Origin of the sequence: Photobacterium leiognathi (assembly GCF_030685535.1) — a bacterium.
Taxonomy (GTDB): domain Bacteria; phylum Pseudomonadota; class Gammaproteobacteria; order Enterobacterales; family Vibrionaceae; genus Photobacterium; species Photobacterium leiognathi.
Genome location: NZ_CP131601.1, coordinates 2,364,529 through 2,595,214 on the forward strand (window position 1 = coordinate 2,364,529; position 230,686 = coordinate 2,595,214).

Below are 230,686 nucleotides of genomic sequence, written 5' to 3' on the forward strand. Positions count from 1 at the left end.
TCAGCTATTACGACTACCTCTCTATGCTTGTTGATGATCAAGAGCCATCTAAGAATAAAGTTGCTGTTGTTGTGGCAAGTGGCGCTATTGTTGATGGTAAGAGCAGCCAAGGTACAGCAGGCGGCGATACTATCGCAGGATTACTACGCAAAGCTCGTTTTGATAAAGATGTAAAATCAGTGATCCTTCGTGTAGATAGCCCAGGAGGCAGTGCATTTGCATCAGAAGTGATCCGCAATGAAGTCGACGCACTGAAAGATGCTGGTAAACCAGTTGTTGTTTCAATGTCGAGTGTCGCTGCATCTGGTGGTTACTGGATCTCATCAAGTGCTAGTAAAATTATTGCCCAACCGACAACCATTACAGGCTCAATTGGTATCTTTGCTATTCTAACTACATTTGAGAAAAGCTTAGAAAAACTAGGCGTCTACAGTGACGGTGTGGGTACAACCCCATTTGCAGGTGTCGGTGTGACTCGTGCTCTACCTGAGAACATAGCAAAAATTTTCCAAATGGGTGTCGATAATGGCTACCAACGCTTTATTGGTCTGGTAAGTAAGTATCGTCATATGTCATTGGAGCAAGCCGATAAGATTGCTCAAGGCCGTGTATGGACAGGTAAAGATGCCAAAGCGCGCGGCTTAGTCGATGAACTTGGTGATTTCGATACCGCAATTACTGAAGCGGTCGCCTTAGCGAAAGTTGATAACTATCAACTAGTTTGGATGCAACAGCCACTATCGCCTATCCAACAATTCTTTAAAGAAATGTCAGGTGAAGTAAAAGCGCAAGTAGTTTCAATGGTGCTAGGTGATACACCAAACGCTCTAGCGCCAGTGACTAAGGTTGCAAAAGATCTCACTTCACTGAGTAATTTCAACGATCCAAATGGTCGTTACGCGTTCTGCCTAAACTGCAGCACAGTTAACTGATCAATTCGTATCGAAATACATTAATAAATAAAGCCCAACATCATGTTGGGCTTTTTATTTACGTATTAGATATAAGTTATTAACACTATAAATAACAAAGATATAAGCACACTTCACTGAGATCACATTTCAAAACAATAAATACAACCACCAAAACGGGTTAACTCGCATCTTCATGCAGTTTAAGTATAATGCGCACACCAACCCGTTAACTCTGTGCTGAAAAATGGAAAGAAAACATATTTATATCGCCTATACAGGCGGCACCATTGGTATGCAAAAATCTGATCATGGATATATTCCAGTTGCTGGCTTTATGCAAAAGCAGTTAGAGAGCATGCCTGAATTCCATCGCCCAGAAATGCCTGAGTTCACTATTCACGAATACGCACCCTTAATCGATTCATCGGATATGACACCAGCGGATTGGCAACGCATTGCTGACGATATTAAAGATAACTACGACAAGTATGATGGCTTCGTGATCTTACATGGTACTGATACCATGGCATACACGGCATCAGCACTATCTTTCATGTTCGAGAATTTAGATAAACCCGTGATTGTGACTGGATCGCAAATCCCATTGGTTGAACTTCGCTCTGATGGTCAAAGTAACCTGCTGAATGCACTACATATTGCAGCTAACTACCCAATCAATGAAGTGACTGTATTCTTCAACAACCAATTGATCCGTGGTAACCGTAGTACCAAAGCGCATGCTGATGGTTTCGGTGCGTTTATTTCACCTAACCTTCCGCCATTACTTGAAGCGGGGATTAACATTACGGTTAATAACGTCACTGAATTAAACAAAAAGCCAGAAGGTGAATTTAAAGTACACAACATTACGCCTCAACCTATTGGCGTGATCACCATGTACCCAGGGATCTCACCGGAAGTGATCCGTAACACATTACGTCAACCTGTAAATGCAATGATCTTGCTGACCTTTGGCGTGGGTAATGCCCCACAAAATAAAGAGCTATTAGAGCAATTAAAAGAAGCATCAGATCGTGGCGTGATTGTAATGAACCTGACTCAATGTTTATCAGGTAAAGTAAATATGGGCGGTTACGCAACAGGCTGTGCATTGGCAGATGCTGGCGTACTCAGTGGCTACGATATGACACCTGAAGCGGCATTGGCTAAATTGCATTTCCTACTTAGCCAAGATTTATCGCTAGAGACAATGAGAACGCTAATGCAGCAAGATCTACGTGGTGAATTAACCCACTAATCATTGTTTTAAAATAAAAAAGAGCCGCAATGGCTCTTTTTTATTTCTATTAATTCTCATAATAAAGACACCATCATCCCAAGATTTCTCAATCGAACTACACTTACAGCTAATATTATTGAGTTCATGGGTTGGAAACGATTATGATTTTACATGGTGCATCCATTTCACCCTTTGTTCGAAAAATCATGCTAGCGCTGAATTACAAAGGGATACGCTATGAACTTCAGCCCCTCAACCCTTTCTTAGAAAAAGAGCTTGCTCATAAACGTCATCCGATGGGGAAAGTGCCAGTACTAGAACATAATGATATAACTGTTATCGATTCAACCGTAATTGCCCATTATCTTGATGATGTTTTCCCTGTCCCACCTTTATACCCAGGTAATGCTAAACAACGCTCACAAATCCGTTGGTTTGAAGCCTATGCAAGCACACGGGTGACCTCATTAATTGGTGGTGTTTTGTTTTATCAAAAGATATTACGAGAAAAGATGCAGAGCAAACCCTGTGATGACGAAGCCGTTGAACAATGTATCCATCACCATTTACCTAGCGTATTAAGTTATTTAGAAGAGCAACTACCGAAAGACAATTACGTGAGTGATCATTTTTCAATGGCAGAAATTAGCTTATGGAGTATTTTCCGTTGCGGTTGGATGGCAGGCTTGAGACTACAACCTCATTACCCTGTTCTACACAGTTATTTACAACGAATAGAGCAAGAGCCTTGGATTGCAAATTTTGTCGCCGAGGAAGATCATCAACTTCAAAGCTTTTATTGTGAAGCAATGATCTTACCCAATCAGCATAATAAATCGTAGCTTACAGCTCGTCGTGTTCAAACCGTGCAATATCTGATGACGTATTCGATGTACTTTCTGGTGACGTTGCAAATTCACGTTTGAATTCTGCTTTCGTTTTAAACTTTATCTCACCACCAGCAGCAACTGTCATATGTTGAGCTTCTGTATTGTATTTAGATTGGTACAGCATCACAGCCTGCATCGCAGAATCACGTTGCTCAGAGGTTAATGGCGTACCATCAGGCCACTTTCCTGTTTCTACCGCAAATGACATTCGCTCATACACTTCAGGTGTCATTGCCGCTAATAATTTAGAGACGTCCATTCATTCATCCTTATCTTCGCTGTCTATACACAACATCAATATATTTTGTAGCTTATAAAACACGTACTCACAGTCAATGCAATACCATAAAACTGCAATCACGATCACATCTTGATAGTTTTATCCAAATAAATTCAACATATTAAAGGCTTAGCGTCGATAACACTAAGTGACATAGTTATTATTTATTAATACAAGTAACCCATGGATTGGATCACTTATGACGAATAGTTTATTCAATATAAAAAATCGAAACAGAGTAATGCCGATAAGGTTACCTTTAACATGCAAGATCCTCACAGGTCTAAGTATCAGTTTACTATTGTCTGGGTGCTTTGAAAGACACCGAACGACTGACAGCCTTTGTGAAACTTACCCTGCTCTTTGCAAAGAATTAAACGTTAATGATGGTCAATGCCGGATCCAACGTACTACCCTCATTTGGCAACGCTACGATGTACTTAAAAACCCAACCGATCAAGAAAAGTTCAAAGAATTAAAAGACACCCAGAAGTATATTTACTGTTTAGAGTATGCCGCACGTATCGAACCTACTGAGCTGAAAGAGCGTAAAACGATTCGCATGAACGCACTTTATGATAGCTATAACAACATTACTCGATTAAACAACGAACTTGCTTCCTCCAGTGATCCTGAGATTATCTATTATCGTTGGAGTCAAGGTGACGAACTGGCTCAAAATCAGTTTCTTGAATTAGAAGGAAAACCAGAGCTAGAAACACCTGATCTACAGCTTGCATTGGCTAGCTACTACATCAGCAAAGATAAAGATAAAACTTATCAACTCCTGCACCATGCACTCTCTTTGTATAAGAAAAACGAAGTCGTGAATCAGGAAATTATTAAGTCACTCGCAACCTTATCTCAACAGCAAGAAAAACTAAAAGAAGCCTATATTTGGGTATTAATTGCTAATGACATGAATATGCCTGTTACAAAATCCAAGAAGGTCGCTAACTTATTTTTATTAACAGAAGATGAACAGAATAGATTAAATAAAAAAGCAACTCATATTTTAGAAAATTTAAGAAATGGCAGTTATAAGCAAAACATGGTCAATTAAAATTTAGTTGTAAAAATCAAATAATCTTGTAATTAATAAAATAGAGCAATTAACTATTAAATTTATTTAATAACTTAAGCCCAAAATATCTATATTATTTGAGTGACGATAAACTTTTATATATTACCGTCACTCATACGTTTTATTTATCTGCAAAAATCAGAGAAACAGAATTAACGCAGTAACGTTCACCTGTCGTTTTAGGCCCATCCGTAAAAACATGCCCAAGGTGACTATCACAATGCTTACAGCGAATTTCTATTCGCTGCATACCATGGCTATTATCTTCTAAATAAGTAATACAGTTATCATCAATAGGCGCATCAAAGCTAGGCCAGCCGCACCCTGAGTCATATTTATTCGCAGATGAAAACAGTGGAGACTCACAACAAACGCATGAATAAATACCCGTTTTATGATTATGAAGAAGCGTACCACTAAAGGGAGGTTCGGTAGCCTGTTGTCGACAAACTTGATAAGCCTCTGCTGATAATTTCTTTTGCCAATAAGTATCAGGTTTATTTTTCATCACACCCTTCCCTTCTTTCCCTCAATATTATTTTGCAAAATATATTTTTTATTTATAGAGACTGTAACACATAACGCCACTTTAAAATTTCACAGTTTTTGAAAAAACGTCTAATGTAATTCTCGGCAGTATTAAATATGAGAATTTATAGCGGTGTTAAATTAAACAACATTTGTATGATTTACCGTCGTTGTAGTCGAAATGTAAATAAAATCCGATCTTTTTTTTGACTTTAAGCAATTTAAACGATTTTTTTGCTTGCAGGGTCACGTAGGATTATGTAATTTTACTACCAGTTATCTTTCATTAGAAATTAAGTTGTGGAGCAACTGTAATGACAATTAAAGTAGGTATTAACGGTTTCGGCCGTATCGGTCGTTTTGTTTTCCGTGCAGCGCAAGAGCGCAATGACATTGAAGTTGTTGGTATCAACGACCTTATCGATGTTGAGTACATGGCATACATGCTTAAGTACGATTCAACTCACGGCCGTTTCAACGGTACTGTTGAAGTTGAAGGCGGTAACCTAATCGTTAACGGTAAAACTGTTCGCGTAACTGCTGAGCGTAACCCAGAAGATCTTAAGTGGGATGCAATCAACGTTGACGTTGTAGCTGAAGCAACTGGTCTTTTCCTAACTGACGAGACTGCTCGTAAGCACATCACTGCTGGTGCTAAGAAAGTTGTTCTTACTGGTCCTTCAAAAGACGTAACTCCAATGTTCGTAATGGGTGTTAACCAAGACACTTACGCTGGTCAAGACATCGTTTCTAACGCTTCTTGTACTACTAACTGTCTAGCGCCTATCGCTAAAGTTCTTAACGACAAGTTCGGTATCGAATCTGGTCTTATGACTACAGTTCACGCAACTACAGCTACTCAGAAGACTGTTGACGGTCCTTCTGCTAAAGACTGGCGTGGCGGTCGTGGTGCTTCTCAGAACATCATCCCATCATCAACTGGTGCAGCTAAAGCTGTAGGTGTTGTTCTTCCTGAGCTAAACGGCAAACTAACTGGTATGGCTTTCCGCGTACCAACTGCTAACGTTTCTGTAGTTGACCTAACTGTTAACCTTAAGAACGGTGCATCTTACGAAGCTATCTGTGCAGCAATGAAAGAAGCTTCTGAAGGCGAACTAAAAGGCGTTCTAGGTTACACTGAAGATCAAGTTGTTTCTCAAGACTTCATCGGCGAAACTCAAACTTCAGTATTCGATGCTAAAGCTGGTATCGCTCTAACTGATAACTTCGTTAAAGTTGTATCTTGGTACGACAACGAAATCGGTTACTCAAACAAAGTTCTAGACCTAATCGCTCACATCTCTAAGTAATGTAAGCATTAGCTAGCTTTCTTTGAAAGCCAATAAAAAGGCGGCGCATTAAGCGGCGCCTTTTTTGTATCTCAACAACATCGATGTAATATTACGAAAATTTCGATGCCTATCATCGAGTTAATTTAGATGCGTTCGATAACAAAAAGCGTATGATGGTGATCGCTTAGATACTCCTCTCTTTAACCTTCACAAATTTAACAAATAAGTTTTCATATTTTTTGATATTTTAAAAATAAAAATAAGTCCCTATCCCTTTATCTTCAACACTCATGCTAAACGAATAGGCTCTTTGAATTTTTAACTTTTAAGGAACGAAGATGAATTTACGTCAACTTTCTACTGTTAATGCATTATCAGATCACGTCACTGTGTGTGAGTATCAAGGAATTAGCATTATTCGTGTCATTCACCCGCTTGCAGAAGTCGGTATTTCACTGCATGGCGGCCACTTAATTTGGTTCAAACCTGCTGGTGAAAAAGACATTATTTGGATAAGTGAAAATGCTGAATTCGATACGCAGAAAGCTATTCGTGGTGGTATTCCCGTCTGTTGGCCTTGGTTTGGTAAAGCAGGTACGCCATCTCATGGCTTTGCACGTACTTCTCAATGGACATTGCAAGAGCATCGTGAAAATGAAAATGGTGTGATCGTCAGTCTGCAGCTTGAAGATAACGAAGAAACACGTGCAATTTGGCCGCATAAGTTCAGCAACGTGCTAACTTTCGAAATTGGTACAGAGCTAAAAGTCAGCCTCACTTCGACTAACACAGACAGCCAGCCTTGGTCTTACGGCGGTGCTCTACATACTTATTTTGATATTGCAGATATTAACAATATTGAAATTACAGGAATGGGAGCAACCTACCTTGATAGCACCCAGCAAGGTAAAGCATGTGAAGGCGGTGATGTACTAACATTCACCAGCGAAACGGATCGTGTATATACACAACCTGAAGCAACCATTACGATCAACGATAAAAACAATAAGCGTAATATCTTAGTGACTAACGAAGGTCATAACGCCGCAGTAATTTGGAATCCATGGCAAGAGCTGTCAATCAGCATGGGTGATATGGCTGATAATAGCTTTGAAACCATGGTGTGTGTGGAATCTACCATCCACCAACCAGGTATTGAACTTGCACCTGGTCAATCACATACCCTAGCAACAACAGTCGTTAGCAAGTAATAATCCTGAGCCGCGAGCGATTATAACGCTCGTGGCTTATGCATACATTTTAGCTGTTGCTTCAATTAACACCCAACCATTACCATCAGGATCGTTAAATGTCGCAAACTTTCCGCCAACTAAGTTAACAATACTCGACAACAGCACTCCTCTCTGTGTTAGCTCATTATAAGTTGATTGGATATCATCGGTTTGTACAACTAACCCTTGTACCGTTCCCGCTTTCATTCCGCCAAAAGGCATGACTAAACTTATCGTTGTTTCCGCACCTCTAGGCGCAAGTTGAAGCCAACGTTTTTGATTGTTCGTACAATGATCACGGATTAATTCAAAACCAAGAGCATCGCGATAAAACTTTAACGCTTGGTTTTGATCTGAAACCGGAATAGAAACCGTATCGACACGCGAAATTGTCATTCATCACCTACCTATCCAATTTTTATTCTTCCCCTCATTTCAGCTTATGCCAGACAGCAAAATTTCGTGTAAAAAAAAACGAATTAACTCAAATACACAAAAATATTCTCAATTCTTGTTTTCGAATTGCAATAAATTCAAAAAAGACAAATAAAACCAAATCTAACCAAATTAACCATACATTAATTTGTTAAATATTTTTATTGCACTTTTTTAAGCTAAGAAAAAATAATTTAGCAATAATATTAGTTTTAAATAATATCAATCTTACTGGATATGCCCTCGCGACAAAAAATCATGCTTCTTTAGCTAGAAAAGGCCTTGCAGAACCCATTCCATAAGAGGATAGTAAGGATGAAAGCTTAAAAAATAAGCAATTATTTTAGCCTTCGCTTAGTATTTTTATTTTAAAATCATTAACTCAGTACAGCAAATTGAGTAGTTCAGTCTAGGCTTACAGTAAGGGATGTAAAAAGAGGTTGATTTTCGTCCTGTCTAAATGATCTAAGAACGATTCAGGGGGCATACCATGAGTATTTTTGACCACTATCGTCAACGCTATGAAGAATCCAAGGACGAAGAACTTTCATTACAAGAGTTCCTTGAGATATGTCGAAACGATCGCAGTGCCTATGTAAACGCCGCAGAGCGTCTATTAATGGCTATCGGTGAACCAGAAATGATTGATACTGCGCAAGATCCACACCTTAGCCGTCTTTTCTCTAATCGTGTCATCTCGCGCTATAAAACCTTCGAAGATTTCTATGGTATGGAAGATGCCATAGAACAAATCGTGTCCTACTTAAAGCATGCCGCACAAGGGCTCGAAGAACGTAAGCAAATTCTTTATTTACTCGGCCCTGTAGGTGGTGGTAAATCATCACTGGCTGAAAAACTCAAAAGCTTGATGCAAAAAGTGCCTATCTATATTCTGACAGCGAATGGAGAACGTAGTCCTGTTAATGATCACCCTTTCTGCTTATTCGACAAGAATGAAGATGGTGAACTACTTTCCAGTGAATACAATATTCCAGCACGTTACCTTAATACCATTATGTCACCATGGGCAGCTAAGCGTCTTCATGAGTTTGGTGGTGATATTACCCAATTTAAAGTTGTAAAAGTACGTCCATCCATTCTTGATCAAGTCGGTATCGCGAAGACAGAGCCTGGTGATGAAAATAACCAAGATATCTCATCGCTAGTCGGTAAAGTCGATATTCGAAAACTTGAATATTATTCACAAGATGATCCTGATGCTTATAGCTACTCTGGCGCCTTATGTAAGGCAAACCAAGGGTTAATGGAGTTTGTAGAGATGTTTAAAGCACCACTAAAAGTGCTTCACCCTCTACTTACCGCCACTCAAGAAGGTAACTATAACGGTACTGAAGGGTTATCCGCATTACCGTTTGATGGCATGATCCTCGCCCACTCCAATGAATCAGAATGGCAAAGCTTCAGAAATAACAAAACCAATGAGGCATTTTTAGACCGAGTATATATCGTAAAAGTCCCTTACTGTTTACGTGTTTCTGAAGAGATAAAAATTTACGAGAAGCTACTCCAAAGCAGTGAGCTTTCTGCCGCACCATGTTCACCAAGTACACTGGATATTCTCGCTCGTTTCTCAGTACTATCACGCTTAAAAGAGCCTGAAAACTCAAGCGTTTACTCTAAGATGCGCGTGTATGACGGCGAAACCTTAAAAGATACCGATCCTAAAGCGAAGTCATACCAAGAGTACCGTGATTACGCTGGGGTTGATGAAGGTATGAATGGGCTTTCTACCCGTTTTGCATTCAAAATCTTATCTCGTGTGTTTAACTTCGATCACTCAGAAGTTGCAGCAAACCCAGTACATTTATTCTATGTCCTTGAGCAACAAATCGAGCGTGAGCAATTCCCGCAAGATGTTGCAGAGAAGTACCTCGAACATTTGAAAGGCTTCTTGACACCGAAATATGTGGAATTCATTGGTAAAGAAATCCAAACCGCTTATCTTGAATCTTACTCTGAATACGGTCAAAACATCTTTGATCGCTACGTGAGCTATGCTGATTTCTGGATCCAAGATCAGGAATACCGCGATCCTGAAACAGGTCAATTGTTTGATCGCGCTGCACTGAATAACGAACTTGAGAAAATCGAGAAACCTGCCGGGATCAGTAACCCGAAAGATTTCCGAAACGAAATCGTTAATTTCGTCTTACGTGCTCGCGCAAACAATGCTAAGCAAAAACCCTAATTGGACTAGCTATGAGAAACTTCGCACTGTGATTGAGAAGAAAATGTTCTCAAATACAGAAGAGTTACTACCCGTTATTTCATTCAACGCAAAAACATCCACTGATGAGCAGAAAAAACATGATGATTTTGTCGCTCGCATGATGGAAAAAGGCTATACCCGCAAGCAAGTACGTTTATTGTCTGAATGGTATTTACGCGTACGTAAATCGTCGTAAGCCAGCAGAAATAAGATAAGGGGGAGCTATGGCACATTTTATTGACCGCAGGCTTAATGGTAAAAATAAAAGCACGGTGAATCGCCAACGCTTTTTACGTCGCCATAAGCAGCAGATCAAAGAATCTATCGCAGATGCTGTGAATAAACGTTCTATCACTGATGTCGATAGCGGCGAAGATATTACGATCCCATCGCGTGATATTCGTGAACCTAGCTTTCACCAAGGCAAAGGTGGACAACGTGATATTGTTCACCCTGGCAATGACCAATTTACCCCAGGCGATCGTATTGAACGACCGCCTGGCGGTGCTGGTCAAGGCGGCGCTGGTGAAGGACAAGCCAGCCCAGATGGTGAAGGACAAGACGAATTTGTATTCCAGATATCAAAAGATGAATATCTTGATCTGCTATTTGAAGACTTAGAATTACCTAACCTTCAAAAGAATCAAATGAACAAAATCGTTGAATGGAAGACATTTCGTTCTGGTTATAAATCACAAGGGGTTCCAGCCAATATTGCAATAGTGAAAACACTGCAGAATTCACTTGCTAGACGTACTGCAATGACCGCTGGTAAACGACGTAAACTACAAGAGTTAGAGCAGGCGTTAACTCTATTATTTAATACAGAGCCTGCACAACCCTTTGAAGAAGAAAGAATAAAAAAAGAAATCGAAGTCTTACGCCAGAAGATCAACCGAACACCTTTCATTGATACTTTTGATCTTCGTTATAAAAATTATGAACGTCGCCCACAACCATCAAGCCAAGCTGTCATGTTTTGTTTAATGGATGTCTCAGGTTCGATGGATCAAGCCACCAAAGACATTGCTAAACGCTTTTACATTTTGTTGTATTTGTTCTTAAACCGAACTTATAAAAATGTCGATGTCGTGTTTATTCGCCATCATACCCAAGCCAAAGAAGTGGATGAACATGAGTTTTTCTACTCTCAAGAAACTGGGGGAACCATTGTTTCTAGTGCGCTACGTATGATGGATGACATCGTGAAAAAACGTTATCGCCCAGAAGAGTGGAACATCTATGCCGCGCAAGCGTCAGATGGCGATAATTGGGCTGACGATTCACCAGGTTGCCGAGAGCTACTTGATAAACATATCTTGCCGCTATCTCGTTATTATTCTTATATAGAAATCACACGACGAGCACACCAAACACTATGGCGAGAATATGAAACACTACAAAATAGCCATGACAACTTTGCTATGCAAAACATACGGACTGTGGATGATATTTTCCCAGTATTTAGAGAGCTATTTAAAAAACAAGTGAGTTAACAGTATCAATTCACTACAAGATAGTTAGCGATATTAATAACGATATCGCTACTCTTCTGGCTAGTATCAACGCGCTTAAAGGGGAGCAAAGTAATGAATACTAATACAAAAACAAAACCACTCAGCGATGGGCCGGATTGGACGTTTGACTTATTAGAACAATACCACGTTGAAATAAAGCGAGTTGCAGAACACTATCGTCTTGATGCCTATCCTAACCAAATTGAAATTATCACGGCAGAACAAATGATGGATGCCTACTCCAGTATTGGTATGCCTATCAATTATCACCACTGGTCCTTTGGTAAACGCTTCATTGAAACCGAACGAGGCTACAAACATGGGCAAATGGGACTCGCCTATGAGATCGTCATCAATTCAGATCCCTGCATTGCTTACCTGATGGAAGAAAACACCATTACGATGCAAGCATTAGTGATGGCTCATGCCTGTTATGGACATAACTCCTTTTTTAAGGGCAATTACTTATTTAAAACATGGACTGATGCGAGCTCCATTATTGATTACCTACTCTTCGCGCGAAAATACATTACTGAATGTGAAGAAAAATACGGCGTCGATGATGTAGAAAAACTGCTCGATTCCTGTCACGCACTGATGAACTATGGGGTTGATCGTTACAAACGCCCACAAAAAATTTCATTAGTTGAAGAAAAGGCACGTCAAAAAGCACGTGAAGATTACTTACAATCGCAAGTTAATGCGCTATGGCGAACCATTCCGACCCAAATAGAAAAAGAAACCGTTATCGAAGAAGAACGTTTTCCATCAGAGCCTCAGGAAAATATTCTCTACTTCTTTGAAAAACATGCGCCTTTACTTGAGCCATGGCAACGCGAGCTTGTGCGTATAGTGAGGAAGGTAAGCCAGTACTTCTATCCGCAAAAACAAACCCAAGTGATGAATGAAGGCTGGGCAACATTTTGGCATTACACTATCTTAAATCACTTGTTTGATGAAGGATTAGTGACTGAGCGCTTCATTATGGAGTTTCTCCATAGCCACACCAACGTTGTCGCGCAACCTGAATATAACAGCCCATATTATTCTGGGATCAACCCTTATGCGCTAGGCTTTGCCATGTTCCAAGATATCAGGCGTATTTGTGAGGAGCCGACAGAGGAAGATAAATACTGGTTCCCAGATATCGCAGGCTCAAATTGGTTAGACACCTTGCACTTTGCAATGGAAAACTTTAAAGACGAAAGCTTTATTAGCCAGTTTCTTTCACCTAAAGTCATGCGAGACTTTAAACTGTTTGCGGTAAATGATGATGATCGCCATAACTATGTTGAGGTCAGTGCTATACATAATGAAGAAGGCTACCGTGCGATCAGAGAAAAATTATCATCACAATATAATTTAAGTAATAACGAGCCAAATATCCAAGTCTGGAATGTGGCCTTACGAGGCGATAGATCATTAACTCTACGCTATATTCCACATAATCGTATTCCATTAGCTGATAGCCATAAAGAAGTGATCAAACATTTGCACCGATTATGGGGATTTGATGTCACGCTCGAAGAAGAGTTACCTGATGGGCGTACGCAAATCATGGCAACGTGTCCAATCAGGACCCAATATAATACGGATATTTAATTATCTCTCATCATTAAAAATGCCACTGCTTCTAACAGTGGCATTTTATATATCTATTATTAGAACTTGTACGTTGTACCTAAATACCAAGAACCAACAGATTGATCAAAATCTTTAACGGCTGTTTCTAGTGTATAAAAGTCAGCTTCATAGGCAGCACGAATACCTAATCCTGGAACTTGTTTCACTTGATATTCCAAACCTGCACCTAAACGAATTAAACCACCATCATCTTTGATCATAGAATCTTTTAACGAAATCTGTCCAAAGCCCACTGTCGCAAATGGACGAAGACCATTATCAAAAGTGTAACCAAGGTTGGCTGCTAAACTAAATGATTCATGCTTTGTTTTACCTGTTGCCTTAATACCATTTGTTTCAAGAGTATATTTAACGTCACCGTAAGTTGTATATTGTGCTTCCAAAGAGACAATACGGTTGAACTGGTAACCAGCAATAATTTTATAACTTTCAGCGCCACTATCATTAGAATAACCAACCGTGTGATTATTCTTAAGAAAGCTTTCTCTATCATCATGGAAATCGGTTGTACCAACACCAGCACCAACATAGAAACCTTGGTATTTATTAGAGTTAGTCGTGTTTTCAGATGCTACTGCATATGTTGATGATAATGAACAAACCAAAGTGGCTAATAATAATTTTTTCATGAGTTTTACTTTTTAAACTGCTTTACAAAAGAGATGCTCAGCTTATTGAAATACTCATTAAAAAAACAAACGAAAACCAAACCTTAACAACACCAAAAATAAAGCAAAATAAAAAACATTTACAATCAATATGTTAAATGTATTTGTAATACTTATTTATCAGTATAACAAACCATGTCAAACGCTTCATTTTTACTGTCTGTGTAAAAATATAAACGCTTACCAACCCTTTTATATCTATATAGTATGCTATATCCCTCATAGTCTTTATAAGCTTGATTTAAAATATCGTCATGATGCTTTTTCTGTATCTGAACATGATTAAAGTTTAGGGTTAAATGATTTCTTGTTTGTAGGTAATCACCTTCATAATACAGTTCCATTAACTTAACATCATCATTCCCTTCCTGCGCTTGAATGAACTCATTGATCATGAAACTGCTTTTCGAACTGAATGTTAAAACCATGCTTTCAGAAATCTGACTATATTGAGTAAAGGCTTTAGAAATAAACCCTGCTTTTTTTTGATCACATACCCAAGTCGTCGAAACCAAGTCATCTTTTTGAGTTATGAAATAAAAAGCACAAGAAGCCAAACCAATAAAAATAAATATCAGTAATGTGTTTATATATTTCAACATGAGATATTTTTACTCTCTAAGTAGCTATTTAATTGTTTAGAGAAATCACGATAATGATACTTTGACATTCTAAAGTTAAATGTGCGGCCATCAGGGATCATAATAAAAACAACAATCGCACTGTTATTCGCTATGCGAGTATTATAATAAAACTGAGCATATATATTTGAATGGCAAACTGATGATATGCCTTTGGTTATATCTTTTATAAAGAGTGCTTTATCTACGTCATAATCATCGGCTTCATTAAAGTAGACTTTATTTGTTCCAATATTGATTTCATGACTATAATTTTTAGCATCAATAAAATATGGTGTAGCATTTATTACATCATTTATGTAATAAATTAAAAGTATAGTAATGCTAATAAGTATAATTAATAAATAAAAAACGCTTTTTCTACCAAGGATATTGGGTTCTATTGGTTTCTTTATATCGCTTTCATTAACTTTAACGATATCCTCAGATAATAACGAAGGTTTTATCGTTTTGCGCTCTAGTTGTTGTTTTACTTGTTTATTATCAGCACCAACAACACAACTATCATCCATTTTCACTTCCAGTAAGTAACCAGATTTACTCACTGTTGTGATCGTAATAACTGTTAAGGCATGCTTAACTAATACTTTTCTCAATTTCGAGATAACATTAGTGAGCGCTTGTTCAGAAACAATCGCTTCTCCCCAACATTGAGATAATAAAAACTCTTTTTCTACACAAGTTCCTTGGTGTTCGAGCAACAATAAAAATACATCATTCACCCGCGGTGTGAAGTATTCTGTTTGTCCATTGTCATGAGTCAGAGTTCGTGTGGAACTGTCGTAAGTAATAGGACCAATTCTGTACACTTCACTGCTTGCCATAATGACCATTTTGTTAACATAATTATGGTCTAATTATTATTGATGCCATAAACACAATCAACTTTTGTATTAGTTTTCATTATCAATAACCTTCTTTAACTTTTAAGTGTTGAGAAAAGCAACAATTGAGTTAGAAAACAATAAAAAAGCCGAGTGATAAACACTCGGCTTTTTTCTAAATATTCAAAAAGCATTACTGCTCTTCTTCATACATGTATTTAGATATCTCTACGCGATGGCTGTACCAAATTGCGCCACTTTCACGACCGTATAAACGAATACGATCAGCAACCAAATCTGGCTTATGCTCATCACACATAGCTTTTAAGTCACGGTAGAACTGCAGTGCTAATTCACATGCTTCTGGCTTCATGAAGTAATAACCACCAACACGGGTATAAATCTTACGTAAGCCATTAAAAGTTAATACGTAAAGTGTGTTACCAGATTTACCAGCCATGCCTTGGAATAGACGGTAGTCGTAATAGTTAAATGCACGTGCTAGACAGATTTCCTCACATAATTGAGGATCATCTTTACCGTATTTATCAACGATCTTTTTAACTTCTTGCTGTAACTCTGCTTTATCTTCACTGTTTTCAATAAACTCAGCAAAGCTTGCAGACTCACGTAATTTCTCAACTGACTCAATCACATGTTGGATCAATTGGCTAGATTCTTCAGCATTACCCTTAACAGCATAACGCATAAATACACTACTGATATCAGTTCGAGCTGCCAGTAGATCTGCTAATACTCGTTGAACATCCTGTCCATCTAATGTCACTAAGGTATCTAGAATATTTAAACCTGACGTATCCATGTAGTTGTTAACACGTGTTGGCTTACCATGTTGGATAGTTAGCCATCCATCACGCGCCAGACGTTGTAAAACTTCACGTAAAGTGGTGCGAGTTACGCCAATTAACTCTGAAAGTTCTCGTTCCGCTGGAAGAATTGATCCCTGAGGAAAGTGATTATTCCAGATACTTTCAATTATGTATTTCTCAGCAAATGTCGCTGGGCTATCTGCCTTAATAACCATCTAAGTAAAATCCAGTTCGCTTCGTGTATTTCTCGTATTGGTACTCATCATACCACTAGTTATCTAATAGTAGAAACCTAGCAACTAACTCTGACATGAACATGAAAGAGGTGTTTAAAAATACAACGATATTGTTATCTCTATCACTTAAAATCATGAATTTTTGACGTGTATTAACAATCACAAGACCACTTTCTGTATACTATGCGGTTTATAAGACGGATATATTCAACTCCCAAATTGTGATGAAAATGTAATAAACCAATTGCATTTTTGTATCACTTATTGACTAATGCCCCTTAAAAGGTAGAGTGATAAGTGATGAACTGGGAGCGAATGGAAGCTGCTGCCTAAGAAAGTTAAACCGCAAGAGCCACACCACTCTGTTTAACTTTGATACTTCAATCTACACCCGTAATCACAAGCATGATGCTGTTGATTATCCTGCTGATTGACCAATCAAGGCATCTAGCCGACATCAGATCCATACTATTTTGCGCTAATAATAAAGAGATCCAAACATGGCTATATCGCTAGGGAATGCCTTTATCAAAAACTTTTTGGGTAAGGCACCTGACTGGTACAAAATTGCAATCATTACTTTTCTGATCATTAACCCTATTGTTTTCTTTTTTGTTGATCCGTTTGTTGCTGGCTGGCTGTTAGTTATCGAGTTTATCTTTACGCTAGCAATGGCACTAAAATGTTATCCGCTTCAGCCTGGTGGTTTATTGGCAATTGAAGCCGTTGCCATCGGTATGACAAGCCCAGATCAAGTGAAGCACGAACTTGTGGCAAACATCGAAGTATTATTACTGTTGGTCTTCATGGTCGCAGGCATCTACTTCATGAAACAGCTACTACTTTTCATCTTTACAAAAATATTAATCGGCATCCGCTCTAAAGTTTTACTTTCGCTCTCTTTCTGTGTGATGGCCGCTTTCCTATCTGCATTCCTTGATGCACTAACGGTAATCGCCGTGGTGATCAGTGTCACTGTGGGTTTCTACAGCATTTACCACAAGGTTGCATCGGGACAAGATCCACACTCTAATCACGACCACACTAATGATAATCACGTACCAGAACTAAGCCGTGATGACTTAGAAAACTACCGTGCTTTCCTGCGTAGTCTTCTCATGCATGCAGGTGTGGGTACGGCATTAGGTGGTGTAATGACAATGGTTGGTGAACCACAAAACTTAATCATTGCCGATCAAGCAGGCTGGCAATTTGGTGAGTTCATTATTCGTATGGCACCAGTCACCATCCCTGTGTTCTTCTGTGGTCTAATTACTTGTGCGCTAGTAGAGAAATTTAAGATCTGCGGTTACGGTGCGGAGTTACCTGAAAACGTTCGCCAAATCCTCGTTGATTTTGACAATGAAGAACGTAAATCACGTACTAATCTTGATTACGCGAAATTGGTGATTCAAGCCGTTATAGCTGTATGGCTGATCATTGGTCTTGCGTTGCACTTAGCTGCGGTAGGCTTAATTGGTTTAACTGTGATTATTCTGGCTACCTCGTTTACCGGTATTACAGAAGAGCATGCTTTAGGTAAAGCGTTTGAAGAAGCACTGCCATTTACCGCGTTACTTGCTGTGTTCTTCTCAATCGTTGCCGTGATTATTGATCAGCAGTTGTTTGCGCCAATCATTAACTGGGTATTAAGCCTAGAAGGCAGCTCGCAGCTAACCATGTTCTACATTGCAAATGGCTTATTATCGATGGTATCGGACAACGTTTTCGTTGGTACGGTATACATTAATGAAGTGAAAACCGCACTAGTTAATGGTGTTATTAACCGTAGTCAGTTCGATATGTTAGCGGTTGCTATCAATACCGGTACTAACCTACCTTCTGTTGCAACGCCTAATGGTCAAGCAGCATTCCTATTTGCATTAACATCAGCGATTGCACCTCTGATCCGTTTATCTTACGGTCGCATGGTGTACATGGCACTGCCATATACGATTGTACTAACTTTCGTTGGCCTTGCGGGTATCGAGTTAATGTTAGTGCCAATGACTGATTGGTTCTACACCATGGGTTGGATCACTGAGGGCTCAGCTGCGGTTTCAGCAGCTCCTGCACTGGCTCACTAATTAACCCAGTAAAAATGACGGAAGATTTACTTCTTTCTGAAGCTATGATTGAATGTCAGCGTTAGATTAGTATTATAACGTATACGAAAACCCTGAACTATCAGGGTTTTCTTTTATTATAATCAGTGCGTAGAGTATCAATGATGCAACACCTCAACACCTTTTCAAAAACACGTTTAGCATGGCTGCTATTACTGCTTTCAATCATCATCTTTGAAGGTTGTGCTCTTTTCTTTCAACATGTCATGAACCTAGCACCTTGTGTTATGTGTGTTTATGAGCGAGTGGCAATGATGGGGATAGGCTTTGCTGCCATTATTGGTTTAATTGCTCCTAAAAATACGGCATTCCGTTGGATTGGGTTAGCAGGTTGGGGTTACTGCGCTTACCGTGGTGTTGTACTTGCTCATCAACATGTTGGCTTCCAATTTAACCCATCACCATTTGCAACGTGCGATCTATTTGTTCAGTTCCCTAGCTGGGCACCAATCAATCACTGGGTTCCTTGGATGTTTGAAGCCTACGGTGATTGTGCAAAAGTGGTTTGGACTTTCCTTGGTCAATCAATGCCACAATGGTTAGTGATCATTTTCGGTGCTAACTTAATCGTTTGGGCAATCATGGTTATCGCACAATTTTTTGGTAATAAAAAAGCCTAACTAACCGCATAAAAGTCATAAAAAAAGCGAAGCTAATTATTATCTAGCTTCGCTTTTTTATTATCCGCGGATCTTATTATGATGCTTTACATTGCTGCTCTAGTGCCGACAAAATAGGATAATCTGCCGGACATAACGTATAGTGTTCAAATTCAGCTAACGTTACCCACACCATAGCTTGATGAGTATTGAGCTTAATTTCCCCTTTACACCAATGGGTTAGATAACCTTTCAGCTCTACGATTTTATCACCATAATCGAATACACTATCAGCTAACCATTGTTGTGTTTTGGTAGTGATCGCTAACTCTTCCATTAGCTCTCGATCCAAAGCTTGCTCGGGCGATTCATTAGCTTCAATCTTGCCGCCAGGAAACTCCCACAAACCACCTTGGCTTGCACTATCAAGACGTTGTGCAAGTAGGTACTTACCTTCTTTTTCAATCACACCAGCAACAACAACGATTTTCTTCACCGCAGTCATTACGCTGATTTACCACAGCATTGTTTAAATTTCTTGCCGCTTTCACACGGACACGGATCGTTACGTCCAACATTCTTATAAGGGTTAATCGCTTGTGCGCCAGCCCCTATTTGTAATTGATCTGCTGCCATCATTACTTCAGTTAACATTAATGGCAATTGTGGGTATAACTCACTCGGTGCAGGCATTCCCGTAAAGCCAGCTTGCTCCATTTGCTCTAGTGTGCCAGCTTCATCAACACATAACATTAATGTCGTCAGCAAGGCAGATAGCATGCGCATCGTACCGTCTGAAGCTGTTTGTGCTTCCCAGTTTGGCTCAATATATTGCCATACCGTTAGAAAGCCTTTGGCAAACTCAGCTAATGCCGCATTGGCTTCACCGTTTTCTTGCCATTGTAACTCTGTTGGTAATTGGTACTCACAAGCTTTAACTGTACGATACTGCATTTCAAAATGATTCAATACCGCTACTTTATCTTCATCTGATGGCATTACAGCTTCACCATCGACGGTGCTCCCCGCTAATACCGGTAACCAAATTTCAGGCTCCATCGGTTTAGGGTTTGCATTGGCAGCAAATAATGCCCCTTCAATAAAAGAAGCTGGCATACCGTCCCAATCAGATGGCAATGTCATTAATGTATTCATTGGACTTTCCCAGTAATAGTTTCTGAACCAATTATACCTAAAACTTACGCGCTTTGTGTGTCTGCAATAAAGACAACGCTATTTAAGCGCTGGCATCTTCATTGCTTATTTAAAAATGAATCAGAGCAAGCTCAAATTTTGTCACTGTTAAACGATTAATTGATTGATATTTGATGCAGTTAAACGCAAAACTAGCAATATTCAGTTTAACTAGCGCCTTATTGTTCCATTTTTACCTTTACAATGACGCTATAGGAACGTGTTATGAATAATCACAACCTGAGTGCAATTATTGCAGGTGCAAGCGGACTTGTTGGTCATGAGCTATTAAACCAACTGCTCGATAACAAGGCTTTTTCGCATATCTACGCACTATCACGTCGAGAACTCCCTTTGCGTAGTAGTAAACTCCAACAAATCATCGATCCTTTATTACGGATTAATGAATGGGAAGAAAGCGCCCCAGCGCCTACCTATGGCTTTATTTGTTTAGGTACAACCAAGAAACAGGCAGGAAGTAAAGCAGGGCTAGCCGCTGTTGATTTGGATCTTGTTAAAGATGTCGCCACAACAATGCGCAATATTGGCGTGCAACACATTATTGTGATTTCCAGTTTAGGCGCATGTCCTCGCTCACCTTCTCACTATTTACGCTGCAAAGGTAAGATGGAACAAGCCATCAATAATATGGGGTTTGATAACTGTATTTTTATTCGCCCAGGTCCATTAAAAGGCGAGCGTAGTCAGATCCGTCATGATGAGCAATTATTACAGCAAGTTTTTGATCTAATAAATCCACTCGTTATTGGCCCACTCAAACACTTTTCTCCTATCCCTGCTGAATGTGTGGCTCGTAGTATGGTAAAAATGGCATTGGCATGTAAAAAGCACCGACTTACAGAAAAAACCGTGGTTTCAGGGCATCAACTCCGCACTATTTAAAATCCATGGTGACAAATATCCCCTCTCGCACTAGAATCTCGCCCCTTGTATTGTTTTTACCGAGCTGAGCAATCACCACTATGCGAGTAATTTTGGGTCCGATGGAAGGCGTCTTGGATCATTTGATGCGAGAGATGCTAACTGAAATTAATGACTACGATCTCTGTGTCACTGAATTTGTCCGTGTCATTGATAGCCTATTGCCTAACAGTGTGTTCTATCGTTTATGCCCTGAGTTACATCAAGGGGGTGAAACTCGCTCGGGAACACCAGTACGAGTGCAGATTTTGGGTCAAGATCCTGATTGGATGGCTGAAAACGCACAGCGTGCCTGTTCGCTTGGCTCTGCTGGTGTGGATATTAACTTCGGCTGCCCAGCAAAAGCTGTAAATAAAAGCCGTGGTGGCGCAGTATTACTCAAAGAGCCTGAACGTATCTACCAAATCGTAAAAGCTTGCCGAGCAGCGGTAAACCCAGTCAAACCATTAACAGCCAAGGTGCGTTTAGGCTGGGATGATCCTAGCCAATGTTTTGAAATTGCAGATGCGATAGCTCAAGCAGGTGCTGATGAGCTGGTTGTGCATGCACGCACCAAAGAAGATGGTTACCGCGCAGACACCATTAAATGGGATTACATCAAACAGCTAAAACAACAAGTAAAACTGCCGATTATTGCTAACGGTGAGGTTTGGAATTATCAAGATGGTCAAAACTGCCTAACAGCAACCGACACTGATGCATTGATGGTATGTCGTGGCGCATTAAACTTACCGAATTTAGGTAATGTGGTGAAACATGATGCGCCTCATATGACATGGGAAGAAGTACTCGATCTATTGTTGGTTTACTCACAATACGAAATCAAAGGCGATAAAGGCTTATATTACCCTAACCGCGTTAAGCAATGGTTCTCTTACCTACGCCATGAATACCCACAAGCTAAAGCGCTGTTTGCCGATCTTCGTGCTCTAAATAAAGCGGCTCCTATCATTGAGATCCTTCAGCAAGCCCAACAAAAATAATCGTAATCTACAGCCCATGTTATTGGGCTGTACTTCCCTATCATAATGGAACTTTTCAGTTTTTTATCACTCTAAACGCAGCACTTGTATTTCCTATAAGAAATAATCTCACTTATACGCAAATATAAGCCATTATTGTATTGATATAATTCTGTTTATTAAGGATCCACTATGCGCTGGAAAAACTCCCGCCAAAGTACCAATATTGAAGATCGCCGAGGAGAAGGCCCAGCACAAGCTGGTATGCCAATAGGCGGTTTACTCCGTTTTATCCCATTCTTAATGCGAAGCAAGATTGGCAGAATTATTCTTGTTGTCGGTAGCTTATTTTTAGCTTATCAACATTTTACTGGCGGCAACATGATGGGACTTCAACAATCACATACCTCATCATCAACTGCGCCGCGCAATGACGAAAATAAACAATTTGTTGCAGCTGTACTGGGTAGTACTGAAAACGTATGGAATAAGTTATTAGACGGTAAATATCAGCCGCCTAAACTGGTTCTCTACAACAATGTTACGCAAACAGGTTGTGGTACAGGCTCTGCGCAATCAGGTCCATTCTACTGCCCTGCAGATAAGAAAGTATATTTAGACTTAAGCTTTATGAACGAGCTTAAACAACTCGGTGCGCCAGGTGATTTTGCCTTTGCTTATGTCATTGCACACGAAGTGGGTCACCATGTACAAAACCTACTTGGTACCAGTACCAAAGTTCACCAAATGCAGCAACGTAGTAGCAAAGTTGAAACAAACCGTTTAAGCGTAAAACTGGAACTACAAGCTGACTGTTACGCTGGTGTATGGGGTCACTACGTGAACCAACAAGGCATGCTAGAAGCTGGCGATATTGATGAAGGTATCAAAGCAGCAAGCGCTGTTGGTGATGATCGTCTACAACAAATGGCAGGCCAAGCGGTACAACCGGATGCCTTTACCCATGGTTCATCAGCACAACGTATTGAATGGTTTAAGAAAGGTTTTGAAACTGGCGATCCTCGTCAATGTAATACCTTTAGCGCCATATAATAACAGCGGTAACTAACATACTAGACAGCCTAATAAGCATACCTGTTTATTAGGCTATTTTTTTATTTCGCCATCTCTCACTTATCATAAAAATATCTTTGCTCCTATCGATGTATTTTGTATATATCCCGCCGATTTAGGATACATTCAAGTAAAAACAAAAAGGCTCGTTTGATAACGAGCCTTATAAACACTTTATAATCAACTACGTAGAGGATGATTGAGGATATGCTCCTCCCAATCTATTACATCAATCTCATACACCACTTGATCACGTACAGATTCACCTGCTTTGTGCATTGCCTCTTTCGAACCCGTTAATAACGGATGCCACTCTGGAAGTGGCTTACCTTCTGCTAATAAACGATAAGCACAAGATTCTGGTAACCATACAAACTCGTCAATACGTTCACGTGTTAGTTTTAAACACTCTTCGCCAGATTCAAAGCGATTCGCATAGTCTTTACAAGAACAGGTTTTATTGTCCAGTAGGCTACATGCGACATTGGTGTAATAGATCTCATCTGTATCATCGTCAATAAGCTTATGCAGACAGCACTTACCACAACCATCACAAAGTGATTCCCACTCTTGATCTGTCATTGTTGTTAAGTCTTTTTCTTGCCAAAAATGCGTCATGATACCTACACCAATTTATTATACGCGCCATTGAAGTGCGCAAAGTTACAGTTTGCTATTTCATTATAGCGCGACGTTTATAGCGACCCTGACGGTAAACTGCAAATTTAAATTACCTATTAATAGATAATCAGGTCGAAATAAGAGCTATTTCTATTTGAAGAAACAAAACTAAGCGCAAGGAATACGTTTTTTGATCTTATCTACAAGGAGTGATAATTTGCGCACCCCATGATAAATGAAAAGAGAAATGATTGATGGAATGTCGTCTTGGCTGTGGTGCCTGTTGTATAGCCCCAAGTATCTCATCAAGCATACCTGGAATGCCTAAAGGCAAGCCTGCGGGTGTTCGTTGCGTTCAACTTAATGAACAAAATTTATGTAAGTTATTCGGCAAGCCAGAACGTCCTGCCGTATGTCATCACTTTAAAGCTTGCCCTGATATTTGTGGTAAAACCAATGAGCAAGCTTTAGCGAACATTACTGAACTAGAGCAACTAACATAACTTGCCGCTCTCTTTTAGCTATTACGTTATTCTGTCGTTTTTCCTGTCAGAATACGTAATGCTATTTTGGCGTTTTCTGCCACTTGATGGCCAGAGTGAGTAAGATAACCACCATCAACCTGTGTTACTAACCCTTTCGCGTACAAACGCTGTGCTGCAGAAACTAATGCAGGGTTTGCATCACTATGTACTTTGATCCCTTCCATATTGCTGTGCATTGGGAATTTCACTAAAAGATTCATTTCTTCAACGATATCTGGAGTGTATGGCATAGCTACCTCTTATTCGAATTCATGTAGGCACTCTTATTGGATGGCCTATTTAATATCTTGATTTAATACTAGCGGTTACTGCTGATAAAACTAGGTGGCGCGATCAAGATCTGACGATCTTTACTCGAGTGAAATGGGATCACGCTCATAAATTCAAAACTCTTTTTGCAGTGGTTGACAGTTGTATAAAAAACAAACTAACCATTTGAGAGATATAAAAAAACCGCTCAATGTGAGCGGCTTTGTTATTAAGCTTGAATACCAACAATCAGCCATGGCGCATTTGGCGTTTTCAAGTCACGCTCTAAATGCCATACATCTGTAATGTCTTCTTCAACGCCTTCTACGCTATCTTTATAACGACCAGAGAACTTGATACTTAGTTGTGCTGTGTTCGCATCGTAATCAGCACGTACAAGCTCTGCATCAACGTACATGACTTCTGTATGTTGCTCACCGCTTAATTTCGCACGTTCTGCTTCTAGATCAGCAAATAACGCTGGTGATACGTACTCTCTGATTTTCTCTAATTCGTTATGGTTCCATGCGCCTTGAATGATGCGGTAGTGATCACGAGAACCACTTAGAAATGCATTCATATTAAAGTTAGGCGGTAGGTTAAATGGTACATCGCTATCAGTTGACTCAAAACCACCGTTCTGAGGCTGAGATTGCGCACCTGCAGCTTGACGGTATTGTTGTTGAGGTTGCTGTGGCTGCTGCGGAGAATTACCCGCATAAGACTCACGATGCCCCATTGGTGTGCCTTTATTCGCACGCATTGCTTTAAATAGCTTGAACAATACAAAAGCAATAACACCGATGATCAGAATATCCATAAACTGGATGCCATCAAATGCACCGCCAAAGAAAGCAGCAAGTAAACCACCAGCAAGTAAACCACCTAACAATCCGCCCATTAAGCCTTTTTTGCTTGATGACGCAGCTGGTGAGTTTTGCTTACGTATAGTATCGGTTTGTTGTGGCTGTTTTTGTTTCACTGGCGCCGTTTTGAAGCTTTTACCAAACGACTTACCACCACCAAATTTCTTTGCCTCGGCATGCGGAGTAGACAATGCCACCACAAACACCAAAGCAAATACGGTAAAAAAGCGTTTCATCATTGTAGAAGTACCTTATCCATGTCCTGTATGCATCCTAGCCATATGACACAGAATGTCAATTCCAAGTCATTTTGAAATTGTTACTAACCTTTAACATCTAGCGATTATAATTTCATCATCCATAGATACAGCGTACAAAAACTATTGTATACTGTTTTCTATTTAACCAAATAATGAAAAAAACCTCTCTTTATTATGGCACTTTTCGCTGATTTAGAGGTCTTTAATAAGTAATCGATCGTTAAAGCGCATACGGTTTTGTCCCATTGCTTTAACACAACCAATGGATTTTTTTATGCAAGAGAATAACACTCACAGTAAGTTCATCGGCTATTTGCTTTGGATCTTCGGTTTTACGGGTGCTCACCGCTTCTATTACGGCAAGCCAGTGACAGGAACCATTTGGTTTTTGACGCTAGGTGTTTTTGGTATTGGTTGGTTGATTGACTTGTTTTTAATCCCATCAATGAACCGTGAGTCTGACTTACGTTTCGCTGCGGGTGATATCGACTATAACATCGCGTGGTTACTACTGACCTTCCTTGGTGTATTCGGCGTTCACCGCATGTATATGGGAAAATGGATCACAGGTATTCTTTATCTCTGTACGTTCGGCTTTTTCTTAATCGGTATACTGATCGATTTTTGGACGTTAAATGATCAAGTTTCGCTTGAAAACACCAAGAACAAAGCCGCATAACGTTTAGTATTGGTGATTTTTGTTGTGACAATATATGATTCTTGGCTTGCTGAGTACGTTAGATTGTCACAACTTATTTCCGATATTCAATCTATGGCAGCTAAATGTAACTCGGCGAGATAATAATAAAAATATTGAACAATGTTCTATAATAAATGAACGTCAGTTTTTTATATAACGAAAAGTAAACACATCTTAAGAGTAATTCTCATGGCAAGAAGAAATGACCATACTCGTGAAGAGTTGGTGAATATGACACTGGAGCAAGTAAAAAACTTTCTCAATGAGCACCCTCATCACGAATTAAGTTTACGTAAAGTCGCAGCAATGATCGGCTACGTACCAAGTACATTAGTCAATGTCTTTGGTAATTACAATTTATTGTTGCTACACGCTGTTGCTCAAACCCTAGATGAATTATCTCAAGAAGCACAAGCTTGTTTAGCGGACGCCCAAAGCCCAGAACAAGCACTACGAAACCTTGCTTATTGCTACCTTGATTTTGCTATTGCTCACCCCTACCGCTGGCAATTGATTTTCCAACACACCATGAACGGTGAAGATTTACCTGAATGGCAATCTGATCGTATTAATAATATGACAGGTATGTTGGAAGCGTTGATCGGTCAGGTAAGTAGTAACATGAATGAAGATGAAGTACTGGAAACAAGCCGTGTAATTTGGGCTGGCGTTCACGGTATTACATTACTTACTGTGGATGATAAGTTATTCACCTCAACACCAGTGGATGGCAAAGCACTTATCGATAATCTTCTAGATACTTATCTCAATAAGTGGAAACAGTAAAAGAGACACATAGATGACCACAAAGCCCCAATCGAGCCTTCTTACCAAACGGCGATTTCTTCCGTATTTCTTAACTCAGGCGCTTGGGGCATTTAATGATAATGTTTACAAAAACATATTATTAATTCTGATTGCCTATGCATCGATAGATAGCCTGCCAATGAGTGCTAATTTGCTGATCAATATTGCAGCAGGCTTATTTATTCTCCCTTTCTTTTTATTCTCAGCTTCTGCTGGCGTCCTTGCCGATCAATACGATAAAGCAACGATTATGCGTATCGTTAAGTTTGCGGAAGTGATCATTATGGGATTAGCGGCTGTCGCTTTTCTTTATCAAAGCTATACACTGCTACTATTTCTACTGTTTTTAATGGGAACACAATCGGCTTTCTTTGGCCCAGCCAAATATGCATTGCTCCCTCAACATTTAAAACCGGAAGAATTAATCTCGGGTAATGCATTAGTCGAAACAGGTACTTTCTTAGCGATATTGCTCGGTACGCTATTAGCAGGCTTTATTGCTGACAGCCCCAATGCACACGCTATTGCTGCTGTTTCTGTGATTATTTTTGCAATATTGGGTTATTTAACCTCATTAGCGATCCCAAGTGCGCCACCTACGGTCAAGAAAACTAAATTTAAGTGGCAACCCATCAAGCAAACACGCTCTACCATGGCGATTGCGCGTCAAGATAAAACTATCTTCCAATGTATTCTTGGCATTAGCTGGTTCTGGTTTTTGGGCGCCTGTTACTTAACGCAGTTTCCTAACTACGCAAAAATCAGTTTAGGGGGTAATGCCGCTTCAGTGTCTTTCTTACTGATGCTGTTTTCGATTGGCATTGCGATTGGGTCCATGTGCTGTGATAAGTTATCACAACATCGTATCGACCCAGGTATTGTTCCTATTGGTAGTTTAGGTATTACGTTATTTGGCGCTGGCTTATATTTCATGACACCAGACCACGTTGTTGCCACCTCAAGCCTGAGCGCGTTTGTTTCTGCACCAAGCCTATGGCCTATCTTTATTTCTCTACTGCTATTGGGTATCGCTGGCGGTATCTTTATCGTGCCACTTTATGCACTAATGCAGCAACGTGCTGAAGAAAATGTACGTGCGCAGATCATTGCAGCAAACAATATTTGGAATGCGGTATTCATGGTAGCCAGTGCCGTATCTGCCATTGTCTTTCTCTCGATACTAAAACTGTCTATCCCTCAGTTTTTCCTTATCTTGGCAGCCATTAATGCATTAGTTGTCGTTTACATTTACTTTCAAGCCCCTGATTTTTTCTGGCGCTTCGTCGTATGGCTTGTCACACACACTATGTACCGAGTGAAAAAACAAAACCTTACCAATATTCCAGAGCAAGGTGGGGTGTTAATTGTCAGTAACCATGTGAGTTATATGGATGCCCTACTGCTGGCTGGGGCTTGTCCCCGCCCTATCCGCTTTTTGATGGATCGCAGCATTTATAATCTTCCTTTGGTGAATACGTTCTGTAAAGCATGTAAAGCTATCCCCGTTGAGGCAAGCGATCGTAGCTCAGTACGTACTGCTTTTTCACAGGTTGCCACCTATTTAGATAATGGTGATATTGTTTGTGTATTCCCTGAAGGGCAACTCACTTTTGATGGTGAAATCGCGCCTTTCATGCGGGGGATAGATTTGATCATCAAACGCTCAGATGTCACGGTTGTGCCTGTGGCATTACAAGGCTTATGGGGAAGTTACTTTAGCCGAGAAGGTGGCGCTGCATTATTAAAATGGCCTAAGCGATTTTGGTCCAAAGTAACGATTAATGTCGGTGAGTCGATGAGCTCTAAAGAAGCTAATAGCCAGCTTTTGTATGAATATGTCAGCCGCTTACGTGGTGAACATCGATAGTCTTATTTGCCAAAAAAAAGGCGAAACATGATGCTTCGCCTTTTTCTTTACTGCTTGGCTAACCACTCCGCCAATTTCGTTCGTGATACCTTAATACCACGATAAATATCAGCATCAGGCAAAGCCAAATAGCGAACAGGGCGTTTATACGGTGCAACCGTCTCTGCCATGTATGTCATTACATGATCAACAAACATTGCATCAAATGGGCAAGATGTTTGAACAATTGCCACTGAACGTTGACCAAAGTCGTAATCATCAACAGGTAAAACAAAAGCTTGCTCTACACCTGGTAATTGAAGTAACACAGCTTCAATATCTTCTGGCTGCACATTTTCACCGCCAGAAATAAACATGTTATCCGCACGACCATGAATAAATAATTCATCATCACGCCATTCACCCATGTCTTTAGTTGCGAACCACTCACCATCATGCTCATGGTTATCAAAAATAGAGAAAATAGTATGGTTACGGTAATAACCTAAACATAAGCTCTTACCGCGCACTAATATCTCACCTTCACGCAAGAACAGTTCACGGTTAGGTAATACGTTACCAACACCTTGGCTCTCGTCAGCCTGCTTAACCGAAATAGTCGAAGCCATTTCAGTCATACCATAGCCACACCAACAATCAATGCCAGCGCTACGAGCTTTATCCGTTAAACTTACCGGAATATGAGCGCCACCTAATAACACTTGCTTTAAGGCTATTGGCTGCTGAGTGGGCACTTGATCTAATAAGCGTTGTAGCTGTGTCGGAACAAGTGATGCATGGGTTACCCAGCTAAGGGCTTGTTGCTGTAGAGCTTTCTCTACAATCACTAAACAAGCACCACGGTAAAGCCAACGCCACAAAATCGCGAGTCCAGAGATATGAAATAAAGGCAAAGACAATAACCAACTGTCTTCTGCATTAAATGTCATCTTGCTTAATAAACCAGATGCACTCGCTAAGTGAGATTCAGGGCTATGCACAACTGCTTTCGGTGATCCCGTAGAACCCGACGTTAGCGTTAATGTCACTGGACGATGCTTTTGCCATGTCACTGGCACCATACGAGAGACTTCTGGCTGGCGTAACGTGATCACTTGCCCTGTTAGTTGCTCGGTAGCTATATCACGATCTGACCAAAGATAGTGATTGTCTAACATGGCTAACTGCTGCTGAATTTCAGCAAAAGACAGTTTCGGATTTAAACCGACATAGCGAGCGCCAATACGAATGATTGCAAGGATCAGCCACACAACGTCAATCGTGTTATCGGCAATAACCGCAACCAAGTGATCTCGCTTAACACCTTGCTCTACTAATCCTTGTGCGAACTCATCTACCTGTGTAGAGACTTCTGCCCAAGTATAGGTTTGTGCTCCCTTGGTTTGCTCACCAAGAGAGATCGCGACATCTGACGGACGCTCCGCAGCCCAACGCTGCCAAGGCCATGTCAGGAAATCATGCTTTATTTCTGCCATACCACTTCTAGTTCTGTTAAAGATGTCATTGGAAGTTCAGTTTCAGGCCAAGGGGTAATAAGCTGCGCTTTAAAAAGCTGCATAGTATCTAAACCAGGGATCACATTGGGTGTTTGCCATTGTGCTAAGCGTGCTAGCTGGTTTAAGCCGAAGCTTGATTCTAGGCTTGAACTGATCACGGCGGTTAATCCTGCTGCATGCGCCTGTTTAACAAGCTCAATACAGTGGGTCAAACTACCGATTAACGTAGGTTTAATAATGATAGCGACAACACCAGGCTGCGCTTTAACTTCAAATCTGGGCTCACGTACTGTTTCATCCCAAGCAATATTGATCCCCGTTTGCTCGGCAAAATTGAGGCTATCTTCAGGGGTTGTACATGGCTCTTCTAAAAATGCGATACCTTGACGATGTTCAGGTTTCACATACTTGGCAAATTGCTGCGCTTTAATCGGTGTCCATTTACGATTAGCATCTAAACGCAATTGAATATCAGGAATTGCTTCAATAAACATATTTGCCACAATACCGTCGCGTACCGCCTCGTACATGCCGACCTTAATTTTAGCAACTTTATCGCCATTGGTTTGATTTAAACGCACAATCAAATCATCAGGATCACCAGAGCATAATGGCGCTACAGCATAATTAGCCGCTTGTGGTAATTCACCATCAAGTTCTGCTAACGCGCAGCTAATACCAAAGGCTACGGATGGGAAAGCCGTCTCTAAATCTAAAGCTTGCTCTTGTTGCCATAACGCCAATAGTTGCTCGGCTTGCGCTTGGGCTTGCTCAAATGTTTCATGGCTAAATTCTGGCAGTGGTGCAATTTCCCCTAAGCCAACACGCTCACCTTGTTTAAGCTCAACAATCAAGCCTTGGCGTGTCACCAAACGTTGATCACGTAAGATAACGCCAGAATCCATTGGTAATTGATATTGGTATAACTTAACACTGCGCATTATTGATAACCTTTCATTGATGCCAGAGCATAAAAAACACGCTAGATTCCAGTCTAGCGAAGGAATAAATCACTTTAATTACAAAGGTTCGTTAGCACTTTTGGATAAAAGCAGATAAAGCGGAGATAAAAGCCTGCGGCTGTTCAACATGAATATTGTGTCCAGCATCGGGGATCACTTCAACGCTTAGCTCTGATTGCGCGGCGATCTGACGAAACTTTGTATCATGTTCACCACAAACATAACGAACAGGTAATGTTAAAGTTTGTAATGATGTAAGTAATAGTGGTTGCTTAGACAATGAGGTTGCTAACAACATATTGGCGACACCTGTTCCAAGGTTATCACTTCGTTTTAGCACTAAGCTTTGTCTTTGGTCATGATCCAGTGATGAAAATACTGCTTGTTGATACCAATCATTAAGCACAACTGGAAGAGGCTCGCTAGAAAATCGTTCTGCCCATGCTTTATCATTCGCAAAGCGTGCTTCACGTTCAGTAACAGGTAAACCAAAATGCCCACCTTCCAAAAATAGCCCTTTTAGTTCTGGCTTTGAAAACGCACTATCATCAGGCTTATGATTGGTTAATTGCGATGCAAGATACATTGCTAATCGCGCACCTAATGAATAGCCGACTAAGATAAATTGCTTAATATCTCGATAAGCAAGTGTATCTAAAATTGCTTGATAGCTTTGCTCAAAACCAATCTCAGAAGAGGCTTGCGGCAGGTTCACCGACGCACTTAATCCATGCCCCGGCAGATCGAGTGTAATACAGGTATAACGGTGAGCTAATGCCGAGGTAATATTGCGCCAATCACGCCCAGATCCCAACAGCCCATGAAGGAAAACGATCACAGGCTGAGTGTTATCTAATTGGTGACCAAAGGTTTCAGAGTAAAGACGCACGTTTAACCTCAGCAAAGATGGTTTTTAGCATATTTCCTGCTTCACCTGCTGGCGTTTGAATTTCAATTAACGTCGTTTGATGTACCTGCTGCGCTTTCATTACCGCTTCTTTAGCATCAGCTAAAGTTGCAGGACAAACATAGCCTAACTCAAACATTGCTGCGGCATGAGCAAACGTGATGCCATGAGGCATACGATAGAAATCATCTTTTTGCTGCTCAGGTACAGGCAACATATCAAAAATACCGCCACCATCATTATTCGTTACAATCACAACCATTGGCTGTGCTGTTTGCTTTAATAATACTAACGAATTGAGATCGTATAAAAACGATGTATCACCAAGTAGCATCACTATTGGTGTTTGACGAGCACGTTGTACCCCGGCAGCTGTGGCAATTAAGCCGTCAATGCCTGATGCACCACGGTTTGTAAACACCGCTGTCGTTGGTAATTGCCCAAACATATCAATAAGACGCACGATCATGCTGTTACCAAGAAAAAGTTCAGTATTAGGTAACAACCAGTGCGCTAATGATGCAGCTAAGGATACTTCAGATAAAGAATCACAGTGCGGAGCGACAATACCACGATAGCTTTTTGCAGCAGGAAGCAGTGCTGATGCCCAACCATTCTGCTCACTCGCAGAACCCAGCGATAACGCAGCACGACTCCACTGACCAACATTGGCTTGAATACGTAGACCAGAATGATTATGTGGATCTAAACGCCCTTGTTGCGGATCTATAAGCCAATAACCTTGCCAAGGGTGCGCACCAATAAACTGCAACAAACGCTTAGAGACAATGCGTGCGCCAAACTGTAATAACACTTCAGCTTGGGATAACAACGCTGAGCATGACTCATTTTGAAGCCAACCATCAAAGCCTGCCAACTCACTTGAACCACCAGCCTGAGGATCAACCAGTAGCGGCCAACCTAATTGAGTAGCTAATGTTTCAACTTGTGCAAGCTCTGTTGGTAGTAGTTTGCCTGCAACAATAACGCCTTTTTTCGCACATAAACGCTGCCAATCAACAGTATTGATAATTACATCAGTGCATACTGCTTGTTGATGTTGGCAGTAAGGCTTATCTGTCTGTTGCCACTGTTTTATTGGTGTTAGGTAAGCTGAAAAATCAACAGCATCACCATATAAAGGCTCAGGATAATGACAGTTAAAATGCACCGCACCACCACGTAATGCTTGTTGATGCATCATTTCATCCACCACACCTAATAACCAATTTGGTGTGATATCAAGGGTTGGAGTCGGAAGATCATAAAATGCAGTTACATGATGAGAAAAGATACCATGCTGCCTAATCGCTTGGTTAGCACCACACTCTAATAGCTCTGCTGGTCTATCAGAGGTAAGTAAGACTAACTTTTCTTTCGTCAGACCAGATTCAGCCACCGCGGGTAGTAGGTTTGCGACCGCAGTACCTGATGTCACGATCACAGCGACAGGAGATTGTGATGCTTTTGCTAAACCTAATGCTAGAAAGCCTAAACCACGCTCATCAAAGTGAGTATGAATCGTCAACTTAGGTTGCTTTGCTGCCGCTAATGTTAACGGTGTAGAACGAGAGCCCGGCGCAATACAAACATGCTCAACACCTTGACGGACCAACTCTTCTAACATGAGTTCAGCCCAACAACTATTTAACGCGGCACGGTAAGCGGTACTATCCGATAAATTTAATTGCATGATGCGCGTTTAAACTCCATCTCAGGCGTTTCAGAACTTGATTGATCTTGTCCGAATAAGCTACACAAAGTTGATGTTTTACGATCTAGCTCTTTCCACTCACTTTCTGCAATAGAGCCAGGAACAATACCCGCACCTGCAAATAAGTGAACGTCACCTTCAATGATCAATGCACTGCGGATCGCAACACAAAACTCACTATGATGTTGACCGATATACCCTACCGCACCACTGTACCAACCACGTGAAAAAGGCTCATTTTCAGCAATAAAATGCAAGGCAGGATCGCGAGGTAAACCAGCTATCGCCGCTGTTGGCTGTAAGTTATCTAGTAAGTCGGCACTAAAAATACCGTCATTTAACTGAGCATCAATACTGCGTTTTAAATGCTGAACTTTACGAAGCTGAACTAATTCCGGGATTTGCGCCACATTCATTGATTGGCTACAAGGCACTAAGCGGTTAACAATATCATCGACTACTAAACGATTTTCGTAGCGGTTTTTATTATCCGACAGTAACCATTGCGCTAACTGATGATCTTCTGCTTCATCATGACCACGTCCAATCGTGCCTGCTAAGGCTTCAGTTTGTAACGTATACTCATGACGTTGGAAAAGTCGCTCTGGCGTTGAGCCAATAAAACCATGCTTATCATCTAACGCCATTAAAAAGTGAAAGCTATTGCTGTTATTAGCACAGCTCGCTTTTAACAGTTGGGCAGGAGAGACAGGCTTATCAAGCTGTAATTGAGTACGTCGCGCTAACACCACTTTTTCAAATGCTTTATTCTCAATAGCATCTAACGCACGAGTGATCATATTCGACCACCCCGAAAAATCAGGTGTATAGCTACGATTTAAAATCGTACTTTGAATACCACTGATTAACGACGTATCAAACTTTAACTGCTTGAGTGACGTCAACATACGATCACGATCTTCACCCACATTAACTGCAAGGTGCCAATCATTATCAATACGGCTTAATTCAAGTAGTGGTAAAAAGAAAAATGAAGAAAGGCAACGGCGATTTCGCTCTGTTCGCCCATCAAAAGAACGTCCGCCCCAAATACGCTGGTCATCAGAAATGACTTTCTCTGCCGCTTTAGGATCAGTAAACGTTTTAATTTGCCCTAGCGCCACAACCTCTTCACGGCAATTACGTGATTGCCAGTAGAATTTAGGATACAAGTCTTGTGTATCCATCCAATCAATAAGATCAATGTTTTTTGATAAGTCTAATTTAACCAATAAACGCTGGGTTGTAGCAGATGCTTGCTCTAATTTAGCAATTAATAATTCAACGGCTTGTTGTAACGCAGTCAAGATAACCTCGCTCAGCTCTATTACACCAACACGGCTCATCCCTGGCTGAAAGATAGATATGTCACTCTCTTAGACATATTTTCTTTACTAAGAATAGTCACTTGCGCCTCTCAATGGAGGTAATAACCGTTGATTCTCTTAGTAAAGAAGAATGATGTAGCATTCTACCTCACTAAAAAGCATCTGACTAATGAAGTAACGCAATTGTATGACGCAACTTGCTAGCAGAAACCTCTGTTCAATATTGTTAATTCTAGTCAAACCACCCAGTTTCATTCTGTTCAAATAACACAAAACACTATTTTACATAATTATCTTCTGAAAGGTGTTCCTATCGCCCTCTTTTATAGTGTAATTTGTGGTTATACCAAATAATCATCAGGAAAATCTCTTATGCAAAAATTCGGGATGTCATCCAAACTTAACAACGTTTGCTATGACATACGCGGTCCCGTTCTGAAGCACGCTAAGCGCATGGAAGAAGAAGGGCAAAAAATTCTAAAACTCAACATCGGTAATCCGGCCCCGTTTGGTTTTGACGCCCCTGATGAAATTCTGGTAGATGTGATCCGTAACTTGCCAACATCGCAAGGTTACTGTGACTCAAAAGGTATTTACTCTGCGCGTAAAGCGATCGTACAGCACTACCAAAAACGTGGTTTACGTGATCTTGATGTTGAAGATGTTTACATCGGTAATGGTGTTTCTGAATTAATCGTAATGGCAATGCAAGCGTTGCTAAACCATAAAGATGAAATTTTGGTGCCATCACCTGATTACCCATTATGGACAGCAGCGGTATCGCTATCAGGTGGTACACCCGTTCACTACACCTGTGATGAACAAGCTGACTGGTACCCAGATTTAGATGACATCAAACAAAAAATCACACCGAACACCCGTGGTATTGTGTTAATCAACCCAAATAATCCAACAGGTGCGGTATACAGTCGCGATTTTCTATTAGAAGTGGTAGAGATTGCTCGTCAGCACGATCTGATCATCTTTGCCGACGAAATCTACGATAAGATTTTATACGATGGTGCTCAGCATACATCTATTGCGCCATTAGCAGATGATGTTGTCTGTGTAACATTTAACGGTCTCTCTAAGTCATACCGTGTCTGTGGTTTCCGTGCAGGTTGGATGGTTATCTCAGGCCCTCGTCATCGCGCTAAAGGTTACATCGAAGGCTTAGAGATGCTGTCATCCATGCGTTTATGTGCCAACGTACCTATGCAGCATGCGATCCAAACCGCATTAGGTGGCTACCAAAGTATCAATGAATTGATCTTACCGGGTGGACGTTTATTAGAGCAGCGCAATAAAGCGTATGATTTATTAACTCAGATCCCTGGCGTGTCTTGTGTTAAACCTAAAGGCGCACTGTATCTATTCCCGAAATTAGATCAGAAGAAATTTAATATTCAAGATGATCAGAAGATGGCGATGGACTTCTTGCTACAAGAGAAAGTGTTAGTCGTTCATGGTACAGGCTTTAACTGGAAACAACCGGATCACTTCCGTATTGTTACTCTGCCTCACGTCGATGATCTTGAACTGGCAATGAGTCGCCTAGAGCGATTCCTTCATAGCTATCGCCAGTAACGCAAATTCATTATTCTCAAGCCTCGGTAACCCGGGGCTTTTTCTTAACTAAAAGCTGTCACACCTTCCCCTACATCTGTTACTTTATACTCATAATTTCTATGCAAGCTGTTCGTTAATACCTCAGCAAACTTAGCAAAGAGAACTGATCATCATGGAAAAAAGTCATTTCTTCGCCCACCTTGCCCGTATGCGTTTAATTCAACGCTGGCCCTTAATGCGCAGTGTGGAAACAGAAAATATTTCAGAGCATAGCCTTCAAGTTGCCTTTGTTGCTCACGCCCTCGCTTTAATTAAAAACCGTAAGTTCGGTGGCAATCTCAATCCAGAACGTATCGCTCTACAAGGGATGTTTCACGATGTGAGTGAAGTGATCACTGGTGATATGCCAACGCCAATCAAGTACTACAACCCTGCAATTGCGGAAGAATATAAAAAGATTGAATTAGCCGCAGAGCAGAAACTGATCTCAATGCTGCCAGAGGAGTTTCAAGACGATTACGCATCACTATTAGATAGCCATAAAATTGATGCAGAAGCAGCTGCGGTTGTAAAACAGGCAGATACCTTATGTGCTTATATTAAATGCCTTGAAGAGCTCAGCGCAGGTAATCATGAATTTACCCGAGCAAAAAAACGTTTAGAAGAAACGCTAGAGCAACGTAAAACGCCTGAAATGGAATATTTTCTCGATACCTTTGCTGATAGCTTTAATCTGACATTGGATGATATTAGTTAATGACAGAGTTTAAGATCACCCCACAATGGCAAGAACGTCATTACGATGAGCAAAAAATGCGTCGCGATGATCACCGTTCTCCTTATCAACGAGACAGAGCCCGTATTCTTCACTCTGCCGCCTTTCGTCGTCTACAAGCCAAGACCCAAGTTCATGGTGCTGGTAATCATGACTTTTACCGCACTCGCCTAACGCATTCATTGGAAGCATCACAAATCGGGACTGGGATCGTCGCTCAGCTTAAGTTAAAACAGCCAGAATTTCGTGAGCTATTACCGTCAACGAGCTTAATGGAGAGTCTTTGTTTAGCTCATGATATCGGCCATCCGCCGTTTGGTCATGGCGGTGAAGTAGCACTCAATTACATGATGCGTAATAACGGTGGCTTTGAAGGTAATGCGCAAACTTTTCGTATTGTGACTTTATTAGAGCCCTATACGGAAGGCTATGGAATGAACCTAGCAAGACGCACACTGCTAGGATTATTAAAATACCCTGCCTTATTGAGTCAAACGGCACCATTAGAAAGAGCGCCAGATGTTGCTAACTTTCGTCACCTAAAAGCTAAAGATTGGTATCCAGCCAAAGGCTTATACGATGATGACAAAGCCGTATTTGATTGGGTATTAGCGCCATTATCAGATAAAGATAAAGCCTTATTTGCCCAAATGCGCTGTGAACGACAGTCTCCAACACTGCCATGTAAAACCCGATTTAAATCTTTAGATTGCTCTATCATGGAGCTTGCCGATGATATTGCTTACGGTGTTCATGATTTAGAAGATGCTATCGTGATGGGAATAGTCAATCGTGATGAATGGCAAGAAGCTGTCGCATCTAAAATTGCAGAGTGTGGCGATCCTTGGTTAGAAGAGCGCATCGGCGAGATCAGTGAGTTGATGTTTGGTAGCCACCATCAGCGCAAAGATGCAATAGGTGCGCTAGTTAACGGTTTACTGACTTCTATCACCATTAGCCCAACCATTCAAAATGGTACGGATTTCTTTGATGAGCCATTACTACAATGGAACGCTTTCTTATCTGAACCAATGGAAAAAGCACTAGAGGTATTGAAACAATTCGTCAGTATCTATGTAGTGAAAAAGCCTGAAATCCAACTGTCTGAATACAAAGGGCAGCAACTGATCATGGAATTGTTTGAAGCCTTTTCATCTGATCCAGAACGACTATTGCCAGAAGGTACGCGTCAACGTTGGCTTGAAGTACAAGAGAATGGCGGTAATGAACTGAGGATCATCGCTGATTACATTTCAGGTATGACTGACGGTTTTGCCCAACGCTTGTACAGCACTTTGTTCCAGCCGACGTCTGTGACTGGGATCAGCAATGACGGTTACGGGTTTTAAGCCATCAAAAAGGGAGCAATATGCTCCCTTTCTATTATCAGAGTAATTTCTTACTCATTACTTTGATAATTTTTCTCAAACACTCCAGAGGGCATCTGCGCAATTTGAAAGTTAATCATCGCATCAAATGTATCAAGCAGTGGCTGTAGATCTGTTTGCGCAGATTCCAATACAGACAAAGCAAGAAAACCTGCTTCTACGGTTGAGACCCCCTGCTCTTTCGGCGATTTACGGATCCGGTAATTCCCCATATCAACATTATCTAAACTTACTAACGGCAAATGATGTAAGTTAGTTGATAATTGCCACATCTTATAAGCTTTCTTCCACGTACCATCGAGCAAAATGATCACTTTTTTACGTTGGCAGGCAGACTGCGTTGCAATTTCTGAAAGGGCTACCGAGCCCTCTCCGGGATAGACTACGTAAATATCACGATCCGTTTGGGCTAATGCTTGATTAAGTTCATCATGTTGTGAGAAGTCTTCCCCAACCCAGAGTCGGCTATTTGGCAAAGAAAGTGATAATATTCTCGCAGTACCAATGGCCCGTTTAACTTCTGACGGATGTTGTAAAATCCACAGCTCAGTTTGGGTTTCAATGGTTTTAATCCAATGGCAAATACACGCTTTATTCGCTTTGCCACAGTTATCACAATACCGACTCATTGAGGTTGCCTTGTCTATTCGAAATTACATTGTTATCGCATTATGCATTGGCGTGATAGCGCAATTACCATCACTCCAACCAATACTTGTCTGGGATCGACAAGCTATTATAAATGGTGAACTATGGCGGATCCTAACAGGAAATATCACCCATACCAATTGGGCGCACCTTGCCATGAATACAGCCGCCTTTGTGATCATTAGTTTTATTTTTCGAGCGCACTTTCATACCAAAGGCTATAGCTTATTAATTTTGCTGTTGTCTTTAATTATTGGTCTTGGGCTCTTTGCTACCAATATCACCTGGTATGCAGGCTTTTCTGGCGTACTTCACGGTATTTTTGCTTGGGGCTGTATTCGTGATATTCAAGCCAAGACTAAAGGTGGATGGCTATTATTACTTGGATTAATTATTAAGATTGGTTGGGAACAATATTTTGGCGGCTCAGTAAGCTCAGAGGAGCTAATCGGTGTCCGTGTTGCCACTGAAGCTCATTTGATAGGCGCAATCACTGGGGCTGTAAGTGCATTAATAATCAAAGCTAAATGGCTATAAAGATACGGGAGCACAACAGCTCCCGTCAGTCATAACAACTACAGCTCAATAATCTTTCTATTTTTCTCAACCGTCGCTTTACCGATCCCTTTCACTTTAACTAAATCATCCGCACTCGCAAACTTACCGTTAGCATTACGATAATCAACTATCGCTTGTGCTTTTTCTGCCCCAATACCATCTAGCAAAATATCTAATTGCTCAACATTAGCTTCATTGATATTAACTGCTTTAACGATCCCTTCATGCTTATTTTCAGCAGCATGGCTTAAAGGTACCAAAGCTAATCCGCCAGCTAAGGCGATAACTTTAAATAATTGGTATGACTGCATATCTTTTTATCCCTTATTGATATATCGGAATCAAAAGAATAAGCAGAAATTAGTTAACGAAAAGAGAATATATAAAAGAAAAGCGTAGAAAAACGACGGGCCGCACAATGGCGGCCCGTTAAGAGAAATATTAATTTCAATTATTGTGCTGGCTTGTCCAACATTGGGTAAGTCACTTTTGCAGACTCTCGTAATGTTTCAAGCGTTGCTGCTAGATCTTGTTGAGCAAACATATTCTCAACTTGAGTCGCAAACTGACTATTCACTTCATCTGCTGAAGGTTTAACGTTTACCACTTTATCTAGTGCAATAATTTCAACATTACCATTGTTGTCACGTGCCATACCGTAAGACACTTTACCGTCTTTCGGCTTAGGCAATGTGAACGCAACACGTGCAACGTTTGCATCAGGACCTGAACGCGTTACCGTTTGATCGCCAGAGAAGCTTAGGCCATCTTTAGCAACTACGTCTGATTTACCTTCACGTAAAGCGGCAATAATCGCATCTGCTTTCTCAGTTGCTTGTTTCTCGCCTTTTTGCTGTGCTAACAATGTTTTCACTTTCGCTTCAACGTCAGCAAAAGGAAGCACTGCTTCTTCACGAGAATCATCAACACGAACAACAACTACATGCTCAGGTGCAATCTCAATCACATCAGAGTTCATACCGTCATCGTGAACTTCAGGGCTTTGTAGCGCTTCCTGAACTTTCTGATCTGCTAATACGCCCTTCTCATCTTGTAGAGAGATAAAGCCAGTTGTTACCACTTTAGCTTTTACCGCTTCAGCCGCAGCATCTAGAGAATCTGGAGATTCAAACGCAGTTTCAGCTAGTTTGCTTTGCAGCTTGTAGAATTGCTCCGCAACTTGCTGCTCTTGAAGCTCTGCAATGATGCTTGCTTTAACTTCAGCAAATGGCTTCACTTTAGGCTCTTCAATGCCATCTAGCAAAATGATGTGGTAACCAAATGAAGATTTCACAAGGCTAGACATATCACCCGGTTTAGCTAGCGAGAATGCCGCTTCTTCAAACGCAGGATCCATTACGCCTTTACCGAACCAATCTAGCTTACCACCATCTTTTGCACTGAAAGTATCATCAGATGATTTCTTCGCAACGTCAGCAAAATTTGCACCGCCCTTCAGCTCAGCCAGTAACGCTTCAGCTTTGGCTTTAGATGCATCGCTGTCGCCTTTCACAAGAATGTGGCTAACTTGACGCTTCTCAGCTGTGCTGTACTTGCTCTTGTGTTCGTTGTAGTAAGTTTCAGCTTCTTGATCAGTGATCTTAATGTTGTTAACGAGGTTTTTACCCGATAACTCAATGTAAGAAACTTTCACTTGCGCAGGACGAGTAAACTGATTTTTGTTTTCGTCGTAATAAGCTTTCGCTTCTTCATCCGTCACTGTTACTTTGTTAGTGAAGTCAGCTAGATTTAGCTTCAGTGTACGTACTACGCGCTCTTGTGATTCAAGCTTACGTAATTCATCTACTTCATTGTTAAGTGCGAAATCACTGCTTTGTAGTGCACTTAAGAATTGTTGACGAAGCATGTCTTTACGGATTGATTCCGCAAATTGCTCAGGAGAAATACCAGCACGACGTAGCGTTAGATTGTATTGCTCGTTATTGAATACGCCATCAACTTGGAAAGCAGGCATTTCAATGATTGCTTGCTTAACCTGTGCATCACTTACACCAAGACCTAACTCAGTCGCGCGTTGCTCAATCAGTTCATCGTTAACCATACGATCTAGTACGCTTTTACGGAACTGCTGAACGTACTCAGGGTTACCCATTAACGTTGAGAAGTAATCACCTAAACGCTGCTGCATTTGGTTACGTTGATTCTGATAAGCCTGCTCAAATTCACGCTGGCTAATCTCTTTGTCATTTACTTTTGCAGCAACTTGCTCATTACCGCTCGCCAGATAACTGCCGACACCAGCAAATACAAAAGATAAAATAATTAAGCTAAGAATAATCTTAACCCAGATGCTGTTAGCGCCTTCGCGCAATCGCTCCATCATAATTTGCCGTCTCTCCTACTGTTCGATCTGGCACGGTTTCGAACTAGATATCAAATGTGTGCACTAAATATCGGTATCAACACGATAGCCGAACCATAACAATCATTATTAATTCGTTATTAACTAATTACTAAATAATTTATTCAAAATCAGCATCTAAACTATAGATAACTGAGACACAATAAACCATTAAACAGTTAGTTTGATAACTTGATACCGATTTGATTAATGAAATGCATTTTGCGCTATTGCTACCACAAACACCACAGATCGTTATTCAAATTGACACCATCATAAGTAAAAAAAGCGCATCCACCGATGCGCCTTTGTTGAACTGGAATCAGTATACCCTTTCCAGTAGCAATATTTAAGCCATGTAACATGACAAAACAGTTGGCAAATACCAACTATTTCTTAGTTAACAGAGTCTTTTAGCGCTTTACCAGGTTTGAAACCAGGTACTTTTGCCGCAGCGATTTGGATTTCAGCGCCAGTCTGTGGATTACGGCCAGTACGAGCTGCACGTTCACGTACAGAGAAAGTACCAAAACCAACCAATGCAACTTGATCACCGTCTTTCAACGTTTCTGATACAGCTTCGATGAATGCATCTAGAGCACGGCCTGCAGATGCCTTAGAGATGTCTGCACTTTCTGCGATTTTATCAACTAGTTGAGTTTTGTTCACGATTAAATCCCCTTAATGAACTTTACCTACCCGTAACTCGTCACTGAGACGTTGTGAATAGTAGGCAATTAATTGTTTCTAGACCTGATAATAGATATTCAAACTTAACCAGATCTTAATAATACATCGCTTAGCGCGGATTCGAAGTTAACTTATAGCCAGACAAAAAAACGCTGACAAGGACTTTTGCCTTTGAAAGCGTTTTTTCTTTAGTTAATTTTGCTACAGGTCACTATTTTGGGCATTCACTAGCTCAATACCTGTTGGATTATTCTGCAGTGCAACAGTTAACACTTCATCAATCCAACGTACTGGGCGTACTTCCAAATCAGCAATAACGTTGTCTGGGATTTCTTCCAAATCACGTTCGTTCTCTTTTGGAATCAGTACAGTTTTAATACCGCCACGGTGTGCTGCAAGGAGCTTTTCTTTCAAACCACCAATAGGTAACACTTCACCACGTAAAGTGATTTCACCTGTCATAGCAACATCTGCACGCACAGGGTTACCAGTCAGGCTAGATACAAGCGCTGTACACATTGCGATACCGGCACTTGGACCATCTTTTGGTGTAGCACCTTCCGGTACGTGAACGTGAATATCACGCTTCTCGTAGAAGTCAGCAGCAATGCCTAAACGTTCAGCACGCGTACGTACAACCGTCATCGCAGCCTGAATAGACTCCTGCATCACATCACCAAGCGAACCTGTATAAGTTAACTTACCTTTACCTGGCATAGATTCAGTTTCGATAGTTAATAGATCACCACCAACTTCTGTCCACGCAAGTCCTGTAACTTGACCAATACGGTTACTTTCGTCAGCTTTTCCGTAATCGAAACGCTGAACGCCTAAGTAATCCTTAAGATTATCTTGACTGATTTGAACGTGCTTAATGTCTTTATTAAGTAAAATTTCTTTCACTGCTTTACGGCAAAGTTTAGAAATTTCACGCTCTAGACTACGAACACCTGCTTCACGTGTATAGTAGCGAATAATGCCAATGATCGCTGAATCTTCAACCATCACTTCGTTTGGCTTCAGACCATTACGCTGGATCTGCTTACCTAACAGGTGATTCTTAGCAATATTCAGTTTTTCATCTTCGGTGTAACCAGAAAGACGGATCACTTCCATACGATCAAGCAATGGACCAGGAATGTTCATCGAATTCGATGTTGCCACGAACATTACATCAGATAGATCGTAATCGACTTCTAGGTAGTGATCGTTAAATGCGCTGTTTTGCTCAGGATCTAACACTTCAAGTAGTGCTGATGCTGGATCGCCACGCATATCAGACGACATCTTATCGATTTCATCTAATAGGAAAAGTGGGTTTTTCACCTCAACTTTTGCCATTTTCTGGATCAACTTACCCGGCATAGAACCGATATAAGTACGACGGTGACCACGGATCTCCGCTTCATCACGAACACCACCTAATGCCATGCGAACGTACTTACGACCCGTTGCCGCGGCAATAGATTGACCTAATGAAGTTTTACCTACACCAGGAGGACCGACTAAACACAGGATCGGACCTTTTAGCTTGTTCACGCGACTTTGTACTGCGAGGTATTCAAGAATGCGTTCTTTCACACGCTCTAGTCCATAGTGATCGGCATTAAGCACTTCTTCGGCTTTTGCTAGGCTCTTCTTCACTTTAGAGCGCTTGTGCCATGGCACACTTAGCATCCAATCAATATAGCCACGAACCACTGTTGCTTCTGCTGACATCGGTGACATCATCTTCAGCTTCTGTAGCTCTTGCTCAGTCTTTTCACGTGCCTCAGTCGGCATCTTAGATTCTTCAATCTTTTTCTTTAGCGCTTCAAACTCATCTGGCGCATCATCCAGCTCACCCAATTCTTTTTGGATCGCTTTCATTTGCTCATTTAAGTAATACTCACGCTGAGATTTTTCCATCTGCTTTTTCACGCGTCCACGGATGCGTTTTTCAACTTGTAACAGATCAATCTCGGATTCCATCATTGCCATTAAGAACTCTAAACGTTCTGTAATATCAACGATTTCTAATACTTTTTGCTTATCAGCCAATTTCAACGGCATGTGTGCTGCAATGGTATCAGCAAGGCGTGCAGCTTCATCGATACCGTTCAGTGAAGTTAACACTTCTGGCGGGATCTTTTTATTTAGCTTAATAAAACCTTCAAACTGACCAATGGCAGTACGAACTAGCACTTCTTGCTCGCGCTCGTCCATTTCAGGCGTCACTAAATACTCAGCTTCTGCTGTAAAGTATTCATCATCAGCCAGCGCTTCTACTTTGGCGCGCTGCTGACCTTCAACCAGTACTTTAACCGTACCGTCTGGTAATTTTAAAAGCTGTAGAATAGTGGCAACAGTACCGACATCATAAAGATCAGTGATCGACGGTTCATCCGTGGCGGCTTCTTTTTGCGCAACCAACAGAATCTGCTTATTGTTCTCCATTGCCGACTCAAGGCAACGAATGGATTTTTCCCGGCCCACAAACAATGGAATAACCATATGAGGGTACACCACCACATCACGCAGTGGCAGAACCGGGATCTCTAGGCGCTCAGAACGCTCCAGGTTCATATTCATCTCTCTTCCTGTCAATACTAATCGTATTAAGTAACTGCTTGAGACACTTACTTAATACGACTAGAAAGTTAGCATATATTGAGTATATGGGGGTAAAACAAGAATATTCAACGAAAGAAGTGCTAGAAAATAAAAAAGGAGGCTTATGCCTCCTTTTTTTAGCCTTTATGTGCACTTATTAGGCACTTACTCAGCTGCAGCTGCTGGTGTTTCAGTGTTCTCATAAATCAATAGAGGCTCAGATTCACCTTTAATTACTGATTCATCAATAACAACTTTACTCACACCTTGCTGGGATGGTAGTTCATACATTGTATCAAGCAGTACAGCTTCAACAATTGAACGCAGACCACGAGCACCTGTTTTACGCTCCATTGCTTTACGCGCAATAGCCACAAGTGCATCATCACGAAACTCTAGTTCCACATTCTCAAGTTCTAATAATGCTGCATACTGTTTAGTTAGTGCATTCTTAGGCTCACGTAGAATCTGTACTAGCGCTTCTTCATCAAGCTCACCAAGCGTTGCAGTCACAGGAAGACGACCGATAAATTCTGGAATTAGACCATATTTAACTAAGTCTTCTGGCTCAACTTTCTCAAATAGATTGCTTAATGAATCTGCTTGATCTTTTGAACGTACTTCTGCGCCAAAACCGATACCAGTACCGGTAGCAACACGTTGCTCAACCACTTTATCAAGGCCTGCAAATGCACCACCACAGATAAATAGGATCTTAGAAGTATCAACTTGTAAGAATTCCTGTTGAGGATGCTTACGACCACCTTGTGGTGGAACAGAAGCAACTGTACCTTCGATCAATTTCAGTAATGCTTGCTGTACACCTTCACCAGATACGTCACGAGTAATCGATGGGTTATCTGACTTACGTGAAATCTTGTCGATTTCATCGATGTAAACAATACCACGTTCAGCTTTCGCTACGTCGTAATCACATTTCTGTAGCAGTTTCTGAATGATATTTTCTACGTCTTCACCTACGTAACCCGCTTCTGTTAGCGTGGTTGCGTCAGCCATCGTAAACGGTACATCTAGCATACGTGCTAAAGTCTCTGCCAATAGTGTTTTACCACTACCAGTAGGACCGATAAGTAAGATATTACTCTTACCTAGCTCAACACCTTCACTGTTAGTATCGCCATTACGTAGACGTTTGTAGTGATTATATACCGCAACCGCTAGTACTTTTTTAGCGTGTGCTTGACCAATTACATAATCATCCAGGTTGTTACGAATTTCTTGCGGAGTCGGCAGTTCATCGCCATCGCGTTTCGGCAACACTTCTTTGATTTCTTCGCGAATAATGTCGTTGCATAGATCAACACATTCATCACAAATATAAACAGAAGGGCCTGCAATCAGCTTGCGAACTTCATGCTGACTTTTACCGCAGAAAGAGCAATATAATAGCTTGCTGCTACCACTCTCTTTTCGCTTATCTGTCATTCGCTAACCTCTTATTGGGGTATTCCCATCATTGCCTTGTTTTGAGTGTATAACAAGTCCAGTTATTTTGCTTCGTTAACTATCTTAAGCTAACAAGCTGAATAAGAACTTAGTCACGCTTACTCAATACGGCATCCACTAAACCATATTCTACAGCTTGGTCTGCAGACATAAAGTTGTCACGGTCAGTATCACGCTCAATAATTTCTAATGGTTGACCAGTATGCTCAGCCAATAGACCATTTAGGCGTTGTTTGATTGTTAGAATTTCTTGCGCATGGATTTGGATATCCGACGCTTGTCCTTGGAAGCCACCTAATGGCTGGTGAATCATTACTCGTGAATTCGGTAGGCAGTAACGCTTACCTTTCGCGCCACCAGCAAGTAAGAATGCGCCCATTGAACATGCTTGGCCCATACATACAGTGCTCACATTTGGCTTAATGAACTGCATTGTGTCATAGATTGACATACCAGCTGTCACAGAGCCGCCTGGAGAGTTGATGTAAAGGAAGATGTCTTTATCTGGGTTTTCTGACTCCAAGAATAGTAGCTGGGCTACTACAAGGTTTGCCATATGATCTTCAACCTGACCAGTTAAGAAAATCACACGCTCCTTTAAGAGACGAGAATAGATGTCGTAAGAACGCTCACCACGAGAAGTCTGCTCGACCACCATAGGTACCAGCGCATCCAAAATTGGTGACATGGCGTTTTTTTCTTGGTAGCTCATAACGTTATTTCCCTAAAATAAATGGCCCGAATGAAATTACTCACACGGACCATTGTTAGCAGAAGACTTGAGAGAATGTCAAATCTCTACAGTAATTTCAGCAAATTAAGCAGCTGGGTTCATTAGCTCGTTGAAGCTAACTGCTTTATCAGAAACCTGCGCTTTCGCTAGAAGTGCATCAATCGCTTGCTCTTCTAGAGCAACATTGCGCATGTTGTTCATTAGCTGTTCGTTAGTTTCGTAGTACTTAACTACTTCTGATGGATCTTCGTATGCAGAAGCCATTTCAGCGATGATTGCTTTAACGCGCTCTTCGTCTGCTTTTAGCTCTTCAGACTTGATCACTTCACCCACTAGAAGACCAACAACTACGCGACGTTTAGCTTGTTCTTCGAATAGTTCACGTGGAAGCTCTGGCATGTTCTTAGCGTCGCCGCCAAAACGTTGTGCAGCTTGCTGACGTAGTGCTTCGATTTCTTGATCGATAAGTGCAGCAGGAACAGTGATGTCGTTTTGCTCAACAAGACCGTTAAGAACTTGATCTTTAATACGACCTTTAACAGCTTGCTTAAGCTCACGCTCCATGTTCTTACGAACTTCAGCTTTAAGACCTTCAACAGAACCGTCTTCAACGCCGAACTTAGCAACGAACTCTTCAGTTAGTTCTGGAAGCTCTTGAGCTTCAACTTTGTGAAGCTTGATAGCGAATGCTGCAGCTTTACCTTTTAGGTTTTCTGCGTGGTATTCTTCTGGGAAAGTCACTTCTACAGTGAACTCGTCGCCAGCTTTCTTACCTACGATGCCATCTTCGAAACCAGGGATCATACGACCTTGGCCCATAGCTAGTGCGAAACCTTCAGCTTTACCGCCTTCGAACTCTTCACCGTCGATAGTACCAACGAAGTCGATAGTTACACGGCTGTTAGCGTCAGCTGCTGCTTCTACTTCTGCCCATGTAGCTTGTTGCTTACGTAGCGTTTCTAGCATTGTGTCAACGTCAGCTTCAGTTACTTCTACAACTGGCTTCTCAACAACAACTTTGTCTAGACCTTGAAGAGCGATCTCTGAGAATACTTCAAAAGTTGCTTTGAATACTAGATCTTTACCTTCAGCGATTTCTACTGGAGTGAAAGTAGGTGCGCCTGCTGGGTTAATTTTTTCTTTAACGATAGCTTCGATAAAGTGGCGGTGCATAACTTCACCTAGGATGTCTTGACGTACAGATGCACCAAACATTTTAGCAACCATCTTAAGTGGTGCTTTACCTGGGCGGAAACCGTCGAAACGACGAGTCTTAGCAATTTTCTTTAGCTCAGCTGTTACTGCATCTTCGATGTTTGCAGCAGGAACAGTGATAGTTAGTTGGCGTTCTAGGCCTTCAGTGGTTTCAACGGTAACTTGCATTATATTTAACCTCAAAACTTACTCAGTTCTCTGAGTGATGTTGCCGAACAGCCATTTACTGACGGTGGCATCCTTTTCGTGTTACGGCTCATAAACCATAACGCCTAAATTCTTTTACTTTATTTCTAAACTGTCAGAGATGTTCATTCAACCTAGAAATTAAAGCGCGTCATTATAACGACACACAAACGTGCCGTCGAGGTTCGATAGACTAAACTGCTATCTCGCTCTACAACTGAAACACAAGATAGGGGCTAGATTGAGCATTTCAAGGGGGAAAGAGAAAATAATCAGTCTAATATGCGATTTTTGTGTTCAAATGTTGGAAAAACAGCCTATTTGATGCATTTTTTGAATGATAGGTGCGTAACAAAGCAAATGCTAGGTAATAAGACAATAAGCTAAAAACGATATTGTGAAATGGAAGAATTAAACTATGAATGTAAACAAGAAGAGCTTTAATAGAGAAGGAAATGGCACGCCCTGCAGGATTCGAACCTGCGACCACATCCTTAGAAGGGACGTGCTCTATCCAGCTGAGCTAAGGGCGCATCATTGATGTAACGTGAAGTTACGAGGTCGGATTATACGGAGCAAAAAGCTTAGGTCAATACGTTTACTTTATTTTTCATGATTTAAGACATCAACCGATTAAAGTTAAATCAATCTGTTTTAATTTCGATTTTTCCTACCTAATATCATTAACCCCTCCCCCTCTTTCTATTAAACGGATATTCAATTGCCCATCAAATACACACGAGTAATACAAGAAAAGCAAACGTTTGCGCTATAGCTAATATCATCTTTTTCTGACACAATATCTCCATTATGCTCAGCCAATATAAAAAGGATCACCATGACCGCTCAAATTATTGATGGGAAATTGATCTCCCAAACAGTTAGACAGGAAGTTGCTGCGAGAGTTAAAGCTCGTGTTGATGCAGGTCTTCGTGCGCCAGGCTTAGCTGTCGTACTTGTAGGACAAGATCCTGCTTCTCAAATTTATGTCGGCAGTAAACGTAAAGCCTGTGAAGAAGTTGGGTTCGTGTCAAAATCCTTTGATTTACCTGCAACATCAACAGAAGAAGAGTTACTACTTCTTATTGATGAGCTCAACCTTGATCCCATTATCGATGGCATCTTGGTGCAATTGCCGTTACCAGCAGGCATGGATAGCACCCGTATTTTAGAGCGTATTGATCCTGAAAAAGATGTTGATGGTTTCCACCCATATAATGTAGGTCGTTTAAGCCAACGCATACCTAAACTACGTTCATGTACGCCTAAAGGCGTAATGACACTGTTAGAGCGCTATAATATTCAGGTGCGCGGCAAAGAAGCAGTAATTGTTGGTGCTTCTAATATTGTTGGTCGCCCAATGACACTTGAATTATTGTTAGGTGGCGCAACAACAACAACCTGTCACCGATTTACACAAGATCTTGAAAGCCATGTTCGTCGCGCTGATATTCTTGTGGTTGCGGTAGGTAAGCCTAACTTTATTCCAGGATCATGGATCAAAGAAGGTGCAACGGTGATTGATGTTGGCATTAACCGATTAAAAACAGGTAAGCTTTGTGGTGATGTAGAATTTGATGTTGCAAGCCAAAGAGCAAAACACATCACACCAGTACCTGGTGGTGTAGGACCAATGACAGTGGCAACCCTCATTGAAAATACAATGTTGGCCTGTGAACAATTTCACGCTGAATAATATAAATAAGAGCAATAGTAATATTGCTCTTTTCTTTTAAATCACGTTCAAATATCTTTTACTGCTTAATATCTATTATCAGATATAATTAAGGCATATTAATTCTTTATTTTTATATATTTGTTTTTCTGATAAGTCTGAGATATCAATGCTGTATTTTTACGCTTCTTTTTAATTACATTCTGTATTTTATTTTCGTCTTTATCCTTGGCAAGTAACCAAGATATACATATTAATAAAAATATAACCAAGCCTAATGATAATAAAGCATTAGTGGTTTTTAATGTTGGTGTAGATCTTTCTGGTATCGAGCAACCAGCAAACATAGCGGCGCAATCTATTGAAAAAATGGCTGCATCATTACAAACAATGGCTAAGCACCCTAACCTTACACCAGAGCAACAAGCCGCTACTATTGATACATTTAAGCATATTGATACATTAGCACAAACATTTAACCAATCTGTTGCTGCACTACCTAAAGCTGTCGCTCAAACTAGCACACCTATTATCACCGCATCTAAATCGATCATGAGTGATATTAAACTTTATACTATTTTATTTTTTGTACTTATTATAATACTGATCGTTTTAGCTCTTATCGCTATATATTATTTCGTCCTTTCTCCTGTTAAAAATATTCTCCTAGAAACAACAGGAAAACTTAACCATATGGCAGATGCATTAGAAACCACTGCTAATTTAGTCCATGAAAGTAATCAATTTCATCGTGAAATACTCAACAGTATTCACCATTATGAAAAGCAGCAAAAAGAACATAGCAAACAAGAATCACTGACTCAGCAATAATAAAATGTATGGTCCGCCCCGTTATTGCAACTACAATATTAGTAATAACGGAGTTGCGCTAATGTATTCGGAGTCAAAATTAGGCATATTAATGTCCTAGCTCCACGATGATATCCGCGACAGATTATCCTTAAAAAGCGAAAAGCATTTATTGCTGTTTTTATTATCAGGTTATTAATCTGGCCGATTTACCGTTAATGTCATCACTTGCATTGTCGTTGCAAACTCGGTTATGACTGCGATGCAGTCTTAAACGCTTGGCGGTGCTATAACACCGCCCAAGCTATTCTTGCTAATTTGTTAGCCAATGCGACAACAACCACATTGAATGGCTTACTGGCTCTTAAATCTACCAGCCATTGTCCGAAGACTTTACCCGTTGTCTCTAACCTTGATAATACAGCTCTTGCGCCATGAATGAATAATGTCCGGAGATGTTTATTTCCTCGTTTACTCACTCCAAGTAACTTTGTTTTACCTCCCGTAGAGTATTGTCGAGGCACTAACCCTAACCAAGCAGCCATATTCCTTCCATTTGAAAAGTTACTGGCGGCACTAACATCTGCCACACACAGGGCTGCTGTTAAATCACCGATGCCAGGCACAGTTTTTAATAACTTAGCCAATTCATGTTGCTCAGCTAGCTGTTTCAACTTCGTATCTTGTATTTTTATCTGCTCATTAAGATACAAATAATGTGCGTGAATTAAGCTTAATTCGTACATAAGACTTTGTGGAAGAGTTTGATATTTTTGGTCTGCTATCCACTGAAAAAGCATCTTCATTTTCGCATGTCCTGTAGGCAAGCTCAGTCCAAACTCTAACAATATCGCTCCGATACGAGACATACAGGCTGTTCGCTCCTTAATAAAACCATCACGGATACGATGAATGACAGCAATGACTTGTGCTTCTTCTGATTTAACAGCAACAAAGCGCATGGAAGGTCGACTTGCTGCTTCAGCGATAGCTGCAGCATCAATGAAGTCATTTTTATTGCCTTTCACATAAGGTTTTACATACTGAGGAGGAATGAGTTGAACTTGATGCCCAAAATCAGCACATTTACGGGCTAACCAATGTGCACCACCACATGCTTCAAATGCGATAGTGGTGGTTTCTAAATTTGAGAGAAACTTTAGAAGTTGGCTTCGATTATATTTCTTACGTAGCACCTCTTTACCTGCGTAATTGTGTGCGACAGCATGAAAGCAGTGTTTACCTAAATCGATACCTAAGATGTGGATAGTAGACATATGGTTCACCTCTTTGAAAGCCTACCCTAAGCCTAACGGCTTAGGATGAGGCGGACCATATAATTAAGCGATGCTAATTAGCATCGCTTTTCACAAGTCACTTACAATTACAATGTTTTAGCTAATTGCTTTAAGTAATCAGTAAACTCTTCACCAAACTGGTTATGGCGCATGCCGTATTCCACAAATGCCTTCATATAACCAATTTTACTACCGCAATCATGGCTTAAACCTGACATATGAAATGCATTCACTTGCTGGGATTGCATTAACATATCAATCGCATCAGTTAACTGGATTTCATCACCAGCACCAACAGGCGTTCGAGCCAATAGCGCCCAAATTTCAGTCGGTAAAATATAACGTCCAACAATAGCCAAATTAGATGGTGCGTCTTCAACCGCTGGTTTCTCGACAACTTTTGTCATCGGTGCTGATTCGCCAGCATGCAGTTCTACACCGTTAATATCAGCAACACCATAACTGGATACTTCTGACATTGGCACTGGCTCAACCATCACTTGGCTGATTTTAGTCTCGTTGAATAACTTCACCATTGCAGCCATGTTATCGCAACGCAGATCACTTGCTACATCATCTAAAATCACATCAGGTAACACCACTGCAAAAGGGGCATCACCTACCAAAGGATGCGCACATAACACGGCATGACCTAAGCCTTTAGCTTGACCTTGGCGTACATGCATAATCGTCACATCAGGTGGACAAATTGCTTGAACTTCTTCTAGTAGCTGACGTTTTACACGTGCTTCTAATGTCGCTTCCAACTCAAATGAAGTATCAAAGTGGTTTTCAATTGAATTTTTTGAAGAGTGCGTCACAAGAATAATTTCTTTAATTCCTGCAGCAACACATTCACTCACCACATGTTGAATAAGCGGCTTATCAACAATAGGTAGCATTTCTTTAGGAATAGCTTTTGTCGCTGGCAGCATACGCGTGCCTAAACCTGCTACTGGAATAACGGCTTTGCGTACTAATGAACGAGTCAATTTTTTATCCAACATATTTCGTTATAGACATCTTCATTGATGATTGTGTGGTGATCTACTAATTATTTCTTTAATAAATCCGTATTTTCTACGCTTACCTTTACAGGCTTACCAAGAAGATTTATCAACATAAATGAGCGTTTTTCACCATCAGCTTCTTGATAAATAGCTTCTAAACCTTGGAACTTACCTTGCTCCAACTTTAGTTTTTCACCAGGTTGAGGCAACATTGATAATAATCGTTGATGCTCTACACTATCTTCATTCATCATCAAATTATAAATTAGCTCTTCTCGCACTTTCTGAGGAAAAGTACCACAGCGAATGAAGTCAGCGACACCTCGTGTTGAGCGCACTGAAGTATAACTAACGACTTCAGGATCAAAATGCACAAAAACGTAATTAGGAAATAGCGGTTCAATAGACTCTGCTCGCTTTCCTCGAGTTATCTTCTGTACCGTTACTTGCGGGTAATAACAATCAACACCCTGACGGTCAAGATTGATCACTGCACGCTCTTGCTCACTGCGTTTACAATAAAGTAAATACCAATCTTTCATCATCAATCCTAATAATTTTAAACCGCGCTTATTATATACATAAAGATGATGCTTTTATATGACTGCTCAGCAGGACGCTTATAAAATCGGCACTGTATATATACTCATCTCTACAGTCAGAATCCAAGAAAATGCAGGCAAATCACCCATTCAATTTGTAACATTTATGAATAATTAAATTCTATAGATTATAAAACCATAAAAAACCAAAAAAACAGCCATATAAACCACAGTTAAATTAATATGCAAAATTACCAACAAGTTTTTATTGTGTAATTTGATTTTTCAATTTTGAACAAATTAAGGACAATATCTTTTATTTCAATACCTTAAAATGTTTTCACAATGTACTCCAAATGTAAAAACTTGCAGTCATATATATTGTGCTTTATAAAACTACAGGTATTAGCAAACACACCATCACAATAATATAGAGAATCCTATGAGTCATAATAATAGTGGTACCTTATTGGGCCACCCAAAAGGCTTGTTCCTGTTATTTGGAACAGAGCTATGGGAGCGTTTCTCCTACTACGCAATGCGCGCTATTCTAGTTTTATATCTAACAGATAAAACCATTGATGGTGGTCTAGGCTGGACAACCCAAGAAGCACTAAGTTTATACGGCATCTACACCAGTCTTGTTTACTTCACACCTTTAATTGGTGGTTGGATTGCTGATAACTTTTTAGGTCAACGCCGCTCAATTATTATTGGTGGCGTGTTAATGGCTATTGGTCAATTTACCCTTGCACTTCCACACAGTGTGGTTGATCCACACGCAGTTAAAGCTTTCTATGTGGGCTTAACATTCCTGATCATCGGTAATGGCTTATTTAAGCCAAATATTTCTACCATGGTAGGTGACTTATACGAAGAAGGTGATAATCGTCGTGATGGCGCATTTACCATCTTCTACATGGGTATCAATATTGGTTCGCTATTGGCAGGTGTGATCGCAGGTACAGCGTCAGCTGTTTACGGTTGGAAAGCAGGCTTTTTATGTGCAGGCTTCGGTATGCTGTTTAGCTTACTGATCCAACTATTTTTTGCACAGCGTTACCTTGGTAATATCGGTACGGTTCCAGCAGCTGTTCGTGATGCTGCAAAGAATGCCAGTGGTAAAAAAGAGCCTCTTACTAAAGTTGAACGTGATCGCCTAAAAGTTATCATGGTGATGTGTACTTTCGTTATCGTATTCTGGGCGGGCTTTGAACAAGCTGGCGGCTTAATGAATATCTACTCACAAGAATACACAAACCGTATGATTGGTAGCTTTGAAGTACCAGCAGCTTGGTTCCAATCTCTTAACCCATTCTTCATTATCATCTGTGCGCCAATTCTGGCTTCACTATGGGTAAAAATGGGTAAGAAAGAGCCTAACTCACCTGTAAAATTTGCACTAGCAATGTTTTCATTAGCATTAGGTTTTGCTTGTATGATCGGTGCTGCACTTGAGCAAGGTGGCGATATGACAGTGAAAACCTCGATGCTATGGCTTATTGGTGCATACTTCTTCCATACTATTGGTGAACTATGTCTATCACCTATCGGTCTATCAATGGTTACTAAACTTGCTCCATTACGCCTAGCATCATTAATGATGGGTGCATGGTTTGGTGCGAATGCGATTGCAAACTACATTGCAGGTGAAATTGGTTCACGCATTGGTGAAGCAGGTCCTCTTGCTATCTTCTCTGGCATTGCAATTACAGCAGTGATTGCAGGTGTTTTACTTCTACTGTTATCTAATACGCTAATCAATTGGATGCATGGTGCAGAGTCATCAAACGATGATGAGCACGTTGAAGTAAAAACAGCAGAAGCTTAATCAGAATAGAATAAATACGTCAGGGTAGTGTTTAATAGCACTACCCTTTTTTATAGGTTTAAATGTTTAAAATTGACACTGAAGCTAGCATGGCCTCTCTGACTCAATGAAAGTCGGCCTCCTGATGGGGAAATGGCTAATTTTGATAATGTATTATGGTTCGCTTGCTGTCCGAGCCAATGTCCAGAACTGACGTCGTAATTATTTTCACTGGTACGTAATTGCGCATTAATACCTACTGGTAACACATGTAAACAGCGCTCAGATAAATCAAACAGCCCAAATAGTCCTTTAACGGGTGATGCATAGCCCGAATGCTTCATTCCTTGCTCTAGTTGTGCCACTAAATGACTTAAGCTTTCTAAGCTGTTTCCTTGATTCCGTAAATACTCATTAAAAAAAGCACGGATCAATAGTGCCGTTGCTGTCGCGTTATCACCACCACTACTGGTATCTATTAGGTAAAATGCTAATTGCCCATCAAATAGCCACGTATAATCAAGTAGTACAGGTAAGATATCCGCAGACTGCAACACACAATAATTTAACTGCCAATGCCCATATGAAGATTGAGTATCAGGCATTAGTCCCACAAGAAGATCGCGAGCAGCTTTCGGATTATTTTGCAGCTCCTTTAAGTGCCATGCTAACTCTTCTTCAACGGGCTCTGATTCTTCGGAAGTTGCAAACCATCGGTTTGAAAAGTCTTGCCTATCATGCATCGCACTGTTTTGCGTTCTTAATACTGACAGCATTGATGATTTCAACATTAATATATTATCTAATGGCTTAATCAAAAAATCTTTGACACCAAGCCTTAATGCTAAAGCAACATCAGCCATTTCCCCTGTACCTGAAATCACAATCACAGGGATCATAGGGTACTGAATAGCGACCTCTTCAACAAACTCCATGCCTGTCATTACAGGCATAGCAAGATCGCACAACAATAAATCTGGAATATGTTCTTTTAACGCACGCAATCCTTCTAAGCCATTATCTGCTTCTTGCACCAAGCATCCTTGGCTTTCTAAAAAGCCAACAATCATATTCCTGAATACAGGATCATCCTCAACAACAAGAACATCTTTTCCCTCGAGCAAAATTACCTCCATTTCACTCCGATAACTTAGATTTATTAACCAATAATCTGACGAACACTTTATATCCGTCTAATCATTGCGACACTACTAAGCATAGAAAAAAGCTAGACAGAAATGCATAACATCGTGCATTTAATAAAAAATAAATTAATTTATGTAATACACTTCAAATTATTAGGTCTGTATTCTCGTTATAACTAAATAGCCAAAAACTTGAGCAACATAGATTTTTCTTATACAAATCCGATAAAAAGTGATGCATTTGACTCATTTTGTTATACAATTGCACATCATAAGCGTTCAATAATGACTTTTTTATGAAACTTGACGATCTAAATTTATTCCGCATGGTTGTGGAAAATGGTAGCTATACGGCTGCATCAAGAAAGACCCAGGTACCTGTAGCAACACTGACACGTCGAATTCAAGCACTAGAAGAAGGCCTTAACATCCGCCTGCTTAATCGTCATGCCCGTAAATTGTCGCTTACAGAAGCAGGACAAAAGTTCTATCACGACTGCGCACCTTTACTACAACAACTGTTAGATACAACAGAACATATTAGTGAAGAGTGTAAAGGAGCAGCGGGTAAGTTACGTATCGCTGCACCTGCAAACATTACTAAAGTAATGCTTCAGCCGTTATTAAATGCTTTTATGCTAGAACACCCTGCGATTAGCATTCAGCTATACATGAGCAACGAACCAGATCAACTTGATCCTACCGATTGGGATGTTATGTTCCGCATCGGTCCTCAACGCGATTCAACGCTTATTGCTCGCCGCATCAATGAAGTAAAAGACATTCTTGTTGCTAGCCCTGATTACCTGAAGAAAAACCCAGAGCCTAAGCATGCACAGGACCTTCATGAGCATACACTGCTAAAAGGTAATCCTTTACTGCGCTGGCGCTTGAATAACCACAATGGCGAAACAGTAACCATCAACGAACGTGGTCGCTTTGAAGCAAGTGAACTTAATGTAGTGCGTAAAGCATGTTGCGCTGGTCTTGGTATTACTTTAATGCCAGATGTAATGTTAGAAAAATACATTGCAGCAGGTGAAATTGTACAAGTACTGAAAAACTGGTCAGCAAACCCACGTGACGTATATCTGATTTATAACCACCGTGATTACCAACCAGAAAAACTACGTTTATTTATTGATTTTGCAAGTCACTACTTTGACTTAGAAAAACACTAATAACGCTGGTTAATAGCAATATTATTCGACTAAATGCCATATTATCCCCTTTAATATGGCATTTTTGTTTTTGTAGAAGCTGTATTTTTTTATCATTGTCAGCAAACAAATAATAGCAAACCTTGCGCTCCCCTCCGTTCCCGACTAAACGTTATAAGACAATAAAAAAACAACTACCACACACCATATCGCGAACTCACACATAATAAATTTATGGCGGCCTTATTCCCCCACCTTTAGTTTCTAATGTTAGTCGGACTTGCAGGGCTCACTTACTCGGTATATCTGCTTTACACAAGCGTTCCTATTTTGATGCATATACCAGAAGAGCGAGGCTTCATTTACGCAAGTTCAATTGTCACTGCAGGGCTTGTACTACTTGTTTCCATCATAACGTCTTCTGTTATTTTATGGAGTTATGGTTTTGGCCCTGAGTTTGTGCATTAATCTAAACACTTCAAAAACAAAAAAGCCAACACGTCAAACATGTCGGCTTTCATCTACATAATAGAAAAAGTTATCTAAACACCTTCGTTATGTAACTCTAAATTCGCCAAATCTTGCTGAATTTCTCGCTGTTGTTTAGAGTCATCGCTACGTAACGAATCAAGGTATTCTAAGTATTCTTGATTTACATCACCTGTGACGTAATTACCATTAAATACAGATGTCTCAAACAATTTAATTTCAGGGTTACCTTCTGCCACGGCATCAACAAGATCCTGTAAATCTTGGAAGATCAAACCATCAGCACCGATGATGTTCGAAATCTCATCCACTTCACGACCATGAGCAATTAGCTCATTTGCACTTGGCATATCAATACCGTACACGTTCGGGAAACGAATTTCAGGCGCCGCTGATGCTAAGTATACTTTCTTCGCGCCCGCTTCACGTGCCATCTCGATGATCTGCTCTGATGTCGTACCACGAACAATTGAATCATCCACCAGCAGAACACTCTTATCTTTGAACTCAGAGCGAATCGCATTTAACTTACGACGCACTGACTTACGACGCATTTGCTGTCCCGGCATGATAAAGGTACGACCGACATAACGGTTCTTAACAAATCCTTGGCGATAAGGCTTATCAAGTGTGCGTGCGATCTCTAATGCACTATCACAAGAGGTTTCAGGGATAGGGATCACAACGTCAATATCAACATCAGCCCATTCACGCTTGATCTTCTCACCAAGTTTCGTGCCCATAGCAAGACGAGCGCCATATACCGATACTTTATCAATAAATGAGTCAGGACGAGCAAAATAAACAAACTCAAACACACATGGATTTAGCTGTGGATTATCCGCACATTGCTGAGTGAACAACTGACCATCAAAGGTAATATAAACTGCTTCACCCGGTGCAATATCTCGAACAAAATCAAAACCTACCGCATCAAGCGCTACAGACTCTGATGCCACCATATATTCAATTTTGCCCTGCTCTTCACGTTTACCGATACACAATGGACGAATACCATTCGGATCGCGAAAAGCAATCAAGCCATGACCAATCACCATAGCAACAACGGCATAAGCCCCTTTTACAATACGATGAACTTCAGCAATCGCTGCAAAAATCTCATCAGGGCTAATAGGGTAACTTTGGCAATGCTCAAGTTGATTTGCCAAAATATTCAATAGAATTTCAGAGTCAGACGTTGTATTAACGTGACGTTTAGCTTGCTCAAATAACGTCTCACGAATATCAGCAGCATTGGTTAAATTACCGTTATGTGCCAATGAGATACCATATGGAGAATTTACATAAAAAGGTTGAGCTTCTGATGCACTAGAGCTACCAGCCGTTGGGTAGCGAACATGACCAATACCAACAGTTCCTTGTAAGCGTTGCATGTGTTTTGCTTCAAACACATCACGTACTAAGCCATTGGCTTTACGCAGACGGAAACGATTGCTTTCTAAGGTACAAATACCCGCAGCATCTTGGCCGCGATGTTGCAGCACAGTAAGTGCATCATAGATAGACTGGTTTACCGGGGTTGAGCCCACGATTCCAACAATACCACACATTTCCAAAATCCTCGTCGTGCATAAAAATACAGTTACCAAATTAAGATAACTTGGTAACTGCTATTAATTGGCGCTACTTAATGTTGGGTAAGAAGCTAGAACTATGTTTGATGTAGGAGAAAAACCATTCAATCACAACACCAAACTGTGGGATCAACTTTGATTGTTTCCACCAATCAGAGCTTGCAAACCCAGTAAAGGCATCAAGAAAGAACAATACAGCCGCAACAATTAAGACGCCGCGAACCCCACCAAAAACTACGCCTAATACCCGATCAGTGCCAGATAACCCTGTTTTCTGAACCAACTGACCAATAACATAGTTAACTACCGCGCCTACTATTAGCGTTGCAATAAATAAAACGGCAATAGCACTACCGTTGCGGAGCATCTCATCATGGAAGTTTGTAAAGTGTACAGCCAATTGCGGGTAAAAATTACTGGCAACGAAAAAGGCAGTAAACCAAATAACTAATGAGAGTGCTTCCTTAACAAAACCTCGGATTAAACTCACCAAAGCGGAAAAGCCAATCACGGCTAAAATTACATAATCAATCCAGATCATCATGTGTCATTCGTCTTGTTGATGCGTATTCTAACAGAAAAAATGAAGACGCAAACGTTTACTTAAGGTTTTATTGGGTTAAATTGATACAATTTGCCACTTAAACCGGTTAATTTTTTCAGGTCATCAATCTTAGCTAGAAGCTTATCTTTTGACAGATCTGGCCCTACTACTACTTTGACATATTGGCCTGGTTGCGCATTTTTAGGTAATAAATGTGCTTGATAACCATTAAGGCGTAATTTCGCAACTAATGCACTCGCATTTTTAAAATTACCAAAAGTACCTAATTGGATCATCCAACCACTGTTTTTCAAATCGCTATTACTAACAGTTACTGGTTTAGGTGCCGGCTTTTCAGCAGGTTTAGGCTGTGGTTTCACAACTGGCTTCGGTTGCTCTACAGGCACAACAGGTTTAGCCGGTTGAGCTGTTTTATCTTCTACCACTGTATATGTTTCATCATCGTCAGCATGAGAAGACGAAACTGTCTCTTTCCCATTATCAACTGTTACAGTCACAGGCTCTTTTGGTAGCTCTGTATTTGCCGTTTCAGGATCGGGAATTTGTTCCTGCTCCTTTTGATCACCTACTTTAGGTTGTAGCGGAATACTCGCGAACTGCTCTTTATAATGTTGCTTTTGCCCATCAAAAAGATCAGGAAGAAAAATCACGCCAACTGTTACCAAAATAATGGTACCAATTAGTCGATTTTGAAATTGGCTCGCCACATGGACTCCTATGCTATTTAAGCGCTTTGTAATAAAGCGCTTTTTCACTACTTAACTTAAATGACTCGTAATCTGGCCGACAGTGTAAAACGAGCCAAAGACGATTACCATATCATCCTCACCAGCCTGTGTTAGGGCTTGGTCAAATGCCGATTCAGGCTTATCAAAACCTACACAGTTTGCTGGTAAATGTTGCAATATCTCTTCAGCGGTTGCCGCTCTTGGCCCTGTTAGTGATGCAGGGTACCAATCATCAACCGTGTCTCTCATTGCAGCAATAGTAGAAGCAATATCTTTATCATGTAACATTGCAACCACAGCATGGATTTTATTCTTACCTTCTTTCTGTTTAATTTTGCTTAGTTGATTCGCAAAGTATTCAGCAGAATGCGGGTTGTGTGCTACGTCCATAATGATTAATGGTTGCTCACTCACTCGCTGCATGCGCCCCGGTAATTGCGCTTTCTTCAAACCATTAATAATGTTTTCTTCAGAAATATCCAGCTCTGCAGCACCTAATGCCATTAGTGCTGTTGCCGCATTAGGAAGAGGCAGATTCGGTAACGGTAGCTGTGTCAAATCAAATGCACCGCACTGCCAATTCCAGTGGTTATCTTCAATCTGGTATTCAAACTGATAACCCACTTGATATAACTCTGCGCCAATATCATCGGCATGCGCAGGTACTGTTGCGGGCGGGTGAGGCTTACCACAAATCGCAGGCTTACCAGAGCGGAAAATACCTGCTTTTTCATAGCCAATCACATCAATATTGTCACCAAGCCAATCAACATGATCAATGGCAAGGCTAGTGATCACACTAACATCGTGATCAACAATATTGGTTGCATCTAAACGGCCACCTAAACCGACTTCTAATACCACCACATCCACCTGATGGGTTTTAAATAGTGTCAGCGCAGATAATGTACCAAACTCAAACAGGCTCAAACTGATATCACCACGTGCAGCTTCAACACTGGCAAAAGCTTTAGTGTGCTCACTATCGTCTAATTCTTGGTTATTGATGCGAACGCGCTCGTTATAACGTACAAGATGAGGAGAGCTATAAACACCAACCTTATAACCTGCTTCAATCAAGATAGCCTCTAGCATGGCACAGGTTGAGCCTTTTCCATTAGTACCAGCAACAGTAATCACACAAGGAGCTGGTTTTAATAACTCAGCTTTTTGCCCAACCGCTTTAACGCGATCTAACCCTAGATCTATCGCGCTAGTATGTAATTCCTCAAGGTATTTCAGCCATATTGAAAGCGAGGCTGTCGCTTGTGGTGCCATCAATCCTGACATGAGAACTCATTCATTTGTTTATAACTAACTTAAGTCATAATTTACCATCGAATCTCTTATAACTTAAATCTCAGATCAGATTAATTCGATGAATCGACAACAGAATCGTATTTGTATTGCTAAACGCGCAAAAAAAAACCGCTTAGCTAGTGGCTAAACGGTTTTCTTTATAAACCAATAAATTAGTTATGCGTTTTCTGAATTTTCAGCTTCAACTTTCGCTTCAATTTCTACTGGCTTGCTATCTACAGAGACGACAAGTGGAGAAGCTTGGTTAGTCATTTTCGCAACTAAGCCTGCAATTCGCTGACGCATTTCACGGCGATCAACAATCATATCAATTGCACCGTGTTCTAGTAGGAACTCGCTACGTTGGAAACCTTCAGGTAGCTTCTCACGCACTGTTTGCTCGATAACACGTTGACCTGCAAAACCAATTAATGCTTTAGGCTCACCAATGTTGATATCACCAAGCATGGCAAGAGATGCTGATACACCCCCCATTGTTGGATCTGTCAGTACAGAGAAGAACGGTAAACCTTTTGCAGATAAACGCTCAAGTGCAGCACTTGTTTTTGCCATTTGCATCAACGACATTAGCGCTTCTTGCATACGTGCACCGCCACTTGCTGAGAAGCAAATTAATGGGCAGTTATTTTCAATCGCAGCATCAACAGCACGGACAAACTTAGCACCCACAACCGAGCCCATTGAGCCGCCCATGAATGAGAATTCAAAAGCACATGCAACAACAGGTAGACCAAGTAAGTCACCTTTCATTGCCACTAATGCGTCTTTCTCGCCTGTTGCTTTTTGTGCTGCAGATAAGCGATCTTTGTATTTTTTAGAATCGCGGAATTTAAGCTTATCTTGAGGCTCTAGCTCTGCGGCAATCTCAACTTGCGTATCAGCGTCAAGGAAAGTTTCAAGACGACGACGTGCTTTCATACGCATGTGATGATCACACTTAGGGCACACCTCTAGATTGCGTTCAAGATCTGCATGGTACAGTACTTGATCACAAGAGGTACATTTCGTCCAAACGCCCTCAGGAATCGACACTTTTCGTGAAGAGACAATGTTGCTTTTAGTTAGAATCTTTTCAAGCCAGCTCATGAATGACCTTTATTCTTAATGCTTCCGCCGTCAATGGCCGAAGATACAAATTCATTGGATAACGATCAGAGATTAAAACACAATCTTGCTAATCTGTAGATAAAAAACTGGTACTACCTTATCAACGTAAGGTAAGTAACTCAATCAGCTAAGAATAATGGTCCTAACGGAACTCGAGGTAAATTGTGCTCTTGCGGGTAGTCAACATCCACTAAATACAAGCCTTCCGCTTTTGCTGTTGCGCCTGCTAATGTGCGATCTTTTTGCTCGAGTAACCATTTGATCCATTCTGGTTTCTCTTCACCCTTACCGACTTTGATCAAGCTACCTGTGATATTGCGTACCATATGGTGAACAAACGCATTTGCTTTGATATCAATGATCACGAAATCACCTTGGCGCGTTACTTTCAGGTGCATTAAATTACGCCATGGGCTACGAGATTGACAATGCACAGCGCGGAATGACGTAAAGTCATTCTCACCTAAAAGATACTGACCCGCTTCATGCATTTTCTTCTCATCAAGGTGACCATGATAATGGCTCACACCAGTACCTAAGATAGCCGGACGCAGCGCATTATTGAAAATGATATAACGGTAACGACGTGCTGTTGCCGTGAAACGAGCATGGAAGTCTTCACTGACTTCTGTTGCCCAACGTACAGCAATATCTTTAGGTAGGTTTGCATTCGCCCCCATGGTCCATGCCACCATTTTACGATCAATATTGACATCAAAGTGAACAACTTGGCCTGTACCGTGCACGCCAGCGTCGGTGCGCCCTGCACAGAACACTTCAATGGGCTGGTTTGCAACTTTAGAGAGAGCTTTTTCCAAACGCTCTTGTACACTATCTACATCACGTTGGCGTTGCCAGCCATAATACTTGGCACCATCGTACTCTACACCTAAAGCTATTCGCATAATTCTTTCAACTTCGCTTAATCAAACCTATGTAAATTGCGTACCACGCCATTTACCTCATCTTTGGTGAATTATAAGTAATTCGTTAGGTAAGTGAAAGAATAGCGCTGTATCAACGTAAGATTAGGTACATCAATAGATAATAAAAAAGCACGATAGATCATCTACCGTGCTTTTTATTTATAATTTACCGCTACATTTTAATGCTAGATAACAGTTTTTTCGCTTCATCCTTTAAGGCTTGCTCAGCATTTTTAGCAATATCTTCAAGTAAACCAACAGCACCCTCGCTGTCATTCATTTCAAGATAGGCTTTCGCTAAATCAAGCTTGCTTGCATACTCACAAGCAGTATCGACATCGTACTCAGCAATACTCGCTAACATCTCAGGGTAATCATCAAGCCCCACTTCTAAGTTCAGTGGATTAGCATCAGGATCAGCTTGCTCATGCAAAGGATCATCTTTCATTAGCTCTTCAATACTAATGTAAGTTGGCTTCTCCACGGCTTTTTCACTGTCGCCTAGCAATTCACTACTCGCTGATTGACTCACATCACTATCTCGTAGGGAAAATTCAGACTCTAACGATAATGTCTCCAAGTCTTCTTTCACTAACTGTGGTTGTTGAGTCCAATCTTCTTGCTCTAACTCTGGCTCTGATGCTGACGTCTGCCAAACTTTAGCATCATCATCAGACAGCTCATCGGCAAATGCTTGCGTGTTAATATCATCAGCAATATGTTGCGTTAATAAACCATCACGCTCATCGTCTTCTAAGCCTAATCCTGAGCGCTCCACTTTTTGTGTTGTTTGTGGTGACGGCTCTTGATTAACAACACTCGCAAATTCTGGCGTCACTGTTTGTTCAGTGAATTGTTCAGCCAGCTGTGATTGCTCAGTATCTTTAGACGTTTGCAGATCAGGTTGTTGTTCTGTGGATAATGATTCATCGAATAACAACGCATCCATATCAAGACCAGCAGAATCAACCATGTTTTGATCAAGCTGATCAAGTACGACAGGCTTTTCTTCACGATAAGCCACTTCTTCGTTAGGCAAACGAAGCCCTTGTTCAATTTCATATTGCTCAAGTTCATGTTGCTCATCTAACGAGGCTTGCAGCGCTTCGCTTTCATCAAACTCAGGAATGCTCGATGGATCTAGCTTTTCAAATGGATAACTATCATGCTGCGCTGTATCAAATGGTGATAATGCTTTATCAGATCCAAGCTGTGCCGAAGTATTCTCTAACTCGGTATGATCTGTCGTTATATCAACATTAGAGGCAAAATCGGCCTTAGGCTTATATTGTTCAGCCGCCTCTGCTGCCTGCTGAAGCTGGCGGATCACATTATCAAGTGCGATTTGTTCATCAACATCGTTATTAAATGTTGTTTCATCTAATGGCTCTGCTTCTGGATCGTCAAATGCTGCTTGCTCATCAAACTCTGGCAAATCATCTAATGACAACACATCATTATGAGCAGCATCTTCTTTCGGCTGCTGATATGTTTCACCATCAAAAGCCTTTAACGCTTCTTCTTCGTCAAAAACAGGTAAGTCCTCGACTGAGATTGCTTCATCGGACTCACCTGAATCAGTTGCTAGATGATTAGCAAGTGCATCTTGCTCATCCAATTCGCGCTCTAAATCAGAAACTGTTAATGGTTTAACATCGCTATCAAGTGATTGACGGTAAAAAGCTTCGTCCAATACGTCATCTAAGATTTCATCAAACTTCTGCTCACTTGCCGCAGACAGTTGTTGTAGCTCTTCTGAGTTATTTGGCTCATTACCACCTTGAGATACAACAGCTTCTGCACTTTCGTCAGCAAATGCATCTTCAAACAAGGCATCAAGCTCAGCTTCATTTTCAGCTTGAGCAATCAGTAATGATTCAGATGATTGACTCTCTTCAGTATCTTGCTGTGGCGCTTCTGCTTTTGTCAGAGCCTCTTCTTGTTTCTCATCACTCGTGTCATGAGTATTTTCGATCACATCATCAAGCTCTGAAACTACTTCATCTTGCCCTGTTTCAGTATTCTCAACGAGAGGCTGAGACTCTTTTGTAGACTCTTCTTGCTGTGAAGATAAAATTTCATCAAGTAACTCAGTGCTAGATTCATCTAGTGCCACATTATTATCAGAAAAAGAATCTATCTCTTCATCATCGTGAAGCAGTTCATCAAGTAGCTCTGTACTATCTTCTGCAACTTCAAAATCTTCTTCCGTTTGCGCTTTTTCGTCATCATCGAGCAGTAACTCGTCAAGTAAGGCGGTGCTGTCTTCTTCAAGCTCTATATCGCTACTTAACTCATCATCTTCCACCAACTCATCTAATAATGCAGTGCTCCCCTCTTCAAAGATGGTTTCATCATCAAGATTGTCTTCTGCCACTGCTTCATCTGTTTTTTCGAACTCAGGTAGATCTGTACTGAAGTTATTGAATAAAGCATCCAGTTCATCTTGGGCAACATTTTCTGATGGAGCGTTAGATGCGACTTCTGTATTTGACTCTGCTTTATCTTCTTGTGTATCAGCTGATTGATCCTGATTATGCGCTTCAGCTTGTTGCAAAATCTCATCAAGTAACGATTGCTCTAGCAGACCGTTTTCTAATTCTTCATCTTCAGAATGTAATTGAGTCTTATCGCCTGCATTATCAGCTTCACTTAAATCAAAGTCTTCGTGTGATAAATCAAACTCATCATTACTGATATCTGCTGTATCATCATCTTTAGCTGCATCATTGAGCGATTTCTCCCACATTAATGCTAACGCTTCATCAGCACTTGGCTCGCTCTCTTCATTATCCATTTCATCAAGTGCGCGCTCCATGTCTTCAAGACCGATAGCGTCATCACCTTTTACTGAAATACTGCTGCTAACGTTATTTTCAAATACGTCATCAAATTCAATCTCATCTGTAGCCTTATCAGTTTGAGATGGTGTTTCAACAGCGACATCATCAGTAAGGTCTGCAATAGGATCAGAAACTTTCACTTCAGTTTTATCTGATTGCTCGTCTTTCTCATCAATCTCTAATGTGAAATCAGGATCATTAAATAAATCGTCGTCAGCGAATAGATCATCTAAATCATCAGCATCTTCTGAATCAGTCTCTTTACCATCAATAGGCGGAACCACTACTGGTGCATTGTCTGTCGCTGTTGCGTCAGGTGCTTGTAGTGACTTCACTTCATCTTGTTCGTCTTCGTTTTTACGACGTAATAAGAAGAAAGCTAATAAGGCTGCAATTAAGCCGCCAGGGATAATACCTGCAGCCGCAAGAGCCCATGGATTATTAGCCAGTGAATCAAACCAGGTTGAGGTAGGTGGCGTCACAGGTTGTGGCGCATTTTGCAGTTGCTTTTGCTGTTCTAAGAAAGTTAACAGTTCTTGGCGTACATCATCGCTATCTTTAACTTGATCTTTTAATGCCTCAACTTCTTGCTGCATTTCAGCTAAACGCAAACGTAGCAGGTGATTGCTCTCCACCAGCTTAGTCATTTGTTCATCAGTTAACGCTTGTTGCTGTTCAGACAGTTCTGGTTTAGCAGGGATAGCTTCTGCAGAATCAGCTGTTTTCACATCAGATGCTACGGTTTCTGCTGGCTTTTCTGTACCCGCTGCCATATTGGATGTTGCAGTACTAACAGCCGCTGCCGTTGTTGCTGCAGCCACTGCTTTTTCAATTGTTTTAGCTGAATCCTCTGATGTTGGTTGTGCCGTATTCGCAGGCGTAGGCGCTACAGGCTTTACAACAGTATCAGCGGGTTTAATTTTTTGCGTCGCCTCTTTTTTCTCGGCTTGAATTGTTTTTAATTCTTCCGGCTTTGGCTTTAATTTAACAACGCGTTTAGGCTTAGGTGTTGTTTTTAGGTAAGGTGCACGCTTTTTGTCTGCCTCTAATTGGCGGCGGATCAAACTTTCTTTTTCATTGTTAATTTGGCTCAGCGTTGGCATTACCAAATAACTACCCGGCACTAGACCGTGAATATTGCTATTTTCAAACGCTTGCGGGTTTACATGATAAATCGCACCAATCACTTGGTAGACAGAAACCGATGCATTAGGGCGATGACGCGAAGCAATAGACCACAAGGTTTCTTTTTCTCCTGTTGGACCATAACGACGTGCCGTCAATTTCGTGGTAGTAGACTGTGGTATTGTTTGAAGAGACGGTAATGCATTTCCATTACGATTAGCTTGCGAATAGGATCCATCCTCATTCGATGGGCCAACAATGCGAACCGTATTTGCATTCACCACAGGTAAATAAGATGAGATGGTAACGAAGGCTACCGGCACAATAAAGCGCTTTAAGATCTTTGGAATATCAGACACTGCCTGCGTTCCTCTCTGGCAGAGATAAATAGGACGAAAAGCATTTATCCGAAAATACCCTTCGAGATAATACAGTTATTACACGTAAACCATAATGAACATGTAACGGCGACATTGAGCAAAACTTAACGTCATAACGGATAATTCTTGCTAGCTCACTTTATATGTCAAGGGACTACTTAGTGTTTTACCAGTAAGATCATGGAAAAGAAGAAGGAGCAATTTCTCACTCCTTCTTTTTATTTGTTTTACAAATATTCTTCAATCAGCTTTTCAGCAATTTGAATACTGTTTGTTGCTGCGCCTTTACGAACGTTATCGGCAACAACCCACATATTAACCCCACAAGGATGGCTAATATCTTCACGAATACGGCCAACCATAACGTGATCTTTACCTACAGCATCCGTCACTTGTGTTGGGTAATCTGTACCATGGAACACTTCAATACCATCAGTGTTTTCAAGCATGTTGATCACATCCTCAACCACAACTGGTTGGTGAGTTTCAACGTGAACCGCTTCAGCATGACCAAAGAATGCTGAAACACGTACACATGTTGGGTTAACACGAATGCTTGCATCACCTAGGATTTTTTGTGTTTCCCACACCATTTTCATTTCTTCTTTGGTGTAACCATTATCAAGAAACTCATCGATGTGAGGCAAACAGTTAAATGCAATTTGCTTGTCGTAAGCTTTGTTTTCAGCTGGTAAACCATTTAGCAATTTCGCTGTTTGACCTGCAAGCTCATCAATACCTTTACGACCAGAGCCTGAAACAGACTGGTAAGTTGCGACGTTAATACGATCAATACCGTATGCATCTTGAATTGGCTTCAGAGCAACCAGCATTTGAATCGTCGAACAGTTTGGGTTCGCAATAATATTACGGTTACGATAATCAGCAATCGCTTCAGGGTTCACTTCAGGAATAACCAGCGGTACATCGTATTCGTAACGGAACTCTGATGTATTATCGATAACCACTACACCATGATCGGCAGCAATTGGCGCCCAATGCCGAGAAGCCTCTGCGCCTGCTGAGAACAGTGCAATTTGAACTTGACCCCAATCGAACTCTTCTACGTTTTTAACACGGATAGATTTGCCTTTAAAACGTAGTACTTTGCCTGAGCTACGATCACTTGCCAGCAAGTAAAGATTGCGAACAGGAAAATTGCGCTCTTCTAATACCTCGACCATCGCTTCGCCAACAGCGCCCGTTGCGCCGAGTATTGCAATATCATATTCCTGACTCATTGAGTTACCTCTACTACTGTAAAACCTAATTTAGCCAGCGACTCTACCTCAAAATCTGCCTTACCCGCTACTGTAATTGCACTATATTCACGACGATCCCAGTAGTTTTTACGCATAAGATCAAAAGTGGTCGCCATTTTGCTGTTATCGTCGCCAGCTTGCTGCATCTGACGGCGGAAAATACCGTCATCTTTACGCACATCATAAACCAATTGAGTGAGGCTAAATAACGTAGCTTCATCCCATTGACGGCTCAGTTGGACTTGTGGAACAGGCGCAACAGGTAATAGCTCACTCGCCTCTACCTGCTTATTTAAACCTAAAAATTCACAGAATCGATTAAATACCATAGTAGTACCACGAGCCTTACCTTCAAGGCCGTAACCTGCTACATGTGGCGTTGCAAAGGCTAGATAGGGTAACAGCTCCAAATCCACTAGCGGCTCTTGTTCAAACACATCTAAAACTGCGGTAAGTAGTTTTCCTGTCCCGTTACTTGATGCCATTAATGCAGCTTTTAGGGCTTGGTTATCAACAACAGGACCACGTGCCGCATTGATCAAAATGGCGTTTGGCTTTAACGCATCAATAAAATCGGCATCGACAAGATGATGAGTGGGGTATTCAACATCACGAGTTAATGGAGTATGCGTGGTGATCACATCACATTCCGCCAACAAGGTTTCTAGTGAATGAAACTCACGCTCATCCCCTTGGGCTTGTTTTAATGGATCATTGAGTAAATAACGAATACCCAAAGCATCTAAACATTTTGCTAAATACGAACCAACGTTACCCGCACCAATAATACCAACTGTACGTTCAAAAATAGAAAAACCTTGTTGTTGTCCCAACACCATTAAGCTGCTCAGCACATATTCAGCGACACCGACTTTGTTACAACCAGGTGCTGCAGTAAATGTGATTCCACGCTTAGCAAGCAAGGCTTGATCAACGTGATCTTGTCCTGCCGTTGCCGTACCGACAAACTTCAACTTGTCCGCTTTTTCTAACAGGCTCTCATTTACTTTGGTTACTGAGCGGATCATTAGGGCATCAATCCCAATTAAATCATCAGCAGTTAAGTTACGACCTGGCTTTGCTATCACTTCCCCAAGTTCACTGAACAACTCAAATGCATACGGCATGTTTTCATCAATAAGGATTTTCATTCAGGCTTTCCTTGCTTTACTTAATCAGCCCCGAACAGATCTCGGGTATAAACTTTCTCTTGCACATCATCAAGCTCAACTGCCATTCGGTTTGAGACAATGACATCAGACATCGCTTTAAAGGCATCCAGATCTTTAATCACTTTTGAGTTAAAGAAGTCATCTTGCTCAAGCACTGGCTCATACACCACAACTTCGATACCTTTGGCTTTAATGCGCTTCATGATGCCTTGAATACTTGATGCACGGAAATTATCAGAGCCCGACTTCATGATTAATCGATAAACACCCACCACTTTTGGCTGCTTTGCAATAATTGAATCAGCAATGAAATCTTTACGGGTAGTGTTCGCATCCACAATCGCACCAATGATGTTATTAGGCACATCACGGTAATTCGCTCGCAATTGCTTGGTATCTTTTGGTAAACAATAACCACCGTAACCAAAAGATGGATTGTTATAGTGATTGCCAATACGTGGATCTAAGCCGACACCTTCAATGATTTGACGACTATCTAAGCCTAATGCTTCAGCGTAGCTATCAAGCTCATTAAAATAAGCCACACGCATTGCTAGGTAAGTATTTGAGAATAACTTCACCGCTTCCGCTTCAGTAGAATCGGTAAATAACACGGCTATATCTTGCTTTTCCGCACCTTGCTTTAATAAACCTGCGAAAGTTTCAGCTCGCTCGGAACGCTCACCTACAATAATGCGTGATGGATGCAAGTTATCGTAAAGGGCACGACCTTCACGTAAGAACTCAGGTGAGAAGATAATATTATCAATACCAAATTGCTTTTTGATACTTTCAGTGTAACCAACAGGTACGGTTGATTTGATCACCATGGTTGCCGATGGATTTTTTACCATCACATCTTTAATGACTGCTTCAACTGAGTTGGTATTAAAGTAGTTAGTAACAGGATCGTAATCAGTAGGTGTGGCAATAATGACAAATTCAGCGCCACCGTAAGCATGGTCAGCATCTGTTGTTGCCACTAAATTCAATGTCTTGTGTTGTAAGAACTCTTCAATCTCTTTATCTACAATCGGAGATAAACCTTGATTAATTAACGCAACTTTTTCTTCAACAATGTCTAACGCTACTACCTCATTATGCTGAGATAACAGCACGGCATTTGACAGGCCAACATAACCTGTTCCTACCACAGTAATTTTCATTACCTAACCTCAATGAATTAATGTGCAAGTAGCTGTTATTCAACCCTTGCTTATTGGCTATTAGTTTAACTGAAAACTCTTTAAAAGAACAAAAGTGACAAGTTCTCGCTACTATCTCAGCACTTGATGGACATTTTATGAATAAAAAAAGAGCCATAAATCACTTTATGGCTCTTCTATCAATTCAATTAACGCTACGGTTAATCTACATCTGGTTTAATTACGCTTCGTATTTCTTGATCACTAGCGTTGCGTTAGTACCACCAAAACCAAAGCTGTTAGACATTACTGTCTTCAGTTCAACGTCACGCTTTTCAGTCACGATATCAAGACCTTGTGCCGCTTCATCTAGGTTATCGATGTTGATGCTTGGCGCAACAAAACCATGCTCAAGCATTAGTGTTGAGTAAATCGCTTCGTGAACACCCGCAGCACCTAGTGCGTGACCTGTCATGGCTTTAGTTGCAGAAATTGCAGGGCTATTTTCACCAAATAGCTCTTGGATAGCACCAAGCTCTTTCACATCACCTACTGGTGTTGATGTACCGTGTGTATTGATGTAATCAACTGGACCATCAAGATCTTGCATTGCCATCTTCATACAACGCACCGCACCTTCACCTGATGGAGCAACCATGTCGTAGCCATCAGATGTCGCACCGTAACCTACGATCTCACCGTAAATTTTTGCGCCACGAGCAAGTGCGTGCTCTAGCTCTTCGATAACAACCATACCGCCACCACCAGAGATAACGAAACCGTCACGATCGGCATCATAAGTACGAGAAGCTTTGGTTGGTTCATCATTGTACTTAGTAGATAGTGCGCCCATTGCATCGAACATCATGGTTAGTGACCAATCTAGCTCTTCACCGCCACCAGCGAACACAACGTCTTGTTTGCCCAGTTGGATTAGCTCTACTGCATGACCGATACAGTGTGCTGAAGTTGCACAAGCTGAGCTCATTGTGTAGTTCACACCACGGATCTTAAACGGCGTTGCAAGACATGCAGATACCGTTGAAGACATAGTACGTGGCACCATGTAAGGACCAACACGCTTAACGCCTTTTTCACGAAGCGTATCAACCGCAACGTATTGGTTGTGCGATGACGCGCCACCTGAACCTGCTACAAGACCAGTGCGCTCATTAGATACCTGCTCTTCAGCTAAGCCAGAGTCAGCAATTGCTTGTTCCATTGATAGGTAAGCATAAGCGGCTGCATCGCCCATGAAACGCATTTTTTTACGGTCAATGTGTTCCGCTGGGTTAATTTTCAGATCACCCCAAACATTAGAACGCAGTTTCATCTCAGCGAACTGCTCAGAAAAATTAATGCCTGATTTGCCTGTTTTTAGTGACTCTAGTACTTCTGCAACGTTGTTACCGATACTAGATACAATCCCCATGCCTGTAATTACGGCTCGTTTCATGATGACTTCCTACTAATATTAATGGATATAGCCTTACCGTGATAATTCATCGTTATCCGGCGGGTTTACTCCCAAACGGCTTTAAGATGCGCGTTCTTGTCGGCAATTATACCGTATTTAACAGAACATCATATCTTAAAGCTGTTTGGCTGTTATTTTGCTAAAGCTTTCTCAATGTATTTGAGCCCATCGACTATAACGGCTTTAACGCTAAAAAGTGGTCAGCTTTCCTGATATTCGGGTACAATCGGCTCAAAATTGCCATTTCTCACTGTATGTTATCGCAAAGCTGCTGCTATTTCAGACGATTTATCACATACAGTGTGTTAATCATTTAAGAGGTTTCCCCTTTTGTCTTGTCCACAGAATGAAAAGTCTACCCCACAAATTGAAAATGCCGTTCTCGATTGGAATGACGTGGGAACGCCAGTATCGAATAACTTTGATGATGTCTACTTCTCAAACACTAATGGATTAGAAGAAACCCGATACGTCTTTATCAAGCAAAATGGTTTACCAGTGCGCTGGATTGAAGGTGAAAACCGTCGCTTCGTCATTGCTGAAACAGGCTTTGGCACAGGACTAAATTTCCTTGCTGTTTGGCAAGCTTTCAAACAATACCGTGCGCAACACCCAAATGCTGTCACTTCAGAACTACATTTCATCAGCTTTGAAAAATATCCTGTTACTAAACAAGATTTAATTAAAGCACATCAATCATGGCCCGAGCTGGCTGACCTTGCTGAACAGCTTCACGCTCACTACCCACCAGCGATTGCTGATTGTCACCGTATCGTATTAGAAGATGGCATGATCACGCTAGATTTATGGTTTGGCGATATCAAAGATTGTATGCCGCAAGTATGGGTTGGCGATGAGGGTATTGTCGATGCGTGGTTCCTTGATGGCTTTGCCCCAAGTAAAAACCCTGAAATGTGGAATCAAAGCCTATTTAACGGTATGGTCAAAATGGCGCGACAAGACTGTACTGTTGCAACATTTACCGCTGCTGGTTTTGTCCGTCGCGGCTTAATGGAAGCTGGCTTCGAGATGAGAAAAACCAAAGGGTTTGGTACTAAACGTGAAATGATTGTTGGTCAAGTTATTGAACGTCAGCATAGTACGAATGTGAAACCTTGGTATAACAGGGCTGCACCAACCAAAAATGATTCAGATATTGCTATCATTGGTGGCGGTATTGCTTCTGCAACCACGGTACTAGCATTACTCCGTCGTGGGCAAACTGTCACCTTATATTGTGCCGATAACCAACTTGCTGATGGCGCATCAGGGAACCGCCAAGGCGCCGTCTACCCTTTACTTAACGGCAACAATGATGCGGTATCTCGCTTTTTCTCAACCGCATTTATCTACGCTAAACAGTTAGTAGAGCAAGCTGCTACCGAGCTTGAATTTAGCCATAGCTGGTGTGGTGTTACTCAATTGGCCTATGATGAGAAATCTGCGACAAAACTAGAGAAAATGCTAGCAGGTAACTTCACGCCTGAGCTGATCCACAAACTCGATAAAACACAAACCGAACAAATCACAGGTGTTGAAACTGGTTTTGAAAGCGTTCATTACCCGTTAGGTGGTTGGTTATCGCCAAAAGAATTGACCACAGCGTTAATTGAGCATGCAGTACAACAAGGTAAGCTAATTCTCAAAAAACAAAGTGATCTTAGCTCACTTACTCAACAAGATAATGCTCAATGGCAGCTGACTTTTGCTAACGGTGATCAATCTATCCATGACACTGTTATTCTTGCCAATGGTCATCGCTTTAATGAATATGCTCAAACCCAAGCTATCCCTGCATCTTCTGTTCGTGGACAAGTGAGTCACGTACCAACCAATCCTTCACTAGGGCAGCTAAAAACCGTACTTTGTTACGATGGTTACCTCACGCCAGTCAATACTCAAACTCAAAGCCACTGCATTGGTGCCAGTTACGATCGCCGCAATGTGGAACTAGAATTCAACGAAGCAGATCAACAAGATAATAAGCAACGCTTAGTTAATTGTTTACCATCCGTTGAATGGCCTAAAGCAATAGACATTGATGGCTTTGAAATAAAAGAGCGCGCGCGTGTTGGTATTCGTTGTGCAGTACGTGATCACTTACCGTATGTGGGTAATGTTTGTCGTTATGATGACTTATTGGCGCAGTACAGAGAATTGAAAGATAATCAGGAAAACACATTGCCTGTACCTATCTACAATAATCTGTTCACCATTGCTGGCTTAGGCTCTCGAGGATTAAGTTCAGCACCATTACTGGGCGAAGTTTTAGCGTCACAAATTTGTGGCGATCCATTACCGCTACCACTTAGTGTACTTGAAGCACTTCACCCTGGCCGTATGTGGGTAAGAAGATTAGTAAAAGGCAAAGAACTTACCACTCTTGATGCCTAATTAAATATAAAAACGCCATGTAGGTACTCTTACTCTTTAAAGAGCCTATTCCTACATGGCGTTCTATTATGACTTTGAGTTACCTATTGCTGACTACTTCAGTTCACTTGCCATCACATTCATTAATTCATTATTCTCATCACCAGACAGATCCCAAACGAATAAACCAGCAAGTTTATTTTGCTTCACCCAATCAGCTTTGGCTTTTACTGAGCGTGAATCATCATAACTAATGAAAACTTGTTTCTCTGCATTCCATAGATAAGGAGCTTCTGCCTTATCATCATAACCTGCGATATAACCTTGAGCTTCAGTATAATTACGTTTTAGATCCCAATACATAAAGAAGCCCGGCTCTGTATCAGAAGTACCAAAACTTGCACCTTTTGCAGAGGAAAGCTCTTTAGGTAATACCTTACCATCAAACCCTTTTGTTCCTTCCCAGCCTCGACCATAAAACGCCGCACCCACAACCAATTTATTGGCAGGAATGCCTAGCTCAATCATCTTGTTAACAAACACATCGGTACCCATTCCCCACCAACCATTGTCTGTTGCATGAAGATTCGTTAAGTGACCAGTTTGTGTTCCCCATCCGCCTAAATAGTCATAAGTCATAGCAAACATATTGGTTAAATAAGGTGCGACAGCAGCCCAATCTATCGACTCAGCTTTACTACCAACACCAACAGCAGTTGAAAGCTCATAATCTCGACCCGTTTTCTTTTCTAAACTATCTAATTCGGAACGCAATGTTTTAACCAAATGCGTATAAGCCTCTTTCTCTGCTGCTTTTTGCTCATCAGACAATTTAGTTTCAGGATTCCAAGGCGATGTTGTCAAGCCGCCACCGCCTGGGTATTCCCAGTCGAGATCAATCCCATCGAAAAAATCATACTGAGCAATAAGCTCTACAGCTGTTTGGGAAAAGTGTTCAATCGCAGCTTTATCTTTTGCCATAGCATGAAACGGTTCTGACATTGTCCAACCACCAAATGATGGCAAAATTTTCAATTCAGGTTTATCTGCTTTTAAGTCTTTTAATTGCGCAAAGTGTCCCTTGTAATCCACCTTTGCTTTGGTTGGCCCAAAATCTTTTTCTAGCGCCGATACTTGATCCACAATAACAGCACTGAACGGGGCTTTATCTTTACATGCTGCTGCTATTTGTTTTTGTACAGCTTCACTTGCACCTTGGTGCGGGCCACACATACTCAAAAAGGCATAGATAACATGAGTAAGTTTATCTGCGGGGATATCGTTAACGGTGTAAGGGTTCGCTTCATTGTTGTATTGCCAGTCAGCAAAGTAACCAGCAACAATGGGTGCTTGTGCATTAACTGAAGTACTACTGAATACGGCAGCAATAGCAAAAGGTAAAATCGCTTTCATGATGTTTCCTTACTCATCAATTGATTCATGGCATATGCTTTTGCTTCAACGATGATCTCGGAACAGCAGCAACGCAATAACCTAAAAAGTAAGAATAAACATAGTGTGAACACTTTATAGATGGGATAACTAAAAGCTAATCGAAACAAAAAATAGCGTATTTTTCGATAGAACTCTTAGTTATGTTAGAAATGTAAGATTATGAAAAGCTAATATGCGATCTTTTGCTTAATTTTATAATTCAGCTGCAATAACTATCTCTACATCTGGTCGACACGACCTCAGCTTATCAGCCAATTGAGATTGCGCTTCTTTATCGCCATGAACAATTCGGATCACAGAAGGGCCATCTTCTATCTGCTCTACAAATTTAACTAAATCATCTTGCGCAGCATGAGCAGAATAGCCTGATAAACCATAAACCTTTGCATTAACCTCAATGGTTTTATCATTAATCACTATCTGATTGTTTTGATCAAGCAATTGTCTTCCAACCGTTCCAACAGCTTGATAACCAGCCAAGATCACATCTGTCCGAACATCAGGTAGCAATGCTTCAAGATAGTTCATAATTCGTCCACCTGAGCACATACCGCTGGCAGCAACAATAATGGCAGGCTCACCAGAATGTTTTAATCGATTAACAAGCTCTACATGATCTTGGTGGTTCTCGATGGTAATGCATTGTTCAAATGCTAATGGATGACGTCCAACATAACGTCGGTCTTTCGCTTCTTTTGACCATAACTCATGAAAATGTCGATATTGCTCCGTTATTTTCTGAGCTAATGGCGAATCAAGAATAACGGGCAATGTTTTCCATACTTTTTGATGTTCATTATCATGACTCGAACCAGATAAAACATCCGCCAAAATATTTTCAATATCAAACAATAGTTCTTGCGTTCGACCAACACTAAATGCAGGAATTAAGATCGCTCCACCATCTCGTAAAGAGTGTTCAATCAACTGACGTAATTGTGATTCACGCTCAATCACATCATGATGCGGTTTGTCGCCATACGTACTCTCTAAAACAAGTACATCTGCCGACGTGGGAGAAATAGGATCAGATAAAAGAGGAGTATTTGAAGGGCCAAGATCGCCGCTAAAAACAACGGTACGTTGATCGGGTAATTTAATTTCAATATAAGCAGAGCCTAAAATATGCCCAGCTTGACGAAAACGCACAGACACACTTTCGCCATTTAATAGCACTAATTTAGCCCAGCAATCATAAGGAACTGGGCGTATTTTTTGTTTAATCAATTGGGTAAATTGCTGGCATTGCTTTTCATTAAAGCCCAACTGAATTTTCAAACCATCTTCCAACATTAATGGAAGTAATGCAGCTGTTGCTTCTGTTGCGTAAATTGGTCCTGAGAACCCAGCAGCCAGTAACCAAGGAATACGACCAATATGATCGATATGGCTATGAGTGACTAATAATGCTTCAATATGCTTAATGTCAAATTCGATATTAAGTTGCTGATGCTTGGCTTCAGCTCCTTGAAACAAGCCACAATCAATAAGCAAACTGCTCTTACCGATCATTAGCTCATGGCAAGAACCCGTCACACCTGTTTTAGCCCCATGGTGAATAATATCCACTTGTCATCCCTGTGCTTATATTTCATCTAATTTTTGATAATGACAGAGCTATTATCTTGATTAAAATTCAAACAACTAGAATCCGAGCAGGCTCACGAAATCAACGAAAGCAAACCATGTGGCACATAAAAAACACATTACTTAATCAAACAAATTATTTAATTTATAAATAATAATTACAGCTTAGTTGCCCAGGCTTGCGCAGCTTGATCAACTAAAGTTAAAGAGTGCTCAAACGCTTCACGACTTTGACGATATGGATCAGGAATATCACGCTGACTAATCCATTGACCAAACAACATCGTTTTACCACGTGCTTCAGGCGCAATATTAGTTACCGCTTCAATATGACCTTTTTCCATCACTAAGATCAGATCATACTCACGACATAACTCAGGGGTTAACTGCTGCGCTTGGTGTCCAGATAAATCAAAACCCAATTGCCCCATCATTTCACATGCCATCGCATCTGCAGGCTTACCAGCTAACCCACTTTTTTTCGTTGCAATACCCGCAGAGGCTACGTGTTTAGCTGGTAATTTCGTTTGCAAAATTCGCTCACCCGAAGGAGAACGGCAAATATTACCCACGCAAACCACAAGGATTTTGTTGAACATGGTTAACTCCGTTTAAATAGATACAAAAAAGGCCAATTATTTTATAACAATTGGCCTTAATTAATATGCAGTTCGATTAACTATTTTGCTGATTTCGTTTCCAAACTACATCACCAATACCATCTGTTGGTTTAAAGTCAGTTGGCGCATCAAGCAAAATTTGGCGAATATCTTCATGTTTAAAATCATGACAAGCTTTATCCAGTAAATCTAGAATATGTTGATACTCATCTAAAAATAAGAAACGCTCATTAGCTGTCATAATTCGGCGATGATCGGTTTCGCCTACATTATCTCCAATCAATAGCTCTTCAAATAATTTCTCACCAGGACGAAGACCCGTATATTTAAGTTCAATATCACCAAATGGATTATCTTCAGTCTTCAATTCTAATCCAGATAACTTTACTAGATTCTCAGCTAAATCGACAATCTTAACTGGTTCACCCATATCCAGGACGAAAACATCACCGCCTTTACCCATCGCGCCAGCTTGTATAACTAACTGCGCTGCTTCAGGAATAGTCATAAAGTAACGAATAATATCAGGATGGGTAATGGTAATTGGTCCGCCTTCTTTAATTTGACGCTTAAAAAGAGGGATGACAGAACCTGATGAGCCTAAAACATTACCAAATCGTACCATGCAAAAACGCGTTCCAACTTCTTTTTTAGCTTCTTCAGAAGCTAACGCTTGAAGACCAAGCTCAGCCATACGTTTTGTTGTACCCATTACATTTGTAGGACGTACCGCTTTATCTGTTGAGATTAAAACGAAAGAAGATACACCCGCATTAACCGCCGCTTGAGCTGTATAATAAGTACCAAAGACATTATTTCTAACACCCTCAACAACATTATACTCAACCATTGGAACATGTTTATATGCTGCTGCATGATAAATGGTATCAACGCTAAAGGTCTTCATTATTGTTTCTAAACGATTAATACGTTGAACAGAGCCTAATAAAGGCACAATCTCAACATCTAACCCTCGCTTTAGTGCATATTCTGCCAACTCTTTCTCAATGCTATATAAACAATACTCAGAAAGCTCAAACAATAATAATGACTTTGGCTTACACTTAACGATCTGACGGCATAACTCTGAACCAATGGAACCACCGGCACCAGTAACCATTACAACTTGATCGGTTATATTTGCCGACATTAAATCATCACGAGGCTTAACAGGTTCACGTCCAAGAAGATCTTCAATAGCCACATCTCTTAACTGATCAAGAGACACATTGTCATGAACAATAGAATCAAGGTTCGGTATAGAAAGTACTTCTACAGGTAAATTAACTAATGATTCTACAATTGCACGACGTTGAGAACGACTAGCACTCGGAATAGCTAATAATATTTGCTTAACATCACCTTTATTAACTACACGTGCTAATTTAGATGGATGATAAACATTCAAACCTTGAATAACTGTGTTTTGTAATCTCTTATTATCATCAATATAAGCGATTGGATTTAATTCATCCCCTTGACGTAATAAATTCACTAATTGACGTCCAGCTACACCTGCGCCATAAATCATCACATTTGGTTTTCGCTTCATACTACGCTGGACAAAAAGCATACGAACAGAAACTCTAGCCCCTCCAGTCAAAACAAAAAGATAGCCAAAGTAAATGACAGAAACTGACCTAGGCACCCAAATATTATAGAAATAAGTAGTTAACACAAAGACAACTGTTGAAACCAAAGCGCCAGTGATCAATGTAAATAACGCATTAATACTAAGATATCGAAGAATTGCACGATAAAAACCGATTCGGCTAAAACAAAAAATAGTTACGACAGAAAGAAAAGCTAAAAGATACCAATACTCCGCTTTGTACAGTTCATCAAAGTCACCCAATCGTGTCCAAAAAGCCCCCCAAAAAGCAACTTGTACAAACAAAAGATCAATACACACGCTCACAATTCTTTTATATACACGTGGTATTGAGAAAAATGCATCAATGAACGACATAAATCCTCGATAAAACTACAAAATCTCGATAATAAGAATGGAATTATACATAAATAATTTATAAGTCCCAAAAATGAAAATAGCGGCTATAGCCGCTACTCTATATTACTTAACAGCATCGCCGCTACCGCTACCAGTGACTGTCATGATTATATATTTAAAATATACATTTATATTCAATGTTTCAATCATCTCACGATCTGTTTTAGCCAACAGTTCGGGTGTTGACATATCGATATTTTGAACCTGGGCTAACCCAGTTATTCCAGGGAGAACATCATAAATACCTAACTTATCTCGCTCAGCAATTAATTCTTCCTGATTAAATAAATTAGGTCGAGGACCAACCAAGCTCATATCACCTTTTAACACATTGATTAACTGTGGTAATTCATCAATTTTTGTTCTACGGAGAAAAGCTCCTAATTTAGTAATAGAGGCATTATTAGCTAAGTGACTTGCAACTGATTTTGTCTCAACCGACATAGTACGAAACTTTATCAGTTTAAATGGTTGTTTATTTTTACCCATGCGAGTTTGTATAAAAACTGGCGATCCAGTATCAAATAAACCAATAATGACTACAATTAAGAATATAGGCCATAAAAATAGCAAACCGAAAAAAGAGGCTAGAAAATCGAATATACGGATCATTTTATTCCTTAGATAGTGAAGACATAACCTGTTCCATTGAATAAGGTGGAACCCAACCCAGAACATCAAATATATTAGATGAATCAACTTCTAAATTATCTAATAACTGTTCAGATATAGACTTTTTACCAACTAATCTAGCACCAAAACGCATACACCATAACGGTATAGGTAACTGATAAACTGATTTTCCTAAACCTTTAGTTATTGCATTAGTAAACTCTTTCGTCGATATAGGCTCTCCATCAGATGCTAAAAAAACATGTCCAGGTGCGGACTCATGTTTTGCACAAACAAGTAAAAGATCACAAAGGTTTTTGACTGATATAAAACTGCGTTTGTTATTGACTAAGCCGAAAGGGAGTACTGGAGATTTTTTTACTAATTTAGTAAGCAGGCCAAAATTACCAGGTGCATTTACACCATATACTAATGTAGGTCTAACAATAACAACCTCAAGACCAGTATTTCTAGCTAGTTCTAATAGTTCTTGTTCCGCTTTTAATTTCGAAAGAGAGTAGTTATTATGAGGTGCTGGTTTCGAATTAGAGTTGAATGGCAAACTTTTTGTCACACTTCCATTTACTCCAATAGAACTGACAAATATAAATCGTCGTACACCTGCATTTACGGCGTCTTCAGCAAGTTTTAAAGTACCTCGAGTATTAACCTCGTAAAGTTCTTCAGCTGTGTGACATGAGGAGTGAGCTAAGCCAGCTAAATGAATTATACAATGGATATTATCAAATGCACCATTCCAATTAGTTTCTGAATCAATACTTTGAACTTTAAAACAATCTATTCCTTTTTGATGTCTTGATACTATTTTAAACAAAGATGATTGTGTTTTATATAACTCTGAGCCAATAAAACCATTACTTCCAGTTAAAAGAATCATATTATTTTTCACTTTATAATAGAGACTTGAAGCTCATTAATACTAAGATAATAAAAAAAGCAACCTTATCTGATGGTTTTCTTCTACACTTAAAAGCCATAAAAGATAACTTTAAAAGATTAAAGAAATTTCTTTTTTTAATTAGCTTAATAGGTTCATTATCAATACCTATAAATTCAGCTTGATCAAGTACTTTTTTAAACGCATCACCAGAGATAATAATTTTTAACCGACTCAATATTTGTGAAAGCCCTTTATTTGCTCCAACCTGATTAGATTCGTGCTGGCGATAAAGCATTAAAGGTTCAGAATCAATAAACCACTTAATTCCTTGACTTCTAGCAAAAGCATAACAATACCAATCATGTAACCATATTTTATCTAAATGTGCTTTTTGCTCTTCAAGAGAGAGTTTAATTCTATTAGTTAAACTCTCTGTCATTAAGAATGTACAGCCAGGACCAGATGATTCAAAAATATAATCAAACTCTTTTTGAGGATAGTCTTTTTTTATTAATTTCTGTTTGCCAGATTCCCAAAACGCTGTAACATTGCTTGAATATCCATCAGAGTTTGTTTTTTCTAGTATTTTAATCGCATGTTCTAATTTATTGGATAGCCAAATATCGTCTTGATCACTAAATGAAATATACTTATATTTGCTAAAATCAACATCAAGTAATAATCTAAAGAAATTCTGCCCGGCACTTCCAAAACTCAACCCATAATCCAGCAGAAATATATTATTATTCACTTGAACATAATCATTAATTATATCTAATGATGTATCTGAAGATAGATCCAAACTAATATAAATATCGACTTCGACATTTTCCTGATTTAATATACTATCAATTTGTTCTTTTAAATAATCACTTCCGTTATATACGGCAAGTAGTATACATATTCTATTTAACATTACAATCCAACTTAAACTTAGATAATATTAAAAATGTAATTATCATATGGTAAAACAATCTTTAATGAAGAATAAAAAAACAAAAAAGATATAATAATCAACATCAAGAAATAAGCATATTTTAATCTTGTAGATAAGTACTTTAGCGGTAAGATGATAGCTGCGAGATCAAATAAACCAAGCACCTCAACAAAACGCAATGAAAATACGTCATTCCATGATAGAAATGCTTGCAAGAAAAGGCTACACGACAAAAAGTATATAAATACTCTTTCTATCTTTGATGCTAGATCATATATAAACAATAAAACAAAATAAAATAATACCAATCTTATTAAGTAATACGATGATAAAAGAGATACTTTTTTAACAGCGTATGTTCCATTAAGATAACTATCAATTCTTTCACCACCTATAAAGTGCATCAAATCTAGACTGAAAGGTGACAAGAAAAATGCAATGATAGGTATAGAAAATAATATTTTTTTATTATCTAAAGATTTAAAGTTATAATGAATAAAATATAAAAAAGGAATCAATATAACTGAAAGGTGAAAAGTTATACTAACTAAGATTAATATAATGCTAGTTTTTCTTCTATCATCACACCAGTATAATACGGCACAAGAAGCAATTCCCATTGCAATTGCTACCCGGACTTGAGTAAATTCTTGTACCAAGTAAAGCCTAGAAAATACTAATAAAAGTAAAACACCCAAATATTTACCATTAAAAGATAGTCTACAAAATATGAACTTGGCAAAAATACTAATAGTTGCCACTAATGTAAAAAAATATTCTATGTTATTACTGAAAAGCGATGTCACCTTATATAAGGTAATAAATCCGATATCTTTTCCTTGAAAAAAATAAACACTAAAATTTTCTCTTACATCAGTAAGCCATTTTAAATAACTATCATAATCATGATCAATATTACCGTATCTAAATCCTGTAAATAGTATGGCAATTAATAGCAATACTATTGTATAAAAGTTATATAAGTTAATAAGTGCTCTATTTTTACTTATCATTATTCCATCATATGAATATGCGTAGAATAAAAACATAGAAAATAATATCAAATAAAAACTCATTTAAAATGACCTTTACCCATTTTAGATAAAATTCCATCAAAAACAGCTTTTGTCAAAAGGCCCAGTGAATATAATTTCCTTTTCGATGTTAATGAATAAAAAATTATATATTGAGGTACTTTTATTAAATAAATTAATTTTGAATTAAATGACATGCTATCCGACTTCATTAGATACACTGCATTTCTAACTATAAAATAATTCCTAAAATCACTATGAAGATTAATATTTCTACCTAGTGCTCTCGTTGTTTCATCTCCAATACTATGATGCATAATAACTGTAGGAATAATAAAAGATTTATATCCATACACATGATTACATCTTTCACCCCATTCAATATCTACCCAATCAATAAATAATTCGCTTTTCATAAAGCCAACCTTTTTTAATAAAGATGTTCGAATAAGTGAGCCGGAAGCTATTATATAATCACTATGTACAGGTTCTTTACTTTCTAAATTAATTGGTATTCTTTGCACATAAAAAGGTTTTGCTCTAATTGCATTAACAGTTTCACCTGTTTTTTCATCTATAAATGTAGGACCGACTGTAGCAACATTCTCTCCCTTTTGTATTAAATTATTTTCAGCGAATAATAGATCTTTAACCATACTTGGAGGTAGACTACTATCTTGATCTAATAATAAGACATGACTATAGTCATTATCAATCGCATAACTAATACCGATATTTTGGGCTTCAGCTATTCCTTTATTATCATTCAATGCAAAATATTTAATATTATTTGAAATTAAGCTTAAAATATCGTTAATTTTCTCTTTTACAGAAGTAGGGGAGTTATCTACTATACATATATCTTCAACCTGATCTTGTAAACTTAATAATAACCTTTTGAGTAATTCTTTTTCTGGATTAAATAAAACGATAATAGGTAAAATCATATTGTTATCCCTGACCTTGAAAATGGCGTCGACCTTTTTTAATTATATATTTAAAAAGATAATAATATCTTCTTAATATCCAAAGGTTTAAAATTGGCTTATGTAATAATTTATAAAGATATCTTATATAATTAGATGCTTGAGATAACGTCTCATCTTTAACATATCCTCCAACGATCATAAAGCATTTAATCTTATTATCTATATCTACCTTAGGTAGACAATTATTATTATATTTTTGCCAACCTAAATGTTCGACAACAATATCTTTTGGTGTACGACAAGAATACAGCTCTGGACGTAAATATCTCATGTGATCAGGATAAAACTTCGAACTTTCCTCAACAGACCAATCCCATCTAAATAAAGTTGCAGTTGTATCAATAAAAGAAACATATAGGTCATTAATTTTATTATTGGTATATAAGGATTCTTCTTGTTGCAAGATATCATGTAAATATTCATTTTTCTTTAAATAATCCCATGAAAGAGACAACCCAACTTTACCCAATGAACAATTATTTTCCATTAAATTTATAGAATAACTCAACCAGCATGGTTTAGCTTTACATAAATTAAAATCTATATCACCATCAGTAAGATAAAAATATTTTGAACCGTGACGTGATTTTATATATTCGAGATGACGATTGATACCTAAAATCCATTTATTATCATTATTTCTCAAAATGGTTATTTTTTCATTTTTTTCTAATTTATCTAATATTTTCAAATGTTCATTATTATCTGAGTTATTATCAATAACATAAATATGATAATCTATCGTAACTGTATTTATAATTGAATCAATACATTGAAATAAGAATTCATTCTCATTTCTTGTCATTACCAAGATAGGTATTTCCATTTAAAAATTCCTGATAGACTTACTTTTAATCAACACTATAAGAGGCAGAAATAAATTACATCCTCTAATCATTGCAATAAAAAAAAGTTTGTCTTTATAAAAAACAAAGAATAAAAGATTGGCAAGTGCATAACTTAACACTGAAGATATAGCTATCACCGCTAAACTATTGAAGTAAATTCCAATACAATTTAGTGTGACATTTAATATAGCAGCATAAAAAGTTTTTCTTAACTCTGCACTATAGTCTTTACTTATAACTAGATGATTACCAGTAACAGCACCTAGAAATATAAAAATCAAACCAATTATATTTATATAGAATAATTTCAAAGACTCCAAATATTGAATGGAAAAGATTGTGAAAAACACTTCACTTCCGAAGATATATACGAATGAAATTATAATAAGGTAGGCCCACAATAATATACTGATAATTAATGATATTTTTCTATAATAGTTATCCTTATTGCTTTTATATTCAATAATTAGATTAGATATAAACATTGAAACAACTATTAAAGATATAAAATTTAATGGTGTTGTAAATCTTGTTGATGCTGAAAAAATTCCAGCTTGACTATCACTAATAAACCAGCCAATCATTAATATATCGACTTGCGTAAACAACCCTATTACTACGCCAGACAACATCAATTTAGACGATTTTCTAAATACAACTACAGCACTTTTATTATTAAGAGTTAAACTAAAGTACTTTCCTTTATCATATAAAATATAAAAAACGATAAATGATAGTAATTCTTTACAAAAGAAAGTCATTGCGATAGCTAATGTGCTATAGTCATTTTTTATTAGAAATACAACTAGTGAAGATGTGATAGACAACGATATAAACTGTGAAATTGTATATTCTTTAAACTTACTACGTCCATCAACTATTGATGGATATAAGTTTAAAGCAACGAAGAATTTTGACAATATAATAGGAACTGATATTAATAATACATCTGGTTTTGTTATGTATATAACTGAAAATATTATTACTGAAAAAATCAAAAAACCAATTAATCTTAACCCTGCATAATTACCATATCTTTTTCTAACTACTATATTTTTGTTTGAACCACATATAACCGTGAATATCGAATTTAGCCCTAGAGTAAGGAAAAAAGATAAGAACAAAGACAAATTATTTATAAAAGCAATCTTACCTTGCTCTTCAGGACCTAAGTAATTCATTATCATTATACCTATAACTAGGCTATAAATGATATCTACCGACTTAGACGATATCCCAAATATAATCTTATTAAGCACTAAAGGCACCACTAAGTAAAGGAGATATAACTATCTCCTTTTAATATATTTATAAACAAACACTCTTCTTTAGTATTTTACCATTATTATCTTTATCAGAGAGAATAAGATCAACAAGTTTATCAATCGGCCATTCAATACCTATCTCAGAATCATTCCACAAAATTGAATGTTCTGCTGATGGGTTATAATAATCCGTACACTTGTAAACAAACTCGGCTTCATCACTCGTTACATAAAAACCGTGAGCAAAACCTTCTGGCACCCATAATTGACGCTTGTTTTCAGCAGACAAATAAACACCAACCCATTTACCAAATGTTGGTGAATCTTTACGAATATCAACGGCAACATCAAATACTTCACCAGAAACAAGGCGAACTAATTTACCTTGTGTATTTTCTGTTTGGTAATGAAGACCACGTAAGATGCCTTTTTTTGATTTTGAGTGGTTATCTTGCACAAATTGTGTCGGCTTTCCCGTTACCAATTCTTCAAATTTCTTTTGGTTCCATGTTTCCATGAAAAAACCACGCTCGTCACCAAAAACAGCAGGTTCAATAATTTTCACATCTGGGATGTCTGTCTCAATCACATTCATTTTATTTATTCTCAATAATTATTATTGATAATCAACTAATTGATTTAAAGCACGTTGCCAATCACAGGCTTGAATACCGAACGTTTCTGTAATTTTCTGAGTATCAAGCTTTGAATTTGCAGGTCGTTTCGCTGGCGTTGGATAATCTTCTGTGTTAATGCCTTTTACTATTGGTGCTTTATCTAATACTTTTTGTTCTACTGCTTTATCAAAAATAGTTTGAGCAAAACCACACCAAGAGGTATGAGGTAGACCAGAAAAATGATAAATCCCGTACTGATGATCAAAGCTATTACCTTGCTTCACAATATCGTTAGCAATAGTAATTAATGCTGCGGCAATATCACCCGCGTAAGTTGGACCACCAAACTGATCAGCAACAATACCTAATTCATCTCGCTGCTCAGCCAAACTAAGCATTGTCTTAACGAAGTTATTTCCCTCTTCACCAAATACCCATGCAGTACGTAAAATAACAGCGCGAGAGCAAGCTTCAAGTACGGCCTTCTCACCCGCTAACTTACTTGTACCGTATACGCCTTGTGGGTTTACAGTATCACTTTCAGAATAGATACCTTCTTTATCGCCAGCAAAGACGTAATCAGTAGAAATATGTAGTAACGCAGCACCAATATTTTCAGCTGCTTGTGCTAAATATAATGGACCGTCACGATTAATCGCATAGGATAAATCAACTTCAGTTTCGGCTTTATCTACAGCAGTATGAGCAGCTGCATTAATAATAATGTGTGGCTTAAATTCATTTACTGTCTTAACAACATCAGACTGAGAAGTGATGTCTAATTCATTTCGATCAACTGCTAGAATTTCTGTTTTTGGACAGGCTTGTAGCTGTTTCACTAAACAGGTACCAACTTGACCATTGCTACCTGTAATCAATACTTTCACAATGTACGTGCTCTTATTTATTTTCAGAAGTAATACGCATCAAGTATTGACCGTACTCATTTTTCATCATTGGTTTAGCTAATATTTGAACTTGCTCTGTTGTTAACCAGCCATTACGCCAAGCAATTTCTTCAAGACAGGCCACTTTCAAACCTTGAACATTCTGAATAGTTTCTACAAAGCTGGATGCTTCATGTAGACTCTCGTGCGTACCCGTATCCAACCATGCAAAACCACGACCTAATAGCTCTACATTCAATGTTCCATCATTAAGGTACATTTCATTTAATGTAGTAATTTCTAGTTCACCGCGCTCAGACGGTTTCACTTGCTTTGCCATCTCAACAACACGGTTGTCGTAGAAATACAACCCCGTTACTGCGTAATTTGATTTTGGCTCTACTGGTTTTTCTTCAATCGAAATGGCTTTCATTTCATCATCAAATTCAACCACGCCAAAACGTTCTGGATCTTTAACTTGATAACCAAATACCGTTGCACCTTGCTCACGAGAAGCAGCATTGCGTAATGTTTGACTAAATGATTGTCCGTAGAAGATATTATCACCTAATACAAGACATACACTGTCATCACCGATAAACTCTTCACCGATTAAGAAGGCTTGCGCTAAACCATCAGGGGATGGTTGAATAGCAAATTCCAAATTGATACCAAAATCAGAACCATCGCCTAACAAACGACGAAAACTTTCATTATCTTCAGGAGTGGTGATAATAAGAATATTGCGAATTCCCGCCAACATAAGAGTTGATAGCGGATAAAAAATCATTGGTTTATCATAAATAGGAAGCAATTGCTTAGAAACACCTCGGGTTATTGGGTATAAGCGAGTACCTGAACCGCCAGCTAAAATAATACCTTTCATCTTATTTACTTACCTTCGCTCGTATTATTACCAGTACCTAAACGTTCAAAACTGTATGACCCATCTAATACTCGGCTCCACCAAGTTTTGTTGTTTAAATACCACTCAACGGTTTTACGAATACCTGACTCAAAAGTCTCTGCTGGCTTCCAACCAAGTTCACGCTCAATCTTTGAGGCATCAATCGCATAGCGAACATCATGACCTGGACGGTCAGTTACGTAAGTAATCAAATCTTGATATTGAGCAATACCTTGTGGTTTGTTAGATACTAACTCTTCTAGCAGTGAACAAATGGTTTTCACCACTTCAATGTTAGCTTTTTCGTTATGACCACCAATATTGTATGTCTCACCAATCTCACCTTTAGTCACAACGGTATAAAGTGCTGATGCATGATCTTCGACATACAGCCAATCACGAATTTGCATACCATCACCGTAAACAGGCAAACTCTTTCCATCTAAAGCATTTAAAATCATTAATGGAATTAGTTTTTCTGGGAAATGATATGGCCCATAGTTATTTGAACAGTTGGTCACAATAGTTGGTAGACCATATGTACGTAACCACGCTCGTACTAAATGATCACTAGAAGCTTTTGATGCCGAATATGGGCTCGACGGTTCATATGATGTTGTTTCAGTAAACAGGTCGTCAGTATCTTCTAAGTCGCCATAAACTTCGTCAGTTGAAATATGATGGAAACGGAATGCTGATTTACGACTCTCATCAAGCTGATTCCAGTATTGACGAGACGCCTCTAACATGGTGTAAGTACCAATAATATTAGTTTCAATAAAAGCAGCAGGCCCATCAATTGAACGATCAACATGACTTTCAGCAGCCAAATGCATCACTGCATCAGGCTGGTATTCTGCAAATATACGATCCAACTCTTCACGATCACAAATATCAACTTGCTCAAACTGATAACGTTCGCTTTTCTCGACTTCATTCAACGATTCTAAGTTACCAGCATAAGTTAACTTATCGACATTAATTACTGAATCTTGAGTATTATTAATAATATGGCGAATAACTGCTGATCCAATAAAACCAGCACCACCCGTTACGAAAATTTTCACGAAGGAGATCCTTTCATTATTAAGTCCCCCTACAATTAAGGGGGAGTATAAGTTTCATAATCTATAATTTTAGCATGCTACCGCCCTAAGGTTATAAGCCTCCTCAAGGGCATAACATTTACCAACAAAAATTTACACTGCAAAACGCCTAAGTTTACTTCTTAAACACCTCATGAATGAACACTACTGCAGAACCAAAAATTACACCTATGATTGCAAATAAAATAACAACAAACACTCTCTTAGGTTTATCGCGACTCAAAGGATAATCAGCGTCCATCAGATAATGAAAACTTTTTAAGTTAACATCTTCAGATATTTTAAAATGTTCGAGTAAATCTATTCTAAGCTTTATAATGTCAATATTTGGATCAAATAAGTTAAAATTTTTCACTGATTTTAACAAACGCTCTTTCTCTGCTAATCCTTTACTACCAAGCTCAATAGAAAACATTCCTCCATTGTTGCCCATCAAAGGAATAGGCTTAACCGCTTCTGCTGCTTTTGCAATTTTAAGTGAATACTCTGTTTTATTTGTTTCATTAAGGATTTCTTTTCTTACCTGATTCTCGAGTAATAATTTTTTTTGTGATAACAAGCTTTTCCTGTTATCAATCAGACCTTTAAGTGTTACATTGATATCATTAAAAACCGATTTATTAACAAAGTTGATGTACTGAGAAAGAAGCTTCTGACTTTCTTCGGGAGTCTTAGCTTGGAATGTTAAGTTGTAAATTCCAGGTACTTTATCATCATTTAAAGAAGCTGAAATTTTTTTAGACCAAAAACTATTAAACTGTAATTTATTCGCATCTTTTGCATAACTACTCATTATTGCATTCGATTTAATAAATGATATTTTATTATTATAAGAATTAAATTTAATTATGAAATTTTTCAAAAGTTCTTGTTCATCTACAGCATTATCAATAACAGCTCTCTGAGATGTTCCATCAAACGAAGGATAGATTGGAGATAATGAATTACGAAGAGACACTGTATCATCGTAATTTCCTTTCATTATAACTGCAGTTGACGTCCACCATTGTTGAGCAGAGAAAGCCCAAGCTGCACCTAATAAACTAAATATTAGTGCTGATAATATAATCCATTTTTTTTTCTCCCATAGAGGTTTTGTTATATACAAAAAATCAATACCATCATTAGATACGTTATTTGCAGCTTGAATATTACTCATTATTTTTCCACAAATCTAAAACTAAGCCGAAACTTTTGCCACATTTGGCATACAAGAACATAATCGGAAGGAGAAAGCTCACTTTTCGCATCAGCAATACTCTGCTCTACTTTTTCCTTCATTTCTGATAATTGTGATTCATTTTCAGACTCACACTCAGCAGCCGCTAATGAAATATGCCCGCGCAAATAACCACCAGCAAACAGATCATCATCCGTTGCTGTGTCTATTCCATCGTCGATAAGCTTAAGCAGCTTTTCTTCGTATTCTTGAATTGTCATATCCTATCCTATACACAACACATTTCATCAAATCGAACGGGTTGTATGAAATCCTGTTCTGTTAACGGTTTGATACCATAAAAGGCTCGGAACGCATCAGACAGCATTTTTGCTCGCTCTGGAATTCCGTATTCCAAATAGGTTAGCACTTGTTCACGTACTTTTAACGTAAACGCTACCCTATCAGGCTCACAGTCGCCACTCAAGTTGTCACAACTGACTTGGAATTTAAATCCGCAACTTGCTGACAAAATCCACTCAATGGCCTGTGGTTTAATTTCTACTTTCTCGAACTCTGCCTGAACCGCTTCAGAGCGACCATCAGGTTCGTACCAATAACCGTAATCTTCTAATTTACGACGCTCAACTCCAGCGATACACCAGTGCGCTAATTCATGCATTGCAGATGCAAAGTAACCACGAGCAAAGATGATTTGATTGTGCACTCGCTCATTAGAAGCTGGTAAGTAAATTGGTTCATCGCCTCCAAGAAGTAATTCTGTATTGAGACTCTCTAAAAATAACCCATTGAAAATAACGATTAAATCGTTGTAATCATGTCTCATACTAATGATAACTTCTTAAATACATAACTTACCGATTATACAATGTGGCACATCTAAGTGCGAATTTTCTTAAGGTTACAGAGTATGACTAAAGTCATATTATTGTCATTTTATAAAAAACATCTTGTTTTTGCTGTTTTTTCAACCAGATAGTATCTTAACAAAAGAATAAGATGCTAAACGCATATCAAGTTGTCATTCTCTTTCACTATCTTTTAGATGAATTTAATTCATGTCAGATTTTTTTCTTTTCATTAGAATAAGATGGAGTTCACAAATACAATCGCCTTAATCTTAATTAAGGATATCTTTACCATGCTGCTTTCAGTTTTATACATTATTGGCATTACAGCAGAAGCCATGACTGGCGCATTAGCGGCAGGTAAACGCCATATGGATTGGTTTGGAGTCATGTTAGTAGCAAGTGCTACTGCAATTGGTGGCGGTACAGTGCGTGACATATTACTCGGTCACTACCCGCTAGGTTGGGTTGCTCACCCACAATACTTAGTGATCACATGTGTTGCAGGGATCTTAACTACCTACTTTGCCCGTTGGGTGGTTCGTTTTCATAAAGTTTTTATCTTGCTCGATGCTATCGGCTTAATCGTGTTTAGTATTATTGGATGCCAAGTCGCGATGACAATGGGGCTTTCTCCAATCATCTGTGTTGTTGCGGCAGTAGTGACAGGCGTATTTGGAGGTTTGTTACGAGATATGATCACGCGTCGCAAGCCTATGGTACTTCATAAAGAGCTTTATGCGTCAGTCGCATTCATTGCAGGTATCATGTACTACACCATGTCGTATTTAAGTGTACATCCTGATATCACCACGTTGATTACTTTAATTACTGGTTTCAGCCTACGTATGGCTGCAGTATATTTTAGCTGGAGCTTACCCGTATTCGAGTTTGAAGAAGAAGTCGCTCATTAAGCTTATTTTTTAATAAAGAGATAAAACAAAGCCACGCTGAACTCATTCAAGCGTGGCTTATTTATAAATGCTCGTTTTAACAATTAGATCTTCGGCGTATCTGTAACCACATCTGCGTTTTGACCACGATGACGTAACAGATGATCCATTAAGGTAATCGCTAACATCGCTTCTGCAATAGGCACAGCACGAATACCAACACATGGATCGTGTCGACCTTTAGTGACAACTTCAGCAGTCTCACCCTGCTTAGTAATAGTTTCACCCGGAACTGTAATACTTGATGTTGGCTTAAGCGCAATATGTGCCACAACATCTTGACCAGATGAAATACCACCTAAAATGCCACCAGCATGATTGGTTTTAAATCCTTCCGGTGTCATCGCATCACGGTGTTCACTACCTCGTTGATCAACTACATCAAAACCATCACCGATCTCAACGCCTTTAACTGCATTGATACTCATTAGTGAATGAGCTATATCAGCATCTAAACGATCAAATACAGGTTCGCCTAAACCAACAGGGACATTTTGCGCAACCACGGTAATTTTTGCACCAATTGAATCGCCTTCTTTTTTCAACTTACGGATCAACTCATCGTAAGCTTCAACTTTATCAACATCAGGGCAGAAAAAGGCATTTTGCTCGATTTGCTCCCAATCGACATTATCAATTTTCACATCACCCATTTGTGATAGATAAGCACGCACTTCAATACCATGAACTTGTTTTAAGTATTTCTTTGCAACCGCGCCAGCTGCAACACGCATTGCCGTTTCACGAGCAGATGAACGACCACCGCCACGGTAATCACGTACCCCATATTTTTGATGGTAAGTGTAGTCGGCATGACCGGGGCGGAATAAATCTTGAATATTCGAGTAATCTTTCGAGCGTTGATCGGTATTTTCAATTAATAAACCGATAGAGGTACCTGTTGTTACACCTTCAAATACGCCAGATAGAATTTTTACTTCATCAGGTTCACGACGTTGTGTAGTGTATTTTGACGTTCCCGGACGACGACGATCCAAATCATGCTGCATATCAGCTTCAGTTAATGCGAGTCCCGGTGGGCAGCCATCAATGATACAGCCCAGCGCCAAGCCATGGCTTTCGCCAAATGTGGTGACGCGAAATAGTTGTCCAATCGTATTTCCTGCCATTACTTCCTCTGTGATATCTCTATGCTTACATGCATTTTTAATTTTACTAATACTGACATAGTGCAAAGTTGTCCGATAGATTGCAAGAACAAGTGCGCAAATTACCGCCAGTGATAACTTTCAAAAACGAAAAAAGCGACAGGCTTTCACCTATCGCTTTCATTTAGCTATTTATAGTAAAGATTAAGCAGTTGCTAATGCTCGCTCCGCTTTAGCTTTACGTACTTTCTTTAGTGTTACCGCAACAAGAGCAGTAACGACCATACCTGATGCCATACATAGTAGCGCGAGCGCAGGTTTGTTCATCGCACCCAGTAATGCCACCACTGGACCACCATGTGCCACGCTGTTAGTGATACCGAAAGAGAACGCCATCACTGCGGCAACCATACTACCTAGCACGTTTGCTGGGATCACCGACAGCGGATCTTGCGCAGCAAATGGAATTGCACCTTCTGATATACCCACTAAGCCCATTGCACCTGCCGCTTTACCTGCTTCAACTTCTGATTGCTCGAAAATATTTAACTTACGACCAAGTACCGTTGCTAAGCCCATACCTAAAGGAGCAACAGGGATCGCACAAGCCATTGCACCCATAAACTGTGTTTGACCATTGGCAATCATACCAACAGAGAACAAGAACGCGACTTTGTTAAATGGACCACCCATATCAAAGCCAGCCATACCACCTAATACAATACCAAGTAGTACCACGTTACCTGTGCTCATTTCCGTTAGCATAGAGTTCATGCTATCCATTAGCCCCGCGATTGGCGCACCAATAACGAAGATAAACAAACCTGCGATGAACAAGGTACCCGTAATTGGTGCAATAAGAATCGGCACTAAAGGCTGTACCATCTTATGGTAGTTACGAGTTGCAACCCAACGAACAAAGTAACCCACCAGCAAGCCTGCAACAATGGCACCAATAAAGCCAGTACCCGCACTTGCATCATAAAATGAACCGTTATTAGCAATCCAACCACCAATGAAACCCGGTGCTAACGCAGGGCGATCACCGATAGCAAAGGCAATGTAACCAGCCAGAATTGGGATCATCAAAGTGAAGGCAACCACACCCACATCGAGCACTTTTTGCCATAAACTACCCGCTGGGATTTGCATACCAGAATCAGTTGGTTGACCACCAATTGCCAGTGACAACGCAATTAACAAACCACCTGTTACGACAAACGGGATCATGTGGGATACGCCGTTCATCAGGTAGCGATATAGATTCGAGCGAGTTTGCGCAACTTTGCTCTCGCTTGAATCAGAAGTATCATCACCATCAGCTTCATAGGTTTTGGCAACTAACGCTTGTTGAATTAAGCCTTTTGCATCTTTAATTGGCGCTTTAACACCTGTTTTGATCAGCTTTTTACCTGCAAAGCGAGCCATATCAACTTGTTTATCACAGCTCACCACAATCGCTTCTGCTCGTGCGATTTCTTCAGCGGTTGGGGAATTCTTAACACCAATCGAACCATTGGTTTCTACTTTCACTTCATAGCCAAGCTCAGCACCCGCTTTTTCTAATGCCTCTGCTGCAAGGTAAGTGTGAGCCACACCAGCAGGACAGCCTGTGACACCAATGATCAAACCTTTAGTTTGCGCTTGCGTGACAACTTGCTCTTTTTCTTCAAGCAATAACGCTAGGGCTTCTTTTTCTGTTTTAGCTGCTAAGAACTGCTCAACAAAACCATCTTCAATCAGCTTTGAAGAAAGCTCTGCTAATACTTCAATATGGTGGTTATCGCCGTTATCTGGTGATGCGATCATGAAAAACAGTTGTGATGGTTTACCATCTTCCGCACCATATTCAATACCAGTACGACTGACACCAATCGCAACCGCAGGTTGTGCAACAGCTGCACTTTTTGCGTGTGGTATCGCAATGCCTTCTTCAAAGCCAGTATTACCTAATTCTTCACGGGCTTTTACATCAGCAATAAATTGCGTCTTATCAGCAACACGGCCTTGTGCTACCAATAATTCAGCCATTTCGTTAAACACGTCGTCTTTGGTTTTCGCCTTAAGCTCAAGGCAAATTAAATTTTCATTGATCAAGGAAGTAATCATGTCTATCCCCAACATTTATTGTTATGTGTCCATCAAGCATTCATCTGATGGATTTCAGTATGGGAATATTGTCGGACTTTTAGATGGTTCAAAATAGAGCACAGAAGAGGCTTTAACTGGATAAATGTAACCTAATAATTGAGGTGTGAGCTAAGGCACATTTCATACCACAGGATTAATAAACATCAGATACAAACTTAAACCTTAAAATATCAACCACATAAAAAACAAGCGGTTTAATTAAAGGAATGAGTTTAAATCCAAACAATTTTTCAATCACTGTAAATATCACGCATTGATATTAGCTATAACGCAGAATTTTAGTGAGTTACTTCACACTAACCGATACAAAAAAGCGACAGAAGAATCTGTCGCTTTTGATAAAGGTTAATTATTTAACAGAGCTTAGTTATAAGCACGAGCAAAACTGCCAGTACAAGTTACTTGGTACTGCTCAGCGTACGCTGGAATAAAGACAGACTGACCTTTACCAATCACAACTGTATCGCCATTGCTATGTGTTAGCGTTACTGGCGCATCAATAGCGAAGATAATTTCAGCGCTATTCACAGCAAGCGTAATATTCTCTACTTGCTTATAAACACTGAACTTAAAATCAGGCACTGGAATGGCATAGTGTGAACCATTTTCAGCTTTAGTCGGTGCTAATAGCAGTGAATCAAATGCCATTGGTGTAAAGTAGGTATTAGCTACTAGCTCTGGCACATCCATGTATTTTGGTGTTAAACCTGCGCGCAATACATTGTCAGAGTTAGCCATGATCTCTAACCCCGTACCTTTAATGTAAGCATGTGGCGTACAGGCACTCAAAAACATCGCCTCACCCGGTTGAAGAGTTAATACATTTAGCATTAATGGCGCAAATAAACCGATATCACCTGGGTATTGCTCAGCTAAATCTAGTAATAAAGCAAACAACGGCTGATCTTTATGTGCCTCACTGTAAGCCAATAATGCGTTTACCGCTGATGCTTTTTGCTCACCTTCTAGCGATAACATCGCAGCAAAGAAATCACGTAAACCTGCTTCCGTTTGATTAGCATTAAATGCAACTACTAACTCGCTGATAGCTGGAATTTCAAGTGCATTGAACTGCGTTGCAATCTCGTCGATTTGACGGAAACCATTCATTGCTTGGTAAGGTGTTAACGCAAAGACCAACTCTGGCTTATGGTTAGGATCTTTGTAATTACGATTCGCCGCATTACGCGCTATACCCATTTGCTCTTCTTTAGCAAAGCCTACTTCAGCTTGCTGCTTATTTGGGTGAACCTGAATAGACAATGCGTTTTCAGCCGCTAGCACTTTAAATAAATACGGCAGTTCACCAAATTGTTGCTGGGTTTGCGCACCGATAATCGCATAAGGATCTGTGGCAATAAAATCAGACAACTTCACCACTTCGCCTTGAACTTCAATTTCAGAGCAACCATTAGCATGAGCGCCCATCCACAATTCTGCCTGTGGTTTCGCTTCAGGGTTCGCAATACCAAACAAAGTTTCAATCGAGGTTTTGCTTCCCCATGCATAATCTTGGATCACGTTATTCATTTTAAAAAACATAGAGCGGTGAGTACCAGCCATGATTCATTCCTAAATTTATTATCGTTGTGCGTCGATGAAATAATATTCCACTTAGCAAATCAAAGAATTACAAAGAGGAATACTATTTAAACCAGCGTAAATGTTACATAAGTCAAAAAGTGGAACATCCATCAAGGTCACAATACAACCTTATTCGATACAATCCATTAGTTGATTCATGTTTTACAATATATTGCGCTGCACTATAACAAAAACAACCGCAAAGATTCATTCCTAACTCACAATCCTTACAACTCAGGTTTATTGGCGGCAATAATGGATACTGTATTTCTTAATCTAATCGACTCTATTCTCGAAGAGCAAGAGAGCTTCAACCATATTTGGTTTGCCAACGACCACACCACGCCGCCGCAATTTAGCTACCAAGTAAACTTCCCTCGTCTTGAACTGGTGCTTAAAGGCGAATATGTGAACCAATTAGAAGACGGCGAGCATGGGATTTGTGACGTTAATCTGATGCTAGGTGATGCGCTGTATATTCCACCTAACTGCTGGAATAAACCCAATTGGGAAACCGAATGCTCTGTACTGAGCTTACTGTTTGGTAAACGGCAAATTGGCTTTAGCTTGGTCAGTAAAAGTAAAGATAACCCGAACTTCTTCGATGTACAGAAACACTCAATTCAAGCAGCTACGGGGCATGCTATTGATCCTATTTTATCGGCATTGAATATGCTGGCAAAAGAGCCAACCAAAAAGCCAATGGATGAACATCTGCTATTGGCACTGCTTAGCTATAGCCGCTCTATGCTCAATACTCCGGATCGAGTTAAAAAGAACCGTTGTGAAGATCTATACCAAGGGATTTGTATTTATATTCAAGAAAACTTTCACCGTGCGATCAGTCGTGAATCCATCGCTCATCGCTTTAACATTACCCCGAATCACCTTTCACGCTTGTTCAGACAACAAGGGCACATGCGACTAGCTGATTACATCTGTTGGGTACGGTTAGAGCGCGCAAAGTTTATGCTCAAAAAATACAATTTTCGGTTAGCGGAAGTGGCAACCCGATGTGGGTTTCAAGATATGAATTACTTCTGTCGAGTGTTTAAAAACAAAACAGGTCGAACACCGACTGAGTACCGAAGCCTTAATCAGACGCTAGCATCGCCTCAATGATCAGCGCTTGTAACACATGACTATCAGACACTTGGCGCAACGCTTTAGCATAAGGCTCTTGTAGTAGTTGCTTTGAAAACCGAGAAAATGCCATCAACACACAACGTGGCGAAGGCTTAGGTAATACCATCATCAATACTTTGCTGATATTACCTCTCGGACTCTGCCAATCCATTTCCTGACAACAAGTTATTACCATTGCAGGTTGCAAAATAGGTTCAATCATCACATGGGGCATCGCAATACCCTCTGCCATCACAGTTGCTGAGATACTTTCACGCTTTTCTATCGCGGATAATACAGTTTGATAATCATCAGTTTTGAACACCTTTTCCTCCACCAGCGAGCGTGTCAACGAGGCTAACAATGATGCTTTATTCTGAACGGCTTGAGGTTGTTTAGATGTGATAAAAGAAAAGGGAAAATCCAGCGATGCCATGCGCTGTTTTAAAATGTCATTACCTTTACTGTCGCTCGATGAAAACAATAACGGACACGCATATTCGTGAATAAAGTCTGTCAGCACTAATAAGGCCAACTCAGCATCAGCGCCTGTAATAATGAGCTGACACAATTGATAAGGTTTACTGGCAAGGGTTGATACCCGAAGTGGCTTTGTTACTGACTCTGAGCGTAATAGCTGCAAGTTAAACACTTGGACATCAGAGGAAAAAAAACCAGCGAGCTTTTTCAATTTATCTAACTGAAAAAGAGTTAAGCCCGTTTCCCCACAATAGAAAGTAAGACGTCTTTCTAACATCTCTATACCCTGCTATCGGGAAATTAATTGCTGGCAGCGTTTAAGTACCGCTTCTGGATCAATCAACACTTCTTCAATGGTCACACAGTGGATCTTACTGCCTGTAAAGCGGCTACGTTGCTCCACTTCAATATCTGAAGCAATCAAAGTTAAATCCGCTTTGGCAATGTCTTGCATAGTTAACTGATCTTCGATGCCCATTGCGCCTTGGGTTTCAACTTGGATCTGAATCCCCATTTTATGCGCTGTTTTATTTAGTGCATCTGCTGCCATATAAGTATGAGCGATCCCCGTTGGACAAGCCGTTACTGCTACAATTTTCATGCTACTTCCTTATCGCGCATCGAATCACGTACAAACAAAAACGCCCTTTCAGCTATTCACTCTTATTGAGAGCGTATAAGAAACTAAAGGGCGCTATTTTCATTTAAAAAGTCTTAATCTTCTTTCTTAGATTTCCACTTCTTAATACCCGTACTTTTACCGCCAAAGCTTGGTTTTGAATCACGACCTGTATTACGTGAAGGGCGAGAATCTTGACGACGATTGTCATTACGACCTTGACCATTACGCTCATTGCCGTTGCGATCTTGGCTATTACGTTGACCACGTTGTTGACGACCTTCACCACCCTCTTCGTTACGACGGTTTTGACGCTGACCACCCGGGCGGCGAGTAAATTCACCAGTACCACTGTAGGTTTTAAATTTCTTTTCTTGTGCGCGTTTTTCGTTACGTGCTTCTTGTTGGCGATGATCATACAGCTTTGCATCGGTAGCTTTTTCAATCTTACGACCTTCACCATCAACTTTTGATGCTTCTTCCGTACCGCTTGATTGAGAAATTAAACGATGAATTTCCGCAATTTCATCATCAGTTAAGTAACGCCACTTGCCGTTTGGTAGACCATCAATCGTGATGTTCATGATACGCACACGGCGAAGCTTGTAAACTTCATAACCCAGCGCTTCACACATACGACGGATCTGACGGTTCAAACCTTGCGTCAGTACAATACGGAAAGAAAAGTTCGTTTCTTTGGTTACCTTACAAGGCAGAGTAACTGTATCTAAGATCTCAACACCTGATGCCATTTTCTCTAAGAACTCAGGAGTGATCACTTTATCAACACGTACAACGTATTCTTTTTCATGAGAGTTACCTGCACGTAAGATCTTATTAACGATATCACCATCGTTAGTTAAGAAAATCAGACCATCAGAAGGCTTATCTAAACGACCAATCGGGAAAATACGCTTACGGTGACCAATAAAATCAACGATATTACCTTCGATATGACGCTCAGTAGTACAGGTGATCCCTGTTGGCTTATTTAGCGCAATGTAAATTGGACGCTCTTTGCTACGCAATGGCTTATCATCAATAAGCACATCATCGCGGTCTGTTACACGTACGCCCATCTCTGGCTTTTTACCATTAATAGTGACGCGTCCCTGATCAATCAGCTTGTCCGCCTCACGGCGTGAGCAATAGCCTGTATCACTAATGAATTTATTTAGTCGAACCCCTTGTGGGCTCTGCTCTTGCGTTGGATTCTGTGACATGGTTTTCTTCTATAAAGGGCTTTAGGACGATCAGGGTAATAAACTTCCTTATGGCAGTTTAATTACTCGATTGTTATCTAGGCTGAAGTTTAACTGATTGCTCAGTAAAGAGGTAGTCGCAGTACCTTGCAAGCCATAAAAAGACCAACGAAAAACCAAAAGAAAAGGCGATAAGTTTCCCTACCGCCTTTAGTCTTTCAAGTTTGTGTTTGTGGTTTAATGATCTTGCTTAGGCAGATCACCGTGACTCATACGACCGATATAATCATGCTGCAGCTCTTTTTCTAATAAGCTTTCAACATAACCCGGTGATTTGGTATTACCCGCCATTAAACGATACATAGCCGGAATCACAAACAAGGTCACCAAGGTCGCGAACGCCATACCAAAAAACACCACAGTACCTACAGAAATACGACTTTCTGCGCCAGCACCGGTTGAGATGATCAACGGAATAGCACCAAACAAGGTGGTAAATGCCGTCATCAGAATTGGGCGTAAACGTCGAACAGATGCATCAACGATCGCTTGTTCAAACTCAACGCCTTTGTCACGCAATTGGTTAGCAAATTCGACGATCAAAATACCGTTCTTGGTTACCATACCAATCAACATGATCATACCAATCTGGCTGTAAATATTGAGCCCTTGACCCATTAACCACAAACCAGCCAAGCCACCAAAGATCCCCATTGGAACCGTTAGCATCACTACCAATGGATTCACAAAGCTTTCAAACTGTGCCGCCAATACCAAGTAAGCCACCAGCAATGCCAAACCAAACACCAAGGCAATGCTGCTTTGGTTTTCTCTGAAATCTTTCGACTCACAAGCATAGTTAATCGTGATATCTGATGGCAGTTTTTCAATCGCTTGTTGATCTAAGAAATCTAACGCTTCACCTAAGGTATAACCTGCCGACAAATTTGCTTTTAAAGTGATCGATTTCTGCTTTTGGTTATGACTCAGTTTTTGCGCTGAAGCCACTTCATCAATCGAAGCCACGGTATCTAACGTAACTAGCTGACCATTTTTCGCCCTTAGATAAATCTGGCTTAAATCGGCTGAGCTATTAAAGCGATTTTCGTCACCACGTAGGTAAACATCATATTCTTCACCACGTTCAACAAAGGTAGTTTCACTACGACCGCCCAGCATCACTTCCAGCGTTTCTGCAATATCTGAAACAGGAATCCCTAAATCTGCTGCTCGTTGGCGATCAATATTCACCATGAGCTCTGGTGTGGTTTCGGCATAATCGAGATCCACACCTTCCATCATTGGGCTATCTTCTGCAATGTGTTTAAGCTCCGATGCCCATTTATAAAGCTCTTGGTAATCAGAACCACCTAACACAAATTGCACCGCTTCCGATGAACCGCCTCTAAAGCCCGGCATAATTGGAATTACACGTACATCAGGAATACCCGTTAATGCCTTGCTTACCATCCCCAATGCTTGTTGTGCCGACACAGAGCGATCTTGCCAATCTTCTAACTGCATGATCACAAAGCCAGTTTGATCGCCAGCACGACCACCAAACGCAGGAGATTGAATACTGACAGATTTCAGTACACCTTTACCTAGCATTGGCAACAAACGGCTTTCCACTTCATCCATATTGCCGATCATACGGTTATAACTGGTGCCTTCTGCGCCTTTCACAAAAGCAAATAACACCCCGCGATCTTCTTGTGGCGCCAATTGGGCTGGGATTACTTTCATTAAACCAACACTTGCGCCAATGCACGCCAAGACAACAACAGGTGCGATAAAACGTTGTTTAACAGCAACGGTGACGCCTCGACGATAAACATTCTCTAGCTTATCAAACTGGCGGTTCACCCAAAGGTTAAAACGCGTCGGTTTTACATTGGCTTTTAGGATCTTACTGCCCATCACTGGCGTTAACGTTAACGCAATCAATGATGAGAAAATCACTGCCATCGCAAGTAGTACAGAGAACTCAGTAAATAAACGCCCTACCATGCCTTCCATAAAGGAGATCGGCAAGAATACCATCACCAATACCGCAGTCGTTGCAATCACCGCAAAGCCAACTTCACGAGTCCCTTTGTAGGCTGCAAGCAAAGGAGATTCACCACGCTGCATGTGATGGAAAATATTCTCTACTACCACAATGGCATCATCGACCACCAAACCAATCGCCAAAATCAGCGCCATTAACGTCAATAGGTTGATTGAAAAGCCAAAGAAATATGCGGTAATAAAAGCGGATATTAACGATACTGGAACCGTAACCGCAGGAATTAAGGTCGCACGGGCTTGCCCAATAAAGACATACAGCACCAAAATAACCAAGGCACCAGTCACTAATAAAGTGCTGTACACTTCGCTAATTGAGCGTTCAATAAACACCGTTGCATCGTAATCCACAGTTAGAGAGGTACCCGCAGGCAAGAACTTCTGCATTCTCGCAACTTCAGCACGAACATCGTTTGCCACCTCTAAGGGATTAGCATCCGACATGGTGACAATGCCTAAACTCAGGTTAACAACACCGTTACTCTTAAAGGTTGAGTTTTCATTCTCCGCACCAACGGCAACATCAGCGACATCTTTTAAGTAGATCGGTGTGCCATTTTCTGTTGTGCGTACAACCAAGTATTTAAAATCGTTAGCATCACGGTATAAACGCGCAGTCCTAACTGCCATCACGGTTTGATCGTTACGTACTTCACCGCCTGGTAATTCAACGTTTTCATCACGCAGCGCATCAATAATGTCTTTGGTGGTAACGCCTCGACCCACCATTAATTCAGGTTTGAGCTTAACGTACATCACCTTATAAAGGCCGCCACTCAAGCTCACCGAACTGACGCCGTTGATCAAACTAAAGCGATCTTCAAGCACACGTTGGGCGTAATCCGTTAGCTGAGTACGATCCATTTCAGACGAAGACAGATTGATATAAACCGCAGGCTCACCCGAGCCGTTATCTTTCGATACCACAGGATCGTTAGCATCATCAGGTAAACGACGCTGAGCACGAGCGACCGCATCACGGACATCACTAACACCTTCGGTCAGATCCCAATCCATCGAAAATTCAATCGAGATCCGAGACATACCATTGCGTGTGATTGAGGTGATATTGTCGATCCCGCTGATCCCCGATAATTCATCTTCAATCGGGTTCGTCACTTGGCTTTCCATTACCGTCGCAGAGGTACCTGGATAGGTGGTCATCACCGTCACCACAGGGCTTTCTACATCTGGCATTTCACGAATAGCCAATTTGGAGAAAGACACTACACCAAACACACAAAGTAATAAGCTCAGTACAATCGCAACAACCGGGCGTTTTACCGAAACATCAGATAACCACATCAGCTATCCACTCCCTGTTGTGCGCTTTGCTTTGGCGTAATATCAGAAACTTTAATGCCATCACGCATATTCACTAAGCCTTGCACCACAATGCGATCGCCAATATCGGCACCTTTGTTGATCACTACGGCATTATCAATACGAGCACCTAATTGAACCTCGGTACGGTGTACCTTCTCTTTATCATCAACAAGGTAGATAAAACGCTTAGTACCTGAGTATTCAATCGCTTGAACAGGGATCACCGCTTGAGGACGAGGAATAAAACCAATATCAGCCGCCAGTAACATACCCGGCTTTAACGCATTATCTTTATTATCAAACACCACACGGACTTTGATATTTAAAGAATCAGTTTGAACCCGAGAATCAATCGCTTGTACTTCACCATTAAACACGCGATCAGGCCATGCTTGACTGGTTGCGGTCACTTTCATACCTACCGCAAGGTGAGATAAATATTGCTCTGGCACCTGAATATCTAATTTCATCGAAGACAGATCGTCAAATGTCAGTAGTTCTGCACCTTCAGCTACTCGATGACCCTGACTAAAATCGAATAAACCTACCGTGCCGTTAAAAGGGGCTTTAATAACATGATCGTTTAATTCAGCACGGGCTGCTTTCAAGCGGGCTTGAGCAATATTGACACTCGCGGTTTGCGCATCGATTTCAGTTTGCGTGATCGCACCACGTTTAACTAAGCGCTTAAATTCATTTAATTTACGTTGTTCGTCATTGAAATAGGCTAGAGCTTCATCGTAAGCCGCTTTGGCTTTTTCATTATCAAGTTGGATCAGCGCAGCTCCTTTCTCAACCAGCTGATTTGGCTCTACATTAATTTTTGTAATTTGTGCTGATGCTTCCGCTGCAATGTTGACAGAGTGCTCCGCTTGTAATTTACCGGTTAAAGAAAGAGATTGAGCGATACTCACAGAAGATACCGTTCCCGTCGTTACACTAACGACACGACTCGAACGCGCTCCTTTACTTTCTTGCGCTGCATGAGACGTTCCCTGAAAGTAGAAGTAACCACCAGATAACACTGCAGCAACCACGACTGCCACGACCATTTTTTTCATTGTCAAAACACCGTAAAAAATCCTGCCGCAATAATATCTGAATCTTGCTTTTAACAACGTCAAGAAATGTAAATTTAAGCAAGAATTCGTAATATGATGAAAATTCAGCCAAACACACAATATTTATAAGAAAAGTCTTTACAGGATCGGAATGTTTGCTATTATGCGCCCCGCACTTGTGGTGGGGTTCCCGAGTGACTAAAGGGAGCAGATTGTAAATCTGCTAGCACTGCCTTCGAAGGTTCGAATCCTTCCCCCACCACCATCTATTTCGAGAAGCTGTCGCCACTGACATCTTTTCTGGCGAAAGCCAAACAATAGCAATACCCCGTGGTGGGGTTCCCGAGTGGCCAAAGGGAGCAGATTGTAAATCTGCTGACACTGCCTTCGAAGGTTCGAATCCTTCCCCCACCACCATCTATTTTGAAAAGCTGTCGCCACTGACATCTTTTCTGGCGAAAGCCAAACAATGAGCAATACCCTGTGGTGGGGTTCCCGAGTGGCCAAAGGGAGCAGATTGTAAATCTGCGAGCACTGCCTTCGAAGGTTCGAATCCTTCCCCCACCACCATCTATTTTGAAAAGCTGTCGCCACTGACATCTTTTCTGGCGAAAGCCAAACAATGAGCAATACCCTGTGGTGGGGTTCCCGAGTGGTCAAAGGGAGCAGATTGTAAATCTGCCAGCACTGCCTTCGAAGGTTCGAATCCTTCCCCCACCACCATTTATTTTGAAAAGCTGTCGCCACTGACATCTTTTCTGGCGAAAGCCAAACAATAAGCAACACCCCGTGGTGGGGTTCCCGAGTGACTAAAGGGAGCAGATTGTAAATCTGCCAGCACTGCCTTCGAAGGTTCGAATCCTTCCCCCACCACCATCATTCAAACCAGTAGCCTCGGCTGCTGGTTTTTTATATCTAATATTTATCCCGCTCACCTTATCCATAAAAATCCTTCAAAAATTAATAGCAAAATAATTGCTATAATCGTGTTATGCCGTTACTTTTGTTTATTGTTATCAATAAGCACAATAAGTCATATTGATTACAATAAATTCAGTAATAACAACACTATGGATAGGTTATGGCTTTGAGTTTCACGGAAATAGAGCAGGATAAGTGGAACAACATAAAAGTGCTCATCGTTGATGATCAACTTTCGTGTGCGCAATTAGTTAAAAGTGTTTTAGAAAAAACAGCGATTAAATCCATTGATATCGCCACTTGCTACCAACAAGCCATTCAACTGTGTCAGAATCATCGTTACGATATTGTTTTATTTGATTTTCACCTAAATCAAAACATCAATGGTGGTGAACTGCTCACCTTGCTGCGTAAGAAAAATATCATTACCTCAAATTGCGGTGTGATTTTTTTCTCTGGCGATCGCTCACCCGAGGTTATTTCAACCACAATGGGCATTGATCCTGATTGCTTCCTTACGAAACCCATTAATGTCGGCACGCTAAAGCAGAGAATTAGAAACGTTTATCACGTTTGCTTACAAAGAAAGCCTATTTATGACGCCTTAGATCAAAACAATACAGAGCAAGCGATCCAACTTTGCCGCCAATTATTACGAGAGCAAGGTCATAACCTTCATATTGAGATTCTGTTACTTGAACTTTTAATGGAACAGAAACAATGGCAACAAGCAGAACAATTACTCACGCTTTTTAAGCAACGATCTCAACACCACAAGCTTGCTTTAATCGAAGCTCAACTCGCAGCCAAACAAGGTGGTATCAAAGAAGCAGTAAGACAGCTGCAATTGTTGATCAAGCAAGTACCTTTATGTGTCAACGCCTATGATGAATTAGCGCGTCTCTATCAACAAAATAAGCAATTTGAAAGCGCGTTAAGTATTGCCCAGCAAGGACTTATGCTTACGCCAACGATCCCACATCGTGCCTTACTCGTTGCCCAGCTTGCTGCTGATATGAACGAAATAGAGATCTTTCTACAAGCTGGAAAGACACTCTCAACCCATCTTCCAATCATTGATAATCTGTGGTTAATACACTTTGCTGAATACACCGCTATTTTTGAGCAAATCTACACGAACCAACTATCAACTCAGCATAGCTATCGACTACAAAATGAAATCAAACAGATCCATCAATTTGCTACGCAGCGATTACAGGAAACACAACGTTATCTGCTCGATGCTTTCGCTAATGTGGTGATGGCTAGAATTAACTATACCGAACAACAAATCACCAAAGCGAAAAGACGCCTATTTCAAGGGCTTAAACCTTTTTTTGGTGTGATGCATCAAGCACCGTCCATTGTCATGATAGATGCACTACCTATGCTGATCAGCTTTGGTGAAACACGCTTAATTGGGGAAATATACCAAGTCCTTATGACTCGTTCAGAGCTTGATGGTCATAGTCAATATCGCTTAAGTCAGCTAAAAGAAAAACAGCTGATCATTGAAAATATTCGACTACTGGTCAGTCACTTAGAAACGGCGAAGATCAATCTATCTGACGATCCCAAAAGAGCTGGCGCATTATATAAGACCATTTTGCATGACTATCCACAGTGTAGTGAGGCCATACTCGGTTACTGTGATAGCTTGATCAATCAACAAGATTATCAAAATCCAGAGCTATTAGAGTACACCAAGCAATTAACAACACTTCCATTGCCAAGCCCTCTTGCGCCTTGGAAAAAGGAAATCATAGAAAAGCAAACATCAATACAACCAATGGTGATCAACCATTTAGCTACAAATATACAAAAAGCCTAACGTGAAACACGCTAGGCTCTCATTTTTATACTCGATTTTACGCTATTCGCTTGTAAATAAAGAGAAACTAGCGAATGAAACGGTTATAGATAAATAGCAGTACTAGTGCACCTACTGTAGCAACAACGATTGTGCCAACAAAACCTGATGCACCAATACCCAGTAGAGAACCAAGGAAACCACCAGCGAAAGAACCCGCAATACCTAAACCACATGTAGCAAGCCAACCGCCACCATCATTTCCAGGCATCAACCATTTAGCTAGCGCACCAGCGATAAGACCAACAATAATCCAAGTGATTATAGACATTACATTCTCCTTAGTATCTAACAGTAATAACACTATTACTGCGTAATCTTCATCCGAATACTATTTAAAACAATATGTTGTAGTATTTCGCACTCATCCAGCATAGACCTGATAAGAGACCCAATACAACTAAAGCTTGTATTTTTTATCTCTTTTTATCATTACCTATTTTTTAAGCCTGAGATAGCAGCTTAACTAAAAACTAATATATTGATTTTTAATCATTAAATGTCAGCTAAGAGCAAAAAATTAATTCTCTTATTAATAAATAAAACGATGGTTTATTTATTTGACACAGCAAATACCCTTCAATATGTGAATGGGTTATGAATAATTATTTCTTAATTCCTCGCAAATCATTCCGTTATTCATTTGTTCTTAACATTGCCTAAATATTAGTGATAGAGATCACAAATCTACTATCATCAGCGCTCTATCATGCGCGCATAATTTGTATGACATAAAGGCCGATCATGAACAGATTCGAAGGAAAAGTGGTGATTATCACAGGTGCTGGTAACGGTATGGGTAAGGCGGCAGCACATCGTTTTGCTTCCGAAGGTGCCATTGTTGTTTTAGCAGATCTTTACCAAGACGCATTAGATAAAGTACAGAGTGAGCTTATCGCAGAAAAAACACTGTGCGTAAAAACTGACGTATCTAATGAAGAAGAGGTTAAGAACCTTATCGAACAAACCATTAAGATCTTCCATAAGATTGATATCTTAATCAACAATGCAGGTGTACATATCCCAGGTACGATTTTAGACGGCAGCATTCAAGACTGGGAGAAAATCTCTAGTGTGAATATCAATGGTGCGATTTACTGCTCTAAACATGCCTTGCCTCATCTTATTGAAAGCAAAGGCTGTATTGTTAACAACGCCTCTGTTTCAGGCTTAGGTGCTGACTGGGGAGCTGCATATTACTGCGTATCTAAAGGCGCAATTGTAAACCTTACTCGTGTTCTAGCACTGGATTTTGGCCTACAAGGTGTGCGTGTAAACTCTGTATGCCCAAGCTTAGTGAAAACTAACATGACCAATGGCTGACCAGAAGATATTCGTAATAAGTTTAACGAACGTATTCCATTAGGTCGTGCCGCAGAGCCTGAAGAAGTTGCAGCCGTAATGAGCTTCCTAGCAAGTAGTGATGCAAGCTTTGTTAATGGTGTAAACCTACCTGTTGACGGTGGTGTTACTGCATCTGACGGTCAACCTAAAATCGTTGCTTAACTAATTAGCTATAAATAACTTATACCTACCGAAGGCGGCTCTTTATCTTTCTCGTCGCCTTCTTTTCTCTAATATTCTTTGCTTAATATCGATTAACCTCATCGTTTATTTAAAATAAATAGGCTCTGTTACGGCTTAACATCTATGTTAGTATCTTGGCTTATCCGTAATTTAAAACTGACATAAATCGGAATAAATGATGAAAGTTATCTCCTTCAACATCAATGGGCTACGTGCTCGCCTTCACCAATTACAAGCCTTAATTGAAAAACATCAACCAGACGTCATTGGTCTCCAAGAAATTAAAGTTCATGATGAAGCATTCCCATTAGCGGATGTTGAAGCGATGGGCTACAAAGTTTACTTCCACGGTCAAAAAGCCCACTACGGCGTAGCTATGTTATGTAAACAAGAGCCAATCAGTGTACAAAAAGGCTTTCCGACCGATGATGAAGATGCCCAACGTCGTATGATCATGGCAACTTTCAAGCAAGAAAACGGCAAGGATCTCACTGTGATGAATGGCTACTTCCCACAAGGGGATAACGTAAGCCATGAAACAAAATTCCCTGCGAAAGAAAAATTCTACGCGGATCTGATGAACTACTTAAATACTGCCCACACTAACGATGAAGAGTTAATTGTGATGGGTGATATTAATATCAGTCCTATCGATTTAGATATCGGTATTGGCCCAGCTAACGCAAAACGCTGGCTAAAAACAGGCAAATGTTCATTCCAACCGATTGAACGTGAGTGGTTACAAACCCTATTAGATTGGGGCTTTATTGATACTTTCCGTCAACTACACCCAAGCGTCGACGATAAGTTCTCATGGTTCGATTACCGCTCTAAAGGTTTTGTTGATAACCGTGGTCTGCGTATTGACGTGATCCTTGCGACACCATCTCTGGCTGAGCGCTGTGTAGAATCCGATATCGACTATGAATTACGTGGTATCGAAAAACCATCGGATCACGCGCCGATCTGGTCAACATTCAAATAAAAATAAAGGTGAGTATTTACTCACCTTTTTACTACCTATTTCACTTCACTCTAAGGGACTACCTATGAAGTTATTCGTTTTTGACCATTGCCCTTTCTGCGTCAAAGCCATGATGATCACAGGCTTGAAAAAAGCCAATATTGAATTGGTTTATCTACAAAACCACGATATTGATGCACGTATCGAGAAAGTGGGTGCTAACATGGTGCCAATCCTCCAAAAGCCGGACGGTAGCTATATGGCTGAAAGCCTTGATATCGTCAAATACATCGACAATAGCGATGCGAACCCAGTACTGACGCCTGAGGTTCATCAACAAGAATTAGTAGAATGGGCAGAAGCGGCTCGCCATTGTGTGCCTTATTTACTCTACCCTCGCTGGCTGAAAATTGACTTACCAGAGTTTCAAGTGGAAGAAGCTAAAACGTGGTTCCATGATAAAAAAGCGCCAATGCTGTCAGTCAGCTTTGAACAAGCGTTTGCAGATTCTGCGCACTACATTGAACTTGCTAATAACGCACTGCAAACATTGGAATGGTTAACATTGCCATCAGAACGTAATAATCAGCTAAGCTATGATGATATTCATCTATTCCCGATGCTACGTAATCTCACGGTCGCAAAAGGCGTTCAATACCCAGCTCGTGTTCGCCAGTACATTAATGAAGTATCTGCACTCACATCCGTTCATCTGTATGATGATGTGGCGGTGTAAACACATTACCAATAACAGAGAAGCCCAGCCTTGAAACTTAAACTCTGGGCTTTTTGTCTTCCTCCCCCAAGTAATGACGAAGATAGACTAATCTGTTATTTCAGTCAGTGGCTGTAAATGACGTAAGTATCGTGCTTCCAGCTTCTTAAAGCCCCAGATAATGGCAAACGTCAGTACCATGTAACATAAACCAGCAAACAAGAAGGATTCAAACGGTGCGTAGTAACGTGAGTTCACTATTCGTGCAGCACCGGTTAAATCCACAATAGTAACAATCCCCGCCACCGCTGAGCCGTGTACCATGAAGATCACTTCGTTGCTGTAAGTCGGTAACGCTCGGCGTAACGCACTTGGCAAAATAATACGGCGGAAAGCTTGAAGTTGGCTCATGCCATAGGCTTTGGCCGCTTCTATTTCTCCTTGTGGCATACTGTTAATTGAACCGCGAATAATTTCAGCAGTGTATGCCGCGGTATTTAAAATGAAAGCCACTAACGCACAGAACCATGCTTCTTGCCACAATGTGCCTTGCACTTCGATAACTTGGCTTAAACCGTAATAAATCAAGTAAAGCTGGATCAACAGTGGTGTACCACGGAAGAAGTAAATATATGCCCAAGCCAGAAACGCGATAAATTTGTTGTCGCTATTGCGCATTACGCCAATCGGAATAGCACACACAAGTCCAATCAATAACGATACTGCGACCATCCAAACTGTGGTGTAAAAACCTTCGAGGTAGATCTGCCAGCTTTCAGTAAAAATCGTAAAGTCCATATCACTACCTCGTCGGAATACTGTATTTACGCTCAGCCCAATTAAGTGCCAAGGTCGATATCGAGGTAAAAATTAAGAACACAATCGCAACGGTAAAATAGAAGGTAAAAGGTTTTTGCGTTGTGCCTGCGGCTAATGCGCCTTTGCGCACCATGTCATCAAGACCAATGATCGAGACCAAGGCGGTAGTTTTCAGCAATACCAACCAATTATTACCAAAGCCCGGTAAAGCATGGCGGATCATCTGTGGTAATAAAATACGACGAAACGAAAGAAAACCGCTCATCCCATATGCTTTGCCCGCTTCAAGCTCGCCTTTATCTACCGCTAAAATCGCGCCACGGAACGTTTCTGCCATGTAGGCACCAAAGATAAAGCCTATGGTTAAGACACCCGCAACAAACGGACTGATCTCAATATAATCGGGTAAATAACTCGTCCATTCATGGTTTGGATCAGACTGAGTGAAATGGTTATTCAGCCATTCATTAATGTTATATAAGCTGTCATTAAGTAGCATTTGACCGCCGAAGAAGATCAGCATCATCAAGACAAGATCGGGAATACCACGGATCACCGTCGTATAAAGTGTGGCAATCGCACGCGCCCAGCGATAAGGCGACAACTTGGCTAATGCACCTAACATCCCCAAGGTGGCAGCAAGCAATAGTGACAACAGTGCAACTTGAATTGTTATCCATGCGCCTTGGGCTAGAGACCATCCATATCCATATAAATCGAACAACGGCATACTCCTTCATTGTTCAAAATAACGAGCACGTACCATCACCTATAAAGTGTTAGCAACAGCACATGCTCTTATTCAGCTACGAGTTACTGACCGTAAACGTCATAGTTGAAGTACTTCTCTGCAATTTTTTGGTACTGACCATTTTCACGTAACGCTAGGATCGCTTCGTCTAACTTTTTGGTCAGATCTTTATCTTGCTTACGTACTGCAATACCAAAGCCTTCACCAAACCATTTAGGATCTGTCAGTGATGGACCAATAAATTCAAAGCCTTCACCGCCGTCTTTATTTAGCAACCCTTCTTCCAATGCTGATGCATCACCTAGCACGCTAACAATACGACCAGCTTTTAAATCAAGGTAGGCATCATCAAATGAGCCATAACGTACAATTTCAACTGAATCACCAAAGTTATCAGTTAAGTATTTATCGTGGGTCGTTGCACGTTGAACACCAATTTTCACCCCTTTTAAACCTTCTTTAGTAAAGTCTAAATCTGTGCCTTTCTTTGCCACAAACTTATTTGGGATCAGCGCATACTTGCCTGTGAAATCAATTTTCTTCTTACGTTCTTCGGTGATAGACATTGCAGCGATGATCGCATCATATTTACGAGCGAGAAGCGATGGAATAATACCGTCCCAATCTTGAGCTACGATCTTACATTTCACCTGCATTTGCGCACAAAGTGCGTTTGCCATATCAACATCAAAGCCTTTTAGTTCGCCGTTTGGCTCAGTCCAGCTAAATGGAGGATAAGCACCTTCAATACCAAAGCGCACTTCTTTCCACTCTTTAGCTTGTACTGATGATGCGCCCATCGCAGAGATCAATGCTGCGGCTAAAATCCATTTTTTCATATCGCTTCTCCTGTTTATATTCAGTGATCAGAGCTATCTCGCCATGACCATCACGCTTAAAAGCGCAGTTATCTATAAGCAGAGTGACAAACACCCTACGCCTTAATCGATAACTCTAAGTTTAGTAAATAGACGAAATAAATTGCTGCAATCTTTCAGATTCTGGATTAGTAAATAGTTTATCGGGGTGACCTTGCTCTTCTACTAATCCTTGATGGAGGAACATCACTTGATTTGACACATCACGAGCAAACGCCATTTCGTGAGTTACCACCAACATGGTACGCCCTTCTAGTGCCAGATCTTGCATAACACCCAGCACTTCACCGACAAGCTCTGGATCTAATGCTGAGGTAGGTTCATCAAACAGCATTACTTCCGGATCAACCGCAAGCGCACGCGCAATAGCAGCGCGTTGCTGCTGACCACCAGATAAATGGGCTGGGTAATAATAACGACGTTCAAATAAGCCAACTTTTTGTAATAAGGCTTCGGCTTTTTCAACCGCTTCTGCTTTCGGTACGCCTAGAACATGCACAGGTGCTTCAATCACATTTTGTAGCACTGTCATGTGCGACCACAGATTAAAGCCTTGAAATACCATGGCTAAGCGGGAACGAATACGTTGCACTTGTTTCTCGTCAACAGGAAGGAATTCACCACGGCTATTATGATGCATTTTTATCAATTCACCGTTAACCCAGATATCGCCTTGCGTTGGGGTCTCTAATAAGTTGATACAGCGTAGAAATGTGCTCTTTCCTGAGCCTGATGAGCCAATAATCGACACTACATCACCACGGTGAGCAGTAAGAGAAATGCCTTTTAGCACTTCATTGTCACCAAAAGATTTATGCAGGTCGTTGACTGCTAGCGCCACGTCATCCTTCATGTGCGCAAACTCCCGTCTTATAGAAATTGTCACTGACTCGAATAGCTATTCTTTAACAGAGCATGACATTTCATTAAAAATCATCTTTTTTGAAAGTATCACCTGAAAATACTTTTTGCAACATTCCATTAACCTAACTGAAATAACAAATACAGCACCAAATATCGCCTATTTACGCAGTTTTGAAGCATAAAAAATCACAACAATTTAGTAGGAGGGTTTTATCTTTACATTTTTGATGAAGTGAATGTTCAGTCATTCCACGCAGAGCAAAAAACCAACCGTTACTTTTTAAGCAGAATTTAATTTTACGCTTAATTTCCTGACGCGAAATTGATGAAAATGCAGCAAACGTGATCGTAGAATAAAGCTATAAATATGCATGGGCATAAAAATTAGCTTTATTGCCTTACTCTGCTATGTTTTTCTCAATAATAAAAATGACTCAAAAATGCATAGTTTTGAATCTGAGACTGTTAGTTAAATATCACGACTTTTTTGATTTTTAACAAAAACGACAAGTAAAAATTACAATAAAACGCGTTATTCACATTTTTAAGTAACAATTAAAATTTTTTTTAGTTTCATAGCCATTTTTAGCGGTCAATATACGCTAAAAAAAACAACAAAAAACACTAAATCATTGTTTTTTAATGGTTATTTATTTTAACTACAAAGCAAAATAATAACTGTAAGAAAATTACATTAAAATTTTTTTTAGTTTTATCAAAAAAATTATATTGTTATTTTTCAATAAGTTAAAAAGTTTAACTATGTCATAATTTGACTGATTTTGTTATAAATTTTCACCGCAATGATCTAGGTCAAATTTGTGTTTCATCAGTTTTGGTATTATCAACTCAGCGAATTTAATCTCACTTTCACTCACACAAAGAGCACCTGAGAAAATGGAAAACAATCCTTTCGACTCATTGATGCCACCAGCAATGGCACATAAAGCTGAAGAAGTTGGCGTATACAAAGCAACAAAGCACCCGCTACAATCTTTCTTCTTAGCGATCACCGCTGGTGTATTTATCTCTATCGCGTTCGTGTTCTACACAACCGTAACAACAGGTGCGGGTACTATGCCTTGGGGCATGGCAAAATTTGTAGGCGCATTAGCGTTTAGTCTTGGCTTAATCTTAGTAGTTATTTGCGGCGGCGAGCTTTTTACCTCTTCTGTTCTCACCACTGTTGCTCGCGCAAGTAATCGTATTACTACTGGTCAATTATTGCGTAACTGGGTTGTTGTCTATATTGGTAACTTCATCGGTGCATCATTCTTTGTAGTATGTATTTGGATTGCAAAACAACACCTTGGCGATAATGGCCAATGGGGTATTACGGCAATGAAAATCGCTCAGCACAAACTGCACCATACTTTCGGTCAAGCAGTTGTACTGGGTATGCTATGTAACTTAATGGTATGTTTAGCAACATGGATGACATTCTCTTGCCGTAGTGCAACAGATAAAATCATGGTAATGCTACTACCTGTTGCGATGTTCGTTGCATGTGGTTTTGAGCACAGCATTGCAAACATGTTTATGATCCCTATGGGTATCGTAATCCACAACTTTGCATCGCCAGAATTTTGGGCTATGACGGGTGTTAACCCTTCACAGTTCGCAGATTTAACTGTAAATCATTTTGTTATGAACAACTTAATTCCAGTCACTATTGGTAACATCATTGGTGGTGGTTTCTTAGTTGGTCTAACGTACTGGGTTATTCATCGTCGCCCTGAACTTAAAGGCAATAGCCATCACTAAGTTCAAACGTCGATAACACTTATTTTTTTCTACTGAATAGTAATAGGTAGGTATACAATGGCAGAGCAATTTACTGCATGGGAAGGCTTCACCGCTGGTGATTGGCAGAACGAAGTAAACGTTCGTGACTTTATCCAAAAGAACTACACTCCTTACGAGGGTGACGGCTCTTTCCTAGAAACAGAAGCAACTCCAGCTACAGCGAAACTATGGGACGCTGTAATGGAAGGTATCAAGCAGGAAAACGCAACTCACGCACCTGTTGATTTCGATACTGACGTTGTATCTACTATCACTGCACACGATGCAGGTTACATCGAAAAAGAACTTGAAACTATCGTAGGTCTTCAAACTGACGCGCCTCTTAAGCGTGCTTTGATCCCTAACGGTGGTATCCGTATGATCGAAGGTTCTTGTAAAGTATACGGTCGTGAACTAGACCCAACTATCAAGAAAATCTACTCAGAGCTTCGTAAGACTCACAACCAAGGCGTTTTCGATATCTACACTAAAGATATCCTTAACTGTCGTAAGTCTGGCGTTCTAACTGGTCTTCCAGATGCTTACGGCCGTGGTCGTATCATCGGTGACTACCGTCGCGTAGCGCTATACGGTATTGATTACCTAATGAAAGACAAGCTAGCTCAATTCAACTCTCTACAAGAGCGTTTTGAGAAAGGCGAAGATCTACAGATGACTATGCAACTTCGTGAAGAAATTTGCGAACAGCACCGTGCTCTAGGTCAAATCAAAGAGATGGCTGCTAAATATGGTTGTGATATCTCTGGTCCTGCAACAACTGCACAAGAAGCAATTCAGTGGACTTACTTCGGCTACCTAGCTGCTGTTAAGTCTCAAAACGGTGCTGCAATGTCTCTAGGTCGTACTTCGACTTTCCTAGACATCTTCGTTGAGCGTGATATCGCTGCTGGTAAGATCACTGAAGCTCAAGCTCAAGAAATGATCGACCACTTCGTAATGAAGCTACGTATGGTTCGTTTCCTACGTACTCCTGAGTACGATGAGCTATTCTCTGGCGACCCAATCTGGGCAACAGAATCAATGGGTGGTATGGGTCTTGACGGTCGTACACTAGTTACACGTACTAACTTCCGTTTCCTAAACAGCCTATACACTATGGGTCCTTCTCCAGAGCCAAACATCACTGTTCTTTGGTCTGAGCAACTACCTGTAGGCTTCAAGAAGTTCTGTGCGAAGGTATCTATCGATACTTCTTCTATCCAGTACGAAAACGACGACCTAATGCGTCCAGACATGAACTCTGACGACTACGCAATCGCATGTTGTGTATCGCCAATGGTTGTTGGTAAGCAAATGCAGTTCTTCGGTGCTCGTGCTAACCTTGCTAAGACTATGCTTTACGCAATCAACGGTGGTGTTGATGAGAAGCTTAAGATGCAAGTTGGTCCTAAGACTGATCCAGTAACTGCTGAAGTTCTTGACTACACAGACGTGATGGATCGCCTAGATCACTTCATGGACTGGTTAGCAACTCAGTACGTGACTGCACTAAACGCAATCCACTACTCTCACGACAAGTACAGCTACGAAGCATCGCTAATGGCTCTACATGACCGTGACGTTAAGCGTACAATGGCTTGTGGTATCGCTGGTCTTTCTGTTGCTGCTGACTCACTATCAGCAATCAAATACGCAACTGTTAAACCAATCCGTGATGAAGACGGTATTGCAATCGACTTCGAAATCGAAGGCGACTACCCTAAATTCGGTAACAACGATGCTCGCGTAGATGACATCGCTTGTGACCTAGTTGAGCGCTTCATGAACAAGATCCGTACTCACAAGATGTACCGTGATGCGATCCCAACTCAGTCTATCCTAACTATCACATCTAACGTTGTGTACGGTAAGAAGACTGGTAACACGCCAGACGGTCGTCGTGCAGGTGCTCCTTTCGCACCAGGTGCTAACCCAATGCACGGTCGTGATGAGAAAGGTGCTGTAGCATCTCTAACATCTGTAGGTAAACTACCATTTGCTCACGCTAAAGATGGTATTTCTTACACATTCTCTATCGTACCGAACGCACTAGGTAAAGATCTTGATACTCAAGAAACTAACCTAGCTGGCCTAATGGATGGTTACTTCCACCACGAAGCTGGTATCGAGGGTGGTCAACACCTAAACGTTAACGTTCTAAACCGCGAAACTCTTGAAGACGCAGTTAAGAACCCAGAGAAATACCCACAGCTAACTATCCGTGTATCGGGTTACGCAGTGCGTTTCAACTCTCTAACACCAGAACAGCAACGTGACGTTATCTCTCGTACTTTCACTGCATCTCTATAATTTAGAGCTTACAGTTTAGTATGTAGAAAGCGTGCTTTCTGATAAAAACCGGTCTTAATGGTAGGTTTTTTTATATCTGTTGTTTACGTTATTCCCGTTCCTTTCTTCACTTCTTGGCGTTTTGATTTACCACTAAACGTTTTCACTACTAGTCATAAAATAACAATGTAAAACTGCCGTTAAAATGTAGAAATTCACGATAAATATTGGCAAATACCCCTGATTTTCATCCTGATATTTCGCTACAATAGACCTGTAGTTTGTAATAAAATAACAACTAAATAGAACGCAGCACGCGGAGAAAGTAAGCAATGTCAGCAACAGGTCGTATTCACTCATTTGAGTCTTGTGGAACCGTCGATGGACCGGGTATCCGCTTTATTGTTTTTCTACAAGGCTGCTTAATGCGCTGTCAGTACTGTCACAACCGCGATACATGGGATACACATGGTGGTCGTGAAGCTACGGTTGATGAACTAATGCATGAAGCGAAATCATACCGTCACTTCATGAATTCTTCAGGCGGTGGTGTGACTGCATCAGGTGGTGAGGCAATGCTTCAACCTGAATTTGTACGTGACTTTTTCCGTGCCGCACAAGCTGAAGGTATCCATACTTGTCTTGATACTAACGGTTATATTCGTAAGCACACTGATGTGATTGACGAAGTATTAAATGCGACCGATCTGGTAATGCTTGATCTTAAGCAAATGGACGACAGCATTCACCAAAACCTCGTTGGTGTGCCAAACAAGCGTGTACTTGATTTCGCACGTTACCTACATCAACGCGGTCAAAAAACCTGGATCCGTTATGTTGTTGTACCGGGCTACACCGATGATGAGCGCTCTGCTCATCTACTGGGTGAGTTCATTAAAGATATGGACAACATTGAGAAGGTCGAGCTGCTACCATACCACCAGCTAGGTGAGCACAAATGGGAAGCAATGGGCTTTGATTACCCACTAAAGGGTGTTAATCCACCGAAGAAAGAAACCATGGAAACGATCAAAGAGATCCTTTCTAGCTATGGTAAAAAAGTGATGTACTAACCCTACTGGTATATCACTATATTGATATCAAAAAAGCGAGCCTAAGTGCTCGCTTTTTATTTGTGTCTAAAGAGATAAATAAAAAGAGCGATACACTCATACCTGCAGTATAAATATATCGCTCTTTTCTTTTTAATATCAGTTAAATAGCAAGCAAAAAGCCTGTATTAACGAGACAGTGGTAACACAACCAATAAAAATGAAACAAATAGCAGCATGATGCCAAAAGAAATTGGGGCGGTGTGTTTTAATGTCGTAATTGGCTCTTTCATTGATAGCTTCCTTTAAAACCGTTTTAATTATTTTTGATATAAATCAAATTATCCCTAAACTTTAAAGGTTATTGGCTAAGAAACCCACAACCAATAATGAAAGCAGAGTTTTCATTATTTGGTAATTTCATAAATTTGCTTTCATTTAGCCCGTCGATATACTTCATCGCTCTGTTAACCAAGTTGATAACATCATCATTCTTCTACTACTTAGCCCTATTAACGAATAATTACCTAGTACACATCACATCATTTCCAAACATAGCCATTAAGATTTATATCGATAAAATAAGGTTTATCCATGATAAAATTGTGATATAAACGCAGTGCAAACGTTTGCGTGACTAATAAAGCAATAAAATTTAGCATCTATAGCCACTCATAGAGCACTCACGCAACCAGCATATTGTTTCTACTGTGAGGAAATAAGCCTATATGAAAAGCGACATCGATATTTGCCGCGACACTCGACTTACGCCCATTGAACACATCGCTGAACAAGCAGGTATTCAACAGCAAGAGCTCACTCCGCAAGGAACATTAAAAGCCAAAGTTAAACCTGCAATTCTAAAAAGACTGGCAGAAAAAGCGGAAGGTAAATTAGTTGTCGTTACCGCTATTACGCCGACTCCTCTTGGTGAAGGCAAAACAGTGACCACCATTGGCTTAGCACAAGGCTTAGCGAAGATTAATCGCTCAGTCATGGCATGTATCCGACAACCATCAATGGGCCCTGTCTTTGGGGTAAAAGGCGGCGCTGCTGGCGGTGGTTATAGCCAAGTTGCACCAATGGAAAAACTCAACCTACACTTAACAGGTGATATTCATGCGGTAACGGCTGCACATAACCTTGCAGCTGCAGCTTTAGATGCCCGTTTGTACCATGAGTCACGTTTAGGTTATGACGAATTCACCGCCAAAACAGGCTTACCAGCTCTTCGTATTGATATAAATAATATCTGCTGGAAACGCGTGATGGATCATAACGATCGCGCATTACGCATGATCACTATTGGTCAAAACGAGCCAGGTAAAACCATTAACGGTTTAGAACGTCATGATGGCTTTGATATCACTGCAGCTTCTGAGTTGATGGCCATTCTCGCGCTTGCTGATAATTTACATGATATGCGCCAACGCATTGGTCATATCGTGGTGGCTTATGATCTCGATGGAAAACCCGTAACCACTGAAGATCTAAAAGTCGCTGGTGCAATGGCTGTTACCATGTGTGAAGCCATTGAACCAACACTAATGCAAACATTAGAAGGTGTGCCAACACTTATCCATGCTGGCCCTTTTGCTAACATTGCACACGGTAATTCTTCGATCATCGCAGATAAGATCGCATTAAAACTGAGTGATTTTGTTGTCACTGAAGGCGGGTTTGGCTCTGATATGGGGTTTGAAAAAGCTTGTAATATTAAAGCGCAGCAAGCCAATCGTGGCCCTGATTGTGCAGTGGTGGTTGCTACACTACGTGGTCTAAAGGCCAACTCGGGGCTTTATGATTTACGTCCAGGTCAAGCACTGCCTGCTGCTATCTTTGACGAAGATAACGCAGCCCTTATTGCGGGTTTTGACAATCTAAAATGGCATATTAATAATGCTGCACATTATGGTGTGCCTGTTGTAGTAGCGATTAATCGTTTCCCACAAGACACCGATGCAGAGCTTGAGTTACTGCAAACTATGATCAATAACGCTGCCTTTACCACTCATGTTGATGTTGCGATCAGCGAAGCCTTTGGCAAAGGTGGTGAAGGTGCTATCGCACTGGCTGAGTGCGTAGTGAAAGCTTGTCAGCATCAAGCGAACTTCACGCCTCTATATCAACTTAGCCAGCCGCTAGAAGAAAAAATCATGACTGTTGCTGAAGCAGGTTATGGAGCAAGTCATGTAGAGCTATCACCACTCGCCCAACAACAACTCGCGCAATTTAAAGCTCAAGGTTACGATGATCTTGCTATCTGTATGGCGAAAACACCGCTTTCTATCTCGACCGATCCGAGTATAAAAGGCGCACCAACAGGTTTCACGGTTCCTATTCGTGAACTAAAACTTTGCGCGAGCGCAGGCTTTATTTATGCGCTATGCGGCAATGTAATGACAATGCCAGGTTTACCTGAAAAACCTGCATTTATGAGCTTAGATATCGATGAAAGCGGCAATATTATCGGTCTAAGTTAACCTTCTTTTCCCCTTTATTGAGAAATACTTTAAAGGGGAATCTGCTCTCTATTTCCGCTTTGTCCCTCTTCACACTGATGTAACCATTTGTATCTTTAATACTATTTGTATAACAACAAGGTTAATACTTATTAGCGGTGTTCATTTAAATCAATACCTTACAAATTAAAAGGGTATTATTTCAATAACATAAAGTAACAAAAAAAGATGCCTAATCGGGGTCAGATCAATTTATTTTATACCTAACCTGCTACTCTCATTGGCAGAAGATAAATATCTATGAGGCCACCTTAAATGGAAATGACAAACGCTCAACGTTTAATTCTATCTAACCAATACTACTTAATGTCTAAATTGACACCTGAGAACGCAGAGAAATACCGTCGCCTTCAAACCATCGTTGAACGTGGTTACGGTCTACAAATGCGTGAACTAGATAAAGACTTTGGCGATTTACCTGAGCAAGATTGTCGTGAAGTGATCGACTTCATGGAAATGTACCATGCCCTGCAAGAGTCGTTTAACCTTGAAGATTGCCGTTGTGATGGCGCAAAAGATATCGATCAACGTCGCTTACAGTTCCTAGGTTTTGATGCTGCAACTGAAGCACAGCTAGTTAACTACGTTCGCTTCCTTGTTGATGAAGAAGGGCTATACCCTCAATTTGAGAAAAACGAGCACCGCTTTAATAGCCATGTGCCTATGCTAGAAAAATACCAGCGTATGTTAAAAGTATGGCGTAACTGTCCTCGTCAATACCACCTATCATGCAATGAAATCCAACAGATCCTATCTGCATAATAAACGCTGTATTATTCAATACCTAAAAAGCCGAGTTAGTGACTCGGCTTTTTGTTTTTACATTTATACCTAAGTCACTTGGGTATAGGTGCGACAAAACACCCATAACAAATCGTTAACCATTATTTTTTTGTGAGATTGTCCATAGTTTATTATTGATATAAAGCATCCTTGCCAACCTAATGGTATAGCTACAGACATAATATTAAAAATCTACAAATATTCAGTCTTGATACGCTAGGGATCACTAACCACAATGCTCCACATCTTTATCTTGCTACTACTCTTAGTCGCAACGCCAGTTATCGCACAACCAACCCAAAACCTAGTCATTCTGACAACATTTTCAGAAACAGGATTACGTCCGATACTTGACGCATTTAAAGAAAAGCACCCGCAAAGTGAGGTCCAAGTGATCCAACGTCGTGAGGCTTCAGGGCTGCGTTTACTCAGTCAGAAAAAGCATGATATTGATATCATCATTTCATCGTCACCGACTTTTTTTCAGCCACTGATCAAAACCCAAAAGTTATTGCCTTTTGGTAAAGCAAAAGCTCGACAAAACCAGCAACAGCTGTCTGAAGATATTATCTCTTTTGGTCATACTGGCTTTGGTTTGCTATGGAATCAGCATTATTTAGCAAAAAACAATCTCCCAATCCCGACAAATTGGTCTGATCTCGCTCAACCTGATTATTTCCACCATATCAGCATTAGTAGCCCTTATCGTTCTAATACCACTCACTTAATGATTGAAAGCATCCTACAAGAATACGGTTGGGAGAATGGATGGCGTTTGCTTTACCAAATGGGCGGCAACCTCGCCTCGGTAGAAACCAATGCCTTTGCTTTAAGTGAAGCGATCTCACGTGGCTTAATCGGCGTTGGCCCTGTAATTGATAGCTATGCTCGTCATTATAAAGAGCAATTTTCTTATATTGATTTTAGCTATCAACCTAAAAGTCCGTTATTACCAAACTATGTAGCGATAGTGAAAAACAACTACCAATCACGCTTTGCAGAAGATTTTGTGAATTTATTGCTAGCTCAGGAATGTGATAATCAAACCGCTACTTATGAACACTTAATCCACCCAAAACAGATCAAACACGATGACTTTATTGAGAAAACATTCAATCGAAAATCATTGGACTATCACGTTATTCAACAACGCTCGGGGCTAGTAAAACACCTGTTTGAACAGACAATTAGTAACCAGTTACCTAAGCTTAATCAAGCATGGCAACTGCTCCATTCGATTGAAAAAGCATCACTGAAATTAACCGAAAAACAACAGCAAGATTTTACTCTAGCGAAACAACTAGCATCAACATCACCCGTTAACATAGATGATATGCAAGATAAGGTATATCATGAGTTATCTCTATTCCGAGACAACCCACAAGTACATAATTACCGACAGCAATGGCGGATAAAAATGGCGATGCAATTAGAGCAAGCCATTGCATTAAGCCAGACGATTATTAACGGGAATCCAGCATTGCAATGATCCGCTACATCAACAAAAAGACAATTGGTAGTCGCCTTATTATGGCGATTATTCTAATGGCATTTCTCACCATTTCAGTTAGCGTAATCGCGGTTTTAAACTGGGAAAAACTCAGCACACAAATCGAAACCATTACCCATAACAACATGCCTATTGTGCAGGCAAGCTACCAGTTAGAGCGTAATACTGCTGAGCTACAAGCAACGCTCAATTTACTGGGGCAAAACACTAACCCACTCAAACATGAAACAATAAAAAATAAGCTTAATTCCACACTTACCAAAATCAGTACCGCCATCGACAAGATTTCTAAACTGCACTATTACCCCGCCATTAAATCGGGGCAGCAAACGTTGGTGCAGCAAATTGATAACTATACGAAGTTGCTAAAAAAGCGAAATAGTGATCTGTTTGCTCTTTCGCAAACGGAAAATAAACTGAAATGGCTGCATAGCGATTTGCTTGAAGAGCTGATCCCTCTACGTCAAGAAGTGGAATGGAAACTCAATAATATGAACCGTCATGGAGAAAAGAAAAATGCGGTTCAGCTTGATGTTGTTAACGATATCATGAATGAATTTTCTCTGATCCAAGCCATTACGGTAAAAGAGAATGAGCTACACCAATTGATTGGTGAAATTATTCAACAACGCCACCAGCGAGACCTTAGTAATGCGTTTAATTTTCTTGGTCATAAGGCCGCCGAAATAGAAGTGCTCAGCCAGCAGCTCAGTAACTACCCTTCATCAATGACGTTTAGTAAGTTACTGGATAAATTTATAGATATGACCAAACCAGGTGGTCAGCTAGAGCTGCAATTAAAACGTGATGTTATTTTAAGCCTACAAATCAATCGAGCACGCGTCGATATCAAGCAACGCCTTTCGCAGCAAGAAAACATGATCCAGACATTGGTAGATCATGCCGATCGGGCGCTAAATAACTTAAATAGCGATACTCGACAAGCAATCACTGTCAGTAACTTTATGTTATTTGGCGTACTTTTTATTACCATCGTTCTGACTATTTTCCTTTCAATATATCTAGTTGGTAACGGCATCGTTAACCGACTTAACTTACTGAGCAAAGATCTCTATTCAGTGGCTAAAGGCAATTTTAACGACGCCAATATCGCCACTACAGGTGAAGATGAGATTGGTATTTTAGGTGATAATCTGCGTGATTTTTGCCGTCAGATGCAAGATATTCAAGCCTCAAATGCGCTGAACCTGATCAACAATACGCAAGTGAGTATCATCACCTGTAACATGCATGGTGCAGTGGAGTCTGTGAACTTGCAGGCACTAAAGCAATTTAACTTTGATAGCATTAGCCAACATCAAACGTTGTGGAATTTATTTGATAGCCCTATCTCTGATCGGTTAAAACTGCTGTTTAAACAAAACAGCCTACTTCGCAAATTAGGGGCCTATAAACTCACAGTGACTCATACCACTGATCAGCAGCACTTATTTTACCTTCGATTAGATTTCCGCATCTTTAAACAAGGTAATCAAGATAAGGTGATCATTACTATCACCGATATCACTGATCAGGAAAAAACCACCCGTTGGCTCGAAAATAAAGTCTCGGAAAAAACCCAATCGCTAACCCTTCGAAATCAGCAATTAAAAGCAGAAATCGAAGATCGTAAACGCATTGAAGGTGATTTAATTGCCACTCAAGATGAACTGATCCAAGCTGCGAAAATGGCAACCGTTGGTCAAACAATGACATCACTTGCGCACGAGCTGAATCAGCCATTATCTGCGATCTCAACGCGTCTATTTAGTGCCAAATTAGCGATAGAACATCAAAAATATGAAAAATTGCCGGATAATTTGGGAAAGATAGAAGATTTAGTGTCACGAATGAGTAAACTGATCAGCAGTCTTCGTAGTTTTGCCAAAAAACAATCAGCAACAAATCCATTGACCCGTGTTGATATTCAAGATTCAATAAAACAAGCCATACTCATTGTTGAGAGCCGTGCAAAAGTACAACAAACAACAATAGCCAGTACCATTAGTACTCCTATCTACGCCCTAGCCGATCAGGTCCAACTTGAACAAGTTTTAGTCAATTTATTGGTCAATAGCTGTGATGCTGTTGCAAGTTGTAAACAGCGACAAATAACCATTATGCGACTTGATAGCCCTAAAGATAGAATAAGGATCGCGGTATTAGATAGTGGTCATGGCTTTAGTAATGACATTATTGATAAATTATTCGTACCTTTTACCACCACCAAAGATGTCGGACTCGGATTAGGCCTCAGCATCTGTAGTTCAATCATGACAAGGTTAAAAGGTAACATCTTCCTCGCTTCTGGTCTCACAGGTGGAGCGATGGTTGTTTTGGAGTTAAAGAAAGATGATGAGTGATAATACTAATGTGCTGATTGTCGATGACGATCAAGATGTACTAGATGCCTACCAAGAGTTATTAGAGCTTGCAGGTTATAACGTTCAAACCGTCACTGACTCAACTCAAGTGATCGCCATGCTTGATTATCACTGGACTGGCGTCATTGTCACTGATATGTACATGCCCGGTCTTAACGGCATGGAATTACTAGAAAAGATCCAGCATTTCGACAACGACATTCCCGTGATTATCGTTACAGGTCATGGTGATATTCCAATGGCTGTTGATGCTCTGAAAAAAGGCGCTATCGATTTTTTACAAAAGCCATTACAGCCCAATGATCTGATCCAATTGCTAGAAAAGCATCTGCCGCTGCGTAAACAGATCATTGAGCAACGCAAAACCTTGCAAAGCACAGCTACTGAACTGTTACTAGGTGATAGTCCGTTAATCGTTAAAGTGCGTGAGCAATTAAAGCAAGTCGCGAACTCAACCAAAGACGTATTAATCGAAGGTGAAAATGGCACAGGTCGTCACACCATTGCTAAAATTCTGCATAAGAACAGCCCATTGCATCAAGGGCCGATGGTAGAAATTGATGGTTCGGCAATCACTTGTACACCCGATCTTCAACGTAGCATGATCTCTGCGCGTACTGGTTGTTTATGTTTAAGCAACCCACACATCATGCCAAAAGAAAGCCAGCAGTGGTTATGTCGTTTCTTATTAGAGCAAGAGCGCCAAGGCAAGAAAGAAGTACGTTTATTAGCACTGTTTGAAGGTTCACCAGAGCCTTTCGTTGAAAGTGAGCAATTCTTACCTGAGCTATTCTACTTCCTAAGCCAAGTACGTTTTAGCTTACCGACATTGCGTCAGCGCAGCAGTGACATTACTAGTATCTTTAAGCACTACTTAAAACAAAGCTGTAAGAAACTAAACAAGTCAGTACCAACTATTGATAAGGCTTACATTAATACCCTATGTCGTTATGAATGGCCGGGGAACGTGTTAGAGCTAAAGAACGTCGCTGAACTGTATGCGATTGGCATCGTAAAATTGGCAGGACAAGAGCGTTCAAAACCAATTGAGCAAATGAGTAGCCCACTCGACGATCTTGTGGATGGTTACGAAAAGCAAGTCATCGAAGATGCATTATACCTGTTTGCAGGACGCATTAATGAAGTGTCATCGTACTTGCAGATCCCACGTAAAAAACTGTATTTACGTATGAAAAAGCATGGCTTAGACAAAGCAGAATATAAAGTTAGACCAAGCCACTAACACTGATTCTACGCTTAAAATCCTGCTGCAAAAGCCTTCAACACTGAAGGCTTTTTTATTTGCACCAAAATCCGTTAGCGACAACAGACAATAACCATTACACTAAGCGGCTGTTTTTCAGCTTTGGTTTATTCTTATGTCCTATCAATGTCCCCTATGCCATGCGTCACTGGTTTTAAATACGCAAGGCGAGCAACCGAAAACTTACCGTTGTTGTAACAACCACCAATTTGATCTGGCAAAAGAAGGCTATGTAAACCTAATGCCTGCTCACCACAAAAGCTCGAAAAATCCTGGTGATAATAAAGAGATGATGCAAGCGCGTCGTTTATTCCTAAATACCGACCATTATCAGCCTCTACGTGATGCTGTGATGGCGCAACTTCGCGCTCAATTGCCACAAGATGCAACCCAGCTGCTTGATATTGGTTGTGGTGAAGGCTACTACACCTCCGAGTTTGTCCAACTACGCCAACAATTTCCTGCGCTTGCCGTTCATGGGTTGGACATTTCAAAAGTAGCGGTAAAGTATGCGGCCAAACGCTACCCTGAATGTGATTTTTGTGTTGCTTCAAGTCACCGCTTACCTTTTGCTGATGAGTTTTTTGATGGCATCGTGCGTATCTACGCGCCTTGTAAAGGTGAAGAATTAGAACGCGCAATCAAGCCCGGCGGCATCTTAGTAGCAGTAACACCTGCACCTCGTCATTTATACCAATTAAAAGAGCTGATTTACGATGGTGTACGTCTACACGATGTGCCTGTTGAAACGATCCCAGGTTTTGAATTGATTGCAGATGAGCAACTGCATTACGAGATGTCATTAAGTGGCGAAGAAGCGACAGCATTAATGCAAATGACGCCGTTTGCGTGGAAAACATCAGAACAAATATGGCAACAACTCGGTGAAGCGAAAGATTTCTTCTGCGAAGCAGATTTCGCAATTCGTGTTTACCGTCGCCAATAATCGACATTACGTCTCAGCACCTTAAATGCGAGTTATTATCAGTATCAATTGCTAGTAACTCGCATTAACTATATTATTCATTACTGCGTTTTATTTCCTACTCTTAAAATAAGTTCATATTTAGGGATATCAGTAATGAATAAATGGCTCGCGCTAAGTCTTAGCCTTGCAACAGTATTAACAAGCTGTGCTTCTTCAAATCAATCTCCTGCACCTGTTTCCAACCCAAGTACCTTTTACGATTACACTATTACCTCTGCACAAGGAAACACATTAAGAGTTAACCAATTAGCCTTAGCACTTAAAGACGCCGATATTATTTTGGTTGGCGAATGGCACAGTCACCCTGCTGCTCACCTATTACAGAGCCAATTGTTTGCAGCCTTGTATCAACAAAACCCCAATATGGCGCTTTCGATGGAGCAATTCACCCGCGATAAACAAACTATTGTCGATCAATATCTTGCAGGTGAAATTGGCGAGCGAACACTTGTATCTGAAGGTAATGCATGGACAAACTACGACAGTGATTACCGCCCGTTAGTTGAATTTGCTAAACAAAATAAATTAGATGTAATTGCCGCTAATGCGCCCAAAAGTATCGTGCGCTGTATTAGCAAACAAGGGGCAGGCTATCTCAATAAATTACCGACATCAGAACGTTTGTGGGTAGCACAATCGCTCACGCTCAATAAAGATGCCTATCAGGCTAAATTTTTAAACTCGATGCATCATGGTAGTGAAGAGCAAAACCTGCGTATGTTTGCCGCTCAAACCGCATGGGACGATACGATGGCAGAAAGTATGGTCGACTATTTAAAGAGCCATCCAAACAAGCAAATTATTCATGTTGCTGGTCGTTTTCATACCATGGAAGGACTCGGCACTGCATCTCGGATCAAAGCACGTAACCCTAACTTAAGCGTCGCATTGGTTACCCCTATCACCGCTAAAGAAAAGTTAGCCGATAATGCTCAAGATTACCGCGTTACCATGGCACCACTACCTGTACGTTATGTACAAAAAGAGAACCAAAGTAAAGCGATGAAAAAAATGATGATGAGAAATAAAGAATTAAAGTGCTATGAATAGATGATGGGAAGGTAATTTTACATAGCCCAGATAGAGCAGAACCCCATCGGCGGCCAAGCAGTTGGGGTTCTTTGGGAGATAACAGCTATATCTCTTAGTAGCCATATTATAGTGCCATAACTACCTTTCTGATTCCTGAACAGTATACTGATAAGTCACTGTTTGGATTATCAGAAAAAATGACAACATAGATTGCACTTATATTACAAAAACAGCGTAGATACTAATTACTCTCTATGTATTTTATATGACAGCCTTGTAGCAATTTGGTTGCATTTAATTGCCATTTTTTTAGATTTTTTTTCGTATGCCATAAATTCATAGGTGATAAACCCACTTTCCCCATGTTAAATATTATCTCTTAACATCGCTACCCAGCTCAAATTCGAGTAAAATAGTTCCAGCTCTCCCTGTTTTGAGCTTATAGAGAACTAGGAAAATCATGAAAAAAACATTTGCTTTAACCCACCCTAAAAAAGCTGTTCCTCGCGTTGTTGAAGCGGTTAAGTACGAAGTGAAGAAATACTTACGTCGTGAGCGCAACAAAACACTGCCTGCAGGCGCTGATTTCTGGGACTTTGATTGTAAGTTTGGTCATACCGAGCAAGAAGCAAAAGTTATTCATGTTAAAGAAATCAACAAGTGCATTGATGAAGCAGAGAAACTAGCGCTTCCTTCACTGTACCTAGAAATTTTGGCGAAGCCTGCAACACGCGCACCTCGCCCTGTTCGTGATTTCGATGACGAATAATCAATCTATCTGTTAAGGTTCACGCCTTACAAAAAGAGTCACAATGTGGCTCTTTTTTATTATCTGTAAAATGGTGATAGTAGCAGCGGTTAATATGATAACCATACAAAAAAAGCAGCGTCATATGAGGCTGCTTTTCTCTTAATTCACCATAAATATTCAACGCAGGAATAACGTGATTTAAAACCAGCGATCAAGTGAGTTGCGATCGAGCTGTTTAAAAGCACGGCTTAACACTTCGGCTAACTCTTGATAACGCGGCTGCGCCTTTTTCGGCTGCATCGCATACCCTTCACTGACTATCTTTTGGTGAATTTCGCTATACCATTTCGCAAGCGATGGTGGGAGTACGGTTTGGCTTCGTTTACCTAACCACCATAAGCCTTGTAACGGCATAGATAATGCCAATAATGCAACGGCAACTGCCTGTGGCATCGCACCATAGTTGTTGAAAACCATTTGAGTCAAAATACTGATTGCAGCTACGGCTGGCATCACTTTGGTCGCGAACTTTGTCGCCTTGATATAGCGGTGCTCAGGAAAAACGGCTGCCAACTCTTTACGCATTGGCCATGTGCTCATGTAATGCTGACCGTCCTGGAAACTTTTCCACATTGTTTGTTGAGTCATAATGCACCATTTATCAAAAAAAATTACAATTCTTCAACTTTTTAAGCAATAAACTTGATTAAAATTAAATTTATCTAAAAATGTTTTTGTTATATTGCTTAACAATCGCTATCCTAAGCGCGCTTAAATCTAATTGTTGCTGTTAATAGTATTAACTGCAAGTTAAGCACCCTCAAGGATGAACCAGAATTGCAGGCAACTCAATTCAAATACTCAAGAATGAGCGCGAATTTCACCCTGATTAGACTGATGATTTAAAGATCGTCTATTCTATGGGTACTTTTTTATTCAAACATGAATATCAACTTTCAGACAGATTATAGGTAGTCACTCATGTCTAAGCTGGTTTTAGTTTTAAACTGCGGTAGTTCATCTCTTAAGTTCGCAATCATCGATCCTGTATCAGGTGACGAACACCTTTCAGGTCTAGCAGAATGTCTAGGTCTTCCTGAAGCACGCATCAAGTGGAAACTTGATGGCAAGCACGAAGCACAACTAGGTGAAGGCGCTGCTCACGAAGAAGCTCTAGCATTCATGGTTGATACTATCCTTGCTTCTAAGCCAGAACTTAAAGAGAACCTAGGCGCTATCGGTCACCGTATCGTACACGGTGGCGAGCAGTTCTCTGCTTCAGCTCTAATCGACGATGTTGTTCTTCAAGGTATCGTAGATGCGTCTGACTTCGCACCTCTACACAACCCAGCACACGTTATCGGTATCGAAGCTGCTAAGCACAACTTCCCAGGTCTTAAGAACGTTGCTGTATTCGACACTGCTTTCCACCAGACAATGCCTGAAGAAGCATTCCTATACGCAATCCCTTACAACCTATACAAAGAGAACGGTATCCGTCGTTACGGCGCACACGGTACTTCTCACCGTTTCATCGCACGTGAAACTGCGAACCTTCTAGACAAGCCTCTTGATGAACTAAACATCATCAACTGTCACCTAGGTAACGGCGCATCTGTATGTGCAATCAAAGGCGGTAAGTCTGTAGATATCTCTATGGGTCTAACTCCTCTTGAAGGTCTAGTAATGGGTACACGTTGTGGTGACCTTGACCCAGCAGTTATGTTCCACCTACACGATCGTCTAGGTATGAGCGTTGCTGACATCAACACTATGTTCACTAAAGAGTCTGGCCTACTAGGTCTTACTGGTGTGACTTCTGACTGTCGTTTCGTTGAAGAAAACTACGGTACTAAAGAAGAAGCTACTCGTGCAATGAACGTATTCTGTCACCGTCTTGCTAAGTACGTAGCTAGCTACGCAGCAACAATGGACGGTCGTCTAGACGCTATCGTATTCACTGGTGGTATCGGTGAAAACTCTGCACCTATCCGTGAAGAAGTTCTTAAGCGTCTATCTATCTTCGGTATCGAAGTAGACAGCGAAGCAAACCTTAAAGCACGCTTCGGCGGCGAAGGTGTTATCACTTCTGCAAACAGCCGCATCCCTGCAATGGTTGTTTCTACTAATGAAGAACTAGTAATCGCAGAAGATACAGCTCAACTAGCTGAAATCTAATCTCACGATTATCTTAACGGCTGGCTTTGAGTCAGCCGTTTTTTCATGACCTCCCGTCATGTTCTCATGTGGTGCTGTTCTATACTTATTCCCATTGTTTAAAAGTGAATTGTTATTGAACAGTGCTGTATCCATTCAATAGTTAGAGGAATTTATAGTGTCCCGTACTATTATGCTTGTTCCAGTTGGTGCTGGCGTAGGTCTAACAAGTGTTAGCCTTGGTGTACTTCGTGCAATGGAACGCAAAGGCGTTCGCGTTTCTTTCTTCAAGCCTATCGCTCAGCCTCGTAAAGGTGGCGATCAGCCTGATTTAACGACGACTATCATTCGTGCAAACAGTGACATGCAAATCGCAGAGTCATTCTCAATGGCGAATGCAGAAGAGTTAATCCGTAACGACAAAACTGACGTTCTTCTAGAAGACATCGTTGCACGTTTCAAAGAATCTACAGCGAACTCTGAAGTAACGCTGATCGAAGGTCTAGTTGCTACTCGTAAGCACCCATTTGCAAATCAAATCAACTTTGAAATTGCAAAAACGCTAGATGCTGAAATCGTATTCGTTGTTTCTCCTGGCACTGATAACCCAGCTCAACTTAAAGAGCGTATCGAAGTAGCATGTTCTAACTTCGGTGGTATCAAGAACAAGCAAATCTCTGGTGTTATCGTTAACAAACTTAACGCACCAGTTGATGCAGAAGGTCGTACTCGTCCTGACCTTTCTGAGATCTTCGACGACGCTGAAGGTACTGTTCCTTCAAACGTTGAAATCATGCAAGTGTTCAACTCAAGCCCAGTACGCGTACTAGGTTGTGCTCCATGGAGCGCAGAGCTTATCGCAACACGTGCAACTGATATCGCACAACACCTAAACGCTGAAATCATCAACGCTGGTGACATCGAAACTCGTCGTATTAAGAGCATCACTTTCTGTGCACGTTCTATCCCTAATATGGTTGAGCACTTCCGTCCAGGTTCACTACTAGTAACTTCAGCTGACCGTCCAGACGTAATCGTTGCAGCATGTCTTGCAGCAATGAACGGCGTTGAGCTAGGTGCACTACTTCTAACAGGTGGTTACGACCTACCAAAACCTGTTATGGATCTATGTGAGCGCGCATTCGCAACAGGTCTACCTGTAATGACTGCACAAGGTAACACTTGGCAGACTTCTCTAAATCTACAGAGCTTCACACTAGAAGTACCTGCAGACGATAAAGAGCGTGTAGAGCTAGTTAACGAGTACATGGCAAGCCACATCGATGGTAACTGGATTGAATCTCTAACTGAAGGTTCAACTCGTGAGCGTCGTTTAAGCCCACCAGCATTCCGTTACCAGCTAACTGAGCTTGCTCGTAAAGCGGCTAAGCGTATCGTTCTTCCTGAAGGTGACGAGCCACGTACAGTTAAAGCTGCGGCTATCTGTGCTGAGCGCGGTATCGCGGAATGTGTGCTTCTAGGTAACCCAGAAGAAATCCGTCGTGTTGCTGAGCAACAAGGCGTTACTCTAGGTGCTGGCGTAACTATCATCAACTCTGATGAAGTTCGTGAAAACTACGTTGCTCGTCTAGTTGAGCTACGTGGCGCGAAAGGCATGACTGACGTTGTTGCTCGTGAGAAGCTACAAGATTCAGTATTCCTAGGCACAATGATGCTTGAGAACGACGAGGTTGACGGTCTAGTGTCTGGTGCAGTTCACACAACTGCGAACACTATCGTTCCTCCGTTCCAAATCATCAAGACTGCACCAGATGCATCTATCGTATCTTCTGTATTCTTCATGCTACTACCTGACCAAGTATTGGTTTACGGTGACTGTGCGATCAACCCAGATCCAACAGCTGAGCAACTTGCTGAAATCGCTATCCAATCTGCAGATTCTGCAAAAGCATTCGGTATCGACCCTCGCGTTGCTATGATCTCTTACTCTACTGGTGAATCTGGTAAGGGTGCAGACGTAGATAAAGTACGTGAAGCAACGAAGATCGCTCAAGAGAAGCGTCCTGATCTAGTGATCGACGGTCCTCTACAGTACGATGCTGCAATCATGGAAAACGTAGCTGCTTCTAAAGCACCTAACTCTCCAGTAGCAGGTAAAGCAACTGTATTTGTATTCCCAGACCTAAACACTGGTAACACAACGTACAAAGCGGTACAGCGTTCTGCAGATCTAGTATCTATCGGTCCAATGCTTCAAGGTATGCGTAAGCCAGTTAACGACCTTTCTCGTGGTGCGTTAGTTGACGATATCGTGTACACAGTTGCACTAACTGCAATCCAAGCAGAGCAAGCTGCAGCTAAATAAGTTTTAAGACTTATTTAACCGACAGATAAAACGCCTCTATACATGCTTTCAATTTTTATTGATAAAGCGTATAGGGGCGTTTTTTATTACTGGCAACCAGAGATATTACCCTTTATGCTGACAAGCTCATTAAAGGTTAAGGATGACCTGTTAGCATGGATTTACTCAACTCAATCGGGCTATTTGTTGGCTCGCTGATCTCAAATACCCTCGCATCACTCTCAGGTGGTGGCGCAGGCTTAATACAATTTCCGCTACTGATTTTTCTTGGCTTACCTTTTGGTATCGCCCTAGCAACCCACAAAGTCGCAAGTGTGGCATTAGGCGTTGGCGCAGCACTTAAACATTTACGACAAGGCACATTATCTTGGGGATTTACCCTCTACATTATTTTGACAGGTGCAATTGGCGTGATCCTTGGTGCACACCTGATCCTCTCTTTTCCTGAAAATATCGCAGAGGCCGCATTAGGTATCTTAATCATTAGCCTTGGTATTTATTCGCTGATGAAAAAAGAGCTAGGACAAAACGAAAACAGCATAAACCGTGATACCAAAGGCATGATCATCGGTGGTCTAGGCTTAGCCACTATAGGGATATTAAATGGCTCATTAACCGCAGGAACAGGACTATTTGTCACCCTGTTTTTAGTACGTTGGTTTGGCTTTAACTACAAACAAGCAGTCGCACTTACACTCGTTAGCGTAGGACTATTTTGGAATGGCATTGGCGCTGTCGCTATTTACCAAGCTGGCGCACCAATTTACTGGCCTTGGATCCCCGTACTTTTACTTGGCTCACTCTTAGGGGGTTACTTAGGCGCTCACCTAGCTCATCAAAAAAGTAATCAACTTATCAAACGTTGTTTTGAAGCCCTCACCTTCATTATTGGCTTCAAATTACTTTACTCATTATTTTAATCCACGCTATTTAAGGAGTTTGCATGGATAAAGCAATCATTGATATCTACTACTGTCGTCAATGTAATTGGATGCTACGCTCAACATGGATGACTCAAGAACTACTGCATACCTTCAGTGAAGAAATCCAAACCATCAGCCTTCACCCTGACACAGGTGGACGTTTTGAAATTCATTGTAATGGTCAGCTAATTTGGGAACGTAAAGCCGATGGTGGCTTTCCAGATGCGAAACAGCTAAAGCAACGCATTCGTGACGTTATCGACCCAGAGCGCGATTTAGGCCACGTTGATCGCCATAGCAAACCATAATCGATAATACCTATACAGACAACTTGGAAATAGCTCACTATTCCGCTTCGTTGCCTTCCTTGAATTCAACTCAGTGACATCGCTCTGAATCAGGCATCTTGAAGTCGCTTGGGTATAGCTCTAAATACAATAACGCCCTGAATGTGCTTTCTCTATTAAGTGGCTTTGCGCTTAAAACCAAAGAGACGCATTCAGGGCGTTACTTTTATCTCGTTGCGAATTAGATCTGGGTTTGAACCAGTACTTCACTGTCAAAGCTGATCACAGATAGCTGATTGCCATCTAATAGGCCGTAACTTGCAGGTAAGCCATTACGAGGAATCGCAACAGAGCCTGGATTAAACACAAACAGTTCGTCTTGTGCTTCAGCCACAGGAATATGTGTATGACCCGATACAATCACATCACCAGCACGTAAACGAGGATGCTTATTGGCGTTGTATAAGTGACCATGTGTTAAAAACAGACGTTGACCTGTTGGCAATAACACAAGGTTGTAGTCCGCCATAATTGGGAACTCTAGTAGCATTTGGTCAACTTCGCTGTCGCAGTTACCACGAACAGCAGTAATGCGATCGCCATAGCGATTTAACAGCTCAGATACCTTGATAGGATCGTAGCCTTCTGGCAATGGGTTACGTGGGCCATGATTTAAAATATCACCCAATAGAATTAAGTGCTCTGCACCGCTTTGTTCAAAAGCAGCAATCATCTTTTCAGCACTCGCAAACGAGCCATGAATATCAGAGGCAAAAAATAATTTCATCATCAAAAACCAGTCATTAATACAGGTTCGAAGTCTACTCTCTGTATCATCAAATTACTATGTTATCGATATGATACATCACCCACCTTTGCAACCATATGCACACTAACACATTAAAAACCGTGACCACACTCCTGCGTCACAATATTAATAAGAGCATTTTTAGCGATCAGTTATACTGATAATTCAACTTATATATACTATAAATAAGCGACACATCAGAATGTTAAGATGACAAACAGAAAACGGAAGATAACGATGAAGATTTTAATGACAGGTGCAACAGGCTTTATAGGACGAGCTCTTCTTCCTCATTTTAATCACGATCATGTTACGGTACTAACCCGCAACCCTACCCGTGCTTATCATCTGCTTGGTCATCATATTAATGCGGTAGACAGCCTAGAGAGCTTCGACAACTTTGATGAATTTGACGCCATCATTAACCTTGCTGGCGAACCTATCATGAACAAGCGTTGGAGCGAAAAACAAAAGCAGAAGATCTGCCAAAGTCGTTGGGATATTACCAAGCAGTTAGTTGATAAAATCAATGCCAGCACTAACCCACCGCATACCTTTATTAGCGGTTCAGCCGTGGGGATTTATGGTGATAATCAAGATAAGACTATTGATGAATCTACGCCGCTTGATATTAACGATAACGACTTTGCCCAGAACGTCTGTCACCGCTGGGAGCAAATTGCCCTTGAAGCCCAATCAGAACAAACCCGTGTATGCCTTATCCGCACAGGTATCGTACTTGGCAAACAAGGCGGCGCATTAGCACGTATGTTACTGCCTTATCAATGGGGGTTAGGCGGTAAAATTGGCGATGGTAAACAATACTTCCCGTGGATCCACATGCAAGACATGATCAAAGGCATCATCTTCTTGCTCAACCACCCAGAAGCGCAAGGCGTGTTTAACTTTACAGCACCTACTCCAGTGACCAATAGCGTCTTTAGCCAAACCTTGGCAGCAACCCTAAAACGTCCACACTTTTTATTTACTCCAGCATGGGTATTAAAGCTCGGGCTTGGGGAATCAGCGCAGCTATTGCTTGATAGCCAACGAGCATTGCCGAATAAATTAGAGCAAGAAGGGTTTAACTTTAGCTTCCCTTATATTGAACAAGCATTAAAGCAGACGTTGTGTGATTGAGGGCAACAAAAACAGGGCTGAAACGCCCTGTTTTTGATATCAAAATTTATCGTTTTATTTCTGCTTCGAGCTGCTTTTCAATCACGTCATATTCTTGCTTTGTCGGTGCAGTCCATTCTTTACACCTAACACAACAATATCGAAAGCGACCTTATAAAATTTATTTATAAACGAGACAATAATCTATCAGTGTCTTTTGCATATCTTGTTTATCACTAAGCATCAACATTGCATAAACTATGTTATTGACTGCATCATAGCGATAAACAATTTTTAGCCCATCAGATTTAAATACTCGGTACTCAATCATTCCAAAAAATTCCCTTATGTCATGACATATTGGATACATTTCAGGATTATCTAATACAGTCGATTCAAATCTCTCAATCAGCTTTTCAACTCGCTCAACAACCTTAACTTCATCACTCCACTGGGTGAAATAATCAATTAAAGCAAAAGTTGTATTCTCAAATGTATTTGTAGGAACTAATGTAGTTTTAGCCATGATTTCTCGTCTATTTTTTACGAGCGGCTAATCTATCTTTTAATGATGTCATTGACGATGTACGACCTTGTTTGATATCTGATTCAGCAAAACTCAGCATCTTCATCATTGCAATGGCTTGCTCACGACGTTCATGTTCTTCATAAGAAATCACAACGTAAGAGGGTTTACCATTTTGTGTAATCGTTAATGGCTCATCTAAAGGTAGATCTGCAGCATTTTTCTTTAGAAAACTTACTGTTTCAATCATCTTCACCTTCCATTGTGCTCTGCTTCTCATAGAGCATTTATTTCATCACTTTATCGGTAACTCTAACAGTCACACGATATAGCAATAATAGCTTCGCAAACCTAGAAAGTCTATATTTAGACCAAATTTAAACCATTGATATTTGAGCGTATCACCTTAACGGCAACAACAGCTTCTTGATCTGCGAGCGTGACACTAAATACACCAACCCAATAGCCAGCACAGGTAAGCCTATCCACATGAATGGGTGCAAGGTAAACGGCAGTTCAAAACCTTTCACCACCAGCAAACCAACAACAAATTCAGCGCCAATGGCTGCAATAATACCAGCCAATAACGCGATAATACCGTATTCAAACCACAAGGTAGCAGCAATGCGTTTTCGGCTTGCACCGAGTGTGCGATAAAGCTGAATTTCGGTTTGACGCTCTGAAATACTCAAGCGCAATAAGGTCATGATTAACAGCAACCCACTCAGAACACCTAAACCAGCTAATACCGTCAGTGACCAGCTCACTTGAGTTAACAAGCCTTGAATGCGTGTTGCCATCATGCGCAAATCAAGCACACTCACGGTTGGGTAATTGCCAGCTAAAGTATTGAGTAAATCACTTTGCTGATCGTTAATACGAAAACTCACTAACCATGTAGCAGGAAACGACTGCAATACATCTGGGGTGAAAATGAAGTAGAAATTCGGCTTCATGTTACGCCATTCCACATCACGAATACTGTTTACTATGGCGTTAAACTCTAACCCGCCAACAGTAAAAGCTAACTTATCACCCAATTTAATATTCAAGCGTTTCGCAATGCCAGATTCCACCGAAACACCAGGTCTATCCCCCCACTTACCTGCAATCACGTCATTATGACTCGGTAAGGTTTCTGCCCATGTGAAGTTAAGCTCTCGCCTTAATGCGGGATCGCGTTCTGAGTTAGTGTTAGAGGATGTCTCAGCTAATGCGTCATTTTGGCTTTCATCTTCCGTTGAATAAAAGCGTTGCTCATTAATCGCAACCAATCGCCCACGGGTCACAGGGTAGCCATCAGAACGGGCTAATTGATTCGCATCTAAATAATCTAAATAGGCTTGTTGCTGCTCTGGCGCAATATTAATTGCAAACACGTTAGGCGCATCAGCAGGTAAGGTATTTTTCCAATCAGCTAGTAGCTCGTTACGCAGTAAGCCAATCACAGCTAGTAGCATTAACGAACACGTCAATGCCGCCAATTGCGTTGCTGTTTTTGCTTTACTACGATTCACGCGGCTTAACGCCAAAGCATAAGCAGAGCCAAACTTAATCTTCTTAAGTAATGCGATAGCTGCGATGCCAACTAAAGCCAACAACACTAACAGTACAACCATGCCCAATAAGGTGAGCCACACAAACAAGTTAGTACCAATCCATGCAACGGCTGCCAATACAGGAAAAATCAGTAACAGCCACATTGGTGAGAATTTAGTCGTGGGTGTATCGGTTACTTGTACCGTGTTCATAGCAGATGCATTGACCAAGCGAGACAGCGGAATACCCAATGCAGGCAATGAAATAAATAACGCCAATAATAGGCTGATTACTAACGGCGCAACCCCAATGCTCGGTAATTCATCAGGCAGCAATTGTTGCAGTGGATAACGCAGTAACCATTCAAGCCAAAAACCCAAGATTAAACCCACGCCAATGGCGACTGAAAACACGACCGCAATTTGTTGTAATAACCATCGACAGAGAGAACGACGACTTGCGCCAAGACTCTTCATCATCGCAACAGACGTGATCCGAGTCGATGCATAATGCTGACATGTAAGCACTAAAGTTGCTGATGCCATGAGTACCACCAGCACTAAAGTCAGTGATAGGTATTGCCTTGCTCGTTCAATGAAATCACCACTGCGCCCTGCATCGTTTTCAGTTAACCAACGTTGGCTCGGTGTTAGCGAAAACTGTTTACGAATATCAGCCAATGCTGAATCTGAACCTGAGAAGTAATAACGATAACTGAGCCTACTACCCTCTTGGATCCCACCAATGGCTTCAATGTCTTGGTTATTAATTAGGACGGATGGCATTTGGCTAAAAGGATTAAAAGAAAGCTCGGGATCTTCTAAGATTCGCCCACTGATGGTTAGCTCACCATCCCCCAGCATTAGCCTATCACCCACTTTGACATCAAGTAGCGAAAATAAGCGTTCTGATAACCACAACTCACCAGGCTTCACATGATGGTGCACAGACTTATCAGCCGCTTGTAATCGTAAATCACCACGTAATGGAAACTGCGCATCTACGGCTTTAACACTGACTAACTGCATACCGTTATCGCTAAATGCCATGGTACCGAAACGGGTTTGCTGTGAGGTGATCACATTATTAGTTGATAGCTGCTTGAAATCGACCACTTGAGAGGATTGCAACACCATGTCTGCCGCTAACGCAGAGCGACCTTGCGAAACAATGATCCCTTCAACGCGGCTTACCAATGCCGATAACGCAAACACACAGGCAATAATTAAGCTCAGCGCTAAGGTGACTAACCATAACTGACCTTGTCGGATTTCACGCCACGCCCAACGTAAAAAGAATGGACGTTTTTTCATAGAAAGAGGATCACTCTGCATGACGTTCATCCCTCGCAAGTTTGCCGTTATCTAATCGCATTACACGATCGCAACGGGCAGCTAACGTGTCGTCATGGGTGACAAGCACTAATGTTGTGCCGCTGTTTTTATTAAGTTCAAACAGTAGCTCAATGATCATTGCTGCAGTGTGCTGATCAAGATTTCCCGTTGGCTCATCAGCAAACAAGATTTTAGGTTTGATCATAAATGCACGAGCTAGCGCGACGCGTTGTTGCTCTCCGCCTGATAATTGGCTTGGTAAGTGAGTTTCTCGCCCTTTTAATCCCACAACCGCAAGCAATTCTTTTGCTCGCTCAATGTCTACTTCATTGTCTTGGATCAGACACGGTAAGGTAACGTTCTCCAACGCATTCAACGTTGGGAGTAATAAGAAGTTTTGAAATACGAAACCAATAGATTCACTACGAAGTTGAGCGCGTTGCTCATCATCTAACGTAGAAAGGTTATGACCAAGCAGTTCTATTTCACCTTGTGTCGGCACATCAAGCCCTGCCAGTAATGTCATCAAGGTTGACTTACCTGCACCAGATACACCGACAAGAGCAATAGATTCACCTTGCTCGACCTCTAGCGAAACATCCTGCAAAATAGTCATTGGCGACAAGGTAGTCGTGACCTGTTTTGATACAGAGTGCGCTTTAATTACGGAGACAGACATGATACGAATCCTTTCATTGTTGATGCTGGTGTTTTCATCCACAGCATTGAGTCAAACACTGTTAGTCCTTGGCGATAGCCTCAGTGCCGATTACCAAATGCCAGCAGAAAAAAGCTGGCCTGCACTGCTTCCCCCTTTGTTAGCACAACAAGCACAGCCAACAACGGTGATAAATGCGAGTATCTCTGGCGATACCACTGGTAACGGTCTTGCGCGATTACCTAAATTACTAAAACAACATAAACCGGATTTTGTTTTAATCGAATTAGGTGCGAATGACGGTTTACGTGGCTTCCACCCTAAAATATTACGTAATAACCTCAGCCAAATGATCACTGAGATCAAAAAAGTGCGATCACAGCCGCTATTAATGCAAATTGAAGTCCCGCCTAACTATGGCAAACGTTATAACGAACTGTTTCGTAATACTTATCCGTCATTAAGCGAAGCAACTAATGTACCTTTATTACCATTTTTTCTGGTTGATATTATTGTCAAACCAGAGCTGATGATGAAAGATGGTCTGCACCCAACCGCGGAAGCACAACCGCTTATTGCTCAGTTTATGGCAAAACACCTTCTACCTTATCTCAACAAGGAAAGCTCACAGTGACACAATCTATTTTAATTACAGGGTGTAGCTCTGGTATTGGTTATTACTGTGCGAAAGCACTGACCGAACAAGGCTTCAATATAGTTGCCAGTTGCCGCAAGCCAGAAGATGTAGAAAGACTCAATCAAGAAGGCATTCGCTGTGTTCAATTGGATGTCACTTCTGAACAATCCATCACAGATGGTTTACAACAAGCGCTTGCTATAACAGGAGGCTCTATTGATGTGTTATTTAATAATGCCGCTTACGGACAGCCGGGCGCATTAGAAGATTTACCAACATCAGCCCTGCGTGAGCAGTTTGAAGCGAATTTCTTTGGCTGGCATGAGCTGACTAAACAAGTGATCCCGCTGATGCTTGCCCAAGGTCACGGCAAAATTGTGCAAAACAGCTCCGTGCTAGGTTTGGTTGCGATGAAATACCGTGGGGCGTATAACGCCAGCAAATTTGCCATTGAAGGTTATACCGATACCTTACGTTTAGAGCTCACCAATACCCCAATTACGATTTCACTCATTGAGCCGGGGCCAATTGAAAGCCAATTTCGTGCTAATGCAAAGCGCATGTTTGAACGTCATATTGATATGGCTGGATCTCGCCATCATGACAACTATCAAGACACTCTATCTCGCCTTGGAAAAGAAGAAGTGACTAATAAGTTCACCTTAAAGCCTGATGCCGTATTACGTCCATTATTAGACGTCATTAATAGCTCTCATCCAAAATCACGCTATTACGTGACACAACCGACCTACATCTTTGGTTTCCTACGCCGTATCCTACCTACACATTTACTAGATAAGCTATTGATAAAAAGCAACTAAACCATCATTCCGCTGCTTAATATTAGGTATTTTAAGCAGCATTATCACTGTGATGAAATTGGTGATAAAAACAACATTTATAAAATTATCATAGTGATAAGTAGCTGTTATCTAGTAACTAAAGCGTCATAAATAGCCCATATCCTCTTTGAGGATCGACTAAGCGACAAAAATCATAAGACGTAATATTACTGTCATATAAGCAACGTAAAGTAGCAACATCTCTTAAGCTAACTCTCTTGGTTAGTTTTTCTTCATAGCTCAAAAGGTGTATGTATGACGTTGCGCCAAATTAACTTACTTTGTGCTTGTATCACCCTTGCTCTTTTACTGACATTTGGTAATTAATGCTCTAGTGAATCACTCACTTGAGCATTTTTTGCTTTTCGCTATCTCGACTCATGCTTTTCAACGATAGCTGCTTGATCCACATCGATTCATCCCCATATATTTGATATAGCCTTCAAATAGCCAATGGATCGAATTACATGTACCAAAATACAGCGCTAGAAATTAACGAACAAAATCTGCAGCAGGTTATCGAGCAGTCAATGCAAACGCCTGTTGTTATCAGCTTTTGGGCGCCATCGATGCCTGAAACGCTAGAAGTTAACGCCACACTTGAAAAACTTGCCCGTGAATACCAAGGGCAATTTGTACTGGCGACATTAAACTGTGAAACCCAACAAATGGTAGCATCGCAGTTTGGTGTTCGCGGCTTACCAACAGTCGCGCTATTTAAAAATGGTCAACCAACGGATGGTTCTGCAGGTCCACAAACCGAGCAAAGCCTACGTGAAATGCTAACGCGCCACTTACCAAGCCAAGAAGAGTTGGCACTAAAACAAGCATTAGTATTAGTTGATAATAAAGACTACGCTCAAGCTCTACCGCTACTGCGCCAACTTGCAGCTACGCAACCTAACGATAGTTTAGTGAATTTAGCGATTGCTGAATGTTTAATTGAAACTGCACTATTTGATGAAGCAGAGCCAATCCTTGCCACTATTCCAATGCAAGATCAAGATGCGCACTATAAGAGCTTAGTAGCGAGATTAGAACTACACAAACAAGCAGGTAATTCACCAGAGATCCAGCAGCTTGAGCAAAAGCTAGCAGCCGATCCTGATAACGTAGAACTACGTTATGAATTAGCTATTCAATATAGCCAAGTGAACCGTAATGAAGAAGCGTTAGAGCTATTGATTGAGCTCCTACGCAAAGACATGAACTATTCAGATGGTAACGCGAAGAAGACCATGATGGATATTTTAACTGCATTAGGTCAAGGCAACCCAATGGCGGCATCTTACCGTCGTCAGCTTTACTCATTAATGTATTAATTACTTATTTAATTAGGTATCAGCAACTAAATACAAACAGCTGATATTAAAAAGCCCGATACGCTTTAACTACATAAAGTTAGCGTATCGGGCTTTTTCGTATTCGCTTAACGCAGTAAATTACTTCTTACGATCGCGTAGTGCATTCGTTAGACGCTTACGTTGGCGCTCTTGAGAAACAGTTAGTTTTTGCTTCTTGGTTTCGAATGGGTTTTCGCTGTTCTGGAATTGAATACGAATTGGTGTACCCATCATTTCTAATGACTTACGGTAGTAGTTCATTAGGTAACGCTTATAAGAGCCCGGCAGTTCATTCACCTGGTTACCGTGAACCACGATAATTGGTGGGTTGTAACCACCTGCGTGCGCATATTTTAGTTTCACACGGCGACCACGGATCATTGGTGGCTGGTGATCGTCTTGTGCCATTTGCATAATACGTGTTAGTAACGAGGTACTAATACGCTTAGTTGCAGATTGGTACGCTTCAATCACTGACTCGTATAAGTGACCCACGCCTGTACCGTGAAGTGCAGAAATGAAGTGAATACGTGCAAAGTCAACGAAACCTAAACGACGGTCAAGCTCTGACTTAACGCGCTCTTTAACTTCATTATCCAAACCATCCCATTTGTTCACAGCGATAACCAATGAACGACCCGCATTTAGCGCAAAACCTAATAGGCTTAGATCTTGATCTGAAATGTTTTCACGCGCATCGATAACTAGTAATACAACGTTTGCATCTTCAACCGCTTTTAGCGTTTGAATAACAGAGAACTTCTCAACCGCTTGGTGCATGTTCTTACGACGACGGATACCAGCAGTATCGATCAGAACATATTCTTGACCATCACGCTCCATTGGAATGTAGATAGAGTCACGCGTTGTTCCCGGCATATCGTAAACAACCACACGCTCTTCACCTAGAATACGGTTAGTTAGCGTTGATTTACCAACGTTTGGACGACCAATGATCGCAAGCTTAATTGGCTGCTCTTGAAGACGCTTATACGCAGCTTCTGCATCAGCTTCAGAAAGGTTTGCTTTCTCAATATCTTCAACAGATGTTAGATCTTCGATAGAAACTTCTTGCTCTTCGCCGTTTTCAGCAAGCTCTGCATTCAGTTTGTCAGAGAACGGTGCTAATGCACGTTCCATTAGAGCCGTTACACCACGGTTTTGCGTTGCTGCAATTTGATACATTGCATCAACACCTAGACGCCAGAATTCAGCACATGCGCTGTCTGCATCAATACCATCAACCTTGTTTACAACAAGGAAAGTTGGCTTATCACGGCTACGTAAATGTTTAGCAATTGCTTCGTCTGCTGCAGTTAAGCCTGCACGACCATCAACTAGGAACAGAACAACATCAGCTTCTTCAATCGCCGCTAATGACTGTTCAGCCATTTTTGTTTCAACGCCTTCTTCAGTACCATCAATACCACCGGTATCGATAACAATGAATTCGTGCTCTTCTAGCTCTGCTCTACCGTATTTACGATCCCTAGTTAAGCCAGGAAAGTCAGCAACAAGTGCATCCCTTGTGCGAGTAAGACGATTAAATAGCGTCGATTTACCCACGTTCGGGCGCCCGACTAGGGCAACAACAGGAATCATAACTACCTCTTACTTTTCATAGTCTTATTGACATTCTTACCGTTCATTCTTGCCTCCAGCCTATATTTTTATAAGCCTTCATCCGACAATAATATCTACAACGGATATAACAACAACGGCTCCAACTACTTATCGCAGTTGGAGCCGACAAATTTAATCTAGCGACATTATACCGATTTATTGCGGTATTTGCATTTTGTTGATTTCACCATCACGGGTCACAACAATAAAGCCATTATCGTCTAGTGCGACAGGCGGTACCGCAATACCACTGCTATCAATTTCTTCTTGTGAAACGAACTCGCCATTCTGAGTATCTAGCCAGTGTAGGTAACCTTCAGCATCACCCACCACTACATAGCCATCAATCATCGCTGGTGCGCTTAACTGACGGTATTGTAGATCCGTGTTTTGCCATAATTCGGTACCGCTACGTGCATCGACTGCTACAACATGATCTTTCGCTGTTACTAAGAATAGCTCACTACCATCAACAATAAAGTTTGTTGCTGAAGAGTAGTTACGTTTCCAAACAATTTGTCCAGAACGCAGATCGATTGATACTAATGTACCGTTGTAACCCACTGCAAATAGACGATCACCAGCAATAACAGGTGATGCATCAACATCAACTAAGCGATCAATTTCTGTTGAGCCCTTTGGTGCAGCAATTGATTGTTGCCACAACAGACGACCATCAGACATTAATGCGCCCGCTAAACGACCGTTTGCTAAGCCCCAGAACACACCACCAGAAACAGCTACAGGTGAGCTATCACCACGTAGTGTCAACGTTGGTACTTCGTTGCTTACTTGCCATTTTGACGCGCCAGTTTCAACATCTAGAGCTTCTAATACACCACTGCTGGTATTTACAACAACTAAACCATCAGCAACAAGCGGTTTTGCTAATACTTCACCAGCAACCGTTGTACGCCAAACTTCTTTACCTGTTTCAGCATCTAATGCGATAACTTTCGCATTTTCAGTGCCAACAAAAACTTTGCCGTCACCTAATACTAAACCGCCAGAAAGCTTCGCACTGTTGTCACCTTCAAGATCGGTTTCCCACTCAACTTTACCTGTTGCTGGGTTTAGTGCTTCGATAAGACCAGCACGATCTGCAACGAACACTTTATCCAGACCTACAGCAGGCGTTAGTTTTGAGTAGTAGCCATTTACGCCATCACCGACGCTACGGCTCCAATCTGTTTTTGGTGTGAAAGTATTATCAACCTTTGGCAATGGTGCCATTTGAATTGAATCAACTTCACTCGCACAACCTGATAGCACACTTACTGCAACAGCAACGGCTAAAACACGTTTTAACACTTTTTGCATCGTCATCTGCCTTATTGCGCTAAATCATCAAGCTTCATTTGCAATGCAGGTGATGAACCGTCTTGCTGAGCTTCTACATAAGCTTCACGTGCACCTGTGATATCGCCTTTTTGTAGCAAAATATCACCACGTAGTTCAGCAACTTTTGATTTCCAGCTTGGTACTGTTACTTTCTTAAGTTCAGCCAATGCTTCATCAAATTTTTGCTGTTCTGCATAAATACGAGCTAAACGTGTTGTTGCTAAAGGTAGAATCGCTTCGTCTTTAGTATTGTTAAGCACCCATTGAAGTTGCTCAACAGCGCCATTCAGATCTTGATTCTCAACCTGAACTTTTGCTAGCTGTAATGCTGTAAGCACTGCGTATTGACTGCCTTTGTTAGCATCAATAAATGTTTTTGCTTCAGCGACTGCGTCTTTGCTGTTTTCATCAAGTGCAGAAACAACTTGTGTGTAGCTATCAGATGCAACGTGTTTTGCAGCATGTACTTCAGACTGGTAGTAACGCCAGCCCCAAAGACCACCTAAACCAATCACGGCGCCTAGAACAACGGCTTTGCCGTTCTCTTGCCACCACGATTTAATCGCTTCAACCTGTTGTTCTTCTGTGGCGTAGTCGTTCACTTCCTGTCCTCTCTTAAATCAGTGCTGCCAGTTTTGCAGCAACCTCATCCTGTGCCATGGTCGTCTGCTCACCGCCGTGTAAGTCTTTTACTACTACGGTGTTTTCAGCAATTTCATTTTCTCCAAGAACTAATGCAACAGCTGCGCCAACGTTGTCTGCGCGCTTAAATTGCTTCTTGAAGTTACCGCCACCAAAGTGCGTCATTACACGTAAACCTGATACTTCAGTACGTAGCTTCTCAGCCAGTGTCATACCTGCAGCCAGTGTACCTTCACCCGCCGTTACCACGTAAACGTCTACTGAACGACGAACTTCGTCTTGTTCTAGTGCTTCCATTAGTAATACTAGGCGCTCAAGACCCATAGCAAAACCAACAGAAGGTGTCGCTTTACCACCTAGTTGTTCAACTAGACCATCGTAACGACCGCCACCACAAACAGTACCTTGTGCGCCAAGGCTCTCTGTGATCCACTCAAATACAGTACGGTTATAGTAGTCTAAACCACGTACAAGACGTTCATTTACTTGGTATTTGATGCCAGCAGCGTCTAATAGTTCACATAAACCGTCAAAGTGTTCTTTAGATTCTGGATCTAAGTACTCAGAAAGCTTAGGCGCATCAACTAGGATTTCTTGAATTGCTGCATTCTTAGTATCTAGTACACGTAATGGGTTGGTGTACATACGACGTTTTGCATCTTCATCAAGTACATCTAAGTGTTGCTCAAGGAAAGCAATAAGTGCTTTACGGTATTCTGCACGCGCTTCTAGTGAACCGATTGAGTTCAACTCTAGACGAACATGTTCGTGAATACCTAACTCACGCCACAGACGTGCAGTCATCATAATAAGTTCAGCGTCGATATCAGGACCGTTAAGACCAAATACTTCTACACCTACTTGGTGGAACTGACGGTAACGACCTTTTTGTGGGCGCTCATGACGGAACATTGGACCAATGTACCAAAGACGCTGTTCTTGGTTGTATAGCAAACCATTTTGAATACCAGCACGTACACAACCTGCTGTACCTTCTGGGCGCAGTGTTAGGCTATCGCCATTACGATCTTCAAAAGTGTACATTTCTTTTTCAACAACGTCGGTCACTTCACCGATCGCACGTTTAAACAAATGTGTTGATTCAACAATCGGCATACGAATTTCGTTATAACCGTATGCACTGATCACTTGTTTAACAGTACCTTCGACTTTTTGCCAAAGTGGAGATTGTGTTGGAAGGCAGTCGTTCATGCCTCGAATTGCTTGAATTTGTTTCGCCACGTTTATTCTCGTTAACCGCTGGGAATTGGAATCGAATATATAATGTCTTTATGAAATAGTGAACCATGCTCAATCATTATGAGCATGGTTTTTTGATTATATATCTTGTTGTTTTACATCAATGCGGTTGTTTTGATCTAACATTGATGCCTTTGCTCGAATTTTACTCTCAAGCTGATCAATCACATTGTCGTTATCAAAGCGCTCTTTTTGACGGATACCGTCTTCATAGAAAGCACTCTTACGGTTACCGCCTGCAATACCTAAATGAGAAACTTCTGCTTCACCTGGGCCGTTTACTACACAACCAATCACAGAAACATCCATTGGTACCACGATATCTTCTAGACGTTGCTCTAGCTCATTAACGGTACCGATCACATCAAATTCTTGGCGTGAACATGTTGGACAAGCAATAAAGTTGATGCCACGAGAACGGATACGCAGTGATTTTAAGATATCAAAACCAACTTTGATTTCTTCAACCGGATCGGCAGCAAGAGAAATACGTAATGTGTCACCGATACCTTCCGCTAGAAGCATACCTAGACCAACTGCAGATTTAACAGAACCTGCTCGCGCACCACCCGCTTCGGTGATACCAAGGTGAAGAGGCTGAACAATTTGCTTTGCTAGTAAACGGTAAGATTCAACAGCAAGGAAAACATCAGAGGCTTTTACGCTAACTTTGAATTGATCAAAGTTCAGACGATCTAAGATTTCCACATGGCGCATTGCTGATTCAACTAAAGCTTGCGGTGTAGGTTCACCGTACTTTTGCTGAATATCTTTTTCTAAAGAGCCACCGTTAACACCGATACGAATAGGAATGTTCTTGTCACGTGCACATTCAACCACAGCGCGAATACGATCTTCTCGACCGATATTACCTGGGTTAATACGCAGACAATCTACGCCATATTCTGCAACTTTAAGTGCAATGCGGTAATCAAAATGAATATCAGCAACAAGCGGTACATTGACTTGTTGTTTGATCACTTTGAATGCTTCCGCTGCATCCATTGTCGGTACAGAAACACGGACAATATCAGCACCAACTTTTTCTAATGCCTTGATCTGTGCAACAGTCGCTTCGACATCTGTTGTACGCGTGTTTGTCATCGACTGAACTGCGATAGGTGCACCATCGCCAATAGGCACATTACCTACGTAAATTCGGCTCGATTGACGGCGTATAATTGGTGATTCGTTATGCATTGCTTTTTCTCTAAATTACTACGGCAACTTAAGCGTTACTGGCTTCGATGATGGGTAACGACTTAAATCAAAAGGTTGACCTTTGATATTAATTTTAACGGCACCAGGTGCGCCAAGTCGAACGCGAAATGGTGCTTTACCCGCTAAATCTAATACTTGACCGACTTTCTTTACACCAGAGTCTAATCGCTTACCAGTCGCGTCACGTACGTCAATCCAACAATCGGCTGAAAAAGCTAACTGAAGCTGGGGGGCATCAGCATTTTGCTCTGTTGTTGCAGTCGCCGCTTCAGCGGTTTTCGCTGGTGCATTCGAACTGTCTGCAGGCGTTGCTGTACCAGAAGCAGATGCAGATGCTGTCGTTTGTGCCGTGCTTGATGTTGTTGATTCAGTAGCTGTAGGCGTTGTTGCCGTTGCTTCTGCTGGCTGCGCCGTGGTATCCGTTGTCGCTGAATGATCAACATTGGTATCCACCGTCGCAGGTTTCGTTGCGCTGATGGTTGCGTCATCATTCGTTAAAGTTGTCAAAATTGTTGAATCTTCACCTTGCACTTGTTTTTCATGAGCAACATTTTGATCTGCGATTATGTTTAAGGAATTAGTATTTTGATCAAGATGAATATTCTGCCACCACCAAATAGCGGTCACACCTACAAAAACAGCCGCCAGAATCCAAGTGAGTCCCATAATACGGCTGTCGTGTGCTTCACGTTTAGTACGGCGAGAAAAGCTCTGCATTTCTTGTGCATTTGGCTTGCTGTGACCGCATTTATCCAAAAGTGCAAGAACAACATTTTCTTCTAACCCCACATATTTTGCGTATGAACGCACATATCCACGTGTAAAGGTGGCTAGTTGGGCTTGCTCAAAACGATTGTTTTCAATGTCATCAATAACAGAAAGACGTAATCTTAGACGGTTAGCGATATCCTTTTGTGAATAGCCAAGTTGCTCTCGAGCTTGACGCAATACGTCACCAGGAAGATGATTCCCTTCTGTTATTTTTTGTTCTTCGTTATTTTCAGTATTCATTGGCCAAATAATTCTGATATTGCAGAGAATCTGGGTATTTCTCTTTCAGCAAAATAGCGTATTTGTTTGCCTGAGTTAAACGTCCAGCTTGTTTTTCCAACTGAATGAGTAACCACAAACTGTCTGCTGTGTACCCATATCTCTTATTAAATTTGAATAACTGTACGCGAGCATCTTTGAAATTGTTGGTCTCAATCTCAACTTGCGCCAGTTGCAACATAGATCTCGGACGATTCGGGTCATGGGCAAGCGCATTTTCAAAATAACCCGTTGCGGCTTCTAAATTGCCCTTCTTACGACTACATAAGCCTGCGTTTTCATAACTTGCCGAAATCAAATAATAATAAGGTTGTTCAATCGCTCTCACAAAAGCGGCAATGGCTTCATCGTAGCGTCCTTCACTACACAAGAATACACCATAGTTGTTTAAGACATCGCCATTTTTAGGTGAATATCTTAACGCTTGTTTGTACATCTTTTCTGCAGCGTCTTTATCACCAACTTTTTGATAATAATAAGCCATTGCATTTTGTGCACGGTAGTAGGTTGGATCATACTTTAACGCTAGCTCCAAATTTTCTCGTGCACGTTCCCACTGACCATCTTTTAAATAATTCAGGCCGAGGTTTAATCTCGCTTCTGAGGCAGCTTTAGGATCAAACTCTCTACCATTATCTGCCACTTCTACTGTGGCACAGCCTGTAAATAACAGGCATGACAATAGTGGGTATACGCTCCATCGTATCATTTTTGCTCACCTCAACATCCATGTGAAATTACGCAGTTATTTATAGAAGTCTGTTTTTAGACCGCTTTTACTGCAATTTGTTCACCCGCATTCAATTTAGCTTGGGTACGCTTGGTACGGTCGATGACATCACCAACTAACTGACCACAAGCGGCATCAATATCATCACCACGCGTTTTACGAACCGTTACGGTGAAATCGTATTCCATTAACGTTTTCATAAAACGGTCAATACGAGAATTGCTTGGCTTCTTATATGGTGAACCTGGGTACGGGTTAAACGGAATTAAGTTAATTTTCGCTGGTGTATCTTTTAATACTTTCGCTAATTGACGTGCATGTTCCATGTCGTCATTAACATGATCCAACAATACATATTCTACCGTTACTCGACCACGGTTCGCATTCGTTGAATTCACATAACGGCGAACTGCGTCCAAAAATGTTTCAATATCCCAACGGTTATTGATTGGCATGATTTGCGAACGTAGTTCATCTGTTGGTGCGTGCAATGAAATAGCAAGTGCCACGTCAATGTTACCGATCATTTGCTCAAGACCAGATACCACACCTGATGTTGATACGGTTACACGACGTTTTGATAAACCAAAACCTAGATCATCAAGCATAATTTCTAATGCTGGGATCAAGTTTTTCATATTTAATAATGGCTCGCCCATCCCCATCATTACAACGTTGGTAATTGGACGACGACCCGTTTCTTTTTGTACGCCGATTTCTTTCGCCGCACGCCATACCTGACCAATGATCTCAGATACACGTAAGTTACGGTTAAAGCCTTGCTGTGCCGTTGAGCAGAATTTACATTCCAATGCACAACCTACTTGTGATGAAACACATAGCGTTGCACGATCTTCATCAGGAATGTAAACCGTTTCAACGTCTTGATCACCCACTCGCATTGCCCATTTGATGGTGCCGTCCGCTGAGTGTTGCGCTTCAGAAACGTAAGGCGCGCGGATTTCAGCAACACGCTTTAATTTCTCGCGCAGCTTTTTGTTGATGTTGGTCATTTGATCGAAGTCATCACAACCGAAATGATAAATCCATTTCATGATCTGATCTGCACGGAATGGCTTCTCATTAAGTTCTTCGGCAAAGTATTTACGCAGACCTTTGCGATCGAAATCCAGCAGATTGATTTTGACAGTTGTCATCGGTTGGTGCCTCACTAAAAATGACTATTGCTGCGCCTAAATAATCAGGTGTTAAATGCAGACGTGATTATCTCGGGTTTAAGGCGCGAAATTGTACAGCCTTTACGGCATGGTTTCCACATGTTCACTCTATGGTTATTCTAGTGTTGCCAATTTAAAAACGCCACAGACAACAACGGGAAGCCTAAGCTTCCCGTTAAAAACATGATTAATCTATTCTTTCGCTAAAACCTAAGCCATCTGCTTAACATTGCTCGTCATAGATTTTTAACCATTAATTAGCCTCGTGGACAAATTTCATCTTCAGCAAAGAAGTAGGCAATTTCACGCGCTGCAGATTCTGGACTATCAGAACCATGTACTGAGTTATGACGCATGCTTAATGCAAAATCACTACGGATAGTGCCACACGCCGCTTCTTCTGGGTTTGTTTTACCCATTAACTCACGGTAACGCACGATCGCATTTTCGCCTTCTAACACTTGTACCATCACAGGACCTGAAGTCATAAATGCTACCAAGTCATCAAAGAAAGGTTTACCTTCATGCTCAGCGTAAAAACCTTGTGCTTTAGCACTGTCTAAATGCACCATTTTGGCAGCAACAATTTTCAATCCTGCATTTTCAAAACGCTGGTAGATCGCACCGATTAAGTTACGCTTTACCGCATCTGGTTTTACGATTGAGAAAGTTCTTTCGATTGTCATTATTATCGTTTCCTTTTGAGTCTTATTGCTTCCAACAAACAAAAAATGTTAGTTACAGCAACAAACCAGCAATATTAGCAAGACCTAACCCTGTTGCGCCAGCAGCCCAGCGCGGATCTGCACCATCACGGAAACTTGCAGCCAAATCGAAATGGATCCAACGGCTATTTTCTGTATCCACAAAACGCGATAAGAATGCCGCAGCATTTGATGCGCCTCCCATACCACCGCCTTTTTGTACACGGCTATTGGCAGTATCGGCATAAGGTGATGGACAGTATTCCTGATGCCATTTTTCTAGTGGTAACGGCCATGCTGGCTCATTGACCAATTCAGATAATTGCTGTGCTTGTTGTAATAATGGCTTATCTAACCCAAAGATAGCATTATAGTCACTTCCCACGGCTACCATAGCAGCCCCTGTGAGTGTTGCGGCATCAATGATAAGTGGTGCGCCTGTCTCTGAGGCTGCAATTAAACCATCCGCCAATACTAAACGCCCTTCGGCATCGGTATTGACGATTTCAACCGTAACACCATTTTTATAACTTAGCACATCACCTAACTTATAAGCGTTACCTGATACGAGGTTTTCGGCACAACATAGGATCAACTTCACACGTTGAGACAAACCTTGTTCGATAGCATAACCTAGTGCAGCAGTCACTGTTGCAGCGCCGCCCATATCGCACTTCATTGTTACCATGCCCGCACTTGGTTTTAGACTGTAACCGCCTGAATCAAAAGTGATCCCTTTACCGACTAAACACGCAGATACTGGCGCTTTAGGATCGCCTGTTGGGTTGTAGTCAACCGTTAACATCACTGGTGGTCGAGCACTACCACGACCTACGTTATGAATACCAATCCAGCCATCAGCGAGTAGCTCTTCGCCAACGATTTCTTCGGCATGAATTTTATCGCCAGCAATGTTTTTGAGAAAACTCACTGCTTCTTGCGCTAGTTTTTGAGGGTACATATCTTCAGGAGTGGCGTTCACCATAGAGCGTAACCAATCTGAACACTGACGGCGGGCATTTAATAGTTCTAACTCATCTTCATCAATCGATGCCCACTGAATATCAACACGTACCATCGTTGCTGCGAAACCACAATAGAACGCCCATTGACGTTCATAGTTCCAATCTTCACCAACAAGTCGAACTGCCAGTGCACCTTGCGACTGAATTTGACGACCCGCTTGTTGAATACGACGCAGTGGAAAATCACTACGATAGTGCACTGTTGCACTGTCTGACTCGTAACTTAGTAGTGAATTTAATCCCCAAGGGCCATTAGCTTCTTCATTTGATAAATACACATTGAGCATGATGCGATTTCCTTTCTTATTCTGATAATGCAAAAAGCCTTCTTGCAGTAAGAAGGCTTTTAATATTAAGGCGTGACTTATTTAGTTAGGATATTTGCGAGTGTTCTTACACCCATACCTGTTGCACCTGCTGACCACTGTTCATTGGCACTCTTACGGAAAGTGCCACTAGCATCAATGTGCATCCAGCCTTTCTTATAATCATCAACGAAGTATGACAAGAACGCTGCCGCAGTACTTGCGCCAGGCATAAACTCACCACTAGAGATATTAGCAAGATCGGCAAAATTAGATGGCAGCATGTTACGATGCATATCTGCTAACGGCAGCGGCCACATTCCTTCATTTTCTTCAGCTGCGGCAGTTAATGCCTGGTGTGATAACTCGGCATCAAAACTCAATAATGCGTGGTAGTCATTACCCAGTGCCATTTTTGCAGCGCCGGTTAAGGTTGCGCAATCAATCACAATCTCAGGGTTCTGGCTATTGGCGTAAATCAAACCATCAGCCAATACTAAACGCCCTTCAGCATCGGTATTTAAAATTTCAACCGTTGTACCGTTTTTGTACTTAATAATATCGCCAAGTTTTAATGCGCGACCTGAAATCATGTTTTCTGCACAACACAGCACTAATTTAATACGCTTATTTAAGCCACGTGCCATCGCTAATGCTAAACCGCCAGTTGCTAGTGCTGCACCACCCATGTCAGCTTTCATTGCTGTCATGCCGCCAGACGGTTTGATGCTGTAACCACCTGAATCAAATGTAATGCCTTTACCCACTAAACACGCAAAGACTGGTGCATCAGCATCACCTGTTGGGTTATAGTCAAGACGAAGCATTGCTGGACGGTGATCTGAGCCTCGACCTACAGCATGAATACCATTCCAGCCTTCATCTAATAGATCATTACCTTTAATGATCTTGTAGGTCACATGTTCTGGTGCAAGAGATTTAATAAACTCACCCGCACGTGCCGCTAACTGTGATGGGCGTACAACGTCTGCAGGTTGGTTAATGATTTCACGTACCCACTCAGTCGCTGTTAAACGTGCGGTAAGCTCAGCTTCATCACTATCACTTAGCGCAGGCCATGTAACAGTATTACCCGGTTTAGAGTTACGGTGACCTTGGATAAATGCCCACACATTTTCTAAATCCCAACCTTCGCCAGAAAGTGCAACCTGTTTAATGCCTTGAGCATCTAACTTACGCGCTGCACGCTGAAGATTACCCAAAGTATCATTTTCTGTTAAATGCACAACCGCACCTTCAGGGCCAAAACTGACTAACGCATTATTACCCCATTGGGCATCCGCTGCCTGTTGAGAAAGAGAAACAGTCATGATCGTCGACATCTAAAACTCCTTGAATGTAGCAACAATGAGCATGCTAAAGAAATAAACTCGTTGTCGTTTTGAATATGTAGATAGTTATGGGGGTAAAGCGAGATAATTGCAATGCAATAAAGAGAAGAATTAGCAATTCTCACTGGTGGAGAAAACAAAAAAGCACCTAATTAAATTGTTTACAATCAATTAGATGCTTTTCTTTTAAATAACCTTACTATTCAGCTTCTTCAATCCAACACATTTGTACGGCTTCTAACACCCTTTCACTGCAATGGCTTGGTTCATCATCAAACTCATCTAACGCGAGGATCCATTCACGTAACTCAGTAAAACGGATTTGTGTGGGATCGATATCAGGATATTTTTCAAATAATTCAATGGCGATATCGAGTGAATCTGTCCATTTCAAGCTCATAACTCTTCCTTCTTCATGTCTTGATAAGTCACTTAATAATAACGCTGAGATGAAAAAAAAGACTACCCTCAGGCCTGTCTCTTATACACAAATCCCTAAGCCAATGCTTGGGGATTTTTTTGAACTAATTTTATGTTTCATGATCTGATCATCTAAGCAATGATAAGGATGATTATGATGACCTATATAGAACCAACTCTTTGGGCTCAAAAACAATTCGGTCAAGCCGATCTTAATGACCCAAGACGCACTCAAAGACTCGTTGCTCTAGCTACCTCTCTGGCTGAACAACCTGGTATCCCTATCTCAAAACTCATCATCTCCCCAGCCGATATGGAAGGGGCTTATCGCTTTATTCGTAATGACCAAATCAAAGCAGAAGATATTGCAGAAGCTGGATTCTATGTCACAGCACAAGAAGCTTTTGAACAACAAACACTGCTTGCATTGGAAGATACCACTTCTCTAAGTTACTCACATCACAGCATACAAGATACACTCGGGCATTCCAATCAAGGTAATCGACACCGAGCAATGTTCGTTCATTCAACGTTGCTTTTTGCTCCCGAAACTCACACTGTAGTTGGTTTAATCGAACAACAACGCTGGACCCGAGATATTGAAAAACGTGGTCAAAGACACCAGCATGCAACTCGACCATACAAAGAAAAAGAAAGTTATAAATGGGAACAAGCATCTCGCCATGTTGCAGAGCGACTAGGCGAGAAAATGTCAGAGGTTATTTCTGTATGTGATAGAGAAGCCGATTTATTCGAGTACCTCACTTACAAGCACGAGCAACAACAACGATTTATCGTTCGCTCAATGCAAAGTCGCTGTATCGAGGAGCATGATAATCGTCTTTATGACTACGCTTCCAAGTTGTTATCAGCAGGAAGCAAAGAGCTAAAAATACCGCAAAAAGGCGGTCGTAAGTCCCGCACGGCTCATCTAGACATCAAATATGCTCCCGTGACACTTAAGTCTCCCGCTAATAAAAAAGAGTTCGATAATATCTCTCTCTACTATGTTGGATGTATAGAGCAAGGTGAGAGTGACGACAAGCTCGCATGGCATTTACTGACATCAGAGCCTGTAACGAACAAAGAGGAAGCACTTAACATCGTCAGTTATTATGAGCGTCGTTGGCTGATAGAAGATTTTCACAAGGTTTGGAAAAGTGAAGGCACGCAAGTTGAACAACTGAGAATGCAAAGTAAAGATAACTTAGAAAGGCTCAGTGTTATTTTGGCATTTATTGCTACTCGTTTACTCCAGTTAAGATTTATGAACGAATCTAAAGAGTTATCTAGTAGCTGTTGTGAACGGGTGTTAAAAGGTAAAGCGTGGAAGCTTATGTGGTTAAAATTGGAGAAGAAAAAGCTGCCCAAAGAAGCACCAAATATATCGTGGGCTTACAAAAGTATTGCACGGTTAGGTGGTTGGAAAGATACCAAGCGGACGGGTCGCGCTTCTGTAAAGACATTATGGCAAGGATGGTTTAGGTTACAAACCATCCTTGAAGGATATGAACTAGCTAAGTCTCTTGAACACAATGACTTGTGATCAAGAGACAGCCCTCAGGCAGCCTTTTTTACAACTTAGTGATTTTCAGACGCAAGGTTTAGCGTGTAGCGTGGAATTTCCACTACTAAATCTTCATCTGCAACACGTGCTTGGCAACCAAGACGTGATTCAGGCTCAAGACCCCATGCTTTATCTAGCATATCATCTTCTAATTCATCACTCTCTTCTAGTGAATCAAAGCCTTCACGGATCACAACGTGACAAGTAGTACATGCACAAGATTTTTCACACGCATGTTCAATACCAATGCCGTTACGTAACGCTACATCAAGGACAGTTTCACCCGCTTCAGCTTCTAATACTGCACCTTCTGGGCATAGGTCTTCGTGGGGAAGTACAACAATCTTAGGCATGCTTAAACCTCATCAATAGACTGACCAGCCAATGCTCGACGAATAGATTGATCCATTCGACGTGAGGCAAATTCTTGGCTCGCTTTGTCTGTTTTCTTAATTCCAGCTTCAATTGCTCGGGTATCTGTACCCTGACGTAATTGAACTAGTTCCATCATTACTGCTTCTAATTCTGCACGCTCTTCTGCACTTAATAAGGTATCACCATCTGCAGCAAGTGCTGTGATCAAACCTTCAAGTACACGATCGGCTTCTACTTGCTGTTCGGCCAATGCACGTGCGTCTTTATCATCTTGCGCATAGGTCATTGAGTCACGCAGCATGGTTGCGATTTCATCTTCAGATAAACCGTAAGAAGGCTTAACTTGAATTGAAGATTGTACGCCGCTACTCTTCTCCATAGCCGTTACAGACAATAAACCATCAGCATCCACTTGGTATGTCACACGGATATGTGCAGCGCCTGCTGCCATTGCCGGAATACCACGTAGGGTAAAACGTGCGAGTGAACGACAATCATCTACCATCTCACGTTCACCTTGAACTACGTGAACAGACATTGCCGTTTGACCATCTTTAAACGTGGTAAATTCTTGTGCGCGGGCAACAGGGATAGTGGTGTTACGAGGAATGATTTTCTCAATCATGCCGCCCATGGTTTCAATACCCAGCGACAACGGGATCACATCAAGCAGTAACATGTCTGAATCAGGCTTGTTACCCACTAGAATGTCCGCTTGAATCGCAGCACCAATTGCAACCACTTTATCAGGGTCAATCGACGTTAATGGTGTTTTATCAAAGTAATCACCCACCATTTCACGCACTAGCGGTACACGTGTTGAACCACCAACCATCACCGTTTCAATCACTTCATCTGCCGTAATATCAGCATCTTTTAATGCGCGGCGACATGCCATCAGTGTCTTTTTCACTAATGGTTGAATTAATGTGTTGAATTGCTCTCGGCTGATCTCACCTTGCCAGCCCAAGACATCCAGTGCTACAACATCAGCATCCGTTAGCGCCACTTTAGCCGCTTGTGCTGCATCTTGTAATGCACGACGCTGTTGTGCTGTTAGTGCTTCGGTGTAGTTCGCTTGCTCTAGGATCCAATTTGCCAATAAGTGGTCAAAGTCATCACCACCTAATGCTGAATCACCACCTGTCGCTAATACTTCAAATACGCCTTTTGATAAACGTAGAATTGAAATATCAAACGTACCGCCGCCTAAATCGTAAACCGCAATAACGCCTTCTTGACCAGAATCTAAGCCGTAAGCAATCGCTGCTGCTGTTGGCTCATTCAATAAGCGAAGTACATTTAGGTTAGCTAATTTCGCGGCATCTTTCGTACCCGCACGTTGGGCATCATCAAAATAAGCAGGAACAGTGATCACTACACCTTCAAGCTCGCCACCTAACGCATCTACAGCACGTTGGCTGAGCGATTTAAGAATTTCAGCAGAAACTTGAACAGGGTTAACTTTACCGCTACGGGTTACTAACTGTGGTAAGCCATTTTCTGATGCTTCAAACTGGTATGGCAGTTGTGGGTAACGTTGCTCAATATCAGCAAGAGAACGTCCCATAAGACGCTTTACTGATAAAATAGTATTGGCAGGATCTTGTTGAGCAAACGCGCGAGCGGCATCACCAGTTAATACGGCTTCGTCAGCAAAATGTACAACAGAAGGTAAAATTGCACGGCCTTCTGCATCATTTAATGTTTCTGCAACGCCACTACGAACCGCAGCAACCAATGAATTCGTTGTACCTAGATCAATACCCACCGCTAACTTATGTTGATGCGGTGCAGCACTTTGACCTGGTTCAGCAATCTGTAATAGTGCCATTGTCATTCCTATCTAAATAGCGAATATGGATGATTAATCGAATAGCGACTCTTCAAGGCGCTCAACTTCATCACGCAATTTCACAATAAACTTTAATTTACGTACCGCATCAGCAGCTTCTTCCCACTTTTCGTTATTTAATAATACGGTAAGTTGGGCTAATTGCTCTTTATACATCGCTGATGCTTGTTGCTCAAAATCAAACAATGCGCTTTCGGGATCTGATGAGTCAGGAATCGCTTCTAATGCTTCTCGCAGTTCCATTTGTTGCATCAAGAACGCCATATCTTGCAATGTTTTTTGCTCACCACGAATATCTTCATCTCGCTCGGCCAGCATATATTCAGCACGGGATACCGGATTTTTTAACGTTTGAAAAGCATCGTTAATTTGCGCTGCTTTTTGAACGGCAAGTAAGCGGTCACGCTCTGATGCTGTCGCATAATTATCGGGATGAAAATGACGTTGTAGTTCACGGAACTGAGTGGCAAGTTGGCTACCGTCTAGTTCAAACTGAAAAGGTAGTCCAAATAATTCGAAATGATTCATATTGCGACCATCTATAAAAATTAAACCTGACAACCAACTCGCCTATGACGATCAGCTATCAGGTTTAACTGAAACACTAAAAACGTTTATACGTTGAAGCTTTCGCCACAACCACATTCGCTTGATACGTTAGGGTTGTTAAACTTAAAGCCTTCATTCAGACCTTCTTTGGCGAAATCTAATTCAGTACCTTCAAGGTAAACTAAACTTTTTGCATCAACGATAATTTTAACGCCTTTCTCTTCGAAGACTTGATCTCCTTCGTCAAGTTCGTCAACGAACTCAAGGATGTAAGCCATTCCTGAACATCCTGAAGTACGAACCCCAAGGCGTAGGCCAAGACCTTTGCCACGATTGGCTAAAAAAGTCGATACGCGACTTGCAGCCGCTTCAGTGATTGTAATGGCCATACCTCAACCCTCAGAAAGTTATTCTTGCTCGTGTTTCTTTTTGTAATCGCTAACTGCTGCTTTAATTGCATCTTCTGCAAGAATAGAACAGTGAACCTTAACCGATGGTAGCTCAAGTTCTTCAGCAATCGCTGAGTTCTTGATTGATGCTGCTTCGTCTAGTGTTTTACCTTTAACCCACTCAGTGATTAAAGAGCTAGATGCGATTGCAGAACCACAACCGTAAGTTTTAAATTTCGCATCTTCGATGATGCCTTCTTCAGTTACTTTGATCTGAAGTTTCATTACGTCGCCACATGCTGGTGCACCCACCATGCCGCTACCTATATTTTTGTCGTCTTTGTCAAATGAACCCACGTTACGCGGATTTTCATAATGATCGATGACTTTTTCACTATATGCCATGATAAATTTCCTCGAAATCAGTCTAACCGCAGATTAGTGGTGTGCCCACTCAACTGTGTCTAAATCAATACCTTCTTTATACATATCCCAAAGTGGTGACATTTCACGTAGTTTATCTACTGCACCTTTAATTTGAGCTACTGCATAATCCACTTCTTCTTCTGTGGTGAAACGACCAAATGAGAAGCGAATAGAACTGTGTGCTAGTTCGTCATTTAGACCAAGTGCACGTAGTACGTAAGAAGGTTCTAGACTTGCAGAAGTACATGCTGAACCAGATGATACTGCAAGATCTTTTAATGCCATCAGTAGCGATTCGCCTTCAACGAAAGCAAAGCTAATGTTTAGGTTATTTGGAACACGTTGTTCAAGATCACCGTTGATAGACATTGCTTCAATACCTTCAAGGCCTTTTAGCAAGCGATCACGTAATTGAACAGCGTGTTTGTAATCTTGTTCCATTTCTTCTTTAGCTATACGGAATGCTTCACCCATACCCACAATTTGGTGAGTTGGTAGTGTACCAGAACGGAAACCACGCTCATGACCACCGCCGTGCATTTGTGCTTCAAGACGAATACGAGGCTTACGACGTACGTATAGTGCGCCAATACCTTTTGGACCGTAAATTTTGTGTGCAGAGAAAGAGATCAAGTCCACTTTCATTTCTTGAACATCAATCGGTAGTTTACCAGCAGATTGTGCCGCATCTACGTGGAAAACAGTTTTGTTTTCACGACATAGCTCACCAATTGCTGCGATATCTTGTACTACACCAATTTCATTGTTCACGTGCATGATTGAAACAAGAACTGTGTCTTCACGCATAGCATCACGTAGTTTAGCGAGATCAATAAGACCGTTTGATTCTGGCTCAAGGTAAGTTACCTCAAAACCTTCACGCTCTAGCTGACGACATGGGTCAAGAACCGCTTTATGTTCTGTTTTACAGGTAATAACGTGCTTACCTTTTTTGCTATAAAAGTGAGATGCACCTTTAATCGCAAGGTTATCTGATTCCGTAGCACCAGAGGTAAATACGATCTCACGTGGATCTGCATTTACTAAATCAGCAATATGTTCACGAGCAGCATCAACTGCTTCTTCTGCCTGCCAACCATAACGGTGAGAGCGTGAAGCTGGGTTACCGAAGTTACCTTCCATAGTTAAGCACTGCATCATCTTCTCGGCAACGCGAGGATCAACAGGGCAAGTAGCGGAATAATCAAAATATATTGGCAGTTTCATTTTCTTCTCCGAAAACACGAACGTCTGGTCTCTAGGAGCGGACATCGACACCTATTGTTGTGGCGCTGTCGTGTAATTTTTTATGTCCAAAAGATGCTTTAGCATTCTCCTGTAGGATCTCGTCCTGACGTTCAGAAATACTTTGTACATCATTATCTTTCATCAACTCACCAAGAGTGATGTTATTTAAAAAGCCGCTAATACGATCGCTTAAGTCATGCCACAACGTGTGGGTTAAACAACGAGCACCGCCTTGGCAGTCTCCTTTCCCATGACATTTGGTTGCATCCACTGACTCATCAACAGCTGCGATCACCATACCAACAGCAATATCTGATGCTTCTTCGCCTAAACGGTAACCACCGCCAGGTCCACGCACACTCGTTACTAAACCTGCTTTGCGAAGACGCGAAAATAATTGTTCTAAGTAAGACAGCGATATCCCTTGACGCTCTGAAATATCCGCCAACGGAACCGGTCCATTATGCGAGTGCAATGCTACATCTAACATTGCTGTTACCGCGTATCTTCCTTTTGAAGTCAACTTCATAACATTGCTACCTGCTTGAATAGTTTAAGCAAGTTTCTCATAACCAACTAAAACAGTCAAGTATTTACCTGACCAATTTACTTGGTTATTCACCCTTACGAGTAAAATGGTTATTTGTTGTTCTTTTCTAGGGTTTCAATGGTTTTTTCTACTGACGATAAAATACCTCGTAAGATATTTAGCTCTTGCTGCTCGGGACGAGCACGAGTAAATAAACGACGTAATTTTGCCATCACCATGCCTGGGTGATTTTTATTTATGAAGCGGGTTTGACGAGTGACGTGTTCTAAGTGAACGTAAAATCGTTCAAGCTCTTCTGCGCGAGGATATTCTTCAACTTGCGTTTTACTCGTATGTTTTTGGCTTTCCAAATATGCCATACGGACTTCATAACTTACCGTCTGTACTGCCATTGCCAGATTCAATGAACTATATTCTGGATTTGCTGGAATATAGACATGGCAATGACACTTTTGTAATTCTTCATTCGTTAAGTCGGTACGCTCGCGACCAAATAAGATCGCAACATTATGGTGCTCTGATTCAGCAACCACCTTAATACCGTTTTCACGAGGATCTAATTGCGGCCATTCTAGAGTACGAGAACGCGCACTAGAGCCCACAACTAAACCACAATCGGATACTGCTTCATCAAGTGTTTTTACAATCTTTGCATTTTCCACTACATCAGCGGCTCCAGCAGCTAATGCAATTGTATGGCTATCAATCTCACAAGCCGGATCAACTAATACTAGATTCGTCAAACCCATAACCTTCATGGCACGAGCCGCTGAACCAATATTGCCTGGATGTGATGTACCCACTAATACAACGCGAATTTTATCTAACATGATGAAACAAGATTCCACAATTAACTAAAGCTGGGGGATTTTAGCACAGCCATAACAAAAATGGAGAAAACATGTGTTTTTGATATCAGTAATTATCTATTACTACTATTCAATAATCAGATTGTGCTAATCAAGGTTATTTATCTATGTTTAGTACGCATTAACCAGCACAAACGCGCAATAGATTCGTATCAATGACGAAAAAATAACCACTTCCTTTTTTTTTTAGCTCTGTTATACTCGCCGCCGCTTTTTAGTTCTTTAACATCCGTTGGGAAGATCCTATGCATCCGATGCTTAATATTGCCATTCGCGCTGTGCGAAAGGCTGGTGACCATGTCATTAAATCTCTAGAAAAACCTCAATCTATTGAAGTTGCTAATAAAGGTAATGATGTTGTTACCAATATCGATCATGAAGCAGAAGCTATCATCATCGATACTATCCTTAAGTCTTACCCTGATCACTGCATCGTTGCAGCTGAATCTGGTAACAAAGAAGGACGTGACAAAGAGTGTCAATGGATTATCGACCCAGTGGATGGCACCAAGAACTTCGTTCGCGGTTACCCACACTTTGCAATTTCTATCGCACTACGCATGCGTGGTCGTACTGAAGTTGCTGCTGTTTACGATCCTGCTCGTAACGAACTATTCACTGCAACACGCGGTGCTGGCGCTCAGCTAAACAGCCAGCGTATTCGTGCTTCTCAACCTCGCGATCTAACAGGTACTGTTCTAGCAACAGGTCTACCTTTCGCTGCTAAGCAACACGCAGAAAGCTACCTAAAAATCCAAAATGCACTATTTATCGAGTGTGATGACATGCGTCAATCAGGCTCAACAGCATTGGATCTATGTTACCTAGCTGCTGGTCGTGTTGACGGCGTATTTAAACTAGGTCAAAAGCCTTGGGAAATTGCTGCGGGTGAACTAATCGCGCGTGAAGCTGGTGCTATCTGTGCTGACTTTACTGGTAACACTAACTACCTAACAACTGGCAACATCGTTGCTGGTAACGCTCGTGTAGTTAAGCCAATGCTTGCTAAAATCCGTGAATTCGGTAGCGATGCACTAACTAAATAATCATTTAGTTATCCAGTAAGAATAAAAGCCCTGCTGATATTTATCAGCAGGGCTTTTTTATTGTACATCTATATAATAAGGCGTCTCATTACCATATAATTACTTTATAGTATATTTAATACCTTTAAAGAATTATGAATACCTTGTCTTTAAGTAAACTTTCCATTGAAGTTTACCCTACGGAATTATCAGATAAATATAGCCCGCTATGGACTTATCGCCTCAAGTTTCTCACTCGTGGCTTTTTTTATAAATCTTCACTACAAAAGCTCGTCAATGGTATAGATCCGACGCTACTAGCAACCTTATGTAAAAGACACAACCGTTTCATTGAAAAACCTTTTCGTCCTTACATAACAAATACTGCAGCACCGAGCCAGCGTGTAGCGTTTATTACTAAACACTATCAGTTCATTTCTAATGAATTACCATCAGCAACAAAAGAGCATATTTTTGCCAACAGCAAGGGGCTAAAGTTAGTTTCATTCATTGTTGATGATCAAGAGTACTCACTTAACCTAACCTTTGATGGTCGCTACCAAAAAGAAGGCGAACTTTGCTTAGTCTTGTTTGATGCACAAGGTAATAACTTTTATACCGTAACGTTTATCGTAAATAATCAAGACGGTAAACGGAGTATCATTATAGGTGGGTTACAGGGGCCTGCTAGCAACGAAGAAAATAACCTTAAAATAAAAAGACTCACTAAAACATTACATGGTCAAAGACCAAAAGATTTAATGATAAAAATGATGACGTTTATTGCCAACTGCTGGCAAGCAGATCATTTATTAGCGATCAAAAACGAGTCCCATACCTATTGCGCCAAACGTTATAAATCTAAAAAATACGGTAGTTCAAGGATCAAAACAGACTACAACCGCCATTGGGAAGCATTAGGTGGTACAGAATACGATACACATTTTTATCAATTACCGATGGAAGATGTACGTCGTGATCCGGAAGATATTTCACGCCCTAAGCGTGCAATGTATCGCCGACGTTATGAATGGCTTGATCAAGTCAAAGCTGAGATTCAACAAATCATCGCCTTAAAACAATAAAAAAAGGATCGCTTATGCGATCCTTTTTATTAAGAATTTATGCTTACCAATTATGGCATTGCATCAAATTCCTCACCTTCTTTCTCAACCAGTGTTGGCATCAAGTGCTCACGAGTAATACCCAGTTTAAGCGCAAGCGCCGATGCAACGTAAATTGAAGAGTAAGTACCGATAGTAATACCGATCAATAACGCTAATGCAAAACCGTGGATCATGCTGCCGCCTAATACGAACAAAGCAATCACTACAAATAAGGTGGTACCCGATGTGATCAAAGTACGACTTAATGTTTGTGAAATTGAATTATTCATGATTTCAGCAGGGCTTTCTTTACGCATCTTACGGAAGTTCTCACGGATACGGTCAAAGACAACGATAGTATCGTTCAATGAGTAACCGACAACCGTAAGTAACGCCGCGACAATCGTTAGATCAACTTCTACTTGTAGTAAAGAGAAGATACCAACGGTAATGATGATATCGTGCGCCAATGACATTACCGCACCTGCGGCTAAACGCCATTCAAAACGCAATGACACGTAAAGTAAGATACATAGCAATGCAATCAGAATTGCCATACCACCCGCTTCAGCTAGTTCATCACCCACATTCGGACCAACGAACTCAATACGGCGCATTTCAACAGATTGCGCAGTACCTTCTTTTAAAGCATCGATGATTTGGTTACCTAACACTTCACCTTTAACATCATCACGCGGTTGTAAACGTACCATGACATCACGTGCTGTACCAAAGTTTTGTACAATGGCATCACCAAATCCCGCTTTCTGTAATGATTCACGGATCAAGGGTAAATTAGCTGGCTCTTTGAAGCTCACTTCAATCAGCGTTCCGCCAGTAAAGTCTAAGCCCCAGTTAAGCCCTTTTGTTGCAATCGTACCAATGGATCCTGCGATCATTAATAGCGAGAAAACAAAAGCAACTTTTGACCAACGCATGAAGTCGACGACTTTGTCCGCATTCAATAATTCTCTCATCTCAGCGTCCTCTTAAATCGACAACTTATCTACGCGTTTGCCGCCGTAGATCAAGTTAACCACGGCACGTGTGCCGACAATCGCTGTGAACATCGAAGTCAAAATACCAATCGATAATGTCACGGCAAAACCTTTGATCGCACCAGTACCCACAGCAAATAGAATAATTGCTGTAATTAAGGTGGTAATGTTCGCATCGGCAATGGTGCTAAATGCATTGCCATAACCTTGCTGGATAGCTTGTTGTGGACTGCGACCTTCACGTAATTCTTCACGAATACGTTCAAAGATCAGCACGTTCGCATCAACAGCCATACCGACGGTTAATACAATACCGGCGATACCTGGTAAGGTCATGGTAGCCCCTGGGATCATCGACATGACACCGATAATCAATACCAAGTTCATCATTAGTGCAAGGTTTGCGATCAAGCCAAAGCCACGGTAGTAAAGCAGTGTAAATAGCATTACCGCCACCATACCCCAGATACACGCTTGCACACCCATATCAATGTTTTGCTGACCCATTGATGGACCAATGGTACGTTCTTCAACAATTGAGATTGGCGCAATCAGGGCACCTGCACGAAGCAATAGCGACAAGTTATGCGCTTCTGCTTGTGAGTCGATACCTGTAATACGGAAGTTACGACCAAGTGCCGATTGAATCGTTGCTTGGTTGATCACTTCTTCGTGTTTTTCAAGGATCACTTTACCGTCAGGACCACGTTTTCCGCTGTCTTTGTACTCAGTAAATACCGTTGCCATCAGCTTACCGACATTGTTCTTAGAGAACGCAGTCATCTTGCTACCACCTTCGGTATCTAGCGAGATATTCACCTGTGGGCGACCATATTCATCAGCACTTGAACTTGCATCGGTAATGTGAGAACCCGCTAGGATCACACGTTTTTTCAGTACCGCAGGGCGACCATCACGTGTCATCTTCACTTCACTACCCGCAGGTACACGACCTGCAGCAGCGGCAGCTAAATCAGCACTGCTGTCTACTTCACGGAACTCAAGGGTTGCTGTTGCACCTAAAATTTCTTTTGCACGTGCCGTGTCTTGAACACCCGGTAACTCAACCACAATACGGTTTGCGCCTTGACGCTGTACCAGTGGTTCAGCCACACCCAGTTCATTTACACGGTTACGTAAAATGGTGATGTTTTGGTCAACAGCATAATTACGGATTTCCTGTAAGCGCTCTTCAGTAAATTTAGCCGTTAATACAAAACGACCATTTGTTTCACTGGTAGTAAACACCATATCAGGATGCAATTTTTCTAACGCCAGTTCAGCTTGTTCTAATTGCGCTTCATCACGAAGGCGAACTTGAACGCTGTCTTTCGTTTTACTGATTGCACGGTAGCGAATTTTTTCCTCACGCAGCTCAGTACGGAACGTTTCTTCTTGCTGACCAAGAAGTTTTTCCATTGCTGCGTCCATATCAACTTCCATTAAGAAGTGAACACCACCACGTAAATCCAAACCTAATTTCATTGGTGTCGCACCAATAGATTCAAGCCATGAAGGAGTGGCAGCGGCAAGGTTTAGTGCTACAACGTAGTCTTTACCTAATTCACCATTAAGGATATCGCGGGCACTGATTTGAGTATCAGTATCATTGAAGCGGACAAGTACAGAGCCATTTTCAAAAACAGCTGACTTGTAAGGGATATTGTTCTTTTTTAAATCTTCGGTAACGGTATCCAGAGCGCTCATATCAACCGAGGCGCCGCGCGCCCCGGTGATTTGAATCGCTGGATCTTCACCGTACACGTTAGGAAGTGCGTAAAGCAAACCAATGATAAGTGCGAACAACACCATCAGGTTCTTCCATAGGGGGTATCGGTTAAGCACTGCTATGATCCTTCAAAGCGAATGTTTTATTTTTGCAGTATTAAAGAGACTGCATAGTGCCTTTTGGCAGAACTGCAGTAACGAAATCTTTTTTGATTGTTACTTCAGTATTGTTATTTAGCGCAATAACAATGTAATCACTGTCAGCAGATACTTTAGTGATACGACCTAGTAGACCGCCATTTGTCATTACTTCATCGCCTTTGCCCATTGAGCTCATCAGCGCTTTATGCTCTTTCACACGCTTAGCTTGTGGACGGTAAATCATGAAGTAAAAAATAACAGCGAATAGACCAAGCATGATGAATAGCTGCATGCTACCGCCTTGAGGGGCACCTTCTGCTGCTGCGTGTGCTTGTGAGATAAATAAACTCATTAATAACGTCCTCGTTTAAACATTTAATGGTGGAACTTCACGGTCTCGACGAGCGTAGAATTCTTCTACAAACGCATCGAAACGATCTTCTTCAATTGACTTACGAATACTTTCCATTAGACGTTGGTAGTAGCGTAAGTTATGAATGGTATTTAAGCGTGCACCTAAGATTTCATTACACTTATCTAGATGATATAGGTACGCTTTTGAATAGTTACGACAAGTGTAACAGTCACAATGCGGATCTAAAGGCGTTGTGTCTGTTTTATGTTTCGCATTGCGGATCTTGATCACACCACCAGTCACAAATAAGTGACCATTACGGGCATTACGTGTTGGCATTACACAGTCAAACATATCAATACCGCGACGAACACCTTCCACTAGATCTTCAGGTTTACCTACGCCCATAAGGTAGCGAGGCTTATCTTCTGGAAGTTGTGGACATGTGTGCTCAAGAATGCGGTGCATGTCTTCTTTAGGCTCACCTACAGCTAGACCACCTACAGCGTAACCGTCAAAACCAATATTCGTTAGGCCTTCAACTGATACATCACGTAAGTCTTCGTAAACACCACCTTGAACAATACCGAATAATGCATTCGGGTTTTCAAGTTTGTCGAAGTGATTACGGCTGCGCTTAGCCCAACGTAGTGACATTTCCATCGATTTCTTCGCTTCTTCGTGCGTCGCTGGGTATGGCGTACACTCGTCGAAAATCATTACGATGTCAGAACCTAGGTCTTTTTGAATTTCCATCGACTTTTCAGCGTCCATGAAAATCTTGTCACCGTTTACAGGGTTACGGAAGTGAACACCTTCTTCAGTGATCTTACGTAGAGAACCAAGGCTAAATACTTGGAAACCGCCTGAATCGGTAAGGATAGGACCTTGCCATTGCATGAAGTCATGTAAATCACCGTGTAATTTCATTACTTCTTGACCAGGGCGAAGCCATAAGTGGAAAGTGTTACCTAACAGGATTTGCGCACCTGTGTCTTTCACTTCCTCAGGCGTCATACCTTTAACTGTACCGTAAGTACCCACTGGCATAAATGCAGGCGTTTCTACTGTACCGCGTTCAAACTGCAAGCGACCACGACGAGCGCGTCCTTGAGTTTTATCTAATTCAAATTTCACAAAACCTCCAAAAGCCAGAGAAACAATCTGACGAATTTCCCATTACAGGACCTAGCTCCACCAGCACATGCTGAGAAACCACATAAACAATCATGATAATGATGATTGCCAGCTTAGCTTTAGCTACATCAATTACAAGATTAACTAAAGCGTAGCGGAAGAACGTCATGCTGTGACTGGGTTATATAACAGAATTTATACTAAGCCACAGACACAACAAAGGCTGCAATTGTAACAAAAAGCAGCCTTAATCTTTACTCGTTATAACAAGCGTAAAACTATCGGGTTTTACGCGTCTTTACGAGTAATGAACATTGAATCACCATAACTGAAGAAGCGGTACTTATTTGCCACTGCTTCATGGTAAGCATTCATTGTATTTTCATAGCCAGCAAAAGCGCTAACTAACATAATTAGAGTTGATTCTGGTAAGTGGAAATTAGTAATTAATGCATCCACTAACTGGAACTGATAACCAGGGAAAATAAAGATATCTGTATCACCAAAGAATGGCTTAAATTCAGTACCTTTCTTTAATGCATCTTGTGCAGCACTTTCTAAAGAACGCACAGATGTTGTACCCACAGCAATAACACGACCACCGTTAGCACGCGTTTCATTAACTGCAGCAACCACTTCTTCAGGTACTTCAACATATTCCGAGTGCATGTGGTGATCATTGATGTCATCCACACGTACAGGCTGGAATGTACCTGCGCCAACATGCAAGGTTACAAACGCAAAGTTTACACCTTTTGCTTTCAGATCAGCCATTAGCTTATCGTCAAAATGTAAACCCGCCGTTGGTGCGGCTACTGCGCCCGGTTTTGCATTATAAACCGTTTGGTAACGCTCTTTATCTGCATCTTCATCAGGACGATCAATGTAAGGCGGTAATGGCATGTGACCGACGATATCAAGGATCTCTAGTACTGTTTTATCGCTGTTAAAGCGAATTTCAAACAGTGCATCATGACGTGCAACCATCTCAGCTGAGAATTCACCATTTTCACCCAACAATAGCTCATTACCAGGCTTTGGTGGCTTAGAGGCACGAACGTGAGCCAAAATAGATTTGTCATCAAGCATGCGTTCAACTAGCACTTCAATTTTGCCACCCGACGCCTTATGCCCAAACATACGCGCAGGGATCACTCGGGTATTATTAAATACAAGTAAATCGCCCGGTTGAACAAGATCTAACACATCTTTAAAACATTTATGCGCTAATTCACCCGTATTGCCCGTCATTTGAAGTAAACGACTCGCGGTACGTTCTGGTTGAGGATAACGAGCAATTAACTCGTCTGGTAGTTCAAAATCAAAATCTGAAACTTGCATTGTATTACGCCCTAAATCACAGCAAGCGGGCATTATATACTTAACTTCCCCCAAGATGCGAAGCCAACTGTTATTTCACTCGATTAAAATGGATAATTTTCGCTAAACCATTAAAACAAACGCTCATCACTTCCACTTAACCCAAGCAATATCCACACAGAATATATTGAAATATTTGATATTCATCATGCGTTTTTGCAACGCAATTCGATATATTGAAGAAAAGATAAGCAAATTACTCGTCTATTTGCTGTTTTTACCGCACTTGTATGGAGGTTAATATGTTCACAGTTGCTTATATGATGACACCCCAACCTCGAACCTTATCACGCAATGATACTTTGCTAGATGCAAAGGAAATGATGGAAAAACTATCTATCCGTCATATTCCTATTACTGACCATAAAAATGAATTGATAGGACTCGTTAGCCAGCGTGATATTCTTTCCGCCCAAGATTCAAATCTCAAATCCATTATCGAAAACCCGCTATCCTCAACTCTTGATGTCCTACTTGATCGTTCAATGAATACTAAAGTAATGAGTGTTGATTATCGTGCAGGATTAAAACAAGCCGCACTGTATATGCAAAAACATAAAATAGGCTGTTTACCTGTAGTAAAAGAGAAAAAGCTGATCGGTATTATCACAGATTCAGACTTTGTCGCGATTGCGATTACATTGATAGAAACACTGGAAGAAGTTGATCCCATCGAGTCTGATTTCGAAACACTCGACATGCTAGACGAATAAAAAAGGGGAGCGTCATGCTCCCCGATGATAACGTAATAGTCAGTACTCATTTAAAGCTGCGGCCTATACTTAAGTACTGCTGATAACAACACTTTGCTAGGATAGTTAGTAAACACGTTATCTTAAAAATATTATTCATTGCGATGCAGCTTAATTACTTAAACTGATCTTCTTCTGTAGAACCAGTCAGTGCTGTTACCGAAGAATTACCGCCTTGAATCGTATTAGTCATGGTATCGAAGTAGCCCGTTCCCACTTCTTGCTGGTGCGCAACGAAGGTATAGCCTTTCTCTGCCGCTTCAAATTCAGGACGTTGTACTTTCTCAACGTAATGACGCATCCCCTCACCTTGCGCGTAAGCATGTGCTAATTCAAACATGTTAAACCACATATTATGGATACCCGCTAAGGTGATGAACTGGTACTTATAGCCCATGTCTGAAAGCTCTTGCTGGAATTTAGCAATGGTTTCAGCATCAAGGTTTTTCTCCCAGTTAAACGATGGAGAACAGTTATAAGCCAGTAACTGATCTGGGTATTGCGCATGGATCGCTTCAGCAAATTTGCGCGCTTCTTCTAAACATGGAGTTGCGGTCTCACACCAGATTAAATCTGCGTATGGTGCGTATGCTAAGCCACGAGCAATAGCCTGATCGATACCAGCACGGACACGGTAGAAACCTTCTGCGGTACGATCACCAATAATGAAGTCTTTGTCATATGGGTCGCAATCAGAGGTTAATAAATCCGCAGCATTTGCATCTGTACGAGCAATTACCAGTGTAGTTGTGCCAGCCACATCTGCCGCTAAGCGGGCAGCGACCAACTTTTGCACCGCTTCTTGAGTAGGAACCAGTACCTTACCGCCCATGTGACCACATTTTTTCACCGACGCTAGCTGATCTTCAAAGTGAACACCAGCAGCACCTGCTTCAATCATGCTACGCATAAGCTCATAAGCATTAAGTACGCCACCAAAACCCGCTTCCGCATCAGCGACAATCGGTAAGAAATAATCAACACCGTCTTCTGGGTTACCACCATTCGCCCATTGAATTTGATCGGCACGGCGGAAAGAATTATTAATACGTTTCACCACAGCAGGCACAGAATCTACTGGGTACAACGACTGATCGGGATACATGGTCGATGCAGTATTATTATCTGCCGCCACTTGCCAGCCTGATAAATAAATCGCTTCAATACCGGCTTTTGCTTGCTGAACAGCCTGGTCACCTGTTAGTGCGCCCAAACAATTCACATACCCTTTTTTCGCTTCACCATTAACTAATTGCCATAACTTGTCAGCACCAAGCTGAGCAATAGTATTAGCTGGAGCAAACGAGCCGCGTAGATTAATGACTTCTTCCGCACTATAAGTACGCTTAACATGTTTCCAACGTGGGTTTTCCGCCCAGTCTTTTTCAATTGCTTCAATTTGTTGTTGGCGTGTTAATGTCATAATGGTATCCCTCGTATCTATCCGCTTTCATCCGTTGGTATGACGGTTAATTGATACTAATTTTCAACATACATCTGGTACTGCGACCCTCAACTACCTCGGATTCTCTTTGTTATACAAACGCTATGGCGTTTAATTTAAATATTCATAACCATGTAAGGTTAAGAAGTTTTCTAACTCTTCACTTGTGGTCAGCTTTGCCATCAATTCAGCCGCTTCATCAAAGCGTCCTTGATTAAAGCGAACATCACCTAACTCTTCTTTTAAAACCAACATTTCTTCAGCTAGCATTTGCTCAAACAACGCTTTAGTAACCACTTTACCGTTTGATAACGCTTGCTTATGTTTGATCCACTGCCAAATCGAGGCTCGGGAAATTTCAGCGGTTGCCGCATCTTCCATTAATCCATAAATTGGCACACAACCATTACCGGAAATCCATGCTTCAATGTATTGCACCGCGACACGAATATTGTGACGCATTCCCTCTTCTGTTCGTTCGCCATCACAAGGCGCTAATAACTCATTTGCCGTAATCGGCGCATCGTTATCACGGGTGATATCTAATTGGTTTTTACGATCGCCGAGTACGTGATCAAATACCCCACATGCGGTATCAGCAAGACCTGGGTGCGCAACCCATGTACCATCGTGTCCATTACTTGCCTCAAGTGCTTTATCGGTTTGAATTTTATTTAAAACCCATGCTTGGCGCTGTGGATCTTTAGATGGAATAAAGGCTGCCATCCCTCCCATAGCAAAAGCACCACGACGATGACACGTACGAACTAACAAGCGTGAGTACGCATTAAGAAAAGGCTTTTCCATTGTTACAACTTGGCGATCGGGTAAGATGCGATCTGGATATTGGCGTAAGGTTTTTATATAGCTGAAGATATAATCCCAACGACCACAATTAAGCCCGACAATGTGCTCTTTTAAATTAAATAGGATCTCATCCATTTCAAAAACAGCAGGTAGTGTTTCAATCAACACGGTGGCTTTAATAGTGCCTCGCGCTAATCCAAATTCATCTTCGGTATAACTAAATACATCACTCCACCATGCCGCTTCACGGTATGCCTGTAATTTGGGTAAATAGAAATATGGGCCACTGCCTTTAGCTAATAAGGCTTTTTGATTGAGGTAAAAGTACAGCGCAAAGTCTAATAGCGCCCCAGGGATTGGTTTGCCATTCCACAGCACATGCTTTTCAGGTAAATGTAATCCTCGAACTCGGCATATCAAGACTGCGGGATCATCGGCTAGTTGATAATGTTTGCCATTCGCAGGATTAACATAATCAATGGTGCCATTAACCGCATCTCGTAAATTACGCTGTCCTTCAATCACTTCATTCCATGCTGGTGCAAAAGAATCTTCAAAGTCAGCCATAAACACTTTTACATTGGCATTAAGCGCATTAATCACCATTTTGCGATCAACAGGGCCTGTAATTTCCACGCGTCGGTCTTGTAAATCTTGAGGGATATTTTGAATTTTCCACTCACTGTGACGAATAGATTCTGTTTCAGGATCAAAGTCCGGTAATTGGCCTCTATCTATTTGACGCTGACGCTGTTCACGATCTTCAAGTAGTAAAGGAATTCGCTCGGCAAAACGATCCACCAAACGTTCTAAGAAAAGTAATGCGTCATCCGATAAAATCTCACGCTGCGATTCTGTAAGCGGTTGCTGTAATGATAATTTCATTTGGTAGTTAGATTGAACGGCTGTATCTGTCATAACGCCCCATCCTTGTAACTTAATCACCACTTTTATCAATAAGCCGTAGTGAGCTTTTTATAAGCATTATTGCTTAACCTGTTCTTTACGTTGCCGCAACATATAACAAAAAGCAAATCTACGCCTTCTATTTAAAAATAGATAAAAACAACAAAATAATTAAATAACAACAACTTAAATAAATAAGAGTAAAAACTCAAAACACTAAATTAAAACAAAAGCCAGTAAATAACTCGGAATAGATACTTTGTTTTAAAAACGACACTTTTTGTATGTAGTTACGTAATTAAATTACATAATAAAAGAATAAGTAATTAGTAATATTTTTCGTTTTAAACATCGATACTTTTATTATTAGAAAATAATTAATTGATTTTTTTAAGGTAAATAAGGGTAAGGCAGAAAGGAATTAAACAGTGTGAGATCTTAGTGATAATATACACAATTCTTTGTTTGCTTCACGAAACAAAAAAAACCGACAAAACAGCACGTTAAAGCCAATCAAGCAAACAGAACAATAATCTAAATATAGTTATACACCAGAGTTTTAGTCCAAATTATATCTTTTTTTTACTTAAGATAATTTTAAATAAAAAAAACCTGAAAATATGCCATTTTTTATCATTGATAATAATCACAACAGCACATAATTCAGGTCTTTAACCGTGTTCATTCAGTCACTCTTTAGACTAAAGTAGCGTTTCAACAATCTCAGCTAGCTTTTCAAACGTCTTTAATCGACTTGATGTTGGACGCCATACTAAGCCAATTTCACGAAATGCCGCTTGGCCTGGTGGCTCAATCACCACAAGATTTTGATTATCTAAAATCCCGTGCTCAATCGCCATCTGTGGAATAAAGGTTGTACCTAGGCCATTAGCAACCATTTGTACCAAGGTATGAAGACTGGTTGCAGTAAAAGGGTTAATCTTTTCTTTGGTCGTTAATCGACACGCAGATACAGCATGCTCGGTTAAGCAATGCTCTTTCTCTAGTAGAAAAACCGATTCATCCGGTAAGTCAGCATAACGTAACGGCACTGATACACGTTCAGCTTGGTTTTTACTTATCACCATCTTAAAAGCATCACGCCCCACCACTTTGCTACTCATACCATTAATTTCGACTGGCAACGCAAGGATCAATACATCCATTTCACCGTTACGCAAAGCCGCTAACAAATTGGTCGTCGTATCTTCTCGCAGTAATAAGTTAAGTTTTGGATACAGTCGGTTAACTTCTTGCACTAAATCGCACAATAAGAAAGGGGCAATAGTTGGAATACAACCCACCCGTAACGGCCCTTCCATTCCATCACCAGAAGAACGAGATAGTTCTATCAAATCTTGGCTGCGTGCAAGCAATTCTCGTGAGCGAACCACGACTTCTTCGCCCATACTGGTGAATACCAATGATTTATTGTCACGCTCTATTAGCTGACAATCTAATAAATCTTCTAAGTTTTGGATCCCTGAACTAAGTGTCGATTGGCTCACAAAACACTTTTTTGCCGCTTCGCCAAAGTGACGGGTTTCCGATAAAGTTACTAGGTAATGCAATTGTTTTAACGAGGGAAACTTATTCATCGTATTTTTCGATTACTTCAATCTGTTTATTCCGCTTTTTTCAATTTAACAGTTTGGCTATAGTTTGTCTCGTCCAAGTATGGAGCTAACCAAAGAAGGTTGGCAAAACCCCAATATTTTAGGAGCACCAAAATGGTACTAGTAGGTCGTCAAGCACCAGATTTTACTGCTGCAGCTGTTCTAGGTAACGGCGAAATCGTTGATAACTTCAACTTTGCAGAATTCACTAAAGGTAAAAAAGCGGTAGTTTTCTTCTACCCACTAGACTTCACTTTCGTATGTCCATCTGAGCTAATCGCTTTTGACAAGCGTTTCGAAGATTTCCAAGCGAAAGGCGTTGAAGTAATCGGTGTTTCTATCGACTCTCAATTCTCTCACAACGCATGGCGTAACACTGCTGTTGAAAACGGCGGTATCGGTCAAGTTAAGTACCCACTAGTTGCTGACGTTAAGCACGAAATCTGTAAAGCTTACGACGTTGAGCACCCAGAAGCAGGCGTTGCTTTCCGTGGTTCTTTCCTAATCGACGAAGACGGCCTTGTTCGTCACCAAGTTGTTAACGACCTACCACTAGGCCGTAACATCGACGAAATGCTACGCATGGTAGACGCACTAAACTTCCACCAAAAACACGGTGAAGTGTGTCCTGCACAGTGGGAAGAAGGTAAAGCAGGTATGGATGCATCACCTAAAGGTGTAGCAGACTACCTATCTGAGCACACTTCAGACCTAGGTAAGTAATTACCTAATAACACCACGCTCAACGGTGTTATCTGACAAGAAGCAAATAAAAAATAAAGCTAATTAAGTCAGCTTAAATAAAAGAATAATGAGGCTCGGAGCATACCGAGCCCTTTTTTTATCTGTAATTTATAATCAACCGCACAGATCACCCTACCGCTATTCGCCCCTTCTAACGCAATCATCTACACTGCTGATCATTCTTTTCTAAGCGATAAAACAGTATGTCTATCCAACTTGAAGTCTGTATCGATAATATTGAATCCCTGCATTATGCCCAACAAGGCGGCGCAACCCGTATTGAGCTTTGCTCTTCATTAACTCTCGGTGGCTTAACACCAAGCTCTGGCTTTATGGCGTTAGCTGCTAAACATGCAAAAGTACCCGTTTATGCCATGATCCGCCCTCGCCAAGGGGATTTTCTATTTAGCAGTGAAGATGTTGAAATCATGCTGGCTGATATCTATGCCGCTCGCCAAACAGGATTACAAGGGATTGTGATTGGTGCGCTGACTAAGCAAGGTCATATTGATAAAGACATCGTGGCAAGCTTAGTCAAAGAAGCGAATGGATTAGGGGTGACTTTCCATCGTGCTATCGATCAATGCATTGAGCCGTTTGCAGCACTTGATACCGTCATGCAATATAGCTGCGAACGAGTACTGACTTCTGGCCTAGCGTCTAATGCTCCTGCTGGTAGCAAGATGATAAAAGAGATGGTGAACTATTGCGGTAATAAACTGAGCATTATGGCTGGCGCAGGTGTTAATCCCGATAATGTGCGTGAGCTGGTCACCGCTACGGGTATTCATGAAGTCCACTTGTCAGGTAAAACCACTCGCCCTAGTGCGATGACAAATATCTCAACAAGTGCTCATATGGGAAGTGCTGCAATTGATGATTTCCAGATCCCTGTAACCAGTGCTGAAACGATTAAAACAGTAGTTCAGCAGCTTAACCAGCTATCAAAGTAGTCAAACTATTAAGCAAAATAAAAGGGCGCATTGACTCTATATAAAATCAATGCGCCCTTTCAAATATCTTTCACTACAACATCTTTTAAGCTAGATCCTTACAAGATATTTTTAATATCTTCTGGGTTGGTATGGCGAATGTCTTTACCTTGTACGAAATAGATAATGTATTCACAAATATTCTGACAACGATCGCCTACACGCTCGATCGAACGTGCCGCCCACATCACCTTCATTACACTTGGAATGGAGTCAGGATCTTCTTTCATGTAAGTCATTAGCTGACGAATAATCGCTTCATATTCACGGTCAATACGATCATCGGTTTGGTACACATCAATCGCAGCTTTAACGTCCATACGTGCAAATGCATCTAACACTTCATGCAGCATTCGTACTGCATTTTGCCCTAAGGATTCAAGCGAGGCTAACAAGTTATATTGCTTCGTGGTGAAGTTACCTAATGCTACTTTCGCAATGCTTTCTGCCACATCACCGATACGTTCAAGATCAGTGATGGTTTTAATGATAGCAATCACAAGGCGTAAATCACTGGCCGTAGGCTGACGCTTGGCAATAATGCGCGTACAAGCTTCATCGATAGCCACTTCCATGGCATTCACTTTATGATCATCTTGGATCACTCGTTTGGCTAATGTTTCTTCTTGCTTGTGTAGCGCTTTTAACGCATCAGCCAATTGCTGCTCAACCAAGCCGCCCATGGCTAATACATGGGTACGAATACTTTCTAGCTCATGGTTGAACTGACCAGAAATATGACGACCAAGACTAATGTTGTTTAACATGATGGTGTTTCCTTAACCATAGCGCCCTGTAATGTAATCCTCAGTGCGTTTTTCTCTCGGGGTGGTGAAAATATCATTGGTGCTCGAATATTCCACCAGCTCACCCATATATATAAAGGCTGTTTGATCTGAAACGCGCGCCGCCTGTTGCATGTTATGCGTTACGATAATAACGGTATATTTGGCCTTTAAATCATTTATCAACTCTTCAATGGTCAATGTTGAGATCGGATCCAACGCAGAGGTTGGCTCATCAAGCAGTAAAATCTCAGGTTCAATAGCAATTGCACGAGCAATCACTAAACGTTGCTGCTGACCACCAGATAAACCAAAGGCGTTTTCATGTAGGCGATCTTTCACTTCATCCCATAATGCAGCCGCTCGCAACGCGCTTTCTACCGCATCATCTAGAATACGCCTCTCGCTGATCCCTTGTAAGCGTAAGCCATACACCACGTTCTCATAAATGGATTTAGGAAAAGGATTAGGACGTTGGAATACCATACCAACTCGACGACGTAGTGAGGCTACATCAACTTTCGGATCATAGATATTCTGACCATGTAGCATAATTTTACCATCGACATGGCAGCCTTCGACCAAATCATTCATGCGGTTAATACAGCTTAATAACGTCGATTTACCACAACCTGATGGTCCGATAAATGCCGTTACCTGACCTTTAGGGATCCGCATATTGATATCAAACAACGCCTGTGTTTTACCATAATGCAGGTTAAGCCCTTCAATCGATAAAGCGGTTTGTTCATCTGGTAATGAAGAGAGATCGACAGGCTCAAATAAGCCCATTGATGGTGTTACTGAATGCATAATCTTCTCTCTATAAATAATCAAATATCTACTGCGAAATTACTGCTCTAAAGCGCGGAATTTCTCACGCAGATGATTACGGATCCCAATTGCCGTTAAGTTCAAGCTGACAATTACGGTTACTAATAAAAACGAAGTGGCGTAAACCAAAGGTCTTGCTGCCTCTACATTCGGGCTTTGGAATGCAACATCATAGATATGATAACCCAAGTGCATAAACTTACGATCTAAGTGAACAAAAGGGAAATGTGCATCAACAGGCAATGTCGGTGCCATTTTTACTACACCCACTAACATTAATGGTGCTACTTCCCCTGCTGCGCGAGCAACTGCCAAGATTAACCCCGTCATAATCGCAGGGCTTGCCATTGGCAAAACAATTCGCCATAAGGTTTCAGCTTGGGTTGCACCTAACGCTAATGAGCCATTGCGGATCGAGCTAGGAATACGCGATAAGCCTTCTTCCGTCGAAACAATCACCACGGGTAATGTCATGATCGCAAGGGTTAAAGCTGACCATAAAATGCCAGGAGTACCAAAAGTTGGAGTGGGTAATTGTGCCGAGAAGAACACATCATCAATGGTGCCACCGACCATATAAACAAAAAAGCCTAAACCAAACACACCGTAAACAATCGACGGTACACCTGCTAGGTTGATGACCGCCACTCGGATCAACTTGGTAAATGAATTATTACCAGCATATTCATGCAGATAAATCGCGGCTAACACCCCTAATGGCGTCACCATCACGCTCATTAGTAACACCATGAAAACAGTACCAAAAATAGCCGGGAATACCCCACCTTCAGTATTTGCTTCTCGTGGTGCTTCGGTTAAAAACTTATAGACTTCACTACCCCAGTGCTGGAATTTCTCAACGAAGGTGAGATTGTTGGGATACCAAATATCAAGTACCTGAGACATAGGTACAGTGATCGTTTTGCCTTGGCTATCACGCAATAACAAACTTGCACTATCTAACTGTGCTTGAAGCGCAAATAAGCGATTCTCTATATTCTTATAGATCGTGTTGTAATTGAGCTCATCACGTTCAATACGGCTTTGCTCTTCCGGTGTTAGTTTGCCTTTCAATGCTAACTGGCGTTTCTCAAGACGCAGTTTTTCTAAATGCCAGTTAGCATCAGCCACCTCTACCGATTGTAATGTTTTCAGCTCTTTGCGTACGCTAGATGCTTCAGCCAATGCTTCTGGCAAAAAATCCATATTATTACGGACGCCATCAGCAATAATCGCCATTGGGTAGCCGTAGAACTTACCGTTCGTTTCACGATCGACAACTGCGATATTATCAGCAATTTTCTGTTGCTTAATTTGACTATTAAGCACAGTGATAAAGTCACTACCTGAACGTTCACGGTTACCTGTTTTGATCAAATAACGCATCTCAACAGGCTCAGATAGCTGCGATACATCCACACCAGCTTCACGCAATTGCTGAAGTGGGATCGCTTTGCTGTCGTATAGCTCTCCGATCACGGTTTGAGTTTTACCTGTTACATCAATATCAAATTGATAAACCAGCGAAGGCCAGAAATAGCTCAAGCCTTTATAGCCAATCAATAGCAATAAACCTAATACGGCAACAAGACTGATACTAACCGCACCAGCCGTTACCCAAATCCAAGGTGAGCCTGATTTAAACCATTTAATCATGAACGTACCACGTCCTTATAATGAACTGTATTTTTCACGTAGACGCTGCCTCACAACCTCTGCAATCGTATTGAAAACAAAGGTAAACACAAATAACACAAATGCGGCTAAGAAAAGCACTCGATAATGCGAGCTTGCCACTTCAGATTCCGGCATTTCAATCGCAATGGTTGCTGCTAATGTTCTTAAACCTTGGAGTAAATTCCAATCCATGATCGGAGTATTACCCGTCGCCATCAGCACAATCATGGTCTCACCGACTGCACGACCTAAACCCATCATCACCGCAGAAAAAATACCCGGACTTGCCGTTAATAACACGACTTTAGTTAAGGTCTGCCATTGCGTTGCACCAAGGGCTAATGAACCTTTAGTTAAATGTGGCGGTACAGAAAACACCGCATCTTCAGCAATGGTAAATATGGTTGGGATCACAGCAAAGCCCATCGCAATACCGACAATTAACGCATTTCGCTGATCGTAACCAATACCATAATGTTGTGATAAATAGCTTTGTAAATCGCCACCTAATAGTTGCTGAGATAACCAAGGGCTGACAGCAAAACAGCCATAACCCACCAGCACAATCATTGGGATCAACAACGCAATGTGAAGGCCATTAGGAATACGTGAACGCCAACGTCCCGGCAACATCGACCAAATAAAGCCAATCACTATCATACTAAGCGGTAATACAATAAAGCTCAGTGCTACACCAGTTAAGTTTTGATCGACAATCGGTGCTAACCAAATACCAGCAAGAAAACCCAATATTACTGTGGGTAGCGCTTCCATTAATTCCACGGTTGGCTTAATTAAGCGCCTTACTTTTGATGACATGAAGTATGCTGTATAAATCGCGCCAGCCAATGCTAATGGGATCGCAAATAGCATCGAAAACACTGCCGCTTTTAACGTACCAAAGATGATAGGAACCAAGCTCAATTTAGGCTCAAACTCGTCACTGGCAGATGTAGATTGCCATACATAATCTGGCTCTGGATAACCTTCATACCAAACTTTCTGCCATAACGAAGAGATACCAATATCTGGGTGCGAGTTATTCACTTTATAGCTTTGCCATTCCCCATTATCGAGGGTTAACAGCATATTAGCTTTAGGTGAAATAGCTATATCTTGCGGCACCTTATCAAATACCTGATGTTGATAAATCACATCACGCTCAGAAGTATAATAAGCAGATACTCGCCCATCCTTCTGCACCACAAAAAAACCTTTGCGGTAATACTCAGGTACAATTTTCACAATTGGACTATCTGAAAAGTGGAAGTCACGAACGTTGATAAGCTGACGCTTACCCTCTTTCACCACCTCAAACCACTGTGAAATCGTGTTATTGGAATTAGTGATCAGCAGTGAATTAGCACCGGACAATAAATCGATACGCTCAGGCTGAATAGATTTATCCGCTGATAATGGTGTTTTTGCTCTCAACTCTGCTTGCTGATGATTCAAGCTATAAGTAAATAAAGTGGAATCGCTCAATGCATACAGCGTCTTACCATCAGGCGTTAATACAAGTTGCTCAACCTTATTAGGAATATCACGCACTTCAAATAACGACTGATGCCATGCTTGATCTGGATTTATCGTTGAGTCCGCTTTTACTAATCGAGCTAAATATAACTGATGCTGCTCGGTATAAGCTGCCAGCATGATGAGGTTATCACGCCCAGATATGGCGAGTTGTTCTACTTTTGTTGGCGTAGGTAGAACGGTTAATGGCGTTTTACCAATCGGGTAATCCAATACAGGAAATAACTGCTTTTTATCGTTTTCAAATGTGAAGTTAAAATCAGCTTTGGCAATTTTAATCTTGCCACCTTTCATGGCGTAAGCCACTAAGCCGTCACGAGGCAGACTGGTCGCAAAAGCAGTAGGGGCATCAACGATAGTACGCTGTTTAATCACTTTACCAGCAGCAGGTGAAGGCGATAAACGGATGAAGTCAACCTGCCCATCCGTTGTAAAACGATAGGCCAAGGTATTACTTTCATCGATACCTACTTGCGCCGTTTGTCCCGGCAGCGCTAAGGAAAACGAGTGATTGGGTTTTACCGAAACAGAAGAGAAAATAGGTACGATAACGTAAAGCAGATAGAAAAAGATCAGCACTAACGTCACTAGCACAAAGATGCCGCCAGCGGTTACCCCTAACCGTGCTAACTTGTCTTTCACTCGGCGAAGCTGATTTTCTCCCATTAAAAATGAACTGGCATGTGCCATTATTACCTCAAACCTATTTATACGCGCTAAAGTGTATTGCTATTTAATGACACTTTTATTACAGGCGATATTTCTAAAATTCCACATCGCGCAAATTTATAAATTAATGCTGAAAGAAAATGTTACGCCAAATAAATGAATTATGACTACTTACGCATTTACTCATTTACGTCCTAACGCACCATAGACAGCCTAAATAGTTGTTAGGATAATTATTAATAACAATCAATCAGTTTGTTGCTTTATTGTCAGTTCACTAGCAACCAATAATAAGGAAATATGTAATGAAACAACTCATTATTACTGTTATCGGTAAAGATAAAACCGGATTAGTAGAGCAACTCTCAGATACGGTTTATAACAATGGCGCAAATTGGCTCAAAAGCTCATTAACCCAGCTCAGTGGGCAATTTGCAGGTATTGTGCAAGTGGAAGTTTCAGCTCAACATATTCAACAGCTTAGCAGTGCATTATCGCAAATAGACGGTCTTCAGATCCATATCGTCGAGGCACAAATCAAAGCTTCCTCACAACAGATCATGCAGAAGCTAACCGTTACAGGTAACGATCGGTTAGGTATTGTTAAAGAAGTAACCACTCACCTACATCAACTAGGCGTGAATATATACAAACTCAAAACCAGTACCGAAAGCGCACCTAACTGGGGCTACCCTATTTTCAAAGCGCAATTTCAGCTCGAACTACCTGCCGATCTCGGCATAGATGTAGTGCAAGAACAGCTTGAATTATTGGCAGATGACTTAACCATAGATATTGAGCAATAACATCAAATAACGCTGCAAAATAGGTGCTAATGAACAGCACTCAATGTAGCGCTTATCCCTTATCTTTACCATGATATTTCACAGCGAAATATCAATACCGCCATACCCGAAGTACAAGGATGAATACCGCGAATGAACACCAACGATCTATATATTGAAAAAGAGTTAAGTTGGCTCTCTTTTAACGAACGTGTATTACAAGAAGCGGCAGATAAATCTGTCCCTTTAATTGAACGTGTGCGATTTCTCGGTATTTTTTCTAGCAATACAGATGAGTTCTACAAAGTGCGTTTTGCTGATGTAAAACGCCAAATTTTAATTAATGAAGAACAAGGTGGAGGCGATCAAGCCAAACAGCTATTAAGCAAAATTCAAAGTCGTGTACTGAAGCTCAATCAAGACTTCGATACCCTTTATAATGAAATTCTGCTCGAAATGGCGCGCCGTCATATCTTCTTAGTTAACGAATTACAGTTAGAAGACAGCCAAAAAGCATGGCTAAAACATTACTTCCAACAAACAATTTTACCGCACGTCACCCCAATATTACTGACTGACGATGTTGATATTCTGCAAGTATTAAAAGACGAATATTCTTATCTTGCGGTAGCGATAAATCGTGGTGATGAAACCCACTATGCCCTTATCGAAATACCAACAGATCAGCTTCCTCGTTTTGTTCAATTACCGAAAACCAAAGGTAAACGACACAAAACGTTAATTTTACTCGACAACATTATTCGTCTTTGTATCGACGATTTATTTAATGGCTTTTTTGAATACGATGCCCTTGCCGTCTATGCAATGAAAATGACCCGTGATGCCGAATACGATCTAAGCCAAGAAGTTGAACATAGCTTATTAGAACAAATGTCGGAAGGCTTAAACCAACGCTTAACTGCAATGCCTGTTCGGTTTGTTTATCAGCGAGATATGCCGGGTAAAATGATCAACGTATTGTGCGATAAGCTAAAAGTCTCTAGCTACGATAGTGTGATCCCGGGAGGACGCTACCATAACTTTAAAGACTTTATCGGCTTTCCGAATGTCAGCAGAAGTTACCTTGAAAATAAAGAGCTCACACCCATTGAGAGCTATCATTTCAAATCGGCTCGTAATGCCTTCGATGCCATCAAAGCACAAGATATTTTGCTCTACTATCCGTACCACACATTTAATCATATGACAGAGTTGGTACGTCAAGCCTCTTACGATCCCAAAGTGCGTAGTATTAAGATCAACATCTACCGTGTAGCAAAAAACTCACGGATCATTGATTCCATGATCGATGCGGCTAATAACGGCAAGAATGTGACCGTAGTAGTTGAACTTCAAGCTCGCTTTGATGAAGAAGCCAATATCGAATGGGCACGACGATTAACAGAAGCTGGAGTTAATGTGATCTTTGGTGTTCCGGGTTTAAAAATACACTCCAAACTATGTTTGATCACCCGAAAAGAAGGCAATGAACTCGTTCGTTATGCGCATCTTGGTACCGGTAATTTCAATGAAAAGACAGCCCGTATTTATACCGATTTTTCACTATTAACATGCGATAAATCTATCACCGATGAAGTCAAACAAGTATTTGGTTATATCGCTAACCCTTATCGCCCCGTTAACTTTGAACAACTCATCGTTTCACCACGTAACTCACGCTCACGTTTATACGAATTAATCGATAGAGAAATTGCACACGCCAAGCAAAACTTACCATCCGGTATTACACTTAAGGTCAACAACCTTGTTGATAGAGGCTTGATTAATATGCTGTATCAAGCCAGCAACAATGGTGTAAAAATCAAATTAATCATTCGTGGTATGTGTTCATTGGTACCGGGAATTAAAGGGATCAGCGATAACATCACCGCGATCAGTATCATCGATAGATTTTTAGAACACCCTCGCGTCGCTGTATTTGAAAACAATGGTGATCCTGATGTTTATATTTCATCAGCAGATTGGATGAGCCGTAACATTGATAATCGTATTGAGGTGGGTTGCCCAATTAAGTCCCCAACACTCAAACAACGCATTATCGATATTCTCAACATTCAACTGTGCGACACAGTCAAAGCCCGTGTGATTGATGAAGGGATGCACAATCATTATGTACCTCGTGGTAATCGTCGCAAAATTCGCTCACAAACAGCCATTTATGATTATCTGAAACACAGCGAAAAACGACTCAAAAAGCATGCTGAAAGAGCAGAGAGACACGATGACAGAAACTAATCACTCTTCCCAACCTCGTGAGATTGCCGCTATCGATCTAGGATCGAATAGCTTTCATATGGTAGTAGCACGTATCGTGGGACAAAGCTTGCAAATCGTTAGCCGTCATAAGCAGCGTGTTCATCTCGCATCTGGGCTTGATAAACAACAAAACCTCGACCAAGCAGCGATCAACCGTGGCTTAAGCTGCTTGGCAATGTTTGCTGAAAGACTACAAGGGTTTGAACCTGAAAATGTCCGTATTGCGGCAACCTATACCCTACGGCAAGCACAAAATGCTCACGTTTTTCTTCAGCGTGCCGAACGTATATTACCCTTTCCGATTGAAATAATTCCCGGCACTGAAGAAGCTCGTTTGATCTACCTTGGTGTGGCGCACACTCAGCCAGATAAAGGCAAGAAACTGATCATTGATATTGGTGGTGGTAGTACAGAGCTAGTGATTGGTGAAGAGTTTGACACTCATATTCTTTATAGCAAGCACATGGGCTGTGTCAGCTATAACAAACAATTCTTTGCCAATGGCAAGTTGAGTCATAAAAACATTGCTGCTGCACAATTAGCGGCAAGACAAAAACTCGAAAGTATCGCCACTAAATACCTTGATATTGGCTGGGATAAAACCTTAGGTTCATCAGGCACCATCAAAGCCATTCGTGAAGTATTAATTGCCCAAGGGCACAGTGATGGTGTGATCACATCGGCGAGGCTGAAACGACTGCTTGATGATATTACCGCATTTAAGCATCAAGACGATCTTGATTTACCGGGATTAAGTGAAGACAGAAAGCCTGTCTTTGCCGCTGGGGTAGCCATTCTTAGTGCGATTTTTGAAGCGCTTGATATTCAAGATATGCACTTTTCCAGTGGCGCATTGCGCGAAGGCTTGCTGTATGAAATGGAGCAACGTTTCCGCCATTCCGATATTCGTGTGCGCACCGCAACGGCGATGGCAAAACAATACAATATCGATACCGCTCAAGCCAAACGAGTACAAACCACAGCCGTTGATATTTACAATCAAATTGATACGCAACCGGGCGTCAAGAAAACGGAGCTATCAACTTTGCTATCATGGGGCGCATTACTCCATGAAGTTGGATTAAGTATTAGCTACCCTGGCTTTCACCGCCATAGTGCTTACTTACTTCGCTATAGCACAATGCCTGGCTTTAATTTAGAACAACAAACCGTATTGTCGACCTTAGTACGCTTTCAACGTAAAGCATTAAAACTGGCTGAAATGCCAGAGCTCACCATCTATAAACGCAAGCACCTTTACCCGCTAATTCGTACCCTTCGCTTGGCTGTGGTATTCAATGGTCAACGTAGTGATGAACCACTACCTAAGCTGAAAGTAAGCGCTAACAATGAGCATTGGCAACTAACGTTACCTGACGGATGGACAAAGGAAAATAAACTACTGGCAGCCGATCTGAAAACAGAACAAGAATATTGGCATAAAGCCGGATGGGAATTAGACGTTAACGAATTAGACTAGAAAGGAAAGCGCCAGCAAATTAAATGCTGGCGTTTTTCTTAATCTTTTAACAGACCGAGTTTGGCTAGGTTTTGCTCTACAACAGCAACAGGCAATGGGATATAACCATCTTTTTGCACGATTTTTTGACCGTCACTGGAAAGGATAAAACGTAAGAACTCGCCTTCCATCGGCGCTAACGGTTTATTCGGATGCTTATTCACATAAACATATAAAAAGCGCGACAATGGGTAGCGTCCATTGACGGAGTTTTCAATTGTCGCTTCCACATAATCATCCCCTTCACGGGCAACAGGGATCGCTTTAATACCTGTCGTTTTATAGCCAATACCTGAGTAACCAATGGCATTTAACGATGTTGAGACAGACTGGACAACAGAGGCCGATCCCGGTTGTTCATTAACGTTATTGCGAAAATCGCCACGGCATAGAGCTCGCTTTTTAAAGTAACCATAAGTGCCTGATACGGAGTTACGACCAAACAATTGAATACCGCGATTTTGCCAACTCCCCGTTAAGCCTAACTGTCCCCATTGGTTAATAGGCTCTAACCCACCACAGCGCAAAGTACGAGAATAAATCGCATCCAATTGCTCAAAGTTAATCCCTTTTAATGGGTTATCTTCATGAACGAAAACCGCTAATGCATCCACCGCTACTTTAATTGCGGTCGGCTTATAGCCATACTCTTGCTCGAATGCTTCAACCTCTTTGGTTTTCATCATTCGGCTCATCGGGCCGATCTGTGCCGTTGCTTCAACCAAGGCTGTTGGGGCTGTTGACGAGCCAGCAGTCTGAATTTGAATATTCACATTCGGATAACGACGCTTAAACTCTTCAGCCCAATAAGTCATTAAGTTCGCTAGGGTATCTGAGCCTACAGAAGATAAGTTACCTGAAATACCACTGACTCTTTTATATGGCATTAAAGCAACGTCTGACGTTTGTGCATAAGCGCCTGTGCTGCCGCTAAGCCACAGCGCAGTTACCATCCCCAAAGATTTAATCGTATTAAGCGTACTTCTCATGTGCATACAATCAGATCACTAAATAATGTCATGGGTTAATTCAGTTGGATTTGTTTTATCCGCAACCAAACGTGACGGTAAAGTGAATGAGAAAGTACTGCCTTTTTCTAGTTCACTTTCAATTTCCAGATGAGAATCGTGATGGCTTAATGCGTGTTTTACAATGGCTAAGCCTAAGCCACTACCACCTGTTTCACGAGAACGTGCTTTATCAACACGGTAGAAACGCTCAGTTAATCGGTGAATATGCTGCGCTGCAATACCCTCACCGCTATCAGTAACTTCTAATCGAGCACCATTAGCAACACGATACCAACGCACGTTAATATCAGCATCTGCTGGGGTATGTTTCACCGCGTTATACACCAAGTTTGAAATCGCGCTACGTAGCTGATCATCATCACCAAGCACTTTCAAACTATGGTCGACATCAAAACTAATCTGCTGATTCTTATCACCGCTCAGCGATACCGCCTCTTTTTCTAAAATATCGAGCATCGCTGGCACATCGACTTCATCTTCTAATTCGATAGTAGGAGCCGCCTCAATTTTAGAAAGGGTAAGAAGCTGCTCTACAAGTGCATTCATTCGTGCTAACTGCTCAGTCATCACACCATGTGCGCGATCCCACATCGGGCCGACTAACATGTCTGGATCAGACGACATTTCCAAATACCCCTGCAATACCGTCATTGGGGTTCGAAGCTCGTGAGACACGTTAGCAAAGAAATTACGACGCATACCTTCAAGCTGTTTAAGCTGAGAGACATCACGTACTGCCATCAAGTATTCGCCTTCGGTGTAGCGCATAATACGAAGCTCTAACGTGCGGTCGTAGTTCATTGGCGAAGTGATTTCTAAAGGAGTATCAAACGACTGACGTGATAAATAACGGACGAAATCAGGGCTGCGTAATAAGTTACTGATCGGCTGACCAGCATCATCAGGCCAACGTAAGCCTAATAATTGCTGAGCAAGTTTGTTACACCACACAATGTTGCCTTCACTGCGGAAAACAACCACCGCATCAGGTAACGATTCAGCACCATTACGGAAACGACGGATCAGCGTTGTCAGCTCTTTGCGACGACGACGATTACGCTGTTGTAAGCGATACATACCATTGAAGAGTGGCTCCCAACTGCCAGAGCCGGAAGGAGGAGTAAGGCTGCGATCTTTCCACAACCAATCTGACATTTTTAGCTGATTATGAAAATGCCAGATCAGTTGAATCCATGTTGCGGCGAGTAAAAACCACGGAAGATGGACAAAAATCATCCCAAGAATGATCCAAGGCAGATAAAATAAAATCAGCTCCCATACCAATTTTTTCCATGACAATCTTTCGACCATGTTTTACTCCTAGTAACGGAGTTATGGTATGGATCCGTTACATCTAATTTCTTTACTCGTATAAACAACATAACCTCCAACCTTATCAAACGACGATAATGGATGAAGGCTCATTTTTACTTTATTGAGGCAACCCTACTTTGGGTTGTGAATCACTACTATAGGCGAGTGGAAAAACGATAACCTGCTCCACGCACTGTTTGTACTAACTTATCGTGTCCACCTGCTTCTAACGCTTTGCGTAAACGACGAATATGCACATCAACAGTACGGTCTTCAACATATACGTTCGTACCCCAAACATTATTAAGTAGCTGTTCACGACTGTATACACGCTCTTGGTGCGTCATAAAGAAGTGCAGCATCTTAAATTCTGTTGGTCCCATATCTAATGGCTCATCACCAGAAGTAACACGGTGAGAAACTGGATCTAGTTTTAGACCTTGTACATCAATCACATCGTCTAACGCCGTTGGTGATACACGACGCATTACTGCCTTTAAGCGTGCCATTAACTCTTTTGGTGAGAATGGCTTAGTGATGTAATCATCTGCACCAACCTCAAGACCACGAACCTTATCTTCTTCTTCACCACGTGCTGTTAACATCACCACAGGGATCTGACGTGTAAGTTCATCGCGCTTAAGGTGTTTGATCAGGTTAATGCCTGAACCACCCGGTAACATCCAGTCCATTAGAATAAGCTCAGGGTATGGTTCGCACATTTTTTCTAGTGCTGTGTCATAGTCCTCAGCTTCGATTGCTTGATAGCCCTTTTGCTCCAACACGAAACATAGCATCTCGCGGATTGGAGCTTCATCTTCTACTACAAGAATCCTTCTTACCATAATCAATTATACCTAGTCGTTTGCTTCATCTGACCTGCGCCATTATGTGTGTTTAATATTACACTTTTGTGACCCGCTGTAATAAAACTATAAACCAAGTTGAATATCAGTTTTAAGAAACAGGTCGATTTGCGTCGATGAAAAAGATAAATGTTAAATAATTACAATAGGTTAAATATCACTAATATTAACCTTTTATGGCAATATTACTACGTCCACCACCTTGTGCTTCTACCGCTACTTGTACGCCAATACGCTCTACCAGCGTACCAACGTGAGAAATTACCCCGATTTGGCGACCATCTGCTTGCAACGCATCTAAACAGGCTAATGCCATTTCTAAGCTATCAGGATCGAGCGTACCAAAGCCTTCATCAATAAATAGCGAACCTAATTGACGGGTATCAGCAGCAAGCGATGCTAACGCTAATGCCAACGACAGCGACACTAAGAAACTTTCACCACCAGATAACGATTCCACGCTGCGCACTTCATCACCCATATCATGGTCAATGACTTGCAGTGCTAACGGGCTGCTCGGTACAGGTTGTAGCGCATAACGAGGCGCAAGATCATGAAGGTGCTCATTGGCATTAATCACTAACTGTTGCAGCGTTAACCCTTGTGCCAAGGTACGGAATTTATTACCTGTTGCTGAGCCAATTAAATCGCTCATTTCCATCCACAGCTCAGTTTGCGTTTGCTGGGTCGCTAATGCAGAGCGTAAATCCCCTGCTTGTTTTTCAGCTTGCTCGCCTAAATCTAAGCGCAGGCGTAATTGGAATACCTGATCATCCAGTTGTGACTTTTCTGTCTGCCATTGGCTAAACAATTGCTGCTGGGTTGAAGCATCATCACTGATGTCATGCTCACTAAACCACTGCTTGGCAAGTTCAACCGTTGGCTGATAATCCACCTTTGCTTGCTGTCTTTCTTTAACAATGGTTTCGCCTTGCGACACAGCTTGCTCTAACTGTTTAAGCTCAGTGCGCTCTTGTTGTAACCATGTTTCGTCTTTGCTCAACAGTGCTGTTAATTCTGCTTCCGTTAACGCCAGTTTTGCTAACCATGCTTGCCACACTTGTAGTTGCTTTTGCTGTGCCGTTTCAGATTCCGCCAACTGTTGAGTCGCGTTCTGCTGCTTAGTTAGCTCTGCAGCAATCACTTCTGCTAGTTGGTTTAGTTGTGTTTGTAGCTGTTGGCACTGTTGCTGCTGCGCTTCAATATCTGCTTTTGCTGAGCGTTCAATGGTATCGAGTGGCTGCTCACCTACTAATTCCACCCGTTGTTGCCAACAAGCCTGTTGCTCTTTCGCAAGATGAGTCACTTTGGCTGTGATGTCATTGGTTTGCTGCTCTGCATGTTGCAAGCTATTAGTTAACGTTGCGAGCACTGGCGAAAGCTCTGTCAGCTGTTTTTCAAGCTGTTGTTGTTGCTCAATATTGGTTTGATATTGCTGAATTTGCAGCTCTAAATCGGCAATAAAGCCAGCTTTTCCTTGCTGGGCTAAAGCGTTTAACCATGCATCATTGCCATAGATAGCCATTAACGCTTGTTGTCTTTCAGCAACCACATTTTGCAAACTGTTAGCTTGTGCCGTAAAGGCATTGAGCTGCTCTTGTGCTTGGGTTTGTTGCTGAGTTAACAGGTAACATTGCTCTTTCAACTCGGCTTCTTGCTTTGTTAACTGCTGTAACTGAAGCTGTTGTTTTTTAACCTCTTCAATCAGCACTTTACGCTGTTCACCTTGATCTTTGATTTGCAACATTTGCGCTTTGGCATCATCGACAGCTTGTGACCAATTGGCTTGGTAATGAGAAAGCTGGGCTACATCACTGTCAGTCGATAAGGTAATTTCAGCCAAAGTAATAGCATCAAGCTCCACTGCCATTAAATCTGTCCAGTGGCATTGCTGATGATTCACTAACCCTTGAATGGTGTTATTTAATCCTGCGATATCTTGCTCAAGCTCGGTTTGACGTTGCTTATCTTGGGTGATTGATTGAGTTAGCTGGCGCTGCTCAGCATGCGCATCTTGCAATTGCTTAGCTAATTGCTGTAATCGCTGCTGTTGCTGGCTAATAATGCTTTCAACTTGTGGGTTATGCTGCTGATAAGGATGGGTTTCCGAGCCACATAATGGACAAGCTTCACCTTCTACAAGTTGCTCTCGATAGTCAGTTAAGCTCATTACCGCGCGGCTTTGGTTTAACTGAAATTCCACTTCTTTATGCTGAGCATCGAGTTGTAATAACTCAGGGGCTAATGCCGCTAAACGCTGCTCACTAGTGGCAATGCTATTGATTAAACCTTGCTGCGTGAGCTGAGATTTATCACGCTGTTGCAACAAGCCATGCCATTTATCAAGACCAAACAAGCTCTCTTTAAGCTTGCTACTTAATTGCTGATACGCCGCATAGTGTTGGCGTTCTTGATCTTGTAACTGCTCTAATGCAGTAAGATCGTGCGCTGCGGTTTGCTCGGTTAATTGCAGCTTTTGCTGATCCAATGCTGATAACTGTTTATCGAACTGGATTTGCTGCTGCGTCACTGATGCTAACGTTGTTTCACGCTGCTTTATGTCAGTTTGCAACTGGGCAATTTGGCTTTGTGCTTGCTGGAACTGGCTAATGTTATCTTTGATCGCATTTTGCTGCTCAGCCAAGGCTTTTACCCCTTGTGTTTGAGCCAATGCTGCCGTCACTTGTTGCTGTTGTGATTGCGCTAACTGTTGCTGCTGTTGCTTATTTGCTAGTTGCTCACGCTGTGCAGTCAGTTCTTTATTTAAGCCAGCTAATTGCTGTTGCAGCTCCGCACTTTGTTGCTGCAGACCATCACGCTTTTGCTCAATATTGGCCGCTTGTTTTAACTTTGGTTCAAGTACATTGAATGCTTGTTGTTTTTGCGCTAATTGCTGCTGGCTTTGCTCAACACTGGTTTGTAATTGCCCTTGTTGTTGCTGCTTAGCTGTTACTTCAATGGTGGCTGATTGCAGTGATTGCTGCCACTTGATAACTTGTTGCTGAGCTTGGGTTAATAGCGTGAAATCACCGCGAGCAGGTAGTGCTTGCTCATATTTTTCAAGTTGCAGATAACGTGGCGCAGCCAATTGTTGTGCTTGCTTGGCTTGAACTAATTGTTGCTCGCTTTCACCAATACGTTGCGTCATTTTTTCAGCATTGACCAACACCTCTTGGTGCTGTTTAAGTTGCTCTAGCTTTTGTTGCTGGCTCGTCACTTGCTCACGAGTCGTCGCTAATTGGGCATTTAATGCATCACGCTCTTCATCGGTTAGCAGTGCGATATCACCTAACTTGCCTTGCAGCTGTGTCAGTTTAAGCTTTTCATCTTTGGCTCGTTCATAAGCAGCAATGGATAATTGACCGTAGATCTCACCGCCCGTCATTCGCTCTAATAGCGCTGCACGTTCATCAGCCCCTGCTTTTAGAAATGCTGCAAACTCGCCTTGTGGCAACATCACAGCACGACGAAATTGATCGAAACTCAGCCCGATTAGCTTTTCAATTTCTGCTTGTAACTCTTGTTTTTTGCCTGCGAAACGTTGCCCTGTTTCAATATTTTCTAACCATTGTTCCGCCGCTTGAATTTTACCTTCAGCACGACCACGAGCACGGCGAACATGCCAGTGAGCACGCCAATGTGAACCATCATTAGCAACAAAATCGACTTCGGCAAAACCTTCGCCTTTACCGCGCGATAAGATGCTACGCACATCATTGGCTTTGATGCGGTTATCTTCATCATCACGACCGATTTCAGCATCATTCTTTTTGTTAGATTGTAAGCGAGGAATACGATCGTATAACGCCAAGCAAATGGCATCGAGCAAAGTAGATTTACCTGCCCCAGTTTTACCTGTGATTGCAAATAAGCCTGCGTCACCTAAGCGACCGCCAGCAAAATCAATCTCAAATTGGCTTTGTAAACTCGCTAAATTTTCACCACGAAGCGCAAGGATTTTCATTGTTATTATCTCTCTTATTCTTGTTCTTCAACTTGAGTTAATAGAGTTTCAAAGGCTTCTGCCATAGCTTCGGTTGGCTCACCATCGAACTTCTTATTCCAGCTCAAGGCAAACACCTGTTGTGGTGAAACATCTGATAAACGGCGATGTTGTAAACTGTCTTGTTGCTCGCGCTGATTGTAGTGCGGAGTGATTTTGGCAAGGCGTACTGACTTGCCTTCTAATGCTTGCAGCACTTTTTCACGCAGTAAAGCTTGCGGCTTATCAAGCAGCACATGCACTTCTAAAAACGGTTGTTGCTCACGTGGCAGTTCATCATCAGGTAGCGCTTTTAATGCAGCTAATACTTCATCTAGCGGCGCGGATTTGGTTGGTACTTTGAGCATATCTACACTGCGAGGAATACTGATCTCTTCAATGGCTTTAACATCACAACCATCAAACTCTACCGATAGAATTTGGTGCTTATAGTTACGCTCTGACATCGACAGCGGAATTGGCGAGCCGCTGTAACGCACATGCTCTTTCTTCGCCACTTTTTGTGCTAAGTGTAAATGCCCAAGGGCGACATAACTCATGTCATCAGCAAAAATCGAAGCCGGTAGCGCATGTTGATTACCGCCTAGTACACGACGCTCTGACATTTCAGATAGTTGCCCTGATGCCATATATGCGTGTCCCATGCCGATCATTGCTTGTTCTGGCGTAAGCAAGTTTCGGGCAGCTTGGGTCATTTCACCATATAGCACTTCGACGCCTTTGATTAGCCGATCGTCGTTTTCATCAAGGTTATCAGTGCGTAAATCAGCACTGCGTAAGAATGGTACAGCGAGAACATAAGCAGCCGTTTGTTGATCTTTATTAGATATGGGCACCAACATACGCTCAACATCTAACGTGCCATCATCTAAGCGATGGATACCGCCAACCATATGTAAATCAAAGGCTTTTAATAGTTCATGGGGCGCATCAAGCTTACTTGGTGAATCGTGGTTACCACCAATCATGACCACATCTAAATTCGGTAGCGTTTTAGATACTTTCGCCAAAAAGCGATAAAGCATGCGCCAACTGCTGGCTGGCGGGTTGGCAGTGTCGAAAATATCCCCTGCCACTAACAAGGCATCGGCTTGCTGAGTTTCAAGTTCATCGGCTAACCAATCTAAGAACGCTTGGTGTTCATATTCGCGGTTATAGCCGTGGAGTTGATGACCTAAGTGCCAGTCAGAGGTATGGATAATTTTCATAATATAATGCGCAACCTAGCCAGAAATAATCTGCTGATTGTACCGTGAGAAGTCCCAAACCACATCCGCTATTTCACTGCCTTGCGCAGCTATCACGGAATTTTATTTTTGATAAATAAGTCAGGGAGTTAGTTTGGGGGGAGCAGGTTTGTTTTTAAGTGAATTGATATAAAAAAGCGTAAAGTGAATAGATAGTCTTTTAAAGCTAAATCACAATTCAAATCCACAACCAAACTCCTCTTCGGCTATTTTAAATTGTTGAAGTGCTTCAAAGAAGTGTTCATGTACATCAAATACTTGCATCTTTGCATCATCAGAAAGATATAAGCAACGCACCACTCTTATACATGAATAAACTACGCTCTCTGCGCGCTGTATTTGAGATGTATCCCTTAAATTAGCTCTTCTATATCTTTGAGCTTCACAGAACATTTTATGTAATTTTTTATTATTAATTCCATCAACTTCAACAGTTAATATACCTTGAGATAAATGTTTTGTGCTTCTGTATCGAACTTAATCATTCATTTACTCCATATAATATTTGAAATAATTAAAACTAAATCATTTCCCTAGTTCCCTTCCATATAAATATTTCATCTAAAAAGAAAAAAGTCGCTGCAGCGACTTTTATATTCACAAGAAGAAATACAAATAGATCATTTACTGATATCTAACGTATTTCTTACTGACATAACCAATCTGATCATTGAAATTTATTTTATAAAATAATGCATTATCAGAACTGAGCACTGATAGTTTTTGTCCTCTAACCACCTTTCCTAACACTTTTGAATCAGGCTTTGGTTCACTTCGCACATTGAGACTACTAGCAGTTACTACATAAGCTTTTATCGATGAGTGGCGACGGCTGTTAGTACTTCGATAGTTATTATTACTAACACTTCGATATGAAGAACTATATGAAGTGGAATAACGTCTTCTTCTTGTGCTCGAACGACGACGCCCTCTTCTTGCTTCTGCTTCCAAAGGAGCCAAACCTAGCATCAGCGTAAAAAAAACACCAATAAAGCCAAATGCTTTTCTTCTTTCGTTGTTCATATATTAATTCAGCATAAAAAAGGAGGGCATTATATACGCAACTAATTTAATTTAAATCAAATTAGTTAATTAGATTCAACCACATACATCCCATCACTAATCCCTACCAATACAACCCACCTTAATTATTACGCATAAGTAATAATTAATTACCAAATTACGTTATTGTTTTTATTTTTGAAAAAATTAATATAACACCCATCGAAACGCACAAGGCGTTCATAAACATAAATACACAAGGTTTTATTACTCATGAAAACAGTTATTAAAGCAACTATCGCAGCCGCTATTATCGCTATGTCTTACAACGTTTCAGCAAAAGATGGCAACTTCACAGGTAACGTACAATTTGAAAAAGCTGTTGCTAACAACATGAATGTACAGCACTACCAAAAACAAGGCACTGCAGAGCATTCACACTCTGGTGTGGTGTTCACTCAACCTAAAACGCACCTAAGCTTTGCTGAAAAACTACTATCAGCAGCAGATAAATAATCAACTACCAGCCTCTATAACTAAAGGCATTTTGGTTATTTCAAATAGGTAATAGTTAGGATATATAAAGGCTATTACCTGTTCAATAGCAAGTAAACACATCGACATCGACACCAACAACAACCATAACGATTCGGTGCCTGTAACAAAAAAATAAAGCAACACCCTACAAAAAGGCTGGAGAGTGTTCGCCAGCTTTTTATTATAAAAAAGAAGGACAAATCCAATGACTACATTAACGGAAAAGCCAGGCATCACACTGATCAAAGCAGGCTCTTTTAAGCTAAATGACCTAAGCAAACTACTAGAAGTTGAAGGCTTAAAAAGTGATATGGCTGAAGTTGCTGTTACTAACAACAGTGCGCCATTGACGATTGGTCACTTCACTATGTCTCCGGGCGTAGAGTTTGAATACTTCTACGATTCAGTAGAGTATAAAGTGGTTACTAAAGGTAAGATTGTGGTACGTGATACTGACGGCAACAAATATGTTGCTGAAGTAGGTGACGTTATTCTGTTCTCACCTGATGTGACTGTTATCTTCGATGCAGAAAGTGACGGTGAAGCAATCTACACTGCACACCGCCAAGCTGCTGAAGATTTTGCACCTGCTAAATAAGTGCATTTCTAGCAATCCTTTTAAAACATCTGGTCAACAACGGGATTAGACGTTCGCTTTATTCCCGTTATCAACAAAGCCACTTTTCATCAGTGGCTTTGTTTTTCATATCACTTCACGTTTTCCCTTCTTATTACTCTATCTTGACGCTAATTTTGAATCGCTACTTAGTAATTTTTAGTGGTTGAGTTAAGATGTGCGCCCCAACTGTTTAACCCTAGGAAGTGTGACTGCCATGATGTGGTTTAAGAATTTACTGACTTACCGCTTTACCCGTGAAATTGATTTAAATGCAGACCAACTGGAAAAGCAGCTGGAAGAATTTCGCTTCACGCCTTGTGGTAGCCAAGACATTCAAAAGTTTGGCTGGGCACATGCGCTAGGCAAACACGGTGACATGTTTACTCATGTTTCTGGCGACAACATTTTGATCTGTGCACGCAAAGAAGAAAAAATGCTGCCAGCATCGGTGATCAAAGAATCACTGAACAACAAGATTGAAATGCAGGAAAAAGATCTTGGTCGTAAACTGAAAAAGACTGAGAAAGACACCCTGAAAGATGAAATCGTTATGGATTTACTGCCTCGCGCATTTAGCCGTAAATCGCAAACTTACGCTCTGATCATGCCAAAGCTGGGTTTCATCATTGTCGATGCAGGTAGCTTCAAAAAAGCTGAAGATATGTTAGCTCTGCTACGTAAGTCTATCGGTAGTTTACCTGTTGTGCCTGTTGTAGCAGAAAAACCATTGGCGTTAACCATGACTGAATGGGTTCGCAGCAACGAAGCGCCACACGGTTTCACTATGGGTGAAGAAGCAGAATTTAAAGCTGTTGAAGAAGATGGCGGTGTGATCCGTTGTAAGCAACAAGATCTGAACTGTGATGAAATTCTTGCTCACATTGAAGCCAACAAGGTTGTAACTAAGCTGGCGATGAACTGGCAAGATCGTATCGACTTTGTGCTTGCCGATGATTTAACAGTGAAGCGTTTGAAGTTCTCTGATGAGCTTAAAGATCAAAACGAAGACATCGATCGTGAAGATGTTGCACAACGTATTGATGCTGATTTATCACTGATGGGTGGCGAGTTCTCTGCATTCTTACCAAATCTATTTGAAGTGGTGGGTGGTTTAGAAAACAAAGGCTAATCCCTTTTTCTTGCCCATTGTTAAAAGACAAACCACTTAAAAGAAAAGCCGTGTCGCTGTTATGTTTTCATAACTAAGCGCTACGGCTTTTTTGTTATCTCTTCTACCTACGAAAATAAGTAATTACATGCTCATTCCCATGCCAGCATTAGCTTTTTTACCTAAACGGTAATACCAAATTGAAAGCGGAATGAAGATCAGGTTCATCACTGTCGTCATGTTCACCCCAAAGCCAGACTGGTTTAAGGTTCTGACCGTTTGATCGGTACTTACCCAACCAAAGCCGTTGAAGATGGCATCGACACATAAACCGGTAAATAGGATTGAAAGGAAAAGTAACCCTACCATCCATTTTGTTGGACGTTTGCCGTAATATTTTTTGTATACGCCGATCATTGGAATGGTTAATACATCGGCAAGGATAAAACCAATCACCCCACCAAATGAAATACCACCATGCCACAAGGCTGCCGCCAAGATTAAGTTACCTACTGAACAGACATAGGCGATCATGGCGACGAAAATACCAATAATGACATCGAGCAATGAGTGAAGCCATGTCGGTAAGCCAACATCGTTACTGATGAATAACGCTTTCCACCCTTCTTGGGGGACAAGCGCAATCAAGATGGATGACACCACCACGCCAATTAAGATCTCTTTGCCTATCATGGCGAGATCCATTTGGAAGAAACCTGCTGACTTGATGATTTTAGACATCAAGCCTGTCTCTTTTTGCGCTGGCATATCCATGTGATCATGTTTCATGCTCGACATATCCATACCGCAATCACTGGTTTCATGCTTCATGTTAGACATATCCATACCGCAATCGCTGGTTTCATGCTTCATGTTAGACATATCCATGCCGCAATCACTGGTTCTCATGCTTCATGTTAGACATATCCATACCGCAATCACTGGTTTCATGCTTCATGTTAGACATATCCATACCGCAATCGCTGGTTTCATGCTTCATGTTAGACATATCCATGCCGCAATCACTGGTTTCATGCTTCATGTTAGACATATCCATACCGCAATCACTGTGCGCATGTTTAGCAGGCTCTGCACTTTCAATATGCTGGCGTAGCTCTTGCTCGACCTCTTTAGGATAAAAACGACTAAACAAAAAGCCTACGGTTGCGATTAATATCAAGCCACCAATCACTTCACCCCAAAGGAATGTCCAGCCCATTAATGCCACCAGCACAATGAACATTTCCACTATCAAGTTGGTACTAGATACTAAAAATGCCATTGCATTCGCCAAGGTCGCTTTTTTCGCTAACAAAGTATGTGAAAGAGAAGCCGCCGCATAAGAGCATGACGAAGACACCATGCCGAGAATCGTTGTAAAGGTTAAGCTTTTGGCATCGGTTTTACCCAAGTGTTTAACCACGGTATCAACAGGTAATAAATGGCGGATAAAGGATGAAAGGATCAAGCCAAAGGCAAGAGGCCAAAAGATTTGCCATGACATGTTAAACAACACTGAAATGACATGAATGATGATGTTGCTATCCCCACTTTCCATGAAGACACCTTTGTTATTGTTATTTATAAGAGAAATATCGATAAAGCATAGTACGCTTCTCTAAAGCGTTACATTGCTTTATCACTCAAACTAACTTTGCAAATGTGCCTAAATAAAAGTTTAGCAATATCAATAACTAGCTATTATTTGAATAACAGTGACACGTCGTTAGATGATCGTTCACCATCCCAACGGCTTGCATAAACGAATAGCATGTCACCGCACCTATAAATTTAAAACCTTGCTTTTTTAGCACCTTACTCATGTGTGCTGATTGCTCAGTTTGCGATGGGACTTCTGCCATGGTCTGCCATTGATTCACCACAGCTTTGTTATCAACAAACAGCCAGAAGAAATCGACTAATGGAGTGTGTTTTCGCACTGCAATTAACAGTTCGAGGTTATTCAATGCCGCCGCGATTTTACCTTTGTGCTTAATGACATCGAACTGCTGACAAATATGCTCAACTAACCATTCTCGAGGCTGAGGTAATAACTCGTTTTCAATTTTTTCTAAATCAAAATCAAGAAAAGCTGCCCTATAAGCAGGACGTTTACGTAGCACCGTTAACCAGCTTAATCCGCTTTGCATACTCTCTAAAATAAAGCATTCGGCAAGGGCGTTATCATCTCTGATAGTGTTACCCCACTCAGTATCATGATAATGCTGTAACAGTGGATCGGCAGTTGCCCAATCGCAGCTTATCATTGGCGTACTTTCGGTTGTCATGGATAAAGTCCTTATAAAAAAATACGGGAGTATTGCTACTCCCGTATTGGCTTCTACACGTTGTTTTAATTTATAGGAAAACGCTTAGTGTTGCAGCAATAATGAAAGCAATCGTACCCAGAAGTGTTTCCATTACCGTCCACGTTTTTAGTGTCGTTTTCTCATCCATGTCTAGCAGTTTACCTACTAGCCAGAATCCTGAATCGTTGAAGTGAGATAGCACGGTCGCACCCGATGCAATCGCAATCACGATGAAGCATAAATCTAATGCACTTAAACCTGTTGTTGCCGCAACCATAGGGGCAATCAGTGCCGCTGTTGTGGTTAGAGCAACCGTTGCTGAACCTTGTGCTACACGAAGTGCTGTCGAGACTAAGAATGCTGCCACAATCACAGGCATTCCCATATCTGACATTAAATTTGCTAACGCATCACCAATACCGCTTGCACGTAGTACGCCACCGAACATGCCACCCGCACCCGTTACCAGAATCACCGCACAGATTGGCGCAAGTGAATCACCACATAGCTTTTCAAGTTTTGCCATGCCGTAGTTTTTCGAGAACAGTGCCAAACAGAATAGTAACGTGATCATCAGAGCAATCGGCGTTTTGCCCAACATACGTAATACGTTTACCCAAGTATCTTGACCATCAACCACGCCCATCACTGTTAGTGTGTGTAGACCTGTATCCATGAAGATCAGTACTAACGGCATTAATAGAATCGCAAGCACTGTTGAGAACTTAGGAAGGTTGTTTTCGTCAATCACTTCTTGAGTTGCTAAAAATGCTTGTGGCAGTGGCAGTTTGAATCGCTCACCCGCCCATAAACCGTAAAGGTAAGCACCTAAGTACCATGTTGGTAATGCAATCACTAAACCAACAATTGTTAGTAGACCAATGTTCGCACCTAGCAGTTCACCTGCCGCAACTGGGCCTGGGTGTGGTGGCAAGAATGCGTGCATTACCGCAAATGCACCCGCTACTGGTAATGCATATTTAATGGTTGAGCCACCAAATTGCTTCGCCACACTAAATAGGATTGGCATCATTACCATTAGACCAGCATCGAAGAAAATTGGGAAACCAAACAATAGTGATGCGACACCTAAAGCAAAGGGTGCTCGCTCAGAACCGAACCTACCAATTAATGTATCCGCTAATACTTTCGCACCACAGGTTACTTCTAAAATTCGACCAATCATGGTGCCTAAACCCACCAGTAGAGCAACAGAGGCAAGCGTGCCACCAAAGCCCGACATCATGGTTGGTACAACCTGATCAGCATTAACACCTGTGACCACTGCTGTAATAAAACTCACTAAGGTTAACGCTAAGAAAGCATGTAACCTGAATTTCATAATAAGCAGTAATAACAACAAGATAGAACAGAGCGCAATAAATAATAAGTAGGTTGGTTCTAACGTCATACAGGATTACTCCGGCAAAAATATAGTTATTTCGTTGTGAATATTTTTATTGTGATAGTCTTCACAACCCTTTATGTTACGGGTAACATGTTACCCGTAACATGGTAACTTACAAGTAAATCGAACAATCGATATTCAAAAATGAGATAGAGGTTAAAAAAATGGCAGGTCAGAGCATTATTGTAATGGGGGTGTGTGGTAGCGGTAAATCAACAATTGGTGAAGGTATCGCTGCTCGCTTAAAGGCAAAGTTCATTGATGGCGATGATTTACACCCAAGAGCCAACATTCAAAAAATGGACAGTGGCACCCCTCTTAATGATGCTGATCGTGAACCTTGGCTAGAGCGCATTCGTGATGCGGCATATAGCTTAGAAAATAAAAACGAAGTAGGGATCATTGTGTGTTCTGCTTTGAAAAAGAAATATCGCGATCAAATCCGTGAAGGCAATCAGAGCGTCTCTTTCGTCTTTTTAGACGGCGATCGTGAGCTGATCCTTGAGCGTATGCGTGCCCGTAAAGGTCACTTTATGCGTGAAACCATGTTAACCAGCCAGCTTGAAACCTTAGAACGCCCTGTTAATGAAGCAGGTGTATTCGCTGTCTCTATCGAAGGTTCAGTCACTGACATTATTGAAAACGCTGTTGAGCAATTGCGTGGAGCAAGCCTATGAACCCTGTCATTTCTGCCGTTACCGAGCGTATTAAAGCAAGAAGCGCTGAGAGTTACTCACAATGGCTCGCCATGACCAAGGAAATGGAACAAGCAGGTAAAGGCCGTAGCCAATTGTCGTGCGGTAACCTTGCCCACGTTGTAGCAGCCAATTGCGCGCAAGAGAAATCAGCGATCCTTGATTTTCTCCATGCCAACATTGCCATTGTTAGCGGCTATAACGACATGCTAAGTGCCCACCAGCCTTATAAGTTCTACCCTGACATCATTGCTAAAGCGTTAGCTGAATACGGTCACACTAGCCAAGTTGCAGGTTGTGTGCCAGCGATGTGTGACGGTATTACCCAAGGTCAGCCGGGTATGGAAATGTCGCTGTTTTCCCGTGATGTGGTCGCGCAAGCAACGGCGATCACGCTAAGTCACAATGCATTTGATGCGACATTACTGTTAAGCATCTGCGATAAAATCGCACCGGGACAATTAATGGGCGCATTATCTTTTGCGCATTTACCGACGGCATTTGTACCTGTTGGCCCGATGGGAACAGGCATCAGTAACGATGAGAAAGTCAGCGTTCGTCAGCAATATGCAGCAGGTGAAGTGGACTCAAATGCCCTACTAACGATGGAGTGCCAAGCGTATCACTCTCCGGGCACCTGTACCTTCTACGGCACAGCCAATACCAATCAGCTGATTTTAGAAGCCATGGGCTTAATGCTACCGGGCTCGGCATTTGTGCCTCCGACAAGCGAATTACGTAAAGCATTAACCGAAGAATCTGCGTGTCGTATTGCGGCGGCAGCAAATCAACAATCGACACAATACCGCCCACTATATGAAGTTGTAACAGCAGAAAGTCTGGTGAACGGTTTAGTAGCATGGCTAGCATCTGGTGGCAGTACTAACCACAGCTTACACATGGTCGCGATTGCCCGTTGTGCAGGTTTGATTTTAACTTGGGATGACATTAACGATTTATCTGATGTCGTACCGCTATTGGTACGCATGTACCCAAATGGTCCTGCTGACATTAATGCTTTCCAACAAGCAGGTGGTGTACCAACGTTAATGAAAGCACTACACCAACACGGACTATTAAACACTGAAGTGAAAACCGCTTTTGGTGACTTTAGTGACGTGATGACAACACCAAGTATCAACAACGGTAAGTTGATTTGGACTGCTTGTGATGATTCCACTGATGGTGATGTAATTTGTACGCCTAAGCATGTATTTAGCGCAACTGGCGGCTTGAAAGTCTTAGCGGGCAATATCGGAAAATCGGTGATTAAAGTCTCTGCCGTTGCTGCTGAGCATCAACATATTTGTGCGCCTGCAAAAGTTTTCCGTTGTCAAAACGAGGTTGAAAAAGCCTACAAGCAAGGCTTATTAGATCAAGATGCGATCATTGTCGTGACCCATAATGGTCCTGCGGCAAATGGTATGCCTGAGCTTCACAAATTGATGCCAATTTTGGGGAATATCCAGAAGAAAGGCTATAAAGTAGCGCTAGTAACGGATGGTCGCCTATCTGGTGCATCAGGCAAAATCCCTGCAGCTATTCACATTACACCTGAAGCATTACGTGGCGGTGCAATTGGTTTAGTGGAAGATGGCGATATGATTGAATTAAATGCAGTCACGGGTGAACTAACCGTTCAAGCCGATCTCAGTGCTCGTACTGCCACATATACCTTAGACACACCAGCACTGACCTTTGGTCGTCAACTGTTTGCAAACATGCGCCATAACGTATCAAGTGCTGATACTGGTGCCACCATTTTTTAAGTTATTGGATAGGAAGAAATCTATGAACACTTGGCAAGTTAACCCACAAGATGTTTTTGCCGCATCTCCTGTTGTTCCTGTAATGATCATTGAACGTGTTGAAGATGCTGTTCCTATGGCGCAAGCACTGCAAAATGGTGGGATCACGGTATTTGAAATTACCCTACGTACTCCTGTTGCCCTTGATGCTATCCGTGCTATCGCACAAGCCATGCCAGAGGCAATGGTGGGTGCTGGTACTGTGCTAACCTGTGAGCAATACGATGCCGCTGTTGAAGCGGGTGCTAAATTTGTGATTTCTCCGGGAATGACACCTAAGCTACTTAGTCACGCTAAAGCTGGCTCTGCACCATTAATTCCAGGTGTTAGTACGCCATCTGAAATCATGCAAGCATTAGAGCTTGGCTACCAACATCTTAAGTTCTTCCCTGCTGAAGCTAACGGCGGTGCTAAAGCGCTAGCTGCAATTGCTGCACCGCTACCACAAGTTAAATTCTGCCCAACAGGTGGCATTAGCCCTGCTAACGTTGATCAATACAAAGCGGTGAAATGTGTGGCGACTGTAGGCGGCTCTTGGATGCTACCAAAAGATCTGATCGATAACGGTCAGTGGGATGAAATTACGAAGTTGTCTCAAGAAGCGGTAGCGCTATTAGCTAAATAACGCTTTGGTGTAATAGCTAAATAGATCACAAAAAAGCAGCGCACGAGTTCATCGTTCGCTGCTTTTTTATTGTTTTATTAACGGTTTTATTCGTGATCTTAAACAGGCTTACCCAAGCTCTCGCCCAAATACAAACTGTAGCCAATATCTTGGATTGGTTTAGTCACCTTCTTACCCGATAGTTTTTTAAGTAACAATGTGGCGGCCGCTGCCCCAATTTCCTCACGAGGCGTATTCACACTGGCAAGCGTCGGTGAAATAGCCTTACCAATATCTAAAGCGTTATAACCTGCAATCGCCACACGATTAGGGATATCAATGTGGTGCTCTTGGCAATGCATCATGGCACCAATGGCTAAGTCATCGTTGGTGCAAAATACCCCATCTAGCTCTGGGAATTGTTCCAATGCTTGGCGCATCAACTCACGTCCTTGAGTAAAACTGGAATGCTCTTGGGTGGATACAATCTGTGGCGTTAAGCCATTAGCTTCCATCGCTTGCAAATAGCCTTCACTACGTAGCTGAGTTCGACGATCTAATCGCGCCGCAAAATAGACAATGTGACGACGACCGTATTCAATCATCTTGGACACTAAATCAAACGCAGCTTGTTTATGATCGAGCCCTACTGCCATATCAATCGGGTTTTCAGGCAAATCAATGGTTTCTACCACAGGGATCGCTGCAGCATTGATCATCTTATGGCTACGTTCGCTATGAATACTTTCAGTTAAAATCAAACCATCAACGTGATATGACAAGAGCGAAGCGATCTTCTCTTCTTCCTCTTCTGCGCTATAACCATAGTGAGTGATCAGCGTTTGATAGCCTTCGGCTTTTGTTACTGATTCAATCCCCTGTAATAGCGAAGCAAACACTTGGTTGGATAACGATGGCAGTAATATGCCAATCGCTTTACTGTTGCGGTTAGACAAAATATCTGGCGCGCGACTTGCGACATATCCTAGCTCATCGACCACTACCGCTATTTTCTCACGGGTGGCTTCTGCAACCGAGTTAGGATCACGCAAGTAACGACTGACAGTCATCTTAGTGACACCCACTTTCTTGGCTACATCATTTAATGTGGGACGGTGTTTTGGCTTCGCAGTCATTGATCTGTCCTAACGCGGCTTAATAGATAAAACGTAATAATGGCGTAGAGTATGAGCTAAATTCGCTAGCAGCAACTATTTATCGTTAATATCTTATAGTTAGCACTATACGTTTGGCGATAAATTGTCGAGAACAAGAAAAAACTCCGTGAGAAATGTGGCGCTCAGGTCACGAAAAACGTAAAATCCCGCCTTTCCTTCATATCACTAGGTGATATGAACTGATCTGGAATCAGAAAAGAGACAATAGAGCTATGTTTAAACCAGAATTACTTTCGCCAGCAGGCAGCCTTAAAAACATGCGTTATGCATTCGCCTACGGTGCAGATGCAGTATACGCAGGTCAGCCTCGCTACAGCCTTCGTGTTCGTAATAACGAATTCAACCACGAAAACCTAAAGATCGGTATTGATGAAGCACACGCGCAAGGCAAAAAGCTTTACGTAGTATGTAATATTCAGCCGCATAACTCTAAGTTAAAGACATTTATCCGCGATCTTAAACCAATCGTTGAAATGGGTCCTGACGCACTTATCATGTCAGATCCGGGTCTTATCATGATGGTTCGTGAAGCTTTCCCTGAGGTGGTTATTCACCTATCAGTTCAAGCGAACGCAGTTAACTGGGCGACAGTAAAATTCTGGGCAAGCCAAGGTGTTGAGCGTGTGATTCTATCTCGTGAGCTTTCACTAGAAGAAATCGAAGAAATTCGTGAGCACTGCCCTGACACTGAACTAGAAATCTTTGTTCACGGCGCACTATGCATGGCTTACTCTGGTCGTTGCTTACTGTCTGGTTACATCAACAAGCGTGACCCTAACCAAGGTACATGTACTAACGCATGTCGTTGGGAATACAAGACAGAAAAAGCGACTGAAAACGATGCTGGTCAAATTGTTGAAGTACAAGATGCAGCAGCAGTTCAAATGCAAGACGCTGAGCGCCCAGACAATACACTTGGCCTAGGCAAACCAACTGATGAAGTTGTGCTATTGAGCGAATCTCACCGCCCTGAAGAGAAAATGGCGGCATTTGAAGATGAGCACGGTACTTACATCATGAACTCGAAAGATCTTCGTGCTGTTCAACACGTTGAGCGTCTAACTAAGATGGGTGTTCACTCACTGAAAATCGAAGGTCGTACTAAGTCGTTCTACTACTGTGCACGTACTGCGCAAGTTTACCGTAAAGCGATTGATGATGCGGTTGCAGGTAAGCCATTTGATGACTCACTAATGGGCACGCTAGAAAGCCTTGCTCACCGTGGTTACACTGAAGGTTTCCTACGTCGTCACACCCATGATGCGTACCAAAACTACGACTACGGTTACTCTATTTCTGATTCTCAACAATTTGTTGGTGAGTTCACGGGCAAACGCCGTGGTGATCTTGCTGAAGTTGAAGTGAAGAACAAGTTTGTTGTTGGTGATAGCCTTGAAGTGATGACACCAAAAGGTAACGTTATCTTTACGCTTGAGACAATGGAAAACCGTAAGTCTGAAGTGATTGATGATGCCAAAGGTAACGGTCACTTTGTATTTATCCCAGTACCACAAGACATGGATCTTGAGTACGGTCTACTTATGCGTAACTTGGGCAACGGTGAAGACACACGTAACCCACACGCACCTAAAGACGGTCAATAAGCACTATGGCACTGCTCATTACAAGCAAATGCATTAACTGCGATATGTGTGATCCTGAATGCCCTAACGAGGCGATCACCATGGGTGACGAGATCTATGAAATCAACCCAGATCGTTGTACTGAATGTAAAGGGCATTACGACAAGCCGACTTGTCAGTCTGTTTGTCCGATCACCAATTGCATTATTACCGATCCTGAACACGTAGAGTCAGATGAAGAGTTACTAGAGAAATTTGTTACTCTTCAAGGTCTTGCTTAATCAAAGCTCGCCACTGAATCTAATGTTCAGACCATAAAAAAGCGCCTCTCGGCGCTTTTTTTGTATCTCGTTATTGGCGCTATATGCTGATAATTAGCTTAACTATCAATCACCACATGACACTGAGCGGGTAACACTGGCTTCGGTTTAGGCTTTGGCTTTACCGCAGGCTTATTTGAAGCTGGCTTTTGATAATCAGGTGACCATGACGCAAGCTCTTTACCACAACCATCACCCGGTGGTGGCGGTGTTTGTGGCTCACAGTATTGGCTACCTTCAGGACAATTTAAACGGACGTGAAAATGGTAATAATGCCCAAACCAAGGACGCACCTTACGCAGCCAGTCACGATCTTTCCACTTCGTCTTACAAAGCTGCTCTTTAATCACTGGGTGAACAAAGATGCGCGCCACACGATCATCACTTGCTGCTAATTGGATAAGCTGTGCTTGCTTAGTGCCCCAGTTCTTTTCAATGATCTTGTAGTTCTTTACGTCAACCATCGGCAGTGCAGATACACTTTTCAGTTGTTTTTGAGTTAATGGCTTTTCAGGAATGCGCAACCAAATATCAGCATCCAAACCTGTTTGATGGCTGGCATGGCCTGACGAGAAACGCCCACCACGAGGCATGGCAATATCGCCCACCAGCACATTACCGATTTTCAGTTGTTGTGAGGTTTTCATTAACTCTTTTAAGAAGGTGATCATTTCATGGTTACCGTAGTAACGACCACGCTCAGCGCGGATCACCTGATAACCTTCACCTTGCAGCGGAAGCATCTCTCCTCCCGCTAAACAACCATTGGCGTACGAACCAATTGATTTTGATTCACCCACAGTTGGTGTTTTTACTTTCTCCCATGGCGATGCCATCACACTAGTGCTTGATGCCACCAGTAACAATCCTGTCAAAATTTTCCCTAGCACACAGATATTCCTAAATTAGTGATAATAAACTGGATCATAGCTTATGCTTTTTCATGACTCCAATTAAATCCTGTTTTTTATCTCACTAATGAACAATTTTATCCCTACCACTATAACGATATATCTATCATTTAAATAAGAATGATTCTCTTATTCAATAAAAACTATAGGGTATTATTGGTTTATTTAAGTCAGTATTTGTTATTTTAACTTATTTAAATTAATTATTATCGGCGCAATTAAATATAAAAACATAAAAATTAAACTGTCGATAATCTTTATTTACAGATTTAAATAACCACCTAAATATTCAATTATAGGATTAAGATTTAATTTATTATTCTGTGCTTATGGGTATAAATTGTCGCACGCCCTTCTCGACAAAAACCAATTAATGTTAAACCTGACTCTTCTGCTAAGTTAATCGCTAATGCTGTCGGTGCTGATACTGCAAATAATATTTCCACCCCAACCGATGTGGCTTTTTGGATTATTTCATAACTTGCACGACTGGTAATTAAGATTGCACCATTGGTAAGTCGAGGATATTTTGCACGAGCACCAATTAACTTATCTAAAGCAACGTGACGGCCCACATCTTCATAGATAGCAGCTAGCTCGCCTTGCTCATTTAACCATACCGCAGCATGGGTACAGCAGATACGATTAGCGAGTTCCTGATGTTGATACAAAAACTTAAGAGACTGATTAATAATAGAAAGAGGCATTCTTTGCGTGTCAGGAACCTGCGTGACTGGCTTCATCGCTTGCTTTAAATGTTCGATCCCACATAGCCCACATCCAGTCCTACCCACCAGCTGTCGACGCTGCTCTTTAAGCATCATAAAAGGGCGATTTTGTAATTCGATATATACTTCAATGCCCTCTTTATTACTTTTTATATCAATATTTTTTATTTCTTTAATATTGTTAATGATTCTTTCAGATAATGAAAAGCCAATAGCAAAACTTTCAAGATGAGAAGGGGTCGCCATCATTACCACATGCGAAATACCATTATAAATAAGTGCAACGGGCACTTCTTCTGCTATAAAGTCTTCACATTCTATTTTTATTCCATTCTTATATTTAATTATTTCATGAACGGAATATTCCTGATGTTCTATATATTCATCAGTAATTAAACAACTGGACATTTATTATTTCACACAAAGATTTGACGATATTATATTCGCGCCTATAATAGCCAACCTCTTATGTAATACAATTCTTTTTTATAATAATTAGGTGAGTTGACTTTGAATATTAGTAGACGTCAATTATTTAAATTGTGCGCGGGAGCTGTCGCAACGACAACTATTGCCTCCCTTGCCACAATACCGCAAAAAGCTTGGGCGCAAGCTCGAGAATTTAAATTAACCGCAGCAAAAGAAACCCGTAATACGTGTTCTTACTGCTCGGTAGGTTGCGGAACATTACTTTATAGCACTGGCGCAGCAAACGGTAATATCAAACAAAAGGTATTCCACGTTGAAGGTGATCCCGATCATCCAGTAAGCCGCGGTGCATTATGTCCAAAAGGTGCCGGCCTAGCTGGTTTTGTTAACAGCGAACAACGTTTGAAATTCCCCGAATATCGCGCACCTGGTTCAGACAAATGGCAACGTATTTCATGGGATGAAGCATTCACCCGTATTGCCAAGTTAATGAAGCAAGACCGTGATGAAAACCTTGTTAAAACAAACGAACAAGGCACCACAGTTAACCGCTGGCTAACCACAGGTATGCTATGTGCTTCGGCAGAGAGCAACGAAAATGGTTGGTTAACACAAAAATTTGCTCGTGGTTTGGGCATGGTTCCAGTTGACACTCAAGCGCGTATTTGACACGGCCCAACGGTAGCAAGTCTTGCTCCAACATTTGGCCGCGGCGCGATGACCAACAACTGGGTTGACATTAAAAATGCCAACGTAATCCTTGTAATGGGCGGTAACGCAGCAGAAGCACACCCTGTTGGCTTCCGCTGGGCAATTGAAGCTCAAAAAACCAATAACGCTGAAATCATTGTGGTTGATCCACGTTTCACGCGTACAGCAGCAGTGGCTGATCACTATGCACCGATCCGTTCAGGTGCTGATATTGCTTTCCTATTAGGTGCGATTCGTTACCTGATCGCAAGCAGTCAAGTGAATCACGAATATGTGAAAGCCTACACTAACGCTAGCTTTATCGTACGTGATGATTACGAGTTCCACGATGGTCTGTTCTCTGGCTATGACGCCGAGAAACGTAAGTACGATCGTAGTAGCTGGTTCTACAAGCTAGACGATAACGGCTATGCAATGAAGGATGAAACCCTACAGCATCCTCGTTGTGTATGGAACTTACTGAAAGAGCACGTATCTCGCTACACACCTGATGTGGTTTCAAACATCACAGGTACCCCTGTTGATATGTTTGAACACGTGTGTAAAGCACTAGGTAGCACAGCAGCCGATAACCGTACTGCAACGATCTTGTACGCAACAGGTTGGACTCAGCACTCAAAAGGCGCTGAAAACATCCGTTGTATGGCAATGATCCAGTTGCTGCTCGGTAACATGGGTATGGCTGGCGGCGGTGTTAACGCCCTACGTGGTCACTCTAATATTCAAGGTATTACAGACCTTGGTTTGCTAGCACAAAGTTTGCCGGGTTACTTGAAGCTGCCATCTGATAAAGATGTGGATCTTGCAACTCACCTTAAGCACCACACACCAGTGGCACTTGAAGCGGATCAAACGAACTACTGGCAACACTACCCGTCTTTCTTCGTTTCATTACTGAAGTCGTTCTACGGTAAAAACGCCACCGCAGAAAACAACTTTGGTTACGACATGATGCCGAAGTGGGATCAAGGTTACGACATGCTTCGCGTCTTCGACATGATGAAGAAAGGCGAAATGAACGGTTACATCTGTCAAGGTTTCAACCCTGTTGGCTCGATGTCTAACAAACAGAAATCATTGGATGCGCTATCTAAGTTGAAATACTTGGTGGTGATCGATCCACTTGCGACAGAAACCTCGACTTTCTGGCAGAACAAGCCAAACGTAAACGAAGTGGATACCAAGAATATCCAAACGGAAGTGTTCCGTTTACCTTGTGCATGTTTCGCTGAAGAAGATGGCACCATCGTAAGTTCAGCGCGCTGGTTACAGTGGCACTGGAAAGCGGCTGATATGCCGGGAGAAGCGAAAGGTGATGCTGAGATCTTAGCGGGTATCCTCTTGAAGATGCGTGAAATGTACCAGAAAAATGGCGGTACATACCCAGATCCTATCCTATCGCTGGATTGGAGCTATGCGATCCCTGATGCGCCAAATACCAAAGAATTAGCGCAAGAGCTTAACGGTAAAGATGCTAACGGCAATCAACTATCTAGCTTTGCTCAGCTAAAAGCAGATGGCTCTACCACTGCAGGTTGTTGGCTATACACAGGTAGTTGGACTCAAGCGGGTAACCAAACTGCTCGTCGTGATAACAGCGATCCATCCGGTTTAGGTTTAGCGCCAAACTGGGCATGGTCTTGGCCTGCTAACCGTCGTGTGCTGTACAACCGTGCATCAACACGTCCTGATGGTAGCCCTTGGGATAAATCACGCACGCTAGTTGAATGGAATGGTAGCAAGTGGGTTGGCCCTGATGTGCCTGACTTTAATGCGAAATTGCCACCATCAAGCAATGCAGGTCCATTTATCATGCAACCAGAAGGCGTAGGTCGTCTATTTGCGTTAGATAAAATGGCAGAAGGTCCGTTCCCTGAGCACTACGAACCATTTGAAACACCGATTGGTACCAACCCATTACATAAGAATGTGGTATCCAACCCAGCGGCGCGTATTTTCAAAGACGATCTTGAGCAGCTTGGTCAAAAAGAGCAGTTCCCATTTGTCGGTACAACTTACCGCTTAACGGAGCACTTCCATACCTGGACCAGCCACTCACACTTCAACGCTGTACTACAGCCAGAGCAGTTTGTTGAGATCGGCGAAGGTCTAGCGAAAGAGCGTGGCATTAATAATGCTGACATGGTGCGTGTAACGTCTAAGCGTGGCTTCATTGAAGCAAAAGCCTATGTGTCTAAACGTATTCGCCCACTACAGGTTAACGGTCAAGCCGTACATACCGTTGGTATCCCAATTCACTGGGGTTACGAAGGTGATACGAAGCCTGGTTATCTTGCTAATACGCTAACCCCAGATGTGGGTGATGCGAACTCGCAAACACCAGAGTACAAGGCATTCTTGGTTAACGTGGAAAAGGTGAAGTAAGCCATGGGTATGGAATCACAGAATATTATTCGTAGTTCTGCGACATCATCGCTAACGCCTTCACCAGATGCGCGTAAACGCCAAATTCAGGTCACAAAGCTTATCGATGTAACGTGCTGTACTGGCTGTAAAGGCTGTATGGATGCGTGTAGCGAATGGAACAACTTGCGCGGCAAAGTAGGTACTTTTGAAGGTAGTTACCAAAATCCGCCAAATACAACCGCTGAAACATGGACCACTATCCACTTCAAAGAAATTGAAGAAGATAACAAGTTCAAATGGTTATTCAGCAAACACAGCTGTATGCACTGTTCTGATCCTGGCTGTTTAAAAGCCTGTCCAGAGCCTGATGCTATCGTGCAATACGAAAACGGTGTTGTCGATTTCAACTCTGAAAAGTGTGTCGGTTGTGGCTACTGTATTGCTGGTTGTCCGTTTGATATTCCACGCATGAACCCAGTCGATAACCGTGTTTACAAGTGTACTTTGTGTCTTGATCGCCTACAGGCAGGTCAAGTGCCTTCATGTGCGAAAACCTGTCCTACAGGTGCACTACGTTTTGGTGAGCGAGAAGAAATTCTTGAATACGCTAACCAACGTGTTGCAGCGCTGAAAGCAAAAGGTCACAAAAATGCTGGCGTGTATAACCCAGCAGGTGTCGGCGGTACTCACGTGATTTATGTGTTGCACGATATCACCGATCCTGAGCGATACGATCTACCTAAAGATCCAAAGATCAGTGAAACCGTGAAGCTATGGAAAGACGATGTGAAGCCGCTAGCTGCCGCAGGTCTATTCGGTACATTAGCACTTGCTGCTGTGCACCGTGTCACTGTAGGTCGTAGCCGTGTCGCTGAAGAAGAAGGAGATGAATAATGAGTTTGAATAAAACGATTTTACGTCATAAGCCTTTAGATCGCGTGGTGCACTGGACTGTCGCACTATCAGGTATCTGGACGTTATTGTCTGGTTTATCTTTTATGTTCGCACCATTGCACTTCCTTAGCTATGTCTACGGTTCGCCGCAACTTGCTCGCATCTTGCACCCATTCGGCGCAATTGTGATGACAATCGGCTTAGCTTTCTTAGTTGTTCGCTACTGGAGCCATAACCACTTTGAAAAAGGTGATCTCCAGTGGATGCTGAAAGTGAAAGACGTGCTGACTGAGAACGAAGAAAACGTACCAGAAGCAGGGCAATACAACGCAGGTCAGAAGATGATCCTACGTCAGTTCATTGCTTGTGCGGTGTTATTACTCGTGACAGGTCTGATTGCATGGCGTGCTTACTTTGCAGGTTACTTCAGCATCGACATTGTGCGTATTGCACTGATTGTTCACTCAATCACAGCGGTTGTATTTGCCCTTAGCCTGATCATCCATGTTTACATGGCGTACTGGGTAAAAGGCTCAATCGACGGCATGTTAGAAGGCAAGGTGTCCCCTGCTTGGGCGAAGAAACACCACCCTCGTTGGTTCCGCGCTATTACCAGCGGTAAAAACCAACACTAACAGCACTGTAAAAAGCGATAAGCCAATGTTTATCGCTTTTCATTCCTATACCAACCAAGGGCAACTTTGGTTGGTATTCTTGTACTTGGAAAACAGCATGAGCGTAAAAATTCTCGATAAAAACACGATAGTTAAACAAAACAGCGATGGTTTTACCCCACTCATCATCGGTGATCCTGCAACCATTTTTTCAGCACGTGCCGCACGTTTGCGTGAACTTGCTAAAGACTCTTTTATGGCAGATTACCTCCTTGTTGCGGGTCAAATTGTGCAACTCCAAGCGCAACTAGCAGAAGACTTCGCAGCACCAGTGGCGCAATTTGTTCAAACTCACGAGCTTGCTTGGCCGCTAACCCTAAACAGTGACTGGTTCCCGCTATTAGAACAAATGCTGGCACAGTTAAGCACCTCACTACGCCTTGTTGCCTCTGATGATATTGTGAAAATTATCGATGCGATTAATGAGCTTGATAGCGACACTCTACACCATTACTTCACAGCACTTCAGCACAACCAATCTGAGCGAGTACCAGCTGATCTTGCGATCATCCTTTTCGCCTGTATCAATACTTTCACTAGCCTAATGGTGAAAACCACCGCACTTGAATGGCAACCAGAGCCAAATGTAAAACAGCATACCTGTCCATTATGTGGTGGCGCGCCTGCTGCCAGTATGATCAAAGGCAGCGGCCATCGTTACTTACATTGCAGCCAGTGTGAAGCCGAGTGGCATCGCCTACGTGCAGAATGTACCCAATGTGCTGACGGTGAGAATATTCAGCTACAAAGTGAAACCCTAGAAGATGCGGTACGTGCCGAAACATGTGGTCACTGTCATAGCTATCTGAAGATTTTATTTTTAGAAAAACAACCAAACCTTGATCCTATCGCAGACGACCTTGCGACATTAGTGCTAGATCAGAAGTTAAGCCAGAGCGAATTATACCGTAATGGATTTAACCCATTCCTTTTACCACTAATGCAGTAATGCCGAGTTTGATATGACAGCCCAAGCACTCTACGCCCATTTACCTAGTGTTGATCTGATTTTAAATCATCAATCACAACAAGCCTTGATCAACCAATACGGCAAAGAGCATATCACCGCCCTTGTTCGTCAGTTACTCGACCAAGCCCGTGATAGCATCAAACAGCAACAACAATTGCCACTATGGTTAAGCCTAAATGAGTGTGACGGGCTGGCGCTGACACAACTAAAACAGCAACGTATTACCTTGTTCTCAGAGCAATTAGCGCAAGTCGCACAACCGCTGGGATCTAAAGGACAACGCCGTGCATTTAACTTAACCGGCACTATCCTACACACCAATTTAGGTCGTGCTTTGCAAGCAGAAGCGGCGATCAAAGCGGTCACTGATGTCATGCGTTTTCCGTCAACCTTGGAATATTCACTACAACAAGGTAAGCGTGGTCACCGAGATCACGCCATTAGTGAACAACTTCAACAGCTGATTGGCTGTGAAGATGCCTGTTTGGTCAATAATAATGCTGCTGCCGTGCTACTGATGTTGGCAAGTTTAGCCAACGGTAAAGAAGTGATTGTTTCACGCGGTGAATTAGTTGAAATTGGTGGCTCGTTCCGTATTCCTGATGTCATGCGCCAAGCGGGATGTCAGTTAGTCGAAGTCGGCGCAACAAACCGTACTCATTTGAAAGATTACCAACAAGCGATCAATGAAAACACCGCATTACTGATGAAAGTACACACCAGCAATTATATGATCCAAGGCTTTACTAGCGCGGTATCTGAAGCGGAGTTATGTGCACTAGGACGTTCAATGCAGGTGCCAGTGATCAGCGATTTAGGTAGCGGCTCATTAATCGATTTAGCTCAATACGGACTGCCAAGCGAACCGATGCCACAAAAGATGCTCCAAGATGGCATTGATTTGGTGAGCTTCTCTGGTGACAAACTATTGGGCGGTCCACAAGCTGGGATCATTGCGGGTAATGCAGATCTGATAGCACAATTACAACACCATCCTCTAAAACGTGCCCTTCGCTGTGACAAAATGACCTTAGCAGCGCTTGAGGCAACACTGAATTTATACCGTCATCCTGAGCGTTTACCTTGTGATCTACCCACTCTTTCCATGCTTACTCGCAGCCTTGATGCCCTTACCGATTTAGGTCAGCGTCTGATACCTCACTGTCAGCAACTGGTTGGTCAGCATTTCACCGTCTCTGTGATGCCTTCAATGGGGCAAATTGGCAGTGGTGCACTACCCACCGAACAGCTTGAATCTGTCGCATTGTGTTTCAGCGTTAACAATAATCAAACATCTCAAACGCTTAATGATCTTGCGGATCTTTTAGCAAGCGGCGAGATCCCAATTATCGGTCGTATCCACCATAACAGACTGTGGTTATGCCTGCGTGGGATCAGCCATGAACAAGACTTTATCGCTCAGCTTGCGCAACTTTCACTTACCCATAACGAATAACCAATAACGCCACTTATGATAATCGCCACAGCTGACCATGTTGATCATGGTAAAACCCATTTACTGCAAGCCTTAACAGGCACCAATGCCGATCGTTTACCTGAAGAGCAAAAACGTGGGCTTACCATTGATTTAGGCTATGCGTTTATGCCGTATTTATCGGCTACAACACAGCAACAAGAAACTCTCGGGTTTATTGATGTTCCCGGCCATGAGAAGTTTCTTTCTAATATGCTAGCGGGTGTCGGTACAGCCCATCATGCAATGTTAATTGTTGCTGGTGATGAAGGCATGATGGCGCAAAGCTATGAGCATTTAGCGATCCTACGTTTACTGGCAATGGATAGCTTAACCGTGGTGATCACCAAATCCGATCTCACCACAGTAGAGCAACAACAGCAGCTAGAAGCACAGCTCACTCAACTCTTATTTCAGCAAGGCTTTACCGAGCCGCAGATCTTTCACTGCTCAGCGTTTACTGGGGATGGTATTGACGTACTTAAAGCTCACTTGATCGCTTTAGCAGACAATGAAAGACAGCAACAAAATGATTTAGGCTTTCGCCTTGCTATCGATCGTGCTTTTCATGTCAAAGGGGCAGGTTTAGTTGTTACAGGTACCGCATTAAGTGGCAATATTGCTGTTGGTGATAGCTTACAATTTGTCAGTCACCACAAGTTAAAACAAGGCCAAACACAGACTAAAACCGTGCGCATAAAAGGCTTACATGCACAGGGGAAAACAGCACAAACGGCGACGGAAAACCAGCGTGTGGCAATGAATATTGTCGGTGATATTGATAAACAGGATCTTAATCGTGGCGATTGGTTAGTCGAGATTGCACCCAATACAGTGATTAATCGTGTAGCAGTTGCACTAACAGCCAATACCAATATTAAACACTGGCAAACGGTGCAGGTTTTCCATGCTGCGACCCACACTACAGGCCGTATTGCGCTTCTTGAAGCTGATGAAGTCAAAGCTGGTAATTCTGCACTAGCTGAAATTACTTTCGATAGCCCACTGTGTTTAGCTGAGCAAGATCGCTTATTACTGCGTGATCCTGCCTTAAAAACAAATCTTGGTAGTGGTTTGGTAATTGATTTACTGCCGCCTAATCGTGGTAAGCGAAAACCCGATCGTTTAGCTTATTTAACCCAGCGCGCGCCCCTTAATGCGCCTAAAGACATCATCGCCTTTAAACTAGCCAATAAACCGCAATCTATCAGTGAATTAACGTGGCAACATCAATGCTCTAATATCGAGCAAGTAGCTTGTGATCAAGTTGATAATGAGATCAGCCAATACGGTGATTTCCTTTGTACTTCTACCTATCAAGCACAACTACAGCATCTAATCATTGAAAAGCTCGCCCAATACCACCAGCAAGAAAACGATCATATTGGTTTGGGTAAAGATCGCTTATATCGCATCGCTGCACTCAATCAACCGACGGCTATTTTCAATGCCCTTTTAACGCAGTTATTAGCACAGCAAATTATTATCAATACCCGAGGTTGGTTACACCTTGCTAGCCACCAACTTCAGCTAACTGAACAAGAACAAAACTACTGGATCTACGTTGCACAAATGATGCAAACCAGCCAAGAGCCTTGGTGGGTTCGCGATCTTGCCAATGCGTGCGATATTGATGAAGACGAACTACGTACACTTAGCTATAAACTGGCACAACTGGGTTATATCTCTGCCATCGTGAAAGATCGTTATGTTACTCATGAGTATTTAATTCACATCGCCAATGCAGTACGAAAACATATCGAGCAGAACCAAAAACTAGAGACGGCAGATTTTAGAAACCTAAGCCAATTAGGGCGCAAGGTAGCGGTACAAATATTGGAATACTTAGACAAGATTGGATTTACAAAAAGAAAGTTTAATTACCGCGAACTGCGAGATGAAGATTTACTGAAAGGATAAACAAACAAAGTGGCGGAAGAACATAGGAGTCGAACCTACCCAGGACTGCTGGCAGCCCTACCCGGATTTGAAATCCGGACGCATCACCGGATACGCCGTTCTTCCTCATTTGTGTGACGTATTTTATGCGTTAAAGGTATGGTTATCAACTGCTATCGCTCAATTTCAGGGATAGCAGTTGTTTTTTAAGATCAACTGATTAAATATCAAACTACTTCATTTGCTGATCTAAATTTAGGATCGTTAAGGCGTTACTTACGCTAGTTGCAAGCACATCAACCACCCCCGAACGCAATGCGCCTAATAGTGCTAAGGCTTTACTATTTTCTGCGGCAACTACTACCACCGTTGGAATATGACGCAACTCTTCCATGGTTAAACCAATGACACGATCGCTCATCATGGTATCAGCTTGTTTACCGTGACTATCAAAAAAGTCATAACCTGCAATATCACCGACCACGCCTTTACGAATACGGGCTTCAACAATCTCTTGTGGAGTAAACCAACCTAACTTCACCATATGGCTGTTTTCATTCATATCACCGACACCAACTAACGCCACATCAGCACGACGTGCACGATCTAACGTCTCTTTAACTGTGCCGTTTTTCATGAAGGCTTCTTTTACCACAATGTCTTCAACATACGCTGGGGCATACAAGGTTTCACTGATGCCATCGTATTTTTTCGCTAACTGACGACAAATATGATCGGCATTAATCGCATTACCTGAGCGGTGAGTACCACCAATACCACACACAAAACGACATTTACGGTGCGGCACAACTCCCACATGGCTAGCAATCGAGGCAATGTTACGTCCCTGACCGACCGATACCACCATATCATCAGTGAGGGTTGCAGTAAGGTAGCTTGAAACTAAACTCGCCACTTGCTGACGTTGGGTTTCATCATCAGGCTGATCAAGTGCTACTAATGCGCGTTTTAGATTAAAGCGCTCAATCAGTTGTTGCTCTAACTTTTCACTAAATACAGGGTGGTATTTGACGGTGATTTCCACCACCCCCTCTTCACGAGCACGGCGTAGTAAACGCCCCACTTTAGCGCGAGACATACCAAAACGCTGAGAGATCTCTTCTTGAGTCGCACCATCCTGATAATAAGCAATGGCGATCTCAGTCAGTAAATCGCTATCTACATGGTTACTGTCAGTGCTGCTTGTACTCATTATGGTGCCCTTTATATGGATGAACGGGAATATTCTATCACTGAGAAGAACAAAGCAATACAGACTAAACTCTCACATTTATACCTGTACACCTTTCACTCATAAAAACAGCACAAAAGTGAACGTGTTTTTTACCACCTGTAGGCTTATGTCTAAAATCAAACATAACCAACTGATATAAAAACACTTAATATTGCGTACAGCTTTTTACCTTATGTATACCAAAAGCTAAAAAGGCTGCTCAAACAAAACTCGTTGCTCGAAGAGTAAGTTTATTCTATATACAAAAAGAGCTCTGTATGTCTATTGAGGCCTTAAATAAGGTCACGGAACAAAGATAAGAGTCGAACCGTTACTGACATTCAACTAAGATCTCAAATAAAAAAGCTAATCTACTTAACGGCTTAGATACTTAATATATTAACGCAAAAAAGCCCCGCTATTTATAGCGAGGCTTCTTAATAAGTGACAAAACGGTGGAGACACCTAGTCCGGGCTTGCGTTCATTGGACTCACAAACGAGCGGGACTCATTGCTCGAAGAGCAAGTTTATTCTATATACGAAAAGACCCCAGCATTTCTGCTGAGGTCTAAAATAAAGTGGCGGAGCGGACGGGACTCGAACCCGCGACCCCCGGCGTGACAGGCTGGTATTCTAACCAACTGAACTACCGCTCCGACTAACATGGATGTTCTAATATCGCGAAGCCATGGGTGGCTAAGAGCGATAACACCACATGCGATATCCATAGTTCAAATAGATATCTATTTTTTTGCTTTCAGATTTTTCTTAAAAATCTGAAGACAGAAATTAAAGCCTGGCGATGTCCTACTCTCACATGGGGAGGCCCCACACTACCATCGGCGCTATTACGTTTCACTACTGAGTTCGGCATGGGATCAGGTGGATCCATAATGCTATAGTCGCCAAGCAAATTCGTTACAATCTTGAAAAGCTGATTCTCAAACACACGTTCAAGTGTTCTTGGAGTCCGAATAAAACCCCTTGGGTGTTGTATGGTTAAGCCTCACGGGCAATTAGTATCGGTTAGCTCAATGCCTCACAGCACTTACACACCCGACCTATCAACGTTGTAGTCTTCAACAACCCTTTAGAGACCTTAAAGGTCTAGGGATGACTCATCTTGAGGCTCGCTTCCCGCTTAGATGCTTTCAGCGGTTATCGATTCCGAACTTAGCTACCGGGCAATGCGTCTGGCGACACAACCCGAACACCAGCGGTTCGTCCACTCCGGTCCTCTCGTACTAGGAGCAGCCCCTCTCAATCATCCAACGCCCACGGCAGATAGGGACCGAACTGTCTCACGACGTTCTAAACCCAGCTCGCGTACCACTTTAAATGGCGAACAGCCATACCCTTGGGACCGACTTCAGCCCC

At 41.4% G+C, this 230,686-nt stretch carries 193 protein-coding genes, 8 tRNA genes, 2 rRNA genes and 5 pseudogenes (2 of these 208 running past the window's edge); 81 read left to right on the plus strand and 127 right to left on the minus strand.

Annotated elements, in window-relative coordinates:
* The 3 genes from sppA to Q7674_RS17750 form a co-directional block, all read left to right on the plus strand.
* On the plus strand, positions 1 to 932 hold the 3' portion of the coding sequence (gene sppA, locus Q7674_RS17740; RefSeq protein WP_045062619.1) for a signal peptide peptidase SppA. 916 nt of this gene lie to the left of the window's left edge; 932 of the gene's 1,848 nt are visible here — the last part of the coding sequence; its start codon lies off the left edge, out of view; its stop codon occupies positions 930 to 932.
* A gap of 226 nt (positions 933 to 1,158) precedes the next feature.
* Complete coding sequence (gene ansA, locus Q7674_RS17745; protein ID WP_008987618.1) at positions 1,159 to 2,172, plus strand: asparaginase; 1,014 nt, start codon at positions 1,159 to 1,161, stop codon at positions 2,170 to 2,172.
* Positions 2,173 to 2,315: 143 nt separating this feature from the next.
* Positions 2,316 to 2,996: a glutathione S-transferase family protein gene (locus tag Q7674_RS17750; RefSeq protein ID WP_045062617.1), complete on the plus strand. Its 681-nt coding sequence runs from the start codon at positions 2,316 to 2,318 to the stop codon at positions 2,994 to 2,996.
* A 1-nt stretch (position 2,997) separates the two neighbouring features.
* Here Q7674_RS17750 and Q7674_RS17755 read toward each other — a convergent pair whose 3' ends face one another.
* A complete protein-coding gene (locus Q7674_RS17755; protein ID WP_045062616.1) occupies positions 2,998 to 3,303 on the minus strand; it encodes a YeaC family protein in 306 nt (101 codons plus the stop codon).
* Positions 3,304 to 3,625: 322 nt separating this feature from the next.
* Here Q7674_RS17755 and Q7674_RS17760 point away from each other — a divergent pair, with 322 nt between their 5' ends.
* Positions 3,626 to 4,387, plus strand: coding sequence for a DUF2989 domain-containing protein (locus Q7674_RS17760; protein ID WP_023931531.1), 762 nt, complete (start codon positions 3,626 to 3,628; stop codon positions 4,385 to 4,387).
* A 142-nt stretch (positions 4,388 to 4,529) separates the two neighbouring features.
* Here Q7674_RS17760 and msrB read toward each other — a convergent pair whose 3' ends face one another.
* Entirely contained in the window at positions 4,530 to 4,916 is a 387-nt protein-coding gene (msrB, locus tag Q7674_RS17765; protein ID WP_045062612.1) for a peptide-methionine (R)-S-oxide reductase MsrB, read from the minus strand.
* 334 nt (positions 4,917 to 5,250) lie between these two features.
* On the opposite strand from msrB, the gene gap reads away from it, so the two are divergent.
* On the plus strand, positions 5,251 to 6,246 hold the full coding sequence (gap, locus tag Q7674_RS17770) for a type I glyceraldehyde-3-phosphate dehydrogenase (RefSeq protein WP_305423001.1): 996 nt from the start codon (positions 5,251 to 5,253) through the stop codon (positions 6,244 to 6,246).
* A gap of 320 nt (positions 6,247 to 6,566) precedes the next feature.
* On the plus strand, positions 6,567 to 7,439 hold the full coding sequence (locus tag Q7674_RS17775; RefSeq protein ID WP_305423003.1) for a D-hexose-6-phosphate mutarotase: 873 nt from the start codon (positions 6,567 to 6,569) through the stop codon (positions 7,437 to 7,439).
* Positions 7,440 to 7,475: 36 nt separating this feature from the next.
* On the opposite strand, the gene Q7674_RS17780 is transcribed toward Q7674_RS17775, so the two are convergent.
* Positions 7,476 to 7,856: a VOC family protein gene (locus Q7674_RS17780; protein ID WP_045062606.1), complete on the minus strand. Its 381-nt coding sequence runs from the start codon at positions 7,854 to 7,856 to the stop codon at positions 7,476 to 7,478.
* Between the two features lie 529 nt (positions 7,857 to 8,385).
* Here Q7674_RS17780 and Q7674_RS17785 point away from each other — a divergent pair.
* The 3 genes and pseudogenes from Q7674_RS17785 (at position 8,386) to Q7674_RS17795 (ending at position 13,244) form a co-directional block, all read left to right on the plus strand.
* Positions 8,386 to 10,321: pseudogene (locus Q7674_RS17785) on the plus strand (PrkA family serine protein kinase).
* A gap of 28 nt (positions 10,322 to 10,349) precedes the next feature.
* Positions 10,350 to 11,621: a YeaH/YhbH family protein gene (locus Q7674_RS17790; RefSeq protein WP_023931527.1), complete on the plus strand. Its 1,272-nt coding sequence runs from the start codon at positions 10,350 to 10,352 to the stop codon at positions 11,619 to 11,621.
* A 93-nt stretch (positions 11,622 to 11,714) separates the two neighbouring features.
* Positions 11,715 to 13,244 (plus strand): SpoVR family protein, encoded by a 1,530-nt coding sequence (locus Q7674_RS17795; RefSeq protein ID WP_045062605.1) that lies wholly within the window; start codon positions 11,715 to 11,717, stop codon positions 13,242 to 13,244.
* 59 nt (positions 13,245 to 13,303) lie between these two features.
* Here Q7674_RS17795 and Q7674_RS17800 read toward each other — a convergent pair whose 3' ends face one another.
* The 4 genes from Q7674_RS17800 to fadR form a co-directional block, all read right to left on the minus strand.
* On the minus strand, positions 13,304 to 13,915 hold the full coding sequence (locus Q7674_RS17800) for an outer membrane protein (protein WP_023931525.1): 612 nt from the start codon (positions 13,913 to 13,915) through the stop codon (positions 13,304 to 13,306).
* A 152-nt stretch (positions 13,916 to 14,067) separates the two neighbouring features.
* Positions 14,068 to 14,556, minus strand: coding sequence for a hypothetical protein (locus Q7674_RS17805; protein ID WP_023931524.1), 489 nt, complete (start codon positions 14,554 to 14,556; stop codon positions 14,068 to 14,070).
* Positions 14,550 to 15,419, minus strand: coding sequence for a winged helix-turn-helix domain-containing protein (locus Q7674_RS17810; protein WP_237156782.1), 870 nt, complete (start codon positions 15,417 to 15,419; stop codon positions 14,550 to 14,552). The genes Q7674_RS17805 and Q7674_RS17810 overlap by 7 nt, the downstream gene beginning before the upstream one ends.
* Before the next feature lie 193 nt (positions 15,420 to 15,612).
* The gene (gene fadR / locus Q7674_RS17815; protein WP_008987632.1) at positions 15,613 to 16,464 is read right to left on the minus strand and encodes a fatty acid metabolism transcriptional regulator FadR; all 852 of its coding nucleotides are present in this window, start codon (positions 16,462 to 16,464) and stop codon (positions 15,613 to 15,615) included.
* A gap of 521 nt (positions 16,465 to 16,985) precedes the next feature.
* Between fadR and nhaB the strand changes: the two genes are divergently transcribed.
* Both nhaB and dsbB read left to right on the plus strand, forming a co-directional pair.
* Positions 16,986 to 18,572, plus strand: a complete 1,587-nt coding sequence (gene nhaB, locus Q7674_RS17820) for a Na(+)/H(+) antiporter NhaB (RefSeq protein ID WP_008987633.1) — start codon at positions 16,986 to 16,988, stop codon at positions 18,570 to 18,572.
* 143 nt (positions 18,573 to 18,715) lie between these two features.
* Complete coding sequence (gene dsbB / locus Q7674_RS17825; protein WP_045062774.1) at positions 18,716 to 19,231, plus strand: disulfide bond formation protein DsbB; 516 nt, start codon at positions 18,716 to 18,718, stop codon at positions 19,229 to 19,231.
* A 76-nt stretch (positions 19,232 to 19,307) separates the two neighbouring features.
* Here the strand turns inward: dsbB and Q7674_RS17830 are convergent, their stop codons facing one another.
* A complete protein-coding gene (locus tag Q7674_RS17830; protein WP_045062600.1) occupies positions 19,308 to 19,715 on the minus strand; it encodes a (deoxy)nucleoside triphosphate pyrophosphohydrolase in 408 nt (135 codons plus the stop codon).
* The gene (locus Q7674_RS17835; protein WP_305423008.1) at positions 19,715 to 20,365 is read right to left on the minus strand and encodes a YecA/YgfB family protein; all 651 of its coding nucleotides are present in this window, start codon (positions 20,363 to 20,365) and stop codon (positions 19,715 to 19,717) included. Before Q7674_RS17835 ends, Q7674_RS17830 begins: the two co-directional genes overlap by 1 nt.
* A gap of 264 nt (positions 20,366 to 20,629) precedes the next feature.
* Here Q7674_RS17835 and Q7674_RS17840 point away from each other — a divergent pair, with 264 nt between their 5' ends.
* From Q7674_RS17840 to ypfJ, 3 genes are all read left to right on the plus strand, one after another.
* Positions 20,630 to 21,307 (plus strand): NAD(P)H-binding protein, encoded by a 678-nt coding sequence (locus Q7674_RS17840; protein ID WP_045062596.1) that lies wholly within the window; start codon positions 20,630 to 20,632, stop codon positions 21,305 to 21,307.
* Between the two features lie 80 nt (positions 21,308 to 21,387).
* A complete protein-coding gene (gene dusC / locus Q7674_RS17845; RefSeq protein WP_045062595.1) occupies positions 21,388 to 22,329 on the plus strand; it encodes a tRNA dihydrouridine(16) synthase DusC in 942 nt (313 codons plus the stop codon).
* 171 nt (positions 22,330 to 22,500) lie between these two features.
* Positions 22,501 to 23,361 (plus strand): KPN_02809 family neutral zinc metallopeptidase, encoded by an 861-nt coding sequence (ypfJ, locus tag Q7674_RS17850; RefSeq protein WP_045062593.1) that lies wholly within the window; start codon positions 22,501 to 22,503, stop codon positions 23,359 to 23,361.
* Positions 23,362 to 23,562: 201 nt separating this feature from the next.
* Here ypfJ and Q7674_RS17855 read toward each other — a convergent pair whose 3' ends face one another.
* Positions 23,563 to 24,000, minus strand: a complete 438-nt coding sequence (locus Q7674_RS17855; protein WP_080892172.1) for a YcgN family cysteine cluster protein — start codon at positions 23,998 to 24,000, stop codon at positions 23,563 to 23,565.
* Between the two features lie 257 nt (positions 24,001 to 24,257).
* Between Q7674_RS17855 and Q7674_RS17860 the strand changes: the two genes are divergently transcribed.
* Positions 24,258 to 24,506 (plus strand): YkgJ family cysteine cluster protein, encoded by a 249-nt coding sequence (locus Q7674_RS17860; protein WP_008987641.1) that lies wholly within the window; start codon positions 24,258 to 24,260, stop codon positions 24,504 to 24,506.
* A 26-nt stretch (positions 24,507 to 24,532) separates the two neighbouring features.
* On the opposite strand, the gene Q7674_RS17865 is transcribed toward Q7674_RS17860, so the two are convergent.
* Together Q7674_RS17865 and Q7674_RS17870 are read right to left on the minus strand one after the other, a co-directional pair.
* Positions 24,533 to 24,778 carry a TIGR02647 family protein gene (locus Q7674_RS17865; protein WP_023931511.1) on the minus strand — a complete coding sequence of 82 codons (246 nt, stop codon included), beginning with the start codon at positions 24,776 to 24,778 and terminating at the stop codon, positions 24,533 to 24,535.
* Positions 24,779 to 25,026: 248 nt separating this feature from the next.
* Positions 25,027 to 25,899 (minus strand): Tim44 domain-containing protein, encoded by an 873-nt coding sequence (locus tag Q7674_RS17870; RefSeq protein WP_008987643.1) that lies wholly within the window; start codon positions 25,897 to 25,899, stop codon positions 25,027 to 25,029.
* Between the two features lie 298 nt (positions 25,900 to 26,197).
* Between Q7674_RS17870 and Q7674_RS17875 the strand changes: the two genes are divergently transcribed.
* From Q7674_RS17875 to Q7674_RS17885, 3 genes are all read left to right on the plus strand, one after another.
* Positions 26,198 to 26,602: an NINE protein gene (locus tag Q7674_RS17875; protein ID WP_008987644.1), complete on the plus strand. Its 405-nt coding sequence runs from the start codon at positions 26,198 to 26,200 to the stop codon at positions 26,600 to 26,602.
* 210 nt (positions 26,603 to 26,812) lie between these two features.
* Positions 26,813 to 27,409 (plus strand): TetR/AcrR family transcriptional regulator, encoded by a 597-nt coding sequence (locus Q7674_RS17880; protein WP_008987645.1) that lies wholly within the window; start codon positions 26,813 to 26,815, stop codon positions 27,407 to 27,409.
* A 13-nt stretch (positions 27,410 to 27,422) separates the two neighbouring features.
* On the plus strand, positions 27,423 to 29,297 hold the full coding sequence (locus Q7674_RS17885; RefSeq protein ID WP_045062588.1) for an MFS transporter: 1,875 nt from the start codon (positions 27,423 to 27,425) through the stop codon (positions 29,295 to 29,297).
* A 47-nt stretch (positions 29,298 to 29,344) separates the two neighbouring features.
* Here the strand turns inward: Q7674_RS17885 and menE are convergent, their stop codons facing one another.
* The 5 genes from menE to Q7674_RS17910 form a co-directional block, all read right to left on the minus strand.
* Complete coding sequence (menE, locus tag Q7674_RS17890; RefSeq protein WP_045062587.1) at positions 29,345 to 30,772, minus strand: o-succinylbenzoate--CoA ligase; 1,428 nt, start codon at positions 30,770 to 30,772, stop codon at positions 29,345 to 29,347.
* The gene (menC, locus tag Q7674_RS17895) at positions 30,760 to 31,734 is read right to left on the minus strand and encodes an o-succinylbenzoate synthase (protein ID WP_045062586.1); all 975 of its coding nucleotides are present in this window, start codon (positions 31,732 to 31,734) and stop codon (positions 30,760 to 30,762) included. Before menC ends, menE begins: the two co-directional genes overlap by 13 nt.
* Before the next feature lie 91 nt (positions 31,735 to 31,825).
* On the minus strand, positions 31,826 to 32,644 hold the full coding sequence (gene menH / locus Q7674_RS17900; protein WP_045062585.1) for a 2-succinyl-6-hydroxy-2,4-cyclohexadiene-1-carboxylate synthase: 819 nt from the start codon (positions 32,642 to 32,644) through the stop codon (positions 31,826 to 31,828).
* Complete coding sequence (gene menD / locus Q7674_RS17905; protein ID WP_045062584.1) at positions 32,628 to 34,355, minus strand: 2-succinyl-5-enolpyruvyl-6-hydroxy-3-cyclohexene-1-carboxylic-acid synthase; 1,728 nt, start codon at positions 34,353 to 34,355, stop codon at positions 32,628 to 32,630. The genes menH and menD overlap by 17 nt, the downstream gene beginning before the upstream one ends.
* Positions 34,346 to 35,683, minus strand: a complete 1,338-nt coding sequence (locus tag Q7674_RS17910) for an isochorismate synthase (RefSeq protein WP_023931503.1) — start codon at positions 35,681 to 35,683, stop codon at positions 34,346 to 34,348. Before Q7674_RS17910 ends, menD begins: the two co-directional genes overlap by 10 nt.
* Positions 35,684 to 36,076: 393 nt before the next feature.
* On the opposite strand from Q7674_RS17910, the gene Q7674_RS17915 reads away from it, so the two are divergent.
* The 3 genes from Q7674_RS17915 (at position 36,077) to Q7674_RS17925 (ending at position 39,397) form a co-directional block, all read left to right on the plus strand.
* Positions 36,077 to 37,291, plus strand: a complete 1,215-nt coding sequence (locus tag Q7674_RS17915) for a pyridoxal phosphate-dependent aminotransferase (RefSeq protein WP_008987652.1) — start codon at positions 36,077 to 36,079, stop codon at positions 37,289 to 37,291.
* A 154-nt stretch (positions 37,292 to 37,445) separates the two neighbouring features.
* The gene (gene yfbR, locus Q7674_RS17920) at positions 37,446 to 38,030 is read left to right on the plus strand and encodes a 5'-deoxynucleotidase (protein ID WP_045062583.1); all 585 of its coding nucleotides are present in this window, start codon (positions 37,446 to 37,448) and stop codon (positions 38,028 to 38,030) included.
* On the plus strand, positions 38,030 to 39,397 hold the full coding sequence (locus Q7674_RS17925) for an anti-phage deoxyguanosine triphosphatase (protein WP_008987654.1): 1,368 nt from the start codon (positions 38,030 to 38,032) through the stop codon (positions 39,395 to 39,397). The genes yfbR and Q7674_RS17925 overlap by 1 nt, the downstream gene beginning before the upstream one ends.
* A 50-nt stretch (positions 39,398 to 39,447) precedes the next feature.
* Here the strand turns inward: Q7674_RS17925 and Q7674_RS17930 are convergent, their stop codons facing one another.
* Positions 39,448 to 40,065, minus strand: coding sequence for a tRNA-uridine aminocarboxypropyltransferase (locus Q7674_RS17930; protein WP_045062582.1), 618 nt, complete (start codon positions 40,063 to 40,065; stop codon positions 39,448 to 39,450).
* A gap of 10 nt (positions 40,066 to 40,075) precedes the next feature.
* On the opposite strand from Q7674_RS17930, the gene rrtA reads away from it, so the two are divergent.
* Positions 40,076 to 40,621 (plus strand): rhombosortase, encoded by a 546-nt coding sequence (gene rrtA / locus Q7674_RS17935; protein WP_045062581.1) that lies wholly within the window; start codon positions 40,076 to 40,078, stop codon positions 40,619 to 40,621.
* A 38-nt stretch (positions 40,622 to 40,659) separates the two neighbouring features.
* On the opposite strand, the gene Q7674_RS17940 is transcribed toward rrtA, so the two are convergent.
* The 8 genes from Q7674_RS17940 to Q7674_RS17975 all read right to left on the minus strand — a co-directional run bounded on the left by Q7674_RS17940 (position 40,660) and on the right by Q7674_RS17975 (position 50,420).
* Entirely contained in the window at positions 40,660 to 40,953 is a 294-nt protein-coding gene (locus Q7674_RS17940; protein WP_008987657.1) for a ComEA family DNA-binding protein, read from the minus strand.
* Positions 40,954 to 41,093: 140 nt separating this feature from the next.
* Positions 41,094 to 42,986 (minus strand): peptidylprolyl isomerase, encoded by a 1,893-nt coding sequence (gene ppiD / locus Q7674_RS17945; protein ID WP_045062580.1) that lies wholly within the window; start codon positions 42,984 to 42,986, stop codon positions 41,094 to 41,096.
* A gap of 414 nt (positions 42,987 to 43,400) precedes the next feature.
* Positions 43,401 to 43,673, minus strand: coding sequence for a nucleoid-associated protein HU-beta (gene hupB / locus Q7674_RS17950; RefSeq protein ID WP_008987659.1), 273 nt, complete (start codon positions 43,671 to 43,673; stop codon positions 43,401 to 43,403).
* A 222-nt stretch (positions 43,674 to 43,895) separates the two neighbouring features.
* Positions 43,896 to 46,259, minus strand: a complete 2,364-nt coding sequence (lon, locus tag Q7674_RS17955) for an endopeptidase La (protein WP_045062766.1) — start codon at positions 46,257 to 46,259, stop codon at positions 43,896 to 43,898.
* 192 nt (positions 46,260 to 46,451) lie between these two features.
* On the minus strand, positions 46,452 to 47,732 hold the full coding sequence (gene clpX, locus Q7674_RS17960; protein ID WP_008987661.1) for an ATP-dependent protease ATP-binding subunit ClpX: 1,281 nt from the start codon (positions 47,730 to 47,732) through the stop codon (positions 46,452 to 46,454).
* Between the two features lie 109 nt (positions 47,733 to 47,841).
* On the minus strand, positions 47,842 to 48,465 hold the full coding sequence (gene clpP, locus Q7674_RS17965) for an ATP-dependent Clp endopeptidase proteolytic subunit ClpP (protein ID WP_008987662.1): 624 nt from the start codon (positions 48,463 to 48,465) through the stop codon (positions 47,842 to 47,844).
* A 105-nt stretch (positions 48,466 to 48,570) separates the two neighbouring features.
* Positions 48,571 to 49,869 carry a trigger factor gene (gene tig / locus Q7674_RS17970; RefSeq protein WP_305423014.1) on the minus strand — a complete coding sequence of 433 codons (1,299 nt, stop codon included), beginning with the start codon at positions 49,867 to 49,869 and terminating at the stop codon, positions 48,571 to 48,573.
* Between the two features lie 474 nt (positions 49,870 to 50,343).
* A tRNA-Arg gene (locus Q7674_RS17975) sits at positions 50,344 to 50,420 on the minus strand.
* Between the two features lie 305 nt (positions 50,421 to 50,725).
* Here Q7674_RS17975 and folD point away from each other — a divergent pair.
* Both folD and Q7674_RS17985 read left to right on the plus strand, forming a co-directional pair.
* Complete coding sequence (gene folD / locus Q7674_RS17980; protein WP_045062578.1) at positions 50,726 to 51,583, plus strand: bifunctional methylenetetrahydrofolate dehydrogenase/methenyltetrahydrofolate cyclohydrolase FolD; 858 nt, start codon at positions 50,726 to 50,728, stop codon at positions 51,581 to 51,583.
* Between the two features lie 207 nt (positions 51,584 to 51,790).
* Complete coding sequence (locus Q7674_RS17985) at positions 51,791 to 52,393, plus strand: hypothetical protein (protein ID WP_045062576.1); 603 nt, start codon at positions 51,791 to 51,793, stop codon at positions 52,391 to 52,393.
* A 266-nt stretch (positions 52,394 to 52,659) separates the two neighbouring features.
* Here Q7674_RS17985 and Q7674_RS17990 read toward each other — a convergent pair whose 3' ends face one another.
* The 3 genes from Q7674_RS17990 to rfaH all read right to left on the minus strand — a co-directional run bounded on the left by Q7674_RS17990 (position 52,660) and on the right by rfaH (position 55,222).
* The gene (locus tag Q7674_RS17990; RefSeq protein ID WP_305423015.1) at positions 52,660 to 53,649 is read right to left on the minus strand and encodes an IS110 family RNA-guided transposase; all 990 of its coding nucleotides are present in this window, start codon (positions 53,647 to 53,649) and stop codon (positions 52,660 to 52,662) included.
* Between the two features lie 107 nt (positions 53,650 to 53,756).
* Positions 53,757 to 54,605: a UTP--glucose-1-phosphate uridylyltransferase GalU gene (gene galU / locus Q7674_RS17995; protein WP_439788132.1), complete on the minus strand. Its 849-nt coding sequence runs from the start codon at positions 54,603 to 54,605 to the stop codon at positions 53,757 to 53,759.
* A 119-nt stretch (positions 54,606 to 54,724) separates the two neighbouring features.
* The gene (gene rfaH / locus Q7674_RS18000) at positions 54,725 to 55,222 is read right to left on the minus strand and encodes a transcription/translation regulatory transformer protein RfaH (protein WP_045063708.1); all 498 of its coding nucleotides are present in this window, start codon (positions 55,220 to 55,222) and stop codon (positions 54,725 to 54,727) included.
* A 442-nt stretch (positions 55,223 to 55,664) separates the two neighbouring features.
* Here rfaH and Q7674_RS18005 point away from each other — a divergent pair, with 442 nt between their 5' ends.
* Positions 55,665 to 57,053 carry a peptide MFS transporter gene (locus Q7674_RS18005; RefSeq protein WP_305423017.1) on the plus strand — a complete coding sequence of 463 codons (1,389 nt, stop codon included), beginning with the start codon at positions 55,665 to 55,667 and terminating at the stop codon, positions 57,051 to 57,053.
* 50 nt (positions 57,054 to 57,103) lie between these two features.
* Here Q7674_RS18005 and Q7674_RS18010 read toward each other — a convergent pair whose 3' ends face one another.
* A complete protein-coding gene (locus tag Q7674_RS18010; protein WP_305424160.1) occupies positions 57,104 to 58,102 on the minus strand; it encodes a response regulator in 999 nt (332 codons plus the stop codon).
* Positions 58,103 to 58,473: 371 nt separating this feature from the next.
* Here Q7674_RS18010 and Q7674_RS18015 point away from each other — a divergent pair, with 371 nt between their 5' ends.
* Positions 58,474 to 59,358 carry a LysR family transcriptional regulator gene (locus tag Q7674_RS18015; RefSeq protein WP_008987671.1) on the plus strand — a complete coding sequence of 295 codons (885 nt, stop codon included), beginning with the start codon at positions 58,474 to 58,476 and terminating at the stop codon, positions 59,356 to 59,358.
* Positions 59,359 to 59,574: 216 nt separating this feature from the next.
* A pseudogene (locus Q7674_RS18020) lies at positions 59,575 to 59,805 on the plus strand (YIP1 family protein); the annotation flags it as partial.
* 74 nt (positions 59,806 to 59,879) lie between these two features.
* On the opposite strand, the gene purF reads toward Q7674_RS18020, so the two are convergent.
* From purF to fabB, 11 genes are all read right to left on the minus strand, one after another.
* Positions 59,880 to 61,397, minus strand: coding sequence for an amidophosphoribosyltransferase (purF, locus tag Q7674_RS18025; RefSeq protein WP_045063707.1), 1,518 nt, complete (start codon positions 61,395 to 61,397; stop codon positions 59,880 to 59,882).
* A 73-nt stretch (positions 61,398 to 61,470) separates the two neighbouring features.
* Entirely contained in the window at positions 61,471 to 61,962 is a 492-nt protein-coding gene (gene cvpA / locus Q7674_RS18030; RefSeq protein WP_008987674.1) for a colicin V production protein, read from the minus strand.
* 62 nt (positions 61,963 to 62,024) lie between these two features.
* Positions 62,025 to 62,693, minus strand: coding sequence for a cell division protein DedD (gene dedD, locus Q7674_RS18035; protein WP_023931487.1), 669 nt, complete (start codon positions 62,691 to 62,693; stop codon positions 62,025 to 62,027).
* A 51-nt stretch (positions 62,694 to 62,744) separates the two neighbouring features.
* Positions 62,745 to 64,004 (minus strand): bifunctional tetrahydrofolate synthase/dihydrofolate synthase, encoded by a 1,260-nt coding sequence (gene folC / locus Q7674_RS18040; RefSeq protein ID WP_305423019.1) that lies wholly within the window; start codon positions 64,002 to 64,004, stop codon positions 62,745 to 62,747.
* Between the two features lie 186 nt (positions 64,005 to 64,190).
* Positions 64,191 to 65,120: an acetyl-CoA carboxylase, carboxyltransferase subunit beta gene (gene accD, locus Q7674_RS18045; RefSeq protein ID WP_045063704.1), complete on the minus strand. Its 930-nt coding sequence runs from the start codon at positions 65,118 to 65,120 to the stop codon at positions 64,191 to 64,193.
* 140 nt (positions 65,121 to 65,260) lie between these two features.
* Positions 65,261 to 66,046, minus strand: coding sequence for a tRNA pseudouridine(38-40) synthase TruA (gene truA / locus Q7674_RS18050; RefSeq protein WP_008987678.1), 786 nt, complete (start codon positions 66,044 to 66,046; stop codon positions 65,261 to 65,263).
* Positions 66,047 to 66,239: 193 nt separating this feature from the next.
* Complete coding sequence (locus Q7674_RS18055; RefSeq protein ID WP_305423022.1) at positions 66,240 to 70,394, minus strand: FimV/HubP family polar landmark protein; 4,155 nt, start codon at positions 70,392 to 70,394, stop codon at positions 66,240 to 66,242.
* Between the two features lie 248 nt (positions 70,395 to 70,642).
* A complete protein-coding gene (locus tag Q7674_RS18060) occupies positions 70,643 to 71,656 on the minus strand; it encodes an aspartate-semialdehyde dehydrogenase (protein WP_045063702.1) in 1,014 nt (337 codons plus the stop codon).
* The gene (locus tag Q7674_RS18065) at positions 71,653 to 72,828 is read right to left on the minus strand and encodes a 4-phosphoerythronate dehydrogenase (RefSeq protein WP_045063700.1); all 1,176 of its coding nucleotides are present in this window, start codon (positions 72,826 to 72,828) and stop codon (positions 71,653 to 71,655) included. Before Q7674_RS18065 ends, Q7674_RS18060 begins: the two co-directional genes overlap by 4 nt.
* Positions 72,829 to 72,848: 20 nt before the next feature.
* The gene (locus Q7674_RS18070) at positions 72,849 to 74,015 is read right to left on the minus strand and encodes a nucleotide sugar dehydrogenase (RefSeq protein ID WP_045063699.1); all 1,167 of its coding nucleotides are present in this window, start codon (positions 74,013 to 74,015) and stop codon (positions 72,849 to 72,851) included.
* A gap of 220 nt (positions 74,016 to 74,235) precedes the next feature.
* The gene (fabB, locus tag Q7674_RS18075) at positions 74,236 to 75,450 is read right to left on the minus strand and encodes a beta-ketoacyl-ACP synthase I (protein WP_045063697.1); all 1,215 of its coding nucleotides are present in this window, start codon (positions 75,448 to 75,450) and stop codon (positions 74,236 to 74,238) included.
* 351 nt (positions 75,451 to 75,801) lie between these two features.
* Here fabB and mnmC point away from each other — a divergent pair, with 351 nt between their 5' ends.
* Positions 75,802 to 77,865 (plus strand): bifunctional tRNA (5-methylaminomethyl-2-thiouridine)(34)-methyltransferase MnmC2/FAD-dependent 5-carboxymethylaminomethyl-2-thiouridine(34) oxidoreductase MnmC1, encoded by a 2,064-nt coding sequence (mnmC, locus tag Q7674_RS18080; protein WP_045063695.1) that lies wholly within the window; start codon positions 75,802 to 75,804, stop codon positions 77,863 to 77,865.
* Between the two features lie 93 nt (positions 77,866 to 77,958).
* Here mnmC and Q7674_RS18085 read toward each other — a convergent pair whose 3' ends face one another.
* From Q7674_RS18085 to Q7674_RS18170, 18 genes are all read right to left on the minus strand, one after another.
* Entirely contained in the window at positions 77,959 to 79,257 is a 1,299-nt protein-coding gene (locus Q7674_RS18085) for a glycoside hydrolase family 18 protein (protein ID WP_045063694.1), read from the minus strand.
* A gap of 234 nt (positions 79,258 to 79,491) precedes the next feature.
* Positions 79,492 to 80,868 carry an MBL fold metallo-hydrolase RNA specificity domain-containing protein gene (locus Q7674_RS18090; RefSeq protein ID WP_045063692.1) on the minus strand — a complete coding sequence of 459 codons (1,377 nt, stop codon included), beginning with the start codon at positions 80,866 to 80,868 and terminating at the stop codon, positions 79,492 to 79,494.
* 176 nt (positions 80,869 to 81,044) lie between these two features.
* Positions 81,045 to 81,485: an arsenate reductase/protein-tyrosine-phosphatase family protein gene (locus tag Q7674_RS18095; RefSeq protein ID WP_045063691.1), complete on the minus strand. Its 441-nt coding sequence runs from the start codon at positions 81,483 to 81,485 to the stop codon at positions 81,045 to 81,047.
* Between the two features lie 76 nt (positions 81,486 to 81,561).
* Positions 81,562 to 83,475 carry a nucleoside-diphosphate sugar epimerase/dehydratase gene (locus tag Q7674_RS18100; protein WP_045063689.1) on the minus strand — a complete coding sequence of 638 codons (1,914 nt, stop codon included), beginning with the start codon at positions 83,473 to 83,475 and terminating at the stop codon, positions 81,562 to 81,564.
* A gap of 105 nt (positions 83,476 to 83,580) precedes the next feature.
* Positions 83,581 to 84,129 carry a sugar transferase gene (locus Q7674_RS18105; RefSeq protein WP_045063688.1) on the minus strand — a complete coding sequence of 183 codons (549 nt, stop codon included), beginning with the start codon at positions 84,127 to 84,129 and terminating at the stop codon, positions 83,581 to 83,583.
* A gap of 1 nt (position 84,130) precedes the next feature.
* Positions 84,131 to 85,027 (minus strand): NAD-dependent epimerase/dehydratase family protein, encoded by an 897-nt coding sequence (locus Q7674_RS18110; RefSeq protein ID WP_045063686.1) that lies wholly within the window; start codon positions 85,025 to 85,027, stop codon positions 84,131 to 84,133.
* A gap of 13 nt (positions 85,028 to 85,040) precedes the next feature.
* Positions 85,041 to 85,946 (minus strand): glycosyltransferase, encoded by a 906-nt coding sequence (locus tag Q7674_RS18115; RefSeq protein ID WP_045063684.1) that lies wholly within the window; start codon positions 85,944 to 85,946, stop codon positions 85,041 to 85,043.
* 17 nt (positions 85,947 to 85,963) lie between these two features.
* The gene (locus Q7674_RS18120; protein ID WP_170106602.1) at positions 85,964 to 86,980 is read right to left on the minus strand and encodes an EpsG family protein; all 1,017 of its coding nucleotides are present in this window, start codon (positions 86,978 to 86,980) and stop codon (positions 85,964 to 85,966) included.
* Between the two features lie 59 nt (positions 86,981 to 87,039).
* Complete coding sequence (locus tag Q7674_RS18125) at positions 87,040 to 87,948, minus strand: glycosyltransferase family 2 protein (protein ID WP_045063681.1); 909 nt, start codon at positions 87,946 to 87,948, stop codon at positions 87,040 to 87,042.
* Between the two features lie 4 nt (positions 87,949 to 87,952).
* Positions 87,953 to 88,816 carry a glycosyltransferase family A protein gene (locus Q7674_RS18130; RefSeq protein WP_107229709.1) on the minus strand — a complete coding sequence of 288 codons (864 nt, stop codon included), beginning with the start codon at positions 88,814 to 88,816 and terminating at the stop codon, positions 87,953 to 87,955.
* Positions 88,817 to 90,109: an oligosaccharide flippase family protein gene (locus Q7674_RS18135; protein WP_369526308.1), complete on the minus strand. Its 1,293-nt coding sequence runs from the start codon at positions 90,107 to 90,109 to the stop codon at positions 88,817 to 88,819. It lies immediately after the preceding gene.
* A 37-nt stretch (positions 90,110 to 90,146) separates the two neighbouring features.
* Positions 90,147 to 90,698 carry a dTDP-4-dehydrorhamnose 3,5-epimerase gene (rfbC, locus tag Q7674_RS18140; RefSeq protein ID WP_045063675.1) on the minus strand — a complete coding sequence of 184 codons (552 nt, stop codon included), beginning with the start codon at positions 90,696 to 90,698 and terminating at the stop codon, positions 90,147 to 90,149.
* Between the two features lie 21 nt (positions 90,699 to 90,719).
* The gene (gene rfbD, locus Q7674_RS18145) at positions 90,720 to 91,610 is read right to left on the minus strand and encodes a dTDP-4-dehydrorhamnose reductase (RefSeq protein ID WP_201798106.1); all 891 of its coding nucleotides are present in this window, start codon (positions 91,608 to 91,610) and stop codon (positions 90,720 to 90,722) included.
* A 10-nt stretch (positions 91,611 to 91,620) separates the two neighbouring features.
* Positions 91,621 to 92,493: a glucose-1-phosphate thymidylyltransferase RfbA gene (gene rfbA, locus Q7674_RS18150; protein WP_045063672.1), complete on the minus strand. Its 873-nt coding sequence runs from the start codon at positions 92,491 to 92,493 to the stop codon at positions 91,621 to 91,623.
* 5 nt (positions 92,494 to 92,498) lie between these two features.
* Positions 92,499 to 93,581, minus strand: a complete 1,083-nt coding sequence (gene rfbB / locus Q7674_RS18155) for a dTDP-glucose 4,6-dehydratase (protein WP_045063671.1) — start codon at positions 93,579 to 93,581, stop codon at positions 92,499 to 92,501.
* Between the two features lie 154 nt (positions 93,582 to 93,735).
* Positions 93,736 to 94,779 (minus strand): Wzz/FepE/Etk N-terminal domain-containing protein, encoded by a 1,044-nt coding sequence (locus Q7674_RS18160; protein WP_045063668.1) that lies wholly within the window; start codon positions 94,777 to 94,779, stop codon positions 93,736 to 93,738.
* Positions 94,779 to 95,060 carry a YfcL family protein gene (locus Q7674_RS18165; protein ID WP_045063667.1) on the minus strand — a complete coding sequence of 94 codons (282 nt, stop codon included), beginning with the start codon at positions 95,058 to 95,060 and terminating at the stop codon, positions 94,779 to 94,781. The genes Q7674_RS18160 and Q7674_RS18165 overlap by 1 nt, the downstream gene beginning before the upstream one ends.
* Before the next feature lie 8 nt (positions 95,061 to 95,068).
* Positions 95,069 to 95,626 carry an elongation factor P hydroxylase gene (locus Q7674_RS18170; RefSeq protein ID WP_045063665.1) on the minus strand — a complete coding sequence of 186 codons (558 nt, stop codon included), beginning with the start codon at positions 95,624 to 95,626 and terminating at the stop codon, positions 95,069 to 95,071.
* Between the two features lie 315 nt (positions 95,627 to 95,941).
* On the opposite strand from Q7674_RS18170, the gene Q7674_RS18175 reads away from it, so the two are divergent.
* Positions 95,942 to 96,562, plus strand: a complete 621-nt coding sequence (locus Q7674_RS18175; protein ID WP_045063664.1) for a trimeric intracellular cation channel family protein — start codon at positions 95,942 to 95,944, stop codon at positions 96,560 to 96,562.
* 83 nt (positions 96,563 to 96,645) lie between these two features.
* Here Q7674_RS18175 and aroC read toward each other — a convergent pair whose 3' ends face one another.
* From aroC to manA, 3 genes are all read right to left on the minus strand, one after another.
* Positions 96,646 to 97,731, minus strand: coding sequence for a chorismate synthase (gene aroC, locus Q7674_RS18180; protein WP_045063662.1), 1,086 nt, complete (start codon positions 97,729 to 97,731; stop codon positions 96,646 to 96,648).
* A 183-nt stretch (positions 97,732 to 97,914) separates the two neighbouring features.
* Positions 97,915 to 99,819, minus strand: a complete 1,905-nt coding sequence (locus tag Q7674_RS18185; RefSeq protein ID WP_045063660.1) for a PTS fructose transporter subunit IIABC — start codon at positions 99,817 to 99,819, stop codon at positions 97,915 to 97,917.
* A gap of 405 nt (positions 99,820 to 100,224) precedes the next feature.
* Positions 100,225 to 101,424 (minus strand): mannose-6-phosphate isomerase, class I, encoded by a 1,200-nt coding sequence (gene manA, locus Q7674_RS18190; protein ID WP_045063659.1) that lies wholly within the window; start codon positions 101,422 to 101,424, stop codon positions 100,225 to 100,227.
* A gap of 276 nt (positions 101,425 to 101,700) precedes the next feature.
* Here manA and Q7674_RS18195 point away from each other — a divergent pair, with 276 nt between their 5' ends.
* Positions 101,701 to 102,567, plus strand: a complete 867-nt coding sequence (locus Q7674_RS18195; protein ID WP_045063657.1) for an AraC family transcriptional regulator — start codon at positions 101,701 to 101,703, stop codon at positions 102,565 to 102,567.
* On the opposite strand, the gene Q7674_RS18200 is transcribed toward Q7674_RS18195, so the two are convergent.
* From Q7674_RS18200 to Q7674_RS18220, 5 genes are all read right to left on the minus strand, one after another.
* Positions 102,539 to 103,327: a PTS sugar transporter subunit IIA gene (locus Q7674_RS18200; protein ID WP_045063656.1), complete on the minus strand. Its 789-nt coding sequence runs from the start codon at positions 103,325 to 103,327 to the stop codon at positions 102,539 to 102,541. The genes Q7674_RS18195 and Q7674_RS18200 overlap by 29 nt on opposite strands.
* Before the next feature lie 12 nt (positions 103,328 to 103,339).
* On the minus strand, positions 103,340 to 103,651 hold the full coding sequence (locus Q7674_RS18205) for a PTS fructose transporter subunit IIB (protein ID WP_045063654.1): 312 nt from the start codon (positions 103,649 to 103,651) through the stop codon (positions 103,340 to 103,342).
* 113 nt (positions 103,652 to 103,764) lie between these two features.
* A complete protein-coding gene (rluF, locus tag Q7674_RS18210; protein ID WP_045063653.1) occupies positions 103,765 to 104,892 on the minus strand; it encodes a 23S rRNA pseudouridine(2604) synthase RluF in 1,128 nt (375 codons plus the stop codon).
* A gap of 216 nt (positions 104,893 to 105,108) precedes the next feature.
* Entirely contained in the window at positions 105,109 to 108,243 is a 3,135-nt protein-coding gene (locus tag Q7674_RS18215) for a multidrug efflux RND transporter permease subunit (RefSeq protein WP_305423046.1), read from the minus strand.
* Positions 108,243 to 109,325, minus strand: a complete 1,083-nt coding sequence (locus Q7674_RS18220; protein ID WP_045063650.1) for an efflux RND transporter periplasmic adaptor subunit — start codon at positions 109,323 to 109,325, stop codon at positions 108,243 to 108,245. The genes Q7674_RS18215 and Q7674_RS18220 overlap by 1 nt, the downstream gene beginning before the upstream one ends.
* Before the next feature lie 180 nt (positions 109,326 to 109,505).
* On the opposite strand from Q7674_RS18220, the gene Q7674_RS18225 reads away from it, so the two are divergent.
* The 6 genes from Q7674_RS18225 (at position 109,506) to Q7674_RS18250 (ending at position 112,077) form a co-directional block, all read left to right on the plus strand.
* Positions 109,506 to 109,590: transfer RNA gene (locus tag Q7674_RS18225), tRNA-Tyr, on the plus strand.
* A 67-nt stretch (positions 109,591 to 109,657) separates the two neighbouring features.
* Positions 109,658 to 109,742, plus strand: a tRNA-Tyr gene (locus tag Q7674_RS18230).
* Positions 109,743 to 109,810: 68 nt separating this feature from the next.
* Positions 109,811 to 109,895, plus strand: a tRNA-Tyr gene (locus Q7674_RS18235).
* Positions 109,896 to 109,963: 68 nt separating this feature from the next.
* Positions 109,964 to 110,048 (plus strand) — tRNA-Tyr (locus tag Q7674_RS18240).
* A gap of 68 nt (positions 110,049 to 110,116) precedes the next feature.
* Positions 110,117 to 110,201: transfer RNA gene (locus Q7674_RS18245), tRNA-Tyr, on the plus strand.
* Positions 110,202 to 110,406: 205 nt separating this feature from the next.
* Entirely contained in the window at positions 110,407 to 112,077 is a 1,671-nt protein-coding gene (locus tag Q7674_RS18250) for a response regulator (protein WP_045063648.1), read from the plus strand.
* A 67-nt stretch (positions 112,078 to 112,144) separates the two neighbouring features.
* Here Q7674_RS18250 and Q7674_RS18255 read toward each other — a convergent pair whose 3' ends face one another.
* Entirely contained in the window at positions 112,145 to 112,387 is a 243-nt protein-coding gene (locus Q7674_RS18255) for a GlsB/YeaQ/YmgE family stress response membrane protein (RefSeq protein ID WP_008987703.1), read from the minus strand.
* A gap of 473 nt (positions 112,388 to 112,860) precedes the next feature.
* Here Q7674_RS18255 and budC point away from each other — a divergent pair.
* The 3 genes and pseudogenes from budC to grxB all read left to right on the plus strand — a co-directional run bounded on the left by budC (position 112,861) and on the right by grxB (position 115,343).
* Positions 112,861 to 113,622: pseudogene (gene budC / locus Q7674_RS18260) on the plus strand (meso-2,3-butanediol dehydrogenase).
* 199 nt (positions 113,623 to 113,821) lie between these two features.
* Positions 113,822 to 114,628, plus strand: coding sequence for an exodeoxyribonuclease III (xthA, locus tag Q7674_RS18265; protein ID WP_023931456.1), 807 nt, complete (start codon positions 113,822 to 113,824; stop codon positions 114,626 to 114,628).
* A gap of 64 nt (positions 114,629 to 114,692) precedes the next feature.
* Positions 114,693 to 115,343: a glutaredoxin 2 gene (gene grxB, locus Q7674_RS18270; protein ID WP_023931455.1), complete on the plus strand. Its 651-nt coding sequence runs from the start codon at positions 114,693 to 114,695 to the stop codon at positions 115,341 to 115,343.
* 87 nt (positions 115,344 to 115,430) lie between these two features.
* Here grxB and Q7674_RS18275 read toward each other — a convergent pair whose 3' ends face one another.
* The 4 genes from Q7674_RS18275 to Q7674_RS18290 all read right to left on the minus strand — a co-directional run bounded on the left by Q7674_RS18275 (position 115,431) and on the right by Q7674_RS18290 (position 118,623).
* Entirely contained in the window at positions 115,431 to 116,120 is a 690-nt protein-coding gene (locus Q7674_RS18275) for an ABC transporter permease (RefSeq protein ID WP_305423049.1), read from the minus strand.
* Positions 116,121 to 116,124: 4 nt separating this feature from the next.
* The gene (locus tag Q7674_RS18280; RefSeq protein WP_023931453.1) at positions 116,125 to 116,865 is read right to left on the minus strand and encodes an ABC transporter permease; all 741 of its coding nucleotides are present in this window, start codon (positions 116,863 to 116,865) and stop codon (positions 116,125 to 116,127) included.
* 89 nt (positions 116,866 to 116,954) lie between these two features.
* A complete protein-coding gene (locus Q7674_RS18285) occupies positions 116,955 to 117,731 on the minus strand; it encodes an ABC transporter substrate-binding protein (protein ID WP_023931452.1) in 777 nt (258 codons plus the stop codon).
* Positions 117,732 to 117,852: 121 nt separating this feature from the next.
* The gene (locus tag Q7674_RS18290; RefSeq protein ID WP_045063645.1) at positions 117,853 to 118,623 is read right to left on the minus strand and encodes an ABC transporter ATP-binding protein; all 771 of its coding nucleotides are present in this window, start codon (positions 118,621 to 118,623) and stop codon (positions 117,853 to 117,855) included.
* A gap of 908 nt (positions 118,624 to 119,531) precedes the next feature.
* Here Q7674_RS18290 and focA point away from each other — a divergent pair.
* The 11 genes from focA (at position 119,532) to Q7674_RS18345 (ending at position 135,012) form a co-directional block, all read left to right on the plus strand.
* Positions 119,532 to 120,398, plus strand: coding sequence for a formate transporter FocA (focA, locus tag Q7674_RS18295; RefSeq protein WP_008987711.1), 867 nt, complete (start codon positions 119,532 to 119,534; stop codon positions 120,396 to 120,398).
* 57 nt (positions 120,399 to 120,455) lie between these two features.
* Complete coding sequence (pflB, locus tag Q7674_RS18300) at positions 120,456 to 122,729, plus strand: formate C-acetyltransferase (RefSeq protein WP_023931448.1); 2,274 nt, start codon at positions 120,456 to 120,458, stop codon at positions 122,727 to 122,729.
* A gap of 311 nt (positions 122,730 to 123,040) precedes the next feature.
* Positions 123,041 to 123,781, plus strand: a complete 741-nt coding sequence (gene pflA, locus Q7674_RS18305) for a pyruvate formate lyase 1-activating protein (protein ID WP_045063643.1) — start codon at positions 123,041 to 123,043, stop codon at positions 123,779 to 123,781.
* A 707-nt stretch (positions 123,782 to 124,488) separates the two neighbouring features.
* Entirely contained in the window at positions 124,489 to 126,243 is a 1,755-nt protein-coding gene (locus tag Q7674_RS18310) for a formate--tetrahydrofolate ligase (protein WP_305423052.1), read from the plus strand.
* 294 nt (positions 126,244 to 126,537) lie between these two features.
* Positions 126,538 to 127,044 carry a YfbU family protein gene (locus tag Q7674_RS18315; RefSeq protein WP_008987715.1) on the plus strand — a complete coding sequence of 169 codons (507 nt, stop codon included), beginning with the start codon at positions 126,538 to 126,540 and terminating at the stop codon, positions 127,042 to 127,044.
* Positions 127,045 to 127,300: 256 nt separating this feature from the next.
* Complete coding sequence (locus Q7674_RS18320; protein ID WP_045063640.1) at positions 127,301 to 128,554, plus strand: ABC transporter substrate-binding protein; 1,254 nt, start codon at positions 127,301 to 127,303, stop codon at positions 128,552 to 128,554.
* Positions 128,551 to 130,938, plus strand: a complete 2,388-nt coding sequence (locus tag Q7674_RS18325; protein ID WP_008987717.1) for a sensor histidine kinase — start codon at positions 128,551 to 128,553, stop codon at positions 130,936 to 130,938. The genes Q7674_RS18320 and Q7674_RS18325 overlap by 4 nt, the downstream gene beginning before the upstream one ends.
* Complete coding sequence (locus tag Q7674_RS18330) at positions 130,928 to 132,202, plus strand: sigma-54-dependent transcriptional regulator (RefSeq protein WP_045063638.1); 1,275 nt, start codon at positions 130,928 to 130,930, stop codon at positions 132,200 to 132,202. The genes Q7674_RS18325 and Q7674_RS18330 overlap by 11 nt, the downstream gene beginning before the upstream one ends.
* 136 nt (positions 132,203 to 132,338) lie before the next feature.
* A complete protein-coding gene (gene rlmA / locus Q7674_RS18335) occupies positions 132,339 to 133,169 on the plus strand; it encodes a 23S rRNA (guanine(745)-N(1))-methyltransferase (RefSeq protein ID WP_023931439.1) in 831 nt (276 codons plus the stop codon).
* 135 nt (positions 133,170 to 133,304) lie between these two features.
* Positions 133,305 to 134,261, plus strand: a complete 957-nt coding sequence (locus Q7674_RS18340; protein ID WP_305423055.1) for a ChaN family lipoprotein — start codon at positions 133,305 to 133,307, stop codon at positions 134,259 to 134,261.
* 442 nt (positions 134,262 to 134,703) lie between these two features.
* Complete coding sequence (locus tag Q7674_RS18345; RefSeq protein ID WP_008987721.1) at positions 134,704 to 135,012, plus strand: DUF6172 family protein; 309 nt, start codon at positions 134,704 to 134,706, stop codon at positions 135,010 to 135,012.
* Between the two features lie 180 nt (positions 135,013 to 135,192).
* Here the strand turns inward: Q7674_RS18345 and yfbV are convergent, their stop codons facing one another.
* Positions 135,193 to 135,642, minus strand: a complete 450-nt coding sequence (yfbV, locus tag Q7674_RS18350) for a terminus macrodomain insulation protein YfbV (RefSeq protein WP_023931437.1) — start codon at positions 135,640 to 135,642, stop codon at positions 135,193 to 135,195.
* 333 nt (positions 135,643 to 135,975) lie between these two features.
* Between yfbV and Q7674_RS18355 the strand changes: the two genes are divergently transcribed.
* The 4 genes from Q7674_RS18355 to Q7674_RS18370 all read left to right on the plus strand — a co-directional run bounded on the left by Q7674_RS18355 (position 135,976) and on the right by Q7674_RS18370 (position 140,708).
* Positions 135,976 to 137,172: an acetate kinase gene (locus Q7674_RS18355; protein WP_008987724.1), complete on the plus strand. Its 1,197-nt coding sequence runs from the start codon at positions 135,976 to 135,978 to the stop codon at positions 137,170 to 137,172.
* A 157-nt stretch (positions 137,173 to 137,329) separates the two neighbouring features.
* Positions 137,330 to 139,477, plus strand: coding sequence for a phosphate acetyltransferase (gene pta, locus Q7674_RS18360; protein ID WP_023931436.1), 2,148 nt, complete (start codon positions 137,330 to 137,332; stop codon positions 139,475 to 139,477).
* A gap of 155 nt (positions 139,478 to 139,632) precedes the next feature.
* On the plus strand, positions 139,633 to 140,397 hold the full coding sequence (locus Q7674_RS18365; RefSeq protein WP_045063634.1) for a sulfite exporter TauE/SafE family protein: 765 nt from the start codon (positions 139,633 to 139,635) through the stop codon (positions 140,395 to 140,397).
* Between the two features lie 23 nt (positions 140,398 to 140,420).
* A complete protein-coding gene (locus Q7674_RS18370; RefSeq protein WP_008987727.1) occupies positions 140,421 to 140,708 on the plus strand; it encodes an Rdx family protein in 288 nt (95 codons plus the stop codon).
* A 220-nt stretch (positions 140,709 to 140,928) separates the two neighbouring features.
* On the opposite strand, the gene yfcE is transcribed toward Q7674_RS18370, so the two are convergent.
* Complete coding sequence (gene yfcE, locus Q7674_RS18375) at positions 140,929 to 141,474, minus strand: phosphodiesterase (RefSeq protein WP_045063711.1); 546 nt, start codon at positions 141,472 to 141,474, stop codon at positions 140,929 to 140,931.
* A gap of 258 nt (positions 141,475 to 141,732) precedes the next feature.
* Here yfcE and Q7674_RS18380 point away from each other — a divergent pair, with 258 nt between their 5' ends.
* Positions 141,733 to 142,635, plus strand: a complete 903-nt coding sequence (locus Q7674_RS18380) for a TIGR01777 family oxidoreductase (protein ID WP_045063633.1) — start codon at positions 141,733 to 141,735, stop codon at positions 142,633 to 142,635.
* A gap of 160 nt (positions 142,636 to 142,795) precedes the next feature.
* Here Q7674_RS18380 and Q7674_RS18385 read toward each other — a convergent pair whose 3' ends face one another.
* From Q7674_RS18385 to Q7674_RS18400, 4 genes and pseudogenes are all read right to left on the minus strand, one after another.
* A complete protein-coding gene (locus Q7674_RS18385; protein ID WP_023931432.1) occupies positions 142,796 to 143,140 on the minus strand; it encodes a type II toxin-antitoxin system RelE/ParE family toxin in 345 nt (114 codons plus the stop codon).
* Between the two features lie 10 nt (positions 143,141 to 143,150).
* Positions 143,151 to 143,390, minus strand: coding sequence for a type II toxin-antitoxin system prevent-host-death family antitoxin (locus Q7674_RS18390; RefSeq protein WP_023931431.1), 240 nt, complete (start codon positions 143,388 to 143,390; stop codon positions 143,151 to 143,153).
* A 151-nt stretch (positions 143,391 to 143,541) separates the two neighbouring features.
* On the minus strand, positions 143,542 to 146,013 hold the full coding sequence (locus Q7674_RS18395; protein WP_305423057.1) for an ABC transporter permease: 2,472 nt from the start codon (positions 146,011 to 146,013) through the stop codon (positions 143,542 to 143,544).
* A pseudogene (locus Q7674_RS18400) lies at positions 146,003 to 146,590 on the minus strand (ABC transporter ATP-binding protein); the annotation flags it as partial. The pseudogene Q7674_RS18400 and the gene Q7674_RS18395, both read right to left, overlap by 11 nt.
* Before the next feature lie 100 nt (positions 146,591 to 146,690).
* On the opposite strand from Q7674_RS18400, the gene Q7674_RS18405 reads away from it, so the two are divergent.
* From Q7674_RS18405 to Q7674_RS18415, 3 genes are all read left to right on the plus strand, one after another.
* Positions 146,691 to 147,305, plus strand: coding sequence for an arylesterase (locus tag Q7674_RS18405; protein WP_305423058.1), 615 nt, complete (start codon positions 146,691 to 146,693; stop codon positions 147,303 to 147,305).
* Positions 147,302 to 148,129, plus strand: coding sequence for an SDR family oxidoreductase (locus Q7674_RS18410; RefSeq protein ID WP_023931427.1), 828 nt, complete (start codon positions 147,302 to 147,304; stop codon positions 148,127 to 148,129). The genes Q7674_RS18405 and Q7674_RS18410 overlap by 4 nt, the downstream gene beginning before the upstream one ends.
* A 488-nt stretch (positions 148,130 to 148,617) precedes the next feature.
* A complete protein-coding gene (locus tag Q7674_RS18415; protein ID WP_045063626.1) occupies positions 148,618 to 149,472 on the plus strand; it encodes a co-chaperone YbbN in 855 nt (284 codons plus the stop codon).
* A 120-nt stretch (positions 149,473 to 149,592) separates the two neighbouring features.
* Here the strand turns inward: Q7674_RS18415 and der are convergent, their stop codons facing one another.
* The 12 genes from der to iscX form a co-directional block, all read right to left on the minus strand.
* Entirely contained in the window at positions 149,593 to 151,095 is a 1,503-nt protein-coding gene (gene der, locus Q7674_RS18420; RefSeq protein ID WP_008987736.1) for a ribosome biogenesis GTPase Der, read from the minus strand.
* Between the two features lie 177 nt (positions 151,096 to 151,272).
* Entirely contained in the window at positions 151,273 to 152,436 is a 1,164-nt protein-coding gene (bamB, locus tag Q7674_RS18425; RefSeq protein WP_008987737.1) for an outer membrane protein assembly factor BamB, read from the minus strand.
* Between the two features lie 11 nt (positions 152,437 to 152,447).
* Positions 152,448 to 153,059, minus strand: coding sequence for a YfgM family protein (locus tag Q7674_RS18430; protein ID WP_045063624.1), 612 nt, complete (start codon positions 153,057 to 153,059; stop codon positions 152,448 to 152,450).
* A 13-nt stretch (positions 153,060 to 153,072) separates the two neighbouring features.
* Positions 153,073 to 154,341, minus strand: a complete 1,269-nt coding sequence (gene hisS, locus Q7674_RS18435; protein WP_008987739.1) for a histidine--tRNA ligase — start codon at positions 154,339 to 154,341, stop codon at positions 153,073 to 153,075.
* A 96-nt stretch (positions 154,342 to 154,437) separates the two neighbouring features.
* Positions 154,438 to 155,559 (minus strand): flavodoxin-dependent (E)-4-hydroxy-3-methylbut-2-enyl-diphosphate synthase, encoded by a 1,122-nt coding sequence (gene ispG, locus Q7674_RS18440; RefSeq protein WP_008987740.1) that lies wholly within the window; start codon positions 155,557 to 155,559, stop codon positions 154,438 to 154,440.
* An 18-nt stretch (positions 155,560 to 155,577) separates the two neighbouring features.
* Positions 155,578 to 156,591, minus strand: coding sequence for a cytoskeleton protein RodZ (gene rodZ, locus Q7674_RS18445; protein WP_305423061.1), 1,014 nt, complete (start codon positions 156,589 to 156,591; stop codon positions 155,578 to 155,580).
* Positions 156,581 to 157,339 carry a type IV pilus biogenesis/stability protein PilW gene (gene pilW / locus Q7674_RS18450; RefSeq protein ID WP_023931423.1) on the minus strand — a complete coding sequence of 253 codons (759 nt, stop codon included), beginning with the start codon at positions 157,337 to 157,339 and terminating at the stop codon, positions 156,581 to 156,583. Before pilW ends, rodZ begins: the two co-directional genes overlap by 11 nt.
* Positions 157,340 to 157,395: 56 nt before the next feature.
* Positions 157,396 to 158,517 (minus strand): dual-specificity RNA methyltransferase RlmN, encoded by a 1,122-nt coding sequence (rlmN, locus tag Q7674_RS18455; protein ID WP_008987743.1) that lies wholly within the window; start codon positions 158,515 to 158,517, stop codon positions 157,396 to 157,398.
* Positions 158,518 to 158,795: 278 nt separating this feature from the next.
* Positions 158,796 to 159,224: a nucleoside-diphosphate kinase gene (gene ndk / locus Q7674_RS18460; protein ID WP_008987744.1), complete on the minus strand. Its 429-nt coding sequence runs from the start codon at positions 159,222 to 159,224 to the stop codon at positions 158,796 to 158,798.
* Positions 159,225 to 159,276: 52 nt separating this feature from the next.
* Complete coding sequence (gene pepB, locus Q7674_RS18465; RefSeq protein ID WP_045063620.1) at positions 159,277 to 160,554, minus strand: aminopeptidase PepB; 1,278 nt, start codon at positions 160,552 to 160,554, stop codon at positions 159,277 to 159,279.
* Between the two features lie 77 nt (positions 160,555 to 160,631).
* A complete protein-coding gene (gene pepB, locus Q7674_RS18470) occupies positions 160,632 to 161,915 on the minus strand; it encodes an aminopeptidase PepB (protein ID WP_045063618.1) in 1,284 nt (427 codons plus the stop codon).
* Positions 161,916 to 162,123: 208 nt separating this feature from the next.
* Entirely contained in the window at positions 162,124 to 162,324 is a 201-nt protein-coding gene (gene iscX, locus Q7674_RS18475; RefSeq protein ID WP_008987747.1) for a Fe-S cluster assembly protein IscX, read from the minus strand.
* A gap of 177 nt (positions 162,325 to 162,501) precedes the next feature.
* Here iscX and Q7674_RS18480 point away from each other — a divergent pair, with 177 nt between their 5' ends.
* On the plus strand, positions 162,502 to 163,890 hold the full coding sequence (locus tag Q7674_RS18480) for an IS4 family transposase (protein WP_305422587.1): 1,389 nt from the start codon (positions 162,502 to 162,504) through the stop codon (positions 163,888 to 163,890).
* A 35-nt stretch (positions 163,891 to 163,925) separates the two neighbouring features.
* Here Q7674_RS18480 and fdx read toward each other — a convergent pair whose 3' ends face one another.
* The 8 genes from fdx to trmJ all read right to left on the minus strand — a co-directional run bounded on the left by fdx (position 163,926) and on the right by trmJ (position 170,133).
* A complete protein-coding gene (gene fdx / locus Q7674_RS18485) occupies positions 163,926 to 164,264 on the minus strand; it encodes an ISC system 2Fe-2S type ferredoxin (protein WP_008987748.1) in 339 nt (112 codons plus the stop codon).
* Between the two features lie 2 nt (positions 164,265 to 164,266).
* Complete coding sequence (gene hscA / locus Q7674_RS18490) at positions 164,267 to 166,120, minus strand: Fe-S protein assembly chaperone HscA (protein ID WP_045064519.1); 1,854 nt, start codon at positions 166,118 to 166,120, stop codon at positions 164,267 to 164,269.
* A 33-nt stretch (positions 166,121 to 166,153) separates the two neighbouring features.
* Positions 166,154 to 166,669, minus strand: coding sequence for a co-chaperone HscB (gene hscB, locus Q7674_RS18495; RefSeq protein ID WP_008987750.1), 516 nt, complete (start codon positions 166,667 to 166,669; stop codon positions 166,154 to 166,156).
* Positions 166,670 to 166,755: 86 nt separating this feature from the next.
* Positions 166,756 to 167,079 (minus strand): iron-sulfur cluster assembly protein IscA, encoded by a 324-nt coding sequence (iscA, locus tag Q7674_RS18500; RefSeq protein ID WP_023931415.1) that lies wholly within the window; start codon positions 167,077 to 167,079, stop codon positions 166,756 to 166,758.
* 18 nt (positions 167,080 to 167,097) lie between these two features.
* On the minus strand, positions 167,098 to 167,484 hold the full coding sequence (gene iscU / locus Q7674_RS18505; protein ID WP_305423065.1) for a Fe-S cluster assembly scaffold IscU: 387 nt from the start codon (positions 167,482 to 167,484) through the stop codon (positions 167,098 to 167,100).
* A 33-nt stretch (positions 167,485 to 167,517) separates the two neighbouring features.
* Positions 167,518 to 168,732, minus strand: coding sequence for an IscS subfamily cysteine desulfurase (locus tag Q7674_RS18510; RefSeq protein WP_023931414.1), 1,215 nt, complete (start codon positions 168,730 to 168,732; stop codon positions 167,518 to 167,520).
* 31 nt (positions 168,733 to 168,763) lie between these two features.
* Positions 168,764 to 169,282, minus strand: coding sequence for a Fe-S cluster assembly transcriptional regulator IscR (gene iscR, locus Q7674_RS18515; protein WP_023931413.1), 519 nt, complete (start codon positions 169,280 to 169,282; stop codon positions 168,764 to 168,766).
* A gap of 110 nt (positions 169,283 to 169,392) precedes the next feature.
* A complete protein-coding gene (gene trmJ, locus Q7674_RS18520; protein WP_305423066.1) occupies positions 169,393 to 170,133 on the minus strand; it encodes a tRNA (cytosine(32)/uridine(32)-2'-O)-methyltransferase TrmJ in 741 nt (246 codons plus the stop codon).
* Positions 170,134 to 170,417: 284 nt separating this feature from the next.
* Here trmJ and suhB point away from each other — a divergent pair, with 284 nt between their 5' ends.
* Positions 170,418 to 171,218, plus strand: coding sequence for an inositol-1-monophosphatase (gene suhB, locus Q7674_RS18525; RefSeq protein ID WP_008987756.1), 801 nt, complete (start codon positions 170,418 to 170,420; stop codon positions 171,216 to 171,218).
* A 134-nt stretch (positions 171,219 to 171,352) separates the two neighbouring features.
* Entirely contained in the window at positions 171,353 to 172,282 is a 930-nt protein-coding gene (locus tag Q7674_RS18530) for a VirK/YbjX family protein (protein ID WP_023931411.1), read from the plus strand.
* A 50-nt stretch (positions 172,283 to 172,332) separates the two neighbouring features.
* Here the strand turns inward: Q7674_RS18530 and secF are convergent, their stop codons facing one another.
* The 5 genes from secF to queA form a co-directional block, all read right to left on the minus strand.
* Entirely contained in the window at positions 172,333 to 173,280 is a 948-nt protein-coding gene (gene secF, locus Q7674_RS18535; RefSeq protein WP_305423067.1) for a protein translocase subunit SecF, read from the minus strand.
* Positions 173,281 to 173,292: 12 nt separating this feature from the next.
* Positions 173,293 to 175,146, minus strand: a complete 1,854-nt coding sequence (gene secD / locus Q7674_RS18540) for a protein translocase subunit SecD (RefSeq protein WP_080562896.1) — start codon at positions 175,144 to 175,146, stop codon at positions 173,293 to 173,295.
* Between the two features lie 40 nt (positions 175,147 to 175,186).
* Positions 175,187 to 175,522 carry a preprotein translocase subunit YajC gene (gene yajC, locus Q7674_RS18545; protein WP_008987760.1) on the minus strand — a complete coding sequence of 112 codons (336 nt, stop codon included), beginning with the start codon at positions 175,520 to 175,522 and terminating at the stop codon, positions 175,187 to 175,189.
* A 15-nt stretch (positions 175,523 to 175,537) separates the two neighbouring features.
* Complete coding sequence (tgt, locus tag Q7674_RS18550) at positions 175,538 to 176,662, minus strand: tRNA guanosine(34) transglycosylase Tgt (protein WP_008987761.1); 1,125 nt, start codon at positions 176,660 to 176,662, stop codon at positions 175,538 to 175,540.
* A 288-nt stretch (positions 176,663 to 176,950) separates the two neighbouring features.
* A complete protein-coding gene (queA, locus tag Q7674_RS18555; RefSeq protein WP_023931408.1) occupies positions 176,951 to 178,003 on the minus strand; it encodes a tRNA preQ1(34) S-adenosylmethionine ribosyltransferase-isomerase QueA in 1,053 nt (350 codons plus the stop codon).
* A 281-nt stretch (positions 178,004 to 178,284) separates the two neighbouring features.
* On the opposite strand from queA, the gene Q7674_RS18560 reads away from it, so the two are divergent.
* Positions 178,285 to 178,755, plus strand: a complete 471-nt coding sequence (locus Q7674_RS18560; RefSeq protein WP_045064521.1) for a CBS domain-containing protein — start codon at positions 178,285 to 178,287, stop codon at positions 178,753 to 178,755.
* Positions 178,756 to 178,909: 154 nt separating this feature from the next.
* Here Q7674_RS18560 and aceA read toward each other — a convergent pair whose 3' ends face one another.
* From aceA to Q7674_RS18575, 3 genes are all read right to left on the minus strand, one after another.
* A complete protein-coding gene (aceA, locus tag Q7674_RS18565) occupies positions 178,910 to 180,217 on the minus strand; it encodes an isocitrate lyase (RefSeq protein ID WP_305423069.1) in 1,308 nt (435 codons plus the stop codon).
* A 132-nt stretch (positions 180,218 to 180,349) separates the two neighbouring features.
* Positions 180,350 to 181,963, minus strand: coding sequence for a malate synthase A (aceB, locus tag Q7674_RS18570; RefSeq protein WP_023931403.1), 1,614 nt, complete (start codon positions 181,961 to 181,963; stop codon positions 180,350 to 180,352).
* 689 nt (positions 181,964 to 182,652) lie between these two features.
* Positions 182,653 to 183,549, minus strand: a complete 897-nt coding sequence (locus Q7674_RS18575; protein WP_023931401.1) for a hydrogen peroxide-inducible genes activator — start codon at positions 183,547 to 183,549, stop codon at positions 182,653 to 182,655.
* Positions 183,550 to 183,681: 132 nt separating this feature from the next.
* Between Q7674_RS18575 and Q7674_RS18580 the strand changes: the two genes are divergently transcribed.
* A complete protein-coding gene (locus Q7674_RS18580; RefSeq protein ID WP_008987768.1) occupies positions 183,682 to 184,290 on the plus strand; it encodes a peroxiredoxin C in 609 nt (202 codons plus the stop codon).
* A 224-nt stretch (positions 184,291 to 184,514) separates the two neighbouring features.
* Positions 184,515 to 185,264, plus strand: a complete 750-nt coding sequence (locus tag Q7674_RS18585) for a copper homeostasis protein CutC (protein WP_045064523.1) — start codon at positions 184,515 to 184,517, stop codon at positions 185,262 to 185,264.
* 98 nt (positions 185,265 to 185,362) lie between these two features.
* Here the strand turns inward: Q7674_RS18585 and phoU are convergent, their stop codons facing one another.
* Genes phoU through Q7674_RS18605 form a run of 4 tightly spaced genes read right to left on the minus strand, consistent with a single transcriptional unit; the run spans position 185,363 to position 190,825 of the window.
* On the minus strand, positions 185,363 to 186,070 hold the full coding sequence (phoU, locus tag Q7674_RS18590; RefSeq protein WP_008987770.1) for a phosphate signaling complex protein PhoU: 708 nt from the start codon (positions 186,068 to 186,070) through the stop codon (positions 185,363 to 185,365).
* Between the two features lie 12 nt (positions 186,071 to 186,082).
* Entirely contained in the window at positions 186,083 to 186,901 is an 819-nt protein-coding gene (gene pstB / locus Q7674_RS18595) for a phosphate ABC transporter ATP-binding protein PstB (protein ID WP_023931398.1), read from the minus strand.
* A 39-nt stretch (positions 186,902 to 186,940) separates the two neighbouring features.
* Positions 186,941 to 188,578 carry a phosphate ABC transporter permease PstA gene (gene pstA / locus Q7674_RS18600; protein WP_305423074.1) on the minus strand — a complete coding sequence of 546 codons (1,638 nt, stop codon included), beginning with the start codon at positions 188,576 to 188,578 and terminating at the stop codon, positions 186,941 to 186,943.
* Between the two features lie 15 nt (positions 188,579 to 188,593).
* Positions 188,594 to 190,825, minus strand: a complete 2,232-nt coding sequence (locus Q7674_RS18605; RefSeq protein WP_045064526.1) for an ABC transporter permease subunit — start codon at positions 190,823 to 190,825, stop codon at positions 188,594 to 188,596.
* A gap of 284 nt (positions 190,826 to 191,109) precedes the next feature.
* On the opposite strand from Q7674_RS18605, the gene Q7674_RS18610 reads away from it, so the two are divergent.
* The 3 genes from Q7674_RS18610 (at position 191,110) to ppx (ending at position 195,346) form a co-directional block, all read left to right on the plus strand.
* Entirely contained in the window at positions 191,110 to 191,610 is a 501-nt protein-coding gene (locus Q7674_RS18610) for a glycine cleavage system transcriptional repressor (RefSeq protein ID WP_045064528.1), read from the plus strand.
* Positions 191,611 to 191,742: 132 nt separating this feature from the next.
* Positions 191,743 to 193,845 carry a polyphosphate kinase 1 gene (gene ppk1, locus Q7674_RS18615; RefSeq protein WP_107229682.1) on the plus strand — a complete coding sequence of 701 codons (2,103 nt, stop codon included), beginning with the start codon at positions 191,743 to 191,745 and terminating at the stop codon, positions 193,843 to 193,845.
* Positions 193,832 to 195,346 (plus strand): exopolyphosphatase, encoded by a 1,515-nt coding sequence (ppx, locus tag Q7674_RS18620; protein ID WP_045064529.1) that lies wholly within the window; start codon positions 193,832 to 193,834, stop codon positions 195,344 to 195,346. Before ppk1 ends, ppx begins: the two co-directional genes overlap by 14 nt.
* 38 nt (positions 195,347 to 195,384) lie before the next feature.
* Here the strand turns inward: ppx and Q7674_RS18625 are convergent, their stop codons facing one another.
* The 6 genes from Q7674_RS18625 to Q7674_RS18650 all read right to left on the minus strand — a co-directional run bounded on the left by Q7674_RS18625 (position 195,385) and on the right by Q7674_RS18650 (position 204,869).
* The gene (locus Q7674_RS18625) at positions 195,385 to 196,374 is read right to left on the minus strand and encodes a PstS family phosphate ABC transporter substrate-binding protein (protein WP_202443259.1); all 990 of its coding nucleotides are present in this window, start codon (positions 196,372 to 196,374) and stop codon (positions 195,385 to 195,387) included.
* An 18-nt stretch (positions 196,375 to 196,392) separates the two neighbouring features.
* Entirely contained in the window at positions 196,393 to 197,727 is a 1,335-nt protein-coding gene (phoR, locus tag Q7674_RS18630; RefSeq protein WP_305423078.1) for a phosphate regulon sensor histidine kinase PhoR, read from the minus strand.
* Positions 197,728 to 197,885: 158 nt separating this feature from the next.
* Positions 197,886 to 198,575, minus strand: a complete 690-nt coding sequence (gene phoB / locus Q7674_RS18635; RefSeq protein WP_008987779.1) for a phosphate regulon transcriptional regulator PhoB — start codon at positions 198,573 to 198,575, stop codon at positions 197,886 to 197,888.
* A 187-nt stretch (positions 198,576 to 198,762) separates the two neighbouring features.
* Entirely contained in the window at positions 198,763 to 202,560 is a 3,798-nt protein-coding gene (locus Q7674_RS18640; protein WP_045064531.1) for an AAA family ATPase, read from the minus strand.
* 14 nt (positions 202,561 to 202,574) lie between these two features.
* Positions 202,575 to 203,807 carry an exonuclease SbcCD subunit D C-terminal domain-containing protein gene (locus Q7674_RS18645; protein ID WP_045064533.1) on the minus strand — a complete coding sequence of 411 codons (1,233 nt, stop codon included), beginning with the start codon at positions 203,805 to 203,807 and terminating at the stop codon, positions 202,575 to 202,577.
* A gap of 663 nt (positions 203,808 to 204,470) precedes the next feature.
* Complete coding sequence (locus Q7674_RS18650; protein WP_080892224.1) at positions 204,471 to 204,869, minus strand: SH3 domain-containing protein; 399 nt, start codon at positions 204,867 to 204,869, stop codon at positions 204,471 to 204,473.
* 252 nt (positions 204,870 to 205,121) lie between these two features.
* Here Q7674_RS18650 and Q7674_RS18655 point away from each other — a divergent pair, with 252 nt between their 5' ends.
* The 3 genes from Q7674_RS18655 to rdgC all read left to right on the plus strand — a co-directional run bounded on the left by Q7674_RS18655 (position 205,122) and on the right by rdgC (position 207,133).
* Positions 205,122 to 205,364, plus strand: coding sequence for a hypothetical protein (locus Q7674_RS18655; RefSeq protein ID WP_045064535.1), 243 nt, complete (start codon positions 205,122 to 205,124; stop codon positions 205,362 to 205,364).
* A gap of 226 nt (positions 205,365 to 205,590) precedes the next feature.
* Positions 205,591 to 205,983 carry a EutQ-related cupin domain-containing protein gene (locus Q7674_RS18660; protein ID WP_023931382.1) on the plus strand — a complete coding sequence of 131 codons (393 nt, stop codon included), beginning with the start codon at positions 205,591 to 205,593 and terminating at the stop codon, positions 205,981 to 205,983.
* A gap of 238 nt (positions 205,984 to 206,221) precedes the next feature.
* Positions 206,222 to 207,133 (plus strand): recombination-associated protein RdgC, encoded by a 912-nt coding sequence (gene rdgC, locus Q7674_RS18665; protein WP_181318051.1) that lies wholly within the window; start codon positions 206,222 to 206,224, stop codon positions 207,131 to 207,133.
* Between the two features lie 123 nt (positions 207,134 to 207,256).
* Here the strand turns inward: rdgC and Q7674_RS18670 are convergent.
* The 3 genes and pseudogenes from Q7674_RS18670 to Q7674_RS18680 all read right to left on the minus strand — a co-directional run bounded on the left by Q7674_RS18670 (position 207,257) and on the right by Q7674_RS18680 (position 210,832).
* Positions 207,257 to 208,670: pseudogene (locus Q7674_RS18670) on the minus strand (permease).
* A gap of 136 nt (positions 208,671 to 208,806) precedes the next feature.
* The gene (locus Q7674_RS18675) at positions 208,807 to 209,400 is read right to left on the minus strand and encodes a DNA-3-methyladenine glycosylase I (RefSeq protein WP_045064540.1); all 594 of its coding nucleotides are present in this window, start codon (positions 209,398 to 209,400) and stop codon (positions 208,807 to 208,809) included.
* A 70-nt stretch (positions 209,401 to 209,470) separates the two neighbouring features.
* Complete coding sequence (locus Q7674_RS18680; protein ID WP_305423083.1) at positions 209,471 to 210,832, minus strand: GntP family permease; 1,362 nt, start codon at positions 210,830 to 210,832, stop codon at positions 209,471 to 209,473.
* Between the two features lie 161 nt (positions 210,833 to 210,993).
* On the opposite strand from Q7674_RS18680, the gene Q7674_RS18685 reads away from it, so the two are divergent.
* Genes Q7674_RS18685 through Q7674_RS18695 form a run of 3 tightly spaced genes read left to right on the plus strand, consistent with a single transcriptional unit; the run spans position 210,994 to position 213,957 of the window.
* The gene (locus tag Q7674_RS18685) at positions 210,994 to 211,506 is read left to right on the plus strand and encodes a gluconokinase (RefSeq protein ID WP_305423085.1); all 513 of its coding nucleotides are present in this window, start codon (positions 210,994 to 210,996) and stop codon (positions 211,504 to 211,506) included.
* The gene (gene edd, locus Q7674_RS18690; RefSeq protein WP_045064544.1) at positions 211,503 to 213,293 is read left to right on the plus strand and encodes a phosphogluconate dehydratase; all 1,791 of its coding nucleotides are present in this window, start codon (positions 211,503 to 211,505) and stop codon (positions 213,291 to 213,293) included. Before Q7674_RS18685 ends, edd begins: the two co-directional genes overlap by 4 nt.
* A 22-nt stretch (positions 213,294 to 213,315) precedes the next feature.
* Positions 213,316 to 213,957 carry a bifunctional 4-hydroxy-2-oxoglutarate aldolase/2-dehydro-3-deoxy-phosphogluconate aldolase gene (locus tag Q7674_RS18695; RefSeq protein ID WP_008987797.1) on the plus strand — a complete coding sequence of 214 codons (642 nt, stop codon included), beginning with the start codon at positions 213,316 to 213,318 and terminating at the stop codon, positions 213,955 to 213,957.
* A gap of 98 nt (positions 213,958 to 214,055) precedes the next feature.
* On the opposite strand, the gene Q7674_RS18700 is transcribed toward Q7674_RS18695, so the two are convergent.
* On the minus strand, positions 214,056 to 215,072 hold the full coding sequence (locus tag Q7674_RS18700) for a substrate-binding domain-containing protein (RefSeq protein WP_045064545.1): 1,017 nt from the start codon (positions 215,070 to 215,072) through the stop codon (positions 214,056 to 214,058).
* Between the two features lie 254 nt (positions 215,073 to 215,326).
* On the opposite strand from Q7674_RS18700, the gene trhP reads away from it, so the two are divergent.
* Both trhP and Q7674_RS18710 read left to right on the plus strand, forming a co-directional pair.
* Entirely contained in the window at positions 215,327 to 216,718 is a 1,392-nt protein-coding gene (gene trhP / locus Q7674_RS18705; RefSeq protein ID WP_008987799.1) for a prephenate-dependent tRNA uridine(34) hydroxylase TrhP, read from the plus strand.
* A 5-nt stretch (positions 216,719 to 216,723) separates the two neighbouring features.
* Positions 216,724 to 216,978 carry a YfhL family 4Fe-4S dicluster ferredoxin gene (locus Q7674_RS18710; protein WP_042117063.1) on the plus strand — a complete coding sequence of 85 codons (255 nt, stop codon included), beginning with the start codon at positions 216,724 to 216,726 and terminating at the stop codon, positions 216,976 to 216,978.
* Between the two features lie 98 nt (positions 216,979 to 217,076).
* Here the strand turns inward: Q7674_RS18710 and mepA are convergent, their stop codons facing one another.
* Positions 217,077 to 217,907, minus strand: a complete 831-nt coding sequence (gene mepA / locus Q7674_RS18715) for a penicillin-insensitive murein endopeptidase (protein WP_080892225.1) — start codon at positions 217,905 to 217,907, stop codon at positions 217,077 to 217,079.
* Between the two features lie 329 nt (positions 217,908 to 218,236).
* The gene (gene fdhD, locus Q7674_RS18720; RefSeq protein WP_305423088.1) at positions 218,237 to 219,064 is read right to left on the minus strand and encodes a formate dehydrogenase accessory sulfurtransferase FdhD; all 828 of its coding nucleotides are present in this window, start codon (positions 219,062 to 219,064) and stop codon (positions 218,237 to 218,239) included.
* Positions 219,065 to 219,166: 102 nt separating this feature from the next.
* On the opposite strand from fdhD, the gene fdnG reads away from it, so the two are divergent.
* From fdnG to selB, 6 genes are all read left to right on the plus strand, one after another.
* Positions 219,167 to 222,181 (plus strand): formate dehydrogenase-N subunit alpha, encoded by a 3,015-nt coding sequence (fdnG, locus tag Q7674_RS18725; protein ID WP_146146579.1) that lies wholly within the window; start codon positions 219,167 to 219,169, stop codon positions 222,179 to 222,181.
* A gap of 3 nt (positions 222,182 to 222,184) precedes the next feature.
* Positions 222,185 to 223,057: a formate dehydrogenase subunit beta gene (gene fdxH, locus Q7674_RS18730; protein WP_045064549.1), complete on the plus strand. Its 873-nt coding sequence runs from the start codon at positions 222,185 to 222,187 to the stop codon at positions 223,055 to 223,057.
* Positions 223,057 to 223,692, plus strand: coding sequence for a formate dehydrogenase subunit gamma (locus Q7674_RS18735; RefSeq protein WP_045064551.1), 636 nt, complete (start codon positions 223,057 to 223,059; stop codon positions 223,690 to 223,692). The genes fdxH and Q7674_RS18735 overlap by 1 nt, the downstream gene beginning before the upstream one ends.
* Positions 223,693 to 223,789: 97 nt before the next feature.
* Positions 223,790 to 224,680 carry a formate dehydrogenase accessory protein FdhE gene (locus Q7674_RS18740; RefSeq protein WP_045064552.1) on the plus strand — a complete coding sequence of 297 codons (891 nt, stop codon included), beginning with the start codon at positions 223,790 to 223,792 and terminating at the stop codon, positions 224,678 to 224,680.
* A 13-nt stretch (positions 224,681 to 224,693) separates the two neighbouring features.
* Positions 224,694 to 226,157, plus strand: a complete 1,464-nt coding sequence (gene selA / locus Q7674_RS18745; RefSeq protein ID WP_045064554.1) for an L-seryl-tRNA(Sec) selenium transferase — start codon at positions 224,694 to 224,696, stop codon at positions 226,155 to 226,157.
* A gap of 15 nt (positions 226,158 to 226,172) precedes the next feature.
* A complete protein-coding gene (selB, locus tag Q7674_RS18750; RefSeq protein WP_305423093.1) occupies positions 226,173 to 228,095 on the plus strand; it encodes a selenocysteine-specific translation elongation factor in 1,923 nt (640 codons plus the stop codon).
* Positions 228,096 to 228,105: 10 nt separating this feature from the next.
* Here the strand turns inward: selB and Q7674_RS18755 are convergent.
* From Q7674_RS18755 to Q7674_RS18775, 5 genes are all read right to left on the minus strand, one after another.
* Positions 228,106 to 228,200, minus strand: a tRNA-Sec gene (locus Q7674_RS18755).
* 106 nt (positions 228,201 to 228,306) lie between these two features.
* Positions 228,307 to 229,287: a sugar-binding transcriptional regulator gene (locus Q7674_RS18760; RefSeq protein ID WP_045064557.1), complete on the minus strand. Its 981-nt coding sequence runs from the start codon at positions 229,285 to 229,287 to the stop codon at positions 228,307 to 228,309.
* A 601-nt stretch (positions 229,288 to 229,888) separates the two neighbouring features.
* Positions 229,889 to 229,965, minus strand: a tRNA-Asp gene (locus tag Q7674_RS18765).
* 138 nt (positions 229,966 to 230,103) lie between these two features.
* Positions 230,104 to 230,219, minus strand: a 5S ribosomal RNA gene (gene rrf, locus Q7674_RS18770).
* A gap of 85 nt (positions 230,220 to 230,304) precedes the next feature.
* Positions 230,305 to 230,686: ribosomal RNA gene (locus Q7674_RS18775) — 23S ribosomal RNA — on the minus strand (it continues 2,508 nt past the right edge of the window).

What these genes read in the sequence shown, in the direction of transcription:
- Q7674_RS18070 (WP_045063699.1), bottom strand. Translation starts at nt 74,015, where the DNA reads ATGAAAATTACTGTGGTAGGAACAGGTTATGTTGGCCTGTCAAATGCC.
- iscR (WP_023931413.1), bottom strand. Translation starts at nt 169,282, where the DNA reads ATGAAGTTGACTTCAAAAGGAAGATACGCGGTAACAGCAATGTTAGAT.
- Q7674_RS18685 (WP_305423085.1), top strand. Translation starts at nt 210,994, where the DNA reads ATGGCAGGTCAGAGCATTATTGTAATGGGGGTGTGTGGTAGCGGTAAA.
- ansA (WP_008987618.1), top strand. Translation starts at nt 1,159, where the DNA reads ATGGAAAGAAAACATATTTATATCGCCTATACAGGCGGCACCATTGGT.
- Q7674_RS18115 (WP_045063684.1), bottom strand. Translation starts at nt 85,946, where the DNA reads ATGTTAAATAGAATATGTATACTACTTGCCGTATATAACGGAAGTGAT.
- der (WP_008987736.1), bottom strand. Translation starts at nt 151,095, where the DNA reads ATGATTCCTGTTGTTGCCCTAGTCGGGCGCCCGAACGTGGGTAAATCG.
- Q7674_RS17840 (WP_045062596.1), top strand. Translation starts at nt 20,630, where the DNA reads ATGAATAATCACAACCTGAGTGCAATTATTGCAGGTGCAAGCGGACTT.
- Q7674_RS17990 (WP_305423015.1), bottom strand. Translation starts at nt 53,649, where the DNA reads ATGTCTACTATCCACATCTTAGGTATCGATTTAGGTAAACACTGCTTT.
- Q7674_RS17780 (WP_045062606.1), bottom strand. Translation starts at nt 7,856, where the DNA reads ATGACAATTTCGCGTGTCGATACGGTTTCTATTCCGGTTTCAGATCAA.
- iscA (WP_023931415.1), bottom strand. Translation starts at nt 167,079, where the DNA reads ATGGCCATTACAATCACTGAAGCGGCTGCAAGTCGCGTATCGACTTTT.
- Q7674_RS18390 (WP_023931431.1), bottom strand. Translation starts at nt 143,390, where the DNA reads ATGATTGAAACAGTAAGTTTTCTAAAGAAAAATGCTGCAGATCTACCT.
- Q7674_RS18005 (WP_305423017.1), top strand. Translation starts at nt 55,665, where the DNA reads ATGAGTCATAATAATAGTGGTACCTTATTGGGCCACCCAAAAGGCTTG.
- Q7674_RS18105 (WP_045063688.1), bottom strand. Translation starts at nt 84,129, where the DNA reads ATGATCCGTATATTCGATTTTCTAGCCTCTTTTTTCGGTTTGCTATTT.
- Q7674_RS18655 (WP_045064535.1), top strand. Translation starts at nt 205,122, where the DNA reads ATGAAAACAGTTATTAAAGCAACTATCGCAGCCGCTATTATCGCTATG.
- Q7674_RS18740 (WP_045064552.1), top strand. Translation starts at nt 223,790, where the DNA reads ATGAGCGTAAAAATTCTCGATAAAAACACGATAGTTAAACAAAACAGC.
- suhB (WP_008987756.1), top strand. Translation starts at nt 170,418, where the DNA reads ATGCATCCGATGCTTAATATTGCCATTCGCGCTGTGCGAAAGGCTGGT.
- Q7674_RS18315 (WP_008987715.1), top strand. Translation starts at nt 126,538, where the DNA reads ATGGAAATGACAAACGCTCAACGTTTAATTCTATCTAACCAATACTAC.
- Q7674_RS18065 (WP_045063700.1), bottom strand. Translation starts at nt 72,828, where the DNA reads ATGAAAATCCTTATTGATGAAAACATGCCGTATGCATTTGAGTTGTTC.
- Q7674_RS17835 (WP_305423008.1), bottom strand. Translation starts at nt 20,365, where the DNA reads ATGAATACATTAATGACATTGCCATCTGATTGGGACGGTATGCCAGCT.
- Q7674_RS18165 (WP_045063667.1), bottom strand. Translation starts at nt 95,060, where the DNA reads ATGACAATTCAAGAATACGAAGAAAAGCTGCTTAAGCTTATCGACGAT.
- Q7674_RS18510 (WP_023931414.1), bottom strand. Translation starts at nt 168,732, where the DNA reads ATGAAACTGCCAATATATTTTGATTATTCCGCTACTTGCCCTGTTGAT.
- fdx (WP_008987748.1), bottom strand. Translation starts at nt 164,264, where the DNA reads ATGCCTAAGATTGTTGTACTTCCCCACGAAGACCTATGCCCAGAAGGT.
- rluF (WP_045063653.1), bottom strand. Translation starts at nt 104,892, where the DNA reads ATGTCACAGAATCCAACGCAAGAGCAGAGCCCACAAGGGGTTCGACTA.
- pstA (WP_305423074.1), bottom strand. Translation starts at nt 188,578, where the DNA reads ATGATTAAATGGTTTAAATCAGGCTCACCTTGGATTTGGGTAACGGCT.
- ppx (WP_045064529.1), top strand. Translation starts at nt 193,832, where the DNA reads ATGACAGAAACTAATCACTCTTCCCAACCTCGTGAGATTGCCGCTATC.
- ispG (WP_008987740.1), bottom strand. Translation starts at nt 155,559, where the DNA reads ATGCATAACGAATCACCAATTATACGCCGTCAATCGAGCCGAATTTAC.
- Q7674_RS18085 (WP_045063694.1), bottom strand. Translation starts at nt 79,257, where the DNA reads ATGAAAGCGATTTTACCTTTTGCTATTGCTGCCGTATTCAGTAGTACT.
- ypfJ (WP_045062593.1), top strand. Translation starts at nt 22,501, where the DNA reads ATGCGCTGGAAAAACTCCCGCCAAAGTACCAATATTGAAGATCGCCGA.
- Q7674_RS17830 (WP_045062600.1), bottom strand. Translation starts at nt 19,715, where the DNA reads ATGACTGCGGTGAAGAAAATCGTTGTTGTTGCTGGTGTGATTGAAAAA.
- Q7674_RS17790 (WP_023931527.1), top strand. Translation starts at nt 10,350, where the DNA reads ATGGCACATTTTATTGACCGCAGGCTTAATGGTAAAAATAAAAGCACG.
- msrB (WP_045062612.1), bottom strand. Translation starts at nt 4,916, where the DNA reads ATGAAAAATAAACCTGATACTTATTGGCAAAAGAAATTATCAGCAGAG.
- Q7674_RS17775 (WP_305423003.1), top strand. Translation starts at nt 6,567, where the DNA reads ATGAATTTACGTCAACTTTCTACTGTTAATGCATTATCAGATCACGTC.
- Q7674_RS18680 (WP_305423083.1), bottom strand. Translation starts at nt 210,832, where the DNA reads ATGACGTTAGAACCAACCTACTTATTATTTATTGCGCTCTGTTCTATC.
- Q7674_RS18380 (WP_045063633.1), top strand. Translation starts at nt 141,733, where the DNA reads ATGAAGATTTTAATGACAGGTGCAACAGGCTTTATAGGACGAGCTCTT.
- Q7674_RS18220 (WP_045063650.1), bottom strand. Translation starts at nt 109,325, where the DNA reads ATGAAAAAAATGGTCGTGGCAGTCGTGGTTGCTGCAGTGTTATCTGGT.
- phoB (WP_008987779.1), bottom strand. Translation starts at nt 198,575, where the DNA reads ATGGTAAGAAGGATTCTTGTAGTAGAAGATGAAGCTCCAATCCGCGAG.
- Q7674_RS18610 (WP_045064528.1), top strand. Translation starts at nt 191,110, where the DNA reads ATGAAACAACTCATTATTACTGTTATCGGTAAAGATAAAACCGGATTA.
- folD (WP_045062578.1), top strand. Translation starts at nt 50,726, where the DNA reads ATGACCGCTCAAATTATTGATGGGAAATTGATCTCCCAAACAGTTAGA.
- Q7674_RS18355 (WP_008987724.1), top strand. Translation starts at nt 135,976, where the DNA reads ATGTCTAAGCTGGTTTTAGTTTTAAACTGCGGTAGTTCATCTCTTAAG.
- Q7674_RS17805 (WP_023931524.1), bottom strand. Translation starts at nt 14,556, where the DNA reads ATGTTGAAATATATAAACACATTACTGATATTTATTTTTATTGGTTTG.
- iscX (WP_008987747.1), bottom strand. Translation starts at nt 162,324, where the DNA reads ATGAGCTTGAAATGGACAGATTCACTCGATATCGCCATTGAATTATTT.
- Q7674_RS17940 (WP_008987657.1), bottom strand. Translation starts at nt 40,953, where the DNA reads ATGCAGTCATACCAATTATTTAAAGTTATCGCCTTAGCTGGCGGATTA.
- Q7674_RS18695 (WP_008987797.1), top strand. Translation starts at nt 213,316, where the DNA reads ATGAACACTTGGCAAGTTAACCCACAAGATGTTTTTGCCGCATCTCCT.
- Q7674_RS18370 (WP_008987727.1), top strand. Translation starts at nt 140,421, where the DNA reads ATGGATAAAGCAATCATTGATATCTACTACTGTCGTCAATGTAATTGG.
- Q7674_RS18255 (WP_008987703.1), bottom strand. Translation starts at nt 112,387, where the DNA reads ATGTCTATAATCACTTGGATTATTGTTGGTCTTATCGCTGGTGCGCTA.
- Q7674_RS18625 (WP_202443259.1), bottom strand. Translation starts at nt 196,374, where the DNA reads ATGAGAAGTACGCTTAATACGATTAAATCTTTGGGGATGGTAACTGCG.
- Q7674_RS18195 (WP_045063657.1), top strand. Translation starts at nt 101,701, where the DNA reads ATGGATACTGTATTTCTTAATCTAATCGACTCTATTCTCGAAGAGCAA.
- yfcE (WP_045063711.1), bottom strand. Translation starts at nt 141,474, where the DNA reads ATGAAATTATTTTTTGCCTCTGATATTCATGGCTCGTTTGCGAGTGCT.
- Q7674_RS17810 (WP_237156782.1), bottom strand. Translation starts at nt 15,419, where the DNA reads ATGGCAAGCAGTGAAGTGTACAGAATTGGTCCTATTACTTACGACAGT.
- Q7674_RS18710 (WP_042117063.1), top strand. Translation starts at nt 216,724, where the DNA reads ATGGCACTGCTCATTACAAGCAAATGCATTAACTGCGATATGTGTGAT.
- Q7674_RS18480 (WP_305422587.1), top strand. Translation starts at nt 162,502, where the DNA reads ATGACCTATATAGAACCAACTCTTTGGGCTCAAAAACAATTCGGTCAA.
- focA (WP_008987711.1), top strand. Translation starts at nt 119,532, where the DNA reads ATGGAAAACAATCCTTTCGACTCATTGATGCCACCAGCAATGGCACAT.
- Q7674_RS18125 (WP_045063681.1), bottom strand. Translation starts at nt 87,948, where the DNA reads ATGATTTTACCTATTATCGTTTTATTTAATCCAGAAAAAGAATTACTC.
- Q7674_RS18415 (WP_045063626.1), top strand. Translation starts at nt 148,618, where the DNA reads ATGTACCAAAATACAGCGCTAGAAATTAACGAACAAAATCTGCAGCAG.
- Q7674_RS17915 (WP_008987652.1), top strand. Translation starts at nt 36,077, where the DNA reads ATGCAAAAATTCGGGATGTCATCCAAACTTAACAACGTTTGCTATGAC.
- trhP (WP_008987799.1), top strand. Translation starts at nt 215,327, where the DNA reads ATGTTTAAACCAGAATTACTTTCGCCAGCAGGCAGCCTTAAAAACATG.
- Q7674_RS18010 (WP_305424160.1), bottom strand. Translation starts at nt 58,102, where the DNA reads ATGATTGTTGGCTTTTTAGAAAGCCAAGGATGCTTGGTGCAAGAAGCA.
- Q7674_RS17795 (WP_045062605.1), top strand. Translation starts at nt 11,715, where the DNA reads ATGAATACTAATACAAAAACAAAACCACTCAGCGATGGGCCGGATTGG.
- Q7674_RS18340 (WP_305423055.1), top strand. Translation starts at nt 133,305, where the DNA reads ATGAATAAATGGCTCGCGCTAAGTCTTAGCCTTGCAACAGTATTAACA.
- Q7674_RS18275 (WP_305423049.1), bottom strand. Translation starts at nt 116,120, where the DNA reads ATGGACTTTACGATTTTTACTGAAAGCTGGCAGATCTACCTCGAAGGT.
- nhaB (WP_008987633.1), top strand. Translation starts at nt 16,986, where the DNA reads ATGGCTATATCGCTAGGGAATGCCTTTATCAAAAACTTTTTGGGTAAG.
- Q7674_RS18100 (WP_045063689.1), bottom strand. Translation starts at nt 83,475, where the DNA reads ATGTCGTTCATTGATGCATTTTTCTCAATACCACGTGTATATAAAAGA.
- Q7674_RS18530 (WP_023931411.1), top strand. Translation starts at nt 171,353, where the DNA reads ATGAATACCTTGTCTTTAAGTAAACTTTCCATTGAAGTTTACCCTACG.
- Q7674_RS17880 (WP_008987645.1), top strand. Translation starts at nt 26,813, where the DNA reads ATGGCAAGAAGAAATGACCATACTCGTGAAGAGTTGGTGAATATGACA.
- Q7674_RS17860 (WP_008987641.1), top strand. Translation starts at nt 24,258, where the DNA reads ATGGAATGTCGTCTTGGCTGTGGTGCCTGTTGTATAGCCCCAAGTATC.
- ppk1 (WP_107229682.1), top strand. Translation starts at nt 191,743, where the DNA reads ATGAACACCAACGATCTATATATTGAAAAAGAGTTAAGTTGGCTCTCT.
- Q7674_RS18365 (WP_045063634.1), top strand. Translation starts at nt 139,633, where the DNA reads ATGGATTTACTCAACTCAATCGGGCTATTTGTTGGCTCGCTGATCTCA.
- iscU (WP_305423065.1), bottom strand. Translation starts at nt 167,484, where the DNA reads ATGGCATATAGTGAAAAAGTCATCGATCATTATGAAAATCCGCGTAAC.
- rlmA (WP_023931439.1), top strand. Translation starts at nt 132,339, where the DNA reads ATGTCCTATCAATGTCCCCTATGCCATGCGTCACTGGTTTTAAATACG.
- dusC (WP_045062595.1), top strand. Translation starts at nt 21,388, where the DNA reads ATGCGAGTAATTTTGGGTCCGATGGAAGGCGTCTTGGATCATTTGATG.
- selB (WP_305423093.1), top strand. Translation starts at nt 226,173, where the DNA reads ATGATAATCGCCACAGCTGACCATGTTGATCATGGTAAAACCCATTTA.
- Q7674_RS18185 (WP_045063660.1), bottom strand. Translation starts at nt 99,819, where the DNA reads ATGATTACTTCCTTGATCAATGAAAATTTAATTTGCCTTGAGCTTAAG.
- pepB (WP_045063620.1), bottom strand. Translation starts at nt 160,554, where the DNA reads ATGCTCAATGTGTATTTATCAAATGAAGAAGCTAATGGCCCTTGGGGA.
- rdgC (WP_181318051.1), top strand. Translation starts at nt 206,222, where the DNA reads ATGTGGTTTAAGAATTTACTGACTTACCGCTTTACCCGTGAAATTGAT.
- Q7674_RS18645 (WP_045064533.1), bottom strand. Translation starts at nt 203,807, where the DNA reads ATGAAAATTATCCATACCTCTGACTGGCACTTAGGTCATCAACTCCAC.
- Q7674_RS18580 (WP_008987768.1), top strand. Translation starts at nt 183,682, where the DNA reads ATGGTACTAGTAGGTCGTCAAGCACCAGATTTTACTGCTGCAGCTGTT.
- clpX (WP_008987661.1), bottom strand. Translation starts at nt 47,732, where the DNA reads ATGACAGATAAGCGAAAAGAGAGTGGTAGCAGCAAGCTATTATATTGC.
- Q7674_RS18320 (WP_045063640.1), top strand. Translation starts at nt 127,301, where the DNA reads ATGCTCCACATCTTTATCTTGCTACTACTCTTAGTCGCAACGCCAGTT.
- queA (WP_023931408.1), bottom strand. Translation starts at nt 178,003, where the DNA reads ATGCAAGTTTCAGATTTTGATTTTGAACTACCAGACGAGTTAATTGCT.
- Q7674_RS18060 (WP_045063702.1), bottom strand. Translation starts at nt 71,656, where the DNA reads ATGAGTCAGGAATATGATATTGCAATACTCGGCGCAACGGGCGCTGTT.
- clpP (WP_008987662.1), bottom strand. Translation starts at nt 48,465, where the DNA reads ATGAGCTACCAAGAAAAAAACGCCATGTCACCAATTTTGGATGCGCTG.
- truA (WP_008987678.1), bottom strand. Translation starts at nt 66,046, where the DNA reads ATGCGAATAGCTTTAGGTGTAGAGTACGATGGTGCCAAGTATTATGGC.
- rfbA (WP_045063672.1), bottom strand. Translation starts at nt 92,493, where the DNA reads ATGAAAGGTATTATTTTAGCTGGCGGTTCAGGTACTCGCTTATACCCA.
- cvpA (WP_008987674.1), bottom strand. Translation starts at nt 61,962, where the DNA reads ATGATCTGGATTGATTATGTAATTTTAGCCGTGATTGGCTTTTCCGCT.
- folC (WP_305423019.1), bottom strand. Translation starts at nt 64,004, where the DNA reads ATGTCAGGATTGATGGCACCACAAGCGACAGCCTCGCTTTCAATATGG.
- pflB (WP_023931448.1), top strand. Translation starts at nt 120,456, where the DNA reads ATGGCAGAGCAATTTACTGCATGGGAAGGCTTCACCGCTGGTGATTGG.
- aceA (WP_305423069.1), bottom strand. Translation starts at nt 180,217, where the DNA reads ATGACATTAACACGCCAACAACAAATTGAAGCAATTGAAAAAGACTGG.
- fdhD (WP_305423088.1), bottom strand. Translation starts at nt 219,064, where the DNA reads ATGTCCAGTTGTTTAATTACTGATGAATATATAGAACATCAGGAATAT.
- aceB (WP_023931403.1), bottom strand. Translation starts at nt 181,963, where the DNA reads ATGACAGATACAGCCGTTCAATCTAACTACCAAATGAAATTATCATTA.
- Q7674_RS17925 (WP_008987654.1), top strand. Translation starts at nt 38,030, where the DNA reads ATGACAGAGTTTAAGATCACCCCACAATGGCAAGAACGTCATTACGAT.
- secF (WP_305423067.1), bottom strand. Translation starts at nt 173,280, where the DNA reads ATGAGAGAATTATTGAATGCGGACAAAGTCGTCGACTTCATGCGTTGG.
- Q7674_RS17870 (WP_008987643.1), bottom strand. Translation starts at nt 25,899, where the DNA reads ATGAAACGCTTTTTTACCGTATTTGCTTTGGTGTTTGTGGTGGCATTG.
- Q7674_RS18095 (WP_045063691.1), bottom strand. Translation starts at nt 81,485, where the DNA reads ATGTTCAACAAAATCCTTGTGGTTTGCGTGGGTAATATTTGCCGTTCT.
- selA (WP_045064554.1), top strand. Translation starts at nt 224,694, where the DNA reads ATGACAGCCCAAGCACTCTACGCCCATTTACCTAGTGTTGATCTGATT.
- Q7674_RS18120 (WP_170106602.1), bottom strand. Translation starts at nt 86,980, where the DNA reads ATGATAAGTAAAAATAGAGCACTTATTAACTTATATAACTTTTATACA.
- Q7674_RS18290 (WP_045063645.1), bottom strand. Translation starts at nt 118,623, where the DNA reads ATGAAGGATGACGTGGCGCTAGCAGTCAACGACCTGCATAAATCTTTT.
- Q7674_RS17930 (WP_045062582.1), bottom strand. Translation starts at nt 40,065, where the DNA reads ATGAGTCGGTATTGTGATAACTGTGGCAAAGCGAATAAAGCGTGTATT.
- accD (WP_045063704.1), bottom strand. Translation starts at nt 65,120, where the DNA reads ATGAGCTGGCTTGAAAAGATTCTAACTAAAAGCAACATTGTCTCTTCA.
- Q7674_RS18760 (WP_045064557.1), bottom strand. Translation starts at nt 229,287, where the DNA reads ATGAGTACAAGCAGCACTGACAGTAACCATGTAGATAGCGATTTACTG.
- manA (WP_045063659.1), bottom strand. Translation starts at nt 101,424, where the DNA reads ATGGCTGGTACTCACCGCTCTATGTTTTTTAAAATGAATAACGTGATC.
- Q7674_RS18250 (WP_045063648.1), top strand. Translation starts at nt 110,407, where the DNA reads ATGGCTTTGAGTTTCACGGAAATAGAGCAGGATAAGTGGAACAACATA.
- pilW (WP_023931423.1), bottom strand. Translation starts at nt 157,339, where the DNA reads ATGATACGATGGAGCGTATACCCACTATTGTCATGCCTGTTATTTACA.
- ndk (WP_008987744.1), bottom strand. Translation starts at nt 159,224, where the DNA reads ATGACAATCGAAAGAACTTTCTCAATCGTAAAACCAGATGCGGTAAAG.
- Q7674_RS17865 (WP_023931511.1), bottom strand. Translation starts at nt 24,778, where the DNA reads ATGCCATACACTCCAGATATCGTTGAAGAAATGAATCTTTTAGTGAAA.
- rfaH (WP_045063708.1), bottom strand. Translation starts at nt 55,222, where the DNA reads ATGAAAGATTGGTATTTACTTTATTGTAAACGCAGTGAGCAAGAGCGT.
- Q7674_RS18285 (WP_023931452.1), bottom strand. Translation starts at nt 117,731, where the DNA reads ATGAAAAAATGGATTTTAGCCGCAGCATTGATCTCTGCGATGGGCGCA.
- Q7674_RS18205 (WP_045063654.1), bottom strand. Translation starts at nt 103,651, where the DNA reads ATGAAAATTGTAGCAGTAACGGCTTGTCCAACGGGGATCGCTCATACT.
- yfbR (WP_045062583.1), top strand. Translation starts at nt 37,446, where the DNA reads ATGGAAAAAAGTCATTTCTTCGCCCACCTTGCCCGTATGCGTTTAATT.
- Q7674_RS18675 (WP_045064540.1), bottom strand. Translation starts at nt 209,400, where the DNA reads ATGACAACCGAAAGTACGCCAATGATAAGCTGCGATTGGGCAACTGCC.
- gap (WP_305423001.1), top strand. Translation starts at nt 5,251, where the DNA reads ATGACAATTAAAGTAGGTATTAACGGTTTCGGCCGTATCGGTCGTTTT.
- fdxH (WP_045064549.1), top strand. Translation starts at nt 222,185, where the DNA reads ATGGGTATGGAATCACAGAATATTATTCGTAGTTCTGCGACATCATCG.
- Q7674_RS18560 (WP_045064521.1), top strand. Translation starts at nt 178,285, where the DNA reads ATGTTCACAGTTGCTTATATGATGACACCCCAACCTCGAACCTTATCA.
- Q7674_RS18385 (WP_023931432.1), bottom strand. Translation starts at nt 143,140, where the DNA reads ATGGCTAAAACTACATTAGTTCCTACAAATACATTTGAGAATACAACT.
- Q7674_RS17755 (WP_045062616.1), bottom strand. Translation starts at nt 3,303, where the DNA reads ATGGACGTCTCTAAATTATTAGCGGCAATGACACCTGAAGTGTATGAG.
- Q7674_RS18605 (WP_045064526.1), bottom strand. Translation starts at nt 190,825, where the DNA reads ATGGCACATGCCAGTTCATTTTTAATGGGAGAAAATCAGCTTCGCCGA.
- fadR (WP_008987632.1), bottom strand. Translation starts at nt 16,464, where the DNA reads ATGGTTATTAAGGCAGATAGCCCAGCGACATTTGCTGAGAAATACATA.
- fabB (WP_045063697.1), bottom strand. Translation starts at nt 75,450, where the DNA reads ATGAAACGAGCCGTAATTACAGGCATGGGGATTGTATCTAGTATCGGT.
- Q7674_RS17885 (WP_045062588.1), top strand. Translation starts at nt 27,423, where the DNA reads ATGACCACAAAGCCCCAATCGAGCCTTCTTACCAAACGGCGATTTCTT.
- grxB (WP_023931455.1), top strand. Translation starts at nt 114,693, where the DNA reads ATGAAGTTATTCGTTTTTGACCATTGCCCTTTCTGCGTCAAAGCCATG.
- Q7674_RS18330 (WP_045063638.1), top strand. Translation starts at nt 130,928, where the DNA reads ATGATGAGTGATAATACTAATGTGCTGATTGTCGATGACGATCAAGAT.
- Q7674_RS18700 (WP_045064545.1), bottom strand. Translation starts at nt 215,072, where the DNA reads ATGACTGCGAAGCCAAAACACCGTCCCACATTAAATGATGTAGCCAAG.
- menD (WP_045062584.1), bottom strand. Translation starts at nt 34,355, where the DNA reads ATGCAATTAAATTTATCGGATAGTACCGCTTACCGTGCCGCGTTAAAT.
- tig (WP_305423014.1), bottom strand. Translation starts at nt 49,869, where the DNA reads ATGCAAGTTACCGTTGAAACCACTGAAGGCCTAGAACGCCAACTAACT.
- Q7674_RS18575 (WP_023931401.1), bottom strand. Translation starts at nt 183,549, where the DNA reads ATGAATAAGTTTCCCTCGTTAAAACAATTGCATTACCTAGTAACTTTA.
- pepB (WP_045063618.1), bottom strand. Translation starts at nt 161,915, where the DNA reads ATGTCGACGATCATGACTGTTTCTCTTTCTCAACAGGCAGCGGATGCC.
- Q7674_RS17800 (WP_023931525.1), bottom strand. Translation starts at nt 13,915, where the DNA reads ATGAAAAAATTATTATTAGCCACTTTGGTTTGTTCATTATCATCAACA.
- rlmN (WP_008987743.1), bottom strand. Translation starts at nt 158,517, where the DNA reads ATGACAACTGTCAAAATCAATCTGCTGGATTTCGATCGCAAAGGTCTG.
- menC (WP_045062586.1), bottom strand. Translation starts at nt 31,734, where the DNA reads ATGCGCAGTGTTAAGTTATACCAATATCAATTACCAATGGATTCTGGC.
- Q7674_RS18325 (WP_008987717.1), top strand. Translation starts at nt 128,551, where the DNA reads ATGATCCGCTACATCAACAAAAAGACAATTGGTAGTCGCCTTATTATG.
- pflA (WP_045063643.1), top strand. Translation starts at nt 123,041, where the DNA reads ATGTCAGCAACAGGTCGTATTCACTCATTTGAGTCTTGTGGAACCGTC.
- Q7674_RS18130 (WP_107229709.1), bottom strand. Translation starts at nt 88,816, where the DNA reads ATGGAAATACCTATCTTGGTAATGACAAGAAATGAGAATGAATTCTTA.
- Q7674_RS18175 (WP_045063664.1), top strand. Translation starts at nt 95,942, where the DNA reads ATGCTGCTTTCAGTTTTATACATTATTGGCATTACAGCAGAAGCCATG.
- Q7674_RS18650 (WP_080892224.1), bottom strand. Translation starts at nt 204,869, where the DNA reads ATGAACAACGAAAGAAGAAAAGCATTTGGCTTTATTGGTGTTTTTTTT.
- galU (WP_439788132.1), bottom strand. Translation starts at nt 54,605, where the DNA reads ATGCTGCCAGCGACAAAAGCTATTCCTAAAGAAATGCTACCTATTGTT.
- Q7674_RS18585 (WP_045064523.1), top strand. Translation starts at nt 184,515, where the DNA reads ATGTCTATCCAACTTGAAGTCTGTATCGATAATATTGAATCCCTGCAT.
- bamB (WP_008987737.1), bottom strand. Translation starts at nt 152,436, where the DNA reads ATGCAAAAAGTGTTAAAACGTGTTTTAGCCGTTGCTGTTGCAGTAAGT.
- Q7674_RS18015 (WP_008987671.1), top strand. Translation starts at nt 58,474, where the DNA reads ATGAAACTTGACGATCTAAATTTATTCCGCATGGTTGTGGAAAATGGT.
- Q7674_RS17750 (WP_045062617.1), top strand. Translation starts at nt 2,316, where the DNA reads ATGATTTTACATGGTGCATCCATTTCACCCTTTGTTCGAAAAATCATG.
- Q7674_RS18215 (WP_305423046.1), bottom strand. Translation starts at nt 108,243, where the DNA reads ATGTGGTTATCTGATGTTTCGGTAAAACGCCCGGTTGTTGCGATTGTA.
- yajC (WP_008987760.1), bottom strand. Translation starts at nt 175,522, where the DNA reads ATGAGTTTATTTATCTCACAAGCACACGCAGCAGCAGAAGGTGCCCCT.
- Q7674_RS18640 (WP_045064531.1), bottom strand. Translation starts at nt 202,560, where the DNA reads ATGAAAATCCTTGCGCTTCGTGGTGAAAATTTAGCGAGTTTACAAAGC.
- Q7674_RS18735 (WP_045064551.1), top strand. Translation starts at nt 223,057, where the DNA reads ATGAGTTTGAATAAAACGATTTTACGTCATAAGCCTTTAGATCGCGTG.
- rodZ (WP_305423061.1), bottom strand. Translation starts at nt 156,591, where the DNA reads ATGAATACTGAAAATAACGAAGAACAAAAAATAACAGAAGGGAATCAT.
- rfbC (WP_045063675.1), bottom strand. Translation starts at nt 90,698, where the DNA reads ATGAATGTGATTGAGACAGACATCCCAGATGTGAAAATTATTGAACCT.
- hscA (WP_045064519.1), bottom strand. Translation starts at nt 166,120, where the DNA reads ATGGCACTATTACAGATTGCTGAACCAGGTCAAAGTGCTGCACCGCAT.
- Q7674_RS18160 (WP_045063668.1), bottom strand. Translation starts at nt 94,779, where the DNA reads ATGAGTAATATTCAAGCTGCAAATAACGTATCTAATGATGGTATTGAT.
- purF (WP_045063707.1), bottom strand. Translation starts at nt 61,397, where the DNA reads ATGTGTGGTATTGTTGGAATCGTGGGCTCAACCCCGGTAAACCAGTCT.
- phoU (WP_008987770.1), bottom strand. Translation starts at nt 186,070, where the DNA reads ATGTTAAACAACATTAGTCTTGGTCGTCATATTTCTGGTCAGTTCAAC.
- yfbV (WP_023931437.1), bottom strand. Translation starts at nt 135,642, where the DNA reads ATGACTCAACAAACAATGTGGAAAAGTTTCCAGGACGGTCAGCATTAC.
- ppiD (WP_045062580.1), bottom strand. Translation starts at nt 42,986, where the DNA reads ATGATGGAGCGATTGCGCGAAGGCGCTAACAGCATCTGGGTTAAGATT.
- menE (WP_045062587.1), bottom strand. Translation starts at nt 30,772, where the DNA reads ATGGCAGAAATAAAGCATGATTTCCTGACATGGCCTTGGCAGCGTTGG.
- pstB (WP_023931398.1), bottom strand. Translation starts at nt 186,901, where the DNA reads ATGCATTCAGTAACACCATCAATGGGCTTATTTGAGCCTGTCGATCTC.
- Q7674_RS18170 (WP_045063665.1), bottom strand. Translation starts at nt 95,626, where the DNA reads ATGAGACATGATTACAACGATTTAATCGTTATTTTCAATGGGTTATTT.
- lon (WP_045062766.1), bottom strand. Translation starts at nt 46,259, where the DNA reads ATGAACCTGGAGCGTTCTGAGCGCCTAGAGATCCCGGTTCTGCCACTG.
- phoR (WP_305423078.1), bottom strand. Translation starts at nt 197,727, where the DNA reads ATGGTCGAAAGATTGTCATGGAAAAAATTGGTATGGGAGCTGATTTTA.
- Q7674_RS18310 (WP_305423052.1), top strand. Translation starts at nt 124,489, where the DNA reads ATGAAAAGCGACATCGATATTTGCCGCGACACTCGACTTACGCCCATT.
- Q7674_RS18200 (WP_045063656.1), bottom strand. Translation starts at nt 103,327, where the DNA reads ATGTTAGAAAGACGTCTTACTTTCTATTGTGGGGAAACGGGCTTAACT.
- Q7674_RS17855 (WP_080892172.1), bottom strand. Translation starts at nt 24,000, where the DNA reads ATGACGCATTTTTGGCAAGAAAAAGACTTAACAACAATGACAGATCAA.
- hscB (WP_008987750.1), bottom strand. Translation starts at nt 166,669, where the DNA reads ATGAATCATTTCGAATTATTTGGACTACCTTTTCAGTTTGAACTAGAC.
- dsbB (WP_045062774.1), top strand. Translation starts at nt 18,716, where the DNA reads ATGCAACACCTCAACACCTTTTCAAAAACACGTTTAGCATGGCTGCTA.
- trmJ (WP_305423066.1), bottom strand. Translation starts at nt 170,133, where the DNA reads ATGTTAGATAAAATTCGCGTTGTATTAGTGGGTACATCACATCCAGGC.
- Q7674_RS17875 (WP_008987644.1), top strand. Translation starts at nt 26,198, where the DNA reads ATGCAAGAGAATAACACTCACAGTAAGTTCATCGGCTATTTGCTTTGG.
- xthA (WP_023931456.1), top strand. Translation starts at nt 113,822, where the DNA reads ATGAAAGTTATCTCCTTCAACATCAATGGGCTACGTGCTCGCCTTCAC.
- Q7674_RS18395 (WP_305423057.1), bottom strand. Translation starts at nt 146,013, where the DNA reads ATGCAGAGTGATCCTCTTTCTATGAAAAAACGTCCATTCTTTTTACGT.
- Q7674_RS18110 (WP_045063686.1), bottom strand. Translation starts at nt 85,027, where the DNA reads ATGATTCTTTTAACTGGAAGTAATGGTTTTATTGGCTCAGAGTTATAT.
- Q7674_RS18345 (WP_008987721.1), top strand. Translation starts at nt 134,704, where the DNA reads ATGAAAAAAACATTTGCTTTAACCCACCCTAAAAAAGCTGTTCCTCGC.
- aroC (WP_045063662.1), bottom strand. Translation starts at nt 97,731, where the DNA reads ATGGCAGGAAATACGATTGGACAACTATTTCGCGTCACCACATTTGGC.
- Q7674_RS18660 (WP_023931382.1), top strand. Translation starts at nt 205,591, where the DNA reads ATGACTACATTAACGGAAAAGCCAGGCATCACACTGATCAAAGCAGGC.
- Q7674_RS18405 (WP_305423058.1), top strand. Translation starts at nt 146,691, where the DNA reads ATGATACGAATCCTTTCATTGTTGATGCTGGTGTTTTCATCCACAGCA.
- edd (WP_045064544.1), top strand. Translation starts at nt 211,503, where the DNA reads ATGAACCCTGTCATTTCTGCCGTTACCGAGCGTATTAAAGCAAGAAGC.